General features: G+C 59.8%; 230 protein-coding genes and 1 other RNA gene (3 of these 231 cut by a window edge). 135 read left to right on the forward strand and 96 right to left on the reverse strand.

What is annotated here, in order from left to right:
• Positions 1–2, reverse strand: a 2-nt sliver of a protein-coding gene (locus V6N02_RS14925; protein WP_371226604.1) for a DUF1194 domain-containing protein. It extends 730 nt beyond the left edge of the window; a 2-nt sliver of its 732-nt coding sequence is all that appears in the window; its start codon straddles the left edge of the window (only 2 of its three bases are visible, at positions 1–2); its stop codon lies off the left edge, out of view.
• On the reverse strand, positions 1–694 hold the 5' portion of the coding sequence (locus V6N02_RS14930; RefSeq protein ID WP_371226606.1) for a DUF1194 domain-containing protein. The gene continues 2 nt to the left of window position 1, outside the view; the window shows 694 of its 696 coding nt (coding positions 1–694); it begins with the start codon at positions 692–694; only part of the stop codon is in view: it crosses the left edge, with 1 base visible at position 1. The genes V6N02_RS14925 and V6N02_RS14930 overlap by 4 nt, the downstream gene beginning before the upstream one ends.
• 13 nt (positions 695–707) lie before the next feature.
• The gene (locus V6N02_RS14935) at positions 708–1307 is read right to left on the reverse strand and encodes a DUF1287 domain-containing protein (RefSeq protein WP_371226608.1); all 600 of its coding nucleotides are present in this window, start codon (positions 1305–1307) and stop codon (positions 708–710) included.
• A complete protein-coding gene (locus tag V6N02_RS14940) occupies positions 1301–1729 on the reverse strand; it encodes a VOC family protein (protein WP_371226610.1) in 429 nt (142 codons plus the stop codon). The genes V6N02_RS14935 and V6N02_RS14940 overlap by 7 nt, the downstream gene beginning before the upstream one ends.
• 137 nt (positions 1730–1866) lie before the next feature.
• Between V6N02_RS14940 and V6N02_RS14945 the strand changes: the two genes are divergently transcribed.
• The 3 genes from V6N02_RS14945 to V6N02_RS14955 all read left to right on the forward strand — a co-directional run bounded on the left by V6N02_RS14945 (position 1867) and on the right by V6N02_RS14955 (position 3534).
• Complete coding sequence (locus tag V6N02_RS14945) at positions 1867–2670, forward strand: thymidylate synthase (RefSeq protein ID WP_371227147.1); 804 nt, start codon at positions 1867–1869, stop codon at positions 2668–2670.
• Positions 2667–3143 (forward strand): dihydrofolate reductase, encoded by a 477-nt coding sequence (locus tag V6N02_RS14950; RefSeq protein WP_371226612.1) that lies wholly within the window; start codon positions 2667–2669, stop codon positions 3141–3143. The genes V6N02_RS14945 and V6N02_RS14950 overlap by 4 nt, the downstream gene beginning before the upstream one ends.
• 109 nt (positions 3144–3252) lie before the next feature.
• The gene (locus V6N02_RS14955) at positions 3253–3534 is read left to right on the forward strand and encodes a hypothetical protein (protein WP_371226614.1); all 282 of its coding nucleotides are present in this window, start codon (positions 3253–3255) and stop codon (positions 3532–3534) included.
• A gap of 161 nt (positions 3535–3695) precedes the next feature.
• Here V6N02_RS14955 and V6N02_RS14960 read toward each other — a convergent pair whose 3' ends face one another.
• Positions 3696–3902 carry a cold-shock protein gene (locus V6N02_RS14960; RefSeq protein ID WP_371226616.1) on the reverse strand — a complete coding sequence of 69 codons (207 nt, stop codon included), beginning with the start codon at positions 3900–3902 and terminating at the stop codon, positions 3696–3698.
• 196 nt (positions 3903–4098) lie between these two features.
• Between V6N02_RS14960 and V6N02_RS14965 the strand changes: the two genes are divergently transcribed.
• Complete coding sequence (locus V6N02_RS14965; RefSeq protein WP_371226618.1) at positions 4099–4413, forward strand: ArsC/Spx/MgsR family protein; 315 nt, start codon at positions 4099–4101, stop codon at positions 4411–4413.
• On the opposite strand, the gene V6N02_RS14970 is transcribed toward V6N02_RS14965, so the two are convergent.
• The 5 genes from V6N02_RS14970 to thrS all read right to left on the reverse strand — a co-directional run bounded on the left by V6N02_RS14970 (position 4410) and on the right by thrS (position 9142).
• Positions 4410–4946, reverse strand: coding sequence for a DoxX family protein (locus tag V6N02_RS14970; RefSeq protein WP_371226620.1), 537 nt, complete (start codon positions 4944–4946; stop codon positions 4410–4412). The genes V6N02_RS14965 and V6N02_RS14970 overlap by 4 nt on opposite strands.
• The gene (locus V6N02_RS14975) at positions 4943–5701 is read right to left on the reverse strand and encodes an HvfC/BufC family peptide modification chaperone (protein WP_371226622.1); all 759 of its coding nucleotides are present in this window, start codon (positions 5699–5701) and stop codon (positions 4943–4945) included. The genes V6N02_RS14970 and V6N02_RS14975 overlap by 4 nt, the downstream gene beginning before the upstream one ends.
• Positions 5698–6555: an MNIO family bufferin maturase gene (gene bufB, locus V6N02_RS14980; protein WP_371226624.1), complete on the reverse strand. Its 858-nt coding sequence runs from the start codon at positions 6553–6555 to the stop codon at positions 5698–5700. Before bufB ends, V6N02_RS14975 begins: the two co-directional genes overlap by 4 nt.
• 73 nt (positions 6556–6628) lie before the next feature.
• A complete protein-coding gene (locus tag V6N02_RS14985) occupies positions 6629–6916 on the reverse strand; it encodes a BufA1 family periplasmic bufferin-type metallophore (RefSeq protein WP_371226626.1) in 288 nt (95 codons plus the stop codon).
• 279 nt (positions 6917–7195) lie between these two features.
• Entirely contained in the window at positions 7196–9142 is a 1947-nt protein-coding gene (gene thrS / locus V6N02_RS14990) for a threonine--tRNA ligase (protein WP_371226628.1), read from the reverse strand.
• Positions 9143–9481: 339 nt separating this feature from the next.
• Here thrS and V6N02_RS14995 point away from each other — a divergent pair, with 339 nt between their 5' ends.
• From V6N02_RS14995 to V6N02_RS15025, 7 genes are all read left to right on the forward strand, one after another.
• On the forward strand, positions 9482–9727 hold the full coding sequence (locus V6N02_RS14995; protein ID WP_371226630.1) for a hypothetical protein: 246 nt from the start codon (positions 9482–9484) through the stop codon (positions 9725–9727).
• 338 nt (positions 9728–10065) lie between these two features.
• The gene (locus V6N02_RS15000) at positions 10066–10248 is read left to right on the forward strand and encodes a hypothetical protein (RefSeq protein ID WP_371226632.1); all 183 of its coding nucleotides are present in this window, start codon (positions 10066–10068) and stop codon (positions 10246–10248) included.
• Between the two features lie 58 nt (positions 10249–10306).
• Positions 10307–11062, forward strand: coding sequence for an alpha/beta fold hydrolase (locus V6N02_RS15005; RefSeq protein ID WP_371226634.1), 756 nt, complete (start codon positions 10307–10309; stop codon positions 11060–11062).
• Between the two features lie 136 nt (positions 11063–11198).
• Positions 11199–11627, forward strand: a complete 429-nt coding sequence (locus V6N02_RS15010; RefSeq protein ID WP_371226636.1) for a VOC family protein — start codon at positions 11199–11201, stop codon at positions 11625–11627.
• A gap of 14 nt (positions 11628–11641) precedes the next feature.
• Complete coding sequence (locus V6N02_RS15015) at positions 11642–12250, forward strand: hypothetical protein (protein WP_371227149.1); 609 nt, start codon at positions 11642–11644, stop codon at positions 12248–12250.
• Positions 12251–12323: 73 nt separating this feature from the next.
• A complete protein-coding gene (locus tag V6N02_RS15020; protein ID WP_371226637.1) occupies positions 12324–13049 on the forward strand; it encodes an alpha/beta fold hydrolase in 726 nt (241 codons plus the stop codon).
• Between the two features lie 125 nt (positions 13050–13174).
• Positions 13175–13693: a J domain-containing protein gene (locus V6N02_RS15025; protein WP_371226639.1), complete on the forward strand. Its 519-nt coding sequence runs from the start codon at positions 13175–13177 to the stop codon at positions 13691–13693.
• 22 nt (positions 13694–13715) lie between these two features.
• On the opposite strand, the gene V6N02_RS15030 is transcribed toward V6N02_RS15025, so the two are convergent.
• The 4 genes from V6N02_RS15030 to V6N02_RS15045 all read right to left on the reverse strand — a co-directional run bounded on the left by V6N02_RS15030 (position 13716) and on the right by V6N02_RS15045 (position 17791).
• A complete protein-coding gene (locus tag V6N02_RS15030; RefSeq protein ID WP_371226641.1) occupies positions 13716–14681 on the reverse strand; it encodes a LysR family transcriptional regulator in 966 nt (321 codons plus the stop codon).
• A gap of 6 nt (positions 14682–14687) precedes the next feature.
• Complete coding sequence (gene phaR / locus V6N02_RS15035; protein ID WP_371226643.1) at positions 14688–15257, reverse strand: polyhydroxyalkanoate synthesis repressor PhaR; 570 nt, start codon at positions 15255–15257, stop codon at positions 14688–14690.
• A gap of 133 nt (positions 15258–15390) precedes the next feature.
• Positions 15391–15840: a phasin family protein gene (locus tag V6N02_RS15040; RefSeq protein WP_371227151.1), complete on the reverse strand. Its 450-nt coding sequence runs from the start codon at positions 15838–15840 to the stop codon at positions 15391–15393.
• Between the two features lie 145 nt (positions 15841–15985).
• The gene (locus V6N02_RS15045) at positions 15986–17791 is read right to left on the reverse strand and encodes a PHA/PHB synthase family protein (RefSeq protein WP_371226645.1); all 1806 of its coding nucleotides are present in this window, start codon (positions 17789–17791) and stop codon (positions 15986–15988) included.
• Between the two features lie 108 nt (positions 17792–17899).
• On the opposite strand from V6N02_RS15045, the gene phaZ reads away from it, so the two are divergent.
• Positions 17900–19198 carry a polyhydroxyalkanoate depolymerase gene (phaZ, locus tag V6N02_RS15050; RefSeq protein ID WP_371226647.1) on the forward strand — a complete coding sequence of 433 codons (1299 nt, stop codon included), beginning with the start codon at positions 17900–17902 and terminating at the stop codon, positions 19196–19198.
• Positions 19199–19203: 5 nt separating this feature from the next.
• On the opposite strand, the gene V6N02_RS15055 is transcribed toward phaZ, so the two are convergent.
• The 8 genes from V6N02_RS15055 to V6N02_RS15090 form a co-directional block, all read right to left on the reverse strand.
• Positions 19204–20415 carry a DegT/DnrJ/EryC1/StrS family aminotransferase gene (locus tag V6N02_RS15055; RefSeq protein ID WP_371226649.1) on the reverse strand — a complete coding sequence of 404 codons (1212 nt, stop codon included), beginning with the start codon at positions 20413–20415 and terminating at the stop codon, positions 19204–19206.
• 129 nt (positions 20416–20544) lie between these two features.
• Entirely contained in the window at positions 20545–21849 is a 1305-nt protein-coding gene (locus V6N02_RS15060; RefSeq protein WP_371226651.1) for an NAD(P)/FAD-dependent oxidoreductase, read from the reverse strand.
• Positions 21846–23000 carry a hypothetical protein gene (locus tag V6N02_RS15065; RefSeq protein ID WP_371226653.1) on the reverse strand — a complete coding sequence of 385 codons (1155 nt, stop codon included), beginning with the start codon at positions 22998–23000 and terminating at the stop codon, positions 21846–21848. The genes V6N02_RS15060 and V6N02_RS15065 overlap by 4 nt, the downstream gene beginning before the upstream one ends.
• Positions 22993–24354 carry a glutamine synthetase family protein gene (locus tag V6N02_RS15070; protein ID WP_371226655.1) on the reverse strand — a complete coding sequence of 454 codons (1362 nt, stop codon included), beginning with the start codon at positions 24352–24354 and terminating at the stop codon, positions 22993–22995. The genes V6N02_RS15065 and V6N02_RS15070 overlap by 8 nt, the downstream gene beginning before the upstream one ends.
• A gap of 1 nt (position 24355) precedes the next feature.
• Positions 24356–25033 carry a type 1 glutamine amidotransferase gene (locus V6N02_RS15075; RefSeq protein ID WP_371226657.1) on the reverse strand — a complete coding sequence of 226 codons (678 nt, stop codon included), beginning with the start codon at positions 25031–25033 and terminating at the stop codon, positions 24356–24358.
• A gap of 61 nt (positions 25034–25094) precedes the next feature.
• On the reverse strand, positions 25095–26411 hold the full coding sequence (locus V6N02_RS15080) for a glutamine synthetase family protein (RefSeq protein ID WP_371226659.1): 1317 nt from the start codon (positions 26409–26411) through the stop codon (positions 25095–25097).
• A gap of 86 nt (positions 26412–26497) precedes the next feature.
• A complete protein-coding gene (locus V6N02_RS15085) occupies positions 26498–26737 on the reverse strand; it encodes a DUF2842 domain-containing protein (protein WP_371226660.1) in 240 nt (79 codons plus the stop codon).
• 7 nt (positions 26738–26744) lie between these two features.
• Positions 26745–28040 (reverse strand): adenylosuccinate synthase, encoded by a 1296-nt coding sequence (locus V6N02_RS15090; protein WP_371226662.1) that lies wholly within the window; start codon positions 28038–28040, stop codon positions 26745–26747.
• A 202-nt stretch (positions 28041–28242) separates the two neighbouring features.
• On the opposite strand from V6N02_RS15090, the gene secG reads away from it, so the two are divergent.
• Both secG and V6N02_RS15100 read left to right on the forward strand, forming a co-directional pair.
• A complete protein-coding gene (secG, locus tag V6N02_RS15095; RefSeq protein WP_371226664.1) occupies positions 28243–28602 on the forward strand; it encodes a preprotein translocase subunit SecG in 360 nt (119 codons plus the stop codon).
• A gap of 170 nt (positions 28603–28772) precedes the next feature.
• On the forward strand, positions 28773–30416 hold the full coding sequence (locus tag V6N02_RS15100) for a CTP synthase (protein ID WP_371226666.1): 1644 nt from the start codon (positions 28773–28775) through the stop codon (positions 30414–30416).
• A gap of 54 nt (positions 30417–30470) precedes the next feature.
• Here the strand turns inward: V6N02_RS15100 and V6N02_RS15105 are convergent, their stop codons facing one another.
• Entirely contained in the window at positions 30471–31052 is a 582-nt protein-coding gene (locus V6N02_RS15105) for a hypothetical protein (RefSeq protein ID WP_371226668.1), read from the reverse strand.
• Between the two features lie 211 nt (positions 31053–31263).
• Between V6N02_RS15105 and V6N02_RS15110 the strand changes: the two genes are divergently transcribed.
• From V6N02_RS15110 to V6N02_RS15145, 8 genes are all read left to right on the forward strand, one after another.
• Positions 31264–31701, forward strand: coding sequence for a tellurite resistance TerB family protein (locus tag V6N02_RS15110; RefSeq protein ID WP_371226670.1), 438 nt, complete (start codon positions 31264–31266; stop codon positions 31699–31701).
• 38 nt (positions 31702–31739) lie between these two features.
• Positions 31740–32180 (forward strand): tellurite resistance TerB family protein, encoded by a 441-nt coding sequence (locus V6N02_RS15115; RefSeq protein ID WP_371226672.1) that lies wholly within the window; start codon positions 31740–31742, stop codon positions 32178–32180.
• A complete protein-coding gene (locus V6N02_RS15120) occupies positions 32177–32920 on the forward strand; it encodes a phosphate/phosphite/phosphonate ABC transporter substrate-binding protein (protein ID WP_371226674.1) in 744 nt (247 codons plus the stop codon). The genes V6N02_RS15115 and V6N02_RS15120 overlap by 4 nt, the downstream gene beginning before the upstream one ends.
• A gap of 3 nt (positions 32921–32923) precedes the next feature.
• Positions 32924–33742, forward strand: a complete 819-nt coding sequence (locus V6N02_RS15125; RefSeq protein ID WP_371226676.1) for an SDR family NAD(P)-dependent oxidoreductase — start codon at positions 32924–32926, stop codon at positions 33740–33742.
• A gap of 156 nt (positions 33743–33898) precedes the next feature.
• Positions 33899–34675 (forward strand): ABC transporter ATP-binding protein, encoded by a 777-nt coding sequence (locus V6N02_RS15130; protein ID WP_371226678.1) that lies wholly within the window; start codon positions 33899–33901, stop codon positions 34673–34675.
• Between the two features lie 33 nt (positions 34676–34708).
• The gene (locus tag V6N02_RS15135) at positions 34709–35428 is read left to right on the forward strand and encodes a transporter substrate-binding domain-containing protein (RefSeq protein ID WP_371226680.1); all 720 of its coding nucleotides are present in this window, start codon (positions 34709–34711) and stop codon (positions 35426–35428) included.
• Positions 35429–35487: 59 nt separating this feature from the next.
• Entirely contained in the window at positions 35488–36369 is an 882-nt protein-coding gene (locus V6N02_RS15140) for an ABC transporter permease (RefSeq protein WP_371227153.1), read from the forward strand.
• Entirely contained in the window at positions 36369–37172 is an 804-nt protein-coding gene (locus V6N02_RS15145) for an ABC transporter permease (RefSeq protein WP_371226681.1), read from the forward strand. The genes V6N02_RS15140 and V6N02_RS15145 overlap by 1 nt, the downstream gene beginning before the upstream one ends.
• A gap of 6 nt (positions 37173–37178) precedes the next feature.
• Here V6N02_RS15145 and V6N02_RS15150 read toward each other — a convergent pair whose 3' ends face one another.
• From V6N02_RS15150 to V6N02_RS15160, 3 genes are all read right to left on the reverse strand, one after another.
• Positions 37179–38204 (reverse strand): hypothetical protein, encoded by a 1026-nt coding sequence (locus V6N02_RS15150; RefSeq protein WP_371226683.1) that lies wholly within the window; start codon positions 38202–38204, stop codon positions 37179–37181.
• 85 nt (positions 38205–38289) lie between these two features.
• Complete coding sequence (locus tag V6N02_RS15155) at positions 38290–39183, reverse strand: DMT family transporter (protein ID WP_371226685.1); 894 nt, start codon at positions 39181–39183, stop codon at positions 38290–38292.
• Between the two features lie 89 nt (positions 39184–39272).
• Positions 39273–40193: a manganese-dependent inorganic pyrophosphatase gene (locus V6N02_RS15160; protein WP_371226687.1), complete on the reverse strand. Its 921-nt coding sequence runs from the start codon at positions 40191–40193 to the stop codon at positions 39273–39275.
• A 93-nt stretch (positions 40194–40286) separates the two neighbouring features.
• Between V6N02_RS15160 and V6N02_RS15165 the strand changes: the two genes are divergently transcribed.
• Together V6N02_RS15165 and V6N02_RS15170 are read left to right on the forward strand one after the other, a co-directional pair.
• Positions 40287–40982: a DUF2161 domain-containing phosphodiesterase gene (locus tag V6N02_RS15165; protein WP_371226689.1), complete on the forward strand. Its 696-nt coding sequence runs from the start codon at positions 40287–40289 to the stop codon at positions 40980–40982.
• Positions 40979–41524 (forward strand): P-loop nucleotide/nucleoside kinase family protein, encoded by a 546-nt coding sequence (locus tag V6N02_RS15170; RefSeq protein ID WP_371226691.1) that lies wholly within the window; start codon positions 40979–40981, stop codon positions 41522–41524. The genes V6N02_RS15165 and V6N02_RS15170 overlap by 4 nt, the downstream gene beginning before the upstream one ends.
• Positions 41525–41565: 41 nt before the next feature.
• On the opposite strand, the gene V6N02_RS15175 is transcribed toward V6N02_RS15170, so the two are convergent.
• Positions 41566–42552, reverse strand: coding sequence for a TraB/GumN family protein (locus V6N02_RS15175; RefSeq protein WP_371226693.1), 987 nt, complete (start codon positions 42550–42552; stop codon positions 41566–41568).
• A gap of 207 nt (positions 42553–42759) precedes the next feature.
• Between V6N02_RS15175 and V6N02_RS15180 the strand changes: the two genes are divergently transcribed.
• From V6N02_RS15180 to V6N02_RS15200, 5 genes are all read left to right on the forward strand, one after another.
• The gene (locus V6N02_RS15180; protein WP_371226695.1) at positions 42760–43047 is read left to right on the forward strand and encodes a co-chaperone GroES; all 288 of its coding nucleotides are present in this window, start codon (positions 42760–42762) and stop codon (positions 43045–43047) included.
• A 44-nt stretch (positions 43048–43091) separates the two neighbouring features.
• Entirely contained in the window at positions 43092–44741 is a 1650-nt protein-coding gene (gene groL / locus V6N02_RS15185) for a chaperonin GroEL (protein WP_371226697.1), read from the forward strand.
• Positions 44742–44907: 166 nt separating this feature from the next.
• On the forward strand, positions 44908–45720 hold the full coding sequence (locus V6N02_RS15190; RefSeq protein WP_371226699.1) for a TIGR00282 family metallophosphoesterase: 813 nt from the start codon (positions 44908–44910) through the stop codon (positions 45718–45720).
• A complete protein-coding gene (locus V6N02_RS15195; RefSeq protein WP_371226701.1) occupies positions 45717–46646 on the forward strand; it encodes a DMT family transporter in 930 nt (309 codons plus the stop codon). The genes V6N02_RS15190 and V6N02_RS15195 overlap by 4 nt, the downstream gene beginning before the upstream one ends.
• 80 nt (positions 46647–46726) lie before the next feature.
• On the forward strand, positions 46727–48442 hold the full coding sequence (locus V6N02_RS15200) for an SLC13 family permease (protein ID WP_371227155.1): 1716 nt from the start codon (positions 46727–46729) through the stop codon (positions 48440–48442).
• Between the two features lie 88 nt (positions 48443–48530).
• On the opposite strand, the gene V6N02_RS15205 is transcribed toward V6N02_RS15200, so the two are convergent.
• A complete protein-coding gene (locus tag V6N02_RS15205) occupies positions 48531–50303 on the reverse strand; it encodes an SLC13 family permease (RefSeq protein WP_371226704.1) in 1773 nt (590 codons plus the stop codon).
• Between the two features lie 121 nt (positions 50304–50424).
• On the opposite strand from V6N02_RS15205, the gene V6N02_RS15210 reads away from it, so the two are divergent.
• The 5 genes from V6N02_RS15210 (at position 50425) to V6N02_RS15230 (ending at position 54930) form a co-directional block, all read left to right on the forward strand.
• A complete protein-coding gene (locus V6N02_RS15210; RefSeq protein WP_371226707.1) occupies positions 50425–51174 on the forward strand; it encodes a YebC/PmpR family DNA-binding transcriptional regulator in 750 nt (249 codons plus the stop codon).
• Positions 51175–51333: 159 nt separating this feature from the next.
• Positions 51334–51615, forward strand: a complete 282-nt coding sequence (locus tag V6N02_RS15215; RefSeq protein ID WP_371226709.1) for a GNAT family N-acetyltransferase — start codon at positions 51334–51336, stop codon at positions 51613–51615.
• A gap of 21 nt (positions 51616–51636) precedes the next feature.
• Positions 51637–52569, forward strand: a complete 933-nt coding sequence (locus tag V6N02_RS15220; protein WP_371226711.1) for a pirin family protein — start codon at positions 51637–51639, stop codon at positions 52567–52569.
• Between the two features lie 69 nt (positions 52570–52638).
• A complete protein-coding gene (locus V6N02_RS15225; protein WP_371226713.1) occupies positions 52639–53946 on the forward strand; it encodes an NAD(P)/FAD-dependent oxidoreductase in 1308 nt (435 codons plus the stop codon).
• Positions 53947–54063: 117 nt separating this feature from the next.
• A complete protein-coding gene (locus tag V6N02_RS15230; RefSeq protein WP_371226715.1) occupies positions 54064–54930 on the forward strand; it encodes a DMT family transporter in 867 nt (288 codons plus the stop codon).
• Here V6N02_RS15230 and V6N02_RS15235 read toward each other — a convergent pair.
• A complete protein-coding gene (locus tag V6N02_RS15235; protein ID WP_371226717.1) occupies positions 54897–55337 on the reverse strand; it encodes an NUDIX domain-containing protein in 441 nt (146 codons plus the stop codon). The two genes, V6N02_RS15230 and V6N02_RS15235, sit on opposite strands and share 34 nt — an antisense overlap.
• Positions 55338–55510: 173 nt before the next feature.
• Here V6N02_RS15235 and V6N02_RS15240 point away from each other — a divergent pair, with 173 nt between their 5' ends.
• A complete protein-coding gene (locus tag V6N02_RS15240; RefSeq protein ID WP_371226719.1) occupies positions 55511–56239 on the forward strand; it encodes an esterase/lipase family protein in 729 nt (242 codons plus the stop codon).
• Positions 56236–57387 carry an alpha-D-ribose 1-methylphosphonate 5-triphosphate diphosphatase gene (locus V6N02_RS15245; RefSeq protein WP_371226721.1) on the forward strand — a complete coding sequence of 384 codons (1152 nt, stop codon included), beginning with the start codon at positions 56236–56238 and terminating at the stop codon, positions 57385–57387. The genes V6N02_RS15240 and V6N02_RS15245 overlap by 4 nt, the downstream gene beginning before the upstream one ends.
• Before the next feature lie 290 nt (positions 57388–57677).
• Here V6N02_RS15245 and V6N02_RS15250 read toward each other — a convergent pair whose 3' ends face one another.
• Positions 57678–58742 carry a 5-(carboxyamino)imidazole ribonucleotide synthase gene (locus V6N02_RS15250; RefSeq protein ID WP_371226723.1) on the reverse strand — a complete coding sequence of 355 codons (1065 nt, stop codon included), beginning with the start codon at positions 58740–58742 and terminating at the stop codon, positions 57678–57680.
• The gene (gene purE / locus V6N02_RS15255) at positions 58739–59221 is read right to left on the reverse strand and encodes a 5-(carboxyamino)imidazole ribonucleotide mutase (protein ID WP_371226725.1); all 483 of its coding nucleotides are present in this window, start codon (positions 59219–59221) and stop codon (positions 58739–58741) included. Before purE ends, V6N02_RS15250 begins: the two co-directional genes overlap by 4 nt.
• Before the next feature lie 79 nt (positions 59222–59300).
• Here purE and V6N02_RS15260 point away from each other — a divergent pair, with 79 nt between their 5' ends.
• From V6N02_RS15260 to V6N02_RS15270, 3 genes are read left to right on the forward strand one after another with little or no spacing between them, the layout of a single operon-like run.
• Entirely contained in the window at positions 59301–60101 is an 801-nt protein-coding gene (locus V6N02_RS15260; protein ID WP_371226727.1) for a class I SAM-dependent methyltransferase, read from the forward strand.
• A 45-nt stretch (positions 60102–60146) separates the two neighbouring features.
• A complete protein-coding gene (locus V6N02_RS15265; protein ID WP_371226728.1) occupies positions 60147–60731 on the forward strand; it encodes a TetR/AcrR family transcriptional regulator in 585 nt (194 codons plus the stop codon).
• Positions 60732–60775: 44 nt separating this feature from the next.
• Positions 60776–61777 carry a haloalkane dehalogenase gene (locus tag V6N02_RS15270; protein WP_371226730.1) on the forward strand — a complete coding sequence of 334 codons (1002 nt, stop codon included), beginning with the start codon at positions 60776–60778 and terminating at the stop codon, positions 61775–61777.
• Positions 61778–61825: 48 nt separating this feature from the next.
• Here the strand turns inward: V6N02_RS15270 and V6N02_RS15275 are convergent, their stop codons facing one another.
• Complete coding sequence (locus V6N02_RS15275; RefSeq protein WP_371226732.1) at positions 61826–62050, reverse strand: YdcH family protein; 225 nt, start codon at positions 62048–62050, stop codon at positions 61826–61828.
• A gap of 160 nt (positions 62051–62210) precedes the next feature.
• Here V6N02_RS15275 and V6N02_RS15280 point away from each other — a divergent pair, with 160 nt between their 5' ends.
• Together V6N02_RS15280 and V6N02_RS15285 are read left to right on the forward strand one after the other, a co-directional pair.
• Entirely contained in the window at positions 62211–62624 is a 414-nt protein-coding gene (locus tag V6N02_RS15280; protein WP_371226734.1) for an Hsp20 family protein, read from the forward strand.
• 4 nt (positions 62625–62628) lie between these two features.
• On the forward strand, positions 62629–62856 hold the full coding sequence (locus V6N02_RS15285; RefSeq protein WP_371226736.1) for a DUF1150 family protein: 228 nt from the start codon (positions 62629–62631) through the stop codon (positions 62854–62856).
• 260 nt (positions 62857–63116) lie between these two features.
• Here V6N02_RS15285 and V6N02_RS15290 read toward each other — a convergent pair whose 3' ends face one another.
• On the reverse strand, positions 63117–64745 hold the full coding sequence (locus tag V6N02_RS15290) for an AMP-binding protein (RefSeq protein WP_371226738.1): 1629 nt from the start codon (positions 64743–64745) through the stop codon (positions 63117–63119).
• Between the two features lie 385 nt (positions 64746–65130).
• Here V6N02_RS15290 and V6N02_RS15295 point away from each other — a divergent pair, with 385 nt between their 5' ends.
• The 3 genes from V6N02_RS15295 to V6N02_RS15305 all read left to right on the forward strand — a co-directional run bounded on the left by V6N02_RS15295 (position 65131) and on the right by V6N02_RS15305 (position 68361).
• Positions 65131–66702, forward strand: a complete 1572-nt coding sequence (locus V6N02_RS15295; RefSeq protein ID WP_371226740.1) for an inorganic phosphate transporter — start codon at positions 65131–65133, stop codon at positions 66700–66702.
• Positions 66703–66755: 53 nt separating this feature from the next.
• Entirely contained in the window at positions 66756–67403 is a 648-nt protein-coding gene (locus tag V6N02_RS15300) for a sulfotransferase family 2 domain-containing protein (RefSeq protein WP_371226742.1), read from the forward strand.
• Between the two features lie 328 nt (positions 67404–67731).
• Positions 67732–68361 carry a Hint domain-containing protein gene (locus V6N02_RS15305; RefSeq protein WP_371226744.1) on the forward strand — a complete coding sequence of 210 codons (630 nt, stop codon included), beginning with the start codon at positions 67732–67734 and terminating at the stop codon, positions 68359–68361.
• 156 nt (positions 68362–68517) lie between these two features.
• Here the strand turns inward: V6N02_RS15305 and V6N02_RS15310 are convergent, their stop codons facing one another.
• From V6N02_RS15310 to V6N02_RS15365, 12 genes are all read right to left on the reverse strand, one after another.
• Positions 68518–70713, reverse strand: coding sequence for a 3-hydroxyacyl-CoA dehydrogenase NAD-binding domain-containing protein (locus tag V6N02_RS15310; protein ID WP_371226746.1), 2196 nt, complete (start codon positions 70711–70713; stop codon positions 68518–68520).
• On the reverse strand, positions 70710–71183 hold the full coding sequence (locus tag V6N02_RS15315) for a cupin domain-containing protein (RefSeq protein WP_371226748.1): 474 nt from the start codon (positions 71181–71183) through the stop codon (positions 70710–70712). Before V6N02_RS15315 ends, V6N02_RS15310 begins: the two co-directional genes overlap by 4 nt.
• Positions 71180–71467 (reverse strand): hypothetical protein, encoded by a 288-nt coding sequence (locus V6N02_RS15320; RefSeq protein WP_371226750.1) that lies wholly within the window; start codon positions 71465–71467, stop codon positions 71180–71182. Before V6N02_RS15320 ends, V6N02_RS15315 begins: the two co-directional genes overlap by 4 nt.
• The gene (locus tag V6N02_RS15325) at positions 71468–72679 is read right to left on the reverse strand and encodes an acetyl-CoA C-acetyltransferase (protein ID WP_371226752.1); all 1212 of its coding nucleotides are present in this window, start codon (positions 72677–72679) and stop codon (positions 71468–71470) included.
• Positions 72680–72692: 13 nt separating this feature from the next.
• Entirely contained in the window at positions 72693–73331 is a 639-nt protein-coding gene (locus V6N02_RS15330) for a glutathione S-transferase family protein (RefSeq protein ID WP_371226754.1), read from the reverse strand.
• A gap of 268 nt (positions 73332–73599) precedes the next feature.
• Positions 73600–74736 (reverse strand): acyl-CoA dehydrogenase family protein, encoded by a 1137-nt coding sequence (locus tag V6N02_RS15335; RefSeq protein ID WP_371226756.1) that lies wholly within the window; start codon positions 74734–74736, stop codon positions 73600–73602.
• 16 nt (positions 74737–74752) lie between these two features.
• On the reverse strand, positions 74753–75304 hold the full coding sequence (locus tag V6N02_RS15340) for a hypothetical protein (protein WP_371226758.1): 552 nt from the start codon (positions 75302–75304) through the stop codon (positions 74753–74755).
• Positions 75301–75513, reverse strand: a complete 213-nt coding sequence (locus V6N02_RS15345; protein ID WP_371226760.1) for a hypothetical protein — start codon at positions 75511–75513, stop codon at positions 75301–75303. The genes V6N02_RS15340 and V6N02_RS15345 overlap by 4 nt, the downstream gene beginning before the upstream one ends.
• 41 nt (positions 75514–75554) lie before the next feature.
• Entirely contained in the window at positions 75555–77333 is a 1779-nt protein-coding gene (locus V6N02_RS15350; protein ID WP_371226762.1) for an acyl-CoA dehydrogenase C-terminal domain-containing protein, read from the reverse strand.
• Between the two features lie 36 nt (positions 77334–77369).
• Positions 77370–77771 (reverse strand): MerR family transcriptional regulator, encoded by a 402-nt coding sequence (locus V6N02_RS15355; protein WP_371226764.1) that lies wholly within the window; start codon positions 77769–77771, stop codon positions 77370–77372.
• Between the two features lie 217 nt (positions 77772–77988).
• Complete coding sequence (locus V6N02_RS15360) at positions 77989–78471, reverse strand: hypothetical protein (RefSeq protein ID WP_371226766.1); 483 nt, start codon at positions 78469–78471, stop codon at positions 77989–77991.
• Positions 78458–78826, reverse strand: a complete 369-nt coding sequence (locus V6N02_RS15365) for a MerR family transcriptional regulator (protein ID WP_371226768.1) — start codon at positions 78824–78826, stop codon at positions 78458–78460. The genes V6N02_RS15360 and V6N02_RS15365 overlap by 14 nt, the downstream gene beginning before the upstream one ends.
• A gap of 118 nt (positions 78827–78944) precedes the next feature.
• Here V6N02_RS15365 and V6N02_RS15370 point away from each other — a divergent pair, with 118 nt between their 5' ends.
• Genes V6N02_RS15370 through V6N02_RS15380 form a run of 3 tightly spaced genes read left to right on the forward strand, consistent with a single transcriptional unit; the run spans position 78945 to position 81195 of the window.
• Complete coding sequence (locus V6N02_RS15370) at positions 78945–79367, forward strand: PaaI family thioesterase (RefSeq protein ID WP_371226770.1); 423 nt, start codon at positions 78945–78947, stop codon at positions 79365–79367.
• On the forward strand, positions 79368–79877 hold the full coding sequence (locus tag V6N02_RS15375) for a PaaI family thioesterase (protein WP_371226772.1): 510 nt from the start codon (positions 79368–79370) through the stop codon (positions 79875–79877).
• Positions 79870–81195 (forward strand): MATE family efflux transporter, encoded by a 1326-nt coding sequence (locus tag V6N02_RS15380; RefSeq protein ID WP_371226774.1) that lies wholly within the window; start codon positions 79870–79872, stop codon positions 81193–81195. Before V6N02_RS15375 ends, V6N02_RS15380 begins: the two co-directional genes overlap by 8 nt.
• Here the strand turns inward: V6N02_RS15380 and V6N02_RS15385 are convergent.
• The 4 genes from V6N02_RS15385 to V6N02_RS15400 all read right to left on the reverse strand — a co-directional run bounded on the left by V6N02_RS15385 (position 81192) and on the right by V6N02_RS15400 (position 84602).
• Complete coding sequence (locus V6N02_RS15385) at positions 81192–82787, reverse strand: MFS transporter (RefSeq protein ID WP_371226776.1); 1596 nt, start codon at positions 82785–82787, stop codon at positions 81192–81194. The genes V6N02_RS15380 and V6N02_RS15385 overlap by 4 nt on opposite strands.
• An 83-nt stretch (positions 82788–82870) precedes the next feature.
• Entirely contained in the window at positions 82871–83212 is a 342-nt protein-coding gene (gene arsC / locus V6N02_RS15390) for an arsenate reductase (glutaredoxin) (protein WP_371226778.1), read from the reverse strand.
• The gene (locus tag V6N02_RS15395; protein ID WP_371226780.1) at positions 83209–84267 is read right to left on the reverse strand and encodes a quinone-dependent dihydroorotate dehydrogenase; all 1059 of its coding nucleotides are present in this window, start codon (positions 84265–84267) and stop codon (positions 83209–83211) included. The genes arsC and V6N02_RS15395 overlap by 4 nt, the downstream gene beginning before the upstream one ends.
• Complete coding sequence (locus V6N02_RS15400) at positions 84264–84602, reverse strand: DUF952 domain-containing protein (protein ID WP_371227157.1); 339 nt, start codon at positions 84600–84602, stop codon at positions 84264–84266. Before V6N02_RS15400 ends, V6N02_RS15395 begins: the two co-directional genes overlap by 4 nt.
• 108 nt (positions 84603–84710) lie before the next feature.
• Here V6N02_RS15400 and V6N02_RS15405 point away from each other — a divergent pair, with 108 nt between their 5' ends.
• Positions 84711–86273, forward strand: coding sequence for a bifunctional metallophosphatase/5'-nucleotidase (locus V6N02_RS15405; RefSeq protein WP_371226781.1), 1563 nt, complete (start codon positions 84711–84713; stop codon positions 86271–86273).
• A gap of 31 nt (positions 86274–86304) precedes the next feature.
• Here the strand turns inward: V6N02_RS15405 and V6N02_RS15410 are convergent, their stop codons facing one another.
• On the reverse strand, positions 86305–86850 hold the full coding sequence (locus V6N02_RS15410; protein ID WP_371226783.1) for a flavodoxin family protein: 546 nt from the start codon (positions 86848–86850) through the stop codon (positions 86305–86307).
• Positions 86851–86951: 101 nt separating this feature from the next.
• Between V6N02_RS15410 and V6N02_RS15415 the strand changes: the two genes are divergently transcribed.
• Together V6N02_RS15415 and V6N02_RS15420 are read left to right on the forward strand one after the other, a co-directional pair.
• Positions 86952–88145: a class I SAM-dependent methyltransferase gene (locus V6N02_RS15415; RefSeq protein WP_371226785.1), complete on the forward strand. Its 1194-nt coding sequence runs from the start codon at positions 86952–86954 to the stop codon at positions 88143–88145.
• 109 nt (positions 88146–88254) lie between these two features.
• Positions 88255–89256 carry a type I glyceraldehyde-3-phosphate dehydrogenase gene (locus V6N02_RS15420; RefSeq protein WP_371226787.1) on the forward strand — a complete coding sequence of 334 codons (1002 nt, stop codon included), beginning with the start codon at positions 88255–88257 and terminating at the stop codon, positions 89254–89256.
• A 31-nt stretch (positions 89257–89287) separates the two neighbouring features.
• On the opposite strand, the gene V6N02_RS15425 is transcribed toward V6N02_RS15420, so the two are convergent.
• Positions 89288–90016 carry a FadR/GntR family transcriptional regulator gene (locus V6N02_RS15425; RefSeq protein WP_371226789.1) on the reverse strand — a complete coding sequence of 243 codons (729 nt, stop codon included), beginning with the start codon at positions 90014–90016 and terminating at the stop codon, positions 89288–89290.
• Between the two features lie 149 nt (positions 90017–90165).
• On the opposite strand from V6N02_RS15425, the gene V6N02_RS15430 reads away from it, so the two are divergent.
• The 15 genes from V6N02_RS15430 to murD all read left to right on the forward strand — a co-directional run bounded on the left by V6N02_RS15430 (position 90166) and on the right by murD (position 104896).
• On the forward strand, positions 90166–90885 hold the full coding sequence (locus V6N02_RS15430) for a DUF2182 domain-containing protein (protein WP_371227159.1): 720 nt from the start codon (positions 90166–90168) through the stop codon (positions 90883–90885).
• 3 nt (positions 90886–90888) lie between these two features.
• On the forward strand, positions 90889–91593 hold the full coding sequence (locus V6N02_RS15435) for a DUF1326 domain-containing protein (protein ID WP_371226791.1): 705 nt from the start codon (positions 90889–90891) through the stop codon (positions 91591–91593).
• Between the two features lie 24 nt (positions 91594–91617).
• A complete protein-coding gene (locus V6N02_RS15440) occupies positions 91618–92724 on the forward strand; it encodes a dimethylsulfoniopropionate demethylase (RefSeq protein WP_371226793.1) in 1107 nt (368 codons plus the stop codon).
• A 75-nt stretch (positions 92725–92799) separates the two neighbouring features.
• Entirely contained in the window at positions 92800–93792 is a 993-nt protein-coding gene (gene acuI, locus V6N02_RS15445) for an acryloyl-CoA reductase (protein WP_371226795.1), read from the forward strand.
• Positions 93779–94291: a GNAT family N-acetyltransferase gene (locus V6N02_RS15450; RefSeq protein ID WP_371226797.1), complete on the forward strand. Its 513-nt coding sequence runs from the start codon at positions 93779–93781 to the stop codon at positions 94289–94291. The genes acuI and V6N02_RS15450 overlap by 14 nt, the downstream gene beginning before the upstream one ends.
• Positions 94267–94842, forward strand: coding sequence for a flavodoxin family protein (locus V6N02_RS15455; RefSeq protein WP_371226799.1), 576 nt, complete (start codon positions 94267–94269; stop codon positions 94840–94842). Before V6N02_RS15450 ends, V6N02_RS15455 begins: the two co-directional genes overlap by 25 nt.
• A gap of 619 nt (positions 94843–95461) precedes the next feature.
• Entirely contained in the window at positions 95462–95965 is a 504-nt protein-coding gene (gene mraZ / locus V6N02_RS15460; protein WP_371226801.1) for a division/cell wall cluster transcriptional repressor MraZ, read from the forward strand.
• Positions 95966–95968: 3 nt separating this feature from the next.
• On the forward strand, positions 95969–96961 hold the full coding sequence (rsmH, locus tag V6N02_RS15465; protein WP_371226803.1) for a 16S rRNA (cytosine(1402)-N(4))-methyltransferase RsmH: 993 nt from the start codon (positions 95969–95971) through the stop codon (positions 96959–96961).
• On the forward strand, positions 96961–97305 hold the full coding sequence (gene ftsL, locus V6N02_RS15470) for a cell division protein FtsL (protein ID WP_371226805.1): 345 nt from the start codon (positions 96961–96963) through the stop codon (positions 97303–97305). The genes rsmH and ftsL overlap by 1 nt, the downstream gene beginning before the upstream one ends.
• Positions 97302–99089: a peptidoglycan D,D-transpeptidase FtsI family protein gene (locus V6N02_RS15475; protein ID WP_371226807.1), complete on the forward strand. Its 1788-nt coding sequence runs from the start codon at positions 97302–97304 to the stop codon at positions 99087–99089. Before ftsL ends, V6N02_RS15475 begins: the two co-directional genes overlap by 4 nt.
• A gap of 15 nt (positions 99090–99104) precedes the next feature.
• Positions 99105–100592 (forward strand): UDP-N-acetylmuramoyl-L-alanyl-D-glutamate--2,6-diaminopimelate ligase, encoded by a 1488-nt coding sequence (locus V6N02_RS15480; RefSeq protein ID WP_371226809.1) that lies wholly within the window; start codon positions 99105–99107, stop codon positions 100590–100592.
• Positions 100589–102022 (forward strand): UDP-N-acetylmuramoyl-tripeptide--D-alanyl-D-alanine ligase, encoded by a 1434-nt coding sequence (locus V6N02_RS15485; RefSeq protein ID WP_371226812.1) that lies wholly within the window; start codon positions 100589–100591, stop codon positions 102020–102022. Before V6N02_RS15480 ends, V6N02_RS15485 begins: the two co-directional genes overlap by 4 nt.
• Complete coding sequence (mraY, locus tag V6N02_RS15490; protein WP_371226814.1) at positions 102023–103105, forward strand: phospho-N-acetylmuramoyl-pentapeptide-transferase; 1083 nt, start codon at positions 102023–102025, stop codon at positions 103103–103105.
• Between the two features lie 10 nt (positions 103106–103115).
• Positions 103116–103502 (forward strand): ACT domain-containing protein, encoded by a 387-nt coding sequence (locus V6N02_RS15495; RefSeq protein WP_371226816.1) that lies wholly within the window; start codon positions 103116–103118, stop codon positions 103500–103502.
• A complete protein-coding gene (gene murD, locus V6N02_RS15500) occupies positions 103499–104896 on the forward strand; it encodes a UDP-N-acetylmuramoyl-L-alanine--D-glutamate ligase (RefSeq protein ID WP_371226818.1) in 1398 nt (465 codons plus the stop codon). The genes V6N02_RS15495 and murD overlap by 4 nt, the downstream gene beginning before the upstream one ends.
• A 249-nt stretch (positions 104897–105145) precedes the next feature.
• Here the strand turns inward: murD and V6N02_RS15505 are convergent, their stop codons facing one another.
• Entirely contained in the window at positions 105146–105838 is a 693-nt protein-coding gene (locus tag V6N02_RS15505; RefSeq protein ID WP_371226820.1) for a metal-dependent hydrolase, read from the reverse strand.
• Between the two features lie 130 nt (positions 105839–105968).
• Here V6N02_RS15505 and gatC point away from each other — a divergent pair, with 130 nt between their 5' ends.
• From gatC to rnpB, 5 genes are all read left to right on the forward strand, one after another.
• Entirely contained in the window at positions 105969–106256 is a 288-nt protein-coding gene (gene gatC / locus V6N02_RS15510) for an Asp-tRNA(Asn)/Glu-tRNA(Gln) amidotransferase subunit GatC (protein WP_371226822.1), read from the forward strand.
• The gene (gene gatA / locus V6N02_RS15515) at positions 106256–107743 is read left to right on the forward strand and encodes an Asp-tRNA(Asn)/Glu-tRNA(Gln) amidotransferase subunit GatA (protein ID WP_371226824.1); all 1488 of its coding nucleotides are present in this window, start codon (positions 106256–106258) and stop codon (positions 107741–107743) included. Before gatC ends, gatA begins: the two co-directional genes overlap by 1 nt.
• Before the next feature lie 35 nt (positions 107744–107778).
• Complete coding sequence (locus V6N02_RS15520; RefSeq protein ID WP_371226826.1) at positions 107779–108510, forward strand: hypothetical protein; 732 nt, start codon at positions 107779–107781, stop codon at positions 108508–108510.
• Complete coding sequence (locus V6N02_RS15525) at positions 108507–109202, forward strand: N-acetylmuramoyl-L-alanine amidase (RefSeq protein ID WP_478013485.1); 696 nt, start codon at positions 108507–108509, stop codon at positions 109200–109202. The genes V6N02_RS15520 and V6N02_RS15525 overlap by 4 nt, the downstream gene beginning before the upstream one ends.
• A gap of 12 nt (positions 109203–109214) precedes the next feature.
• Positions 109215–109609, forward strand: an RNA gene (gene rnpB, locus V6N02_RS15530) — RNase P RNA component class A.
• A gap of 530 nt (positions 109610–110139) precedes the next feature.
• Here the strand turns inward: rnpB and V6N02_RS15535 are convergent.
• Both V6N02_RS15535 and V6N02_RS15540 read right to left on the reverse strand, forming a co-directional pair.
• The gene (locus tag V6N02_RS15535) at positions 110140–110877 is read right to left on the reverse strand and encodes a Bax inhibitor-1/YccA family protein (RefSeq protein WP_371226830.1); all 738 of its coding nucleotides are present in this window, start codon (positions 110875–110877) and stop codon (positions 110140–110142) included.
• Positions 110878–111105: 228 nt separating this feature from the next.
• Positions 111106–111318 (reverse strand): DUF1127 domain-containing protein, encoded by a 213-nt coding sequence (locus V6N02_RS15540; RefSeq protein WP_371226832.1) that lies wholly within the window; start codon positions 111316–111318, stop codon positions 111106–111108.
• A 147-nt stretch (positions 111319–111465) separates the two neighbouring features.
• Between V6N02_RS15540 and V6N02_RS15545 the strand changes: the two genes are divergently transcribed.
• The gene (locus V6N02_RS15545; RefSeq protein WP_371226834.1) at positions 111466–112344 is read left to right on the forward strand and encodes a LysR family transcriptional regulator; all 879 of its coding nucleotides are present in this window, start codon (positions 111466–111468) and stop codon (positions 112342–112344) included.
• A 186-nt stretch (positions 112345–112530) separates the two neighbouring features.
• On the opposite strand, the gene V6N02_RS15550 is transcribed toward V6N02_RS15545, so the two are convergent.
• The gene (locus V6N02_RS15550) at positions 112531–113385 is read right to left on the reverse strand and encodes a DMT family transporter (RefSeq protein WP_371226836.1); all 855 of its coding nucleotides are present in this window, start codon (positions 113383–113385) and stop codon (positions 112531–112533) included.
• 279 nt (positions 113386–113664) lie between these two features.
• The gene (locus V6N02_RS15555) at positions 113665–114627 is read right to left on the reverse strand and encodes an NADPH:quinone oxidoreductase family protein (RefSeq protein WP_371226838.1); all 963 of its coding nucleotides are present in this window, start codon (positions 114625–114627) and stop codon (positions 113665–113667) included.
• A 316-nt stretch (positions 114628–114943) separates the two neighbouring features.
• On the opposite strand from V6N02_RS15555, the gene V6N02_RS15560 reads away from it, so the two are divergent.
• The 4 genes from V6N02_RS15560 to V6N02_RS15575 all read left to right on the forward strand — a co-directional run bounded on the left by V6N02_RS15560 (position 114944) and on the right by V6N02_RS15575 (position 117713).
• Entirely contained in the window at positions 114944–115315 is a 372-nt protein-coding gene (locus V6N02_RS15560) for a helix-turn-helix domain-containing protein (RefSeq protein WP_371226840.1), read from the forward strand.
• A 100-nt stretch (positions 115316–115415) separates the two neighbouring features.
• A complete protein-coding gene (locus tag V6N02_RS15565) occupies positions 115416–116207 on the forward strand; it encodes an inositol monophosphatase family protein (protein WP_371226842.1) in 792 nt (263 codons plus the stop codon).
• Between the two features lie 104 nt (positions 116208–116311).
• Positions 116312–116809, forward strand: coding sequence for a CAP domain-containing protein (locus V6N02_RS15570; RefSeq protein ID WP_371226844.1), 498 nt, complete (start codon positions 116312–116314; stop codon positions 116807–116809).
• Between the two features lie 403 nt (positions 116810–117212).
• Positions 117213–117713 (forward strand): CAP domain-containing protein, encoded by a 501-nt coding sequence (locus V6N02_RS15575; protein WP_371226846.1) that lies wholly within the window; start codon positions 117213–117215, stop codon positions 117711–117713.
• Positions 117714–117728: 15 nt separating this feature from the next.
• Here the strand turns inward: V6N02_RS15575 and V6N02_RS15580 are convergent, their stop codons facing one another.
• Positions 117729–118001: a hypothetical protein gene (locus V6N02_RS15580; RefSeq protein WP_371226848.1), complete on the reverse strand. Its 273-nt coding sequence runs from the start codon at positions 117999–118001 to the stop codon at positions 117729–117731.
• Between the two features lie 160 nt (positions 118002–118161).
• Here V6N02_RS15580 and mgtE point away from each other — a divergent pair, with 160 nt between their 5' ends.
• Together mgtE and V6N02_RS15590 are read left to right on the forward strand one after the other, a co-directional pair.
• Positions 118162–119556, forward strand: coding sequence for a magnesium transporter (mgtE, locus tag V6N02_RS15585; RefSeq protein WP_371226850.1), 1395 nt, complete (start codon positions 118162–118164; stop codon positions 119554–119556).
• A complete protein-coding gene (locus V6N02_RS15590) occupies positions 119553–120110 on the forward strand; it encodes a 5-formyltetrahydrofolate cyclo-ligase (RefSeq protein WP_371226851.1) in 558 nt (185 codons plus the stop codon). Before mgtE ends, V6N02_RS15590 begins: the two co-directional genes overlap by 4 nt.
• Here V6N02_RS15590 and V6N02_RS15595 read toward each other — a convergent pair whose 3' ends face one another.
• Positions 120111–120749 carry a GntR family transcriptional regulator gene (locus V6N02_RS15595; protein ID WP_371226854.1) on the reverse strand — a complete coding sequence of 213 codons (639 nt, stop codon included), beginning with the start codon at positions 120747–120749 and terminating at the stop codon, positions 120111–120113.
• 63 nt (positions 120750–120812) lie between these two features.
• Here V6N02_RS15595 and V6N02_RS15600 point away from each other — a divergent pair, with 63 nt between their 5' ends.
• Both V6N02_RS15600 and V6N02_RS15605 read left to right on the forward strand, forming a co-directional pair.
• Positions 120813–121289: an OsmC family protein gene (locus tag V6N02_RS15600; protein ID WP_371226856.1), complete on the forward strand. Its 477-nt coding sequence runs from the start codon at positions 120813–120815 to the stop codon at positions 121287–121289.
• A gap of 160 nt (positions 121290–121449) precedes the next feature.
• Entirely contained in the window at positions 121450–122268 is an 819-nt protein-coding gene (locus V6N02_RS15605; RefSeq protein WP_371226858.1) for a DUF2189 domain-containing protein, read from the forward strand.
• Between the two features lie 220 nt (positions 122269–122488).
• Here V6N02_RS15605 and V6N02_RS15610 read toward each other — a convergent pair whose 3' ends face one another.
• The 13 genes from V6N02_RS15610 to V6N02_RS15670 form a co-directional block, all read right to left on the reverse strand.
• Positions 122489–122791, reverse strand: a complete 303-nt coding sequence (locus V6N02_RS15610; protein ID WP_371226860.1) for a hypothetical protein — start codon at positions 122789–122791, stop codon at positions 122489–122491.
• A 23-nt stretch (positions 122792–122814) separates the two neighbouring features.
• Positions 122815–123045, reverse strand: a complete 231-nt coding sequence (locus V6N02_RS15615) for a hypothetical protein (protein WP_371226863.1) — start codon at positions 123043–123045, stop codon at positions 122815–122817.
• 12 nt (positions 123046–123057) lie between these two features.
• Positions 123058–124497 (reverse strand): ammonium transporter, encoded by a 1440-nt coding sequence (locus tag V6N02_RS15620; protein ID WP_371226865.1) that lies wholly within the window; start codon positions 124495–124497, stop codon positions 123058–123060.
• Between the two features lie 312 nt (positions 124498–124809).
• Positions 124810–126084 carry an aspartate aminotransferase family protein gene (locus tag V6N02_RS15625; RefSeq protein ID WP_371226867.1) on the reverse strand — a complete coding sequence of 425 codons (1275 nt, stop codon included), beginning with the start codon at positions 126082–126084 and terminating at the stop codon, positions 124810–124812.
• Between the two features lie 9 nt (positions 126085–126093).
• The gene (locus tag V6N02_RS15630; protein ID WP_371226869.1) at positions 126094–127197 is read right to left on the reverse strand and encodes a mandelate racemase/muconate lactonizing enzyme family protein; all 1104 of its coding nucleotides are present in this window, start codon (positions 127195–127197) and stop codon (positions 126094–126096) included.
• Positions 127198–127212: 15 nt separating this feature from the next.
• Entirely contained in the window at positions 127213–128319 is a 1107-nt protein-coding gene (locus V6N02_RS15635; protein WP_371226871.1) for a mandelate racemase/muconate lactonizing enzyme family protein, read from the reverse strand.
• Between the two features lie 133 nt (positions 128320–128452).
• Positions 128453–128740, reverse strand: a complete 288-nt coding sequence (locus tag V6N02_RS15640; RefSeq protein ID WP_371226872.1) for a cupin domain-containing protein — start codon at positions 128738–128740, stop codon at positions 128453–128455.
• Positions 128737–129849, reverse strand: a complete 1113-nt coding sequence (locus V6N02_RS15645; protein ID WP_371226874.1) for a mandelate racemase/muconate lactonizing enzyme family protein — start codon at positions 129847–129849, stop codon at positions 128737–128739. The genes V6N02_RS15640 and V6N02_RS15645 overlap by 4 nt, the downstream gene beginning before the upstream one ends.
• Positions 129850–129852: 3 nt before the next feature.
• Positions 129853–130977: a mandelate racemase/muconate lactonizing enzyme family protein gene (locus V6N02_RS15650; RefSeq protein ID WP_371226876.1), complete on the reverse strand. Its 1125-nt coding sequence runs from the start codon at positions 130975–130977 to the stop codon at positions 129853–129855.
• Complete coding sequence (locus V6N02_RS15655; RefSeq protein ID WP_371226878.1) at positions 130974–131564, reverse strand: dimethylsulfonioproprionate lyase family protein; 591 nt, start codon at positions 131562–131564, stop codon at positions 130974–130976. Before V6N02_RS15655 ends, V6N02_RS15650 begins: the two co-directional genes overlap by 4 nt.
• Entirely contained in the window at positions 131561–132160 is a 600-nt protein-coding gene (locus V6N02_RS15660; RefSeq protein WP_371226880.1) for a dimethylsulfonioproprionate lyase family protein, read from the reverse strand. Before V6N02_RS15660 ends, V6N02_RS15655 begins: the two co-directional genes overlap by 4 nt.
• Positions 132157–133242, reverse strand: coding sequence for an alcohol dehydrogenase family protein (locus tag V6N02_RS15665; RefSeq protein WP_371226882.1), 1086 nt, complete (start codon positions 133240–133242; stop codon positions 132157–132159). Before V6N02_RS15665 ends, V6N02_RS15660 begins: the two co-directional genes overlap by 4 nt.
• Positions 133239–135698, reverse strand: coding sequence for an FAD-dependent oxidoreductase (locus V6N02_RS15670; protein WP_371226884.1), 2460 nt, complete (start codon positions 135696–135698; stop codon positions 133239–133241). Before V6N02_RS15670 ends, V6N02_RS15665 begins: the two co-directional genes overlap by 4 nt.
• A 70-nt stretch (positions 135699–135768) precedes the next feature.
• Between V6N02_RS15670 and V6N02_RS15675 the strand changes: the two genes are divergently transcribed.
• The 16 genes from V6N02_RS15675 (at position 135769) to V6N02_RS15750 (ending at position 150250) form a co-directional block, all read left to right on the forward strand.
• Positions 135769–136656: a MurR/RpiR family transcriptional regulator gene (locus V6N02_RS15675; protein ID WP_371226886.1), complete on the forward strand. Its 888-nt coding sequence runs from the start codon at positions 135769–135771 to the stop codon at positions 136654–136656.
• Positions 136653–137750: an aromatic ring-hydroxylating oxygenase subunit alpha gene (locus V6N02_RS15680; protein ID WP_371226888.1), complete on the forward strand. Its 1098-nt coding sequence runs from the start codon at positions 136653–136655 to the stop codon at positions 137748–137750. The genes V6N02_RS15675 and V6N02_RS15680 overlap by 4 nt, the downstream gene beginning before the upstream one ends.
• 45 nt (positions 137751–137795) lie before the next feature.
• The gene (locus V6N02_RS15685) at positions 137796–138431 is read left to right on the forward strand and encodes a DsbA family protein (protein ID WP_371226890.1); all 636 of its coding nucleotides are present in this window, start codon (positions 137796–137798) and stop codon (positions 138429–138431) included.
• On the forward strand, positions 138428–138841 hold the full coding sequence (locus V6N02_RS15690) for a GFA family protein (RefSeq protein WP_371226892.1): 414 nt from the start codon (positions 138428–138430) through the stop codon (positions 138839–138841). Before V6N02_RS15685 ends, V6N02_RS15690 begins: the two co-directional genes overlap by 4 nt.
• On the forward strand, positions 138842–139669 hold the full coding sequence (locus V6N02_RS15695; protein WP_371226894.1) for a hypothetical protein: 828 nt from the start codon (positions 138842–138844) through the stop codon (positions 139667–139669). It abuts the gene before it with no gap.
• 200 nt (positions 139670–139869) lie between these two features.
• Positions 139870–140610, forward strand: a complete 741-nt coding sequence (locus V6N02_RS15700; protein ID WP_371226896.1) for a sulfotransferase-like domain-containing protein — start codon at positions 139870–139872, stop codon at positions 140608–140610.
• An 18-nt stretch (positions 140611–140628) separates the two neighbouring features.
• Positions 140629–142071, forward strand: coding sequence for an aldehyde dehydrogenase family protein (locus V6N02_RS15705; protein ID WP_371226898.1), 1443 nt, complete (start codon positions 140629–140631; stop codon positions 142069–142071).
• Between the two features lie 3 nt (positions 142072–142074).
• Positions 142075–142776 (forward strand): glutathione S-transferase, encoded by a 702-nt coding sequence (locus V6N02_RS15710; protein ID WP_371226900.1) that lies wholly within the window; start codon positions 142075–142077, stop codon positions 142774–142776.
• On the forward strand, positions 142773–143993 hold the full coding sequence (locus V6N02_RS15715; protein ID WP_371226902.1) for a Coenzyme F420 hydrogenase/dehydrogenase, beta subunit C-terminal domain: 1221 nt from the start codon (positions 142773–142775) through the stop codon (positions 143991–143993). The genes V6N02_RS15710 and V6N02_RS15715 overlap by 4 nt, the downstream gene beginning before the upstream one ends.
• Positions 143993–144835 carry an ADP-ribosylglycohydrolase family protein gene (locus V6N02_RS15720; protein ID WP_371226904.1) on the forward strand — a complete coding sequence of 281 codons (843 nt, stop codon included), beginning with the start codon at positions 143993–143995 and terminating at the stop codon, positions 144833–144835. Before V6N02_RS15715 ends, V6N02_RS15720 begins: the two co-directional genes overlap by 1 nt.
• 21 nt (positions 144836–144856) lie before the next feature.
• Positions 144857–145246 (forward strand): carboxymuconolactone decarboxylase family protein, encoded by a 390-nt coding sequence (locus tag V6N02_RS15725; protein WP_371226906.1) that lies wholly within the window; start codon positions 144857–144859, stop codon positions 145244–145246.
• 259 nt (positions 145247–145505) lie between these two features.
• Positions 145506–146345, forward strand: a complete 840-nt coding sequence (locus V6N02_RS15730; RefSeq protein ID WP_371226908.1) for a 3-oxoadipate:acetyl-CoA acetyltransferase — start codon at positions 145506–145508, stop codon at positions 146343–146345.
• Between the two features lie 383 nt (positions 146346–146728).
• The gene (locus V6N02_RS15735; RefSeq protein WP_371226910.1) at positions 146729–147877 is read left to right on the forward strand and encodes a porin; all 1149 of its coding nucleotides are present in this window, start codon (positions 146729–146731) and stop codon (positions 147875–147877) included.
• 97 nt (positions 147878–147974) lie between these two features.
• Positions 147975–148805, forward strand: a complete 831-nt coding sequence (locus tag V6N02_RS15740; RefSeq protein WP_371226912.1) for a sulfotransferase domain-containing protein — start codon at positions 147975–147977, stop codon at positions 148803–148805.
• Entirely contained in the window at positions 148802–149677 is an 876-nt protein-coding gene (locus V6N02_RS15745) for a sulfotransferase domain-containing protein (RefSeq protein WP_371226914.1), read from the forward strand. The genes V6N02_RS15740 and V6N02_RS15745 overlap by 4 nt, the downstream gene beginning before the upstream one ends.
• Positions 149678–149752: 75 nt before the next feature.
• Positions 149753–150250 (forward strand): hypothetical protein, encoded by a 498-nt coding sequence (locus tag V6N02_RS15750; RefSeq protein WP_371226916.1) that lies wholly within the window; start codon positions 149753–149755, stop codon positions 150248–150250.
• A gap of 19 nt (positions 150251–150269) precedes the next feature.
• Here V6N02_RS15750 and V6N02_RS15755 read toward each other — a convergent pair whose 3' ends face one another.
• Positions 150270–151463: a lytic murein transglycosylase gene (locus V6N02_RS15755; protein ID WP_371227161.1), complete on the reverse strand. Its 1194-nt coding sequence runs from the start codon at positions 151461–151463 to the stop codon at positions 150270–150272.
• Between the two features lie 211 nt (positions 151464–151674).
• Between V6N02_RS15755 and dusA the strand changes: the two genes are divergently transcribed.
• From dusA to V6N02_RS15775, 4 genes are all read left to right on the forward strand, one after another.
• Positions 151675–152685 carry a tRNA dihydrouridine(20/20a) synthase DusA gene (dusA, locus tag V6N02_RS15760; RefSeq protein ID WP_371226918.1) on the forward strand — a complete coding sequence of 337 codons (1011 nt, stop codon included), beginning with the start codon at positions 151675–151677 and terminating at the stop codon, positions 152683–152685.
• A gap of 412 nt (positions 152686–153097) precedes the next feature.
• A complete protein-coding gene (locus V6N02_RS15765) occupies positions 153098–154006 on the forward strand; it encodes a LysR substrate-binding domain-containing protein (protein WP_371226920.1) in 909 nt (302 codons plus the stop codon).
• 75 nt (positions 154007–154081) lie between these two features.
• A complete protein-coding gene (locus tag V6N02_RS15770; protein WP_371226922.1) occupies positions 154082–154870 on the forward strand; it encodes a hypothetical protein in 789 nt (262 codons plus the stop codon).
• Positions 154867–155403: a hypothetical protein gene (locus tag V6N02_RS15775; protein ID WP_371226924.1), complete on the forward strand. Its 537-nt coding sequence runs from the start codon at positions 154867–154869 to the stop codon at positions 155401–155403. The genes V6N02_RS15770 and V6N02_RS15775 overlap by 4 nt, the downstream gene beginning before the upstream one ends.
• Positions 155404–155436: 33 nt before the next feature.
• Here V6N02_RS15775 and V6N02_RS15780 read toward each other — a convergent pair whose 3' ends face one another.
• The 6 genes from V6N02_RS15780 to V6N02_RS15805 form a co-directional block, all read right to left on the reverse strand.
• The gene (locus V6N02_RS15780; RefSeq protein WP_371226926.1) at positions 155437–155676 is read right to left on the reverse strand and encodes a LysE family translocator; all 240 of its coding nucleotides are present in this window, start codon (positions 155674–155676) and stop codon (positions 155437–155439) included.
• The gene (locus V6N02_RS15785; protein ID WP_371226928.1) at positions 155633–156178 is read right to left on the reverse strand and encodes a glutathione S-transferase N-terminal domain-containing protein; all 546 of its coding nucleotides are present in this window, start codon (positions 156176–156178) and stop codon (positions 155633–155635) included. The genes V6N02_RS15780 and V6N02_RS15785 overlap by 44 nt, the downstream gene beginning before the upstream one ends.
• The gene (locus tag V6N02_RS15790; protein WP_371226930.1) at positions 156175–156579 is read right to left on the reverse strand and encodes a cupin domain-containing protein; all 405 of its coding nucleotides are present in this window, start codon (positions 156577–156579) and stop codon (positions 156175–156177) included. The genes V6N02_RS15785 and V6N02_RS15790 overlap by 4 nt, the downstream gene beginning before the upstream one ends.
• A gap of 76 nt (positions 156580–156655) precedes the next feature.
• Entirely contained in the window at positions 156656–158089 is a 1434-nt protein-coding gene (locus V6N02_RS15795) for a cytochrome-c peroxidase (RefSeq protein WP_371226932.1), read from the reverse strand.
• 66 nt (positions 158090–158155) lie between these two features.
• Positions 158156–158737 (reverse strand): hypothetical protein, encoded by a 582-nt coding sequence (locus V6N02_RS15800; RefSeq protein WP_371226934.1) that lies wholly within the window; start codon positions 158735–158737, stop codon positions 158156–158158.
• Between the two features lie 119 nt (positions 158738–158856).
• Entirely contained in the window at positions 158857–159792 is a 936-nt protein-coding gene (locus V6N02_RS15805; protein WP_371226936.1) for a homocysteine S-methyltransferase family protein, read from the reverse strand.
• Positions 159793–159953: 161 nt separating this feature from the next.
• Here V6N02_RS15805 and V6N02_RS15810 point away from each other — a divergent pair, with 161 nt between their 5' ends.
• Positions 159954–161504, forward strand: coding sequence for a winged helix-turn-helix domain-containing protein (locus tag V6N02_RS15810; RefSeq protein WP_371226938.1), 1551 nt, complete (start codon positions 159954–159956; stop codon positions 161502–161504).
• Here the strand turns inward: V6N02_RS15810 and V6N02_RS15815 are convergent.
• The 4 genes from V6N02_RS15815 to ccmI all read right to left on the reverse strand — a co-directional run bounded on the left by V6N02_RS15815 (position 161485) and on the right by ccmI (position 165013).
• A complete protein-coding gene (locus tag V6N02_RS15815) occupies positions 161485–162666 on the reverse strand; it encodes an MFS transporter (protein ID WP_371226940.1) in 1182 nt (393 codons plus the stop codon). The genes V6N02_RS15810 and V6N02_RS15815 overlap by 20 nt on opposite strands.
• Before the next feature lie 411 nt (positions 162667–163077).
• Positions 163078–163314, reverse strand: a complete 237-nt coding sequence (locus V6N02_RS15820; protein ID WP_371226942.1) for a DUF1289 domain-containing protein — start codon at positions 163312–163314, stop codon at positions 163078–163080.
• Entirely contained in the window at positions 163311–163772 is a 462-nt protein-coding gene (gene ruvX, locus V6N02_RS15825; protein WP_371226944.1) for a Holliday junction resolvase RuvX, read from the reverse strand. The genes V6N02_RS15820 and ruvX overlap by 4 nt, the downstream gene beginning before the upstream one ends.
• 11 nt (positions 163773–163783) lie before the next feature.
• A complete protein-coding gene (ccmI, locus tag V6N02_RS15830; protein WP_371226946.1) occupies positions 163784–165013 on the reverse strand; it encodes a c-type cytochrome biogenesis protein CcmI in 1230 nt (409 codons plus the stop codon).
• Between the two features lie 212 nt (positions 165014–165225).
• On the opposite strand from ccmI, the gene V6N02_RS15835 reads away from it, so the two are divergent.
• The 8 genes from V6N02_RS15835 (at position 165226) to V6N02_RS15870 (ending at position 172992) form a co-directional block, all read left to right on the forward strand.
• Entirely contained in the window at positions 165226–166470 is a 1245-nt protein-coding gene (locus tag V6N02_RS15835; RefSeq protein ID WP_371226948.1) for a sarcosine oxidase subunit beta family protein, read from the forward strand.
• On the forward strand, positions 166467–166961 hold the full coding sequence (locus V6N02_RS15840) for a hypothetical protein (RefSeq protein ID WP_371226950.1): 495 nt from the start codon (positions 166467–166469) through the stop codon (positions 166959–166961). Before V6N02_RS15835 ends, V6N02_RS15840 begins: the two co-directional genes overlap by 4 nt.
• 235 nt (positions 166962–167196) lie before the next feature.
• Positions 167197–167445 (forward strand): hypothetical protein, encoded by a 249-nt coding sequence (locus V6N02_RS15845; protein ID WP_371226952.1) that lies wholly within the window; start codon positions 167197–167199, stop codon positions 167443–167445.
• 93 nt (positions 167446–167538) lie between these two features.
• Positions 167539–167868 (forward strand): sarcosine oxidase subunit delta, encoded by a 330-nt coding sequence (locus V6N02_RS15850; protein WP_371226954.1) that lies wholly within the window; start codon positions 167539–167541, stop codon positions 167866–167868.
• Positions 167865–170876 carry a sarcosine oxidase subunit alpha family protein gene (locus tag V6N02_RS15855; protein WP_371226956.1) on the forward strand — a complete coding sequence of 1004 codons (3012 nt, stop codon included), beginning with the start codon at positions 167865–167867 and terminating at the stop codon, positions 170874–170876. The genes V6N02_RS15850 and V6N02_RS15855 overlap by 4 nt, the downstream gene beginning before the upstream one ends.
• A complete protein-coding gene (locus V6N02_RS15860) occupies positions 170869–171438 on the forward strand; it encodes a sarcosine oxidase subunit gamma (RefSeq protein WP_371226958.1) in 570 nt (189 codons plus the stop codon). The genes V6N02_RS15855 and V6N02_RS15860 overlap by 8 nt, the downstream gene beginning before the upstream one ends.
• Before the next feature lie 122 nt (positions 171439–171560).
• Positions 171561–172235: a hypothetical protein gene (locus V6N02_RS15865; protein WP_371226959.1), complete on the forward strand. Its 675-nt coding sequence runs from the start codon at positions 171561–171563 to the stop codon at positions 172233–172235.
• 157 nt (positions 172236–172392) lie between these two features.
• Positions 172393–172992: a superoxide dismutase gene (locus tag V6N02_RS15870; protein ID WP_371226961.1), complete on the forward strand. Its 600-nt coding sequence runs from the start codon at positions 172393–172395 to the stop codon at positions 172990–172992.
• 127 nt (positions 172993–173119) lie between these two features.
• Here V6N02_RS15870 and V6N02_RS15875 read toward each other — a convergent pair whose 3' ends face one another.
• Complete coding sequence (locus V6N02_RS15875; protein WP_371227163.1) at positions 173120–173401, reverse strand: SH3 domain-containing protein; 282 nt, start codon at positions 173399–173401, stop codon at positions 173120–173122.
• A 311-nt stretch (positions 173402–173712) separates the two neighbouring features.
• Between V6N02_RS15875 and ugpB the strand changes: the two genes are divergently transcribed.
• From ugpB to V6N02_RS15900, 5 genes are read left to right on the forward strand one after another with little or no spacing between them, the layout of a single operon-like run.
• Positions 173713–175026 carry a sn-glycerol-3-phosphate ABC transporter substrate-binding protein UgpB gene (gene ugpB, locus V6N02_RS15880; protein ID WP_371226963.1) on the forward strand — a complete coding sequence of 438 codons (1314 nt, stop codon included), beginning with the start codon at positions 173713–173715 and terminating at the stop codon, positions 175024–175026.
• A gap of 58 nt (positions 175027–175084) precedes the next feature.
• Positions 175085–176482: a hypothetical protein gene (locus V6N02_RS15885; protein ID WP_371226965.1), complete on the forward strand. Its 1398-nt coding sequence runs from the start codon at positions 175085–175087 to the stop codon at positions 176480–176482.
• 2 nt (positions 176483–176484) lie between these two features.
• On the forward strand, positions 176485–177366 hold the full coding sequence (ugpA, locus tag V6N02_RS15890) for a sn-glycerol-3-phosphate ABC transporter permease UgpA (RefSeq protein WP_371226967.1): 882 nt from the start codon (positions 176485–176487) through the stop codon (positions 177364–177366).
• Positions 177367–177386: 20 nt separating this feature from the next.
• Entirely contained in the window at positions 177387–178223 is an 837-nt protein-coding gene (ugpE, locus tag V6N02_RS15895) for a sn-glycerol-3-phosphate ABC transporter permease UgpE (RefSeq protein WP_371227165.1), read from the forward strand.
• Positions 178224–178225: 2 nt separating this feature from the next.
• A complete protein-coding gene (locus V6N02_RS15900) occupies positions 178226–179278 on the forward strand; it encodes a sn-glycerol-3-phosphate import ATP-binding protein UgpC (protein ID WP_371226969.1) in 1053 nt (350 codons plus the stop codon).
• A 29-nt stretch (positions 179279–179307) separates the two neighbouring features.
• On the opposite strand, the gene V6N02_RS15905 is transcribed toward V6N02_RS15900, so the two are convergent.
• The 3 genes from V6N02_RS15905 to V6N02_RS15915 are packed head-to-tail and all read right to left on the reverse strand — an operon-like array spanning position 179308 to position 185362.
• A complete protein-coding gene (locus tag V6N02_RS15905) occupies positions 179308–180624 on the reverse strand; it encodes an aspartate aminotransferase family protein (RefSeq protein WP_371226971.1) in 1317 nt (438 codons plus the stop codon).
• Positions 180621–182999, reverse strand: a complete 2379-nt coding sequence (locus V6N02_RS15910; RefSeq protein ID WP_371226974.1) for a GcvT family protein — start codon at positions 182997–182999, stop codon at positions 180621–180623. The genes V6N02_RS15905 and V6N02_RS15910 overlap by 4 nt, the downstream gene beginning before the upstream one ends.
• Positions 182996–185362, reverse strand: coding sequence for a GcvT family protein (locus tag V6N02_RS15915; protein ID WP_371226976.1), 2367 nt, complete (start codon positions 185360–185362; stop codon positions 182996–182998). Before V6N02_RS15915 ends, V6N02_RS15910 begins: the two co-directional genes overlap by 4 nt.
• Before the next feature lie 47 nt (positions 185363–185409).
• Here V6N02_RS15915 and V6N02_RS15920 point away from each other — a divergent pair, with 47 nt between their 5' ends.
• A complete protein-coding gene (locus V6N02_RS15920; protein ID WP_371226978.1) occupies positions 185410–186156 on the forward strand; it encodes a sulfotransferase-like domain-containing protein in 747 nt (248 codons plus the stop codon).
• Here V6N02_RS15920 and V6N02_RS15925 read toward each other — a convergent pair.
• On the reverse strand, positions 186147–187676 hold the full coding sequence (locus V6N02_RS15925; RefSeq protein WP_371226980.1) for a trimethylamine methyltransferase family protein: 1530 nt from the start codon (positions 187674–187676) through the stop codon (positions 186147–186149). The genes V6N02_RS15920 and V6N02_RS15925 overlap by 10 nt on opposite strands.
• A gap of 80 nt (positions 187677–187756) precedes the next feature.
• Here V6N02_RS15925 and V6N02_RS15930 point away from each other — a divergent pair, with 80 nt between their 5' ends.
• The gene (locus V6N02_RS15930) at positions 187757–188719 is read left to right on the forward strand and encodes a LysR family transcriptional regulator (protein ID WP_371226982.1); all 963 of its coding nucleotides are present in this window, start codon (positions 187757–187759) and stop codon (positions 188717–188719) included.
• A 259-nt stretch (positions 188720–188978) separates the two neighbouring features.
• Here the strand turns inward: V6N02_RS15930 and V6N02_RS15935 are convergent, their stop codons facing one another.
• Entirely contained in the window at positions 188979–190688 is a 1710-nt protein-coding gene (locus V6N02_RS15935; RefSeq protein WP_371226984.1) for a hypothetical protein, read from the reverse strand.
• 580 nt (positions 190689–191268) lie between these two features.
• On the reverse strand, positions 191269–191820 hold the full coding sequence (locus V6N02_RS15940) for an LOG family protein (protein ID WP_371226986.1): 552 nt from the start codon (positions 191818–191820) through the stop codon (positions 191269–191271).
• Between the two features lie 103 nt (positions 191821–191923).
• On the opposite strand from V6N02_RS15940, the gene V6N02_RS15945 reads away from it, so the two are divergent.
• Both V6N02_RS15945 and V6N02_RS15950 read left to right on the forward strand, forming a co-directional pair.
• Positions 191924–193066 carry a LysM peptidoglycan-binding domain-containing protein gene (locus V6N02_RS15945; RefSeq protein ID WP_371226988.1) on the forward strand — a complete coding sequence of 381 codons (1143 nt, stop codon included), beginning with the start codon at positions 191924–191926 and terminating at the stop codon, positions 193064–193066.
• Positions 193067–193137: 71 nt separating this feature from the next.
• Complete coding sequence (locus V6N02_RS15950; RefSeq protein ID WP_371226990.1) at positions 193138–194949, forward strand: ABCB family ABC transporter ATP-binding protein/permease; 1812 nt, start codon at positions 193138–193140, stop codon at positions 194947–194949.
• A 12-nt stretch (positions 194950–194961) separates the two neighbouring features.
• Here V6N02_RS15950 and V6N02_RS15955 read toward each other — a convergent pair whose 3' ends face one another.
• Together V6N02_RS15955 and V6N02_RS15960 are read right to left on the reverse strand one after the other, a co-directional pair.
• A complete protein-coding gene (locus V6N02_RS15955) occupies positions 194962–199044 on the reverse strand; it encodes an efflux RND transporter permease subunit (RefSeq protein ID WP_371226992.1) in 4083 nt (1360 codons plus the stop codon).
• Positions 199041–200360 (reverse strand): efflux RND transporter periplasmic adaptor subunit, encoded by a 1320-nt coding sequence (locus V6N02_RS15960; protein ID WP_371226994.1) that lies wholly within the window; start codon positions 200358–200360, stop codon positions 199041–199043. The genes V6N02_RS15955 and V6N02_RS15960 overlap by 4 nt, the downstream gene beginning before the upstream one ends.
• A gap of 207 nt (positions 200361–200567) precedes the next feature.
• Here V6N02_RS15960 and V6N02_RS15965 point away from each other — a divergent pair, with 207 nt between their 5' ends.
• Genes V6N02_RS15965 through der form a run of 3 tightly spaced genes read left to right on the forward strand, consistent with a single transcriptional unit; the run spans position 200568 to position 204127 of the window.
• The gene (locus tag V6N02_RS15965) at positions 200568–201239 is read left to right on the forward strand and encodes a tetratricopeptide repeat protein (RefSeq protein WP_371226996.1); all 672 of its coding nucleotides are present in this window, start codon (positions 200568–200570) and stop codon (positions 201237–201239) included.
• A 43-nt stretch (positions 201240–201282) separates the two neighbouring features.
• Positions 201283–202611: a PQQ-like beta-propeller repeat protein gene (locus V6N02_RS15970; protein WP_371226998.1), complete on the forward strand. Its 1329-nt coding sequence runs from the start codon at positions 201283–201285 to the stop codon at positions 202609–202611.
• Positions 202612–202660: 49 nt separating this feature from the next.
• Positions 202661–204127, forward strand: coding sequence for a ribosome biogenesis GTPase Der (gene der / locus V6N02_RS15975; RefSeq protein WP_371227000.1), 1467 nt, complete (start codon positions 202661–202663; stop codon positions 204125–204127).
• Here the strand turns inward: der and V6N02_RS15980 are convergent.
• Positions 204120–204842: a hypothetical protein gene (locus V6N02_RS15980; RefSeq protein ID WP_371227002.1), complete on the reverse strand. Its 723-nt coding sequence runs from the start codon at positions 204840–204842 to the stop codon at positions 204120–204122. The two genes, der and V6N02_RS15980, sit on opposite strands and share 8 nt — an antisense overlap.
• A 96-nt stretch (positions 204843–204938) precedes the next feature.
• On the opposite strand from V6N02_RS15980, the gene V6N02_RS15985 reads away from it, so the two are divergent.
• The 3 genes from V6N02_RS15985 to V6N02_RS15995 all read left to right on the forward strand — a co-directional run bounded on the left by V6N02_RS15985 (position 204939) and on the right by V6N02_RS15995 (position 207717).
• Positions 204939–206063, forward strand: a complete 1125-nt coding sequence (locus V6N02_RS15985; protein WP_371227004.1) for a DUF2235 domain-containing protein — start codon at positions 204939–204941, stop codon at positions 206061–206063.
• Between the two features lie 143 nt (positions 206064–206206).
• Positions 206207–207202 carry a fatty acid desaturase gene (locus V6N02_RS15990; protein WP_371227006.1) on the forward strand — a complete coding sequence of 332 codons (996 nt, stop codon included), beginning with the start codon at positions 206207–206209 and terminating at the stop codon, positions 207200–207202.
• Positions 207203–207387: 185 nt separating this feature from the next.
• Positions 207388–207717 carry a GYD domain-containing protein gene (locus V6N02_RS15995; protein ID WP_371227008.1) on the forward strand — a complete coding sequence of 110 codons (330 nt, stop codon included), beginning with the start codon at positions 207388–207390 and terminating at the stop codon, positions 207715–207717.
• A gap of 343 nt (positions 207718–208060) precedes the next feature.
• Here V6N02_RS15995 and serS read toward each other — a convergent pair whose 3' ends face one another.
• A complete protein-coding gene (gene serS, locus V6N02_RS16000; RefSeq protein WP_371227010.1) occupies positions 208061–209353 on the reverse strand; it encodes a serine--tRNA ligase in 1293 nt (430 codons plus the stop codon).
• A 223-nt stretch (positions 209354–209576) separates the two neighbouring features.
• On the opposite strand from serS, the gene yajC reads away from it, so the two are divergent.
• The 9 genes from yajC to V6N02_RS16045 all read left to right on the forward strand — a co-directional run bounded on the left by yajC (position 209577) and on the right by V6N02_RS16045 (position 216536).
• The gene (yajC, locus tag V6N02_RS16005; protein WP_371227012.1) at positions 209577–209858 is read left to right on the forward strand and encodes a preprotein translocase subunit YajC; all 282 of its coding nucleotides are present in this window, start codon (positions 209577–209579) and stop codon (positions 209856–209858) included.
• A gap of 41 nt (positions 209859–209899) precedes the next feature.
• Positions 209900–212533: a protein translocase subunit SecD gene (secD, locus tag V6N02_RS16010; RefSeq protein WP_371227014.1), complete on the forward strand. Its 2634-nt coding sequence runs from the start codon at positions 209900–209902 to the stop codon at positions 212531–212533.
• Positions 212526–213287, forward strand: a complete 762-nt coding sequence (locus V6N02_RS16015) for a sulfite exporter TauE/SafE family protein (protein ID WP_371227016.1) — start codon at positions 212526–212528, stop codon at positions 213285–213287. The genes secD and V6N02_RS16015 overlap by 8 nt, the downstream gene beginning before the upstream one ends.
• Before the next feature lies 1 nt (position 213288).
• Positions 213289–213642, forward strand: a complete 354-nt coding sequence (locus V6N02_RS16020) for an Mth938-like domain-containing protein (RefSeq protein ID WP_371227018.1) — start codon at positions 213289–213291, stop codon at positions 213640–213642.
• Between the two features lie 67 nt (positions 213643–213709).
• Positions 213710–214327, forward strand: coding sequence for a heme ABC exporter ATP-binding protein CcmA (gene ccmA / locus V6N02_RS16025; RefSeq protein ID WP_371227167.1), 618 nt, complete (start codon positions 213710–213712; stop codon positions 214325–214327).
• Positions 214324–214980, forward strand: coding sequence for a heme exporter protein CcmB (gene ccmB, locus V6N02_RS16030; protein ID WP_371227020.1), 657 nt, complete (start codon positions 214324–214326; stop codon positions 214978–214980). The genes ccmA and ccmB overlap by 4 nt, the downstream gene beginning before the upstream one ends.
• 134 nt (positions 214981–215114) lie before the next feature.
• Entirely contained in the window at positions 215115–215846 is a 732-nt protein-coding gene (locus V6N02_RS16035; RefSeq protein WP_371227022.1) for a heme ABC transporter permease, read from the forward strand.
• Positions 215846–216001, forward strand: coding sequence for a heme exporter protein CcmD (ccmD, locus tag V6N02_RS16040; protein ID WP_371227024.1), 156 nt, complete (start codon positions 215846–215848; stop codon positions 215999–216001). Before V6N02_RS16035 ends, ccmD begins: the two co-directional genes overlap by 1 nt.
• Complete coding sequence (locus V6N02_RS16045; protein WP_371227026.1) at positions 215994–216536, forward strand: DsbE family thiol:disulfide interchange protein; 543 nt, start codon at positions 215994–215996, stop codon at positions 216534–216536. The genes ccmD and V6N02_RS16045 overlap by 8 nt, the downstream gene beginning before the upstream one ends.
• Before the next feature lie 985 nt (positions 216537–217521).
• Here V6N02_RS16045 and V6N02_RS16050 read toward each other — a convergent pair.
• Both V6N02_RS16050 and acnA read right to left on the reverse strand, forming a co-directional pair.
• Positions 217522–218223: a tetratricopeptide repeat protein gene (locus V6N02_RS16050; RefSeq protein WP_371227028.1), complete on the reverse strand. Its 702-nt coding sequence runs from the start codon at positions 218221–218223 to the stop codon at positions 217522–217524.
• Between the two features lie 75 nt (positions 218224–218298).
• A complete protein-coding gene (gene acnA, locus V6N02_RS16055; RefSeq protein WP_371227030.1) occupies positions 218299–220986 on the reverse strand; it encodes an aconitate hydratase AcnA in 2688 nt (895 codons plus the stop codon).
• 302 nt (positions 220987–221288) lie between these two features.
• Here acnA and V6N02_RS16060 point away from each other — a divergent pair, with 302 nt between their 5' ends.
• From V6N02_RS16060 to V6N02_RS16070, 3 genes are all read left to right on the forward strand, one after another.
• Entirely contained in the window at positions 221289–221987 is a 699-nt protein-coding gene (locus V6N02_RS16060; RefSeq protein ID WP_371227033.1) for a DUF1223 domain-containing protein, read from the forward strand.
• A gap of 241 nt (positions 221988–222228) precedes the next feature.
• A complete protein-coding gene (locus V6N02_RS16065) occupies positions 222229–222558 on the forward strand; it encodes a hypothetical protein (RefSeq protein WP_371227035.1) in 330 nt (109 codons plus the stop codon).
• Entirely contained in the window at positions 222479–223849 is a 1371-nt protein-coding gene (locus V6N02_RS16070) for a DNA-packaging protein (protein WP_478013486.1), read from the forward strand. Before V6N02_RS16065 ends, V6N02_RS16070 begins: the two co-directional genes overlap by 80 nt.
• A gap of 71 nt (positions 223850–223920) precedes the next feature.
• Here the strand turns inward: V6N02_RS16070 and V6N02_RS16075 are convergent, their stop codons facing one another.
• Positions 223921–223948, reverse strand: the end of a protein-coding gene (locus V6N02_RS16075) for a hypothetical protein (RefSeq protein ID WP_371227039.1). Its footprint extends 413 nt past the window's final position; the window shows 28 of its 441 coding nt (coding positions 414–441); its start codon lies off the right edge, out of view; it ends in the stop codon at positions 223921–223923.

Raw genomic sequence — 223948 nt, forward strand, 5'->3', positions numbered from 1 at the left:
ATCCGGGCGGGTCGGGCTGAGGCAGGCCGGAATCTGACGGGGCAACATCCCCCAGAACGATATCATTGATTTCGCGGTAGAGCTTTCTGGTCATCGCATCGCGAAATTCCTCGAATCCGTTGGCCGTGATCACGAAAGCATTGCGCCCGCGCACGACATTATAGTGGTAATAACGCAAAACCTCGGGGCTGTGCCCAAGGATCACTAGGCCGTTTACCGTGATGCCCTCAAAGGGAAAATTGCGATAGGCGGCCTGTGGACCAAAGCCGTAATTGTTGATCCCGTCGCCCGACATATCAATCACCTTGCGATCGCAATCGGGGCCCCGCTCCATCAGGGTTGCGCCGTATCCTAAAGCCTGACCAACGGCCGTTGGAAAGTCATCATGGCTGCGTTCCATCTTCGCCAGAATCCGCACGGCGGCATCGATATCCGCGTGGCTGCGCAACCAGACCCAATCGAGATGGGTCTTGTGCTGGAAAAACCCGCTCCATTCATAGACCGCCAGCGCCACGTCGCCCGGGCCACCGCTGAGAATGGCGTCTCGAACCTCGTCCGCGTCCAGTGCGGCGGCCAAACCAACCCGTTGCAGGTCATACTCCACCGCATCCACGGACGAGGATACATCCAGTGCCAAGACCAGAGCCAGACGGCAATTGGCCTGTGCGATCCCGGCCCAGAGGATCAGCGCCAAGGTTATGATCGCCTTAATCCGCAAGGGCCATAAGACGTTTGCGTGCGGCCTCGTCCAGCCGCGCGCGCAACACCATTTCATGCTCAAACAACACGTCTTCAGTCAACGTACCGCGCCCGATATTATGCGTGATGAGTGGACGTGTCCCATCGGCACTGCGCTGATCGCTGACAATCCCGATATGGGGCAGGTTGGACCCGTTCAGCCGCCAACTGACGATATCACCTGCCTCGAAATCATTCGGGTCGTCGCTTGGCTCTTGTGCTGCCCCGATCCGGCGCAGCAGGGTTTCAAGATTGGGCACCCGACGGTGATCGATATTGCGATCCGTCGTCGAAAGCCCCCAAATCTTGGGATAATCAGAAAACGCCGCCTTCATGTCCCGGTTCACGGCCAGTTGCAGATCAATGTCATAAGCATCCCGTAAGGCGCGGATGATTACATCGCTACAGACCCCACGCGCCCGAGGGATGTCACCTCCGGGAAAATCAAGGCCGACATAGCTGGGATCATAGATGACCGTCACGCCGACCTGCGACTGGGCCGCCTTGGCCAGCCCTTCGGCCTGAACCGGGCTGGTCAGCAGCAACAGAAGGGCGGCCCATCTTACCAATGGCCCGTGTTCTCCATGCTGGCCCAAGGTTCGGCCGGTTCCAGTGAATCCCCTGCCTGCAACAGTTCGATCGAGATGTTGTCGGGGCTGCGCACAAAGGCCATGTGGCCGTCACGCGGAGGTCGGTTGATCACCACGCCATTGTCCATAAGGTGCTGACATGTCTCGTAAATATTGTCGACGCGATAGGCCAGGTGGCCAAAATGGCGGCTGTCATCGGGCAAGGCGTCATCGCCATCCCAGTTATAGGTCAGCTCGACCGGGCACTCTTCCTGGCCTTCGGGAGCCATGAAAACCAGCGTGAAGCGTCCGCCTTCATTGTCCCAGCGCCGGGTTTCCTTCAGCCCCAGCAGGCCATAGAACGCCATGGATGCTTCGAGGTCCTTCACCCGAACCATCGTGTGCAGGTATTTCAATCCCATCTCTTGTCTCCTGTTGCGTTGCTTGTGATCCTAAGGCCTTTGCCTGCCGCGTCCAGTCCGTGATCGGAATTGTGATTTTGCGCTGGCAGTCCCGCGCCGACCTGTCTTATCTTCCAACTGACAATCCGGAGGCCCTTTTGCAGCAATATCTCGACGCTTTGCGCACCGTGCTGGATCACGGCGTGATTTCGACCGACCGTACCGGCACTGGCACGACCTCGTATTTCGGGCTGCAATGCCGCTATCCGCTGGCGGATGGATTTCCACTGGTGACCACGAAAAAGCTGCACCTGCGCTCGATTGTGCACGAGCTGCTGTGGTTCCTGTCGGGTGATACCAACATCAAATATCTTCAGGAAAATGGGGTCAGCATCTGGGATGAATGGGCGGATGAAAACGGCGATCTCGGTCCGGTATACGGCCATCAATGGCGGCATTTTCCCAAAGTAAATCAGGATGGTATTGGTGAGGTTGACCAGATCGCCAAACTGGTCGAGATGATCAAGGCCACGCCGGATAGCCGCCGTTTGATCGTATCGGCCTGGAACCCCGGCGAGGTGGATCAGATGGCTTTGCCGCCGTGTCACACCCTATGGCAGGTTCGGATTTCGGGCGGCAAGCTGCACCTGCAGCTTTACCAACGCTCGGCCGATATGTTCCTGGGGGTGCCGTTCAACATCGCCTCTTACGCGTTGTTGCAGGCCATGCTGGCCCATGTGGCCGGGTATGAGCCGGGCGATTTCGTGCACTCCATTGGCGATGCGCATATCTATTCCAACCATATGGATCAGGTGAAAACGCAGCTTGAGCGCAGCCCGCGTCCCTTGCCGCAATTGCGGATCAATCGGCAGGTCAGTTCAATCTTTGACTTCCGGTATGAGGATTTCGAATTTCTGAACTATGATCCGCTGCCCGCGATCAAGGCACCGGTGGCCGTATGATCAGTCTGGTTGTCGCCCGTGATCGCAACGGGGCCATTGGCAAAGACGGGGATATTCCGTGGCGCGCGCCAGAAGACCTGAAGATGTTCCAACGCGAAACTCTGGGCGGCGCGTTGATCATGGGGCGGAATACATGGGAAAGCCTTCCGGTTAAGCCTCTGAAAAATCGCCTGAATTGCGTTGTCTCGCGTGATGCGTCGCTGACCGAACATGTGTTTTCGGACATCCCGGCGGCTATCGCGGCTGGCTATGACTCGGGACATACAAGGATTTACGGCATTGGGGGGCAGTCGATCTATGCCGAGATGCTGCCAATGGCCCATCGCCTTCTGATCACCGAGGTCGATCTTGAGGTTGAAGAGGCTGATGCACGCTTTCCCAACATCGACGAAGCAGAATGGATAGAAACTCGCCGTATGGTTCTGCGCAACGATGCCCCACACTGTACCCTACGCGAGCTGATACGGCGCTGACCGGCGCGCAGTGGAAACGCATATTTTCAAGCTTAGAAATTGACAGCAATGCAGGCATCCGTACGATGACGACCAGGTAAGAATTACACAACCAGTTGACGGGGGTCACATGTCTTTTACTAAATCTATTGCCGCAGGCATCGCCATTGCCGTGATTGGCACCGGTGCAATAGCCGGGGAAGCCAAGATCTATACCTATGCCAGCAAGGAGAATTTCTGCCCGGCGGGCCTGCAACCGATCACCATTTCGGGGGTGATCTGTTGTGGCACCCCAAATACAAGCCATACTTACCAGAAAGTCATGGCACATCCAGTCAAGAAAAAGACCCATCACGTGCGCCAGTCGCGGGCCGTGGATACCTGCCGTGAAGGTGAAAAGGGCTGTTACTAAATCCGTGTTCTGAGAACGAAACAGATGAAAGGGCGCGGCATTGGCAGCGCCCTTTTTCTATGTGTCATCGCGTCTGCTGGAATCGCTTCGGCCTAATCACTCTTTGCCTGTCCCAAAGAGACAGGCAGAAGAGATGTTTAAACCTCTTTGAAATCAGGGTGTTAGAGCAGTGACAGGTTTGACGCCATCTGCCGGCCATCACGGCCATCTTCCAGCTCAAAGCTGACTTTCTGGTTGTCGGCCAACCCAGTCAGACCTGATCTTTCCACGGCTGAGATATGCACAAAAACATCTTTGCCGCCATCTTCGGGTTCGATGAACCCGTAACCCTTCGTCGTATTGAACCATTTTACGGTGCCATTGGGCATACCGCATCTCCTTCTGTCGTCACTTCCCCGGAAATGCCGGGCTATGTCACCCTTGGAATTGACCCGACCTTGAATGGTCGAAACAGCCCCAGGATCACAGCTAAGATCATTGCATCCGGAGTGTAAAAAGCAAGTGAAACCCCGTGACCTAACAGCCAAGTGACTGTATTCAGATGGCGATTAAATGGGGGATCACATGATCTTATATGGGCTGAAAAACTGCGATACCTGCCGTAAGGCGTTGAAATCAATTCCGGATATCGAGTTGCGGGATGTTCGCGCTGACGGTGTTCCAACCGACGTGCTGAAATCCGCCTATGCCCAATTCGGCGACGCATTGCTCAACACACGCTCAACCACCTGGCGTGGGCTGAGTGAGGCCGAGCGCGCCGGTGATCCGCTCGACCTGTTGGCGAAGCACCCGACATTGATGAAAAGGCCGCTGATCGAGGTCAACGGCCAGTTCCATCTTGGTTGGGGGAAAGATGTGCAGAGTGCGCTTGCGCCTTAATCGACATCCGCCGGGGCAATGCGACCGCCCAGCAGACGGTCAAGCGATAGCGGCCCTGCGCCTTTGATGACAATTACCAGCAGCAGGAACACCCAAAGCGTGCGTTCGTCGATCAAGGCGATGCTGGTATCAAACCATGTGCCCAGTTTGGCACCATGCCCCGTCACGTCGACGACGGTTTGCACGATGATAAATCCGATCGTTCCAAGGGCCGCGAGCCGCGAGAAAAGCCCGATCACGATCAGCACCGGCAGCACGAATTCCGTCACGGTCCCCGCAAAGATCACGAGGCGTTGGAAAAAGGTCATTTCCTCAACGTTCCACAACACCGCTTCGGCCGCCTTGGGAAAGATCTGACCAAATGCGCCGGAGGAGGGTGTGAAGATCGAGTCGTCAATCTTCAACAGGGCCGAGTTCCAGTAATAGACAAAGAGAACCGCCAGAAACGCCAAGCGCGCGAGGGTGGGCAAAAGCCAGTCAGCGCGGTCGAGCCGGGAAAATACGGAATGGTGTAGGGAGATGAGGGCGTTCATTCAGAGGACTCCACGATGATGCGCGTGACAGCGTTGTTGGAAAGAAGCAGGCCAAGGGCGTGCGACAGGTCGAATTCTGGATCATGCTGCGTGGCCGCATCATGGGCGGTACCAAGCGGGGCATCGGAGGCGAGCGCATCGATAAACGCGGCAGTTGCGGTCGGGATTGGTGTTAGCTGTGGGTCGAACTTGGGCCGGGTGATCAGCACGTTTTGTGCGCCCGGTTCGGGTTTGGGCCCGTCTTCCAGATTGAATGCCCAGATCGCATGAATGGGCCAGGGTGAGCGGACCATACGCACCGCCGGGGCAAGACCGAACCGCGTGTTCAACAGTGCCTCGGGCGCGAGGGTCTGCAGAACGCTGGCATCGGCAGGGGCGGCATCGGCAGCGTGATAGGACAGGCGGATCGCCTGTTCCAGCCGGGCCACATCGGGCAGGTAACCGATATGTTGCAGGGGCTCAAAACCAGTCAGGAAGTCGGGCATTTCCGCCCCGTATTGCGACAGCATCGGTACACTTGGCGGGTGCTGGCGCAGAAAGACGCTGGCGACTTTCTTGAAGTTCTCTTCACCGATCAACTTGAGGATGGCCGGAAAACTCAGTTCCAGCGCCTCGGTCAGGCTGGAGGCGACATTGTTGCGATAAACCGCGAAACGGCGCCCAGCCGGGTGCCCTTGCCCGTCGGAAAGGCCTTCTGGCACCGGCTGCTTTGGATCAAGAAGCGCGGTGTGAAACCGGGTCTGCGAGACAGTCATGCCGCGATCTTTTCAAGCGCGCGCGCGGCGCGGGTAGCCTCATCTGCCAGAACAGGCCATTCGGGGATATTGTCATCCCATTCCACCAGAACGGGCACCGGCCCCGAGCGTTCCAGCGCGTAATCCAGAAGGGTCCAGACCGGATCGGCCACTTCGCGCCCATGGCTGTCGATCAACAGCGGCGCGCCGTGATCATCCTCGTCCTCGTCATGCCCGCCAAGATGGATTTCACCCACCTTGCTCAGCGGGAAGGCATCGACATAGGCGTGGGTATCAGTTTTCAGATTGGTGGCCGAGACGAAGATGTTGTTCACATCCAGCAACAGACCACAGCCGGTGCGGTTGCTGATCTCGTTCAGGAAATCGGGTTCTTCGAAGGTGCTTTCCTCGAAGGCAAGATAGCTGGACGGGTTTTCCAGTAGCATTTGACGGCCCAAAACCTCCTGCACCTGATCAATGTGATCGCAGATGCGGGTCAGGCTGGCCTCGGTATAGGGCAGGGGCAGCAGATCATTCAGGAAATGGCTGTCATGGGTGGACCAGGCCAGATGTTCAGAAAAGCTGGCCGGGTTCAGCCAGTCACACAAATGCTTCAGGCGGGCCAGATGATCGGCGTCCAAAGGCAGTTCGCCACCAATAGACAGGCCGACACCGTGCACGGAAATCGCAAATTTTTCAGCAAGATGGCGCAGCTGCGCTATCGGACGGCCACCGTCGCCCATGTAATTCTCGGCGTGAATTTCCAACCATTCAACAGGCGCGGCATTCTGCGTGATGTCGGCAAAATGCTGGGGCTTGTAGCCCACACCGGGTGCTGCAGGCAGAGCAGGAAAACGGGAGGAGGCATCAAGCATGATGTGGCCTGTCGTTATACGGAAAGGGAAGGGGCGCGCAGCAGATACGCGCGCCCCCAACGTAGTCGGTCGATCAGGACGGCAGATCGCGGTTCAGCTCTTCCAGCGAGCCAACGCGGTCGCCGGGCAGCTCGATTGTGGTGCAGGTGCCTGCGTCAACCAGGGTCCAGGCGTTGCCTTGGTAATCCACGGTCGAAGAGCCTGCACATGTTGTGCCAGCACCAGCCTTGCAGTCATTTTCGCCAGCCAGCGAGATGCCATAGCATTTCTCTTTTTCAGCGGCGACAGCAGTAGAGGTTTGAGCCGCCAGAGCAGCAGTAACAGCACCAGCGATTGCGACAGTTTTCATCATATTGGACATGGGGGACTCCCTTAAGGTTAAACACGTTACGCGGGGGACGGGTGTGTCGGTGGCTTATGAAAGGTGCAGCACCTTCACCGACATCAGCCTGTTCCGCATAGCTAAAAGATAAGGGTGGTCAGGCGCATTATGCCACTCACGAACCTGTTAGACACGGATGCGTCAGGATGTGTGAGACGCGCGCAGACGGTAAGTGCTTGAAATTAATGGAAACGCTTGATGGAGGTGAGCGAAAAACCGCAATTTGTTGCAGGTTTTTCGCCCTGAGATCACCAAATGTTACAATTGATCCGGGGGTGTCGCGGCCCTGGCGAGATCGTTCGTGACCTCTTGTAACGATTCAACGCTGGTTTGTTTCTCGCCCAGACGCCGAACGGTGACCGTGCCGTCTTCGACTTCCTTCATCCCGCAGGCCAGGATGACCGGGACCTTGCCCACTGAATGTTCGCGGACCTTGAAGTTGATCTTTTCGTTGCGGATATCGGCCTCGGCCCGGATGCCTGCTTTTTGCAGGGCTGCCACCACGTCGAGCACATACTCATCCGCATCCGAGATGATCGAGGCGACCACCACCTGGCGCGGGGCCAGCCAGAAGGGCATTTTGCCAGCATGTTCTTCGATCAGGATGCCGATGAACCGCTCAAAACTGCCAAGCGTCGCGCGGTGCAGCATGACGGGGCGGTGTTTCGCGCCATCCTCGCCAATATAGGTGGCATCCAGCCGTTCAGGCAGAACGAAATCCACCTGGTGGGTGCCGCATTGCCAATCCCGGCCAATCGCGTCGGTCAGCACAAACTCCAGCTTGGGTCCGTAAAATGCGCCCTCACCGGGGTTCAACTCGGGTTCGATCCCGGCAGCGCGGGTGGCTGACAGCAGCGCGGCCTCGGCCTTGTCCCAAACCTCGTCACTGCCCGCCCGTTTTTCGGGCCGATCCGAGAATTTCACACTGAAGTTTTCAAACCCAAGGTCCTTGTAGACCTCCGAGAGGAAGCGGATGAACTCGGCGGTCTCGGACTCAATCTGGTTTTCGCGGCAGAAGATATGCCCGTCATCCTGCGTGAACCCACGCACACGCATGATCCCGTGCAGCGCGCCCGAAGGTTCATAGCGGTTACACGATCCAAACTCGGCCATGCGCAGGGGCAGGTCGCGATAAGACTTCAGGCCCTGATTGAAGATCTGCACGTGACAGGGGCAATTCATCGGCTTGAGTGCGTTCACCGCCTTTTCGCGGGCATGCTCTTCGTCCACTTCGACGATGAACATATGCTCTTGGTACTTTTCCCAGTGGCCGGACTCGACCCAAAGCTCACGATCCACCACCTGGGGTGTATTCACCTCGACATAGCCACCTTTGCGCTGTTGACGGCGCATGTAGTCCTGTAGCTGGGTGTAGATGGTCCAGCCATTCGGGTGCCAGAAGATTTGCCCGCGCGCCTCTTCCTGCATGTGGAACAGGTCCATCTCGCGACCCAGCTTGCGGTGATCGCGCTTGGCAGCTTCCTCAAGGAAGTGCAGGTATTTCTTCAGCTTATCCTTGTTCTCGAACGCCACGCCGTAAATGCGTTGCAGCATCTCGCGGTCGCTGTCGCCGCGCCAATAGGCCCCGGCCACGCTCATCAGTTTGAAGGCGTCGGCGGGCAATTGGCCAGTGTGCTGCAAATGCGGACCACGGCACAAATCCTGCCAGTCGCCGTGCCAATACATGCGCAAAGGCTCGTCGCCGGGAATGGCGTCGATCAGTTCGACCTTAAAGGGTTCGCCAGTCTCCTCGTAGTGCTTGACGGCGCGCGCACGCTCCCAAACCTCGGTGCGGACGGGATCGCGCAGGTTGATGATCTCTTTCATCTTCTTTTCAATCGCGCCCAGGTCTTCGGGCGTGAACGGCTCGGCGCGATCAAAATCGTAGTACCAGCCGTTTTCGATCACCGGGCCGATGGTCACTTTCACGTCGGGCCAGATCTCCTGCACGGCGCGGGCCATGACATGGGCAAAGTCGTGCCGGATCAGCTCAAGCGCTGCGGCCTCGTCTTTCATGGTGTTGATTTCAATCGCGGCGTCGGCGTTGATCGGCCATTGCAGATCGTAGTGCTGACCATCCAGCGTTGCCGAAATGGCTTTCTTACCAAGCGAGTTTGAAATGCTGGCGGCCACGTCCGCCGCCGTGACGCCTGCGTCATAGCTGCGTGCGTTGCCGTCGGGAAATGTCAGGGATATCTGGCCCATTGGCCTGAAGCTCCTCGTCAGTTTGGCGCCCACGAAGCGCCCGGTTGCGGGTATGTCAGTCGATGTGCGCTATTTGGCTGGCGCCCCACCATATGTCAAGCGGGAAGGCGCGCGCGGTATGCAATTGTATGGGTTTACGGGTAAGTGCCTGTGCCCGTTGAGAGAACGCCAAACGGTGTGCAAACGCATGCTCAGCCGGTGTGCAAACGTATGCAGGGAAAATTGTAACTTATTGTCGCAACTGGATTTTCTTGTAGATATTTCCGATCGGAAACCTATCTTAGAAGCTAAGAAGAAGATCAGCACTAACGCTTCTAAATGAGAAATCGGAGCCCTGCTATGCCCAAGTATAATGACAATTTTGAACTGTCCGTTGAAGACGTGGAAATTATCGAAGGTGCCCTGCGCCGCGAGAAACGCGCCCTTTCGACCAAGGCGCTGAGCACCGAGAAATGCGAAATGGCCAGCGGCGAAGAAACAGAAGAGCTCGACAGCTCGGTGCGTCAGATTCACGATTTGTTGGGCCGCCTGCATAACCAGAAGGTTTTCTATCGCCCGCAGACAGGCGCTTACGTCGGTGGCTAGGCCCTGACCCGGGGAACAGCCGGGCACGCTGTTGATCAGGGCGGACCGTCGCCCTGATCCTGTTTGGCGATCAATGAGTAATTCATTCAGGTCGCAACTCTTGCAAAAAGCTTTACCGTCACAACGCGTGTGCCCCGTCGAAGTACCGCTTGTGTTCAGAAGTGCCCCGAGGTGTGCATCTGCATGCCGTTAATGTGTCCAAACGCATACGATTGTTCACTGTAACATATTGTCATAAAAAGGCATTTTTCTTTCTCCCTGAAACTGTTAACGCTGATTCCATGGCATCCCGCCATTCAGGAAAGGCAGGCGTATTCCGCGCCCTCAGGACAACGGTCATGGACAATAGCGAGCAACAAAACAGCCCGGCAAACGGGCAAGATCAGCAGGCAGATCCGTCACATCCGCGCAGCGCGATTTCATCGGATATGGCTGGCATTTATCCGCGCCCGATGAGCATACGCCCCCCGCGCCAATGGACGCTGGATCGGATCGAAGCCACCATCGGCTCGATCGCCTAGACAATATCCTCCATTGCGGTGATGTTGGTGCCCCGGATCACCAGTGTCGAGGCATAAAATGGCGCAGCACCGTTTTTTCACCACACCCGAAGGGCGCGATATCGCCTATCATCTTCACGATGGTTCGGCCCCCGGCGTGGTCTTTCTGGGTGGATTGAAATCCGACATGGAAGGCACGAAGGCCGTGCATCTGGAAGCGTGGGCACAGCGCTCGGGCAGGGCATTCCTGCGGTTCGATTACTCGGGCCATGGCGAAAGTTCGGGCACGTTTGAAGAGGGGTGTATCGGAGATTGGGCCGAGGATGCGATGGCCGCGATTTCGCTTCTGACAACGGGGCCTCAAATTTTGGTTGGCTCATCCATGGGCGGGTGGGTGTCGCTGTTGATGGCCAAGCGCATTCCCGAACGGATTGCCGGAATGGTCACCATCGCCGCCGCGCCGGATTTCACCGAAGACAGCATGTGGGCCGAATTCAGTGACGCCCAGAAAGCAGAAATGGCGCAGACCGGGCAGGTCGCTTTGCCCAGTGAATATGATGATCCCTACATCATCACCCAGCGCATGATCGACGATGGGCGTCAGCAACTGGTTCTGCGTGAGCCGCTGGAATTACCTTTTCCTGTCAGATTCTTACAGGGCACAGCGGATGTGGATGTGGATATGTCTGTCGCCCTGCGCCTGCTCGAACATGCCACTGGTCCGGATATGCGCCTGACCTTGGTCGATGGGGCCGACCATCGGTTTTCGGATATGGATTGTTTGACGTTGATCGAAACCTCGGTCGAGGAAGTTCTGGGACGTGTGCAGCCCTGAGGGTGTACCAATTGGTGGCGATAGTGACAGGTATTGACGGCAGGGTGGTGCAAGTTGTGACCACTGATGCCCTGTCGCCCGGCACGTTCAAAGCCATAGGCGATGTCATGATCGGATGAATCAGGAGTGTGAAGTGATGGACCAGCGCGTTTCCTTGATTACCCTGGGGGTTACCGATGTGCCCCGCGCAACGGCGTTTTACGAGGCTTTGGGCTGGCAAAGGGTTGATAGCCCCGAGGGGATCGTGGTGTTCGATCTGCTGGGTCAGGCCCTTGGCCTTTATCCGCGCGCCGACCTGGCCCGTGACATGGGCGTTGAGGAAAGCACGCTTGGCACCGGGGCTGCCACGCTGGCCTGTAATGTGCGCGACAAAGCCGAGGTGGCGCAGGTGCTAAAAAGTGCCGAGGCTGCAGGCGCGACGATCCTGAAGCCGGCCCATGACGTGTTCTGGGGCGGGCATATCGGGTATTTCGCCGACCCGGACGGCCATGTCTGGGAAGTGGCGTTCAATCCGTTCTCGACCTTACGCGAAGACGGCGCCTTTCGCTGGCTTGGCTACGAATGAAATCGCCGCGCAGCATGTGGAGCCTCGAAACGCTGGGGCGGGTCCGCCTCAGTCGCCATTTCTACATGCGCGATTTTCTCTATTCCGAGATTGGCAGCTTTCACCAGATCCCGAACATTCCTGAAAACCCCGATCTGGCGATCGAAAACGGGCGTCGTTTGTGTGAAAGTCTACTGGATCCGCTGGAAGAGACCTTTGGCCGGATCGCCATCCGGTCTGGTTATCGCAGTCCCACGCTCAACCGCTTCGGAAATGAGAACAAGCTGAACTGCGCGCGCAACGATGCCAATTACGGCCACCACATCTGGGACCGCCCGGGTATAGAGGGCGCGGGCACGTCGCTGGTGATCCCGTGGTTTGCGGATCAGTATGATCAGGGGCGCGACTGGCGTGACCTGGCCTGGTGGATTCACGACCATCTGCCCTATTCCGATCTGTGGTTCTTCCCCAAGCTTTGCGCGATGAACCTCAGCTGGCGCAAACAGCCCCGACAGACGATCTCAAGCTATATCGCGCCCAAGGGGATGTTGTTGCGTGAAGGCGATGACCCGGCTGAGAACAAGGCCTGCCGGCAAGCCCGATACGCGGATTTCCCGCCACTATGCGGCATAGATTTGCCGTAAGCCATTGACCCGGCGGTTGCCTGTGGCAAGGTGGGTCTGAGGCAAATCAGGCAGTCGGAAAGGCGTCCATACCATGAGCGAACCTTTGGTTTTCTTGCCGGGGATGATGTGTGACGCGCGGCTGTTTGGTCCACAACTGGCCGCGCTGAGCCCGGATTACACGCTGACTGTTGCGCCGATCACGAAAGGCGATCGGGTGGAAGAGATCGCCTCGGGGCTATTGGATACATTGCCGCGCAAATTCGCGGTGGCAGGGCATTCCATGGGCGGGGTTGTGGCGATGGAATTGCTGCGCCGCGCGCCAGACCGGATCACGCGGATCGCCCTGATGGCCACCAATGCACTAGCCGAGACCCCGCAATCGGCGGCGGATTACGAGCCTCTGATCATCAAGGCGCGGTCTGCCCCGCTGGCCGATGTGGTGCCGGAAATCATGCCGCCCGATCATCTGGCCCCGGGTCCCTATCGGGGCGAGGTGATGGCGTTGCTGACAGATATGGCCGAAAACATCGGGGCCAGTGTGATCGTGCGCCAGGTCAAGGCGTTGCAAAGACGACGTGATCAACAGGCGGTGCTGCGCCGCTGCAAAGTGCCCGCGCTGGTGCTGTGCGGTGCGTATGACGGCATGACGCCGGTCAAGCGGCACAGTTTCATGGCTGAGCTGATCCCCTATGCCGAGTTGAAGGTGATCGAGGGGGCCGGGCATCTGCCGACACTGGAACAACCTGAGGCAACCACGCAGGCCTTGCTGGATTGGCTGAAGCAGCCTTACGTACTGCAAAAACGCGCCGAGGCGTGACCTTGGTCAATGCTCTTTTGCCCGCTTGCGTCATTAACCACGAACAAATCTAAGCGTGTTCGATTAAAGTTTTCCGCAATATATTGGGATAACTTTAATCACATCTTTACGTTTCCGGAGCTGCCATGCAATCGACGCCCCAACATGCCGCCCGTGTTCTGGGCCTGAGCCTTGAGGCAACGCTTGAGGATGTCCGCGCGGTGCGCCGGAAGATGGCGCTGAAGTACCATCCGGATTGCGCGGATGATCAGGAGCAGGCCACCCGTCATATGGCGCGCATCAATGCAGCGGCAGATACTTTGACCGCCTATCTGATGAACAAATCAGCGTTTCAGGCCAAGGCGGCGCGTGCCCGTCGCACGGCCTCACAGCAGGCGCGCCCGTCTGCGCGCCGCCCGGAGGCGACAAAGCGTAAGCCTGCCGAAAAAACCTCGCACAACGCGGAGGCCCCTAAGGTCGAAAAAGTGAAACCCGCCACCGATCCGGTTCAAAAATACGCGCAGTCAGATGCCGCATGGAAGGCTGAACGCGCGCTGGCCCGGTTTGCAACCGAGTCCTATTCCAGGGTCTTGCAGGGGATTGGCCGTGCCGAGGCGCGCCCGACCGTGGATGTCACAGTGCTGAGCTTTGCGAAGGTGGCCTGATCAAGGGCCGTCGACCCCGATATCAGAACACCGTTAGGCGTCCGGCCAGGAACGGATGTTCGGCGATCGCAGGCTCCACAATCGTCTTTTGCAGGATCGGGCGCAGGGTTTCGGCCACGCGGCCCGGCATATCCTGTAAGATTTCCTTGCGTGCGGTCAGGGAAATGGTGCGCGAGAGCGGTTCGAACGGCAAATCCAGCACATCGATCTGATCGGCAAAGCGACGGGCACGCATCAGGGCCAGCGGCGGCAAGATGGTCCAGCCGGTGCCCTGACTGACCAGTGCCAGAATGGCGTGATAGCTGTCGATTTCAAAGCGATGGGTCAGAGTCAGGTTCTGGCGTGCAAGATGCGCATTCACCAGGCGGCCCATGTAATGGCGTTGCGTGTATTGCACCATGGGCATGCGTTTCAGTTGCCGGGGCACATCGCCATCGCGGTGAATCACACCCTTGGGCGCGGCCACCACAAAGCCTTCGCGCATCAGCGGGTGTACCTCAACCCAATCGCTTTCGGCGCCCAGTTCAGCGGCCACGATAACATCCAGTGCGCGCGCATCCAGTTGATCATAAAGGTGATGGCTGGCCCCGGTTTCCAGCAGGAACTGACAGGTTTTCAACTCACCCGCCATATGGGTCAGCAATTGCGGAGTGACGTCGGCCTCAAGATCCTCGATCATGCCAAGGCGGAACCGGGTGAGGGTGGATAGATCGGCCATCGCCAGTTCGGCGCGCGCCTGTGCGGCCTCGTTCAGAATGGTCTGGGCACGGCGGTGCATGATTTCGCCCGCCGGTGTCAGGCGAATGGGCCGCGCGTTGCGTTGCAGCAATGTGGCCCCTACAGCCCCCTCAAGATTGGTGAGTTGTTGGCTGACCGCCGAGGGGCTGGCCCCAAGCCGTTTGGCCGCTGCCGAAATCGAGCGCTCATCGGCCGCGGCCATGAACACTTCGATTCCCCAAAGGGTTATCCGGCCGGGGCTGTCAACCATCCGGGCCTATTTGCCCAGTTTGGACAGCTTATCCTGCAATTCGGAAAGCTGTTTCTTGATGTCGTCGAGCCCCTCTTCCTGTTCGGATTCTTGTTCGGCCTCGGGGGCGGCATCGCTTGTCGGCGTGGTGCCCATGGCTGCCATTCCGCCGGTCATTGCCTTCATGAAAGCCTCTTGCTGGGCGCGAATTGCGTCCATGCCGGGCATTGCGCCCAGAGGTGAGGCCTTGGCCATGTTTTCCATCATCTTGGATTGGCTGTTTTGCAGCATTTCAAAACTGGCCGACAGGAAATCGGGCACCATGCTTTGGGCCTGATTGGTATAGCTGCGAACCAGATCGGTCAGTACGTTGATCGGCAAAACATTCTCGCCGCGGCTTTCATGCTCGGCGATGATCTGGAGCAGATATTGGCGGGTCAGGTCATCGCCGGATTTCAGATCAATGATCTGTACTTCGCGGCCCGCGCGAATGAATTCGGCGATGTCCTCAAGTGTCACGTAATCTGATGTCTCGGTATTATACAACCTGCGGCTGGCATAACGCTTGATCAGCAGTGGTTTGTCAGTCTCAGCCACGGGGCGTTCCTCCCAAAAATCCGACGCTGCAGTGCAGCTTAGCCAGATGCTGCGCAAAAGGAAAGGGCGAGCCGTATGGCTCGCCCTTCACAATAGCTACCCGTAAGGGAGGGATCGGGTAGACTAAATCAGCTTACTTGGCAGCTGCGGTTGCTTTCTTGGCAGCGGCAGTCACTTCGTCAGTGGCTTTTTTGACAGCTTTTGCAGTGTCTTCCTGCATGTCTTTGCCAGCAGCCATCAGCAGCTCAACAGTGTCCGACTGTACTTTCTTGGCGACTTCGGCGAAGGCGGCCATGTTTTCGGCAGCCACTTCGGCAGAGGCCGATGCGAAATCGGTCATTGCTTTGGCGTAGTCGGCCGGATCGGTTTTGGCTTTGGTGATGTCGTTCAGCTTGGCCAGGGTTTCCTTGGTCCATTTGCTGGAGATTTCTGCCGATTTTTCAGCAGCTTCCAGAGCCAGACCCGACAGTTTCTCGTTCAGGTCTGCTTGGTTTTTGAAGGCTTCTTCCATTGCTTTGGTGTCAACGGGGAAGGCGCCCATGATGTCTTTCATGACGGCGTTCATGTCTTGTGCTTTAGCCATTTTATTCATCCTTGTGATATCAGCGGGTGCCGCTGTGTTTTGCGATTGCAGAATATATACATGCTGCATCGCAGCATTTCAAGTATTTTTTCTGCACTGCAGCAAGAATTTTTACATCAGGATTTTTATAAGGCTATGCGAGGGTTTAGATCGTGGCTTTCTTCATCACATAGGTGCCGGGCGCCGGTCCCAGCGACGGATGATCTTTGTCACCTGGCGTCCGGGCCTTGATCATTTTACCTGATCGTTTGGCCAACCAGGTCTCCCATGTGGGCCACCACGACCCTGATTGCTCGCTTGCCGTCGCCAGCCATGCGTCGGCATCGCCACTCAGATCGCCGTCGCTGTAATAGCCGTATTTCTTCTTGCTGGGCGGGTTCACGATCCCGGCGATATGCCCTGATTCCGAGACGATAAAGGTACGGTCCTTGGCACCGGTCTGTTTGAAGCCGCGATAGCAGTCTTTCCACGCGGCAATATGATCGCTTTCGCAGGTCACCGCCATCAGCGGGATCTTCACGTCTGAAATATGCAATGTCTCACCACACAGCTCGATCCCATCGGTGACGAAGGCATTGCTTTGGCACAGACCGCGCAGATATTGTGTGACCATCCGGGCAGGCATGTTGGACCCATCCCCGTTCCAATAGAGCAGATCGAAGGCGGGCGGCGTTTCCCCCATCATGTAGCTTCTGATCGCGGGCTTATAGATCAGATCGTTCGATCGCAGGAAAGACATCGTCCGCGACATGATGAACGAGCGCAGGACGCCCTGCTGCTTTACCTCTTCTTCGATGCCGTCGATGAAATCATCCTGCAGGAAGGGCACAAATTCGCCTTGCTCTGAGAAATCGGTGAGGGCGGTAAAGAAGGTGGCAGATTTTACCGACTTGTCGCCGCGCTTGGCCATCAAGGCGAGGGTCAGGTGCAAGGTGGTGCCGGCAATACAATAGCCCACTGCATTAACTTGCTTCTGCTTGGTGATTGCCTTGGCCTGCTCAATCGCGGTCAGGAACCCCTTTTCGACATAATCATCCATCCCGATCTCGGCATGGCTTGGATCGGCATTGACCCACGAGACGACAAACAGGGTATAGCCCTGATCGACAATCCACTTGATCAGGCTGTTCTGTTCTTTGAGGTCAAGAATGTAGTACTTGTTGATCCAGGGCGGAAAGATCACGATCGGGGTGGTGTGCACCTGTTCGGTGGTGGGGTGATATTGAATCAATTCCATCAACTCGTTGCGAAACACCACTTCGCCCGGCGTGGTGGCAACGTTCACGCCAAGCTCAAAGGCACTTTCATCGGCCAGACGCACAACCATCTCGCCCTTATTGGCCTCAAGGTCCGCCACCAGGTTTTCCAGCCCGCGCACAAGGCTTTCACCATCGGTTTCCAGTGCCCGTTCCAGAGCATCGGGATTGGTCCCCAGGAAATTCGTCGGGGACATCATGTCGATGATCTGCTGGGAAAAGAAATTCAGGCGCTGTTTCTCTTTCGGGCCGAGATCGTCGATTTCTTCCACCGCCTGGCCAATGGCCTCGGCATTCAGTCTGTATTGATGTTTGATCCAGCGGAAGTAGGGGTTGGTCTTCCACATCGGGTTGGCAAAGCGTTGGTCACCTTCCAGCGGGTCAGGCAGCGCATCATCCTCGTCGGGGCCGCTGCCCTGCAGCAAGGTTTGTTGCGCTTCCATGAAATTGCGTACCGAATGGCCCCAATACTCAACCTGCTGTTCATAGAGCTTGCCGGGATTATCCAGAAACTCTCCCCAATAAGAGGCCGCCGCCTTGGCGAACAGTTCTTGGGACGGGGCATTCAGACTTTCTTTCGGCGGATTTCGCGCGGCTAACGCCTTGATCAGGCGGGCCGACAGCTCTTCGACCCGGGCCAGATTTTCGTTCATAGCCTGAAAATCGGTTCCGTTTGTGTCCTCTTGCGTTGCCATTTTGGCGATTTCCCCTTAAGACTTTCTGCTATGCAGCATAACGTCGTCTTGCTGGAGGGGCAGTGCGGCGAATAGAACCAGGCCCCGAGGCCGTTAAGGAGACGACAAATGCGCTACATGATGGCTTACGACATGATGGAGACCCTCCGCAACACCAACCAATGGCTGGGCGCTTCGGCCCTTTCCATGGCATCTTACCCAGTTTTCAGCATGGTGCCAAATCCCTCGATCAGTTGGATGGCCGCCTGGGGCGAGGTAACGGAACGTAGTTTTCAGCGAATGGTGACCAAACCCGACTGGGGGATCGAATCGATCACCGGCGAAGACGGGCGGGACCATCTGATAACCATCGAAACAGTGATCGAGCGCCCGTTTGGCGATCTCATTCATTTCGATGTGCAGGGCCGGGCTGATATGGACCGCCGGGTTTTGCTGATTGCGCCGATGTCGGGCCACTATGCCACTCTGCTGCGCTCCACCGTGCGCTCGCTGCTGCCCGATTGCGAAGTTTACATCACAGACTGGCACAATGCGCGCGACATTCCGGTCAGCGCCGGCAAGTTCGATGTCGAGGATTACACGCTATACCTGGCCGATTTTATGCGCGAACTCGGATCGGACCTGCACGTGATCGCTGTGTGTCAGCCCGCGCCGCTGACCCTGGCCGCCACTGCCTACCTCGCCGAACAGGATCCGGACGCCCAGCCGCGCTCGCTGACACTGATTGGCGGGCCGATTGACCCGGATGCGACGCCTACGGATGTGACCGATTTTGGCCGCCGGGTAACCATGGGCCAGCTGGAAGAGACGATGATTCAGCGGGTTGGGTACAAATACAAAGGGGTGGGCCGACTGGTTTATCCCGGGTTGCTGCAGCTCAGTTCTTTCATGTCGATGAACCACGAACGCCACAGCCAGGCCTTCATGGATCAGATCATGCGCGTCTCGCGCGGCGAGGCAAGTGATCACGACCCACACAACAAGTTCTACGATGAATATCTGGCCGTGATGGATATGCCAGCCGAATTCTATCTTTCAACGGTTGAACGCATTTTCAAAGGTCTGGAAATTGCCCGTAATGAATTTGTCGTTGATGGTCATCAGATTGATATTGGCGCTATCACCTCGGTTGCCGTGAAGACAGTCGAAGGTGGCAAGGATGATATCTCGGCCCCCGGCCAATGTGTTGCCGCGCTTAATCTGCTGACCGGGCTGCCGGATGACAAGAAAGCCAGCTATCTGGAACCTGATGCGGGCCATTATGGCATCTTCGCCGGGCGCAGCTGGCGGAACAATATCCGCCCGCTGGTTCTGGACTTTATTGATCAGAATTCCGAGGCTCCGGCACCGCGCAACCGCACGTCGCCGAAGAAAAAGAAAGCCAAGCGCAAGATCGCGGCTGAATAAATTCCTCAGGTCCCGTAGGCGCGGGGCTGTTCCATCACATCCTGCACCGCGCCCAGAAGGGCGTCTGCAATCACGTCAAGCTCGGCGCGGGTTAACCGCGCGGGCAGGCGTACATCGCAAGCCCGCATCAACATGGCACGGGTCTGGGGCAGGTCGGGGGTGTTTCCTGGCAAAAAATTCCAGTTCCAAAAGGCGCGGGCATTGTCTGTGCTCAGGCCAAAGACCTGTACTTTCACCCCCCGTTCAGCCGCAGCGGTCGCAAAGGCTCTTGTATCATCTTCGCTCATGTCGACCAGATTGAACTGAATTGAATCCGGCGCGCGTTCCTCCGGGGCGAGCGGGGGGGGAACATGCAGAAAGGGCGAGCTGTTCAGCCGCTCGGCGACGTAATCATGACCCGCACGCCCATCGCGCACACGGCGTGGGATCTCGGGCAATTGCGGTCGGATGATCGCCGCTGACAAGTTCGACATACGCAGATTATAGAGCGGCAGTTGGTTCTGCCATATGTCAAACGCCAATTTAAGGTCGGCATCCAAATCATTGAAATGCTTTGACCAATTGTGTTCATAGGCGCCCGACATAATCACCGCGCGCGCCACCAGATCAGCATCATCCGTGATCAGAATGCCGCCTTCGCCCGCATTGACCAGCTTGTAGGACTGAAACGAGAAACAACCCACCCGCCCAATCGTGCCGATATTTGTGCCGTTCCATGTGGTGCCAAGGGAATGGGCTGCGTCCTCGATCACCGGGATGTCGCGTGCATTGCACAGAGCCATGATCGCATCCATATCCGAGGTATGTCCGCGCATATGGCTGATGATGACAGCGGCGATATCAGCGTCAAGTTTCGTCTCGAAGTCATTGATGTCGATGCGGTAGTTCTTGCCCACCTCACATAGCACGGGCACGCAATCCGCATGCACCACTGACGATGGCACAGCGGCAAAGGTAAAGCCCGGGATCAGCACGCGCGCATCGCGGGGCAAGCCGAGGGCCTTCAAGGACAGGAACAGCGCGGCCGAACAGCTGGACACGGCCAGAGCGTATTTCGATCCCATCAGCGCGGCAAATTCCTGTTCCAGCAGGGCCACCGGTGCATTTTCCGGCGCAGTATAGCGGAACAGGTCGCCCGACCGCAGCATCCGGTCAATCTCGGCGCGGGCGGCCTCGGGGATGGGTTCGGCGTCATAGACATTGGGGGCAAGGGTCATAGTTTCGGCTTTCCTGAAATCCCGTTTCGGATTTTCTAAAACGAATGATCAAACAAGCCAAGTGAAACTTTCGCGACACGTCGCTGCGCGCGAAGCTTTGCCAATCAAGGTGTGGGGCGTTTCGGCGGGTTAGAACCCTAGCCGATCCCGCGTGGCATACCACGTCATCGCCAAGGCCAGCAGGGGCGTGCGCATCGCGGTGCCGCCCGGAAAGCTGGGGGTTGGGACGCGGGCCATGGTGTCAAATCCCTCGGCCTGACCGCCGATCAGATCAGCCATCAGCTTGCCCGCATGGGTGGCATTGCCCACACCATGCCCGGAATAGCCCGAGGCGGTCAGGATGTTCTCTTCCAGCCGTGCCAGATAGGGCATGCGTTTCATGGTGATTGCCAACGTGCCGCCCCATGCATAGTCGATCCTCGTGTCTTTCAGATGCGGATAGATTTCCAACATCGGCTTGCGGACCGTGGCCACGATATCCTTGGGGAATTTATAGCCATAGCTTTCGCCCCCCCCGAACAGCAGGCGATTGTCATGGCTAAGGCGATAGTAATTTACCACGAATTTGCTGTCGGCCACGGCCACGTCACGGGTGACGATCCGTGCGGCCTCTTCGCCCAGTGGCTCTGTGGCGATGATGAAATTGTTGATCGGCATGACGCGCGCAGCCACCTTGCGGTCCAAGCCACCCAGATAACCATTGCAGGCCAGGATCACGTGATCGCAGACCACGCGGCCCTTGTCGGTTTGCACGGTGGGCTGTGCCCCACGTTTGATATGATGCACTTCACTGCGCTCAAAAATCCGCACACCGGCCGCGTGGGCGGCCTGCGCCAGACCCAGCGCATATGACAGCGGATGCAAATGCGCCGCCCCCATATCCAGATCGCCGCCATGATAGGCGGGCGAGGGGACAAGCGCGCGAAAGGCATCTGCGTCCATCGACTCGATCTGATCATACCCATACCGGTCATGCAGATACCTGGCATACGCATGTTCTTCGCGCATTTCCTTGGCCGAAAAGCATGCATGAGCAATGCCAGGTTTCAAATGACAGTCGATATCATGCCTGGCCACCAGTGACTTGACCAGATCCTTGGCCTCCTCCGCCTGCACCCACAGCTTGGTGGCGTCCTCCCTGCCGACAAGTTTTTCCAAGCTTTCCTGATCCACACGCTGACCGCTGCCCAATTGTCCGCCATTGCGCCCCGAGGCACCAAAGCCCACACGATGTGCCTCGATAAGCGCCACGTCATGGCCCGCCTCGGCCAGATGCAGCGCCGCTGACAGGCCGGTGAATCCAGCCCCAATCACGCAGACCTGCGCCTTGGTCTCTCCACGCATTGGTTCGAACGGGTCCAGCGGCGTGGCGGTAGCGGCGTACCAGCTGGGCGGGTACTGGCCTTGTTTGTCGTTGGAATAAAGCAGATTCATTGTGGCATCTTCCGAAGGTAGGACAGGGTGTAGTCGACCGGATCAACCGGGCGAACATGGATGTTATCCGCAGGGGTCGCGGGCAGTTCGATCTTGAAGCAATCAAGGCAGGGACGGCCCAGTTCCTGCGCGGCCAAGGCATCCAACTGATCTGACAAGCCGACCGGTTCGCGGGCAAACGCGGGCATGGCATGGAACGGATCAGGCCCTTGCAGGGTCTCGGCCATGGCCGGGATCAGCTCGACCGCAACAACTGGTTCCGTCATGAGAAAGCCTTTGAGGCCGCGAGGGCCATTGCTGTCATCACGCAGATATCCATCCAGTTGATCGGACACGACCGGCCAGCCTGACTCCGGTGGAAAAGAGGTGGAAAACCGCATTTCGCCCAGCCGGTAGGCTTCGGTGTCCGGATAGGCATGGGTGAACGCCGCGGTGAAGCGGGCCGTGAACTCTGCCTCGTTAAAGGGCTCGATGGGTTCTTGCCCGGTCTCATCGGTCTCCAACAGTATCGGTGGCAGGCTGAGGATCACACGATTAGGGTAAATCGCCCTGTTGGGCGGTGGCAGGGACGGGGTGTCGATCTGAACGATCTGTGGGTCCTTGAGCGCACGGAAGTGGGCGGCGCGGGCATTATCCGGATTGCGAAAGCTCTCGGTGATCCGTTCGACCGGGTGGGATGCCTCCAACAGTCCGGCAAGGTTACGGGCGTGGGGCGGATCTCCCCGATAGATCCCGTTGCAGAAGGCTGGATAGCACTTGAAATGCTCTACCACGGTCTTGTTTTGTACGACTGAAACGAACTGGCTGTCGGGGGGTATCCCCGGCGGGCTTAGAAACAGAAGCGATAGGACCAAGACCTTGGTCCGCGCGTCCGGATCATCAGTGTAAAAGGCCTTGCCCTGGGCAGCGCGCAAGGCGTCGGGATCGGTAACCACGCGCATGTCCCCATTCGTGGCCATAGGATGCAGGATCAGTGCATACCCATTGCCATCCTCGCCCAGATCAAGGCCATCAACGAAAGCTTTTCGCTCCACACCTTTATCGGGCGCCTTGGTCTGTATGTCCGGTGCGGAACCGCCGCCAAGACCCAATATCAGCATGGCCACGGCGGCAAGTCCCGTCCCCCCAAGGATCAGCGCAATTCTAGACATTCAGCAGCAGGTGTTCCCGCTCCCACGGGCTGATCACCTGCAGGAACTCTTCGTATTCGGTGCGTTTGACGATGGAATAGACGCGGGCAAATTCGGGATGCAGCACCTCGTGCAATTCCGTTGCTTCGTCAAACAGATCCAACGCATCGCCCAGAACGCGGGGGATATCGCTTTCGCCCTCATAGGCATCGCCCTTGCATTGCTTGTCGGGACGAATCTCGTTCTGCAGGCCCAGAAGGCCGCAGGCCAGCGATGCGGCAATCCCCAGATATGGGTTACAATCCATCCCCGCCAGCCGGTTTTCCACGCGCCGCGCGCTGGCACCCGAGATCGGGATGCGAATGCCCGTGGTGCGGTTATCACGCGCCCAGGCCAGATTGATCGGGGCGGCGTTGTCTTTCACGTAGCGGCGATAGGAATTGACGTATGGCGCCATGATCGCGATGGCGGCGGGCATATGGTGCTGTAGCCCGCCGATGAAGTGGTAGAATGCGTCCGTCTCACCGCCTTGCGGACCGGAAAAGATGTTCTGCCCGGTTTCGATATCCATGATCGAGTGGTGGATATGCATCGCACTGCCCGGTTCATCCTCGATCGGTTTGGCCATGAAGGTGGCAAAGCAATCATGGCGCAGCGCCGCCTCGCGGATCAGGCGTTTGAAGTAAAACACCTCGTCGGCCAGTTTGACCGGATCGCCATGCAGCAGGTTGATTTCCAGCTGCCCGGCGCCGCCTTCCTGGGTGATGCCGTCAATCTCAAAACCCTGCGCCTCGGCGAAGTCATAGATGTCGTCGATGACGGGGCCGAATTCATCGACCGCGGTCATTGAATAGGCCTGCCGCGCCGCAGCCGGGCGGCCTGAACGGCCCATCATCGGTTCGATCTTCTTGGCCGGGTCCAGATTGCGGGCGGTCAGGTAAAACTCCATTTCCGGCGCCACGACCGGTTCCAGCCCGCGTTTGCGATACATCTCGACCACGCGTTTCAGAACGTTGCGCGGGCTGAACGGGATCGGCTTGCGGTCGCGATCCTCGGCATCGTGGATCACCTGCAAGGTCCAGTCTCCGGTCCACGGCGCAGCTGAGGCGGTGGCCATATCCGGCACCAGGATCATGTCGCGCTCGATAAAACCTTCATCTTCATCCGCCGCTTCGCCCCAGCCGCCCGTGATGGTCTGAAAGAAGATCGAGTCGGGCAGATGGAAATACTCTTGCTTGGCGAACTTGGAGGCGGGCACCGCCTTGCCACGCGCGATGCCGGGCAGGTCCGAGACAATGCACTCCACCTCGTCCAGCCGCTTGCCCTCCAGATAGTCGCGCGCCGGCTCGGGAAGTTTATCTGTCCATTTGGCCATATCAGCCGCCTTTCTTGAGGAAATTGGCAATACGCTCGGCAATCACCGGGTTATGGGTAGGGGCGTCCAGACGGTTGGCCGCGTGTTCCAGAATGGCATCAGGCACCACGCCGGGGCCGCGATACTTCACAAGAAAATCAATCATATCCGATTCAAATTCGGGATGGGGCTGGATCGTATACACCTTGTCGCCGTAGACCAGCGCGGCATTGGCGCAGAAATCCGAGCTGCCGATCACTTGTGCATCCTCGGGCAGTTCCACCACCTGATCCTGATGCCACGCGTTCAAACCGAGCGTTTGCCCTTCGATCTCGTAGGTGGTCTGCCCGATGGACCAGCCACCATCGTATTTCACGACCTTGCCGCCCAATGCCTGCGCGATGATTTGATGACCAAAGCAGATGCCCACCATGGGCCGGTCAGTGGCGTAAACTTTGCGAATGAACTCTTCCAACGGAGGAATCCATGGATGATCCTCATAAGCCCCATGTTTTGAACCGGTGATTAGCCAGCCGTCGCATTCCTCCGGACTGTTCGGGATCACGCCGCCCTCACAGTCATAGACCGCGTATTCAAACCCGTGACCATCCAGAAGGCGGGCGAAAAACGCATCGTAATCGCCCAGTGTCGGCTGTACTTCCGGCACCGCGTGGCCTGTCATCAGAATGCCGATCTTCATGGCAGCTCCGTAATTTGATCAAATTATTGATACGGCAAGATACATCCCTCCGGCAAGGGGGTCAGACCGCGTTGATATAGGTTTTCCACTGCTCTGCGGCGGGAATGTCCGCCATCAGACGCAGCTCCTGGCGCTTGGTCAAGATCAGATTGCGGATCAGCGCCTCGGGGAAAATCGCGGCAACCAGCGGGTCATGCTCAAACCGATCAATAGCGTTTTCCCAATCCGGCGCCAGTTGCGGGAAGTCCTGATCATAGGCGTTGCCGGTCATTGGGGGCGGGGGCGTCATGCCCTCTTCAATGCCGGTGATCGCGGCCCCCAACACGGCGGCAAAGCTGAGATAGGGGTTGATATCGCCGCCCGCGACGCGATGTTCGATCCGCCGGGCCGCATAGGCACCGCCGGGAATGCGCACCGCTGCCGTGCGGTTTTCATAGGCCCAGCAGACCGCCGTGGGGGCATGGGCGCCCGGCACCAAACGGTCATAGCTGTTGGCATGGGGGGCAAAGATCAGCGTCGAGGCGGGCATCGCGGCCAGGCATCCGGCGACGGCGGCGTGCAGCACATCCGTGCCCTCTTCCCCGCCATTGTCAAAAACGTTGCGCCCGTCACCGTCCAGCACGGAAAAATGCATATGCATCCCGTTGCCCGCATCCTCGGCAAAGGGTTTGGCCATGAAGGTGGCGGCAAAGCCATGTTGGCGGGCCAGCCCCTTGATCAGGGTTTTGAACGCCCATGTGTCATCGGCGGCGCGCAGGGCGTTTTGGTGGTTCAATGTCACCTCGAACTGACCGACCCCGGATTCGCTGGTGGTTGTCTGCGCTGGGATGCCCATCGCTTCGCAGCCGTCATAGAGCGCAGTAAAGAACGGATCGAACGCATCCAGATGCGCCATGGACAGTACAGCGGCGGCCTGCAGGGGCCGCCCGGTCTGGGGATTGCGTACGGCGGCGAGGCTGTCACCGCTGTCATCCACGAGCGTGAATTCCAGCTCGGTCGCCGCGATCACCTGCCAACCACGTGCGGCATAACGAGCGAGAACGGCTTTCAGTGCATGGCGCGGGTCCACCTCGAACGGGCTGCCATCCTCCAGATACATTTCCATCGGGATCAGAGGTTGATTTGTTGCCAGCCACGGGGTGGGCATTGGCCCGCGATTCGTGGGGCGCAGGATGCCATCGGCATCACCAGTTTCAAACACCAGCGGCGAGTCCTCGATATCCAACCCGAAGATATCTACGTTTATGGCTGAGAGCGGCATCCGAACCGCGCCTTTGTCCAGCTTGGGCCCATAACTGCCAGGTACGCGTTTGCCGCGCATTTGGCCGTTCAGATCGCAAGCCGCGACACGCAGGGTCTGGTAACTTTCGAGGTTCATCTTCGTCTTCCGTACTGAATTTGCGGCAAGGTAGACGGAAGCGGCGATGGGTTCTAGGTGAATTTGATCAAAAGGCTTCGGCTGGTTCAGGAACGTCCATCATCCTGCGGGGGCGTATCCGGATCGGCCTGACCGATGCCTTTGAAGATGAATTTGAAGGGCAGAATCCAAACGATGCCCAGACCCACATAGATCGCAAACTCCAACCACAGGGATGGCCGTTCCAGATTGCTGACGAGGGTCACGGCGGTGATCACATAGATCGGCATCCCGATCAGCAGGATCACCAGCGCCCAGCGGCGGCGGGCTTTGTAACTTAGGGCCATGGGTTCCTCAGTCGGCGAAAGGATCGGTGACCAGAATCGTGTCTTCCCGTTCCGGCGAAGTAGAGAGTAGCGCGACAGGGCAGTCGATCAACTCTTCCACGCGGCGCACATACTTGATCGCACCAGCAGGCAGATCGGCCCAGCTGCGCGCGCCTTCTGTGCTTTCGTGCCAGCCGGGCATTTCCTCGTAAACCGGTGTGCAGCGGGCCTGTTGATCGGCGGCGGTGGGCAGGTAATCCAGCTGCTTGCCGTCCAGTTCATAGCCGACACAGATTTTCAGCGTGTCAAACCCGTCCAACACGTCCAGCTTGGTCAGGGCGATGCCGTTGACTCCGCTGGTGGCACAGGTCTGGCGCAAGAGGCAGGCATCAAACCAGCCACAGCGGCGTTGCCGCCCGGTGGTGGTGCCAAACTCGTGACCACGTTCACCAAGGCGTTGCCCGTCTGCATCTTCCAGCTCGGTCGGGAAGGGGCCTTCACCCACGCGGGTGGTGTAGGCCTTGACGATGCCCAGCACATAATCAATCGCGCCGGGGCCGATACCGACACCAGTGGCCGCCTGACCGGCGATGACGTTCGAGGAGGTCACGAAAGGATAGGTGCCAAAATCAATGTCCAGCAGCGCGCCTTGCGCCCCTTCAAACAGGATGCGTTTCCCGGCGCGGCGTTGTTCCTTCAGAACTTTCCAGACCGGCGCGGCGTAAGGCAGAATTTTCTCAGCAATCTCGTTCAGCTGCGCAATCAGAGCGTCGCGGTCAATCGGATCAATTCCAAGGCCCTTGCGCAGGGGATCATGGTGCTGCAGGGCGCGATCCACGCGGGCCTCAAGCGTCGCCGGGTCCGACAGGTCTGCCACGCGGACCGAGCGGCGGCCCACCTTGTCTTCATAGGCTGGGCCGATGCCACGGCCGGTTGTCCCGATCTTGGTGCCTTTGGAGGCCGCTTCTTCGCGGGCGCGGTCCAACTCGCCATGGATGGGCAGGATCAGCGGCGTGTTTTCGGCGATCATTAAGGTTTCGGGAGTGATGTCCACACCCTGGGCGCGGATCGTCTCGATCTCACTCACCAGGTGCCAGGGGTCCAGCACCACGCCATTGCCGATCACGCTCAGCTTACCACCGCGCACGACACCCGAAGGCAGGGCGTGCAATTTATAGACCTTGCCATCAATGACCAGCGTGTGACCGGCATTGTGCCCGCCCTGAAACCGCGCGATCACATCGGCGCGTTCAGACAGCCAATCGACAATCTTGCCTTTTCCCTCGTCGCCCCATTGGGCGCCCACGACAACCACATTGGCCATGCCAGACTCTCTTCCTTACAGGTAAACCCGCGCCCGTATAGCGGGCCGCGCGCGTAGGCGAAACTGCAAATTCGCCGCAGAGTGCGGCCCGGGCCAGGTCACGAACCGCGGGAATACGCAGTTTGCGTGGTTTGCCGGGTTGCGGGGCGCGCGGGAATTGCATAGATACGCGCTTGTTATCTGACACAGCCGGGCTTTCTTAATGGAAAACGTCGTCCTCATCATCCACCTGCTTCTGGCGCTTGCGCTGATTGGCGTTGTTTTGATTCAACGCTCCGAGGGCGGTGGCCTTGGTATGGGTGGCGGCGGCGGTGCCGTGTCGGGCCGCCCTGCGGCGACAGCGTTGGGTAAGCTGACATGGCTTCTGGCGGCTGCCTTTATCACCACGTCGATCACGCTGACAATTATCGCGGCACAAAACTCAGCCGGGACCTCCGTTCTGGATCGCATCACCGATGCCCCGGCCCGCCAAGAGGTTGATCCGGAACTGCCGGGCGCGGGTGAAGGCCTGCTGCCGCCCAGTTCGGATGATTCACAACCCTTGCTGCCCACCGCAGACTGACGGGTCAGCAACCACAAAAGCTAGAGGTTAACGCGTCAAGCGCAACATCATGTTGCGGTCGCCTTGCGTCTGGCCGCCGAATCCTATAAGGGTTGAGTCCCGTGGTACTACGGTATTTTCGCAACAATTAAGTGCCGTAAACGGCAGACATCACGGGGGGCAGCCAGCCTATGGCGCGATATATTTTCATTACAGGCGGCGTTGTTTCTTCCCTTGGCAAAGGGTTGGCCTCGGCCGCCCTTGGGGCGTTGCTGCAGGCCCGCGGATTTTCGGTAAGGCTGCGCAAGTTAGACCCCTATCTAAACGTTGATCCCGGCACGATGAGCCCGTTTGAACATGGCGAGGTGTTTGTCACCGATGACGGTGCCGAAACCGATCTGGACCTTGGCCATTACGAGCGCTTCACCGGGGTGCCTGCCAGCATGACCGACTCGGTCAGTTCGGGGCGGATTTATTCCAACGTATTGGAAAAAGAACGTCGCGGCGATTACCTGGGTAAGACCATTCAGGTGGTTCCGCATGTCACCAACGAAATCAAGGATTTCATCCATATTGGCGAGGACGATGTGGATTTCATGCTGTGTGAAATCGGCGGCACGGTGGGTGATATCGAAGGCCTGCCGTTCTTCGAGGCGATCCGGCAGTTTTCCCACGATATGCCGCGCGGGCAGTGCATCTTCATGCACCTGACCTTGCTGCCCTACCTGGCCGCCAGCGGCGAGTTGAAGACCAAACCAACCCAGCACAGCGTGAAGGAACTGCAATCCATCGGTATCGCGCCTGATATCCTTGTCTGCCGCTCCGAGCAGCCCATTCCCGAAAAGGAACGTGAGAAAATCGCGCTATTCTGTAACGTGCGCAAAGAGGCGGTCGTGGCCGCTTATGACCTAAAATCCATCTATGAGGCGCCTCTGGCCTATCACCATGAGGGGCTGGATCAGGCGGTGCTGGACGCGTTTGATATTTCTCCCGCGCCGCGCCCTGATCTGACAGTCTGGCAGGATGTGTATGAGCGTATCCACACCACCGATGGCGAGGTCAAAATCGCCATTGTCGGCAAGTATACGCAGCTTGAAGATGCCTATAAGTCGATCAAAGAGGCGCTGACCCATGGCGGTATGGCCAACCGGGTAAAGGTGAAGGTCGAATGGGTCGATGCCGAGATTTTCGATGCCGAGGATGCCGCGCCCCATCTTGAGGGCTTCCATGCCATTCTTGTGCCCGGCGGCTTTGGCGAGCGCGGCACCGAGGGCAAGATCAAGGCGGCGCAATTCGCCCGTGAACGCAAGGTGCCCTATCTTGGCATTTGCCTTGGCATGCAGATGGCCGTGATCGAGGCGGCGCGCAATATCGCCGGACTGAAAGACGCAGGGTCCGAAGAGTTCGACCATGAGGCCGGCAAGAAGCGTTTCACGCCCGTTGTGTATCACCTCAAGGAATGGGTGCAGGGCAACGAAAAGGTCAAACGCAAGGTCAGCGATGACAAGGGCGGAACGATGCGCCTTGGGGCCTATGACGCGGTTCTGAAAGATGGCTCGAAAGTGGCCGACATCTATGGAACCACCGCGATTGATGAGCGTCATCGCCACCGGTACGAGGTGGATGTGAAGTATCGTGAGAAACTGGAGAAAACGGGCCTCACCTTTTCCGGCATGAGTCCGGACGGTCGTCTGCCCGAGATCGTGGAATGGCAGGATCACCCATGGTTCATCGGTGTGCAGTTCCACCCCGAGCTGAAGTCCAAGCCTTTCGCGCCGCACCCTTTATTCGCTGATTTCGTGCGTGCGGCGATGGAGACCTCACGGCTTGTCTGAGGGAACCCGGAGAATACGCAAGACCTGATTGCGGAATGCGCGCTATTGTGGGTTTCAATGCCCCTCTGGCAGATACTTCAGGTATTCGCGCGACACGCCCAGTTCGGTCACCGGCTCTAACATATCGCGCCACAGGCTGTTTTGAGCCTGACGTGGTGCGGCGGCGGCATTGGGATCCAGTTTCAGGGTGTCGTCGCTCAGCGTTCTGAGGATGCGCTCGTCCAGGATCCAGCGTCCGCGCACATGTTCGCTTCGATCTTCCTGCTGATAACGCAACCAGTTCTGCAGACGTTTTTCGTGCTTGATTTCAGAACCGGGAAGGGACAGGTAAAACCCGCTATTGACCCGCAGACAGATGTTATCCAGAACGCGCACCGTCCCTTGATACTTCTGAGGCACTTCCCGTTTTCGCAGGTAATTGAAGCGTTCCGGTTCGCCCATCAGAAAAGCATTGAGCGCGCTGCCCAGATCGATGGCTTTTTGTGCCATAACCCAGCCCAGCACCACATCGGGGAACATCCGCCAGTCATAGCTGCGGGCCAGTTGGCGCAGCTGTTCTGCATCGGCGCGGCGCGCCATCTCCAGCTGTGCTTCGGCCGAACTGTTGGCCCAGTCAAACCCGTCAAAACCTGTCATACATACTGCTCCAGAAATCCCGATGTCCCAAGGTTGCTTCACGCTAGGTCTGGAAAAAGCGCAGAGTTGGGTCCAATTGTGGCTCCGCTTGGGCAATGCCCTTTTATTGTTTCCATTGGCGGAAAACAGCGTATGCAAAACTGGATGTAGGTCGGCTGGTGTGTAACAATCCACTTTACCCCTACCGCATAGACATGGATAATCTGAGGTCATGTTAGAGCGTCTTTTCAAAGCCTTTTCCGCCCCCACCCCCGATCCGCTGCCCGAGCCGGATGAGAAACTTGCGCTGGGCGCGTTGATGGTGCGCGTCGCCAAGTCCGACCATAATTACAAGTTCTCCGAGATCAGTCAGATCGACCGCCTGCTGGCGCGGCTGAACGGGCTGAACCCGATTGAGGCCGCCAAGATGCGCGCCACGTGCGAAAAACTGGACAAGGCCGCGCCGCCGACCGAAGAGTTTGCCCATCTGATCCGCGAAACGGTGACGTTTGAGGCGAGGATCGACGCGCTAGAGGCGCTGTGGGAAGTGGTTCTTGCCGATGGCAAGCGCCACAAGGAAGAACTGCTCGTGGTTGACGAGGTGCGCGAGGCGCTGGGGCTGTCCGAGGCCGACAGTGACAAAGCGCGCGCAATCGCCGAAGCGAATTAAGGATTGGCGCGCCTCATGGCGGGGCCTATATCTAGCGCATGATTGGTGATTTTCTCAAACGGCTGATGCAGCCCGAGCCCGCCCCCCTAGAACCGCTGGATTTTCAACTGGCGCTGACCGCGTTGCTGGTCCGGCTGGCGCGTTCGGACGGGTATTACTCTGCGGATGAAATCATTCGCATCGAAAAGCTGGCGATGACGCGCTTTGGTTTGGATCAGCAGGCTGCCGGTGCGTTGCGGACCGAGGCCGAAACGATCGAGGCCGAGGCCCCCGATACCGTTCGCTTTACCCGCGCCATCAAAGACGCCGTCCCTTATGAAGACCGCAAAAGCGTGATCGAGGCGATGTGGCAGGTGGCCCTGGCCGATGGCGAGCGGGATCAGCACGAGGATACGTTGGTACGATTGGTCGCCTCACTTCTGGGCATCAGTGACAAGGACAGTGCGCTGGCGCGGCAAAAGGTGGCGGGCCGCGCATGATTGCCAGCCTGCCGATGTATGACCTGCCGCCCAGTCAGGGAGCCAATGACAGGTTTTGGCAGGCGATACGACAGCATCTGGGGCAGGGGCCTGATCGTCTGACCCGTGATGGGGACCTCTGGGATCATTGGCTGGCCGATGATCTGATCCTGTCGCAGACCTGCGGCTATCCGTTTCGCGCGCACCTGCATGACAAGGTGACGTTGGTTGGCACGCCGGATTATGCTCTGCCGGGCTGTCCGCCGGGGCATTACAACAGCGTTTTCGTCGCACGCAGGAAGGATGCCCGTGACAGCTTGCAAGAATTTGCAGGCGAGCGGTTTGCCTATAACGAGGCTCTCTCGCAAAGCGGCTGGGCCGCCCCGATGGTGCATCTGCGCGCGCTTGGCGTGGGCTTTGATGATCTGGTTCAAACCGGCGGGCATCGTGCCTCGGCACGGGCCGTGGCCGAGGGGCGGGCGGATATAGCCGCCCTTGATGCGCTGACATGGAAGATGATCTGCCGTGATGATGGCTTCACCGCCGGATTGAAAGAGCTGGGGCGCACCACGCCAACCCCGGTGCTGCCCTATATCACTTCGAAACAGAATGACCCCGCGCCGATCTACGCGGCAATTGAAGCGGTGATTGAGGATATGGACGAGGCGGATCGCGAGATGCTGAGCCTGCGGGGCATCGTTGCGATCCCCGCCGAGACCTATCTGGCGGTGCCAACGCCGCCCGCACCGGGAGAAGAGTAAGCGATGAGCGCATTCCGACGTTTCGAAGCAAAGACCGTAATCGTCACTGGCGGCAGCGCCGGGATCGGATTTGGCATTGCCCGCCGGTTTGCCGAGGAAGGAGCCTCGGTGATCCTGCTGGCCCGGGATGTTGCGCGTGGAGAGGCGGCGGCGCACGACATCCGCGAGGAGGGCGGGCAGGCGCGCTTCTTTCAAGCCGATGTGCGCGATGAAGAACAGATCAAGGCCGCCATCGCCGACGTGACCGCGCGTGAGGGCGCGCTGGATGTTCTGGTGAACAATGCAGGTTGCGGGTTTTACAAATCGACCATTTCCAAGTCGGATAGCGCGGCCGAGCGGTGGGAGTTTTATCGCCGTACCAATCTGGATTCGGCGTACCTGATGTCGGCCCATGCCTTGCCCTTGCTGGAACGTGCCGAGGGGGCCGCGATTGTGAATTTGTCCTCCACCGCGGCAGTGCAGGGGGATTGGGGCCTTTACGGTGTGGCCAAGGCCGGGGTTGAGGGGTTGACCCGCGCACTGGCCGCCGAAGGGGCACCGCTGGGCATTCGCGCCAATGCGGTCAGCCCGGGATGGATTGCCACGTCGCCGGAACAAGAGGCCCGCGTGTCGGGCGGGGGTGATTGGGAGTTGCCGCCCTCGATGCTGAACCGGATGGGCACTCCGGCCGAGGTCGCGGGCGTGGTCACCTTCCTGGCTTCAGACGATGCCTCTTTTGTCACCGGGCAGACTGTGATCGTGGATGGGGGCAAGTTGCTGACTGATTATCCCTCGCGGGCGATGCTGGATCAGGTCAAGAGTGTTGGTCAGACACGCGGGTGACGTTGCGGCATCTTTGGGCAAAGGCGTGCCAAAACGGAGAATTTATAAGCCAATTCGTAGTTTGGACGGCGAATCCACTCGTTTTGCAAGTTGCATTCAGTCGTTTTTTCGGCCCTAGTACGTCCCTGAACCCTGACGCAATTACCGGAAGCTGCCTTGTCCGAAGAACCACCCGTCATCGAAATTCGCAATCTGCACAAAGCCTATGGCGCTTTGGAAGTGATCAAAGGTGTTGATATCACCGCCCGTAAAGGCGAGGTCGTGTCGCTGATCGGCTCCTCCGGCTCGGGGAAATCCACCATTCTGCGCTGCGCCAATCTGTTGGAAGACAGTCAGCAGGGCGATATCGTCTTCAAGGGGGAACCGGTGACATGGCGTGGCACCGGCATGGGGCGGCATCCGGGTGACGCCAAGCAGGTGCTGCGCATCCGCACCAACCTGTCGATGATTTTCCAGCAGTTCAACCTGTGGGCGCACCTGACCATTCTGGAGAATGTGATGGAAGCGCCGGTAACGGTTATGGGTCGTGATCGGGCCGAGGCCGAGGCATCGGCTCGCAAGTATCTGGACAAAGTGGGCATCGGCGACAAATGCGATGTCTATCCTGCTCAGCTATCGGGCGGGCAGCAACAGCGCGCCGCGATTGCCCGCGGGCTTTGCATGGAGCCGGAAGCGCTGTTATTTGATGAACCCACCAGCGCGCTTGACCCCGAGCTGGAACAGGAAGTTGTCAGGGTGATCAAGGATCTGGCCGCCGAAGGGCGCACCATGATGATCGTCACCCATGACATGAAAATGGCCCATGATGTGTCGGATCACGTTGTGTTCCTGCATCAGGGGCTGATCGAGGAAGAGGGACCGCCCGAAACACTCTTCGGGTCCCCAAAATCAGAGCGGCTGCAGCAGTTCCTCAGCTCGACGATGGCTGCCTGATAATACTCACTAGAACAAACAAGGGAGAAACCAATGAAAAAGCTTGTTCTTGCAACCTCTGCTTTGGCGCTCAGCGCCAGCATGGCGATGGCAATGGATGTGGTGCGTATGGGCACCGAGGGTGCGTACCCTCCGTGGAACTTCATCAATGACGCAGGCGAAGTCGATGGCTTTGAGCGCGAGTTGGGCGACGAGCTGTGCACCCGCGCCGAGCTGACCTGTGAATGGGTCACCAACGAATGGGACAGCATCATTCCGAACCTCGTCTCGGGCAACTATGACGTCATCATCGCGGGCATGTCGATCACCGACGAGCGCGATGAAGTCATTGATTTCTCGGACAACTATACCCCCCCTGATCCGTCGGCATTCGTCGGTATGTCCGAGGACGTGGATCTGGCAGGCGGCGTTGTCGCAGCCCAGACCGGCACCATCCAGGCCGGTTACATCGCCGATAGCGGTGCAACTTTGGTAGAGTTTGCCACGCCCGAAGAAACCATTGCTGCGGTGAAAAACGGCGAGGCCGATGCGGTTCTGGCCGATAAATCCTATCTTGCCCCGATCGTCGCCGAAGATGGCGACCTGATGTTCGTTGGCGATGACGTCCCGCTGGGCGGCGGCGTTGGCATGGGCATCCGCGAATCCGACACCGAGTTGAAGGCGAAGTTTGATGCCGCCATCAAGTCGATGAAGGACGATGGCAGCCTCAACGAGATGATCGCCAAATGGGAAGTCTCTTCCACATTCGAGTGATATGATCTGGCGCGCGCGGGGTGTCTCGCGCGCGCACCCTTGCCGGATGAGGCCCCGCTATTTTCAGCTTTTGCACAGATCCCGATACGCTTGAGTCCGTCCGATGGATGGCCTGCTACCTAACCACGGGCAAGCACGCCAATTTCTATTGGGCATTCGGCACGGTCCTGTTGTTGCTGGCGATCACGGCCCCGGCGGCTTTGGCCTTTGGCTTTGGCGGTGCGATGGCGGCTCGGTCGCGCATTCCACCGCTCAGCTGGTTTGGCAAGGCTTACATTTCGGTTGTGCGCGGCGTGCCCGACATCGCGTTTTTCCTGTTTTTCGTTATCGCGCTGGACCAGATGTTCGAATGGGTCCGCCACAAGGTGAAATGCCCCGATTGGGATCAGCCGATCCGGCAGGGCAACGATTTCGTGGTCTGTCAGGCGGCCAAGCTGCCCTTGGGCGATGCGCCGCAATGGGTGCACGAAACCTATGGGTTCTTCGTCGCCGTGCTGACCTTTGCCATCGTATTCGGGGCCTTTGCCGCCAACGTGCTTTATGGCGCGATGCGCGCTGTGCCCCGCCCACAGCTTGAGACGGCTGAGGCCTATGGCATGACCCGCCGCCAGACATTCTGGCGCATCCTTGTGCCGCAGATGTGGGTCTATGCGCTGCCCGGCTTGTCCAACCTCTGGATGGTGCTGATCAAGGCGACGCCCTTGCTGTTCTTGCTGGGTGTCGAGGATATTGTCTATTGGGCGCGCGAGTTGGGCGGTACCGCCAATCCGCGCTTTACCGACTATCCCCATGGTGACTGGCGGATGTGGTACTTCCTTGTGCTGCTGATTTTCTATCTGGGCTTTACCAAAGTCTCGGAAGTGTTTCTTGAGCGCCTGATGGTCAAGCTGACACATGGCCAGGCCACCACCGGTGGCGAATCCCAGCGAAAGGCGGCCTGATGTCTTGCTGGCAAACCATACAGGACTACGCCCTGCGCAGCGTCGGGATCGGCGAGCGGCGCTTACCCACAGACTACACGCTGTGCGAACAGTTCACGCTGATCGGCTCGGGCATGATATGGAACATCTATTTTGGGGTTCTGGCCCTCATCTTTGGCTTCTTTCTGGCCACGGCAGTGGCGGTGGGCAAACAGTCCAGCACGACATGGATCAGAAAGACAGCCGAGTGGTTTGTTCTGATTTTCCGCGGCTCGCCGCTGTTCATTCAATTCTTCTTTGCCTATTTCGCGTTCCTGTCGCTCAAGCAGATCAGTCCGATATTCGACCCGTTCACTGCGGCCTGGTTAGGGGCGCTGATCGTTCTGTTCCTGAATACGGCGGCCTATTCGGGCGAAATCTTCTATGGAGCGTTACGTTCCATCCCCAAGGGCGATGTCGAGGCGGCGGATGCCTATGGCTTTTCCGGCTGGCCAAGGTTCAAAAGGATCATATGGCCGACCATGCTGCGCCTGGCCTGGCCAGCCTATACCAACGAAGCGATTTTCCTGTTTCACGCAACAACGCTGGTGTTCTTCTCGGGTTTTCCAACCTGGGGGCAACGGGGCGATGCGCTTTACTATGCCAACTTCTTTGCCGACAAGACCTTCAATCCCTTTGTGCCCTATCCCATTCTGGCCGGGTATTTCATCCTGATGACGCTGTGCATTATTGGATTTTTTGGGCTGATCAATCGCTATCTGAACCGGCATTTGCCGCAGGAGGCGCGCAAGTTACGGCGCCCGAGAATGAACGTCATCCGTTGATCTGGATCAGCTGTCGCATATCCCTTGCAGGCGCAGCCAGTCTGAATCGCTGAGAACCGGTTCAGGGCTGGCCCCGACATAGGGATCGGCCTCGATCAGGGGCAGGGTGGTTTCGCCCGACACATCCACCGCATAAGCATAAGGGGTCGAGCGGACTTTCCACGCCTTGAAACCGGCCAGCATGATGGCATCGTCGATGGTTGGGCGCGGCGCGGTCAGCAGGGCGCTGGCATAGGATTTCAGCACCTCGTCCTTGACCTCGCCCGTGGCCAGCAGGCGGATGCTGGCGCTCAGGCCGCCATGGGTCAGCAGATCGGACAGCGGATCGTTTATTTGCGCGCGCAGGCGTTCGGCGATGATGTAGCCCGCCATGATGTCGGGGTCTTCAAAGTCCTCAACCAGGGCGCGGCTCAGAAGAATGCGCTGACCGGGCAGATGAATCGCATCATCGACTCCGCCGCGCACCACGACGATTTGCCCCGCCCCCTCGGGCGTAGGCAGGCGACGGGCCAATTTGGTCAGCACCGCATTGCCTTCCTGCGCGCGGCAGGGCGGGCCGGTGACGGTTTGCACATGGTGCATCAGGGCCGTCCCGATCTCGGCGCGCTTGACCTGTGGCACCACCGACACTGCATGGTTGCGCGCCGCATCGGGCAGCCAGAACACCGCCAGTGCGATCACCGCTGCGAAGGACATCAGTAAACTGATCAGACGCAAGCGGCCCGGACGGGGGCGTTGCCGCTCGATCGCGCCGCGCAGCTTTTCAATGGCCGCGACCATCTCGGTTTCAGTCTCGGGAACTTCCAGCGTTTCGCCGGGATCCCCATCGGGGTGATAAATGGCCGGGCGGTTGCCCGGGTTGGCACGTTCGACAGCGGCGAGCGACCAATGCGCCAGCGCGCGGTCCTGCATATCGGTGATCACCAGCGTGGCATCGCCAATCGAGACAATCACGTCTGTGCGTTGCGCGTCGGCATTCGGGCGCCAAAGCCCGGCCGATTCCAGCCGCTGGTATTGATTAAGTGCCGTCATATCCGTTTTCGCGGGCCTGCTCTGCCTCTTGTTGGCAAACGTTAGCACGGGGGCAGGGGATCGGGCAATCGAGATGGCACATGGCCTAATCTGTCTTTTCCGCCTCTTCGCGCGGGCCTGTGACCAGCAATGCAGTGAGCGACAGAAGGATGCTTAGGGTTAGCCAGGGTGTGATGGTTTCATCGAAGAATACACTGGCCCAGATCACCCCGGCGATTACCGCGATATAGCCCGATTGCGACACATAGGTCGGTCCGCCCATCCGCATCAGCGCAAAATAGAGCCACACCTCGACCATGGAAAACAGCAGCAGGGCACCAACGATCCAATAGGTCTCAAACGAGAAGGGCGGGGCCGCGCCAATATCGCCAAACCCGACATAAAGCGGTGCCACGATCAACAGCCCGGCCAGGGATTCCCCCATGGCAATCTCGAACGGCTCCATATCGTCGGGCCAGAACCGGGCGATGAACACATGATACGACCCATAGATGAAGGGTACGAAAACAGCCGCCAGCAATCCGATGCCAAACGCGCCCTTGAGCGAGGACAGATCCTGCAGCGCGATCAGGCTGACCGAAATCAGGCCAATGCTAATGCCCGCCACCCGGCGCAGTGTCATCTTTTCTGTGCCGGTAGCGGCGGCGATCAGCAAGGTCATCATCGGCGCCAGCGAGATCACAATCGCCAAGGGCGCGGCGCCGATCCGTGGCACCGCGAACAGTTCAAGAAAAAACGGCAGCACATAGCCAAGGCCGCCGCAGGCCGCGAAGAACCACCAAAGGCGGGGCACAAAGCGGATGCGCCCCACAAAAATATGGCTGAACGCGGCAAAGATCACCAGATTGCCAAAGATCGTCAGTACCGCGAGCAACGTGAAGGACAACCCCGACAATGAGGCCGCTTTCATCAGCGACACGTTAAGGCCCCAGGTGCTGCCAAGGATCACGATCAAAAGCGCAAGATGCAGCCGTCGCATGGGGTCGTATCCTTCAGATCATGGTGCTGCAAAGAAAAACACCCGCAAGCGATTGGCTTATGGGCGTTCTAGTGTGAATTGGGTTGTGATCAAACGGCGAGGTTGGGAATGATCTGCTTTTTGCGGCTCATGATGCCCGGCAGAACCACTGCATCGCCGCTGACCGGGGTGCCAAAGCTTTTCTCGGCGACGGATTTCACCAGATCGTTAGGCACCAGCAGCGTGGCCTCTTCCTTCAGGATATCGACCACGAACAACAGCACCTGATCCACGCCATCCTCGGTGGCGACGGCTGTCATGCTGTCCATCAGGCTGGCCTTGCGGTCCAGCACGGTTGCGGGCGCGGTGGTTTCCAGAACCGAGACGCGGAACTTGGTGCTGCCCACTTCGTATTCCTTGCTGTCCATGCGCAGCAATTCGGCATCGGAAAAGGCCGAAACATCGGATTTCGCGGCAAACATCTCGGACGCATAGGCTGCGATGTCGATGCCCAGCTCACCAGCCAGTTTCTCGGCCACCGCGCGGTCATGATCAGTGGTGGTGGGGCTGCGGAATTCCAGCGTGTCGGACAGGATGCAGGTCAGCGCCGCGCCCTTGGCCCAATCGGGCATCTTGGCGGCGTCGTCACCCATCAGGTCGATCATCAACGTCGCGGTACAGGCCAGCGGGCGGATGGTCATATCAATCGGGCCCTTGGTTTCCAGCCCGCCGACCAGCTTGTGATGGTCGATGATCGCCTGCACGTCGGCGGCGTTGATGTTCTCGGGCAGTTCGGCGGGGTTGTTGGTATCGACCACGACGCAAGCCTGATCCGCGTCCACATCCGCGATGATGCGCGGCTTGGGCAGGTCCCACTTTTCCAGCATGAAAGCGGCTTCTGTGTTGGGTTCGCCCAGCAGCACGGCCTCGGCATCGCCGCCTTTGACCTCGTTGAGATACCACGCCCACAGGATCGGTGAGCCGGTGGAATCGGTGTCAGGGGATTTGTGGCCAAAAACAAGCGTGGTCATGGGGGTGCCTCATAGCGGATGAATTGATTTGCGCGCCTTATAGGGGGGCAGGCGGGGCTTGTCACCCACCCGTCATGCGGCCAAATTGCAGGCATGAGCAAACCCGCCGAAACCGAGCTTTATGCCCCTGTCAAATCCTGGCTGGAACAGATGGGATATCAGGTCAAGGCCGAGGTGGGTGCGGCGGATGTTGTGGCCCTGCGCGACGGCGATGCGCCGCTGGTGGTCGAATTGAAGACCGGGTTTTCCCTGACCCTGCTGCAACAGGCAGTCGCGCGTCAGGCGATCACCGATCAGGTCTATGTCGCCGTACCGCGTTGGAACGGCAAAGCGGGGTGGCGCACGTTCAAGGGCAACATCGGACTGTGCAAGCGGCTTGGCATTGGTGTGCTGAGCGTTCGATTGAAAGATGGTTTCGTGCAGCCCCATTGTGACCCTGTCGAGTTTCGCCCGCGCAAATCAAAGACCCGTCTGGCGGCACTGATGAAGGAATTCAAAGCCCGTGACGGCGATCCCAATGCAGGTGGCACGCGCGGACAGGTGATGACAGCTTACAAACAGGATGCGCTGCGCTGTTTGGGTTATCTTGCTGAGAATGGCCCGACCAAAGCCTCTGCCGTGGCCAAGGCAACAGGGGTTGCGCGTGCGCGACAGATCATGGCGGACAACCATTCCGGCTGGTTCTTTCGGGTAGAGCGCGGCGTTTATTCATTAAGCGATGCAGGATCAACGGTTCTTGATGTGGAAGAGAGGTCGAAGTTACCAACCACTCAACCGCCATTGTCATGACCGGATTGCCTGCAAGCGGCAAGACCAGCCTTGGTCGCCAGCTGGCGGACGGCCTAGGGTGGCCCTGTCTGGACAAAGATGACTTTTTGGAAACGCTTTACAATGATCAGCCGGTGCTGGACATGACAATGCGCCGACGGCTCAGCCAAGAAAGCGATGTGCTTTTCCGTGATGCAGCGGCAGAATGCCATTGCGTTGTTCTTATCTCACATTGGGCTCCGCGAGGTGGGGATGGCAGCACCGACACCCCCACCGGCTGGATCGGCGGGCATTTTGATCGGGTGATTGAACTGCATTGCGCGTGCCCTCCGGAAATTGCCATACGCCGCTTTTGTGCGAGGCGTCGACACCCGAGCCATCTGGATCACCTGCGCCCGCCTCACCAAGTCGAGCGCTGGGTGCGGGGGCTGACGGGGGGTTATCCTTTGGGCCTTGGGCAGGTGCGATCTGTGAGGTCAGACATTCCACCTGATATCGAAGGGCTCTTGGCACAGGTCGACGCGATGCTGGCCGAGTCGTGGTCGATCAAAACAGAAATGTAGGGTGGGGTTACACCCTACCGCACTCATCAGGATTAACCGCTCTAAGGATCAAAAGGCAGGGCCTCGATCTGAAACCCTTCCTGTTCCAGCATGTAAAGCACACCGTTTTCGCCCGGTAAATGTGCGGCGCCGACGGCCGCGAAGACCTGTTTGCCAGCGGCCTCTTTCAGCAGAAGATCAACCCAGCTGCGGTTGCGATCTGTCAGGAGCAAGCGCTCAAACAGGGCAAAATCCTCGGCGGCGTCCGGCCCGCCAAGATCCAGCGACAGCTTCTTGGAGTATTCCCAGATCAGCGCGATATCCTGCGCCAGATACCGATCACGCAGGGTATAGGCCAGGTCATCGGCGTCCCCCGAATAGGCAAAGAACAGACGGATCATGTCCAGTTGATCTTCTTGCGGGAAGCTGTCCAGCATCGTCAGAAGCGTACGAAAATCCTCGAGTGAGCGGCTGGGATTGCCGATATTGGCGGCGTATTCGCCAATCAGCTTGTCAATCCCGGACTGCTCCACCATCCCGTTGCGCGCCTCGCAGGGGCCGATGCCCAGCATCATCGTAGCCCAGACCGGTTTGAACTTGGCCGCCATGAACCCGGGTATCGCCCGCTCGGTCATGGCGGCCTTGTAGGTCTCCCAATCCTGTGCGCCCAGCAGATCAGGCAGGGTGGCGCCTTCGGTGATGAACATGATCGAGGGGTCCGCCGCAATGGCGCGTTCCATTTGCCTGGTGTCGTCCGTAGAGACTTCCAGATAGATGCTCTGGGCTGTTTCGATGAGCGGTTTGAGGGTGTCCAGATGTATGTCTGTCATCTCGTGGCGGAAATGGTAGGTGCCAAACCAGGTGATCTGCGTCTCGCCCTTGCTGGCCCGCCAGAGCAGCCCGGTGGGATAGGGCGCCTCATCCGCCAGACTGCGCAGTTCTTGCTGTTCTTCAGGCGGGAGCTGGTCGATCAGATTGTCACCCTCGCATAACGCAAAAGCGGGCAGGGGGCTGATAAGAAAAGAGATTAAGGCAATGGTACGCAGCATGACGCCCTCAATGGTTTTGTGAAGTTGGTCTCAACCTAGTGGCTGCTGCAGGGGCTTGAAAGACCTGTTCATAAAAATGCGCAGGACCTGTTGACAGCCGTTGGATCACTCCTTAGCTATGCGCCGTTAGCACTCAATACGAGCGAGTGCTAACGGCCCTGGAAAGGGGTCTTATGGGAGAAACGTTGAGCCAAGGAGCCAAAGAACATGGCATTTACACCGCTCCATGACCGAGTGACTGTACGTCGCATCGAAAGCGACGAAAAAACTGCTGGCGGGCTGATCATTCCCGACAGCGCGAAAGAAAAACCCAGCGAAGGCGAAGTGATCGCCGTTGGCGCCGGTACCCGCGATGATGACGGCAACCGCATTGCGCTGGACGTGAAAGCAGGCGATCGCGTGCTGTTCGGCAAATGGTCGGGCACCGAGATCACGCTGGATGGCGAAGAGCTGCTGATCATGAAAGAAAGCGACATTCTGGGCATCGTGTCCTAATCGCTTCACACCCCAATTTAAACAGATAGTCAGGAGAGACACATATGTCTGCCAAGGACGTCAAATTCGACACCGATGCCCGCAACAAGATGCTGCGCGGCGTCAACATTCTGGCCGATGCGGTCAAAGTGACCCTAGGCCCCAAAGGCCGCAACGTGGTTCTGGACAAATCCTTCGGCGCACCGCGCATCACCAAAGACGGTGTATCGGTTGCCAAGGAAATCGAACTGGAAGACAAGTTCGAAAACATGGGCGCGCAAATGGTCAAAGAAGTGGCCAGCCGCACCAATGACGAAGCCGGCGACGGCACCACCACCGCCACCGTTCTGGCCCAGGCCATCGTTCGCGAAGGCATGAAGGCCGTGGCCGCAGGCATGAACCCGATGGACCTCAAGCGCGGTATCGATCTGGCCACCTCGAAAGTGGTTGAAGCGATCAAAGGCGCAGCGCGCGAAGTCAAAGACAGCGATGAAGTTGCACAAGTTGGCACCATTTCGGCCAACGGCGAAGTCGAGATCGGCGAGCAAATCGCTGGTGCGATGCAAAAAGTTGGCAACGAGGGTGTGATCACCGTCGAGGAAAACAAAGGTCTGGAAACCGAGACCGATGTTGTCGAAGGCATGCAGTTCGACCGTGGCTACCTGAGCCCCTATTTCGTCACCAATGCTGACAAGATGACCGTCGAGCTGGAAGACTGCATCGTGCTGCTGCACGAGAAGAAACTGAGCTCGCTGCAGCCGATGGTTCCGCTGCTGGAGCAAGTCATCCAGTCGCAAAAACCCCTGCTGATCATCGCCGAAGACGTCGAGGGCGAAGCCTTGGCCACTCTGGTTGTGAACAAGCTGCGCGGTGGTCTGAAAATCGCGGCCGTCAAGGCCCCTGGTTTCGGCGATCGCCGCAAAGCCATGCTGCAAGACCTTGCCATTCTGACCGGTGGTCAGGTGATCTCTGAGGATCTGGGCATGAAGCTTGAATCGGTTACCATGGACATGCTGGGATCGGCCAAGAAAGTCGACATCACCAAAGACGAAACCACTGTTGTGGACGGCGCCGGTGAGAAAGCCGAGATCGAAGCACGTGTTGCTCAGATCCGCACCCAGATCGAAGAAACCACGTCGGACTACGATCGCGAAAAACTGCAAGAGCGTGTGGCCAAACTGGCTGGCGGTGTTGCCGTGATCCGCGTTGGTGGCATGACTGAAGTCGAAGTGAAAGAGCGCAAAGACCGCGTGGACGATGCTCTGAACGCGACCCGCGCTGCTGTGCAGGAAGGCGTTGTCGTTGGTGGCGGTGTTGCTCTGGTTCAGGCTGCGAAAACCCTGGATGGGGTGGAAGGCGCCAACAGCGATCAGAACAACGGTATCACCATCGTGCGCAAAGCTCTGGAAGCACCGCTGCGTCAGATCGCCGAGAACTCGGGCGTTGATGGCTCGGTTGTGGCTGGCAAAATCCGTGAATCGGACGACGCCAAGTTTGGCTTCAACGCTCAGACCGAAGAATATGGTGACATGTTCGCCTACGGTGTGATCGACCCGGCCAAGGTTGTGCGGACCGCTCTGGAAGACGCCGCCTCGATCGCAGGCCTGCTGATCACCACCGAAGCCATGGTTGCCGACAAGCCCGCCAAAGAAGGCGCGGGCGGCATGCCCGGTGGCGGCATGCCCGACATGGGCGGCATGGGCGGCATGATGTAAAGCTTTCGCTTTGCGAAAGCTGTCAGGCGAAAGTCGTTTGGCAACGCCAAAAGACGAAGCCCACGCTTAAAACTACAAGAGGTCGCCTTGGGGCGGCCTCTTTTCATTTGAAACTGACCCCAGCTTGCGCTTGCCCTCGGGCTTTCCCGCCCCTAACACCTAAAGCATGAAGATTTTGTTTTTAGGCGATGTTGTCGGGCGCGGCGGGCGCAAGGCTATCATCGAAAATCTCGCACGCCTGCGCGCCGAATGGCGATTGGATTTCGTCGTGGTCAACGGCGAAAACGCCACGGGTGGCATGGGGCTGAGCGGCTCTCACGCCAAGGCGTTGTTGGAGGCGGGGGCCGATTGCATCACTCTTGGCGATCATGCGTTTGACCAGAAAGATATGTTGCAGTTCATTGAAAATGAACCGCGCATCATCCGCCCCCTGAACTTTGCCAAGGGCGCGCCGGGGCGCGGTCATCGCGTGTTTTCTGATGCGCGAGGGCGCAAGGTACTGGTGTCTCAGGTGTTGGGGCAGGTGTTCATGAAACGCCCCTTTGATGATCCGTTCTCGGCTATGGACGCCACCTTGCGGGCGCATCCTCTGGGTGGGGCAGTGCAGGCCTCGATCGTCGATATTCACTGCGAGGCGACCAGCGAAAAGATGGGCATGGGCCACTTCTGTGACGGACGGGCCAGCCTTGTGGTGGGCACGCACACGCATATCCCCACAGGCGACGCCCAGATCCTGCCCGGCGGCACGGCGTTTCAGGGTGACGCGGGGATGTGCGGTGATTACCTGAGCGTGATCGGCATGGACAAGGTCGAGCCGATGCGCCGCTTTGTGACCGGTATGGGCAAGGAGCGGTTTCAACCCGCCATGGGCGAGGCAACGTTGTCGGGGATCTATGTGGAAACCGATGATGCCACCGGCAAAGCCACCAAGGTGAAGATGGTGCGTCAGGGCGGGCGGCTTGAGCCATCGGGGCCATGAAAAGCACGCTTTGGCTGTATCTGGTCCTGTTCGTGCTTGGCGTGGGCTGGGGCCTGACCATACCGCTGGCCAAGATCGCGGTCAGCACCGGGTATCAGCCGATGGGCCTGATCTTCTGGCAATTGGCGGTGATGGTCGTGTTTCTGGGCGCGGTGCTGTTTGCCATTGGCAAGAGGCCGGTAATCAGGCGGCAATATCTTAGGTTATTTGCGATGGTGTCACTGCTTGGCGCGGTGCTGCCGGATATCTTCTACTATCTTTCCGCCATTCATCTGCCCGGCGGGATCATGTCGATCCTGGCCTCGACGACCCCCATGTTCTCGCTACCTATCGCGCTTTTGTTCCGCAATGAACTGTTCGAGTCCGGGCGCTTCATCGGGCTGTTCTTTGGCTTTGCTGGCGTTGTCCTTCTGATCGGTCCCGAGGCCAGTTTGCCCGCCGGAACGGCCGCCTTCTACGTGCTGGTCGCCTTGCTGGCCCCGGCCTTTTACGCCACCGAGGGCAATCTGGTGATGAAATGGGGCACCCAAGGGCTGGACCCGATCCAGGTGGTGTTTGGGGCGGCGTTCGTTGGGCTGTTCTTTTCCGCCCCCATGGCGGTGCTGAGCGGGCAGTGGATCAACCCATTGACCAATCCCGGCGCGCCTGAAATCGCTATGGCCATAGGTGCGGCACTGCACGCACTGGTCTATGCCGGGTATGTCTGGCTGGTGGGGCGGGCCGGGTCGGTCTTTGCAGCGCAATCGGCCTATATCGTCACCGCCTGCGGGGTTCTGTCCTCGATGGTCATGCTGAGCGAGAGCTATTCGATCTGGGTCTGGGCCGCATTGGGCACCATGATGGTGGGCATGTTCCTGGTGCAGCCGCGTGCGGCAAGGGTTCTTGTGCCTGCGCGCGCCATGGGCGACAGTGCAGACGAACCGTAAGAGGGTGAGTAAAGGTGACGCAATTACTTGAGCTGTCGCAGACCGGGCAAGCGATTATTGCACTTGTCGTTGTACTGGTCATGTTCGCCCTTTTCGTGCGCGAGATCTATCCCACCGAAGTGGTGGCGATGAGCGGGGCCGCGCTTCTTCTGGCGCTTGGGGTTTTGCCCTATCAGGACGCGCTGGATGTACTGTCGAACCCCGCGCCCTGGACCATTGCAGCAATGTTTATCGTGATGGGGGCTCTGGTGCGCACCGGGGCGCTGGATGCCTTCACAAGCTTGGCCGACAAACAGGCCAAGACCAATCCGAAGGTGGCCATCGGGATGCTGCTGGCATTCGTCATCATAGCCTCGGCCTTCGTGTCCAACACGCCTGTGGTCGTGGTGATGATTCCGGTGTTTGTGCAACTGGCGCGTTCGTTGGGGCTGACTGCCTCCAAGCTTTTGATCCCATTGAGCTATGCAGCGATCCTTGGGGGCACACTGACCCTGATCGGGACCTCGACGAACCTTCTGGTGGACGGGGTTGCGCGTACCCACGGGCTTGAACCGTTCACGATCTTCGAGGTGACGCCATTGGGCATCATCCTGGTGATCTGGGGCATGGTCTATCTGCGGTTTTTCGGCCCGTTTCTGTTGCCTGACCGCGACAGCATGGCAGACCTGCTGTCGGACAAATCCCGCATGAAGTTCTTTACCGAAGCTGTGATTCCGCCGGACTCGAACCTGATCGGGCGCGACGTGTCGGGCGTGCAGCTGTTCAAGCGTGAAGGCGTGCGGTTGATCGACGTGATCCGCGGGGACGTGTCACTGCGGCGCAACCTGAAAGGGGTGTCATTGCAGGTTGGCGACCGGGTGGTGCTGCGCACGCAGATGACCGAATTGCTCAGCCTGCAGCGCAACAAGGAGCTCAAACGCGTGGATCAGGTTTCGGCGGTGGAAACCACCACTGTCGAGGTTTTGATCACGCCGGGTTGTAAGATGATTGGTCGCTCTCTGGGTGCGCTGCGGCTGCGGCGCCGGTATGGTGTTTATCCGTTGGCGGTGCACCGGCGGAACCAGAATATCGGGCGGCAGTTGGATGATCTGGTGGTGAAGGTGGGCGATACGCTTCTGCTGGAAGGCTCCCCTGAAGATATCCAACGCCTGTCGCGCGATATGGACATGGTTGATGTCTCGCACCCTTCGGCACGAGCCTTCCGGCGGGGCCATGCACCGCTGGCCATCCTGGCGCTGGCCGGTATTGTCATCCTCGCAGGTCTTGGCGTGGCGCCCATTCTGGCGCTGGCGATCATGGCCGTGGCGGTGGTTCTGCTGGCCCGGTGCATTGACGCGGATGAGGCGTTTTCCTTCATTGACGGCCGTTTGCTGGCGCTGATTTTTTCCATGTTGGCGGTTGGGGCGGCACTGGAAGCATCAGGCGCGGTTGAGTTGATCGTGGGCGCTTTGGCGCCCGCCTTGGCAATCTTGCCGGGGTTTCTGGTGATCTGGGCGATCTATCTGCTGACGTCGGTCTTGACCGAGATGGTCAGCAATAACGCGGTGGCGGTGGTGGTCACGCCCATTGCCATTGGATTGGCAGACGCCATGGGCATCGACGCGCGCCCGCTTGTGGTGGCAGTGATGGTGGCGGCCTCGGCCAGTTTCGCCACGCCCATCGGCTATCAGACCAACACGATGGTCTATGGCCCCGGGGGATATAAGTTTACCGATTTCATGAAGGTGGGAATCCCGCTGAACCTCAGCATCGGCTTGCTGGCCTCTGCCGTGATCCCGTTTATATGGCCACTTTAATCTAAAGGAATGGCTGCGCCATGCCGGAGGGTTTGAATGGGGGCGTTGCCCCCAAAACCCCAGAGTATTTTGGGCAAGATGAGTAGCGTCAGAGTGGCCAGAAAACAAGGATTGCAGGGATTGAGACCGCGACAACGAGCACTTCGAGCGGCAACCCCATGCGCCAGTAATCACCGAATTGATAGCCGCCGGGCCCAAGGATCAGGGTGTTGTTCTTGTGCCCGATGGGGGTGAGGAAGGCAGATGAGGCGGCGATGGCCACGGCCATCAGAAAAGGATCGGGCGAGACATTCAGGGAATGCGCCATCTGGATGCCCACGGGGGCGGCGACGATAGTGGTGGCGGTGTTGTTCAACACATCTGACAGGCTCATCGTGACTATCATCAGCACAGTCAGGATCGCCCAGGCAGGCATGCCTTGGGTGAGGCCCACCAACGCGCCAGCTATCAATTGAGTGCCGCCTACATCTTCAAGGGCGGCCCCCAGCGGGATCATGGATCCCAGCAGGACAACGACAGGCCATTCGATGTGATCATACAGCTCCTTCAGGGGTACGATCTGCGCCAGCACATAGGACACAACTACGAGGCCCAAGGCGATGGGCAGATAGAGCAACCCGACGCTGGCCAGCGCCACGGCCCCGGCAAAGAGGCCAATGGCCAGCCAGGTTTTGCTGTCTTGGGTCACGGCCAGCCCGCGATCGGCCAGAGGCAGGCATCCAAGCCAGTCGGTGACGTCATTGCCGCTGTCTTTGGGCACCAGCAACAGCAGAATATCGCCCGCCTGAATGGGGGTGTTGCGCACTTGCTTGGTGATTTTGCGGCCACTGCGTGAAATGCCCATCAGGACCGAGCGTTGGCGCCAATGCAGCCCAATGGATTTGGCCGTTTTGCCTGCGATGCGGCTTTCGACTGTGGCCACTACCTCGATCAGATCAAGGCCTGCCCCCTCGGCCTTGAGCATTTCCTCGCGTTTTTCATCCGAAAAGGCCAGCGACAGGGCGGCGCGAAACTCGTCCAGCGCGTCGGGGCTGGCCTCGAGCACCAGCACATCGCCCGCGCGGATTTCACGGTTGATCGAGGTGCCATAGCGGCGTTTGCCCTCGCGGATCAGACCGATGATGGCAACATCGGCCTTGTTGGCCTGTTCCTCCAGCTCGATCAGGCGTTTGCCCACATGGGGCGAGTCCGCAGGCACGGTCAGTTCAGCAATATATTGTGCAATTTCAGAGGCCTGAAGGGTGGCGTCCTCGCGTTGAGGGATCAGGCGCCAGCCGACAAAGGCTACGAAAATCAGCCCGGCGATGGCGGTGACGCCTCCGACGGGCGCGAAATCGAACATCTTGAACGGCTCGCCCAGGCTTTCTTCTCGGATCGAGGCAATGATGATGTTGGGCGGTGTGCCGATCAGGGTGACCATCCCGCCAAGGATCGTCGCGAAGGACAAAGGCATCAGCGAAATTCCCGGCGCACGTTTGGCCTTGCGTGCGGTTTGCACATCAACAGGCATCAACAGGGCAAGGGCCGCGACGTTGTTCATGAAGGCCGACAGCACGCCGCCAATGCCGCCCATGATCGCGATATGTGCGCCCAAGGACCGCGTGCTGTCGACCAGCGTGCGTGTGATCAGGAACACGGCCCCCGAACGCACCAGCCCGGCCGAGACCACCAGCACCAGCGCCACGACCAATGTGGCCGGGTGGCCAAAACCGGAAAACGCCTCGCTTGCCGGAACAACGCCCAGAACAACGCCCAGCATGAGCGCCGAAAACGCAACCAAATCATAACGATACCGCCCCCACAGCAGGAAGCCGAAGACAGCGCCAAACAGGCAAAAAAGGATAATCTGATCACTGGTCACGTTGGCCCTCGCGGTTTTTCGATCAGAGAACCCCAAACGCCCCGCAATAGCAACCGCTTGCGGCTTGGGGGCGGGCTGGGATAAAGAGGGCAAAACCTCGGAAAAACAAGGAGGCGCGCGCATGGCCGGCCACTCAAAATGGGCAAATATTCAGCATCGCAAAGGGCGTCAGGACAAGATCCGCGCCAAGCTTTTCTCGAAGTTTTCCAAAGAGATCACCATCGCCGCCAAGATGGGTGACCCGGACCCTGAGAAAAATCCGCGTCTGCGCCTTGCGGTGAAAGAGGCCAAATCGCAATCCATGCCCAAGGACAATATCGAGCGCGCCATCAAGAAGGCGACCGGGGGTGATGCCGAGGATTACGAGGAAATCCGGTACGAGGGCTATGGCCCGAATGGCGTGGCCGTGATCGTCGAAGCGATGACTGACAATCGCAACCGCACGGCCAGCACCGTGCGGTCTACCTTTGCCAAGAACGGCGGCAATCTGGGCGAGACGGGCAGCGTTGGTTTCATGTTCGAACGCAAGGGCGAGGTGACCTATCCGGCAGACGTGGGCGATGCCGACACGGTGATGATGGCCGCGATCGAGGCTGGCGCCGAGGATGTGGAAAGCTCGGAGGACGGCCATGTCATCTGGTGCGCCGATACCGATCTCAACGAGGTTTCCAATGCGCTGGAGGCCGAGCTGGGCGAAAGCGAAAGCACCAAGCTGATCTGGCGACCGACCACCACCACCGAGATGGATCTGGAAGGTATGCAAAAGCTGATGAATCTTGTCGACGCTTTGGAAGATGACGATGACGTGCAACGCGTCACGGCCAATTTCGAGGCCTCAGACGAGGTGATGGCGCAACTGGCCGAAGAGTAACCTCGCTCTAACAGCTCTGAAGGAATTTTTGACTGCGACCTGCCTGACGCCTCCGTCAGATTGCCCTGTCTGTTGTATCGGGCACAGATGCTGTGCGCAGGTGGTCGATTGGCCAGACATCGGGACGTGCTATCTATGTTTTGAACAAAGGATAGCACCATGGACATTCATCATGAGCAGAGCGACACGAAAGGTCGCTACATCACTCGCATCGACGATGGCCCAGAGGCCGAACTGACCTATTCCAAGGCTGGTGAGGCGTTGATCATCATCGACCATACCGGTGTGCCGGATGTCTACCGCGGAAAAGGAGTCGGCGTGGCCCTGGTTGCGCACGCCGTGGAAGAGGCGCGCGCGGCTGGTGTGAAAATTCTTCCTCTCTGTCCCTTTGCCGCCGCCCAGTTTCGTCGCCATGCCGAGTGGCATGACATCCTGAATTAAAACGCAAAAAGGAGACCAGGAATGAGCTGGAACCCGACTCTGGAACCAAATTGCCCCAATGCGGGCAGCCTTGAGGCGCTGGAGACGCTGATTGTTCCGCGCGCCCGCGATCTGGGCGGGTTTGAAGTGCGCCGCGCCTTGCCCGCGCCCAAGCGGCAGATGGTTGGCCCGTTCATCTTCTTTGATCAGATGGGGCCGGCCGAGTTTCTGACCGGGCAGGGGATCGACGTGCGCCCGCACCCCCATATCGGCCTTGGAACGGTGACCTATCTTTATGATGGTGAGTTTCAGCACCGTGACAGCCTTGGCACCAACCAGATGATCTATCCCGGTGAGGTGAACTGGATGGTTGCCGGGCACGGTGTCACCCATTCCGAGCGCACAAGCGAAGCGACCCGCAAGGGTGAAAGTAAGCTGTTTGGCATTCAGACCTGGGTGGCCCTGCCGGAAAAGGACGAAGAGCGCGCGGCCAGTTTTGAGCATCACGAGCAAGAGGCGTTGCCGTTTCTGCAGGGCGAGGGCAAGGCGCTGCGCCTGATCATGGGCCGTGGCTGGGGAGAGACGGCGCCCGTAAGCACGTTCAGCGATATGTTTTACGCCGATGTAGTGATGGAGCCCGGCGCGATGCTGCCCCTGCCCGAAGACCACGAGGATCGCGGGGTTTATGTGACCCAAGGGTCGGTCGAGGTTGCCGGACAAGACTTTGAAACCGGGCAGATGATGGTTTTCCGCCCGGGCGATGCCATCACGCTGAAAGCTGGCGAGCAGGGCGCGCGGATCATGGCCCTGGGCGGTGAGACTCTGAACGGACCGCGTTACATCTCGTGGAACTTCGTGGCTTCCAGCAAAGAAAAGCTGGATGCGGCGAAAGAGGCATGGGCCCAAGGTGATTGGGAACATGGCCGCTTTCAACTGCCCCCCGGCGATGATGCGGAGTTCATCCCGCTGCCGTGATGGATTCGTGCAAAGCGGGATGGACAAGCCTGCGCCGGGGCCGCACAGTTGGCCTTGCGGAGGCAGTGCATGGAATGGACCGGAGAAGCTGAGGCGGGAACCCCCTATTGGTGGGACGCACTTGAGGAGAGTCCGCTTGAGGCGGGGCTGCCTGAACGCTGTGACCTCTTGGTCATAGGCGCGGGCTACACTGGGTTGTCGGCGGCCTTGGTCGCAGAAAGCTGCGGTGCGCGGGTGGTTGTTGTGGATGCAGGCGATCCGGGCAAGGGGGCCTCGACCCGCAATGGCGGAATGTTTGGCGCACATCCCAGACTGGGATGGAGCGTCCTGGCCAAGCGATTTGGTCACTCGGTGGCCGATGCGATATTTGCCGAGGCTGGTCCGGCGCTGGACTGGGTTAAAGGGTTGATCGCAGACGAGGGGATCGAGTGTGATCTGCAACAGACAGGCCGTATTCAACTGGCCTGGACAGCGCGGCACTTTGAAAACCAGAAACAGCTGGCGGCGCATGTGCGGGCGAAAAGTGATGTCGAGATCGAAATTGTCGAACGCGAAGATCTGCACCGCGAGATTGCGACCGAGCGGTATTTTGGTGGCGTCGTGCTGCCCCAGCATGGCGCGATTCACCCCGCGAAGTTTCATCAGGGGTTGCTGAACGCTGTCCTTGCCCGCGGTATCCCCGTTCTGGGACAGGCCGAAGTGATGGCATTGGAGCGTGACGGGGCGGGCTTTAAAGCGCTTATTGCGAAGGGCACCATTCACGCCGACAAGGTGGTTCTGGCGACCAACGGTTATACCACGCGGGCCTTTCGGGATCATTTGGCGCGGATGTTCCCCTTGCCCAGCTACATCATTGCCACCGAAGAATTGCCCGCCAACCTGATTGGTCATCTTGCGCCGGGGCGGCGGATGATGGTCGAAACCCGCGCACGCCACAGCTATTTCCGGATCTCGCCGGATGGAAAACGGGTGCTGTTTGGCGGCCGTGCCTCGATGTGCGAGATTGATCTGCCCACTGCGGCACGGCGTTTGAAGCGCACGATGTGCGAGGTCTGGCCCGAATTGGAAGGCGTGAAGCTGAGCCATGTCTGGACAGGCAATACCGGGTACAGTTTTGAGCATATGCCAAATGTCGGCGAGGATCGCGGCTTGCACCACGCGATGGGGTTTTCGGGGTCCGGCACGGTGATGGCACCCTATCTGGGGGCCATGGCGGCTTACCGCGCCATGGGTGATCCGCGCGGCGCCACGGCTTATACCGAAACGCGCCTTATTCGCCACCCCTTGCATCCTTTTGAAAAACCGCATTTTTTGAGGGCGGCGGATCTGTGGTATCGCACGGTGGTGGACACGCGTGAGCGTTGGCAGGCGCGCTGAACGGGAAGGGGCAGGCATGGTTGGTCGGTTAATATGCCGCGCGATGCGGCGCGAAAACAACCGTGTGGGGCGTTATTGCGCAATCCTCGGGTGCCCTATGTCAGGTAGGGCGAGGGTATGAGACTGTTTCTAGTGGTCGCGTTGACCATGATCGCCTTTGCTGCCAATTCCGTTCTGAACCGCATGGCCCTGGCTGGCGGCGGGATTGACGCGATTGCCTTTGGGGCGATCCGGCTTGTCGCCGGTGCGGTGATGCTGGGTGCGCTTTGCCTTCTGCTACGCGGCAAAATGCGGCTGGGCAGTGCGCACCGGGTCGCTGGGGTGGGCGCCTTGCTTCTTTATCTCTTTGGGTTTTCATATGCTTATGAAGCGCTGGATGCCGGATTGGGCGCGTTGGTGCTGTTTGGCATGGTGCAGATTACGATGTTCGCCGGCGGATTGATCGCGGGCGAGGCCATGCCGCGCCGACGCTGGATTGGCGCAGCACTGGCGATGACGGGTCTGATCTGGCTGCTCTTGCCCGGCGGCTCGGCACAGGTCAGCCTGCTGCATGGCGGGGCCATGGCGATCGCGGGTGTCGGCTGGGGCCTTTATTCGCTGGCCGGGCGCCGGGCAGGAGACGCGCTGCAGGACACGGGCGCGAATTTCGTGATCGCGGCGTTGATCTGTGCGCTGCCGGGCCTGTGGCTGGGCGAGATTGCAACGGGTGGTCCGGGCATCGAAGGCGTTCTGCTTGCCGTGATCTGCGGGGCCGTGACCTCGGGTCTCGGCTATGCGCTGTGGTACAGTGTTTTACCGCAGCTACAGGCGTCAGTCGCTGCCGTGGCACAGTTGACCGTGCCGGTTATCGCCATGGCAGGCGGTATGATGTTCCTGGGAGAAATGCTGACCCTGCAGGTTGTGCTGGCCTCGGTCCTGGTGCTGGGCGGCGTGGCCGTATCGGTCTTGCGCTATTCGAGAACCAATACTTCCAAAGGATCGTAATGCAGGGTGTCTGAAAACGCGATGCGTGGCAGGCTGTCAGGCTTCAGGCGGATCGTGCCCAGTTCGGACTGCGAAAAGAAGCGCCGCTTGTGCACGACCTGTTCGGGGTCTTCCCATGTCTCGGACAGTGCCCCGGCGGTGATGGAGCACCGGAAGAATACATCAACCTGATGGAAACCGTCGGCTGGATTGTGAAATTCATTGATTAGGCAAGGTTTTCCTACGGCGATTGTTAACCCGGTCTCCTCGTATACTTCGCGCGCCAGATTGTCGGGCAACGACTGTCCGGGCTCGGCCCCGCCACCGGGCGCGCACCATAAACCACTACGCTCACCCGGGAAGGCATTGACCAGAAGAAGCCGACTGTCCTGCACAATGACGGCTCGGGTTGAGAGGCGGATGGGCATGAGTGGCTTTCGTTTTAGCGAAGAATATCGGTCGAGGACCGTTGATAGTCTTAGAATGGATCAGCTTTGGGGGGAAGCGGGCATGATGCTAGAACAACATGGTTGTCCATCATCTGGTAACGTTACGGGATGGCCCCTTTTCTATCGTTGGAAATGAGCTTATCTGACCTTCCATGAGAGTGTTGGTTCTGTCCCTTTTGATGTTTTTGCCCGGCCTGGCGCGGGCGGATTGTGTCATTCTACTGCATGGGCTGGCGCGGACCGAAGCGTCTTTTCTGGTAATGGAAGAGGTGCTGGAGGACGAGGGCTACGATGTATTTCGCCCCGACTATCCTTCGACCCGCGATGAGATTGCTAAGCTGGCTGATGAAACGCTGCCCTTTGCAGTGCGGGTCTGTGGCGAGGGCAAGATTCACTTTGTAACCCATTCCATGGGTGGCATCCTGTTGCGTTTCTGGCTTGCCGAACAGCGGGAGGAGCCGCTTAACCTTGGCCGCGTGGTAATGTTGGGGCCGCCCAACCAGGGCTCTGAAATCGTGAATGAATTTGGCGGCTACGAGTTGTTTGAATGGCTCAACGGCCCTGCCGGAATGCAGCTTGAGGCGGGCGAAAACGGGCTGCCTGATAACCTGCCGCCCGTGGATTTTGAGCTTGGGGTGATTGCTGGCACACGTTCGCTCAACCCCTATTTTTCATCGCTGATCGAAGGGGTGGATGATGGCAAGGTCTCGGTCGAGTCGACCAAGGTCGAGGGTATGGATGATCATATCGAACTGCCGGTGACCCACACATTCATGACGATGAACCCGCTGGTGATCGCACAGGTGCAGGCATTTTTGCGCAACGGCGCTTTTGACCATGATCTCACCATGGGTGATCTGATCTGGGGTGACGGCGAGTGAGTGGACTGGCCGTCCGGCTGACCGGCGCCGAGGTATTGCATCCCGAAGGCCTGAGTCAGGATGCGCTGAACCTGGTCGAAGGGCGGATTGTCGGGGATCGCGCTGATTTGCGCGAGATTGACCTCAGCGGTTATCTGATCCTGCCCGGCATTGTCGACGCCCATGGAGACGGGTTCGAGCGGCATTTGGCCCCGCGGCGCGGTGCGATGAAGGATCTGGGCCAAGGGCTGATCGCGGCCGAGGCGGAACTGGCCGCCAATGGCATCACCACCGCTGTGCTGGCGCAGTTTTACAGCTGGGAAGGCGGCATGCGTGGCGCCGAATTCGCCGAACGTGTGTTTGCATCCCTGACACAGGTGGCCCCGCGCGTGGTCACTGATCTGCACGCCCAGTTGCGGTTCGAGACGCCGATGGTGGACGATTACGCCGAGATGCAACAGATGGTGGCGCGCCACGGCATTGGCTATGTGGTGTTCAACGATCACCTGCCGCATGAGGCTTTGACCAAGGGCAAGCGCCCCAAACGGCTGACCGGACAGGCGCTGCGGATCGGGCGTAACCCCGAGAAACATCTGGCCTATATGCAGGGACTGCATGCGCGCCACGGCGAGGTGCCCGAAGCGCTGGACCGGGCTTGTACGGCCCTAATCGCATCCGGCGTTCGGCTGGGCAGCCATGATGACCGCACCTCGCAAGAGCGGAGCGCGTGGCGTGCGCGCGGCGTGCGGATTGCCGAGTTTCCCGAGCAGATTGAGGCGGTTGACGCGGCTTTCACCCATGGCGACCGGGTGATCATGGGGGCACCTAACGTCGTGCGGGGCGGGTCACATAATGGCAATGCCAGCGCGGTGGAACGGGTGATCATGGGACAGGTCGATGCGCTGGCCTCGGACTATCACTACCCGTCGTTGCGCCGGGCGGCCTTCCTGATGGCCGAAAGCGGTGTCAGCGATCTGGCCGGGGCCTGGGCGCTGGTCTCCTCCGGCCCGGCAAAAGTTCTTGGATTGGAGGATCGGGGGATACTGGCCCGCGGCAAACGTGCTGATCTGGTGGTGTTTGATGCGGAGAGCCACGCCGTTTGCGCCACGATCTGCGCCGGGCAGGTGAGTTACATGAGCGGCGAAGTGGCTGCGCGGTTTGTGGGGTGATGGCCGGAAAACGGGAGGACGGTTTTCTACAGCCTTGAATGCCCGCTCTGAGCCCAGTGCGGTCGTTCCCGTCATGCGCCAAGCCGGTTAACAGCCGCGCAGCGGCCCAGCCATCGTCAGCCCCTCCCTTGGGCTGGCGATTTGTTTGACGGAAGCGCTGCGTTCGTTCTGTGGACGTATTTGGCAGCCATAAAGTGCCCTGTGGGTCGCCACCCCAGGGGCTGACGTTGGCCTCCGGTGGCTGGCCCACGGCGAAGGTCCGCTTCGTCCGCCAAACGGATTTACGCCTGTTACCTTGATATGCGGTTCACATGCCCCATCTTGCGGCCCGGCTTGGTCTCGGCCTTGCCATAGAGGTGCAGCGCCGCATGGCTTTCCCGCGCGATCTGATCGACGCGGTCCATATCGTCGCCAATCAGGTTCTCCATCACCACATCCGCATACCGCGTGCCATCGCCCAAAGGCCATCCCGCCACTGCACGGATGTGCTGCTCAAACTGATCAACGGTGCAGCCTTGCTGCGTCCAATGCCCGGAATTATGCACGCGCGGGGCGATTTCATTGATGATCAGACCCTCGGGCGTGACGAACAGTTCCACCCCCATCACCCCGACATAATCGAGTTTGTTGAGGATCTGCGCGGTCAACAACACCGCATCCGAGCGTTGCGACGGGGACAGGCGCGCGGGGATGGTGGTGGTGCGCAAAATGCCCTCGCGATGCACGTTCTCACCGGGATCGAAACACGCCACCTCGCCGCTCACCCCGCGTGCGCCGATCACCGACACCTCGTGTGAGAAGTCCACAAACCCCTCATAGATCGCCGGTTGTCCTGCCATATCGGCCAGCGCCTGTTCGGCATCATCCGGCGTCGTGATCCGCGCCTGTCCTTTTCCGTCATAGCCAAACCGACGGGTTTTGAGGATGGCGGGCAGGCCAATTTCGGCCATCGCTTCGGCCAGATCCACGGCATCATCCACGGCGGCGAAAGGCGCGGTCAACAGGCCCATCTCGCTAAGGAATGCCTTTTCAACCAGCCGATCCTGACTGACCCGCAAGGCATCGCGCCCGGGGCGCACGGGTTTCATCGCCTCAAGGATGTCCAACGCGGATGTGGGAATGTTTTCAAACTCATAGGTGATGACATCTACCGCCTTGCCAAACTGGCGCAGGGCGTCGGCATCGTCATACTCGGCCTTGAAATGGTAGTTGGCCACATGGCTGGCCGGGCAATCGCCGCCGGGCTCAAAAATGCAGGTTTTGAATCCCAGGCGGGCGGCTGCAACTGACAGCATCCGGCCCAGCTGTCCACCGCCCAGGATCCCGATGGTGGCCCCGGCGGGCAGGGCGGTCATTCCGGGCTCTCCGGGATCGAGGCCGAAAGCGCGTCGCGCCACGCGTCCAGACGTGCAGCCAGATCGGTATCGGAATTGGCCAGAATAGCTGCAGCCATCAGGCCGCCGTTGGCCGCACCCGCGGCACCGATGGCCATGGTGGCAACGGGAAAGCCTTTGGGCATCTGCACAATGGAATACAGGCTGTCGACACCGGACAAGGCCTTGGTTTGCACCGGCACGCCAATCACCGGCACACGGGTTTTGGACGCCATCATGCCGGGCAAATGCGCGGCGCCACCGGCCCCTGCGATGATCGCCTGCAACCCCCGGTCAGCGGCTGTTTTGCCATAGTCCCAAAGCCGGTCGGGTGTGCGATGCGCCGACACGATCCGCGTCTCATAGGCCACGCCCAATTCATCCAGGATGTCAGCGGCTTCCTTCATCGTCGGCCAGTCGGATTGACTGCCCATGATGATCCCCACTTTCACGTCGCTCATTGCGCTGTCCTATCGTTTTGGAATGCGGCACTATAGAGATGCGCGGCGGGCTGACAAGATGGTTTCAGGAGGCACAGAGATGAGTGATGTCAAAGGCTTCACCCAAGCCAACAAGGCGGCCTGGGACGCCTCGGCCCCGGCGCACGAAGCGGGCGAAGACTGGAGCGCCCTGGTCCGGGATGTCGCCCGGCCGGGATTTTCAGTCTTTGACGCAACCATGACGGCGGTTTTACGCCAAATCGGGGTCGAAGGCCTGCGCGTGGTGCAGATCGGGTGCAATAACGGGCGCGAGTTGTTGTCTTTGCCAAGCCTTGGCGCGCTGCCGGTTCTGGGGATAGATCAATCCAGCGCGTTTTTGGATCAGGCGCGGCGCCTGGCGGATATCGCCGGGTCGGATTGCGCCTTTCTGGAGGCCGATATCTATGCATTGCCCGAACAAACGCCCTGGGGATTTGACCTGGCGCTGATCACCATCGGCGTGCTGAATTGGATGCCAGACCTGCCACGGTTTTTCGAGATTGTCGCTGGATTGTTGGCCCCGCGCGGGCGGCTGGTGATCTATGAAACCCATCCGGTTCTGGAAATGTTCGAGCCTGAGGATGAACACCCGTTTCGCCTTGTGCATTCCTATTTCAAGACGGATCCCTTCGTTGAGAACGAGGTGATGACCTATGACGGCACGGATGGCGGCAAGGGAGAGACATCCTATTGGTTCCTGCACAATATGGGTGACGTCGTCACCAGCTGTGTGCAGGCTGGTCTGGTGATTGAAAGCCTGACCGAATACCCCCATTCCAATCGCGAAGTGGCCTACGACAAATACGAAGGGCAGGACGCGCAATTGCCCCTTTGCTACACCCTCGTAGCGCAAAAGGGGTAAAGAGGGTCACCTTGACTTTATTCACTGACCGGTGAATAAAAAGTCATGGCCCGCCAAATCGAATATGACCCGGTCGCGCTGCGCAAGAATATCCTTGGCGTTTTCTGGCAGCATGGGTTTTCAGAGACGTCTCTGGCCGATATCGAAGCGGCAACCGGGCTGAACCGTCGCCAGCTTTACAATGGCCCCGGCGACAAGCGTGAGATGTTCCTGCAGGCTCTGGACGATTTCTTTGAACAGGTTGGGCGCGATTTTCTGGGCAAGCTGGAAAGTGACGAGGCCGGTATTCAGGATATCGCGAATCTTCTGAACCGGCTGGTGGGCTTAGCAGATGGCAAAGAGGGCGTGTCCGGGTGTCTGGTCTGCAGCACGTCGCAGGAAGAGATTGCGCAGGATAGCGCCGTGAAGGATCGGCTTGATGCCTATTTTGACCGGATCAAATCTGCCTATGTGAACACGCTGACCCGCGCCATTGCGCGTGGAGAGATTGATCTGCCGGGTGATGCCGTCGAAGGGCGCAGTGCCAGCCTTTTCGCCGTGCATGTTGCGCTTTGTATCCTCGGTCGGGCCAAGCGCCCACAAGAAGAGCTCGCCCGGATGGCGGCACAGGCGGTGGCCGATCTGCGATAATTATTTACTCAAACTTCACCGAACAGAGAAGAAAGGAAGATGTGATGAAACGAATAAAATCAACACTATTGGCGGTGGCGATGCTGGGAGGGGCAGGCCTGTTTTTCGCAGGCGCTAGTCAGGCACAGTCGGTGACAAACGCTTCTGACATATCGGCCGAATTCCCTTACGAGCATCAATTCGTAGAGGTATTGGGTGCGCAGATGGCCTATATCGAGGCAGGTGAGGGGCCGGTGGCCTTGCTGATCCACGGCAATCCAACGTCCTCTTATATCTGGCGCAATGTCATTCCCTTTATCTCGGATGATCACCGGGTCATTGCCATCGACCTGATTGGGATGGGGGCCAGTGACAAGCCGGATATCGATTACACGTTTCAGGATCATTATGCCCATGTAGAAGGTTTCATCGAGGCAATGGAACTGAGCGATATCACCCTTGTTCTGCATGACTGGGGGGCTGGCCTTGGCAGTTACTATGCTGCCAACAACCCGGATAACGTGAAGGCGATAGCAATGATGGAGGCCGCTGCGCCGCCCGCCTTGCCGATCCCGGAGTGGGGCATGATCGCGGATCAGCAGATGCGCGAGACTTTCCAGGCATTTCGCGATCCGGTGAAGGGCCCCGAGATCATTCTGGAGCAGAACGCGTTTATCGAGGGGTTGTTGCCGGGGGCCGTTCTGCGTCCGCTTGGTGAGGGTGAAATGGAGGCTTACCGCGCGCCCTATCCAACGCCTGAAACACGCAAACCCATTCTGGTCTGGCCCAATGAAATTCCAATCGAGGGTGTGCCTGCGCGCAACGTGACCGTGATGCAGGAGATCGCCGATTGGCTGATGACATCCGAACAGCCCAAGCTGGTACTTTATGCATCGCCTGGCTTGCTGGTGTCGCCAGAGACTGCTGCCTTTGCCGCCTCGAACTACAGCAACATCGAGACACGTTACATCGGGCCGGGCCTTCACTACATTCAGGAGGACCACCCCGAGGTTATCGGGCGCAACCTCTCTGACTGGATTCGCGATCGGGTTGAAGATGCGCGCTAGACCCTGATAAGCGCTATCGCGCTCGCCAATCGCGCCGGCGTGAATGGATCACGCGATAATATCGGGATAGAGACGGTCTTCGATCAGGGCGATATGATCCTTCAGCCGCAATTTTTGCTGCTTTAAGCGCTTTATTGTCAGGGCGTCCGCCGTGCCCTTTTCCTGTAGTGCCGTGATCGCTTCGTCCAGATCGCGGTGCTGGTGGCGATATTCTTCCAGTTCGACGCGCAAAACCTCGTCTGACTTCATCGACAGGTCGCTGAGGACGTTCATAGGCTAAGATTCCCGTGGCTCTTGAACTGCTAACATAGTATTTCCAAAGGATTTCGCAAAGCCCTTGCGCGGGCAGGGTTAAGTCCCCATATTTCTGTTGCTGGTCGCCGTGTAAGGGGCCATGCAAAACAGGACTGTCGCTTAAGCCAAGGACGTGTCGATGACAAAGCTTACCCTGGGGTCGCACCCTTATATGCTGGGATTTGAACAGCTGGAGCGTATGCTGGAACGCAGCGCCAAGACGGGCAACGAAGGTTACCCTCCGTTCAATATCGAGCAAACCTCGAAATCTTCCTATCGCATCACGCTGGCCGTGGCCGGTTTTGGCGAAGGTGACCTGTCGATTACGGTGGAGGACCGCCAGTTGGTGATCCGTGGCCGCCAGAGCGACGATGGCGAGGCGCGGGTGTTCCTGCATCGCGGTATTGCCGCACGACAGTTTCAACGCTCTTTCGTACTGGCCGACGGTGTGGAAGTGGGCGAGGCGATCATGGAAAACGGTCTGCTGCATGTCGACCTGACCCGAGCAGAGCCTGAGACAGTTGTGCAAACGATCAAGATCAACAGGGGGTAGCGTTATGGATACGAAATTTGAATTCGAGACAGATGAGGGGCAGGCCATCGTCTATGTACGCCCCGTTCCGGTCACCGAGCTGCCCGACGAGGTGCGCCAGCAGGCCGAAGGCCTTGAAACGCTTTATGCGGTGTATTCGGTCGATGGCGAACGTCTGGCCCTGGTCAAAGATCGTGCACTGGCCTTTGTGCTGGCGCGTCAGAACAACCTGACACCGGTTGGGGTGCATTAAATTCAATATACCTGAATGGCTGCGCAGAGCCCAAGCGGTCATTGACCCAAGCCGCGCGATGGCCAGACCGCGGAATGGCGAACCGACTTCTGTGCAGAGCACTTTATGGCCGCCAAATCCGCAAAAGATCAGAGCGACGCGCTTTCCTCACCAAATCGCCAGCCCTTGCGGGCGGTCTGGCAATTGCGCGGCGGCCTGCGGCCTTGGTTCCGCGTGGGGGGCAAGTTTCGCTCTATCCCGCATAGCAGACGTTCGTGCGTTCACAACTCCCGCGCCACTTTCCTCAGCTCAAACTTCTGGATCTTCCCGGTGCTTGTCTTGGGCAGCTCTTGAAACACCACGGATTTGGGACATTTGAATCCGGCAAGGTGCTCGCGGGCGAAGGCGATTATCCCGGCTTCATCTGCCTTGGCCCCGTCCTTGAGTTCGATAAAGGCGCAAGGGGTTTCGCCCCATTTGTCATCGGGGCGGGCGACCACGGCGCAAAGCAGGACGGCGGGGTGTTTCATCAACGCGCCTTCCACCTCGACCGAGCTGATGTTTTCCCCGCCCGATATGATGATGTCCTTGGCGCGATCCGCGATCTTGAGATAGCCATCATCGTGTTGGAACGCGATATCTCCGGAATGGAAATACCCGTCTTCAAATGCCTCGGAGGTAGCCTTGGGGTTCTTCAGATAGCCCTTCATCACCGTGTTGCCGCGCACCATGATTTCGCCCTGTGTTTGTGCGTCCATGGGAATCTGTTCCATGGCGTCCGCATCCATCGAGGTGATGTGTTCGGCCATGCTCATCTCGACCCCGGTGCGGGCCTTGATCGCATAGCGGTCATCATCAGGCAGGGTGTCCCAATCGGTTTTCCAGATGCATTGGGTGACGTGGCCATAGGTTTCGGTCAGCCCGTAGACCTGCGTGACGTTAAAGCCCAAGGGTTCAATCGCGGCCAAAGTGGCGGCAGGGGGCGGGGCGCCAGCGGTGAAAACCTCGATCACGTGATCGAAGGGGCGGCGTTCTTCATCCTTGGCATTGACGATCATGTTCAGAACGATGGGTGCGGCACCCATATGGCTGACGCCCTCATCGGCGATGGCATTGTAAATGGCCGCAGGCGTGATATCGCGACAGCAAACCACCGTGCCGCCCAGCATGGGCATCATCCAGGTGTGGTTCCAGTTGTTGCAGTGAAACATCGGCACGATGGTCAAATAGCGTGCCCCGCGCGGTACGGGCCAATCAATGGCTGTCCCCATCGTCATCAGATACGCGCCCCGGTGGTGATAGACCACGCCCTTGGGACGCCCCGTGGTGCCCGAGGTATAGTTCAGCGCCAGGCTTTCCCACTCATCTTCGGGCATGATCCATTCAAAATCGGGATCGCCCGAGGCCAGAAGTGCCTCGTATTCCGTGTAATGGCCATGGGCATGCACCCCGCCCACATCATCCGCGACCTCGATCAGGGTGGGGGCGGGGCCCTCCATCATCTCTACAGCCTCGGCGACAACGGGCAGGAACTGGGGATCGACCAGTGCTACCTTGGCCCCACCATGATCAAAGATGTAGGCAATGGTGTCGGCCTCCAGCCGGGTGTTGATCGCGTTCAATACGGCACCAGAAGCGGGCACGCCAAAATGTGCCTCGGCATGGGCGGGGATGTTGGGCAGCACGGTGGCCACCACGTCGCCGGGCGTCACGCCCAGTTTGACCAGCCCCGAAGCCAGACGCGTGCAGCGTTCGTAATACTGCGCATAACTGCGCCGGGTGGATCCATAGACGACGGCTTCTTGGTCGGCAAAAAGGCGTGCGGCGCGGCGCAGATGCGACAGCGGTGTCAGCGGCACAAAATTGGCGGCGTTTTTGTCCAGCCCGGTTTCGTCACTCATCCAGCCCATTTCGATCCTCCCTGAATCGTGCGGCAAAGGGTGGAGTGACCATATTGAGATTTTAGTCGCGATCAATATTTAAATGTCAGACAATTAAAAAGGCATGCAGCCGGCTGTACAGCGTCCTGTCACAGGTGATGCGGGTGCGAGGGGGCGCTTCGCACCTGCAGGTGGGCTTTAAGCCGCCAATCCTTGCGGACCACGGCATCCGTGCTGAAGCGATCAGACCATGGCGATGCATGGCAGGAATTGCCGGAAAAGACCCTCCAGTTTAACCGACTAAACGTCCGGTTCCATGACCCGCGTCAAGGCGCGTTCGCTTTATTCGCGCTAGACTCTGGGAATCTGTGAGCGCGATCTGGGATCGCGCTCTTTGTCCAACGAGGGGTGGTCCATGCAATTGAAGGAATACAGCAAGGTCGAACGTGCAACCAATCTCAGTCGCGATGAAGTCGGTCGGCTTGGTACGGCCATTCTCTTTATCGTGGCGGTGATCATCTATACCGGCACGCAGTTTGCCCACTTGGAACAATCCTACATGCTGATCGCGGCTGCGGTGATCGGTGCCTACATGGCGATGAACATTGGCGCCAACGATGTGGCCAACAATGTCGGGCCCGCCGTGGGTTCCCTGGCCATGACGATGACAATGGCCATCCTGATCGCAGCCGTGTTCGAGGCCGCAGGGGCCATCATTGCCGGTGGGGACGTGGTGTCCACCGTCAAGAAAGGCATTATCGACCCGGCTGACATTGATAACCCGGACATGTTTGTCTGGGTCATGATGGGGGCGTTGCTGGGCGCGGCGATCTGGCTGAACCTCGCCACCTGGCTGGGCGCGCCCGTGTCGACAACACATTCCATCGTTGGCGGCGTCATGGGCGCAGGCATCGCGTCGAGCGGCTGGGAGATCGTGAACTGGGACGCCATGGCAAGGATCGCTTCGTCCTGGGTGATCTCGCCAGTGGTCGGCGGTCTGATTGCCGCGTTGTCTTTATTCCTGCTCAAAAAGACGGTGTTTTTCAAAGCCGACCCGATTGAGGCCGCCAAGAAGATCGTGCCGATCATGATCGGTGTGATGGGCTGGGCCTTCACCACCTATATTGCGCTGAAAGGGATCAAGCATCTGGTTAAGATATCCTTCCCGATGGCGCTGCTTGTCGGACTGATCGCCGGATGTGTGATCTATATCGTGATCAAACCCCTGGTCGCCAAAAGGGCTCCGGGTCTGTCGCCGGATCGTGACGGGGTCAACCGCCTGTTTACCGTTCCATTGATCTTCGCGGCTGCCATGCTCAGCTTTGCCCATGGCGCCAATGACGTGGCCAACGCCGTCGGCCCGCTGGCCGGGATTGTGGACGTTCTGAGTGAAGGCGAGGGCGGCGGCAAGGTGGCGATTCCGTTCTGGGTTATGGGAATAGGCGCGATCGGCATCTCAATCGGGCTGGCGCTGTTCGGACCCAAGCTTATCCGGACCGTTGGTTCCGAGATCACCGAACTGGATCGTGCACGCGCTTTTTGTATTGCGCTTGCGGCTGCGATCACGGTGATCATCGCCAGTCAGCTGGGTTTGCCGGTCAGTTCGACCCATGTTGCCCTGGGCGGCGTGTTCGGGGTGGGGTTTCTGCGCGAATTTCTGGAACAACGGCTTGGTCGTGTGGTCGAGACCGTGATCCAGTCCCATAGGGGCGAGGCTGACTTCCGAGAAGTGGAACATGCATTGCGCGATTTCCAGAACGCTCCACCAGAGGACAAGAAACGCATTCTGAACGAGTTGAAAAAGATGGGCCCGGAGGCCAGCATTACCGCAGCACAGCGCAAACAATTACAACAAGCGCTGAAGCGGCAACTGGTCAAGCGGTCTTCGCTGCTGAAAATCGTCTCAGCCTGGATCATCACGGTGCCAGTGTCGGCGGCGATGGCCAGTATCTTTTACTTTGCGCTGCGCGGCATGATGCTACCCTGATATCCACCCGCACAGCGGTTGAGAAATCAGGCACACAGGCGTAGCGTTTTCCGATGATTATTTCCCCCGGTCGCAATTACATCTTCGTGCACATTCCCAAGACCGGGGGCACCTCGCTGGCTTTGGCATTGGAGGATCGCGCCAAGGCGGATGATATCCTGATCGGAGACACGCCCAAGGCGCTGCGCAGGCGGAGGCGGTTGAAAGGCGTACAGGCCAAGGGTCGCTTGTGGAAACACTCTACTCTGGCCGATATCGACGAGTTGGTGACCCCCGAATTTGTGGGCAGTGCCTTTATCTTTAGTTTGGTGCGTAACCCGTGGGACCGGATGGTCAGCTATTACCATTGGCTGCGCGATCAGGGATTTGATCACCCGGCGGTGCATTTGGCCCAAAGGCTGGCATTTGACGAGTTTGTGCAATCCCCGCATACGCGTCAGTCGTTTCGCACCCATCCGTACTCAAGTTACCTGCGCGATGCGACGGGGCAGGACCGGGCCACGCATTACATCCGGCTCGAACATTTTGCCGAAGATGCCGCCCCGCTTTGGGCGCATCTGGGGTTTCGCCTGAGCCTTCCGCATGAAAACGCATCGGCACGTGGACGGGATTATCGCGGCTATTATGACGACGCGCTGGCCGAGGTCGTTGGTGAAATCTGCGCCGAGGACATTGCGCGGTTCGGTTACCGGTTCGGCTGAGGGATACAGTCCGGGAAATCCGTATCGCAGGCTTGTCTCGAAACGCTCTCGCCCGGCCATTCCTGTCAAAACTACGGTCAGAGTTTGCGGTTGTGATGTTGGTATTGCGGGGCATTGCCACCTGCTTTTGCAACAAAACGAAAGTGTGGCAGTTGATTGTCTTGATCAGGGCAACAGTGCCCGAATTGTGCCGTTTTCTCGTCCAAGGGCGGTCCAACGAATCGTGTTTTGTTAACCTTATTGCAACCAACGAGCTGCCGGTTGCTTACCATGGGGGGTGAATAAAATGTTCGGACGCATGTCTGCACAAGTCAGGGGATTAAAACGCATGAGCGAGACGACGGGCGCTTATGATGGTGGCGCCATCGGCATGTCGTCCGGTGTGATATCCGGAAGCCGCGTGGCCACGGCCATGGGCTGGCGTTCGGTCGAGGCGCTGGCGGTGGGCGATCTGGTGCTGACCTTTGATGCCGGGCTGCAACCGGTAACACGGATCACCCGCAAACCGATCTGGGCTGTTGATGCCACTGCCCCACGCAACCTGTGGCCGCTGCGCGTTCCCAGAGGTGCCTTGGGAAACCGGAACGAACAACTCCTGCTGCCCAATCAATACGTGATGATCGAAAGCGATGCGGGGGAAGACCTGTTTGGCGATCCGTTCTCGTTGATCAAAGCCAATGCGCTGGAAGGTGTGAACGGGATCGAAGCGACACCGCCCGCCTCCGGTCAAGAGGCCGTGGTGCTGCATTTCGACCGCGATCAGGTGATTTTCGATGCAACCGGCGTGATGTTTTACTGCCCGTCATCCGGCGATCTGCTGGATCATGCGTCTTCGCCTTACAACGCGTTGAACCGTCAGGACGCCGAAGTTCTGGTTATGTGTATTGAAAGCGAAGCGGCCACCAGCCTGGTATGGCAGGCCGAACCGCAAATGGCCCCGAATTACGCGATGGCCTGAGATTTCTGAGTGTGACGCGGGAGGGACACCGGATCAGGGCAATGCCCCCGTCCTGACCGGACCCGCTGATCAAACCACGAGGCATTGTACACGCCTCGATACGCAAAACGCGCGACCCGGTACGGGCCGCGCGTTTTTGTTTCTTTTTGATGGGCGTCAGGCTGCGGATTTCTGGCTGTCAAACCGGCCATAAAAGCTTTGGGTCTTGTCGGCCATCTCGCGCAGCAGGGCGGGGGTAGTAAAGCGGGTGCCGAATTTCTCGGTCAGTTGGTCACACCGCTCCGCCGCATAAGGCGTGCCGATGATGTCCAGCCAGCTGAACGGTCCGCCCGACCATGGCGCAAAGCCCCAGGCCAGGATCGCGCCCACATCGCCTTCGCGGATATCTTCCAGCACGCCTTCTTCCAGCGCGCGCACCGCTTCCAGCACCTGGGCGAACATCAGGCGATGCTGCACCTCGTGCAGGTCCGGTTGCTCTTCGGTAGTGGGGTACTTGGCGGCAATCCCGTCCCAATAGCCCAAACGCTTGCCCTTCTCGTCATAGTCAAAGAAGCCTGCGTTGGACTTGCGCCCCAGACGGCCTTCTTCTTCCATCCAGAAGATCACATCGTCCACGGCACCATCGGGATAGGCATCGCCCATCGCCGCCTTCGTGGCGCGGGCGATCTTGGCGCCCAGATCAATCGAGGTTTCATCGACCAGTTGCAGCGGCCCAACCGGGAAACCCAGCTGACGTGCGGCATTGTCGATCAGGGCAGGGGCGACGCCCTCGGCCACCATGCGGATGCCTTCGTTGATGTAGGGAATGATGCAGCGGTTACAGTAGAAGAACCGCGCATCATTGACCACGATCGGCGTTTTGCGGATCTGGCGGACGTAATCCAGCGCCTTGGCGGTCGCAACGGGGCCGGTTTCCTTGCCCTTGATGATCTCCACCAGCATCATCTTCTCGACGGGTGAGAAGAAGTGAATGCCGATGAACTGTTCGGGTTTGTCCGACGCCTTGGCCAGCTCAGAAATCGGCAGGGTCGAGGTGTTGGTGGCAAAGATGCAATCGGGGCCGACATGCTTGAGCACGTTCTTGGTGACTTCGGCCTTCACGCCCGGGTCTTCGAACACGGCCTCGATAATCAGGTCGCAGCCCTCAAGAGCGGCGTAATCCGTTGTCGCGTTGATTCGCGCCAGCGTCGCCTCTTTCTTCTCCTCGGTCGCCTTTTTGCGCTTGATGCCCTTGTCCATGTAATCGGCGGTATAGGCCTTGCCCTTGTCAGCCGCCTCTTGTTTCTGGTCGATCAGGACGACCTCCATGCCTGCCATGGCCGAGACCAGCGCGATGCCCGCGCCCATCATGCCAGCCCCCATTACACCGACCTTTTTGACGGTCTGATCGGCCACGTCGGGGCGGTTCGCACCTTTTTCCAACGCTTCCTTGTTGATGAACAGGCTGCGGATCATGGCGCTTGATGAGGGATTCATCAGTACATTGGTGAACCAGCGCGCTTCGATCTTCAGCGCGGTATCAAACGGCACCAGCGCGCCCTCATAGACAGCAGATAACAGCGCCTTGGCGGCGGGGAACGCGCCTTGCGTCTTGCCGTTGACCATGGCCGAAGCCCCCACGAAGGTCATGAAGCCTGCTGGGTGATAAGGCGCGCCGCCGGGCATTTTATAGCCCTTTTCGTCCCAGGGTTTGACGATGGATGGTTCGGAGAGAACCCACTCGCGAGCCTTCTCGATCAGCTCATCTGCCGGAACAACCTCATCCACCAGACCGGCCATCTTGGCCTTTTGTGGGTTGTTCAGCTTGCCTTCCAGCAACAGCGGAGAGGCCCCCATCGCGCCCAGCTTGCGCACCAGCCGCGTGGTGCCGCCCATGCCGGGGAAGATCCCGACCATGATCTCGGGCAGGCCGATTTTGGCCTTGGGGTTGTCCGCCGCAAAGATACGGTGGCAGGCCAGCGGGATTTCAAGGCCAATGCCAAGGGCCGTGCCGGGCAGGCAGCAGGCGATGGGCTTGCCACCCTTGTTCTTGTCATCCATCCCGCCGCGTTCGATCTTGCGCAGGATGGCGTGGGTGGCCATCAGGCCATCCATCAGGCCCTTGGCCGGATTGTCGCCTGCGGCCTCTTTCATCTTCGCAATGACGTTGAGGTCCATACCGCCCGCAAAGCTGCCTTCCTTGCCCGAGGTCAGGATCACGCCTTTCACGGCGTCATCGGCCAGCGCGTCATCAATCAGGCTGTCCAGCAGGGGCCAGGCCTCCATGCTCATTACGTTCATGGACTTGCCGACCGTGTCCCAGGTGATGATCGCGACGCCGTCTGCGCCTTTTTCCATTGTGAAATCAGTCATGTGTTCTCTCCCTTCAGGGGTGTTCCGTCTTTGCGGGTAAAGGCTGCGCCGTCCGCGTTCATTGTGACTTTCAGGTCGATATCGCTGTACCAGCCGGTCTCGGTTTCGGTGCGTGTGCCGATCACGAGGAAACGTGCCTCGGCCTCTGTCTGGTTGACAAAATGGTGCCCATTGGCGCGGCCCGCCGGGAAGGCGGTGCAGTCGCCAACGCTCATCTCGGTCTCGCCGTCATCGTCGATCAGGGTGCAACTGCCTTGTGTCACCATCACGAACTCATCCTGCTTTTCGTGCCAGTGGCGCAGCGAGGATTTCGCGCCGGGGGCGAGGATGACGATGTTCGCGCCAAACTGCGTCAGTCCGCCCGCGTCGCCGACACGCAGCGACGAACGCCCCGCCATCTCGGCATCATAAGGCGCGGGATAGATCGAGCCGGTTTTGACCGGGACTTTGGAAAGGTCGATTTTGCTCATGAAAAGCCATGCTCCGCGATATGAGATTTGATCTCGGCCAGCATCTCCTCGGGCGTACCGAGGGCGATGCGGATGTGCTTGTTATAGTCAAAACGTTGACGGTCCATCGCACTGCCCGGATCGCCTTGCAGTTTGAAGCAGAGATACGGGTTTTCGGTGTAAAGGCGGATCAGCGCCCCATCATAGACGTTCACGATCTGCAGCATGTGCAGGTTCTGCGCCTGCGCCAAAGCGTACACCTCTGGAAAGGGGTGATCGTCGCCGATGGGGTGCGTATAGGCCATTTACACGCGCTCTATGATGGTGGCCGCACCCATGCCGGATGCGATGCACAGCGTGGCCAGCCCGGTTTCCTTGTCGGTCCGCTCCAACTCGTCCAACAAGGTGCCGATGATGATCGCGCCTGTGGCGCCCAGCGGGTGGCCCATGGCGATGGAGCCGCCATTGACGTTGACCAGCTCGGGATCGACATCAAAAGCCTGCTGGAAGCGCAGCACGACGCTGGCAAAGGCTTCGTTGACCTCAAACAGATCAATATCGCCAATCTCCATACCGGAATCGGCTAGGATTTTCTGGGTCGCGGGCACTGGGCCGGTCAGCATGATCGTGGGGTCGGTGCCGATCTTGCAAGTCTGGCGGATGCGGGCGCGGGGCTTGAGCCCGTACTTCTCCCCAAACTCCTTGTTGCCAATCAGCACACCTGCCGAGCCATCCACGATGCCGGACGAGTTGCCCGCGTGGTGAATGTGGTTGATCCGCTCCAGATGCGGGTACTTCATCTTGGCGATGGCATCAAAGCCCGGCATCACCTCGCCCATTTGCTGGAAGGCGGGGTTCAGACCGCCAAGCGACTGCATATCTGTGCCGGGGCGCATGTATTCGTCATGATCCAGAATGGTCAGTCCGTTCTGGTCTTTGACGGTGATGACGGATTTCTCAAAACGATTGTCATCCCACGCGGCCTTTGCCCGGCGCTGGGATTCCATCGCCAGTTGATCGGCCTCGTCGCGCGAAAAGCCGTATTCGGTGGCGATGATGTCTGCGCTGATGCCTTGCGGGACGAAATAGGTTTCCATCGCAACACTTGGGTCCACGGCAATCGCCGCCCCGTCGCTGCCCATGGCCACGCGGCCCATCATTTCCACGCCACCGGCGATGTAAGCCTCGCCCGCGCCGCCCTTGACCTGATTGGCCGCGAGGTTCACGGCTTCCATGCCGGAGGCGCAGAACCGGTTGATCGCCAGCCCCGGAATGCTCTCATCCAGGTCAGAGGCCAGAACCGCGGTCCTCGCAAGACACCCACCTTGCTCCATCACTTGCGTGACATTGCCCCAGATCACGTCTTCAACCGCATGGCCATCCAGACCATTGCGGTCTTTCAACGCGTTGAGCACCTGAGACGACAGGCGCACCGAGGTGACCTCGTGCAGCGAGCCATCCTTGCGGCCCTTGCCACGCGGCGTGCGCACGGCGTCATAAATATAGGCTTCGGTCATAGTTATCTCCTTATCAGGCGCGGTCAGCGGGGCTGCCCGGCATCAGGTCATAGGGGTGTTTCCAGCCCGGTGTGTCTTGGATGTTGGTCAGCCAGCGGTTGATATGTGTCCACTCGCTTCGGTCAAAGCCGAAAGGTTCAGGGTAGAAAAGATAACCACAGCAACTGAGGTCGGCATTGGTGAGTGCGTCGCCTACGATCCAGTCGCGCCCCTCAAGATGGTCGTTCAGTACCTGATAAGCGGCCCTGAGACGGCCCTGCATGAAGGTAATGACCTCGGCCGGGCGTTTGTCTTCCGGCAGGAAATTCATCAGGAAACGGGTCATCCCGGCTTGGGAAGACAGTTTGTGGTTGTCCCACAGCACCCAGCGGAAGGCCTCGTAATTCTCGCCGTGATCCTTGCCGCCGAATTTGCCCGATTTCTCGGTCACATAGGCTTGAATGGCCCCCGATTGCGAGGTGCGGAAATCCCCGTCGATCAGGGTGGGCACCTCGCCCATTTCGTTCACGTTGGCGCGGAATTCCGGGGTGCGGGTCTCACCGCCGAAGAAATCTACGTAGACCGGCTCCCATTCAAGGCCCGACAGTTCCAGCGCCAGCGCGGCCTTGTAGGCGTTACCGCTTTCTCCCATGCAGTAGAGTTTGATGGTCATACCGAACCTCCCGATTGCCAGTGTAGATATGAGTATTTTGAGCAAGATGAAGAGAGCAGCGGTTCACGTTTGATTAACGTTAATGCGTTTTCCTGGGCCTGCGTCACAGGCTGGAGAGCCGATGGGCGTGCAAGGTGAAGCCCTGTCATCGCGCCTGATGCCAGTCGGCCCGCGCGCAAGGCAGGGTGGAGCGCCTCCCTTTCATCTTGCCCGAAATACTCCCGCCGGAGGCATCCTGCCAATCGGCTATGTCGCATCGATTGCATGATCAAAGCGCCCGCGAGATCAGTTCTTTCATGATCTCGTTGGTGCCACCATAGATGCGCTGCACGCGGGCATCGGTCCACATTTCGGCGATATCATACTCGGCCATGTACCCATAACCGCCATGCAACTGGACGCATTCATCCAGCACCTCGCCCTGCACATCGGTGATGAAGTATTTCGCCATCGCCGCCTTTTCCACAGTCAGCTCACCGCGCAGATGCTCGCTGATGCATTCGTCGAGGAACGCACGGCAAACCTTTGCTTTTGTTTGGCATTCCGCCAGTTTGAACTTGGTATTCTGGAAGCTCATGATCGGTGAGCCGAAGGCCTCGCGTTCTTTGCAATACTCGATCGTGCGCTGAACGCCGCCCTCGATTGCGCCTTGTGCGCCGCAGGCAATCACCAGCCGCTCTTGCGGAAGTTGCGCCATCATCTGGTAAAAGCCCTGGCCCTCTTCGCCGCCAAGAATGTTCTCGGGTGGGATCTCGACATTGTCGAAGAACAGCTCGGAGGTATCTGCCGCGTGGTTGCCCACTTTTTCAAGGTTGCGCCCACGGGAAAACCCTTCGGCACCGTCGGTTTCCACCACCACCATCGTGATGCCTTTGGCCCCTTCTTTGGGGTCGGTTTTGGCTGCCACGATGATCAGGTTGGCGTGTTGGCCATTGGTGATGAAGGTCTTCTGACCATTCAGGCGATAGGAATTCCCATCTCGCAGGGCCTTGGTCTTCATCCCCTGCAGGTCCGAACCAGCCCCCGGTTCGGTCATCGCAAGCGCGCCGACCATTTCGCCTGAGACCATTTTGGGCAACCAGCGTTTCTTCTGCTCTTCCGAGCCATAAGCGAGGATGTAATGTGCCACGATGGGCGAGTGGATCGGGTTGCCCCAGCTGGCGATATTGGCGCGGCTCTGCTCGATGCAGATCACGGCCTCATGCCCGAAATCGCCACCGGCACCACCGTATTCCTCGGGGATCGACGGGCAGAGCAGGCCCAACTCGCCAGCCTGCGTCCACGTTTCGCGATCCATGATGCCCGCTTTACGCCAGCGATCATAATGCGGACGCCATTCATTGTTGATGAAGTCGGCGGTCATTTCGGTGAGCATGTGATGCTCGTCGGTCATCCAGGACGACATGAGGGCTCTCTCCGGTTTATTGCAAGTCTTCGGGCAGTTGGTTGTTCGGGACGTTTTCCATCTGTTGGGCAGGGAACTCGACGTCCAGAAAGTCAGGGTAGGCTTTGCGCAGCGCTGTCAGGTCGGCGTCTTTTTCGACGCGGGTATAGTACCAGTTGCCTTCATCCTCGAAGGCGATCATCGGCCCGAGGATGCGGGTCAGGGTATCTTCGTCGAAGCGCCAGTAGGTCTCAACCGTAGCGGCAACATAAGTACGCCCGGTCGGGGTTTGCAGAGTGCTCAGGCTATCCGGCAACAGGCGCACGCTTTCGATGGTGACCACCTCAAGCGAGGCCTCGACCTTGGCAGCGCGGGTGGCGAGGTATTCCTCTTCGCCGACACCCGATGCCTCGACCATCACGCGCAGCTGGCTGGGCGGGCGCATACGCTCCATCTTGGCGTATTCGCCGTCCTCGAAGGCCTCAAGAGCGGCTTCGATCACCGTGCGGCCTGAGGCAATGGCGCCCTCATCCGCATAAACCGGTGCCGCGATCGGCGCGAGGGCCAGCAGGAAAGCAAAGCGGTTCATTTCTTGCGGGCCTCCAGTTCGGAGTTGAACAGGCGGATGCGCTGCATGAACGCGCCCTCATCCATGATGGAATCGAAGTTTTCGAACACGAAGGACAGTGCCTCGCCCTCGTCCAACCCTGCTTCATCCGCGAACTTGCGCAGACGGCGATAGCCATCCTCGGTCATGGCGGCATTGAAGCGGCGGGTCAGGCGAAGGCGTTTGGGCATCTTTTATCCTTTGTAAGGTGGGGCAGTGGCCCACCATTCCATCAAAACTGATCAGCCTCCAGACCCATCACCGTTTCCGCACCGGTTTCGATCCGCGCCAAGTGCATCTTGGTGGCCGGCAGACGGCGCGCCATATAGTAGCGCCCTGTCATCAGCTTTGTTTCATAGAAGGCGCGGTCCGAGGTGCCTTTGTCCAGCGCCTCTTGCGCGGCCTTGGCCATGTGGCCCCACATCAGGCCAAGGCAGACATGGCCGAAGAGATGCATGAAGTCATAGGACCCGGACAGCGCGGCATTGGGATCTTTCATACCGTTTTGCATGAAGAACATCCCCGCGGCCTGCAGGTCTTTCGACGCGGCCTTCAGCGGGTCAAGGAAGTCGGCCTTAAGTGCCTCGTTGCCCTCATTGTCCTTGATGAAAGACTTCACCATGTCAAAGAAGGCCATCACGTGCTTGCCGCCATCCTGCGTCAGCTTGCGCCCCACCAGATCCAGTGCCTGAACGCCATTCGCCCCTTCATAGATCATTGCGATCCGGGCATCGCGGGTGTATTGTGACATGCCCCATTCCTCGATATACCCATGCCCGCCATAGACCTGCTGGGCCTGAACGGTCATGTCATAGCCCTCGTCAGTCAGGAAGCCTTTGATCACCGGGGTCAGCAGCGAGACAAGCCCTTCGGCGGCCTCATCGCCCCCGCGGTGGGATTGGTCGATCATCTGGCTGCCCCAGAGCAGGAAGGCGCGGCCCCCTTCGACAAAGCTTTTCTGATCCATCAGGCTGCGACGGATATCGGGATGCACGATCAGCGGGTCAGCCGGCCCATCAGGGTTTTCATCGCCGGTGACGGCGCGACCCTGAAGGCGGTCCTTGGCGTATTCCAGTGCGTTCTGATAGGCGACTTCGGCCTGGGCCAGACCCTGCATGCCGACACCGATACGGGCTTCGTTCATCATGGTGAACATGGCGCGCATGCCTTTGTGCATATCGCCCAGCAACCAGCCCTTGGCGCCATCGTAATTCATCACGCAGGTGGCGTTGCCGTGAATGCCCATCTTGTGTTCGATATTGCCACAGGCCACACCATTGCGCGCGCCAAGTGAACCATCTTCGTTCACCAGGAATTTGGGCACGATGAACAGCGATACACCCTTAATACCTTCGGGCCCGCCGGGGATCTTGGCCAGAACCAGGTGAATGATGTTGTCGGCCATGTCATGCTCACCTGCCGAGATAAAGATCTTCTGACCGGTCACGGCATAGCTGCCATCGTCCTGCGGTTCGGCCTTGGTGCGCATCAGGCCCAGATCGGTGCCGCAATGCGGCTCGGTCAGGTTCATGGTGCCGGTCCACTCGCAAGAGGTCATCTTGGGCAGGTAGGTGGCTTTCTGCTCTTCGGTGCCATGGACAAGAATGGCCGAGGCTGCCCCATGGGTCAGGCCCTGATACATGGTGAAGGCCTGGTTCGCGGCGGACGAGGTTTCACCCACGGCAGTGTACATGATGTAGGGCATGTTCTGCCCACCATATTCCTCGGGCAGATCGATACCTGTCCAGCCGCCTTCTTTGACCTGCTCAAAGGCCTCCTTGAACCCGGTCGGGGTGCGCACCACACCGTTTTCCAGCACACAGCCCTCGGTGTCGCCCACGACATTCAGTGGGGCCAGCACCTCGGTGGCCAGTTTGCCTGCTTCTTCCAGGATCGCGGATGTGAAATCGGCATCCAGATCGCTGTAGCCGGGGGTGTCGGCCTCGGACACTTTCAGCACGTCATGCAGGATGAAATGCATATCCTTGGTGGGGGCGGTGTAGCTGGGCATGGTTAATGTCTCCCTGGGTCGTCTTTTGGGTGGTGTTTACTCGGCGGCGGTGCGCGGCGCGTTGAAGGATTTCAGCATCTTGCGCCCCCAACTCATCTGTTCGCGCAGATCGTTGATCGCGGTGGTCAATTCATCGCGCTGGCGCTCCATATCGGCCAGGCGACGCTCGGCCACTTTATAGGCGCTGGAAATTTGGGTCTGTTGTTGATCCCCGCGATCATAGAGGTCCAGAAGTTGGCGGATTTCCTCCAGCGAGAAGCCAAACCGCTTGCCGCGCAGGATCAGTTTCAGCCGCGCACGGTCGCGCCGGGTGAACAGCCGCTTTTGCCCAACCCGCGTCGGGAAAAGCAGTTCCTTGGATTCATAAAAACGAAGCGTGCGCGGTGTTACGTCGAATTCGTCGCACATTTCTCGGATTGTCATCATTTCATCACTCATCTTTGGCCTCATACACATCAGTCAGCAATGAGGCGTACCTGTGCGGGTGACCCTTTCAATACAACGGGAAATCACGTTGACGTAAGAAGGACGTCACGTCACTTTGAAGTTGACGTAAGATCAGCAAAGGTCAGGCAGGGTCGGGGGCAATTTTTGAACCGGGAAGAATTGGCGATTTTTCCCCGTAAGTGCCTTGTTTTACGGCCTCGGCGGCGACTCAGCGATAGGTCACGATGATTTTGCGTCCATCGGCAAGTCTTAGCCGCCAGCCGGTTTCGTCCTGCACGTAACTGGTCAGCCAGGCGTAATGACTGACAGTGCGGGGCATGTCGGCAGGGTTCATCACCTCGGCCAGCCTGAAGGGTCGCGATTGCGGTTTATCCCCTTCAAGATACCAGACCGTCATCACGATCTGATCCGGGTCGCGGCTGTCCAGAAGGTTGCCACCGGGAGCAAGGACGAGAATAGCATCCGCTGTGGGTGAGAGACTGTAGAACCTTGCCCAGACGGGAATGGCCCATGTCGGGCTGTGAGGCACGCCGTGCTGGGTGATGGTGGTGCGGTTGCGTTCAACACTGCCGCGCACGGTGGCGTCCGGAGTCTCGTGCACAAAATCGGCGGGTGGGGACAGCGGCGTATCGGCATGGGCCATGCCGAACAGTCCAGACAGCAAGAAGAGAGCGGTGCTAATCCAGCGCACGGGCCGAGGCATCCCGTACCGCCTTCAACTCGGCAATCGAGTCGGTCAGCTGTTTCTTCTGCTCTTCCAGTGTCACCAGCTGTCGATCGGCAAGCTCGACCCAGCTGCGCAGTTGCGCCTGCGTGCCTTCTTCTTCGTAGATCAACAGCCACTGGCGGATATCTTCCAGGGCAAAACCCCAACGCCGCCCGCGCAGGATCAGCGTCATCCGCGCCAGTTCGCGCGGTCCGTAAAAGCGCGAGCGCCCTTCGCGCTCAGGTTGCAACAGCTCGATATACTCGTAATAGCGCAGGGTGCGAGCGGTCACGTCGAACTTCTCGCACATTTGTTTGAATGACAGGCGTGTGTCAGGCATCGCAACCCGCTCCTCGGCAACAGCGTAGGCGCATCCGCGCGCCCGTGCAACAGGTGCCTTGCAGCGCCTCACATTTGCGGCCCATAAAGGGGTGAATGATATGGCCAAGGACAGCCTGATGAGTGACAAAAAGATCGAATTGATCCGGCGGTTTTTTGGCGAACTGCCCCATGCCAAGGCGCTGGGCATGGAGGTGCTGGAAGTTGGGGCAGGGGCGGCGACGTTCGGAATGGCGTATGACGAGCGTTTCGTGGGCGATCCCGAGACGCGCGTGATCCATGGCGGGGCGGTGTCGGCCCTGATGGACACCTGCTGCGGTGCGGCGGCGATGAGCCACCCTGACAATCCCGGTGCCACTGCCACGATTGATCTGCGGATTGACTATATGCGCCCTGCCACTCCGGGTCAGCAAATCCGTGCGATTGCCGAATGCTATCATGTCACCCGTTCGGTCGCCTTCGTGCGCGCCCGCGCAGTGGATGACGACGAGGATCATCCCGTCGCCACTGCCAGCGGCACTTTCACTGTGGAGGGCAAATAGATGGCGCGACCCCGTCCCGAACCCGTTCAAGTGGTGAAACAACGCCGTGACGCGGCGCTGAATGCGTTGGTCGAGGGCGTGCCCTATATCCAGTTCCTCGGCGTGGAGTTTGACCGGCGCGGGGATGAACTGACCGCAGTGATGCCCTTTGCCGAGAAACTGATCGGCAATCCGGTGCTGCCCGCGCTGCATGGCGGCGCGACAGCCGCGTTTCTGGAAATGACGGCCATTATCGGTCTCAGCTGGTCGATGCTGTGGGGGGATATCGAAAGCGGCGCGCTTGAGGCCGAGGCGCTGGAGGCAGGCAAGCTTCCGCGCCTGCCCAAGACGATTGGCTTTACCGTGGATTACCTGCGTTCGGGCTTGCCGCGTGATGCCTATGCGCGCGCGCAGGTGGCGCGGTCCGGGCGGCGCTATGCAAGCGTGCATGTCGAGGCATGGCAAGACAATCGCGCGCGTCCTTTCGCGCAAGCCACCGGGCATTTCCTGATGCCCCGCCGGGATGGCTGACGCGGTTTCTTCTTCGGGGCCGGTGACCCACCCAAGAGTGCTGAAGATCGCGGTGCCCATCGTGCTGGCCAATGTCACGGTGCCCATTCTGGGCGCAGTGGATACCGGCGTTATCGGGCAATTGGGCGAGGCCGCGCCGATTGGGGCGGTCGGCATCGGCTCCGTGATCCTGACCGCGCTCTACTGGATTTTCGGTTTCCTGCGCATGGGTACGACTGGTCTGACCAGTCAGGCGCATGGGGCAGGCGATGCGCCTGAGGTCGCGGCCCTTCTGACCCGCGCGCTGATGATTGCCGGCGCGGGGGGCGTGGTCTTGATTGCCCTACAGATCCCGATCTTTGCCGGTGCCTTTGCCCTGGCCCCCGCCAGCGCCGAGGTCGAAAGCATGGCGCGCGACTATATGACCATCCGCATCTGGAGCGCGCCCGCGATGATTGCCGTCTTTGGCATCACCGGCTGGCTGATCGCGCTGGAACGCACACGGGCGGTCCTGTTGATCCAACTGCTGATGAACGGGGTCAACGTGGCGCTGAATTTCTGGTTCGTGCTGGGCCTTGGCTGGGGGGTCGAGGGCGTTGCCTTTGCCACCTTCATCGCGGAATGGGGCGGGGTGGCGCTGGGCCTGTGGCTGTGCCGCGATGCCCTGCGCAAACCTGCCGCGCGGGACTGGCCGCGGGTTTTTGACGGCCCGGCCCTGCGGCGAATGGGATTGGTCAACAGCCATATCCTGCAACGCTCGCTGATGCTGGAAGGCATCGTGGTGTCTTTCCTGTTTCTCGGCGCGCGGTTTGGCGATGTGACATTGGCCGCCAATCAGGTGTTGCTGCAATTCCTGCACATCACGGCCTATGCGCTGGATGGGTTTGCCTTTGCGGCCGAGGCATTGGTCGGGCAGGCCATGGGCGCACGTGCCCGTGCCCGTCTGCGCCAATCGGCGATCATGGCCAGCCAATGGGGTCTTGCGATCACGCTGGTGATGGCAGCGGCCTTCTGGTTTGGCGGGGGGTGGATCATTGACCTGATGGCCAAGGCCCCCGAGGTGCAGGTTGAGGCGCGTCAGTACCTGATCTACATGGCGCTGGCCCCGATCCTTGGCTTGGGTGCATGGATGCTGGACGGCATCTTTATCGGGGCAACCCGAACGCGGGACATGCGCGATATGATGGTGATTTCCCTGGTCGTCTACGTTCTGGCCGTGCTGGCCCTGATCCCGCTGATCGGCAACCACGGGCTGTGGGTAGCTTTGCTGATATCCTACGTGGCGCGGGGGCTGACGCTGGGGTGGAAATACCCCGCGCTTGAGCGTTCCGCCGGTTAGTCCGTCGTGCGCAAGGGCGAGCGCTGCACCAACCAGATCACCATCAGGGGCACGATCACCGTGACCCCGATGACCGAGAGCAATAACCACCCAAGCTGACTGTAATCGGCGGCCATGGTCACCACACCGGCCTCGCGCACTTCACGGGTGACCACGAAAACCTCGTTGAGATACCGGGTCGACAGGCTTGAGGCCGACAATGCGAGGTTGGTGAAGGACGCCATCACCGCAAAAAACGTGGCTTTCAACTCAATCGGTGCACTGCGCGCGATCCACGCTAGCATCGGGATCATCGCGATCTGCGCCAGCGGCGATTCCACCGCCGTGTCCAGCAGGGCAATGAAACGCGCATCGACGATCCCGCCGGTCACGGCGGCGGTCCAATGATGCACCCCGTAATAGAGGCCCAGATTGGGAAGGCTGAGAATGCCTGCGGCGATGGTCAGCAGGGCAATCACCCGCACGATGGGCCATTTTGCAATCACCGGGCGCAGCGCCACCAGCCCCACCAGCGTCATCACCGAAGTCAGCAGCGAAAGCACCGACAAAAACTGCTGATCAAAGCCCAGCACGTCGATATTGAACCATGTCAGCCCATCGCCGGGGCGCGGCACCGCGCGGAAGAAAAAGATGATCAGCGCGGTGCCCAGCAGCATCCGCGCTTGCGTGTGCGGCAACACGGCAATCAACTGCCGCATCAGCAGGCCGACGATGATCATCGAACCGATAAAGATGATTTCCTGTCCGAAAGGCACGTCGTTCAGGCCAATGGTCAGGGTCAGTGCCACGAACGCCCCCCCGCCGATGAAGTACCACGGGTTCATCTGGGTGCGTGGCGCATCGGGCAGACGCTCGGTTGAATGATGTCCCAAACGGCGTTGCAACGCGGCGAGGATCACGCCTGAGACCGAAATCACCGGAATGATCAGGCCAATCAGATAGATGCGCGCGTAGATTGCGGACTTTTCGGCCTCGGACAGCGCTTCGATACCGGAAAACATCACGATATTGACCAGCGCCACCACCACCGTCCCCGCGATCAGGGCAAACCGGCCCAGTGTTTGCATGGTTGTGTGCATGTTTTTCGACGCACTTTCGGGTATGGGGCTGCCGTCTTCCCCGATCACCGGGACGGCCTCGATCGACATGGCATCAGCGACGGCGTCCTGCAAAACCAGCCCACAGGGGGCGAGCATAGAGGAAATGATGTACCATGTGCCGATCGGGGCAACGGCCTCCATCATCGCGGTTTGCGTCAGCACGAGGTACATGATGCCCATGCTGATCGCGACCAGGCCCGCACCTACATAAATCAGCCCCGATTTCCAGCGCCAGATCAGGTCGACCAGGTGCCCAAGTGGCATTTTCAACGCCCAGGGCAACCCGGCCCAAAAGGCAAGACCAGCAAGGTAAGCGGCTGAGAAATCGAGAAAGTCTTTCACGAAAAACGTGCCGACAATGGTTGCCACGGTCGCACAACCGAAGGCGAAATAGACCATCAGGGGCGGCAGGAACGACCACCGCATCTGACGGCCAAGATCAAAGACCACGGCGTCGATCCAGCGGGTGACAGGGGATAAGGCTGTGCGCATTCAGACCCTTTTAACGCTTGACGTTCGATTGCATATAGAAAGGTCCGGGAAAGGGGCAAGCCGCCCTGACAGGCTTGTGAGGGTTAGAGAATATCCAGAACCGCCTCGGGCGGGCGGCCAATGATGGCCCTGGAGCCATTGAACACAATTGGGCGCTCGATCAGTTTTGGTTCCTTCGCCATGGCGGCAATCAGCGTGGCCTCGTCATCGGTCTTGCTGAGGCCCATCTCTTTGAAAGCCGCCTCACCGGTTCGCATCATGGCGATGGCGGGCAGGCCCAGAGCGGTTTGCGCCGCACGCAATTCAGCTTCCGAGGGGGGATTGTCCTGATAGCGCCGCTCGACAGGGTCGTGCCCTTCCCGGATCAATAGCTCGTGGGTTTGACGCGATTTCGAACAACGCGGGTTGTGCCAGATGGTGATCATAACCAAGCCTCTCTACTGGTTCCGACGGCCTCTGCCACCGAGGCAAACCCGTCTTTTTCAAGGAGTGTGTCCAGTTCATGCGCCATATCAGGTATGAGTGACAAACCACTGTAGACAAGGGCAGAATAAACCTGAACGGCACTCGCTCCGGCGCCGATCTTGGTATAGGCGTCTTGGGCTGTGCTGATCCCTCCAACGCCGATCAAAGGTATCTCGCCCTTGGTGAGATGTGACAGCTTGGCCAGCACCCGGGTCGATTTCTCAAACAGCGGCGCGCCCGACAGACCCCCGGCCTCGCCCTTATGGGCGCTTCGCAGCGCGTCACGATCCAGTGTGGTGTTGGTGGCGATGATGCCCGACAGGCCTGCGGATTGCGCCACATCTGCGATCTCGGACAATTCCGCATCGCTCAGGTCGGGGGCAATCTTGAGGAAGATCGGGATTGGATTGGGCAGCCAGTTGCGCGCCTCCATCACCCCGGCCAGCAACGCTGACAGTGCCTCCGCACCTTGCAGATCACGCAGCTTCTCGGTGTTCGGGGACGACACATTCACCGTCGCGAAATCCAGGAACCGCCCGCAATGAGACAAGACGCGGGCAAAATCATCGGCGCGATCCGTGCTGTCCTTGTTGGCACCCAGGTTGAGGCCGATCACAGCGTCGCGTGGGCGGTTGGCCAACTGTCCTGCAGCTGCCTCCATCCCCAGATTGTTGAAACCAAACCGGTTGATCACGGCCTTGTCTTCGGACAGGCGAAACAGGCGCGGACGTAGATTGCCCGGTTGCGCGCGGGGTGTGACTGCGCCGACCTCAAGAAACCCGAACCCGGCGCGCGACAGCGGCGACAGGGCTTGGGCGTTTTTGTCAAACCCGGCGGCCAGACCGATGGGATTGGGCAGGTGCAAACCGGCAATTTCCGTGCGCAAGCGCGGCGAGGTGACAAGGCCGGGCAGGGGCACGGCACCAACGCGCAACCCCTTCAACGCAAGGCCGTGGGCCGTTTCAGGATCGAACCGATGGAGGAGCGACAGCCCCAGCCGCTCCCACGCCCTCATGCCAGACCCGGGGGAAACTGGTGCTCTCCGGCGACAATCGGCAATCGTTCGGCCCAGCGGACCTCGGACAGTTTCAGGTCGCGGTAGAGATGCGGGAACAGATCGCCGCCCCGCGATTTCTCCCATTTGAGGGCCTCGCCCAGATCATCCGCCTCGATCGCGGCCAGCATCAGCCCCTCGACCCCGGCGAAATGCTTGGCGGCGGTTTCGGCAACCTGTGCGGGGGTGGAGAAGTGAATGAAGCCATCGGCCACGTCAATCGGTGCACCCGATGTGGTTCCCTGGGCCTGCAGCTCGGCCCATTCCGGGCCACGGAAAATCTTGTAAATCAGCATGGCATGGTGATGCCTTGCCGATGCGCGCGGGTCAAGCGGGAAGGCTTTGACAGGCGCGGCAAGACGCGCAAAGCTGGATACAGTTGCCATTTCAAAAGGAATAACGCCATGCTGAGACACATGATTGCGGGTCTGGCGCTTGGCTGCGTTGGCACGTTGGCGGCGGCGGATTACACGCTGACCATTCTGCACACCAATGATTTCCATGCGCGGTTCGAGCCGATCAATAAATACGACAGTTCCTGCGGGGCCGAAGACAACGCCGAGGGCAAATGCTTTGGTGGATCCGCCCGGCTGGCCACCGCGATTGCCGAGGCCCGACAGCGCAGCAACAATTCGATCCTCGTGGATGGCGGTGATCAGTTTCAGGGCACGCTGTTTTACACCTATTACAAGGGCAAGCTGACCGCCGAGATGATGAACCGGCTGGGTTATGACGCGATGACCGTGGGCAATCATGAATTTGATGATGGGCCCGAAGTGTTGCGCGGCTTTATGGATGCGCTGGACTTCCCGATCCTGATGTCCAATGCCGATGTGTCGCGTGAAAAACTGCTGGCCGGTGTCTTGCAGAAATCCACCGTGATTGAGCGGGGCGGTGAGAAACTGGGCCTGATCGGCCTGACCCCACAGAACACCGATGAACTGGCCAGCCCCGGACCGAACATTATCTTCACCAATCCCGTTGATGCCGTGCAGGCCGAGGTGGATCGGCTGGAGGCGCAGGGTATCAACAAAATCATCGTGCTTAGCCACTCGGGTTATCACATTGATCAGTGGGTCGCGCGTAAGACCACCGGCGTGGACGTGATCGTGGGCGGGCATTCCAACACCTATCTGCGCTCGGGTGATAAAGACGCCGCTGGCCCGTACCCTACTATGGTGGGGCAAACGGCCATCGTGCAGGCCTATGCCTATGGCAAGTTCCTGGGCGAACTGAATGTCAGCTTTGACGATGCTGGCAACATCACCGAGGCCGTTGGCGCACCGCTGCTGATGGGGGCGGACGTGGCCGAAAACGAGGCCGTGAAGACCCGTATTGCCGAGGCCGCTGTGCCGCTGGACGAGATCCGCAACAAGGTGGTCGCCGAGGCGTCCGAGCCGATTGACGGTTCCAAACCGAATTGCCGCAGTCGCGTGTGCCCGATGGGGGTTGCCGTGGCCGAGGCGATGCTGGCGCGCGTCGAGGGGCAGGGCATCGACGTGGCCCTGCAAAACGGCGGCGGTGTGCGGGCCAGTATTGACGAGGGGCCGATCACCATGGGCGAGGTGCTGACCGTGCTGCCTTTCCAGAACACGCTGTCCACCTTCCGGGTCAGCGGCGCGGTGTTGCTTGAGGCATTGGAAAACGGTGTCAGCGATGTCGAGAACGAGGCTGGACGTTTCCCACAGGTGGCAGGCATGCGCTTTAGCTATGATTCCTCGGCAGAACCGGGATCGCGGGTACGTGATGTGACGATCGCTGGCGCGCCTTTAGAGGCCGACAAGGTCTATGGCGTAGTCTCCAACAACTATATCCGCAATGGCGGGGATGGGTATGCGATGTTCCGCGATGCCGAGGACGCCTATGATTTCGGCCCTGATGTGGCTGATGTTCTGGCCGAGTATCTGGCACAGGCAACACCCTTTGCCGCGATGCTGGATGATCGGATCACGGTGGTGTCGGACTGACAGTGGGTATTTTGCCCTGACCCGGCTTAGCTCACGTGCCCCAACGGGCCGCGGCCGCGGCCACCCGCGCACCGAACAGGCGTGCGGTTTCCAGATCGCCTGCGTCGATCAACTGTGTCTTGTCCCGGCTGGAGGTGGCCATCAGACCAAGGTTTGCGCCATCCTTGTTGATGCCGGGATTGGCCGGATCAACCGGCGCGCCAATAGCATTGGGCCCGATCCAGAGCATGCCCATCTGTGTGGCATAAATCGCCAGCCGCATCAGCGTGCTCAGCTTGTCCCCTGATGGGTAGGTTGCCACGGTAAACCCGCCTGCCAGCCGGTTGGCCCACAGCTGATCCTCCCAGCGATCCGAGGCGTCTTCCAGAAACTGGTCGAACCGCGCAGCAGAAGATCCCATATAGGTGGGCGTGCCGAACAGGATCGCAGGCGCGTCATCCAGCGCCTGCCAGTCTGCATCGCTCATGGTCTCGACATCCATCAAATGGGCTTTGCCAACGCCCTCGGCGACGGCTTCGGCCAGACGGCGGGTGTGGCCGGAGCCGGTGAAATAGGGAATTGCGACAGGGTGGGTCATGGCGCGACCCTGCCGTGTGGGGCAGGGCGGCGCAATGCAATTCTTGTGACCCGCAGGATCGGCTTTGCAAAACCCCGGCACCCCGGCCTATGGTGCGCGCCATGAGTGACGTGAGAACCCAATACGAGGCCTACCCTTATCCCGAACGGGACCCGAAGGACGAAGCCAAGCGCCTGATCATCGGATCGCCCTCGATCCCGCTGGAAATCGATCATTTCATCTTTGGTGGACAGCGGGACTGGTCCAAACCCCTGCGTGTGCTCGTGGCGGGTGGCGGCACGGGTGATGGCCTGATCCAGCTTGCGCAGATGATGACGCAAGTGGTCAAGCCCTATGAGATCACTTATGTTGACCTCTCGACCGCCTCGCGCAACGTGGCCGAGGCTCGGGCCAAAGCCCGCAATCTCGGCAACATCCGCTTTGTCACGGGCAGTCTGCTGGAGGCTCCCGATCTGGGCCTGTTTGACTATATCGACTGCTGCGGTGTGCTGCACCATCTGCCCGACCCGGCCGAGGGCTTTGCCGCGTTGCGCGCGGCGTTGGCCCCGGGGGGCGGCTTGGGTTTCATGGTCTATGCGCCTTATGGCCGGTCAGGTGTTTACCCGCTGCAAGAGGCGTTTGGCGCACTGTTCGAGGGGCTGGAACCCAAGGCACGGCTGAGCAAGGCCAAGGAATTGCTCAAGACTTTGCCAGACGGACACCCGTTCAAGCGCAACCCGAATCTGGGTGATCACCATGAAAGCGATGCGGGGTTCTATGATCTCTTGCTGCACTCACAGGATCGTGCCTTCGATGTGCCATCGCTGATCGAGGTAATGGATCAAAGCGGGTGGGCGCTGAGTGGATTTACCATGCCCGCACTTTACGATCTGGCGCGGATCACCGAGGTGCCCGATGGCATGGCGCCTTTGCATCAGATGGCATTGGCCGAGAAACTGCGCGGCACGATCAAGGTCCATGTTGGATATGCTGTTGCCAAGGATTCGGGGCAGGGACCTGCCAGCGGCAAAACCCGAACTCTGATACCCCACCTCAAGGGCGTCCAGCCACGTGCCCTCGCTCAGGCCATTGCCCAGGGTCAGGCCCCCAAGCTCAGCTTCGCCGGGGTAGAGGCGCGGTTGGACCTGCCCAAAGACACCGCCCCCCTGTTGGCGGCAATTGACGGGCGGCGCAGCCTTTCAGATATTGCGCAGGGCACGCGCACGGACCCGATCCGCATGGGCGCGCTTTGGGGGCCGATTGAACGGACTTTGGCCGATTGGGGCGTTTTGCTCTATTCTTCGATACTGCGGTGAGGCAGGGATACCCCATAATTTGATCAAATTTTGTTTCATAGGGTGGTGGCTTGCTATTTTGAGGCGCAGAGTGTCAGAAAGCCTGACCTTTTAAAACTCGGATTCTACGATGCCTGACTGTCCCATCCGCCTTGCCATCAACGGCTTTGGCCGCATTGGCCGCACCCTGCTGCGCATCTTGCTGCGCGATATGCAGGGCTTCGAATTGGTTCTGATCAACGAGATCGAGCCAGCCGAAACCTGCGCCTACCTATTTCAATATGACAGCGTCTATGGCCCATGGCCCGAAGACGTCAGGGCCGAACCTGCGGCGCTGGTCGTCGGTGACCGCCACATCCCGTTCCACGCCGCTGCGGATCTGCGCGATCTTGATCTGAGTGGCGTGGATATCGTTCTGGAATGCACCGGCATGGGCGGCAGCCGTGCGATTGCCGAACGGGGTTTGCAGGCCGGTGCGGGGGCCGTTCTGGTCTCTGGCCCCTCGGCAGAGGCGGATGTGACCGTGGTCCTGGGCGCGAACCAACAGGCGCTGGGGGATCACCGGATCGTCTCGAATGCGTCCTGCACCACCAACGCGTTGGCCCCTTTGGCGCGGTTGCTGGATGATGCGTTTGGTCTGCTAAGCGGGCAGATGACCACCGTACATTGCTACACCGGCAGTCAGCCCACCGTGGACAAACCGCGCGGTGCCCCTGAACGCAGCCGGGCGGCCGCCCTGTCGATGGTGCCAACCACAACCAGCGCCCAGAACCAGACCGGTAAGGTCTTGCCCCATCTCAAGGGCCGGATCGAGGCACGGGCGATCCGGGTGCCCACGGCAAGCGTCTCCTGCATCGACCTGACGGTGCAAACAGGACGGCGCGTGACGGCAGCCACAGTGAACGATCTGCTGAAGTCGGCCGTGCAGCCAGGCGGCGTCTTTGGCTATACCGAACAGCCATTGGTATCGTCCGACCTGCGGGCGCGACCGGAATCGATCATCCTGAACGGGGCCGAGACCTCTGTCTCAACCGGGGGGCTGCTGCGTGTCTTTGGCTGGTATGACAATGAATGGGGCTTTTCCTGCCGGATGCTGGACATGGCACGCCTGATGGCGGCACGTTCCGGTTAAAACCTCTCGCGCTTCCTCAGGTCACACCACGTCAGGCCTTTGCGCGGGCCGCCATCACATCATGGCCAAGGGTCAAAGTGTAAGCTTCCAGATCATGCAGCGCCGTCTCGGCCCGGTCGGCATCGCCTGCTTCCAACGCGTCCGCGATCCGCGTGTGCAGCCTGACGATCTCTTCGCGAGAGCGTGCAGTGAAGGTGATCATGTTCATCAGAGGCTGCATGGCCTCAACCGCCCCGGCCAGCTGATAGCTCAATACCGGATTGCCTGCGCCATCCACCAATGCGCGGTGAAAGGCGACATCCGAAGCGCAGAAGCTTTCGTCGCTCAGCCCCGGCTGACTCTGCCGGTGAATTTCGGCCCGCATCGTCGCAAGGTGATCGGCATCGCGCCGCTTGGCCGACAAAGGCGCACAGGCCCGTTCCAGCGCATACCGCGCTTCGCAGGCGGTCTCGAAACTGACCGCATTCATGCTCAGCAGCAAGGTCGAGGTGGTGATCTGCTGCCCATAGGCCTCTTCATAGGACAGCCGGTTGACAAAGGCCCCGCCAAACGCGCCGCGCTGGGTGCGGATCAGCGATTGCGCGGCCAGCCGTTTCAGCGCCTCGCGCACGGTCGAGCGGGACACCTCGAACTGTTCGGCCAGTTCGGCCTCGGAGGGCAAACGCTCATCAACGATCATCTTGCCGCTCACGATGGCGTCGCGAATGGCCTGCGCAATCTGCGCGGAAAGGTCGGGCTTTTTGTCAGTCTCAGTTTTCATTTGTCTGACATTTAAATGTATGACAATTATCTTGCAACCGTCGAATCCCTTTTTTGGAGCCTCAACAGGTGCGTCTGATCCAATGGCATTCCCTGCGCAGCCTGCTCTGGCTGGGTTTTTTCGCTGCAATTCTTGCCGCGTGGTGGGTGATGTATGTCATGGCGATCGATATGGATCTGGACTTGATTGGCCGCCCCGGCGAGATGGGCGAGGCGATGCGCCAGATGGACCCGCGCATGCCGATGTATATGCCGATGGCGAATTTCGGCCCCTTATTCGTGATGTGGGCGATCATGATGGCGGCGATGATGCTGCCGACCATGGTGCCGACCCTGACCACCTATGAAGACCTCATCCGCGCAGCTGATGGCAGCTGGGCAGGATGGCTGGGCGTTCTGGCCGGGTACGCAATCATGTGGATCGCCTTTGCCGCGCTGATCGCGGGCGTGCAACTGGCCTTGTTGTTTGGCGGTGTCGTCGACATGCTGGGGATCGCGAAATCGCCCGTTCTGGCCGCCCTGTTGCTGATCATTGTGGGCGCGTTCCAGTTCAGCCGCACCAAAGAGGTGTGCCACGGCGTATGCCACGCGCCGATGAATTACTTCCTTGGCAACTGGCGCACGGGGCTCATGGGTGGTCTGCGCATGGGGCTGTCCCTTGGGGCCTATTGTGTCGTCTGCTGCTGGGGTTTCATGGCCCTCGGCTTTGTCGGCGGGGTGATGAACCTGCTATGGATGGGCCTGGCGACACTGTTCATGGTGCTTGAGAAACTGCCACAGATCGGCCACCGCGTGGTGCGCCCTTTGGGTGTGGCGATGATATTAGGCGGGGTCACGCTTTTGCTGCGCCCGCTTGTGATGGGAGGATAAGACATGGCGGTAAAACGCAAACCTGACGCAGATAAACTGCCGGTGTCACAGCGCATCGACAACCGGATGCCCAACCCCAAACGACGTCAGGCCAGCCCGACAGAATGGGCGATCAAGGGCGAGCTGTTTTTGAACTGTTCCTGCACGGTGTTCTGCCCTTGCGTGGTCAGTCTTGGCGCGCATCCCCCCACAGAGGGGCATTGTCACGCGTGGATGGCGATTGCCATTGACGAGGGCCATTTCGAGGGCGAAGACCTGAGCGGTCTCAATGTCGGCCTGCTGGTCGATATCCCGGGCCGCATGGGCGAGGGCAACTGGAAAGTGGCCGCTTATGTCGATGAACGCTCCTCAGGCAAGGCCTATAACGGCATCCTGCAGATTTTCTCGGGTCAGGCAGGCGGCACAACGGGCCTGTTCACCATGCTGGTGAGTGAGATCATCGGCGCCGAGCGCCAAAAGGTCGAGATTGTCCGCGATGGCAAAAAGCGCGGCATCTATATCGGTCGGAAAATTCAGGGCGAGATCGAAATGATCGACGGCAAGGACCCGGATCACCCCGTGATGGTCTCCAACTCCAAATATTGGATGGGGCCTGATATCATCGCCGCCGCTGGCACCAAGTCCCGCGTGCGTGATTACGGCCGGGTCTGGGATTTCTCGGGCAAGTCTGCCGAGATTTGCCCGATCGACTGGCATGGCCCCAAGTAACAACGTTTTTCAAAGAGGTCTGAAATGGCTTTGATTTCCCCGTCGCGCCGGCTGCGGCGCACGCCCTTTTCTGACGGTGTCGAAGCCGCGGGCGTAAAGGCTTACACAGTCTACAATCGCATGTTGCTGCCCACGATGTTTGAAAGCGTCGAGGCGGATTATCACCACCTGAAGAGACATGTGCAGGTCTGGGACGTTGCGGTCGAGCGGCAGGTGGAACTGCGTGGTCCCGATGCGGGTCGTCTGATGCAGATGCTGACCCCGCGCGATCTGCGCGGGATGACCGCCGGGCAATGTTACTACGTGCCCATCGTGGATGAGACCGGCGGGATGTTGAACGATCCGGTTGCGGTCAAGCTGTCCGAGGACCGGTGGTGGATTTCCATTGCCGACAGTGACCTTCTGCTCTGGGTCAAGGGCGTGGCCAATGGCTATCGTCTTGATGTGCTGGTGGACGAGCCGGACGTGTCGCCCTTGGGCGTGCAGGGGCCAAAGGCCGATGACCTGCTTGAACGTATCTTCGGGCCGAGCGTGCGCGACATCCGCTTTTTCCGCTATGGGATGTTTGACTTTCAAGGGCGGCAGTTGATCATCGCGCGCTCGGGTTATTCCAAACAAGGCGGGTTTGAGGTTTATGTCGAGGGCAGCGATATCGGGATGCCGCTGTGGAATGCACTGTTTGAGGCAGGCGAAGACCTGAATGTGCGCGCCGGATGCCCCAATTCCATCGAGCGGATCGAAAGCGGCTTGCTGAGCTATGGCAATGACATGACCGATGACAACACGCCCCACGAATGCGGCCTTGGCAAATTCTGCAACACCCACACGGCGATTGGCTGTATCGGTCGCGATGCGTTGCTGCGGGTGGCCAAGGAAGGCCCGGTGCAACAGATCAGGCCGATTGCGATTGAAGGGGACGCTCTGCCCGGATGCGATCGGGCGTGGCCGCTTTATGCGAATGGCAAGAAGGTCGGGCAGGTGACCTCGGCGGCGTGGTCACCAGATCATGAAGTGAACGTGGCGATCGGCATGGTGCGGATGACCCATTGGGAGCCCGGCACCCGGCTGGAGGTCGAAACCCATCACGTGGGAATGCGCCCGGCCACGGTGCAGGAAAGTTTCTGGAACTGACCGGGGGCAAGAAAATTCGTGCGAATTTTCTCGGCCTTCGGCGAGAGTATTTTGAGCAAGATGAAGGAGACCGAGATGTTCAACGCATTGGTAGTTGAGAAAGACGAAGAGAGCGGCAAAACAAGCGCGAGCGTGCAGGAGCTGACCCTTGATGCACTGCCCGAGGCAGAGGTCACCGTGGCGGTGGAGTATTCCACGGTGAACTACAAGGACGGCCTTTGCATTGGACCCGGCGGTGGTCTGGTGCGCAAGTACCCACATGTGCCGGGCATCGATTTCGCAGGCACGGTCGAGGCCAGTGATGATGATCGCTACAAGCCCGGTGACAAGGTTGTGCTGACCGGCTGGCGCGTGGGCGAGGCGCATTGGGGTGGGTATTCGCAAAAAGCCCGCGTCAAGGCCGATTGGCTGGTGCCGCTGCCCGACGGGCTGGATGCACGGGCGGCCATGGCCGTGGGCACCGCCGGGTTTACCGCGATGCTGGCGGTGATGGCGCTTGAAGATCACGGGTTGGCACCGGGGCATGGTCCTGTGCTGGTCACGGGGGCTGCCGGTGGTGTTGGGTCGGTTGCGACCGCCATTCTGGCCAATCTGGGCTATGAGGTGGCAGGTGTGACCGGGCGGCCGGAAACCGGGGATTACCTGAAATCTCTCGGGGCCAGCCAGATAGTAGCCCGGGAAGAGTTGAACGAGACCACCAAACGCCCGCTTGAGGCGGAAACCTGGGCGGGCTGTGTTGATGCCGTGGGCGGTGAGATGCTGGCGCGCGTACTGGGACAGATGAAATACGGTGCGTCTGTCGCTGCCGTTGGTCTAGCCGGCGGGGCGGGCCTGCCTGCCACGGTGATCCCGTTCCTGCTGCGGGGTGTGAACCTGCTGGGTATCGATTCCGTGATGCAACCCTATGACAACCGCCTGCGTGCCTGGAGCCGGATTGCCAAAGACCTGCCCATGGACAAGCTGGAGGCTATGATCCAACCCGCAACGCTTTCTGACCTGCCCCAACTGGGCAGTGATATCCTGAAAGGGCAGGTGAAAGGCCGGGTTGTTGTGGATGTCAACGCCTGAGTTGATCATTCGAGAGGCGCAGGCCAGAGATTGGCCTGCGCTCTGGCCCATCCTGCGCGGCATTATCCGGGCGGGCGACACCTATGCCATAGAGCCTCAGATCAGCGAGCCTGCGGCGCGCAAGATGTGGCTGGAAAGCCCGCGGGGCTGTTACCTGGCCGAGTGCGGCGGTGAGGTTCTTGGCACCTATTACATCAAGACCAACCATCCCGGCGGCGGCGCACATGTGTGCAACTGCGGATACATGGTTGCGGACGCCGCGCGTGGTCAGGGGATCGCCGCACAGATGTGCGAACATTCGCAGACCGAGGCGGTCAAGCTGGGCTATCGCGCCATGCAGTTCAATCTGGTGCTGTCCACCAATACCGGTGCAATCCGCTTGTGGGAGAAGCTGGGCTATGACACCGTCGGCACATTGCCCCGCGCCTTCGATCATCCGCGTGAGGGGCTGGTGGACGCGAAGGTGATGTATAAATGGCTGGATCAACCGTCATCCTGAAAGGCAGCCCGCGCACGGGCGGTAACAGCGATGCGCTGGCCGATATGTTTCGCACCGAGGCCGAAGGGCAGGGCGCGGCCGTGCAAGAGGTCAAACTGGCCGATCTGTCCTATCAGGGCTGCATCAACCTGTTTCATTGCAAAACCGGCGGGCAGGCCTGCGGACAGGTCGATGATCTGACGCCGGTTCTGGCCGCGATTGCACAGGCGCAGGTTCTGGTTCTGGCCAGCCCGGTCTATTTCACCTCGATCTCGGGACAATTGAAACTGGCGATGGACCGGTTCTTTTCCTTCTTCGTGCCGGACTATCCCACCAACCCCGACAAAAGCCGACTAGGAACGGGCCGCCATCTGGTGTTCCTGCAGACGCAGGGCGAGCCGGAAGAGCGCTATCGCGATCTGATGGAGAGCTTTTCGGTCAGCTTCACCAATCTGGGCTTTGATCACCACCACCTGGTGCGCGCCTACGGTGTGCGCGAACCGGGAGACGTGGCCGGGCAATCCCGCTATCAGGACGCCTGTGCAGACGCCGCCCGGCGTGTCTACGGCTAGAGAGCAGGTCGACGGCCCGGCGTGATCCGGGAATTCATGGGACAGATCGCGCAACCGCGCCAGGTTTGAGCCGAATCACATGGGAAACAGCCTGTTCTCGGGGCTGTTTTCTTGGAATGTCGGCTATGGTAGGGTTGCTCTGATAGAGAAAATGCGAAAAAATCGGGAATTCATGGGAAAAATGAAGCTGCGCAGTAACATACTACATATAGTGTCTGCTTTTCCTTTTTTCGCTAGGTGGTGCGTCAAAAAGGCAAAATCGACCACATCATCTTGTTTTTGAGCGCCTCTGAAAACAATATGCTGTGCTGTTTCCCGTATTTTTATATTGATTTCCATGAATTCCCATGTCATCCCTATAGACACGATGAAGACGGAACAAGGGGCACACAACGACCCCGAATAAAAATAAGACCAGAGCAGGTTTCATACAGGCACCCGCTTCATCAAGACGACGGATCCGGCGCGCGGGCGAGCAGACATCCCCCCAGGTGGCGCGCGCAGCTGGACATCCCCGCATCGCGGGACGAGGGCGGCGGATTGATCAGTGGCAGCAGATCAATCCGCCGTTCCGCTTTCTAAGGGACGGTTTTGGGGGAAATGGAAGGGCCAAGGGACAGTGAGCCGCAGGTTCAGAGGCGAAAGCCACCATAAGGTGGACAGTAAGGGGCGGGTATCTATCCCGGCCTCATTTCGTCGTGTTCTGGAGGCGTCCGACCCCAACTGGACCGGCGGGGACAACCCCGAACTGGTGATCGTCTACGGAGATCACCGCCGCAATTACCTTGAATGCTACACGATGGAGGCGATCGACGAGGTCGACGCCAAGATCGATGCCCTGCCGCGTGGTTCGATGGAGCGTAAGATGCTGCAGCGTCTGTTCCACGGTCAATCCCTGCCCACGGCAGTCGACGAAACCGGGCGCCTCGTGCTGCCCGCCAAGCTGCGTCAGAAAATCGACCTTGAGGGCGAGGCTTTCTTCATCGCCGCGGGCGACACCTTCCAGATCTGGAAGCCCGAGACCTACGAGGCCGAGGAACTGGCCAAGACCGAAGAATGGCTGGACGAGCTGCCCGATGATTTCGATCCGCTGGTTTACCTGGATAATGCGAAAGGGGAGTGAGCCATGGCTGCTGCGGCCCCTGTCCCCGATGATGCCCCCCATATTCCTGTTTTGTTGCGCCCGCTTCTGGCGGCTGTTGCACCTGTGTCAGGCACCTGGCTGGACGGCACGCTGGGCGCTGGCGGTTATACCCGTGGCCTGCTGGATGCCGGGGCGGACATGGTGATCGGTGTCGATCGCGACCCAATGGCCCTGCAGATGGCCGCGGACTGGGCCGGGGCCTATGGCGACCGGGTCAAGCTGGTGCAAGGCGTCTTTTCGCAGATGGACGAGGTCGCCAGTGATCTGGATGGGGTCGTGCTGGATCTGGGTGTCAGCTCGATGCAGTTGGACCTTGCCGAGCGCGGGTTTTCCTTCATGAAGGACGGCCCGCTGGACATGCGGATGAGCCAGGAGGGGCCAAGTGCCGCCGATCTGGTCAACGATCTGGATGAAGCTGCCCTGGCCGACATCCTTTACCTTTACGGGGAAGAGCGCGCCAGCCGCCGGATTGCCCGCGCGATTGTCCATGAGCGTGCTGCCGCACCCATCACAACCACGCTGCAACTTTCTGATATCATTGAAAAATGCCTTCCACGTTCAAAGCCGGGGCAGGCTCACCCTGCCACCCGCAGCTTTCAGGCGCTGCGCATCGCGGTGAATGATGAATACGGCGAGCTGATCGGCGGGCTTGAGGCGGCTGAACGCGCATTGAAACCTGGCGGGCAACTGGCCGTGGTGACGTTCCATTCCATCGAGGACCGCATGGTCAAACGGTTCTTGCAGGCCCGGTCGGGTGGGGGCGGCACTGGCAGCCGCCATGCGCCTGAGATCGCCCGCGCCGCGCCGCAATTTACTGTCAAAAGCCGCAAGGCCATCGGTCCGGACGATCGCGAGCTGGCTGAAAACCCACGGTCGCGCAGCGCCAAACTGCGCGTTGCGATGCGCACGGATGCGCCCGCAGGGGTCACGGATCGCAAGGCCATTGGTATGCCATTGTTGAAGGGGACGCAGTGATGCGCAGTCTGTTTATCATCCTGTCGGCGGTGGCCGTGATCGGGTTGGCCTTTTGGGCCTATCGCGAGAACTACCAGACACAAGAAGCGCAAGCCAAGGCCGAGCAATTGCAGCGCAGTATCGCGGATGCGCGCGAACGCCTGCGGGTTCTGAACGCCGAATGGGCCTATCTGAACCGCCCGCAACGACTGCGCGATCTGGCCGATATCAACTTTGACAAATTGGGTCTGGTGCCTCTGCGCGCCGAGCAGTTCGGCAAGGTCGATCAGGTCGCATATCCGCGTCAGGAGCCCCTGGCGATCACCAATCCGATCGATGTGATCAACATGGAGCAGTTCCCATGATCCGCACACCGCTTCGTCCGCTTGCTCGCATTCTGGACGCCCGCGCCAAGGGCGAGAATCCTGACGCGATCGAGCGCGAAAACATCCGCCTGCGTCACGAAGAAATTCGCGACCGCGCCCGCAAGCGCGCCGAGGGGCGGCTGTTGGTGATGGGTGTCATTTTTTTCTGTGCTTTCGCGGTGATTGGCGGACGTATGGGTGTCTTGGCCAATTCCGAACCGAGCGAGCCGCGCACCAGTGTTGCCGGGGCCGATATCATCGCCCAGCGGGCTGACATCGTGGATCGCAAGGGCCGCATTCTGGCAACCAATTTCGAGACCCACAGTCTCTATGCGCAACCGCCCCAGATGATTGATCCGGAAGGCGCGGCAGATGCGTTGGTCAAAATCTTCCCCGATCTCAAGCGTGAACGCCTGATCAAGGATTTCACCGGCAAGCGTAAGTTCCTGTGGGTCAAGAAGAAACTCAGCCCGGAGCAGAAACAGGCCGTACATGATATTGGTGAGCCGGGCCTGCTGTTTGGGCCGCGCGAAATGCGGCTTTATCCCAATGGCAAGCTGGCAGCGCATGTGTTGGGCGGTGCCAATTTCGGGCGTGAGGGGGTCCACGCCGCCGAGGTGATCGGCGTCGCGGGGATCGAGAAGTTTTTTGACGACCGTCTGCGCGACCCGGCCATGGGGCATAAACCGCTTGAGTTGTCGCTGGATCTGTCCATTCAGGCGGCTGTCGAACGGGTGCTGTTTGGCGGCATGAAGATCATGAATGCCAAGGGCGCTGCCGCCGTTCTGATGGACGTCCATACCGGCGAGGTGATCTCGCTCGCCTCGCTGCCGGATTTTGATCCCAATGACCGCCCGCGCCCGCCGACCGAGGGGAACCCGTCAGACAGCCCATTGTTTAACCGCGCGGTGCAGGGGGTGTACGAACTGGGCTCGACCTTCAAGATTTTCACCGCAGCGCAGGCCATCGATCTTGGGCTGGTCAATGCGAACACGATGATCAACACCTCTGGCCCGATGCGCATTGGCGGCCATCCGATTGGCGAGTTCAAAAAGAAAGACTACGGCACGATCAGCGTGTCCGACATCATCGTCAAATCCTCGAACCGGGGGACCGGGCGCATGGCCTTGCAGATCGGGATCAAGCGGCAGAAAGAGTTCCTGAAATCGCTTGGCTTCTTTGAACATCCCGGCCTTGAGATCGTTGAATCCAAAGGCGGTACGCCGCTGTTGCCCAAACGCTGGACCGAGCTGTCCACGGTGACGATTTCCTACGGCCACGGCTTGTCGACCAGCCCCCTGCATCTGGCGGCGGGCTATGCGGCGATTGCCAATGGCGGCACCCGGGTGCAACCGACCCTGCTGAAGCAGCCGCGCAACCAAAAAGGCGCCCGCGTCATGTCAAAGGAAACCGCGCGCGTGGCCAAGGACATGCTGCGCGAGGTGGTCACATCGGGGACGGCCTCGCTTGGCGAAGTGCCCGGCTATGCCGTGGGCGGCAAAACCGGCACGGCGGATAAACCCCGTGAGCGCGGGGGCGGCTATTACGACGACAAGGTGATCGCCACCTTCGCCACGATCTTCCCGGCCTATGACCCGAAATACGTGCTGATCGTCACGCTGGACGAACCGGTGGAAACCTCGGGTTCCAAGCCGCGCCGCACGGCGGGCTGGACAGCTGTCCCGGTCGCTGCCGAGATTATTCGCCGGGTCGCGCCGTTGCTGGGCCTGCGCCCCGAGATTGAACCTGCGAAATTAAACAGTATAACCCTGACATCGAATTAACCCGTTAAGAGGGCGATGGCAGTGGGGCAGAGCAAATCACTTTCTCAACTGGGTCTGACGGCCCAGGGGGGCCGTATGGCCCAGATCACCGGGCTGGCCGTGGACAGTCGCGAGGTCAGAGAGGGGTTTCTCTTCGCTGCTTTGCCCGGCACGCGCGTGCATGGCGCTGAGTTCATCCAATACGCACTGCGGATGGGGGCAGCGGCGATCCTGACCGATACCCAGGGCGCGGGTATTGCCAAGGCCGAGCTTGACGCCTCGGACGCCGCGTTGATCCTGGCCGAAGATCCGCGCCAGACCCTGTCCTATTGCGCCGCTTTGTGGTTCGGAGCACAGCCCGAGACCATGGTCGCGGTCACAGGCACCAACGGAAAAACCTCCGTCGCCAGTTTCACGCGGCAGATTTGGATAGCGTTGGGGTTTGAGGCCGTCAATCTGGGCACCACCGGGGTGGAAGGCGCCTATGAATTGCCACTGGCCCATACAACACCCGAGCCCATTACGCTGCACCGTACCTTGTCCGAGGTCGAAGGTGCTGGCATCACTCATGCAGCCATGGAGGCCTCATCCCACGGGCTGGCACAGCGTCGCATGGACGGTGTTCGGCTGGCCGCGGCAGGCTTCACCAATTTTACCCAGGATCATCTGGATTATCACGAGACATTTGACGAGTATTTCGCGGCCAAGGCCGGCCTTTTTGATCGTGTGCTGCCCGACGATGGCGTGGCGGTGATCAACATGGATGATCCTCGTGGCCCCGACATGGCCCGGATCGTGCAGGAGCGTGGGCAAGAGCTGATCCAGGTCGGTCGCGGGGGCGACAATGACTTGCAATTGCAGGCCCAGCGGTTCGAGGCCACGGGGCAGGAACTGCGCTTTGCCTGGCATGATCGCGTACATCAGGTGCGGTTGAACCTGATCGGGGGATTCCAGGCCGAGAACCTTCTGGTGGCGGCCGGACTGGTGATTGCAGCGGGTGCCGATCCGGACCGGGTGTTTGAAACCCTGCCACAGATGCAAACGGTGCGCGGGCGCATGCAACTGGCCGCGACACGGGCCAATGGCGCTGCGGTTTTTGTCGATTACGCCCACACGCCCGATGCGGTGGCCACTGCGCTCAAGGCGCTGCGCCCGCATGTTCTGGGTCGCCTGATTGCGATTGTTGGCGCGGGCGGGGATCGTGATCCGGGCAAGCGGCCCTTGATGGGGCAGGCAGCGGCGGACCACGCCGATCTGGTGATCGTGACCGACGATAACCCACGCTCGGAAGACCCGGCCGCGATCCGCGCTGCGGTGATGCAGGGCTGCCCCGAGGCGCAGAACGTGGGCGACCGGGCCGAGGCGATCCTGCGCGGCGTTGATGCGCTTGGTCCCGGAGATGCCCTGCTGATTTCGGGCAAGGGGCACGAGACGGGTCAGACCGTTGGCGATGATGTCTTTCCCTTCGATGATTGCGAACAGGCCAGCGTGGCGGTGTCGGCGCTGGACGGGAGCGGGGCATGACCCTGTGGACCTCTGACGAGGCCGCCGCCGCGACGGGCGGGCGCAACACGGCACCTTGGTCGGCAACAGGAGTGTCGATTGATACCCGTACGATTAAGTCGGGTGACTTGTTCGTTGCACTGAAAGATGTGCGTGATGGGCACGAATTCGTCGCGCAGGCTTTGGAAAAAGGCGCTGCCGCGGCACTGGTCAACCATGTGCCTGAAGATGTGGCGGAGGACGCGCCATTATTGGTTGTCGAGGACGTGCTGCCTGCGCTTGAGGCGATGGGGGTTGCCGCCCGCGCCCGCACAGCCGCGCGTGTGGTTGGCATCACCGGCTCGGTTGGCAAAACTTCGACCAAGGAAATGCTGCGCGATGTGCTGAAACCGCAGGGCCGTACACATGCGGCCGAGGCCAGCTACAACAACCATTGGGGCGTCCCGCTGACTTTGGCGCGGATGCCTGCAGATACGGAATTCGCGATGATCGAAATCGGGATGAGCAACCCGGGCGAGATCGCCCCGCTGGCCCGCATGGCGCGCCCGCATGTGGCAGTGATCACGACCGTGGCTGCCGCCCATCTTGAGGCGTTCGGCCATATTGATGGCATTGCGCATGAGAAAGCGGCGATCTTTGACGGCTTGGAACCGGGTGGCGTGGCCATCCTGAACGGCGATGTCGAAACCGCACCGATTTTGATCGATAAAGCAATGGCTTGCGCCGGAAAGGTCATTCGCTTTGGTGAAGCCGACGGTCTGGACTACCAGCTGACCGAGGTTCAGCTTGGCGACGAAGTCACAGTGGCCCATGCATTGGTTCACGGCGCACCTTTGGTGTTCAAACTTTCTGTGTCCGGGCGGCATTTCGCACAGAACGCGCTTGCGGTTCTGGCGGCGGTCGAGGAACTGGGCGGCGATCTGGGCGTGGCGGTCACCGATCTGGCCCGCTGGGTGCCACCGGCAGGGCGGGGCACCCGCGAACTCTTGCAGCTTGACGCCGTGGATGAACGCTTGGCCCTCGATCTGATTGATGATGCGTTCAACGCAAATCCCACCTCGATGCAGGCCTCGCTTGAAGTTCTGGCCACGATCGAGCCGACCGACGGGCTTGGTCATATTGGCAAGGGTCGGCGGATCGCGATCTTGGGGGATATGCTGGAACTGGGTGCGGATGAGGCGCAGTTGCATGCCGATCTGGCCAGGCTGCCCAGCATGGCGGCTCTGACCACTGTGCATTGTGTCGGCCCACGCATGAAACATCTGTGGGACGCCTTGCCCGAAGCCAAACGCGGCAAATGGGTTGCAACAGCCCCCGAATTGGCCGATGAGGCGCTGCGCCTGCTGGATGCGGGCGATGTGGTGTTGGTAAAAGGTTCCAAAGGGAGCCGTGTCAGTCTGGTGGTCGAGGCCCTGCGCCGCGCCGGGCAGCAGACAGGAAGGGACGCGTAGATGCTCTATTGGTTGACCTTGTGGTCGGATGGCGGGGACTTCTTCAACCTGTTCCGCTACATCACCTTCCGCTCGGGCGGCGCGTTCATGACCGCGCTGATCTTTGGGTTTATCTTTGGCAAGCCGCTTATCAACATGCTGCGGATGCGGCAGGGCAAGGGCCAGCCGATCCGTGACGATGGCCCCGAAGGGCATTTTGTCAAGGCTGGCACGCCGACGATGGGCGGGTTGCTGATCGTGGGCGCGTTGGTGACATCCTCGCTGCTTTGGGCGCGGCTGGACAATCCTTATGTGTGGATGATCCTGTTCGTGACACTGTCCTTCGGGCTGATCGGGTTTGCCGATGATTACGCCAAGGTGAGCAAGCAGAACGTATCTGGCGTGCCGGGCAAGGTGCGACTGGGGCTTGGTTTCGTGATTGCCGGCATCGCGGCCTATTGGGCGGCGATGTATCACCCGGTCGAGTTGCAGAACCAACTGGCGCTGCCGGTCTTCAAGGACACGCTGATCAATATGGGCGTTCTGTTCATTCCTTTCGCGATGTTTGTCATCGTGGGCGCGGCCAATGCGGTGAACCTGACCGATGGTCTGGACGGCCTGGCGATTATGCCGGTGATGATTGCCGCCGGCACGCTGGGCCTGATCGCCTATGCAGTGGGCCGGGTCGACTTCACCGAATATCTCGATGTGCATTACGTGCCCGGCACGGGTGAAATCCTCGTCTTCGTGGCAGGCCTTGCCGGGGGCGGCCTTGGCTTTCTTTGGTACAACGCGCCCCCCGCAGCGGTGTTCATGGGCGATACCGGATCGCTGGCCCTCGGCGGTGCTCTGGGGGCAATCGCCGTGGCCACTAAGCACGAGATCGTGCTGGGCATTGTCGGCGGTCTTTTCGTTGTCGAGGCGCTGAGCGTGATCATCCAGGTGCTCTATTTCAAACGCACCGGCAAACGCGTGTTCCTGATGGCCCCGATCCATCACCACTACGAGAAAAAGGGCTGGGCCGAGCCCCAGATCGTGATCCGTTTCTGGATCATCGCCCTGATCCTCGCAATGATCGGTCTGGCCACGCTGAAGGTGCGCTAAGGTGGGGCCTGTGCGCGATACACAGGCGATGATCACGGGCATGGCCCCGGTTCTGGACGACATTCTGTACCATTTCTGCGTCGCTAACGAGGCTCTTTTGCCCCACGCCCTGGCCAGTTTTCGTGAGGACGAGGGGCTGTCGCTGATCCTGTCCGATGAGGCGGCGCGCGTGCACGGCCTGTCGAGCGATCTGCCGATGCGTCGCATTACACTCACCGTACATTCCGCGCTGGATGGTGTTGGGCTGACGGCTGCCGTGGCCACGGCACTTGCAAGAGAAGGGATCGCCTGCAACATGGTGGCGGGATACCATCATGACCATGCGTTTGTGCCTGCTGAAGATGCTGCGAAGGCGATGCGTATTCTGCAGGATTTGGCCGGGGAGGAACGCGCGTGATACCAGTGTCGGGATATGAGGGCGCGAAGGTTGCCGTGCTGGGTCTTGGCCGGTCGGGCCTGTCATCCGCGCGGGCATTGAAGGCGGGGGGGGCGCATCCGCTCTGTTGGGATGACAACCCGGCCGCGCGCGAGATGGCCTCTGAGGAAGGTTTCGAGATCAAGCAGCTGTCGCGTGCAGAGGCGTTTGACGGTGTGGCCTCTCTGATCGTCAGCCCCGGCATCCCGCATCTTTATCCCGAACCCAATAAAGTCGTCGCCGCAGCCCTTGAGGCGCGTGTGCCGGTCGACAATGATATAGGGTTGTTCTTCCGCTCACTATCAAGTGCGGGTTGGGAGAATTACGATACCCCCCCGCGTGTCATTGCCATCACCGGCTCTAACGGTAAATCCACCACCTCGGCACTGATTCATCACGTGCTGAGCGAGGTGGGAAAGGACGCGCAACTGGCCGGGAATATCGGGCGCGGGGTGCTGGATATCGACCCGCCCGGCGATGGCGGTGTGGTGGTGTTGGAACTCAGCAGCTATCAGACCGAACTGGCCCGAGCCCTGACCCCGGATGTGGCGGTCTTTACCAATCTCAGCCCCGACCATCTGGATCGCCACGGCGGGCATGGCGGGTATTTCGCGGCCAAGCGCCGTTTGTTTGCCGAAGGTGGCCCGGATCGTGCCGTGATCGGCGTGGACGAGGCCGAAGGCGCGTTTCTGGCCGGGCAACTCAGCGAGGGACCGGGCGACGACCGGGTGATCCGCGTCTCGGTCGAGCGCAAGCTTGCTGGGCCGGGCTGGGCCGTGTTCGCCAGGAAAGGGTTCTTGTCCGAGTACCGCAAGGGGCGTCAGGCGGGCTCGATTGATCTGCGCACCATCAAGGGCCTGCCGGGATCGCATAACCACCAGAATGCCTGTGCCGCCTATGCGGCCTGTCGCACGCTGGGGCTGGCCCCGAAAGTGATCGAGAAGGCGTTTCACAGCTTTGCCGGACTGCCCCATCGCAGCCAGATCATCGCCGAGGCGGATGGCGTGACTTATGTGAACGACAGCAAAGCCACCAATGTCGATAGTGCCTTGAAAGCCTTGCAGGCCTTCAAGGATATCCGTTGGATTTGCGGTGGCTTGGAGAAAGAGGGCGGGATCGCCGGGCTGGAACCCGGCCTGCCAAACGTCGTGAAGGCCTATGTGATTGGCCGCGAGGCGGCGCAGTTTGCCATGCAATTGCAGGGCGTTGACGCGCAGGTCTGCACCACCATGGCCAAGGCTGTCGAGGCGGCCATGGCCGACGCGCAGGACGGCGAGACCGTGCTGTTGGCCCCGGCCACGGCCAGCTTTGATCAATATGACAGCTTCGAGCGGCGCGGCGAGGATTTCATCAAGGAAGTGCGCAATCGGCTTTGAGTCCTTTGCGGTCACCACCGTTACGCGCCCAGCCGGTTAACAGCCGCGCAGCGGCCCGGCCATCGTCAGCCCCTCCCTTGGGCTGGCGATTACTCTGACACAAGCGCTGCGCTCGTTCTGTGGATATGCTTTGCGACCATAAAGCGCCCCGAAGCAAATGTTGGTCGCCACCCCAGGGGCTGACGCTGGCCTCCGGTTGCTTGCCGCTTCGTCCCGCAATGCGAACCTGGTAGCCCCTGACGTCTGCCCCTAGAGCTCAATCGCCTTCATCACCTCTGGCTCGATCACATTCACACCGGGCAGGGCGGCGACCAACGCCTCGGCAGATTGTTCGAGGATCGGGAAGGTCTTGTAGTGGCAGGGGATCACGGTTTTGAAATCAAAGAAGGTCTTGGCTGCGTAAGCCGCACGCTTCATATCCATGGTGAAATGCCCGCCTGCGCATAAGATTCCGATATCGGGGCTGTGCAGATCGTTCAAAATCTTCATATCGGCCATCACATCTGTATCGCCCGAGACATAAATGGTGTGGCCTTCGCCGCTGATCATGTAACCGCACTCGGTACCCGGTACATGCGGGCCATCCGCCGTGCCAAAGCTGCTGGAATGCACCGCATTGACCATAGTCACCTGCACACCGCCCAGATCGACCGTGCCGCCTTTGTTGAACCCGACGACCTCGGTGTAATGATGGTCCTGCCAATAGGCCATCAGATCATATTGTCCTACTACCGGCACGCCCAGCTTCTTGCCCAGCTCGGGCAGGTCGGCGGCATGGTCGAAATGCGCATGGGTCAACAGGATATGCGTGGCCCCCGCAAGGGCTGCGTCGTGCTGATCTTCGGGCAGCATCGGATTGTCGGTCAACCACGGATCGACCAGCAGAACCAGCCCGCTGATTTCAATCCGAAAGCTGCTATGTCCCATCCAGATGATGTTCATGTCTGTCTCCCTTTGCCACGTTTTGTGCAGTCTAACATGACGGGGCACCCCGAAAAAAGGACGCGCGGCTTGCGACCCGCCGCGCACGGCGCTAAATGCGGGGCTGATAGGTTCAAACCAAGAGGCTCCCATGTCGATCGACACCGCGACTGCCGCCAAAGTGGCCAAGCTGGCCCGCATCCGCGTGGAGGAAGATGATCTTCCCGCGCTGGCCAGTGAATTCAACACGATCCTTGGGTTTATCGAACAGCTCAACGAGGTGGATGTGACCGGCGTCGAGCCGATGACCTCGGTCACGCCAATGCGCCTGAAACGGCGCGAAGACGTGGTGAATGACGGCGATCAGCAGGCGAAGGTGCTGGCCAACGCGCCCGATGCGCGTGAAGGGTTCTTTGCGGTACCGAAGGTGGTGGAATAATGAGCGACCTGAACACACTCACCATCGCCGAGGCCCGCGATAAACTGCGCGCTAAAGCGATCACCAGCCTCGAACTGACCGAGGCCTGCCTGAGCGAGATCGACAAGGCAGATGCCCTGGGCGCTTTCGTGCACAACACCCCCGATCTGGCCCGTGAACAGGCGCAGGCCGCCGATAAACGCCTGAGTGAAGGTGATGCGCCAGCTATGTGCGGTATTCCCTTGGGTATAAAGGATTTGTTCTGCACCAAGGGTGTGCTGTCACAGGCGGCCAGTGGCATCCTGAACGGGTTCAAACCGGAATATGAATCCACCATCACCCAGAACCTGTTCGATGCAGGCTCGGTCATGCTGGGCAAGCTGAACATGGATGAATTCGCCATGGGCTCGTCCAACGAAACCTCGGTCTATGGCAACGCGGTCAACCCTTGGCGGCGCGGCAATGATGATGCGGCGCTGACGCCGGGCGGCTCGTCCGGTGGCTCGGCTTCAGCCGTGGCCGCCGATCTGTGCCTTGCGGCCACCGGCACGGACACCGGCGGGTCGATCCGTCAGCCGGCGGCCTTCGTGGGCATTACCGGGATCAAGCCGACCTATGGGCGCTGCTCGCGCTGGGGAATCGTGGCCTTTGCCTCCTCGCTTGATCAGGCCGGGCCGATGACCAAATCGGTGCGCGATGCGGCGATCATGCTGGAAACCATGTGCGGGCATGACCCGAAAGACAGTACGTCAGCGGATCTGTCCGTGCCGAATTTCGAGGCCATGCTGAGCGGGGATATCAAGGGCAAAGTCATTGGTATTCCGAAAGAATATCGCATGGACGGCATGCCCGAGGAAATCGAATCCCTCTGGGCCGATGGCACCGCCATGCTGAAAGACGCCGGTGCCGAGATTCGCGATATCTCCCTGCCGCACACGAAATACGCGCTGCCCGCCTATTACGTGATTGCCCCGGCCGAGGCCTCGTCAAACCTGGCGCGTTACGACGGTGTGCGTTATGGCCACCGTGCTCATATGGAACAGGGCGATGGCATCACCGAAATGTATGAAAAAACCCGCGCCGAAGGCTTTGGCCACGAGGTGCAACGCCGGGTGATGGTGGGCACCTACGTGCTGTCGGCCGGGTTCTATGATGCCTATTACAACCGCGCGCGCCGCGTGCGCACGCTGATCAAGAAAGACTTCGAGGATGTGTTTGCCGCCGGTGTCGATGCGATCCTGACACCAGCCACCCCCTCGGCGGCTTTCGGGCTGGGCGAGATGACCGATGCCGATCCGGTGCAGATGTATCTCAACGACGTCTTCACGGTCACCGTCAATCTGGCTGGATTGCCGGGTATTTCGGTGCCTGCGGGTCTGGACAAGCAGGGGCTGCCTTTGGGCCTGCAACTGATTGGCCGCCCATGGGAAGAAGGGGATTTGCTAAATACTGCCTACGCGCTTGAGACGGCGGCAGGATTTGTAGCCAAACCCGGTAAATGGTGGTAAAACGCAAGCAAAACAAGGAACGGCAGGAAGTGCAGATGCGTATCACTTTGACAGTTTTGGCCTGTGCGGCCCTCGCGGCCTGTAGCCCCGCTGTGCCCGATAGCGGCGTGGGGTTTGACGACTATGACGCCTATCAGGCCCGCAAGACCGCCCGCGAGGCGGCACTGACCGGCAGCGCGCTGCCGCCCCCGAATTCCGTGTCGTCCGAACCTTTGGGGGGTACTGGCGCGGCAGCGGGCAATGATGCCGCGTCAATCGCGGCGGATACCCGCGCAACCCTGACCGACACGCAGGCCAATTCAGGCCAGCCGGTTGTCTATGCCGACCCAGGCAATCCCGCGCCGCAGACCGTGAATACCGCCACCGGCATCTCCAGCGAGAATGATTTCGACGCCGTCGGCAACCAGCGCAGCATCGAGGATGACGCCCAGCTGATCGCGCAGAATCGCTCGCAATACAAAGTGATCCAACCCACTGCCTTGCCTTCGCGCTCGGGCACGGGCGGGCCGAACATCGTGGAATACGCATTGGCCTCGAAGCACCCGAAAGGGTCCAAGGTCTATCGCCGCTCGGGCTTTAGCTCGCAGGCCAAGTTCCAGCGCAACTGCGCCAAGTATGCCTCAGCGGATCAGGCACAGATTGACTTTCTCTCCAAGGGTGGCCCGAACCGGGATCGCCTGGGTCTTGACCCGGACGGGGATGGCTATGCCTGCACTTGGGATCCGGCCCCGTTCCGCAACGCGGTGCCCGGGTCCGGTGGTGCGTGAGCACACCCAGCCCTGATCTGATCCAGCATCCATCGCCCAATTGCGGCGAACGCCGGGGCGGTGCGCGCCCGGACCTGATCGTCCTGCATTACACTGCCATGGACAGCGCCGAGGCGGCATTGGCGCGCCTCTGCGATCCACAAACCGAAGTCTCCTGCCACTACTTGATCGCCGAGGATGGCCGCATCTGGCAATTGGTGACCGAAGAGCAGCGCGCATGGCATGCCGGGGCAGGGCAGTGGGGCAGCGTCAGGGACGTCAATTCCCGCTCCATCGGGATCGAACTGGCCAATACCAGCACCCATCCCTTCCCTGAACCACAAATGGCTGCGCTCGAGGTGCTGATGCCCGGCATCATGGCGCGTTGGGCCATCCCGGCTCACCGGGTGATCGGCCATTCCGACATGGCCCCGGCGCGCAAATGCGATCCCGGTCCGCGGTTTGACTGGCAACGGCTGGCGCGGCAGGGCTTGTCGGTCTGGCCCGCACCGTCAGAGCCTGACGGGAAAGGCTTTGACGCGTTGTCCGAACGCTTTGGCTATGCATCGGATGTACCCCAAGACGCCCGGCTGATCGCGTTCAGGACCCGCTTTCGCCCCGGTGTGACAGGACCGCTGAACCCGGGCGATCTGGCCTGCCTGGCCGATCTGGCAGCGCGCTTCCCCGTTGACGCAGACGTGCCAAGCGCCTAAGTCGAACACCGCGCGGAGGGCCGGATGGCCGCGGCATCGCAAGATGGCGAGGAAAGTCCGGACTCCACAAGGCAACGGTGCCGGGTAACGCCCGGCCGGGGCAACCCGAGGGAAAGCGCCACAGAAATGAAACCGCTTTGGAGTGATCTGGAGTAAGGGTGAAACGGTGGGGTAAGAGCCCACCGCGGGGCTGGCAACAGCACCGGCACGGCAAGCCCCACCGGGAGCAATGCCAAATAGGGGCCGCGTGCAGGGCCGGTGGGGCAACCCATACCGCCTGCAGGGACGTCTTGACCCAGTGGCCCGGGTTGGCAGCTAGAGGTGCACTGGTAACAGCGCATCAAGAGGAATGGTCATCGACGGGGTCACCCCCTGAACAGAATCCGGCTTACAGGCCCTCCGCGCGTTTACTCTTGAAATCTATCGTAGTTTGCGAGTGGCGGTTTTCGAGCCCTTTGCGGTCGTTCCCGTCATGCGCCCAGCCGGTTAACAGCCGCGCAGCGGCCCGGCCATCGTCCGTCGACCGAAAGTCGATTACTTTGTAATCGACGCAGGGGGGCCCTCCCTTGGGCTGGCGATTTCTCTGACGACGGCGATACGTTAGTTCTGTGGAAGTATTTGGCAGCCATAAAGCGCCTTGTAATACATGTTGGATCGCCACCCCAGGGGCCGACGCTGGCCTCAGCTGGTTGGCACGTGGTGAATGTCAGCTTCCTCCCCTGCCGGCACTGGATCGACTATGCCCAGGGCTTGGGTCGGAGCTGTCTGACAGGCTGGCTCATCCGCAATCAGGCACTGCCCGCCACCGGCAAAAGGCGCGCGACGTTGGGCAGCAAACCTGCGTTACCGCCTTTGCAGGGGCGCTGCCCAATCCGGATTGTGCACAAAAAAAGGCCGGTCACTTGGACCGGCCTTTCTGTCTTACATTACAGGTCGCTTATTCGCGGTTGCCCAGCAGACTCAGCAACATCATGAACATGTTGATGAAGTTCAGGTAGAGGCTCAGCGCGCCCATGATGGCGGCCTTTCCCATCCACTCGCTGTCGCCATGATGAGCGTGCGCGAGATAGGTGTTCTTGATGTTCTGCGTGTCATAGGCCGTGAGGCCTGCGAAGATCAGCACACCGATGATCGAAATCGCGAACATGATCGCAGGCGATTGCAGGAAGATGTTGATGATCATCGCCACGATGATACCGATCAGGCCCATGATCAGGAAGCTACCCCAGCCCGAAATGTCTTTCTTGGTGGTGTAACCCCAGAGCGACAGACCGGCAAAGGCGATCGAGGTCACCAGGAAGATCTGTGCGATCGAGAAATCGGTGAAGGCCGCGAAAATCCAGCTGATCGACGCGCCCATCACGGCCGCAAAGACATAGAAGAACAGCTGTGCCGCTGCTGCCGACAGCCTGTTGATCATTGCGCTGAAGGCAAAGACCATGATCAGCGGGGCAAACATGACGATCCAACCCAGGATGTTGGGTTGCAATGTGAAGGGATCGCGCAGGATCGACAGCAAAGCGTCGTTCGAGCCAATGGCCCAGGCCACGACAAAGGTCATCAGCATGCCGACGGACATTGTGCCGTAGACCTTGTTCATGTGGGCGCGAAGTCCCGCATCAATCTGGGCGGTACGGGTCCCGGCCGCCGTCCGGATTGTGTTCAGTTCAGCCATTAAAGCCTCCGATAAATTGGACTATCCCCACCCAAAACTTGGGTATGTTGACAATATCGGTCGGTCTTAGGTGCTTTTCAAGGGTTTTAAACTCATCTTCTCACAGGTTTTTAACGGTTTCGGCGAGGAACCGGGTGCCCAGCTCCTCGCCAAATGCAGCAATCATCGCTGTGATCCTCGGGGGTCGTACCTTGCGCCGCTCTGTGCGGGGCACTCGACGCCTCGCGATTATCTGAGCCACATGTCCGGGGCGTCCCAGATGGGGCGGCGGGCTTCGGCCTCTGCATTGTGGGCGCTGACGCCGATATCGCGCAGTTGATCCGCGTTCAGTTGCGACAGGGCGCGGCGTTCACGTGCGATGGAAAACAAGGTCATCAGCGAGAACCGGCGCGGGGCCGATCCACGGCAGGAGGCGCTGTGGGTGTTGGTCAGGAAAGTCATCGCGGTTCCTTTCGCTTTCGTGATGTATTTCGTGTTTTGTATTCGATGTCTTGATATATGGACCATCCTGTGTCATTTTGAAAATGAATATTTATGCTGAGATACATCAACGCTTGTGATGATTCCTCTGAGCCCGAGGAGAGTTGAATGCGAAACCTTGATATGACCACGTTGCGGTCCTTTCTGGCGGTGGCCGATCATGGCGGCGTGACCCGCGCGGCCAGCACGCTGAACCTGACGCAATCGGCCGTGTCGATGCAGCTGAAGCGCCTGGAAGACCTTTTGGGCATCGCCCTGCTGGATCGTTCAAACCGCCGCATCGCGCTGACCGCCTCGGGCGAACAGTTGCTCAGTTACGCGCGCCGGATGGTGGCCCTGAATGACGAGGTCGTGGGCCGCCTGACCGAAGACACGTTCGAGGGCGAACTGCGCCTCGGCGTGCCCCATGACATTGTCTACCCGGTGATCCCGCAGGTTCTGAAAACCTTCAACACGCTCTTTCCGCGCGTGAAGGTGCAACTGCGCTCGTCCAGCACGGTCAAGCTTCACGAAGCGCTGCAGCGGGGCGAGATTGACCTGATCCTGACCACGGAAAAGCAACTTGGCGCTGGTGGCGAAACCCTCACCGAAATCCCTTTGCGCTGGGTCACGGCGCGGGATGGGCAGATGTGGAAACAGCGCCCCCTGCGCGTCGCCTTCTGCCAGTTCTGCATTTTCCGCCCGATTGTTCTGCAAAAGCTGGATGCCAGCGGGATTGACTGGGAAATGGCAATCGAATCCGATGACGACCGCTCGGTCGAGGCCCTGATCAGCGCCGATATGGCGGTGGGCGCGCTGCTGGAAGACAGTATCCCGCCCCATCTTGAGCCGCTCCCGGCCAGTACAGGCCTGCCGGATCTGGGCATTCAGAAGATCAACATGTATCGCACGCAAACCGCCGAACCGGCACTGGACCAGCTGGCCGAAGTGCTGCGGCAGGGCTATATGGGGGCTCCTCCGGCCTTGCTTAAAGCGATCGGCAGTTGAGCCGGACCACAGCATAAGCGTGCAATTGGGGAGATCCCCAATGCTTTGACATGTCCGCGAAGCTCAGCAAGGGACCTCGCCGATCTGCCCTGCAACCATGGCCCGAAACGGTTTTTCAAAGTATTGTCTCGTACGGTCTGACAGCGGGGAGCTTTCTGCCTTTCGCCGCTACCGCACGAGTGCCTGCTATTGCGGGGCTCTATGTTTCTCCTGCCGGTAGTCCATCGCCGCGTGCCACAAGACCGCCAACATGACTACGATCCCGCCAAGGACCGCAACTATGGCTGGAAGCTCTCTCAAGACAACCCAAGCAAGCAGCGTTGCGCAGGGTATCTCGACCGTTCCCAAAAGAGCCGATTGAGCTGAGGGAATAAGCCGCGTCCCCTCCGTCCAGAGGATCACCGCACAGGCAAACGTCAAACCAAACAAAACCAACAGCACAGCGTCTTGTACCGTGACATCCAAGGGCGCGCCCGCCAAAGCGCCCACGACAAAGAGCTGCAAGGCCGACGCGCCTCCAGCCCAAACGACAGGCACGTCAGCAAGCTTGCGGATCAGGACGATGTAAGCAGCATTCCCAAACGTCATTGCGACTGCCAACAAATCACCCAACAGCTTGCCGGTGCCCAAACCGCCGGAGACGATGATCGCGACACCTGCCATTGAGAGTGCGCCTGCTATCAAGGTTTGTCCTTTCGCTGTCTCACGCATAGTCAGCCACGCCAGTCCAGCAGCAAAAAATGGAGCAGTAGCATATATCACGGCAACATTGGCCACGTATGTCAGCTTGAACGCATAGATGAACGCGATGCTTGCGGCGCTGCCGACGGTTGCAAGTATCCAACCTCGCATTCCAAGCCGGAACGCCTGGCTCCGTAGTGTGTTCCCCCGGTGGATCTCGACATAGGCGACGACTGCTAATCCTCCGATCAGACCGCGCCAACAGGCAATGGTCCAACCATCTGCCTGGATCAGTTTTGTCAGGACGCCTGACATGCTGAATACCACAGCCGAAAGCGCCACAAGGATGACCCCCGTCATATGCTGCGAATGCCGCACCTGCTAATCCCTCGACAGTTTGGGGATTTCTCTATCAAAACGCTGCTGTCAGCGTCATGTCAGTAGTCTTGATACGAGCTAACTTCCACGAGACCGACGAAAGCAATTGTTTGTCCAGTCTGCGACATCAGCAAGTAAAGGCTGCTTCGGGGCATTTGCCTTACCGATCATGAAGCGCAGCTTACTGAACCTTCTGAGTTTGGGGCGGGGCTTTGACGCCAAATACCAAGTAAAATGCCTCTTGGGGTCCACAGAAATGCGCTAAACAGGCGTGATCACGACCTTGCCGGTGGATTGACGGCTGCGCAACAGTTCCAACCCCTCGGCGGCACGTTCAAGAGGCAGGGTATGGCTGATATGCGGGCGCAACTCGCCCTGCTCAAACCAGCCAAACAGGGTTGTCAGGCTGTCGGTGATCACCTCGGGGCGGAATTGCAGATACCCGCCCCAGTAAAAGCCCAGAACGTCGATATTCTTGACCAGAAGATGGTTTGCAGGCACGCGCGGCACCTCGCCACTGGCAAAACCGATGATCAGGATGCGGGCCTCGGGGTTACAGGCGCGAAACGCGGCTTTGAACTGATCGCCGCCAACGGGGTCATAGACCACATCGACCCCACCGAGAGATTTGCACACTGCAAGAATGTCTTCGGTCTTGGCATCAATCAGATGATCGGCCCCCGCCCGTTTGGCCACGGCCAGCTTGTCCGCGCCGCGCGCGCAGGCGATCACCTTTGCGCCCATTCGCTTGCCGATCTCCACGGCGGTCAGGCCCACGCCGCCCGCCGCACCCAGCACCAGCAGGGTTTCGCCTTCGCGCAAATGCGCCTTATGATCCAGCGCCACATGGCTGGTGCCGTAAGCGATCTGAAAGGCAGCCGCCTGCTCAAAGCTCATCGAGGCGGGCAGGGTGACCGCGCGCTCCGCCGGGAAACATCCATAGTCGGCCAATCCGCCCTGGCCGCCGAAGACCGCCACCCGCGTCCCAATCACGGGGGCTTCCACACCCTCACCCAGGGCTTCGACAACACCGGCAACCTCCATGCCAAGGGTAAAGGGCGGCTTGGGCGTGTCCTGATACTCGCCCTTGACCATCAGCAGATCAGCAAAGTTCAGACCGCAGGCCCCGATCCTGACCCTGATCTCCCCCGGTCCCGGATCGGGGACCGCGATACGACTCAGTTCAGGGTTTTGGCCAGGCTCGGTGATCGAAAACGCGCGCATAATGGCTCCTAGAGGGGGATTCGGGCGCAGAACACGCCGCGGCGGACTGTGTCGGGCCGTGGGCAGAGTGTCAAACAGGCTGTTTTTCTCCCTAAGGTTGCGTGACTCCTATCGGCAAGAATAGTCTCTCGCATAGATTGTGCCTTTATTTAGGAAACCCGATTACGCTGAGTGATAGAACTTGTTTTTTGGCGTTTGAATGCTAGGGTGCCGAAACGTCGGTAAAATTGAGAGTAAGATCGCAAGCCCGTGTTTTTCCGGTGTTCGTAAAGCGTTCGCCATTATGTATCGCGGCTTGCAACGAAAGGATTTTGTAATGCCTCACCCCGTAGATGTGCATGTTGGAAAACGTATCCGTCATCGCCGATGGCTTGTTGGTATGACCCAGCAAAATCTGGCCGAACGCGTTGGAATCAAGTTCCAGCAGATCCAGAAATATGAAACCGGCGCCAACCGCGTCAGCGCGTCACGGTTGTGGGATATTGCCGATGCCCTGGGGGTCGAGATCAGCTTTTTCTTCGAAGGGCTTGATGCCGAGAACGAAGAACGGGCCGGTGGCGAATCTGTCCCGTCGGACCTGATGGGGGACAAAGAAGCGCTTGATCTTGTGCGCTCCTATTACGCGATCCCGGAAAATCAGCGCCGTCGCCTGTTTGAATTGGCCCGCGTCCTGAGCGACGTCGCCTAGCCCCGAACGGCCAGCCGGCCCGCGTGCTGCTTGTGAGCATCTGTGAATCGGTCTAGGTCTGATGCAATGTAAACGCGTCAGGTCAAGGGGCAGGTCGTAGATGGACAACACCCATATCGTTGAAACCGCCCATGCATTGGCCGATATCGCGCGTAAGGCGGTATTGCCGTTTTTCCGCGCTCAGGGCCTGTCGGCAGACAACAAGCAAGCGGGGCAGGGCTTTGACCCCGTGACCGAAGGCGACAGGGCCGCGGAACGCGCCATGCGCGATCTTCTGGAGAAGATGCGTCCGGACGATGCCATTCTTGGCGAAGAGTTCGGTCATCGCGTCGGCACCAGCGGTCTGACCTGGGTCTTGGATCCGATCGATGGCACCCGTGGCTTTCTGTCCGGCACGCCCACCTGGGGTGTCCTGATCGCCGTGGCCGATGACACCGGCCCGATCTATGGCATCATTGATCAACCCTATATCGGCGAGCGGTTCGAGGGCGGGCTGGGCCGGGCCGGTATGAGCGGCCCTCTGGGCACGCAGGCCTTGCAGGTGCGGGGCAACCGCCCCCTGAACCACTCTATCCTCTATTCCACCTATCCCGAGGTCGGCACCGATCAGGATCGCGCCGGATTTGATGCCGTGGCCGCTCAAATGCAACTGACCCGGTTTGGCATGGACTGTTATGCCTACGCCCTTCTGGCCGCCGGACAGATTGATCTTGTGATCGAGGCCGGCCTGTACCCCTATGACATTAACGCACCGATCGCCGTGATCGAGGCGGCGGGCGGTATCGTCACCGACTGGCAGGGCAATCCGGCGCATGGCGGGGGGCGGGTTCTGGCCGCTGCCGGGCAGGAACAGCATGCCGCGGCACTCTCCATTCTGTCCCGCATCACCTGACACAGCGCTGCAATACCGCCGATTTCGTGCACCTTTTTCGGGGGGCTGGCGTCAGAGCGAGTGACGCGCTAGCGTGGAAAAAACGCTCTCAGGGAGATGAAGACATGCGCAGACCACTTCAGATTTGTACCGGCCTTGCCCTTGTTATGGTGCTGGCCCAATGCGTCCCGGCCACCAGCCCCAGTGCCTCGGCCCCCGCACCGAGCCAGACCGCCGGCACAGCGCCTGCAGCAAACTCCAGCGACGGCGCGTTGCTGAACGCGGTCCGTGCAGAAAATGGCCGCTCGGCCTTGCGCCCAAATGCTGCGCTGAACCGTGCCGCCAGTGTCCACGCCCGTGATATGGGCACCAATAATTTCATAGGCCACACTGGCAGCGACGGTAGCAAGATGCGGGAGCGTGCCCGCAGACAGGGCTATTCCGCCTGCCATATCGCCGAAAACGTGGCTCTGGGACAGGGCAGCGCCAGCGCGGTGATGAACCAATGGATGAATTCTCCCCCGCACCGCAGGAATATCCTGAACGGCAAGTCGCAAGACTATGGTCTGGCCCGCGGACCGGGGAATGCGTGGGTCCTGCTTCTGGCGCAACCAGGCTGCTGAGCGCGCGAGGCTTGCAGTTAGGGGGGATCGCCCGCCGAGTGACGCCCGCGTCATTTCACAAATCCCAGAGCCAGCACCCCTGAGGGTCGCGCTGGTCCGGCTGACGTTGCCGCACAGGCGCACGCGGCCCGGTTCGGTATCGACTTCTATGCCTCTGTTTTCCCGACCGTCTTGCAGGACAACCCGGCTCATGACGGCTGGCATGAGTTGATCTTTGTCGGTCGCGCACGGCGTGATGTTGCCCACGAGGTTTCACCACAGCCTCTCTGAGCGATAATTCGTCACTATTCTGCCGACTTTGGTTCCTATTTCCGCCGGTTTTACCTGCCAGGAAATAAAAGTTGGCACGGCTTTTGCATGATGACTAACGTGCCGCAAAAAGAAGCGAGCTATGAGGTTGCAGATGGGTAAGTTCAGATCAGTTTTGGCAGGTTTCGTGTTGGTTATGGGCTTGGCCCAGTGTGCCTCGACAACCGGTGACAGCGCCTATGCACCAACGGTGACGCGGTCCGACAATGTCGCCTTTCCTGCCAGCATGGATGGTGGCGCGATGCTGAATGCGCTGCGGACTCAGAACGGTCGTCACGCCCTGCGTCCCAACAGGGCCCTGATGCGCGCCGCTCAGATGCATGCGCAGGATATGGGCACCAACAATTTCATGGACCACAGGGGCAGCAACGGCAGCAAGGTGCGTCAGCGCGCCAGCAGGCACGGCTACAGGGCCTGCAATATCGCCGAGAATCTCGGGCTGGGCCAGGGCAGCGCCAGCGAAGTGATGAACCAGTGGATGAACTCACCTGCGCATCGCAAGAACATGTTGCATGGCCAGATGAAAGAATACGGCCTGGCGCGTGGACCGCGCAACGCATGGGTGCTTGTCTTTGGTGCCCCGGGCTGCGGCTGAACGGGATTCCCGGCGTCAGCCGAAAAACTTTGGCTTGAGTTTCAACAGCGTTTCGCAGGTTTCCCGTCCGATCCTGTCGGCCAGTTCCAACGCCTCCTGATGCGCGGCATAGCCGGTGGCGACGGCCGCCTCGATCGAGCGGCTTTGCACAAGGCTTGCCACCAACTCGGGATGCTCGCGTGCGTATCCATCGCCAAACGCGGCATCAATGGCGTTGATCGCCTCGCTCAGATGCGCGGCTGTCTCGCTTGATTTGGGTTGTGACATGGGCAGAGAGCTGTCTGGCATGGGCGCGTCCTTTCACTGATTTTGCATAGACATAGCGCGACCGCGCAGCGAGCCTAGGGCGTGTTGGTTATCATCGGACAGGCCCGCGGCCCCTAATGCCATTGTTTTTCGCGAGGGCCTTCTTTAATCCTGTCACCAACCGCAGATCATGGGGGCGGATATGGCCGATCAAGACAATCAGACCGACCTCGACCCCGAGCGCGACGACAATCCCTATGAGTTGGACCGACAGGCCGTAGCCCGCATCATCTATGCGGTCGATGCGGGGGATCGCGATCTGCTTCTGGCCGAGATGGAGCCGATGCACCCGGCCGACATCGCCGACCTTCTGGAACAGGTCAACGCCTTTGACCGCCGCCGCCTGCTGGAACTTTATGGCCCGGAATTTGACGGCGATCTGCTGTCCGAACTGGACGAGTCGATCCGCGAAGAGGTGATCACCCTTCTCCATCCCGAGGTTCTGGCCGAGGCGGTGCGCGATCTGGACAGCGACGACGTGGTCGATCTGGTCGAAGATCTGGAAGATCATCAGCAGGAAGCCATCCTCGAAGTGCTGGAAGACAGCGACCGGGTGGCGGTCCAGCAATCGCTGACCTATCCGGAAACATCCGCGGGCCGCCTGATGCAGCGCGAGGTGGTGATGGCGCCCGAGCACTGGAATGTGGGCGAGGCGATTGATTTTCTGCGCGATCAGGATGACCTGCCCGAGCAGTTTTATCACGTCACCCTGGTCGACCCGCGTCTCAAGCCCGTCGGCAATGTCAGCCTGGGCAAGCTGATGGGCTCGCGCCGGGAAATCCTGCTGACCTCGATTGTCGAGGACACTTTTCACGTCATCCCCGTCACGCAGGACGAGGGCGATGTGGCCTATGCGTTCAACCAATATCACCTGATTTCCGCGCCCGTCGTGGACGAAGACGACCGGCTGGTCGGCATGATCACCATCGACGATGCCATGGTGGTGCTGGACGAGGAACACGAGGAAGACATCCTGCGCCTTGCCGGTGTGGACGAGGAAAGCAGCCTTAGCGACAAGGTTATTGAGACCACCAAGCGCCGCTTCCCGTGGCTGGCCGTGAACCTTGTCACGGCGATCCTGGCCTCTCTGGTGATCGCGCAGTTCGATGTGATCATCGCGCAATTCGTGGCGCTCGCCGTGTTGATGCCCATCGTGGCGTCCATGGGCGGCAATGCGGGCACCCAAAGCCTGACGGTGGCGGTGCGCGCCATTGCAACCAAGGACCTCACCGGCTCCAACGTCTGGCGGGTCATCCGGCGCGAGGTGCTGGTGGGGCTGATCAACGGGGTGATCTTTGCCGTGGTGATGGGGATTGTCGGCGTCGTGTGGTTCGGCGGGCCGGAACTGGGCTATGTCATCGCCGCGGCCATGGTGATCAACCTCGTTGTCGCCGGTCTGGCGGGCACGGTGATCCCCGTTCTGCTGGACCGAATGGGCATTGACCCGGCTCTGGCCTCGGGGGCATTCGTGACCACGGTGACGGATGTGGTGGGTTTCTTTGCCTTCCTGGGGCTTGCAGCGGTGGTGTTGTTATGAACGATCTGACTGAAATCAAAGCTGCGGCGCGCAAGGCCGCCTTTGCCCGGCGCAAGGTCGCCCATGGGCAGGACAAAGGGGCAGGGGCGGGCCTTCTGTCCGAGGTGCTGGCCGGGCATCGCGGCGTGCCATTGTCTGGCTACATGCCGATCCGGACCGAGATGGATCCGGTCCCCGCGATGGAGGAAGCTGCCGCTCATGGCCCTGTTGGCGTGCCGGTGATCATCGGCAAAGGTCAGCCCCTGCGCTTTTCCCGGTGGGAGCCGGGCTGTGCCATGAAAGGCGGACCTTTCGGCGCGAGGGTTCCCGAGGTGGATGACTTCTTTGAACCTGAAATCCTGATTGTCCCGATGGTGGCCTTTGATCGTTTGGGCGGGCGGCTGGGCTATGGCGGTGGGTTCTATGACCGCACGCTGGAATTGCTGCGCGCCAAACGCCCGACGCTGGCCATCGGGTTTGCCTATGGCGCGCAAGAGGCTGACAGCCTGCCGCTGGAACCCACGGACCAACCTTTGGACATGCTGATCACCGAGACCGAGGTGATCACCTTCTGATCAGGGCTGCGGCGTTTCTGCCTTGCGCATGGCCCGCAGCAACAGGTTGCGCGCGGCCTTGAGGTGACGCCTCAGCAAGCGGCGCGCCTCTTTCGGCGCGCCAGCGTGGCAGGCTGTGACAATCGCCTCATGCTCGCTCAGCCAGCGCTCTGTCTGATCGCTCAGCTGGTGGTAGCCGGCAATCTGGGCCCGGCACTTGCGCCGCAGATCATCACACAGCGCAACCTGCTGCGGGCTGTCTGCTGCGGCATAAAGGGCAGCATGGAACATCTGATCGCCCTCGGCCCAGTTCTGTTGCCGGGCCTCCAGCGACGAGCGTTGCAAAGCATAGTCAATCGCGCGCAGGCGCTGCGCGTTCATCAGGGGCACGGCCCGAAACAGCAGGTCCCCCTCCAGCAGGATGCGCATATGATAGAGGCTTTCGATATCTTTCCGGCTCAGTTCAACCACCGTGGCGGTGCGATTGGGGCTGGCGGTGATCAAACCATCTGCTGCCAGTTGGGCCAGGGCATCCCGGATGGGAATGCGACTGACCTGAAACTGCCGCGCCAGGTCGGACTGGGACAGCGGCGTGCCGGGGGGCAGGGCCCCGGACAGGATCTCGTCTTGCAGCGCGGTTGCGATGTCGTGTGGTGTCATGGCATTGCCCTTAGATTGTATACATGTATACAATTTATCAGAATCAGCACAAGGATAACGGACATGGCAGAGCATGAGTACACTGCCCGCGTGGTCTGGACCGGCAATCGCGGGCAGGGGAATGCGACCTATAAGGGTTATGATCGCAATTGGGAGGTGCGCACCCCCGGCAAGCCCGTCATCCCCTGCTCAAACGATCCGCTGCTGGGCGGTGATCCGACGCTGCACAATCCCGAGGATATGCTGATCGCTGCCCTCAGCGCCTGTCACATGCTGTGGTATCTGCATCTGTCTTTTGATGCGGGCATCGTGGTGCAGGCCTATGCGGATGATCCGCTGGCAGTGGGCGAAACTGATGCGAGCGGGGCCAGCCGTTTCCTGCGCTGCACGCTGCGCCCCCGGATCACCGTGGCAGCGGGCACCGACGTGGCCCGCGCCGATGCGGTCCATCACGAGATTCACAAGACCTGTTTCATCGCGCGCTCGGTGAACTTCCCGGTGTCTTACGAGGCGCGGTATCAGATCGCAGGGGTGTCGTGACCGGGATCTTGTCTGCTGCGCAGAATCTGGCTGCTATACCCCCCACTTGCCCTTAGGCCTCACCTGTTGCAAACTTGTGTGCGGAGGAGGACGCGCGTTTTACCGCTGGCTCCGTTGGCAAACCGACCAACGTGATGCCATGCTTTGGGAGGAATGTGTCATGACACCCAAGACCGCAGGGTCCACACCGCCGGACGATCTGACGCCGCAACAGCAACCCATGCCAGAGGTCAATATAGTGACTGCGGGGGATATCACCGCATCTCTGAAGGCCGGGTTTTCCGATTTTCTGGCGCGCCCTTTCATGAGCGGCTTCTTCGGCCTGTTCTATGCGGTGTTCGGAATCCTGTTTGTCTGGAGCCTGGTCTGGCTCGGCCAGATCTGGATGATCATTCCCGCCATAGTCGGCTTTCCACTGGTCGCGCCTTTTGCCGCTGCCGGGCTTTATGAGATGTCCCGCCGGTTGCAGAAGGAAGAGAGTTTCGGATGGTCGGACATCCTCACCGTCATGGCCAATCAACGCAAACGCGAAATGGGATGGATGGCCTTTGTCACCCTGTTCATTTTCTGGGTCTGGATGTACCAGGTCCGGCTGTGGCTGGCGATCATCCTGCAAGACGCATCCTTCTCGGATTTTGACGGGTTCCTGAACACCGTCTTCTTCACACCAGAGGGCTGGACCTTCCTTGCGATTGGCACCTGCGCAGGCGCAATTCTGTCGGCCGCCCTGTTCACGGTGACCGTGGTCGCCATGCCCATGCTGCTGGAGCGGGACACAGATTTCGTGTCCGCGATGCTTACCTCCATTCGCGTTGTCACCGAAAACCCCGTGGTCATGCTTGGCTGGGCGGCGATCATCTCGGTCACCATGCTGATTTCTCTGGTTCCGGCGTTTCTGGGTCTGGTCTTCACCCTGCCGATCCTTGGCCACACCACATGGCATCTCTATCAGCGGGCCGTATCCCCGGTCGAGGGCTGATCCAAACCCTTTGCGTTTGACCGGAATCGCTTGTTCGCAGGCCGCCGCCTGCGGTCGAATGCGAACAGCGATCAGATTGTCTGAGGCAAAACACAAAATGCGCTGTCTAGGATGTTTTCCACACCCGGGGCGCCCATTTCTCAGGTCAGGAAACCCGCGCGTATGATGATCATCCGTGGGATCGTGATGTAGGACTACATCTGGGCGAACATGGTCTTGGTCATCTTCCCCTGATCTTCGCGGCTGCCATGCCAGCAAGTTGTTCTTCCACCTTGGGTCCGTCTTCCGTGTCGGTCGTTTCGTTGCTTTTTGAATATTGGTTTAATTTTGGATCGCCAATAAGATCGATGTTGCGCCAATTTTGCGGGTTTGCGAGGGGTATCCATCCAAAACCGCCAACGCATGCAGGGCGTGTTTTCCTGGCGACTAAAGAATATGCCGATGGGTTATTCTGTAATGCGGCTGATAAAATTGCAGCGGACTTTACGTAAAGAAATGGCGCCGCCCAATTGGGCGGCGCCATCAGTTTCTTGCAAAGAGAGTCGGTTACTCCTTGGCTTCCTCCTCGAAGACCCGTTTCAATCGCTCGGGGCTTCGGGCGGCCGCCTCGTCGGCTTCCATCTCTTTCTTCTCGATCCTGCCCTGCAGGATGTGGAACAGGAGCCAGAAGGCAAGCCCGGCGACAAAGAGCAGCATCTCGGTGCCCACCATCGGGTAGATCGGGCCGATTTGTGACAAGTCGGCACCTGCCCATGTTTCTACAACTGTTGTTGACATGATAAGCCCTCCTTAGCTCAGCAATCCGAGGCGTTTGGCCTCGGCGATATCCGCTTCCGAGATGGCAATCGCATCCATCTCCTCGGCGATCTCTTCGCTCATATCCAGGCCCACCAGTTCCACGGCGGCCGGAACCCGCAGCATCCCCATCCCTTGCAGGATCTTGGAGACGATGAAGGCCGGGATAAAGCCCAGAACGATGAACATGATGCAGGCCCCGATGAACTGACCCCACGGGGTAATCACGGTTGCCGGATCATGATAGGCGGCTGTTGCCGGGTGACCCCAGAGCATGAAGCCACAGATCACAAGGCCGATGAAGCCGGCATAGCCATGCACGGCAATCGCGCCGACCGGATCATCGATCTTGAACTTCCGCTCGACCCAGAAATGCAGCTTGTAGGCACAATAGGCCCCGATCGCGCCGATGAACATCGCCTGGATCGGATGATACAGGTCATTGCCCGCACTGGCGGTGATGACCCCGGCCAGACCGGCCGAGTAGGTCCAGAAGGCTTCGCCCTTGGACACCACGTAACCTGCTAACAATCCGCCGGAAAGCGACATCAGGAAGTTGAACACGATGGCCGACAGGGTGGTCGGTGTCAGGTAAATCGTCGTGGCGGTAAAGTTCACCACGCCTTCCGCTCCGCCCAGTGACCCATGATCGATGATCGGCACGTTACAGGCCACGTAGAAGCCCCAGAACCCGGCATAGATCAGGAACAGGCCAATGGTGACCAGCCACTTGTTATGCGGGTTGATGTTGCGCGGGGTGCCATCGGGGGCAAACTTGCCGATCCGTGGTCCAAGTACGCAGACCACGCCAAGGGCAAAGCCACCGGCAATCGCGTGGATCACGCCAGACGCATAAGCATCGTGATAGCCCAGCTTGGTCACCATCCAGCCATCGGGATGCCAGCCCCAGGCCGCATCAATGATCCAGGTGAACGAGCCGATGACAACGGCCAGGATCCAGAAGGCCGAGGGGCGAATACGTTCGATGGTTGCACCCGAAACGATCGAGGCCGCGGTCCAGCTGAACAGCAGGAAGGCTGCCCAGAACACGCCGTTCAAACGGTTCCAGAAGGCGTTGCCCAGATCAGCACCATAGCCTTGCGCCGATTCAAGTGTTTCGGTCGACCCACCCAAGTGGGTGCCCATCAGTTCGCTCCATGGAACAGCATTGTCAGATTGGGTGATGCTTGCGCCTGAAAATGGCCCGAAATTCGGGAAGGCAAAGTAGATCCACCACCCGAAGAAGAAGAACGTGACGGTCACCAGCGGAATCAGCATGGTGTTTTTCATCAGAGTGTGAACGTGGTTCTTGTGGCGTGTCGCGCCGACTTCGTACATGCAAAATCCGACATGGATCAGGAACATAAGCGGCACAGTGGCCCAATAATAAAACTCGGTGAAAATCACCGTTAATGCGCCGATATCGGTATCCATTCAATGTCCTCCCGTTGAGACGTTTCTTGTGTATTCGGGGCTCTTTTTGGTGTGTTGCGGCCCCTGTTAAGTGGACCAGAATTGGTCCGTTCATGTCTTCACGCTAGGCCAAGCTGCTCAAACAGGCGACAGTTTTTCCGTCAAAACACCGCTCATAACAGTCAGATTGGCGAGTATTGTTTCTTGAGTGTAATAAAATTTTCCCAACAGTTCAATTTTGAATCTAATTGCGACTATTATGAGTGTTATTACGGCGTTACCCTAAAGTGACCGGTAAATTGGTCTAAAGTGTCAACCTAATTTGCCGGCGGTTTAGGTCAGGGATTCGGCCGCCGCTGCGTAGGCGGCCCGTGTCTGGTCCAGATCGGCCTCACTCAGCGCGAGACAGGGATAGGTTTTGCCCGGCGACTTGAACACTCCATGGTCCCGCAATGTGGCGTTGAACGTGGCACCGCGCGCGGTGTCGGCCTGCACCACGTCGCGGTAATCGCGCACCTCGCGATCGGTGAACACGATCTCGAACAGGGTCCGGTCGCCGACAATCTGATGCGGAATGTCGCGGGCATTTAGCGCCTCGGAAGCCATGCCCATCAATTGCTGCCCCAGCCCCCGCAGCCGGTCGTACTGGCCCTCGCGGCGCAGGATTTCCATGGTTTTCATGCCCGCCACGGCGGCCACCGGGTTGCCCGACAGGGTGCCCAATTGCATCAGGAATCCCTCGGCCCCCACCTTGGCCTTGTCGAAATGCGCCATGATATCGGCCCGCCCCGTCAAGGCGGCCAGCGGGAACCCCCCGCCAATGATCTTGCCCAGCGTGCAGATGTCAGGGGTCACCCCATAAAGTTCCTGCGCCCCGCCATAGGCAAAGCGAAAGCCCGTGACCACCTCGTCAAAGATCAGTACGATGCCATATTTGTCGGCCTCATCGCGCAGCAATTGCAGGAAACCGGGCAGGGGCGGGATGATGCGTTGCAGCGGCTCGACAATGATCGCGGCCACCTGATCGCCATACTCGGCCAGAAGCGAGCGGATATAGTCGAAATCATTGAATGGTGCGATCAGCATTTCGGCGGCGACACCATCGGGGATGCCCGGGCTGTCGGGCACGGCCTGCGGAAAGTTGACCATCCGCGTCGGGGCAAGGCTCATCTGGGCCTCGGCACTCATCCCATGATAGCCGCCTTCAAACTTCACGATCTTGTCACGTCCGGTAAAAGCGCGCGCCACGCGCATCGCGTACATATCCGCCTCGCCGCCCGAGGTGACATAGCGCAGCATCTCGCCACAGGCCATCGCATCCACAATCTGCTCGGCCAGCTCGATCCCGGCGGCGTTGTTGGCAAAAAAGGTCATCCCCTTGGGAATTTGTTCAAAGACAGCCTCCTGCACTTCTTCATTGCCATGCCCCAACAGCATCGGGCCCGATCCGATCAGGTAATCAATGTATTCATTGCCATCCTCGTCCCAGACGCGGGCGCCCTTGCCCTCGCGAATGATGATGCCGGGATCGAAATTGCCAAAACCACCGCCGGGCAAAACCTCGTTTGCACGGGCGATCCAGTCGGATTGAGTGCCGATTTTCAACATGTTTCTCTCCTAATCCAGAACCAACTGAGGTGTGCCAAGGGCGGCTTCATCCACGGTGATGCCAAGGCCCACACCCTCGGGCGGGGCGATACGACCTTTGGCGCGGGCCGGGGCGTCTGGCGCAAGGCGCGGTCCGACATAATGGCTGAGGTCGCAGGTATTCATCACCCCGCGTCCGGGCGTGCTTGCCGCCAGGTGCAGACCTGCGGCCATGGTGATGTCCGACCCCCAGGTATCCTCAACGCACATCTGCGTGCCCAGGGTCAGGCACAGATCGCGGCAGACGCGCATCGCCGACAGCCCGCCCATCTTGGACAGTTTCAGCGCGGCGGCATCCATGCATCCCTGCCGATGGCCCTCAAGCAAGCTCCTGATATCATGCGCGTTCTCGTCCAGCTTCATCGGCAGGCCGGTGGCCGCGCGCACATGGGCGCATTCCTCGATCGTGCGGCAGGGCTGTTCCAGCATCACGTCCAGATGCGCCACCGCGCGGCCCACGCGGGTGGCACTCAGCGCGTCAGCCCCGCAGTTCCAGTCGCCGTAAACCAGCGGCCCATCGCCCACCGCCTCGCGCACCTGCACCAGCCGGGCCACATCGGCCTGCCAGTCATTGTCGGCCCCCAGTTTGACCTGAAACTGCGTCATCCCCTCGGCCTGGGCTTCGCGGGCCATGCGGGCCATTTCATCAGGCGCCACGCAGGTGATCGAATGATAGAGCGGCATATCCGCCACCTGCCGTCCGCCCAACAGCGCATAAAGCGGCAGTTTGGCGGCCTTGCCGGTCAGATCCCACAGCGCCGTGTCGATGGCCGACTTGGCATAGCGGTGGCCGGGCAGATGGGCATGAAGCCGCTCCATCACCGCCTCGGGGCCAACCGGATCGGCCCCCAGCAGAACCGGGGCGATTTCTTCAACGGCGGGGGCCACGCCATCGGCATAAGCCTCAAGATAATGCGGGATCGGACAGACCTCGCCCCAGCCGATCAGGCCGGTATCGGTATCAAGGCGGATCACCGTTGTGATGGTGACATCACAGGTCTTGCCCGAGGCCATGTAATAGGTCTCGTGGCTGGTCAGTGGAACGCTCCAAAGAGATATGCGATTGATCTTCATGGCTGTTGTCCGGGTCTAATCATAGCAGGCTACCGGGTCGCCAAGCTGATCCACATCCGGCTCCACGCCCAAGCCGGGGGTGGTCGGTGGCGTGGCAAACCCGTCGATATTGCGCGCACCTTGCCCGGGAACCGGATCGATGCTGAGGTGATAATGGCACAGCCAGCTGGCCAGCCGGTTGGCCTCGGGCGTCGAGGCCGCCAGATGGATCGCCGCCGTGTCGGCAAGGGCCGAACCGCCCACATCCTCAATATGCATCTGCCAGCCCACCGAGACGCCGAAATCCCGGATTTGACGCGCGCGGGTCAGCCCGCCGACGCGGTTTGGCTTGACCTTGACGCCTTCGCACGCGCCGCGTTTCCACGCCTCAAGGTGATCCTGAAACCCATGCAGACATTCATCCAGCATGATCGGGTTCTGCACGCGCGCGGCGACATGGGCGCATTGATCCAGTGTCTCGCAGGGCTGTTCCACCCAGTCGCGGGCCGTGACCGAGTTCAGCACCTCGATGGCCGCCGCCGGTTGCCACGCGCGGTTCACATCGAAGGTGACCTTGTGGCCCTTGGGCAGCCCGGTCGAGATCGCTTCGATACGATCGATATCGAGGCTGATATCGGTGCCACCCACCTTGGCGGAATGCACCCTATAGCCTTTGGCGGCGGCCTTTTCGATCAGCGCCAGCATTTCGTCAGGCGTGCCAGTGGAAATCGACGAGTTCACCGCCACCGGTGCGGCCTGATCGCCGCCCATCAATTGCCACACGGACAGGCCAGCGACCTTGCCCAGAATATCCCAACAGGCCATGTCGACAGGCGATTTCACGTAAGGGTGGCCGGGCAGGGCGACATCCATCACCCGGTTGATATGCTCCAGACTGCGCGGATCCTGCCCGATCAGGGCATGGGCCAGCGTCTCGATCCCCGCCCGAATGCCGGGGCCATGGGCGGGCAGATAGGTGTGCCCCCAGGGGCAGCCTTCGCCCCAGCCGCTGATGCCTTCATCGGTGTTGATGCGAATGAATGTGCTGTCCAGCCGCTCAAACTTCAGCCGCCCGCCGGACAGCCAATAGGGCTCGGTCAGCGGCAGATCGAGCTGCCAGAGAGTGAGGCGGGTGATCTTCATGGCGCCGCTCCGCGCGATATCCGGCCGGGTGTGAACGCAGGCGCAGCAGGTGTTGCGCCGCCTCCGGCGTCGCCGTGGGGGCAGCCCTGCGGGCCGCTGAGTTGAGTATTTCTGGCAAGATGAAGAAGGGTGGTCATTTCAGTTCCACCTCGACAAAGCTCATCGGAGCGTCACCTGCATTGATCACGTTATGCTCAACGCCTTCTTCGCGGCGATAGGCGGTGCCCGCGGGCACAGTGACGTGGTTCACTTCGCCGCCGGGCAGTTCCAGTCGCATGTGGCAATCGGTGATTGCTGTGATGACATAATCAAACCCGTGCCGATGCCAGCCGGTTTGCTGTCCGGGTTCAAAATCGAAACGGGTGACACGCGTGCGCGCATCATCGATCATCTGGGTCGCGGTGCAGGTCATGTCGCTCATAGAGGCTCTCCATAGCTGGCCACTGGCGCACCGAGGCTGTCGAAATCGGGGGTGACCCCAAGGCCGGGCGTGTCGGTGGCGTAAAGCTTGCCATCGCGGGTGGTCGGGCCGCCAATGCCGGTGGACCGCGTGTTGTAATTCATCAGGTCGGTCGAGTTGATCAGGTCGTCCTCGGGCGTCGAGGCTGCAAAGTGGGCGACGGCGGCGCTGGTGATCTCGCCGCCCCAAGTATCCTCGGCCACCACGGGGATACGATTTTCCACCAGGTAATCCCGCACGCGTCGTGCCTTGGACAGCCCCCCAAGGTTCGAGATTTTCAGACAGCACATCTCGGCCCCCATATCCGCCACGATCCGTTGCGCGGCGTGCAGGCCGGTGACGCATTCATCCAGCTTCATCGGCTGCGTGGCGACGCGGCGCACCTGTTGGCATTCCTCGTAAGTCTTGCAAGGCTGTTCCAGAATGAAATCAAGGTCTTGCGTCGCGCGCGCCACCCGGATGGCATTGTCCACGCGCCAGCCCTGATTGGCATCGGCCATGGCCTTTTCACCGGGTTGCAAGAGCGGCACGGTTTCGCGGATACGCTCGATATCCGTGGCCCAGTCGGCGCCCACCTTGATCTGGAACTGCCGGTATCCGGCGGCGCGGTGGCGGTCCATCTCGGCGATGGTTTCCTCCAACGCGCGTTGTGGCGCGACGCGGTACATCGGCGCGCCATCACACAGCTTGCCACCCATCAGCATCCAGACCGGCTGTCCCGTGGCCTGACCCAGAATGTCCCAGAAGGCCGCATCAAAGGGTGCCTTGGCATAGCCATGCCCCTGCACCAGATGATCCATCAGCCGTTCCATCCGGGCGACCTGACGCGGGTCTTCGCCAAGCAGAGAGGGCGCGGCCAGCCGGGCAAAGGACTCGACCCCCTCGGAATGGGCGACCATGTAGTTTTCACCGCAGGGCGTGAACTCACCACACCCTTGAAGCCCCGCGTCGGTATCCACCACCACGACCGAGGCTTTGGCGACGGAAATCGCATTGCCCGCACCCCAGCCATAGCTGCCATCGACATAAGGCAGATCGGTTTTATAGATGCGGATGCGGGTGATTTTCATGGCTCATCCCCCATAGCTGGCCACAGGCGCGCCCAGCACCGACATGTCGGGTGTGACCCCAAGGCCCGGCGTGTTGGGGGCAGTGACGCCCCCGTCGATCACAGGCGCATCAAACGCGGCCACTTCGATCTCGACCATCGCGCGCGGGTCCAGCGCACAGCGCAGCAGGGGACGGGGCGTGGATTGGGCGATATGCAGGATCGCGGCAAAGCTGATTTCGCTGCCCACCGTGTCCTGAACCGACATCACCATGCCCGCGCCGGCGGCCAGCGTGCGCTGACGGATCATCGGCGTGATGCCCCCTTGTTTTGACAGCTTTAGGCCGACCCCGTCACAGGCATCCTGCGCAATCGCGTGAACGATATCCGCCTCGCTCTGGATCAGCTCATCCAGCAGGATCGGCACGGCGCAGCGGGCACGCAACGAAAGGGTCTCGCGCCAGCCTGCACAGGGGGCTTCCAGAACGAAATCAAGCCCTTGTGGCAACAAGTTCAACATCCGCAGAACGCTTTCGGGCGTCATGCCATTATTGGCATCCGCCAGAAACCATTCCCCCGGCTGGCGATCCGCCAGGCAGGCAGTAATGCGTTCGGCGTCCAGGCTGGGGCCGCCCTCGGCCTCACCCGCGCCGATCTTGATCGAATGGCCCACGAAGCCTTGGGCGCGGTGAGCGGCGACCTTGGCGCGCATCGCTTCGGGTGTGTCCCCGCCGATGGACGAGATCACGGGCACCGGTTCGTTCACACGGCCGCCCAGCATATCACAGAGTGGCAGACCGGCGGCCTTCGCGGCGGTGTCCCAGCAGGCCACATCCAGCGCACAGCGCGCGTCGCGGTGGCCTTTCAGCGTTGCCTGCATCCCCTCCCAGCGGCGATCATGGTGGCGTGGGTCAGTGCCAATCAATCCCGGGGCAAGCACGCCTATTCCCGCGCGTGTGCCCTCGGCATGGGCGGCGATGTAGGTGGCTCCAAAAGGTGTAGATTCGCCCCAGCCTTCCAGACCGCATTCAGTGGTCACGCGCGCAATCGTGGCGTCATAGCTGGTGTATTCGCGCCCACCCGACAGCCGGTAAACCCCGCCTTTGACCGGCAGGTCCACCTGAAAGATATCAATCCGCGCGATTTTCATGCGCTCATCCTTGGGCTTTCAGCAAGGCCCGCGCCGCGCCACAGAACCATGGTCAGGATGGGATCGTCGGTTGTGGTCATCGCGTGGGGTTGGTTGGACTGGTGCAGCCGGGTGCCTTGGGCAGCGATCTCGGCATCTGTCTCGCCATCGGCGTGAAAGATCGCCCGGCCCGAGACAATGGAATAGAGTTCCTCCGGCCCGTGCTGGTGACGCGGATAGAACAGCCCCGGCCCCCAATAACCAAAAGTAACCCGCGCCTGGTGCGTTTCAAAATGCCCCTCGGGGCCTGCCAGTTCAAACCAGCCGAAATTATCCAGGTAATGCCGCCCCACCTCGGCCTCGGTATAGGTATGGCGCCACTCCAGAAACGGCGCGGCTGAAAGCACGGCATCGCGCAGGGGCAGGCCGGTTTCGGTGGTGGTGCCGGGATTGCTGTGCAGGACATCAAGATGGGGCAGGGCGTGTGGCGCGCGCGGGACGTAACGCAAATCGTTGGGCCATGGCGTGAATGCCGCCATCTCGGGCAGGGCCGCTTGCCAGTCCTGTGCGGCTTGCAACAGGGTATCAAGGGCCGCGCGCTGGGTCATTCCAATGTCTCAGGGTAGGTGAAGACCGGCTTGGTCAGCAGGTCTCCGCGCCACAGCACATAGGCCATGACCGGCTTGTCATGGGTGGTCAGGGCGTGGGGCACGTTGGAGGCATGAAAGGCCGTGTCGCCGGGGCGCAGAATGCGGCTCTCTTCACCCTCCACGTGAAATTCGCCCTCTCCAGCCAGGACCAGATACAATTCTTCTGCCGGATGGTGATGCAGCGGGTAGTGATAGCCCGGCGTCTGATAGACCATGAAACCGCGCATTTCACCGGTGCCAAACGGCGCATCGCGGCCCAGAAACTCGTAGGTGCCGAAATGCGAATGCAAATGGTCGCCGATCGGCGCATCGCGGTATGTATCCCGCCATTGCCCCAGAGGCCCCGCGGCAATCAGCGCATCGCGAAAGCCTGCAAACCCGTCGCTGGTCAGCCCCGGATCGTCCTGCATCCGATCACAAAGCGGATCGTGTTGTGCGCGTACGTCTTGCGGGTGCAGTGGGTCGGGGAAGGGGCAGAAATCCTGCAACGCCGGGATCGCCGCATGGGCCGCCCGGGCCTGATCCAACACGGTGCTCCAGCGTGCATCCGTCATGGCGTCACCACGATATTGCCGGTGTGGCGCTTGTCGATGAAGGCCTGCTGGGCCTCGCGCAGGTCTTTCAAAGGATAGGTGGCCGCCAGCATCGGGGTCAGTTTCCCCGCGCTGATATAGGCGACCAGATTGTGAAACACCTGTTGGGGAATCACGGTCGATCCGGTGAAGGTCAGATCGCGCAGATAGAAGGTACGCAAATCCAGCTCGACCATCGGCCCGGCAATCGCCCCCGAACAGGTATAGCGCCCGCCGCGCTCCAGGATGTCGATCAGCCGGGGCCAGTAATCGCCGCCGACCACATCGGCAACGACGGTGATTTTCTCGTCGCCAAGGGCCGCGCGCAGATCGTCTGGGCTGCGCGGCAAAATGCGATCCGGTCCGCATTTGGCCACTTCATCGTGTTTCGCTTCCGAGGCCATCGCGATCACTCGCGCGCCGCGCAGCTTGGCCAGTTGCACCAATGCCCCGCCAACCCCGCCCGAGGCACCGGGCACCAGCACGGTGTCTTTGGCCGTCACATGGGCGCGCTCCAACATGCCCTCGGCCGTGGAATAGCTGCACTGGAACGTCGCCACCTCGGCATCTGAAAGATCGCTGTCCACCACGGCCACATCCCGGCGATCTGCCATGGTGTATTCGGCGTATCCGCCATCTTTTTCGCTGCCGAAATAGCCGGTCTTGTCCTTGTTGTCGGGATCGTCCCAATCGCGCATCCAGCCATCGACCATCACGCGTTTGCCGATCAGCCCTGCATCGGCATTCGCGCCAACGGCAACCACCCGGCCCACCGCATCGCCGCCCTGAATGCGCGGGAAGGTCAGCGGGCGACCGCCCCAGGTGGGGTCGTCCTCGTTGACCTCGCCATAAGCGCCCCCGGTCGTGGCCTCGTCCACCGCCTTGGAATACCAGCCCGTGCGGGTGTTCACATCGGTATTGTTCAGTCCGCAGGCTCCCACCTTGATCACCACGTCATCGGGACCGGGCGTGGGGGTTGGCCAGTCCTCGTGCCATTCATATTGCTCAAGCCCGCCATGGCCCATCAGAACCATGGCTTTCATTGTTTTGGGCAGGTTTGTCATGTGGTCTCCATCACCGCGTCGGTGCGCGGCAGTTTGCTTTCCGGGTCGTAGGCTGGTGCGCCAAGGATGCGCCCCCTGCGCGGTTGCCCGGCCACGATCACCTCGATTTCGGTGCCCGGCACGTTGGCATGGGGCTTGATGTAAGCAAAGGCCAGAATCTTGCCCACCGTGTGCCCATAGGCGACAGAGGCTGTCGAACCCACGACCTTTCCATCCAGCAACACCGCCTCGCCGCCATGGCCATCCTCGATGCCATCTGGGTCGATCTCAAGATAGGCGCAGACCCAAGGCAGATCGCTGGCGGCGCTGGCGCGGGTGGCCTCAACGCCCAGATAGTCTTTGTCCAGCTTGGCAAAGCGCATCACGTCGGCCTCGGGCAGGGTGACCTCGTTGGTCAGCTCTCCGGCCCCCTTGAACCCTTTCTCCATGCGCATGGCGTTCATGGCAAAGCTGCCGTAATCCATGATGCCATGGACCTCGCCCGCGGCCCAAAGCGCGTCATAGACATCCAGACAGGCCGTATCCGGCATATGGAATTCCCAGCCCAGCTCGCCCGCATAGGACATCCGAAACGCCCAGACCTTGTGGCCTGCCACCGTGATTTCCTGCGCCGAAAGCCAGCGGAACCCGGCATTGGACAGGTCCGCATCGGTGCATTGGCCCAGCACATCGCGCGCCCGCGGCCCGTTCAGTGACAGGGCCGACCAATCCTCGGACAGGGCGGTGATGGTGACATCCTCGCCCTCACGGTTATGGGTCAGGTGATCCATCAGGCGCTGCTCAAAGAACGCCGCACAGACCAGATAGAACCGATCCTCGGCCATACGCACGATGGTGGTCTCCAACTCGATCCGGCCGCGCCGGTTCAACATATGGGTCAGCGTGATCGAACCCACTTTTTGCGGCATCCGGTTGGCGGTCAGACGGTCCAGCAACGCATAGGCATCCGGGCCCGACACTTCGACCTTGGTGAAGGCCGTGACATCCATGATCCCAACGGCCTCGCGCACCGCCTTGCACTCAAGCGCGACCATATCGTGCACCTCGTTGCGCTTGAACGAATAATGGTCCTGCTGCGCCACGCCGTTCCTGGCGAACCAGCGCGGGCGCTCGTGCCCAAACACCTCTTCATAAACCGCGCCTTTTTCCTTCAGCCGTTCATAGAGCGGCGATGGCTTGATCGGACGCCCGGCAAGCCGGTTGAAATGCGGGAAGGGGATTTCGTGGCGCAGGCAGTAATCTTCTTCTGCTTTAATGACTTGCCACTCTTTGTTCGCGTAAGACCCGAAGCGGCGCGGATCATAGTCCCGCATCGAGATATCCGCCGCGCCATGCACCATCCAGCGGGCCAGTTCACGGGTCAAGCCGGGGCCCCAGCCGATGCCGATCTGCGTGCCGCAGCAGCACCAGTAATTGCGCACCCCCGGCGCAGGGCCGATCAACGGGTTGCCATCGGGCGGGTGGGAAATCGCGCCATGCACATCGCGCTGAATGCCCAGCTCGGCGAAGATCGGCATGCGGTTCAGCGATTCTTCCAGCCAAGGCATGATTCGGTCATAATCCGCATCAAACAGCCAGTTTTCGTACTCCCACGGGCAATGATCATGCCACACGGAATTTGGATTGGCCTTTTCATAAATGCCGATCAGCCCCTTCTTTTGCTCCATGCGGATATAGCCCGAGACCTTCTTGTCATCGCGGATCACGGGCAATTCTTTGTCCAGATTCTGGAACTCGGGCACCTCATCGGTCACAAAATAATGGTGCGTCATTGAGGTCATAGGCAGTTGCAGCCCCGACCATTCGCCCATTTGCCGTGCATAGGTGCCGCCCGCATTGACCACATGTTCACAGGTGATGGTGCCTTTTTCGGTCTCCACCACCCATTCGCCATTGTCGGCTTGGGTGATATTCGTCGCCCGACACTGGCGGATGATCCGCGCGCCTTTCTGCCGGGCCCCGGCGGCCATCGCCATGGTCACATTGGTGGGGTCCACATGGCCGTCATCGGGCGTGTAAAGCGCACCCAGAACCCCATCGAGATTGTAAAACGGGTGGTTGGCGGCGATGTGATCCACGGCGACCAGTTCGATATTAAACCCAAGGCTGCGCCCGACAGACAGGGTATGGCGCAGCCAGTCCATTTCGTCCTCTGTATAAGCGAGACGATACGACCCACAGCCATGCCATGTCACCGCCTGACCGGTCTCGGCCTCCAGCGCGCCGGAATAGAGGCCAATGTTGTAGTCCACGCATTTGCCCAACCCGAAAGAACTGGTCGAATGGGTGATCTGTCCGGCAGCATGCCAAGTGGACCCGCTGGTCAGCTCGGCTTTCTCCAGCAGAACCACATCGCTCCACCCCTCATGGGCCAGGTGATAGGCCAGGCCCACCCCCATAACGCCGCCGCCAACAATGACCACGCGGGCGTGGCTGGGGAATGATTTGTCCGGCATCTCGATTTCCTGTTCTGACGAGTCGTTTTCCTCTCGACAGGCTAATCGTACATCTGTACCGTCGTCAATCATGAATGACACAAATGTATCATCACAGGTTTTAGAACGCCTCACCGAAGAGTGGGACGCCTTGACGCCCGAGGCGCAGAAAGCTGCGCGCTATGTGCTTGAAAACCCTCAGGATGTTGGGGTGTCTTCGGTGCGCGAAATTGCCGAGGCCGCGCGCGTCAAACCCAACACACTGGTGCGGATGGCCCGACAGGTGGGATTCGAAGGCTACGACGATTTCCGCGAACCCTTCCGCGAGGCGATCCGCCGGGGCGCGGTCAGTTTCCCGGATCGCGCTCGTTGGCTTCAGGGTATCAGCAAGTCCGGTGACCTCGGCGGGCTTTACGCCGACCTTCTGGGGGCCGCGATCCGCAACATCGAAGAAACCTTCGCCGGGATCAGCGCCGATCAGCTGCAGGCGGCGGCGGAAACCATCTGGAACTCGCGCTATGTCTTTACCCTGGGCGTCGGCGTAAACAACTCCAACGCCCGCAATTTCACTTACTTGGCCAGCACCGGCATGACGCAGTTTCATGCCATCCCGCGCCCCGGCTCAACCGCCACCGACGATCTGGCCTGGGCGGACAAGCGTGACGTGCTGATTGCCATCACCTGCCATCCCTACCGCTCGGAAGTGATTGAGGCGGTGAAAATCGCGCGCGAACAGGGGGTGCGGGTGATCGGGATTTCCGACAGCCCGGCAAGCCCGATCATCCTGTCGGCCCATCACAGTTTTGTCGTCGCCGCCGACACCCCGCAATTTTTCCCGTCCTCGGTCTCAACCATCGCGCTTCTGGAAACGCTGCTCAGCTTCGTGATCGCCGTCTCCAGCGAAGAAATCGTCGAGCGGGTCGAAACCTTCCACAAACGTCGTCATCAGCTTGGCATTTATCAGGAGGAACCGGAATGAACGCACCCTTGGTCCATTCCCTTGACGCCCGGTATTATACCGATCCCACGATTTTCGAGGCCGAGATGAATGGCCTTTTGATGCGCACATGGCAATTGGCCGGCCATGCCAGCCAGATTCCCAATGCAGGTGACTATTTTGCCTTTGAAATCGCGGGCCAAAGCCTGTTCTGCATTCGCGGGCGCGACGGGGATATCCGCTGTTTCTACAATGTCTGCCAGCACCGCGCGCATGAACTGGTCAGCGGCACAGGCTCTACCCGCGTGGTGGTCTGCCCCTATCACGCCTGGACCTACGAATTGACCGGAGAGCTGCGTGCCGGACCCAATATCAAGGCGGTTCCGGGCTTTGATCGCTCCAAAATCTGCCTGACGGATGTGCGCTGCGAGGATTTCAACGGCTTCATTTTCGTCAATCTCGACCCCGACACCGCCCCGATGGACGACTGGTTCCCCGGTGTGCGCGAGGAACTGCGGGAATACGTCCCCAATATCGAGGCGCTGGCCCCGCTGGAATGGGTCGAGATCAAGGAAAACTGCAACTGGAAGGTGTCAGTCGAAAACTATTCCGAATGCTATCACTGCCCGATCAACCACCCCACCTTTGCTGAAGGGGTGATCAAGCCCGAAACCTACGACATTTCCCAGATGGGCAAAGGCTATGTGCTGCGCCACACAACCGAATGCCAAAGCATGGACGCGATGACCTATCCCATTGATCTGTCAGTGAAACATGCAGATGAATACCGCTCGTGGTTCCTCTGGCCGATGGTCAGCTTCCAATGTTACCCGGGCAACGTTCTGAACACCTATCACTGGCGCGCGCATGACGTGGACCACTGCACGGTTTATCGCGGTTGGTACACTGAAGGTGGCGTTGAATCGGATGTGATCCGCGGGTTGGCCGTGCAGGATCGGCAAACCACTGTCGAGGAAGACATCCACCTTGTGGAATCAGTGCAGCGCGGGTTGAACTCCAAAGGGTACCGCCCCGGCCCTCTGGTGCTGGACCCGAATTGCGGGGTGAATTCCGAGCACTCGGTTGAGACATTGCAGCGATGGATGCGCGAGGCGGTTGATATTGAGCGCGCCTAGTTTTTCGTACGAAAATCTTGATCCGCGCCAGGAGGAAACAGGCAGATGACACGACAGGTCGAAGTCTTTTACTCGCTGCAAAGCGCCTATTGCTATTTCCTGCTGGACCGGTTGATCGCTCTGCCTGCGCGAGGGGTGGATGTGATCATCCGTCCTGTCCTTGGCGGTGTGATCCGCCAACCTGAACGGTACAAAGACCGCGGCGATATTGAGCTGGCCTATTTTCAGGCCGACACCGCCCGCACCGCCGCCTTTTTCGACCTGCCTTTTGCCAATCCCGACCCGTCGCCGATCGTGTTTGAGAGCGGGCCAGGCTGGCGCGCTGCGCCGGATCAGCCGCGCAACGAGCATCTGAACCGGCTCTTTGTCGGGGCCAGTAACGCAGGGCGGGGGCTGGATTTCCTTGATCACGTGGCGCGGATGCTCTGGAACGCCTCCACCCCGGGCTGGGACACAGGTGATCACCTGGCTCATGCTATGTCCATTGCCGGTCTGGACATGGCCGAGGTGCTGGCCGCAACCCCATGGGAGGTTGCCAAACCCGTGCTGGACACCAACGCACAGGCCATGCTGGACGCGGGCCATTGGGGTGTTCCTCTTATGGTCTATCAGGGCGAGCCGTTTTATGGTCAAGACCGCTTTGATCAGCTGCTTTGGCGGATGAAAGAGGGGGCTGGATGAGCGCTCTGTCAGGCCGCTGCTTTTGCGGGGCCGTCACATATCACGCCGAAGGCCCCGTGCTCTGGTCCGGACATTGCCATTGCGACAGCTGTCGGCGCGCCACGTCCTCGCCCTTCACCAGCTTTTTCGGGGTGCCCCGTGCCTCGGTCACGTGGACAGGTGAGTTGCAAACCCACCCTACATCGGATGGTCGGGTGAAACGGAAATTCTGCCCAATCTGCGGCACCCAGATGACCTATCAATTCACCGGCTGGCCGGAGGAGACACATCTTTATTCCGCCACGCTGGAAGACCCGACGCGGTTCGCTCCGCAAGCGCATTTTCACTATGCCGAGCGGCTGCCCTGGATCGAAATCACCGATGATCTGCCAAAGTACCCCGGATCGTCCGAACAGACGGAGCCCCTCTAGATGCTGATGCCCGAAACATGGCGGCCCGAGCACAAGCTCTTCCCGCATCAGGTGGGCTTTACCTGCCCGCCCTTTGATTACGACGCCGCGCCCTCGGATTTCCTGCGTATGGCCCCTGAAACGGTGGGCGTGCATGGCTGGATGCTGCATGTGCCCGACTATGCCCATGGGCTGGATCAGCGCAAAGCGAATTTCGGAATGATGGATGAGTTCGTCCATTGCATGGCCCGCAACGGTGTGGATGTGGCCGGGCAGGTGGGCAGCAATTGGGTGCATGCCAGCGGTTTGGGCGTGGAGGGCATCCGCCAGCATTGCGAGGCGCTCTCGGACAAGCATGGTGTGCGGTTCCACATGGCCGGCTATGCCATGGTCGAGGCACTGAGGGCGTTGAATATCGAAAAGGTCGCGCTCAACGCCGCCTATCATTGGTCCGCCTGGTGGCAGGGTACCGTGGGCTTTCTGAAAGAGGCCGGGTTTGACGTGCTCTGGGCGGGGAATTTCCACGATCAGGGCTGGTTTGACAGCCAGGAGGCGGTGAATGATCATCGCTGGGTGTTCGAGGGTGATCTGGCGCTGAAAAGCTTTGAATATGTGGCCGAACAAGCGCCCGGGGCGGACGCTTATCTGATCAACGGCATGTGCAATTTCCGTTCCGGTCCTGATGGATTGCCGCAACGTCCGCTGCATCTGACAAAGGCGCTAGAGGCCGCGCTGGGCAAGCCGGTCGTGGGCCATGACACGGCTCTTTATTGGCGTATTTTCAAAGATTTGGGGGTCGAACCGGTGACACCGCAAGGGCAGTTGTTGGATAGTTTGCATGCCCCTTAAGATTGTAACTCAGCCCGGAATCGAGGCCGCAGGCCGCCGGACCATCGCCAGACCGCCCGCAAGGGCTGGCGATTTGGCCGATGGTTGCGAGGCGTTCGTTCTGAGTGCGGATTTTGCAGGGATAAAGCGCCTTCAAACTTACGTTGGATCGCCATCCCGCGGTCAGGCGACGTCCCGACTTACGACAGGATCAGAACAACATGCATAAAATCGTCGCCCTCTGGGCCATTCCCCGTTCCACCTCGACCGCCTTTGAATGGATGATGCGCCAGCGTGGCGACCTGGATTGCCTCCACGAACCCTTTGGCGAGGCATGGTATCAGGGGGAAGAGCCGCTCTGGCACCGCTACAAGCCGGGCGAGGTGACAACCCCCGGCCTGACGCTGGACAGCGTATGGGCGGATATTCAAGCCCGCGCCCAAAAGGGCCCGGTCTTCCTCAAGGACTTTCCCCATTATATCAATCACATGTGGGATGCGGACTTTCTGTCGCACTTCACCCACGCTTTCCTGATCCGCGACCCGGCCAAAACCATCACCTCGATGCATGCCAAATGGCCCGACTTTCACGAGGGCGAGGTGGGCTTTCCCGAACAACGCGCCTTGTTCGATCTGCTCTGGGCGCTGAATGGCACACCCCCGCCGGTGATCGACAGCGATGATCTGCTGGAAAACCCGCACGATATGACCCGCGCTTTTTGCGAGGCCGTGGATATTCCCTTTCTCCCCGAGGCCCTGACATGGGAGCCGGGTGGCAACCCGTCTGAACACAGCTGGTGGGATGGCGGATCGTTCCATGGCAATCTCGCCGCCTCGACCGGGCTGACCCCGCAAAAACGCAAATATGTCGAACTGGCCGATTGCGCCCCGCGCGTACAACAGGTGCATCGCCGCATGAAACCGCATTATGATCGGCTTTATGCCCATCGTATCACCGCCTGAACAAAGGATCCAATACCGATGAAATCCTACTGGCAGAACTATATCGACGGCGCCTGGGTCGATGGCGGCGCGGGCCGGGTCGACGTGATCAACCCCGGCACGGGCGAGGTTTTGGCCCAGCACGCGCTGGCCGACGAGGGCGATGTGGATCGCGCCGTGCAGGCGGCCAAGCGGGTGCATCAGTCGGGCGTGCTGACCGCGATGCACCCGGTCGAACGCGGCCGGATCGTGCAGGCCATTGGCCGCTTTCTGCTGGATCGCAAGGAAGACATCGCGCAGGTCCTCACCGCCGAACAAGGCAAACCGCTTTGGGAGGCCCGGAAAGAGGTCGACGGGGCTGCGCGCTATTTTGAGTATTACGGCAATCAGGCCGAAACCGTCGAGGGGCGTTCGATCCCGCTCGGGCAGGGCTATTTCGACTTCACCCATTACGAACCTTACGGCGTCTCGGCACAGATTATCCCGTGGAACTACCCGCTGGAAATGACCGCCCGCTCACTCTCTACCGGGCTTGCCACCGGCAACACCTGCGTGATCAAAACGCCCGAACTGACGCCGCTGTCGAACTGGATCTTCGCCGAGGCGGCCGAGGCGGTGGGCCTGCCCAAAGGCGCGGTCAATATCCTGTGCGGCTGGGGCCATCAGGCCGGTGCGGCCTTGTCGGGCCACCCCGATGTTAACCAGATCGTCTTTACCGGTTCGGTCAAGACTGGCATCGCCATCGCCACGGCGGCGGCCGCCAATGTGGTGCCTTGCGTGCTGGAACTGGGCGGGAAATCCGCGGCCATCGTGCATGACGATGCTGATCTTGAGCGGTTCGAGAATGACATCCGCTGGGGCATCTATTTCAACGCCGGGCAGGTATGCAGTGCCATGTCCCGCGTGATCGTCCATGAAAGCCGCCATGACGAGTTGGTTGAGCGCGCGGTGAAAGTCGCCAAATCCATGTCCGTCGGGCCGGGTGCGGAACGCACAGAACCGGGCCTGAACATGGGGTCCATGGTCTCGGAACCCCAGCGCGACCGCGCCGCCGCCATGGTGGCCGAGGCCGAGGCACAAGGGGCAACCGTCGCCATCGGCGGGCGCAAGATGAACATCCCCGGCGCCTTTCTGGAACCCACGGTGCTGAAAAACGTCACCCCCGACATGACCATCGCGCAGGAAGAAGTGTTCGGCCCCGTTCTGTCCGTCATGCCCTTCCGCGATGAGGCGCAGGCCATCGAGATCGCCAATGGCACCGAGTATGGCCTTGTCGGCGGCGTATTCACCCGCGATCTCGATCGTGCCACCCGTGCCGCCCAGAAACTCCGTGCCGGGCAGGTTTTCGTGAACGAATGGTTTGCAGGTGGCGTCGAAACACCGTTTGGTGGCTATGGAAAATCCGGGTATGGCCGCGAAAAAGGGCGCGAAGCCCTTTGGAACTATATCCAGACCAAGAATGTCGCCATCAGCATCCGGTAAGCCATGAAAGATTACACGCTCACCTATTGGCCCCTTCCGTTTCGCGGACAGTTCGTGCGCGCGGTTCTGGCCTTTGGTGGGGCATCCTGGGACGAGACATCGCCTGACGAGGTCGCGCGGATGCGGGCGGCACCGATTGCCGACCAGCCGGTGCCGCATATGGGCCCGCCGCTGTTGCATGATCATGAGGCCGATCTCTGGCTGGCACAATTGCCCGCGGTGCTGGGTTATCTGGGCACGCGCTTTGAATTGATGCCCCACGATCCGGCACGCGTCGCGCTGACCTACAAGGCGATTGGCGATGCCAATGATGTACTCGACAACATCACACGGATGGGCGGCGCACAGATGTGGACCCGCGGTGAGTGGGAGACATTCATGCAAGACCGGTTGCCGCGCTGGTTGCAGATTTTCGAGGAACTTGGCACGCGGCACGGGTTAACGGCCGGGCAGGGGCATCTGTTGGGAACCGGGGCGCCGGGACTGGCCGATCTGGTCACTGCCACGCTCTGGGGCACGATGACGGAAAAACTGCCCGCGCTGCGATTGCTGCTGGAGGTCGAGGCCCCGACCGTGGCGGGGTTGTGTGAGCGTATCAATGCACATCCGGCGTTGGTTGCGATGCGGGCCGATACGGATGCGCGATTTGGTGACATCTATTGCGGGGGTCATATCGAGGCTTCAATCCGCGAGATGCTGGCATGACGACCACGCCCCAATCCGTGCGCGCTGTGGTGGAAAACGGCCTGTGTATCGGTTGTGGCTTATGCGAGGCGCTGGCCCCTGACCGCTGGACGATGACCATGACCCGCGAAGGACGGCTGAGACCGGCCCCGCGCGGCCCGGAGGCGCCCGATGCCGATGTCGCTATTCTGGCCGCTTGTCCCGGCGTGGTGGCCGAGGCCGAGGCGCGAGGCACCCGCCATGATTCCGTCTGGGGCAGTTACACCCATATGGGCGAAGCATGGGCAGGCGATCCGGACACCCGCTTTCGCGCCGCCACAGGCGGGGTGCTGACCGCGCTGGGCGTGCATTTGCTGCACTCGGAACAAGCCCAGTTCATCCTGCATTGCGCCGCTGATCCCAAGGCCCCTATGCGCTCCAGTTGGGTGATGAGCGACACGTCCGAGCAGGTGATCCAGCGCGCCGGGTCCCGCTATGGCCCAACCAACACGCTGGCCGGGCTTGAGGCGGCGCTGGCGCGGGGCGAACCCTTTGCCATCATTGCCAAACCTTGCGATGCCGGGGCCGTGCGGGCACGGGCCAAATCCGATCCTCGCCTTGATCAGTTGCTGGTTGCCGTGCTGGTCATGGTCTGCGGCGGGGCCTCGGATCTGGGAAAATCACAGGCCTTGCTGGACGAATATGGCGTTCACGAGGACGAGCTCAGCGTCTTTCGCTATCGCGGCTATGGCAATCCGGGCCTGACGCGCGTGGAAACCAAGGACGGTCGCGCGTTCGAGAAGACCTATCTTGACCTCTGGGCGGACGAGGCCGGGTGGCGCATTCAAAGCCGGTGCAAAATCTGCCCCGACGCGATTGGCGAGGCGGCCGATATCGCCGCCGCGGATATCTGGCCCGGTGGCGCGCCCGTGGGCGAGGATGCAGGCTTTAACGGCGTGATCACCCGCAGCCCTGCCGGACAGGCCCTGTTTGAAAGCGCCGTGGCGGCAGGCGATCTGGTTCAGGGCCGCGATCATACCCCCCGTGACTACGATGATTTCCAACCGCATCAGGTGTCCAAGAAACGCAGCCTCGCCGCCCGTCTGCGCGGGCTTAGCGGGGCAGGGCAGCCTGTCTACCACCACAAGGGCCTGCGGATTGACGAACTGGACGCCAAGGACGCCGCACAAGAGGCTGGCACCTGCGAGCGGGCCAGGATCGGCAAGTTCTGCGAACCCATGCCAGAGGCGGATGAGTAATGCAGAAACCCTTCACCCAGGATCAGGCGCGCGGGATGCTGATCGGCCTCGCCGTGGGCGATGCGCTGGGCACCACGTTGGAGTTTGTCCCGCGCGAGTCCGTCAGGCCAATCACGGAAATCGTCGGCGGCGGTCCGTTTGGGCTAAAACCCGGCCAATGGACCGATGATACGTCCATGGCCTTTTGTCTGGCACAGATGCTGCGTTCGGCCAATGGCTGGGACGCCGAGGATGCCATGCGCCGCTTCGTGAACTGGCGCGATTTCGGCTATCTGTCGTCAACCGGCACCTGCTTTGACATCGGCAACCAGACCAGCGCGGCGCTGGATCGCTTTCTGGCCGATGGCAACCCCTATGCGGGCCCCACGGACGAGGCACAATCGGGCAATGGCGGCATAATGCGGCTGGCCCCCGTCGTGCTAGCCTACGGTGCCCGGGCTCAGGCGGCGCAGGCCGTCGCCCAGTTGCAAAGCCGCCTGACCCATGCCAGCCCGCTGTGCCAACGCATCGCGGCCAACATGGCGCAGTTTATGACCGAGGGCGATGTCTCAATCCTGCCACGCCCCGATGGACCGCCGGACGAGGCGTCGGGCTATGTCATGCACACAATCCACGCCGCCTATTGGGCACTCACGCAAGGGAAGACCTTCCGCGATGTGCTTCTGGCGGCTGTCAATCTGGGCGGCGATGCGGACACGGTTGGGGCCGTTGCTGGCCAACTGGCGGGCCGCATCTATGGCTATGAGGGCATCCCGCAAGGCTGGCGCGATATCCTGTGGGATCACGATAAACTTCTCAGCGCGGCGGATGATCTTTATGCCCTGCGCCCCATCGACATCTGAACTTTGAGTAAAGGAAATCCCATGAGCACATTTGACGAAGACCTGTTTCTGAAAGGGCTGGAGCAGCGCAAAGGCACGCTTGGCGCGGACTATGTGGAAAAGAACCTCGCCGCCGCCGATGACTTCACCCGCCCCTTTCAGGAGGCGATGACGGCTTGGTGCTGGGGCTTTGGCTGGGGTGACGATGTCATCGAGCCGAAAACCCGCTCGATGATGAACCTCGCCATGCTGGGCGCATTGGGGCGCAGCCATGAATGGGAAATCCACTGCCGCGGCGCGATCAATAACGGCGTCAGCAAGGAAGAGATCCGCGCCATCGTGCATGTGGTGGCCATCTATGCGGGCGTACCTCTGGGGCTGGAGTGTTTCCGCTCGGCGCGCAAAGTACTGGAAGAGAAGGGGATGCTCTAAGCCCTTTGCGGTCATCCCCGCCCGCGCGGAATCAAGGCCGCAGGCCGCCGCGCGATCGCCAGACCGACCGCAAGGGCTGGCGATTTGGCAGGGCTTGGCGCGATGCAGTGATCTTTTGCGGATTTGGCAGGCATAAAGCGTGTCAAATAAACGTTGGATCGCCATCCCGCGGTCTGGCCATCGCGCGGCTGGTCCGAACGTCCGCTCCGTCCGCCCAAGAGACATTGGCGAACCAAAATAAAACCGATAAGCACCTCCCATGACCAATCCCTGCATCATCTGCGTCGCCATCACCGGCTCGGTGCCCACCAAGGCGGATAACCCCGCCGTGCCGATCACTGTCACCGAACAGATCGAAAGCACCCATGCCGCCTTCGAGGCAGGGGCGGCCATTGCCCATTGTCATGTGCGCAATGACGATGGCACCCCCAGTTCCGATCCGGATCGTTTTGCCCGTCTTGGCGAAGGCATCCGTGCCCATTGCCCCGGAATGATCATCCAGTACTCAACCGGCGGGCGCTCTGGCGCGGGGACTGCACGGGGCGGAATGCTACCCCTCAGGCCTGATATGGCCTCGCTGTCGGTGGGATCGAACAATTTTCCCACCCGGGTCTATGAAAATCCGCCCGATCTGATCGACTGGCTGGCCAGCGAGATGCGTACATATCATGTGACGCCCGAGATCGAGGCCTTTGATCTCAGCCATATTCTACAAGCGATCCGGCTGCATAAAGAGGGCGTTCTTTACGGCCAGCTTTACGTGCAATTTGTCATGGGCGTGAAAAACGCCATGCCTGTGGATCGAGATGTGTTTGATTTTTATGTGAAAATCATACGTGACCGTGCGCCCAAGGCCCAGTGGTGCGCCGCGGGAATTGGGGCCAATCAGGTTTTGGTCAATGAATGGGCCATCGCGGCGGGCGGGCACACGCGCACCGGGCTTGAGGACAATGTCCGGCTGGACCGGGCCACGCTGGCCCCCTCGAACGCTGCCCTGGTGGCGCGCGCGGCCGCGCTTTGTACGCAGTATGAACGCCCCGTTGCCACGCCGGATCAAGCCCGGACGATCCTGGGGCTGCCCTCACCTGCCAGAGCCTGAAAGGCGTGACAAAATAATCACGCCCGAGATCAGAGTGATTCTCTTGCATCCCGTATACCGCCCGGGTTTGTACCCAAAAGCGCCAGAATCGGCCATTTGGCGATGTAAACCGGGCCACCCTACATCTTGTGGTTTTTCTGTAACCGGCACCTAATGCTGGCAAATCGGTTCATAAATTTCGTCAGAATCCAGTTGAAATCGTGGAATCCATTGCCCCCCACACCTGGGCTGTGTGGTTTAAACGTCACAGGCTTCGTAACAACTCTCCAACCATCGGGGCATTCGTTGACACTGAGGGGGTGTTTGCCGCATTCCATTCTCAAGCCGTGTCCTTGCGGAGGCGGCGTAACTTGAAACTTTCCTGCTTATGAGGAGGGACACCCTTGAAAAAGCAACTTCTTTGCACCAGCGCCATCGCCCTCGGCGTCGCCGCTGCAGCACCTGCTTCCGCCCAAGATTGGGACGTTAGCTGGGGTGGGTTTATGAACGCCCACGTCGCATTCGTTGATCACGGTGGCAACACCGGCGCAACCGACTTTGACGGCCTGAAAACCTTCACCACCGGTGAAATCATCTTCACGCCCAGCATCACTGCTGACAACGGCCTGACCTTCGGTGCGAACGTACAGTTCGAAGCTCAGAACCAAACCACCTCGACCACGCGTCTGAACTCTGACATCGATGAAACCTACGTCTTCATCGATGGCGATGCGTTTGGTCGTGTTCTGATCGGTGCAGAAAACTCCGCCGGTTACATCATGTCGACAGGCGCACCCAGCGTTGGCGGCATCGGCATCAACTCGCCTTCGATCTCGGCCTTCCTGCCGCTGTCGGGCGTCGTTCCTTTCAACTTCCGTCAGGCCGGCATCTCGTCCTTCACCGAAGTTGCGGGTAACAACGACATCAACCGTATCACCTACATCACGCCGCGCTTTAACGGCATCCAGTTTGGTGTGTCGTACGCGCCGAACAACAACGGTGGCAACGGTGGCGCAGGCTCCTTCAACGGCGGCACACAAATCGCCGACAACTCGACCGCGACCCTGGAAGACATCTGGGACATCGGTGTGAACTACTCGCAAACCTTCGGCACAACCAGCGTCGCATTGAGCGCACGTTACGGTGAAGGTTCGGGCGTTGGCGCTCGTACTGACGCAGACGTATGGGCCCTCGGCTTCAACGTAGGCTTCGGTGACTTCGCAGTTGGCGGTAGCTACGCTGAAAACGACAACGGTAGTGGTGCTGCTGGTAACCAGGGCGTTGACCAAACTGGTTGGAGCCTGGGTGTCAGCTACGATATGCCTGGTCCTTGGGCGTTCAGCCTGGACACCTATCAGGGTGAGTACGACAACTCCGGTACCGGTGGTGCTGACGAAGAGTACCAAGCTTACCAACTGGCAGGCAGCCGCGAGCTGGCACCTGGCGTTGCTTGGGACATCTACATCGCCTACGCAGAAGCCAAAGACAAAGGCAACAGCGCGCTTGACCAAGACGGCACCGTCCTGGGTACAGCGATCAAGCTGAGCTTCTAAGCTTCGCTTAAAAAAATTGATGGCAAGGAAGGGTTTTCTCTTCCTTGCCATTTTTTGTTTGGTACAACGCATTTGTATCAACGCAGGGAAATAGACCATGAAGAACAGCATCGTCTGGCTGGCCTCGTATCCGAAGTCGGGCAACACCTGGACACGCGCGTTCCTTGCCAACTATCTGGTCAACCCTGATAAACCCATACCGATCAACCAGATAAATCGCTTCGGCATGGGGGATTCCATTGCCAAGACCTATCATATGGTGGCGGGCCGACAGATTGATCTGAACAACATCGAACTGGTGCTGTCGCTGCGGGAAAAGGTGCTGCGCGGCATTGTTGCCAACAATGCCGATGTGAATTTCACCAAGACCCACAACATCAAGAAGGTCGCGCGCGGGGTCGAACTGATCCCCGACAGGTTTACCCGATCGGCGATTTACATTCTGCGCAACCCGCTGGATATGGTGTTGTCTTACGCGCGCCACTATGGGACCAGCGTGGAAGAGGCGGTCAAACGGATTGGCAACAAGGACAATGGGAATGCGGCGACCACCGCGACCACTGCGGAATTCCTTGGAAACTGGTCCGATCACGTCGACAGCTGGACTGCATCGGCCCCTTATCCGGTTCTGGTTCTTCGGTATGAAGACCTTCTGGAAGATCCCGAGGTGCATTTCGCCAAGATCGTCGAGCACATTGGCATGCCGCTGGACGATAAACGCCTGAAAAAGGCCGTGAAATTCTCAAGCTTCAAAGAGCTGTCGAAACAGGAAAAGAAGGACGGATTTGTCGAGAAATCCGAACAGGCCAAGTCCTTCTTTACCAAGGGAACCAGCGGGCAGTGGAAAGACGAATTGAACAATGATCTGGTGCGCCGCATCCGCCGCGACCACCGTGTCGTCATGAAACGCTATGGGTATTACGAATGAGCAATCTGCAGCGGATCATCTGGCTCGCCTCCTATCCGAAATCCGGCAACACATGGCTTAGAAACCTGCTGGCACAGTATTTTATGCCTGATGGAAAAGCTCCGGATATCAATAACTTACGACAGTTTACCACAGGTGACACCCGTCGGGATTTCTATGAGGCCGCCGCGGGCGAGCCCTTTGTCAACAAGTCCGTTGAGGAGTGGCTGACCATCCGTCCCAAGGCCTTGCGCATGATCGCGGCAAGCCGCCCGAACCATCACTTTGTGAAAACCCATTGCATGGCTGTCAATTACATGGGGCAGGACCTGATCCCGTCTGAGGTAACGGCGGCGGCGATCTATGTCATACGCAATCCGTTTGACGTGGTTCTGTCATATGCGCGGCATCTGTCGACAGACATTGATACGACGATCGGCGTGATGACCAATCCTGACATGATCGTTGGGCTGCCCGAGAACGGAATCTATGACGCATTGGGCAGTTGGGATAACAACGTAGCCTCCTGGACAACGGCAGAAGGGCTGTCGCATTACGTTGTGCGCTACGAGGATCTTCTGGACAAACCGGCCAAAACCATGCGTGGCTTGTTGGGCAAGTTCCTGAAAGTACAGGTGGACAGCCGCAAGCTGGCCCGCGCGATCAAGGCCAGCAGTTTCGAAGCCATGAAAGCCTTTGAAGACAAGCATGGTTTCTTTGAAAAACCCAAAGATATGAAAAGCTTCTTCGCCAAAGGGCAGGCGGGTGTTTGGCGTGACGAACTGACACCGGAACAGGTGGAACGGTTGCGCGACGCATTCAAACCGACGCTTGAAAAATGGTATCCCGAGGTGTTGGCCGAGGCCGAGACATTTCTTAAAACAGCGTCGTGACATCCTGACCGGGCTTTGCATTCCGCGCAGGTGTCCTTATCTTCCAAAGACACGCATGACGGACGGAGCTCTGCGATGACACGGTTTTTTTCTTTGATCACGGCAGCTACATTTGGCATGGCGGCCTGTGCCCCGTTGCCCCGGGTGACGGGTCAGGCTTTGGGTCCCAATGCAGTGCTGGATGGCGGGCGCTATTCTTCGGGCGGCGGCATCACGGTGGCGGCCGAGGCCCGGAACATCAACGGAATGACCGCACTCTGCGGTGTCTGGGCCGAAAGCAAAAGCCAAAGCGCCCTGACCCGACAAAAGGGTCTTTTCGTTGTTCAGACCGGCACCGCCCTGCTGGGCAGAGAGGTCATCCGCAGCAGTTTCGGGTTCATGAAAAAGGTTCCGGCTGCCGACGATTACACGGGCCAACCCGCGACCTGCGTTGTCACCGAGCGACCCTGGCAGCCCGGTGATAATGCAAAACCGCTCACTCTACGCTTCCCCAATCTCGTGGTACATCGCGAAAAAGACGGGCTGAAACCGGGGCCCATCGTGACCTTCAAGCAAACCGGGCCGGAAGCGTAAGGTATTGATTGTAATATATTTATGGCCGCAAAGTTGATTTCATCCCGGCCTCGGGAAAGCATGTCGCGGCCTGTCCCGTCGCCTCTTGCCAGCGGCCAATAGACCGGCGCGTCTTGAACCCCGGCAACCCATCCACGCCGCCCACGTCGTGGCCCTGCTTCACCAGCGCTTGCTGCATCCGCGCCACGTCCGAGCGGTAAAGCCCGCCAACATTGCCCCATCTGGCGCTGAAATCACCCACGCCATACGCGATTTTGTCGCCCACATGACCGACAAACAGCGCGTAAAGGTCACTGGTGTTGTAATCCTTCAGGACATAAAAATTCGGCGTCACGATAAAGGCCGGTCCGCTGCGCCCCGCAGGCATCAACAGATACCCTTCGGCGCGGCGTTCATGCTCGGGGAAGGGGCGGCCCGACACGCGTGTGATCCCCATTTCTTCCCACTGGCTGATCTTGCGTCCTTGATCCGGCCCCTCCAACGCACAGGACACCGATGCCGGAACGCGCACCTCAAACCCCCAATCGCGCCCTTTCACCCAGCCATGACGCGCCAGGTAATTGCCGATCGAGGCAATCGTGTCGGCCTCAGAACGCCAGATATCGGCCTGCCCATCCCCGTCGCCATCGGCGGCGTATTTCAGGAAATTGCTGGGCATGAACTGGGGCTGCCCCAACGCCCCGGCCCAGCTGCTTTTCATCGCGCGGCCCGGTGCGTGACCGGCCTCGGCAATCTGCAGCGCGGCGACCAGCTCGTCGGTGAAATACGCGGCCCTTGTGCTCATAAACCCTTTTGTTCCGAGAACTTCAAAGACGTTATAGGGGATGGATACCTGCCCGTATCCGCTTTCCCGCCCCCAGATTCCAAGAATAATCCGGCCTGGCACCCCGGTTTTCTGCTCGGTCCGCTTCAGGGCTGTGGCATGGCGCTTGGCCATTGTGCGCCCCACCGACGTGGCCCCATTCACCCCGCCGCGACTGAAGTATTTGCCGGGCGATCCGAACTCGGCCTGCAATTGCTTGCGCGGGGTCTCGGCCTTCGTGCCCGGCATCACCAGATCGGGCAGTTTCCAGTTCAGCTTGACGCCCGCGAAGGCCGCCTCGAAGGTGCCCCGCTTCACGCCCTTGGCCTTCGCCCGGGGCCAGACGGTTTGCTCCAGCCAGCCTCGGAACTGCTGTTCCGCCGCTGTGCGGGTTTGGGTCATGCCCTGCATCGGCAGGGTCACCAGAAACGCGCAGATCACAAACGCTCGCACGATCATTGAAACCAACATCCTCTCACCAAATCACTGCCTACAAAACTACTGCGCCTTGTCGCCGCTGTCGCGCCTAAATATCTGGCTCAGAGCAGACTCGAACCCGCGCGCATTTCGCGCTACACCGGACCAACAGTCACAGAATAACAACGCGCTCAGGTGTAAGGCATTGAGAAAGAACGTCATTCAGTCAGCCCGGTTTTCGGTTGCCCCTATGATGGACTGGACAGATCGGCATTGTCGCTATCTGCACCGTCTGCTGACGCGCCATACCTTGCTCTATACGGAAATGGTCACGGCCCCGGCCCTGGTGCGGGGTGGCGCAATGCATCTGTTGGAATTCAACGATGCCGAGCATCCCGTGGCTTTGCAACTGGGCGGGTCTGATCCCGAGGAGTTGGCCAAAGCCGCGCGCTTGGGCTTTGAGGCGGGTTATGACGAGATCAATCTGAATGTCGGCTGCCCCTCGGATCGGGTCCAGTCGGGCACGTTCGGGGCTGTCTTGATGAAAGATCCCGGGCTGGTGGCCGAGTGCTGTGCCGCGATGATCGCCGCGCAACCTGCTGAAGTCACGGTAAAATGCCGTATCGGGGTGGATGATCAAACCCCTGAAGACGTGCTGCCTGAATTCCTCGGGCGCGTGGCGGCGGCGGGGGTGAACCGGTTCACCATCCATGCGCGTATGGCGTGGCTGCAGGGCCTCAGCCCCAAGGAAAACCGCGATATTCCGCCGCTGAATTATCCGCTGGTGCACCATATGAAGACGTTGTTTCCGGGGCTGCACCTGTCAGTCAATGGCGGCATCACCACGCTGGAGCAGGCGAAAACCTTCCTCGAGGGCGGTCTTGACGGCGTCATGATCGGGCGCGCGGCCTATCACCAACCCGGTGATCTGCTCTGTGCCGCCGATCGCGTGATTTTTGGCAGCACCGCACCGGACCGCACGCCCGAGGATGCCGTGGCCGCGATGCTGCCCTATATCGAGGCGCATCTGATCGCCGGCGGTCGCCTGCATCAGATCACCCGCCACATGCTGGGCCTGTTTGCCGGTCGCCCCGGCGCGCGGGCGTGGCGGCGAATCCTGTCGGAAGGGGCCACGCGACCCGGGGCAGGGCCTGAGTTGGTTGAACAGGCGCTGGCCGCCCTGACGCCCGACGTGGCGGCGCCGGTCAACGGCTAGGAAGGTCCGGCCGAGGATCACAAATCTGCACTGTCACCGTCTCACACTGACAGTCCAGCCTTATCAAAATGTCATCCTTTCGCCATTGCCGGTATTCCAACGATAGAATGTTGTCATCCTCTCTGAACCCCATATCCGCCAACAGGTGGGGTGAGGTTTCAGTGAGGCGCACAAGGTGATCTTCCAGTTTCGGCGTAACGGATTTCTGTTGCAACCAACCGTTAAAAGCGCATTTCAAGCGCTTTGTCAGAGGCTTAACGCGCTCAAACAGGGTGTGAGGATGTGCGTATGTCGCCGTCATTTGGGGCTTTGCTCCGTTGTCCATGCTGCCTTTCATGACTCGGGGAGACCCTTGCACGCAACTCAAGCTTTCGCCTATGTAGGATAAGAAAAAGTAACCCTTGAGGATGACATGCGACTTCCCCCGCTTAACGCGCTTCGGGCTTTTGAGGCCGCCGCACGGCACGAAGGTTACATCAATGCCGCCGAGGAACTGCACGTCACCCGCGGCGCGATCAGCCGCCATGTCAAACAGCTTGAGGCGCATCTGGGCGTCACATTGTTCACCCGTCAGGCACAGGGCGTGAAATTGACCGCCGCGGGGCGACGATTGCTGCCGGTCCTGTCAGAGTCATTCGCAAATATCGCACAGGAGGTCACACGGATCACCGCCGATGCGGCCGAACTGCGCGTGCTGTGCCCGCCCGCCACGTCGTTCCGCTGGCTGATCCCGCGCCTGGAAGGGTTTCAGCGCCGCCACCCCGACATCCGGGTGCGGCTGACAACGGATTTCCACGCCGATGCCGGGTTGGCGCAGGATTACGACATTGGCTTTTCGGTCGAGCATTGGCCCGGACGCGCCGAAGACTTCGAGGCGCTCCCGCTGATCCCCGTGCATCTGGTCCCCGCCTGTGCCCCGGCGCTGCTGGAAACCGGCCCAGGCTTGTCCTCGCCCGAAGATCTGGCACAGGCCGTCTTGTTGCACGAAACCCCGCGCCATCTAGATTGGACGGCGTGGATAGAGGCGTTCGATGTGCCCGGTGTTGATCCGTCCACGGGGCATGATTTTCCCAATCTCGATATGGCGGTCAAGGCGGCCGTGATGGGCACCGGCATCGTCATGGCCGATCTCGTGTTCTGCCAGGATGAACTGGCGTCCGGCGCGCTGGTCACGCCTTTTCCCGACATGATCTGCCCATCGCCCTATGGCGCGATCTGCCTGCTGGGGAAACGCGATGTCTGGGACACCCCCAAGGTCGCGGCGTTCAAGACATGGGCCGCCGAGGTCGCGCGCGAAGACTGCCGCGCGCTCGGGTTGTAACGCGCCGGTCAGAACCGCTTTCCCTTAGCCCGGCGCCGGTGTAAGCCTTGCGGCATTGACCAAGGACGATGCGGGATGCCAGAGGCGCTGACAGACAAAGGTTGGGTGCGTTTCCCGGTCGATGCCGCTGTGCACGACTGGGTCGTGCATGCGCTGCCGGCGGCCAGAGCTGGCGTGGCCGATCCGGACCAGCGGGCCGAGTGGTTGCAATGCGAGGGCACGTGGTTTGTCGGCGTCGACACGCTGCCCAACACGCCTGATGGCGCGGTGGCCGGGTCCGGGCCTCTGACGGGCGCTGCGTTTCAGACGGCCTGCGATCTTTATGGCACCCTTCCATTGCACCGCGCACAGGTCTCGGTGACCTATCCGGGCTATCCGCGTCCGCGCGAAGGCGAGGGGGAGGGCGCGTTTCGCTATCGACTGAACCGCGACGCGGCGCATGTGGATGGGCTATTGGCCATCGGCCTCGACCGTCAGCGCATGCTGAAAGAACGTCACGCCTATATTCTTGGCCTGCCACTGACCGAAACCTCCCTCGATGCCAGCCCGCTGGTGATCTGGGAAGGCAGCCACAAGATCATGAGGTCCGCGTTTGATGCGGCGCTGGGATCGCTGCCCGAGGAACACTGGGCCGAGGTTGACCTGACCGGGATTTACCAGGCCGCACGCCGCGAAGTGTTTGAAACCTGCCCACGCATCACGCTGCCCGCGCAGCCGGGCGAGGCCACTCTGGTGCACCGTCACGCGCTGCATGGCGTCGCCCCCTGGGCCGAAGCCGCCACGGCCCCGCCCGAGGGCCGCATGATCGCCTATTTCCGCCCGGAATTTCCATCCGGTTCGCGCGACTGGCTGGAGGCCCCATGATCACCCGTTTGCTCTATCTTCTGCCGCTTTTGCTGTTTTCCTGCATCCTTGCGGCAATCTATGGCGCGCTGCACAACCAGATTTCCTACAGCGTGTCGCCGGGTTACTTCCACGAATTCAAATTCGTTCAGTTCCAGATCGACCCGTCCCTGCACAACCGTGGCGGCGCGATGGCCGTCGGGGCGCTGGCCAGCTGGTGGATGGGCGTGATCCTTGGCGTGCCGATCTATCTTACAGCGCTGTTTGTCAAAGGTGATGACGTGTTCTGGCGCACCTATATGAAAGCGTCCGTGCTGGTGGTCGTGGCCACGCTGGCCATGGGGCTGGGCGCGCTGTTGATGGCGACGCTGACCATTGATCCTGCCAATCTGCCCTGGTGGATGGAGGGGCGGAACGTGTCCGACCCGGTCGCTTTCGCCCGGGCCGGGACGATGCATAACTTCAGCTACCTGGGCGGGCTTGTCGGAGCCTTCATCGGCCTGGCCTTCACCATCTATGCCGCCTGGCAAAGCCACCGCGATGCGGTCGGGTGACACCCATCGGTCCGTACTCCCGACCGTCGCGATTTATGCCAGATACAGGATCAGGCCACGCGGTAGCGGTCCTTGGCACAGCAAATGACGAAAGCGCCCCTCGAACAATGATCGCAGGCCGATATAGATCAGGTATCCTGCCCCAAGCAACTTGACGATCATGAAGGCGTTTGCCGAGGTCATGAGAATGGCGGAAATGCCCACCACGGCCATGAGAGTATGGCAAAGATCACCCAGCCCGATGCCAAGGCTTGTCGCAATGCCGAGACGCATGCCCGAGGTAGATGACCGCGTGAGCGTGAGCAGGATCGACGGACCCGGAAAGAAAACGAACCCGGTCAGAACGGCAATACAGGTCAGCAATGTCGTCAGTTCGGGCATGATACAAGGCATTCTTGATGGCGCCGTTCAGTTCAGGGGCCAGCACGAGCGCTGCTCCAGCATCGATACCACAGGCTTCGAAAAACCTCACGGGGTGGAGAGTAGACCCAGCGTCGACGAACAAGACACGGATGCCCTCGGGGGGCAGCAGGCACGCTAAAGGGGCCAATGAATCTACATATTGCAGGATCACCGGAACCTCGGTCAGAAGCTGACCATCATCCAGTTCCAGTGCCGGAACATAGCCCTTGGGATTGACGCCAAAATAGTCGCCGCCGCCCACTGTCTGCCTTGTCTGGTAATCGACTTCCAACAGGCTGAACGACAGACCGGCTTCACGCAGGGCGATATGCGGTGCCAGCGAGCAAGCTCCGGGTATGAAGTACAGCTTCATTCCGGTCCTCCCCCGCATAGGATGTCGGGCAGCCCGCCAAGAACAACCAGCGCAAGGTCGTAGGCCCCGCCATCTACGTCCTCCATCTTGTGCCCGATGCCGCTCAGGTCAGCCGCCACGAACTGATCGCCGGGCGATAGTATCCGGGTATCCCCGTCGCTGGTCTCAATCCGGACCGACCCGCGCAAGACGGTGCCCAGAACAGGTGCAGGCGCGCAATGCCATTCGTCCCGGTAGCCGGCAGGATGGTGCATCATCAGAACGTCTGTTGCGCCCATTTTCTCGGTAATGCCGTACCCCGCAGGCGAGGGCGGGGTGAAATCGCTCTCCGTAAGGGGCCAGCATTCTTCCGTGAAATACGAACCGCCGTCTTCGCTGGCGCAGATCTTTATGTACTTCACCAGACTTACTCCGTTCGAAATAGATGGATACTGACAGCCACGAAATCGCTGCCGTCACGATCAAGCCAGGCAAACATCACCACTGCGTGCGAAACGGTTGCGGTGGCAGCCCGGAGGGGACGGCCAGCGGCACAAGGTCCAAGCGATCAACTGCTGTTGGATCGGTGAGTGCATCCAGGAAGACCAGAATATTCGCCACCTCCTCATCCGACAGCTCGACAGGGGCAAGCGCGTTCGCGCGGGCAATTCTGCCACGAAGCCGCTTGGAAGAGTGCACCCAGTTATCCCGGAGATCAAAAGCGACCCGCTCCATCGGTGTCAGGAGTTGGAATTTCGTTCCGTTCCTGCTTCTGACCGGGTGAATGACGTTTTCCAGCGGCAGAAGCTCGGTCGGGGTGTAGCTTGCCAGCGATGCAGCCGTGCCAAGATGGTGACGCACCATATCTTCAAGCGATGCAAAGGCGCCGTCATGGCCCCAGGGGCCGGTCAGCGCGACATTCCTCAACGATGGCGTGCGGAAGCGGAACAGGTCTGCCTCATCGCCAGTCACCGCGAAGCGGCCTTCATCCTCGACCCGGTGCGGGATACCGGTATGGGACGCATAGCTGTTGTCCGATCCCTGGCCCTTGCCCGGGCCGATCTGCGGTACGGCAATAGCGTGAAATGCATGGTCCGTCAGCAGCGGGCCGCCGTGACACGCGGCGCAGCCCGCCTTGCCGTAGAAAAGCTCCAGCCCGGCTTCGGCCTCCGCGCTCAGGGGCCATCCGGCGAGACGCGCGTCAAACGGGCTCTTGTCGGACCGGAAAGCGACGGTCTGGAACGCGGCGAGCGCCTCGGCGGCATGATCGAACCTGATGTCCTCTGCCACGTCGACATCGTCGAAGGTGGCCATAAATCGTTCCGCATAGCCCGGCGTTGCCGCCAGCCGTCCGGCCAGAATGCCCCAGGCGCGCTTCAGGTCATTTCCCGCGACGGCATCGGCAACAGGGTTTTCATCAGGCTGGCCCGCCATCTCGACTGCCGAGAGAACGGGGAACATCGCCTGTGCGGTCAGGACATTCTCAATACCCTCGGGAAGCTGGTCCCCGGCCGGGCTTCTGAGGCGGTTCGGAAATCCGCCCCAGCGGTCGATTTCAAGACGCCCGTCATGGAACATCGACGTATAGGCGCGCGCGCCGATATTGTAGAGCGGTTGCGCGTTGCGGGGCACCCGCCCGGTCACGCCGTCCTTGGTGACACGCGCGGGCCCGAACCCCGTGCCACCCTCGCCGATCGACAATGCAACACCATCGCCGGTACCGCGTGCAGGGTCGTGGCAAGTGCCACAGGCGATGTTGTGATTTCCCGACAGGATCGGATCGAAGAACAGGTTCCGCCCGAGGTCGACCAGCGCGGCCTTGGGCGCGCTGTCCCATAGGAAATCCGTGTCTTCAAGCGGGTCGGGCAGGTCGGCCGCGTGCGTCGCGATACATGACGTGATGAGCAGGGCAAATGTCAGGGGGCTTTTCATGTCGGTATCCTCAAAAAGTGGCTTCCGCCGCAGCGGACGGCGAAAGCCGTTGGTGTCAGCGCGGGATCAATTCGCGCGCCGACGGAGTTCTTCGGCTGAAAGAGCGGCATGCTCTTCGGGTTTGACATCGATCAGCAGGCGGACACCGTAACCATCGGACATGCCCAGCAGGGTCTGGGACATTTCGCCGGTCAGCCCTTCGAAGGCTCCTGTGCCACCCGTGATCACGCGCGGGGCTTCAACATTCGTATCGATGAGCTCAGCACCCTGGTTGATCAGGATATCGCCATTTTCGAACTGGAAGACCTGGCGTGTGATGACGATGGCGCCGGTTTCCGTGCGCGCGCCGTCCCCGACGAAGTAGCCATCACAGGTCCAGGTCCCGATCACCTTGTCCGGGAATGCGGGACTGCCATCGGGCAGCGTCCCTTCGACACCGCTGTCAAGCGTGCCGTCTTCGTAGATGTAGCCCTGCGTGATGAATGGATTGCCATAGGCGGGCATGCCGTCGTCAAAGACCGGTGCAGGTGCAAATACGAACCGCGTGAGATCTTCGGCAACGTCAAAGGACATTGGCGTGTCGCCTGCGATTGCGCAGGTCGCTGATGCGGCCAGCAGGGCCAGCGCGGAGAGGGAAGATTTAAGCATGTTGTTTCCTTTTCGAGATGTAAATTGAACTTCAGGGTTTACAGACGGTGCGCGGCAAATCCGCGAACGGCTGTCGGGGATGGATGGCGGCCCGGCCGCCATACAGATTTCGTCTGAGGTCAGGCAGCGCGCGTGGCGCGGCAGATCTCGGCAATGTGGCGGTGATCGGTGCCGCAGCACCCGCCCATGACGGTCAGGTTGGGCAGCAGGGCAGAGAGACCAGCGTAGAGCGTGGCCAATTCCGCCGGATCGCCATCATCGAGCGTCTCGGCTGCGTCCAGTTCGGCGTGGCTGAGGCGCGACGCGTTGGCGCGCAGCCCCATGATGCGCTTTGTCCATGCCCCTTCAAGCACATCGGCGAAGTGTTCCGGATGGGCGCAGTTGATCATGTAGTAGGCTGGATAGGCGCCCGTGGTATCGTCAACCGCACCAATGGCCTGCGCCATCGTCTCACCCGAGGGCAGGCAGCCGTCGGTTTCAACGGTGAACGAGATTACAACCGGCATTTCCGCGTCCTTGGCGGCTTGGACAATGCCGATGGCCTCATCGGAGTAGGTCATCGTGAGGGCCGACACCATGTCGGCGCCAAATTCAGCAAACCACTGGATCTGGGTCTTGTGATACTCGGCAGCTTGCCCGGCAGACAGCTTTGTCACGGGCGAATAGCCGTCATCCTGCGGGCCGATGACGCCATTAATGACAAACGGGGAGGCGTCGGTCTCGTAGGTTCGGCGAAGCCTCACCAGGGTCGCAACCGCCTCGCGGTGGATTTCCCGCAGTTCATCCTGGCTCATGCCCAGTTCGGCAGCCCAACGTGCGCTGGCGCGCCAAGTCGGCGCGTCCATGATGAAGCCCCGGTTTTGCTCGACCGCCAGTTTCGCAAATCGCTTCATGTAGGCATCAACGGCTTTCAGCCCTGTCTCGGATTCAAGCGCCTTGAAGGCCGCGAACAGCGGCAGGTCGATGCCTTCGTGAAAGACAAGGCACGTCTCCAGCCCGCCATCGGTGATCATCTGTTTGCCTGCAAGCTGCGGCAACGCGTTTCGGTATTTCATCGTTTCATCCTTTCTGTTGCTCCTGCGCATTGCAGGGTATTGATGAGACGAGTACTAACGGGCAGGCATCGGCCAAGCTTGAGACAAACCTGAGAAAACCCTGAGATGTCGTGAGGTTTGTGCTAACTCACTCGGCATCGGCACTGATAATCCGGCTGGACATGAAAGTTACGATTGCTGACGCAGAATTGGATTTTGACCAGATGACGGTTGTGCGAGAGGATCGGACGCATCGCCTGACGCGGCAATCATCCGGCATTCTCAGGGCGCTTTTTGAGGCGGCCGGCGAAATCGTCAGCAAAGATCAGCTGATTGATCAGGTTTGGGCTGGCCGGATTATCACCGACGCAACCCTCTCGACCGCAATCAAGGAGGCGCGCCGCGCGGTCGGCGATACCGGATCGGATCAGCGCATCATCAAAACCGTGCACGGCATCGGGTTTCGACTGGCGAGCTCATCCAAGCAGATGGTGTGCTTTCAAGACAATCTGGCGGCAAAGCCCTGCCTTCTGGTGCTGCCCTTTCGCAATCTGGGCGGCAAGCCGGAGGATCAGTTCGTCAGTGACGGTTTGACCGATGAAGTCATTGCGAACCTGTCCCGCTTCCGCGACCTAAAGGTGCTTGCCCGCAACACCTCGGAAGCGATTGCCGCAGCGGGCCTGGATCATACCGGGATTCGCGACACCTACGGGGTCGGCTTTGTTGTCGAGGGCAGCGTACGCCGTTCGACCGAGCGCTTGCGGGTGACGGTACAGGTGGCCTCGACCGAAGACGATGCCATCCTGATGACCGAACAATTCAACCGCGAGGCTTCGATCGACGCGCTATTCGACGTTCAGGACCAAATCGCTGCGCTCTGCGCGGGGCGTCTGGCGGGGCCGCACGGCCCCGTGGCGGTTCAGGCCGGGCACAAGGCCCGCCGCGATGGCCGGTCGACAAACTGGGAGATGTACCGGCTGGTGGCAGATTTCAGGCGCTTTTACCGGACCTACGATCCCGCGCTTCACGCCGAACTTCGCGACAGGTTTCCTGCCGCCCTGGCCCGCGATCTCAATGCGGCGGATGGCTGGTCTGCCTATGCCGTGATCCTGCTTGAAGAACATCGCTACCATGTCAATGAACGTGCCGGGCTGAACGTGTTGCCTCTCGCCACCGACGCCGCGGAAAAGGCCGTGGCCGCCGATCCGCGCAGCGCCTTCGCGCACGCCGTGCTTGCCATGTGCCGCCTATTTGCTCTGGATGTGGATGGTTTCAATCTGGCCGCTGACCGTGCATTGGACTTGAACCCCGGCAATTCGGACGTTCTGTCAGAAATTGGTCACTGCTACGCGTTCCTGGCCCGCGAAGACGAGGCCATTGCCTTGCTTGATCGCGCGATGGAGCTGAGCCCCGAGCATCCCGGCTGGTATCATTTTGCCAAGACCTGGCGCTATGTCCGGCTGGACATGCTCGATGCCGCCATGCTCGAAATCCAGAAAGAGCCGATGCCGGGGTTTTACTGGTACCACGCCCATCTCGTCTGGCTGCACGTGCTGCAGGACGACCGGGCGGCCGCCAATGCCGAGGTGGATATTCTGCGTGAGGTCTTTCCGGAATTCGAAACCCGGGTCTACCAAGAGCTGGCCATGTGGCAGGCAAACCAAGATCTCGTGCAGTCGGCGCTTGAGGCCTGGCGCGTGGCCGGCCTGAAGATCAAGATCGAAAACGGATAACGGACCGATCCAAACCAATCAGACCTGTCGCAGCGATGGCGATGGCAAGGCCCGAGAAACCCGCAAGATGCACAACCCCTGCACCAACGGCGCCTCCTGATGCAAAGCCCAAAAGATAGGCTGCCATGCGTTTGCTGACATCGGCCCGCCTGTCGCCATTGCCCCGTTCCGCCAGATAGAGCGGGAAATACAGAAACAGGAAAAACCCATTGGCCAGAACGCTGATCCCAAGCAGGATGAACGACGGGGCGATGTAGCTGATTGCAGCTGAGATCGCCGCGCAAAGGAAGGCGCTGGCGCGGACTATATTTTCCGATCTTGTCCCGGTTTTGCCCGCAAGAAACGAGCCCGCCGCGCCTGTCAGCAGACTTCCCAACAACCAATAGGACAAGTCGCCCGCGCCCGTGATCGAGGAAGCAAAAAGTTCGATATAGGTCCAGTAGGCCCCCATCATTACGAAGAACGGGAATTGCAGAAACGGAAAGCCCGACCATAAGGCAACGCCAGAAGCCTCCGAAGTCTCGTGCAATAGGCGTTTCGGGCTAGCTAACGCCAATAGTGAAAGAGACAGAACCGCAAGCAGCCAAAGCAAGTTCACTCCTGAGAGAGGAAGCACCAGGTAAATCAATAGAGCGGTTAACAGGCCGATAACGAGCGCGCCGCTTATGGTTTTCTGAAGCTCTGCGTCATGGTTTGCATCGCGCAACGCGTGCGCAGTGAGAACGCCAAGAGACCCTCCGAGAAAGACGCACGCAATCAGCAAAGCAATTGCGTATGATGCAACCGGGACAGCCAGAAACACCAGACAAAGTGGCACGATAACAGCCGCGGCGGTTACCAATGCAGCAGCGTGGGCCACCGTCGTCGCGCCAGCGCATGACAGCGCAGCCATCAGCAACACGATGCTGCCCAGTAGCCCGGCAGTGGTGCCCGACAGGGAGTGTCCTCGTGCGATCTCGGCGATCCACACCGGCATCGTGTTGATCAGCACTGCGCCGAAGCTCAGAATTGTTGCGGCCCGAAATCTACCTGAAGTCAGAGTCATGGCTTTAGCAGTAATGTGTAAGACTGACGGATCACAGCACCACGCTCGATTTTGGTGACGAATTATCGTTATTGGAAGTCTTTCCCATTCCCTCGGTGTCGGATCAAACCCCGGCAAGATCTCTTTTACGATCAGCCGTTCAGTTCGTGATCAAGGGGCTGTTTTTAAAGAGTCTACAGCAGGGTCAATGGTCGGCTTGTCTGGCTAACTATTGGTCAAATCTGATCACAGCGAACGGACGACCGGGATTTTACCGGAATCTGCCCGTTAGCATGACAGCAATCGGAAAATCTGCCGCGCCGCCGAAATCTCCGCGCCAAATTCGTGCGGGGTTTCTGCGTCAGCAAGAGCCGCAGGGGTGAAAGTCCGGTGGCTCCCGCGCCCCGTCGATCAAGGGTGCCGCCTTCAGCCTCCGGTTCGTGTCAGAAATGCCCGAGGTTCGCGCTGGCTTGGCAAGGCCTGTCGCCAAGGGTTCAAACGGGAAAACCGCAGCAGCCCATCACACGTGCGCAGTACCGCCGTCTACGCTCAGCCGCGATTAAGCCGTGCTGCGCGCCCGCCGCGGCGCTTTTTCAGCATTCCGGCACGGTCGGGCAGGGCGGCCATGATCTCGCGCCGCTCCTCGGGGTCCATCTTGGACCAGCGGCCAATCTCGTCGATGCTGCGATAGCACCCGGTGCAGATGCGCGCCTCGGGATGGACCACGCAAATCTTGATGCAGGGGCTCTCGATTTCGTCGCGTTTCCAGACGGGAAGTTCACTCAAGGCTCTGCCCTCATATGCTTCAGGCGGTCCAGCGCCCCCTGCAGGATATAGCAGGCGGCAATGTTGTCGATAACCTCTGCGCGACGTTTTCGTGACGCATCCGCCTCAAGCAGGGCGCGTTCGGCGGCCACGGTCGACAGGCGTTCGTCCCAGAACCCGATGGGTATATCGATCAGCTTTTCCAGATTGCGGGCAAAGGCACGGGTGGACTGGCAGCGCGGCCCTTCCGATCCATCCATGTTGCGCGGCAGGCCAAGGATGATCCCGCCGACATGACGTGCCTCGATAATCTCAAGCAGACGGGCCGCATCCGTTCCGAATTTCTTGCGCCGGATCGTCTCGACCGGGCTGGCCACCGACAGCAGCGGATCGGACAGGGCCACGCCGATGGTCTTGTCCCCAAGGTCCAGACCGATCACAGCCCGCATGGAGGGCAGGGCGGCGCCAAACCCTTCCATATCCTCCAATATCACTGGATCACACCGGCATCATGGGCCGCACGGCGCAGGGTTTCCAGCGCATCGGTATTGTCGGCAAAGACCTGTTGCGCCTCTTCCCAGATCGCGTTGGCCGCGCCGGTTTCACCCAACACGCCTTGCGCGCGGATCAGCTGGGCCCAGTCTTCGGGCGGTCCGCCTTCCGTTGCCAGACGCTCGGCCAGACCCGCCACCATACCTTCGATCATCGCACGACGGTCTTCCTCGCTCATGTCCTGCGCATTGGCGACGTCTTCGGCGCTGGGGCCGGAGGTGGCGGGATCCAGGGGCGGCAGTTCATATTTCTCACCCGCGCGCCAGGCCACTTCGCCGATCTGGTCGCGCGTGGCCAACACCCAGGGGGCATTGCCCGGGCCATCTTCGATCAACCCTTTCATGGTGCGAAACGCGGCATCGGGGCGATCCACCTGCATCAGGTATTGCGCCAGGTAATAGCGCGCAAAGGGATAGTCCGGGTCAAGGCTGAGGGCGCGGCGCAAGGCGGTTTCCGCCTCGGACGAGACATAGCCGCCCGCCGCGCCGATCTTGAGTTCGGCCAGATAAGTGTGATCGGCCGCATCCGCCTCGTCACCGCGCACTTCAAGCAGCTGCTGCTGGGCGTCAATCGCTGCACTCAGATTACCAAGGGCGGCTTCATTGCGCGACAGCAGGCTCAGCCCGCGAATATCGGTCGGGTTTTCAGCGACCTTCTCGCGCAGCTGTTCCATCAGCGACAGGAACTCTTCGGAGGCCTCTTCCACGGGATGGGGCGCGGGCATGCGTGCCTCAACCTCGGCCTGGGTCAACCGGTTCGCGCGCGCCTCGTCCGAGGCGGCGATGCGGGCCTTGATCGGCACATCCTGGAATCCCGGCGTTCCCAAATCGCGGTAAAGCAGGATCGAGCCACCGACCACGGCCACAAGGGCAAGCCCGCCGACCAGAAACCCGGAACTGCCGGGCTGACCACCGTCTCCACCGCTTTCTTTCAACTGGGCATCCGCCGCCAGAATACGGCGCGACACCTCGGTGCGCACACGCTCGGCCTCGTCTTCGCTGATCACACCGCGCGCCAGATCACGGTCCACCTCTTTCAGCTGATCGCGGTACACCTGCAAATCATAGGCGGCGGGGGGCACCTCTCCGGCACGCCCATGCAGGGCCGCGCGCACGAACAGTGCCGACACGGCCAGCGCAATCACAGCGATGATGATCCAGAACGTCATGATCTCTCCTTCGTTGACCCCCATGTAAACCCGCGCGGCCCCGGAAAAAAGGGACAAAGCATCACATCTTTTGACGCACCCGGCGGCATCGGCCCCCATGTCGTGTTTTTTATGTTATCTGTCGCGCTGGGTCACCTTTGCCGGATGGTTTTGCCGCATACCCATAGCAACGCGGACCCACCCGCGATTCCACCCCTAGTCCGAGAGCGCGCATGAGACGTTATTCTGCCTTTGCCATCGCCCGAGAAGCCGCCCGGTATCACACCGGCTGGGACCGTGCCTGGGCCTCGCCCGAGCCGAAGAAGAAATATGATGTCATCATCATCGGGGCCGGCGGGCATGGTCTGGCCACGGCCTATTACCTGGGCAAGAACCACGGGATCACCAATGTGGCGATCATCGAAAAGGGTTGGCTGGGCGGCGGCAACACCGGGCGGAACACCACAATCATCCGCTCGAACTACCTGCAGGATCCCTCGGCCGCGATCTACGAAAAGGCCCGCAGCCTTTACGAGACGATGAGCCAGGATCTGAACTATAACGTCATGTTTAGCCCCCGTGGCGTGATGATGCTCGCCCAGACCCAGCACGAGGTGCGCGGCTATGAACGCACCGCCCACGCCAATGCCCTGCAAGGGGTGAAGACCGAATTCATCAGCCCCGCGCGGGTCAAGGAACTGGTGCCGATCATCAACCTCGATGGTCCGCGCTACCCGGTGCTGGGGGCCTTGTGGCAGGCCCGCGCCGGCACTGCGCGCCATGATGCGGTGGCCTGGGGCTATGCCCGGGCATGTTCCGATATGGGCATGGACGTGATCCAGAAATGCGAAGTCACGGGCGTGCGCAACGAAGGCGGCAAGGTGGTCGGTGTCACCACCACCAAGGGCGAAATTGATTGCGACAAGCTGGGCATCGTCGTGGCCGGGCATTCGGGCGACGTGGCGGGCATGGCGGGCTTCCGTCTGCCCATCGAATCCGTACCGTTGCAGGCGCTTGTGTCCGAGCCGATCAAACCCTGCATGGACGTGGTGGTCATGGCCAACACCGTGCATGGTTACATGAGCCAGTCTGACAAGGGCGAAATGGTGATCGGCGGCGGCACCGACGGGCACAACGCCTTCACCCAGCGCGGCAGTTTCCACCATATCGAGGAAACCGTGCGCGCCCTGATCGAAACCTTCCCGATGATTTCACGCCTCAAGATGCTGCGCCAATGGGGCGGGATCGTGGACGTGACCGGGGACCGCTCGCCGATCCTGTCCAAAACACCGGTTGAAAACATCTTCATCAACTGCGGCTGGGGCACCGGCGGGTTCAAGGCGATACCCGGCTCGGGCTTTGGCTTTGCCGAGTTGATGGCAACCGGCCACTCGCCCCTGACCGAGGCGTTCAACCTTGATCGCTTCAAGGAAGGCCGCTTTATCGACGAAAGCGTCGCGGCGGGGGTCGCGCATTGATGGTCGAAAACCCGTTGCAGAAGTTTGAGAAGCCACTAGCAGGTGTTATGGGGCTGGCCATCATCGCATTTGTTTTGGTCAATTTGGCGATGTTGATTTGGGGTTCGCCTTGTTATTTTCAACGGCTCGGCAGTTTTTGGGTTGCATTGCTAATCCTCTTGTTTGGTTTTCTTAAGTTCATTCTGGCTGAACTGAATAAAGCCGCACATGGAAGGGGCGCTTTTGCTGAGCAGTTTAAAGAAAAGCTGTCACCGGTTCTTTATTCGGAAGACAAAGGCTGGCTCAACCACATGTCGCCAGATGGCAAAGAGTATGAGCGGCCATTGTACAGTATAGAAGAAGTTAAAAGATACCTGAGCGAGCTTGAAGACAAGCTTATGTTTGCAGTTTTGCCGAATGAGCTTCTAGTGGCAGCAGTGGCCACTCTACAATGGGGGTATGGCGACCTCTTCCATAACTTTGTTCACGGAAAGGGGTGGTTGTCATGCTGATGTTGAAACTTCTTTTCCAATTTGAAACAGGCACGATATATCTTTCGCTCAAGAAGGGTTGCAAACTTATGCGTCCCGTCGTTTTTGAGAAAATGGCGTTTCAGGCGGAAACCGGCCCATGCCACTCCGCCCAACACGCGGGGTTCGGCCCGTTTTCACCGGGGATTTCCGCTTGTCCTTCACGGGCGCGGGCCGCGACCCCATCCTTTCTGACATCGAGAAAGGAGACCATATCATGGCCGACCAAGATCATTCACTGCACTCACGTAACTATCCGCCCAATCACCTCAGCTCTGGCGGGGGTGGTACAGGTCTGTTCTGGGCGCTGTTTGCCGTTGCTGCGCTGGGCGTTCTCGTCCTCATCGGCGCCATTGGCGGGGGCTCGACCGGAATCGAACATCCCGGTGGCGCAGGCGCAGACCCTGTCGTTGTGGAGCCTGAATCCGCTCCCCTCCCGACGGAAAGCACCACGATCGTCGAATAAAACCAACACTCACGCAACCACGGCAGGCGGGCGTCTTTTGGCGTCCGCCTTTGTCGTGTGTGCGTCCCTCACCCCGTCAAAAGGAATGGCCCCATGCTGATCCTCACCTGTCCCTGCTGCGGTGTCACCGGCGAAGAGACCGAATTCGCCGCCGGTGGCGAGGCGCATCTGAAACGCTTTGGTCCCGGCTCAAGCGAGGACCAGTTTCATGACTACCTGTTCATGAAGGAAAACCCCAAGGGTGTTCATCTGGAGCGCTGGCGCCATGCCAATGGCTGTGGCAAGTGGTTCCTAGCCGCGCGCAACACCATGACGCTGGAAGTGTACGGCACCTACGCGGCGCAAACATATGAGCCGCCCCAGGACATCAAAGACAAGATCTCGGCCAAAGTGCCGGGCTGGAGCTGGAGAGAGTTCTCATGAGCACACGTCTGGCCACTGGCGGTCGCCTGATCGACCGCGCGAAAACTGTGAAATTCACCTTCAACGGTAAAAACCTTGAGGGGCGGGCAGGCGATACGCTGGCCTCGGCCCTTTTGGCCAACAACCAGATGATGGTGGGGCGTTCGTTCAAATACCACCGTCCGCGCGGCATCGTGGCCAGCGGCGGCGAAGAACCCAACGCGCTGTTTAACATGGGCGAGGGTGCACGGTTTGAACCCAACCAGCGCGCCACCACGACCGAACTGTTTGACGGGCTGACCTGCCGCAGTCAGAACCACTGGCCCAATCTGGAATTCGACGTGGGTGCCATCAACAAGCATCTCAGCCGGTTTCTGCCCGCGGGCTTCTACTACAAGATGTTCATGTATCCGCGGTCCTTCTGGAAACATGTCTACGAGCCGTTCATCCGCCAATCCGCCGGTCTGGGGCAGGCCCCGAAAGACCGCGATCAGGACAAGTACGAACATTTCTACGCCTTCACCGATATTCTGGTGATCGGCGGCGGCGTCGCGGGTCTGCAGGCGGCCAAGACGGCGGCGCTCTCTGGTGCGAAAGTCATGCTGATCGAGCAGACACCCGACTGGGGCGGTCGCGCTCTGGTTGAAGGTCTCCCCATTAATGGCGAGCCTGTGGATAAGTTTGTTCAAGAAATCTTAAGCGAACTTCAGGAAATGCCAAATGTGACCCTGCGCAACCGTATGATGGGCGCGGGGGTCTACGACCACGGATATGTGCTGGGCTACGAGCGGGTGAACGATCACCAACCCGACGCGCCGGGCCCGCGTCACCGCCTGTGGCGTATCCGCGCAGGGCAGGTGATCACAGCCACGGGCGCGATTGAACGGCCTCTCAGTTTCGCCGGAAATGACATTCCTGGCGTCATGCTGGCCTCTGCGGTGCGTGATTACGTTGTCAATTATGGCGTCTCTGTCGGCGACCGCACCGTGGTTGTCACCAATAATGACGATGCCTACCGTACCGCGATCACCCTTAAAAACAGCGGTCTGGACGTGCCTGCCATCATCGATGCCCGTGCGGGCGGCGGCGGCGCGCTGGCGGATGAGGCGCGCAGCCTCGGCATCCGCGTGGAAAACGGCAAGGCGCTCTCGAAGGTCAAAGGCACGCGCCGTGTGACCGGCGTGGCGATATGCGCGCAGGCTGGCGAAGGCGCGGTGCTCGAAGAAATCAAATGCGACGCGGTGGCAATGTCAGGCGGCTGGTCGCCCGTTGTGCACCTCTGGTCCCATTGTGGTGGCAAGCTGATCTGGGACGAGTCATCGGCAATGTTCCGCCCGGATGTGGATAAATCTCCGACGGGTGACGCAGGGGAAGCTTTCGTCGTGCCCGCCGGGGCGGCCAATGGCGCGCTGGATCTGGCTGCCACGTTGGCCGACGCCGACGCTGCCGGAAGAACCGCGGCCAAGGCACTGGGGCGCAAGGTGAAAGCGGCCAAGGCACCGACGGCAGAGGCGGCCAATGAGGCCCCGATCGAGCCGATCTGGATGATGCCCCAAGGGGCCAGACCGGCCCTGCGCATGAAATCCTGGCTGGACTACCAGAACGACGTCAAAGTGTCCGACGTTCAACTGGCCGCGCGCGAGGGCTATGAAAGCGTTGAGCACGCCAAGCGTTACACAACGCTGGGCATGGCGACCGATCAGGGCAAGCTCAGCAATATCAACGGCCTCGCGATCCTTTCTGATGCTTTGAATCAACCCATTCCGCAGACCGGCACCACCACCTTCCGCCCGCCTTACACACCGATCTCCATGGCGGCCATCGCGGGCGAGGCACGGGGCGAGATTTTCCAACCCATCCGCAAAACCGTGCTGCATGAGTGGCACGAGGAAAACGGTGCGTTCTTTGAACCCGTCGGCGCGTGGCGTCGGCCCTATTGCTTCCAGAAATCGGGCGAAAGCGTTGAAGATGCGGTGATCCGCGAAATCAACGGCACCCGCGACAGCCTTGCGCTGCTGGATGCCTCGACCCTGGGCAAGATCATCGTCAAAGGGCCGGATGCAGGCAAATTCCTCGACATGCTCTACACCAACATGATGAGCACGCTGAAGCCGGGCAAATGCCGCTATGGCCTGATGTGCGGCGAAAACGGCTTCCTGATTGACGATGGCGTGGTTGTGCGTCTCGATGAGGACACGTTCCTCTGCCACACCACCACTGGCGGGGCCGAAAGCATCCATGGCCACATGGAAGACTGGCTGCAGTGCGAATGGTGGGACTGGAAGGTCTACACTGCCAACGTGACCGAGCAATACGCCCAGATCGCTGTCGTCGGCCCCAATGCCCGCAAGGTGCTGGAGAAGCTGACCTCGGACGATATTTCCGCCGAGGGCCTGCCCTTCATGTGCTTCAAGGACATCACGCTGGATGGCGTACCCTGTCGCGCCTATCGCATCTCCTTCTCGGGTGAACTCAGCTATGAGATCGCGATTCCGGCCTCTTATGGCCGCGCGCTCTGGGATAAACTCTTGGCCGAAGGCGCCGAGTTCAACGTCACCACCTACGGCACCGAAGGGCTGCACGTGATGCGGGCCGAAAAGGGCTTCATCATGATTGGCGATGAAACCGACGGCACGGTGATCCCGCAGGACCTGAACATGGGGTGGGCGATCTCCAAGAAGAAAGACGACTATCTGGGCAAGCGCGCGCAGGAGCGCAGCCATATGGCTGACCCGACCCGCTGGAAACTGGTGGGACTGGAAACCATTGACGGCTCTGTGCTGCCAGATGGGGCCTACGGTGTGGCCGACGGTGATAACGCCAATGGCCAGCGCAATGTGCAGGGCCGCGTGACGTCCAGTTACTACTCGCCGACGCTGAACAAAGGCATCGCCATGGGCCTCGTGCTGCATGGGCCGGACCGGATGGGCGAAGTGATCGACTTCCCCAAGGTCGATGGCGAAGTGATCAAGGCCAGGATCGTCGATCAGGTTTTCTATGATAAGGATGGGGAGAAGCAGAATGTCTGAACCCGTTAGCCCCCTGAACCGCGCCAAATTTGAGGGATATGTCCGTGTCGAGGCGATGGGCCTGCACGGCATGATCACGCTGCGCGGCAATCTGAAATCGACCAAGCTGAAGGCGGCTGTGAAGGCTGTCACTGGCGTGGCCGTGCCCGCGATGCGCAGAATCGAAATGGCAGGTGAGTCTGGCGCGGCATGGATGTCACCCGACGAATTGCTGCTGTTCGTGCCCTACGCCGAGGTCGATGCCAAACTGACCGAGCTGGAGCAGGCGCTGGCTGGACAGCACTTTCTGGCCGTCAACGTGTCGGACGCCCGCGCGATGTTCCACCTCGATGGGGCAGGGGCACGCGAAATCGTGGCCAAGCTGATGCCGGTGGATATGGCCACAGACACCTTCGCTCCCGGTGATTTCCGCCGCACCCGCATGGCCCAGATCCCGGCTGCCTTCTGGATGCCGGCCGAGACGTCCGTGCAGATCATCTGCTTCCGCTCGGTCGCAGACTATGCGTTCAACCTGCTGAAAGACGCGGCCGAACCGGGGGGTGAAGTGGGCTACCTGACCTGAGTTCAAGCCGGGCACGTCCATTTTAATCTGCCCAAAGGCCGCTCATGCTGCCGTTTTCCGTGGCAATCGATGTTGCCATGGCATACCAAGCGCGCGTGGGATTCAGCTATGGGTAGAGTGCTTTGATCAAAGATTTTTTTAACGGCAAGTACAGCCTTGGCATCACCTACTGGGTTGGCATTTTTGGTATCGGCATCTTCATCAAGTTGGTCAACCGCGCCATAATCAACGGGTTCCTGACGATTGAGTCCGAGGCCGCATATGCTCGGTTGGAACTCTTCGACCTCACCTTCACCATTGTATTGGCGGTGTACCTGCTCCTCATGATGCGGGCATTGTGGAAATCAGGCAATGACGACCGAACGTTGGGCGGTTGGGGATGGATTGGGTTGATCTTGACAGGCTTTGCGGCGCTCGTCGCGACATACACAGCAGTTTCCCTGCTTTTCCCCAATCTAACTCAACCACGTTTCTTGGTTCTGATGGAGATCAAGGAATTCAACAAATCTCTGCCCGCAGATATGGGCGATGGTGTCACGATGCGCCGGGTCAAGATAACTCAGAATGATATGGTGTTTGTCATATCAGTATCCGGGCAGTTCGAAGACTTCGGGTATAGCTATCTGGAAAGTGCTTTGGAAATCGACACTGTCGATGGCCAAGAACTTTGCGAAGACTTTCAGGGGTACTTCAAGGGCGGCATAGATCGTATTGTTTACGAATACACCTTTGAAGATGATGTGGTTTTGTCAGCGCTTGATGGCACTGACTGCCTGCGATGGCTAAGCGAGAGGTAGGTGCGCTGTGCCCCGGATAAGGCCGTGCGGAATGACTTTGATCCACGATGTGGCAAGAGGGCGGGCGGGAAACGCCAATAACACCCTTGACCTCACCCACCCCACGCTACCATGTAAGGCCGTATAAATTCTGCACAACGAACAGGGGGCCCGACCCATGGCTTTTGAACTTCCCGATCTTCCCTACGCCCACGACGCACTCGCCGACAAAGGCATGAGCGCCGAGACGCTGGAGTACCACCACGATCTGCACCACAACGCCTATGTCACCAACGGCAACAAGCTGATTGAGGGCACCGAGTGGGCCGACAAGTCGATGGAAGAGATCATCACCGGCACTTATGACGCCAATGCCGTGGCGCAAAACGGGATTTTCAACAACATCTCGCAGCTGTGGAACCACAACCAGTTCTGGGAAATGATGGGTCCCGGTGCCTCGTTCATGCCCGGCGAGCTGGAAAAAGCCATCACCGAAAGCTTTGGCAGCGTCGATGAGTTCAAATCGCAATTCTCCGCCGCTGGCGCGGGCCAGTTCGGCTCGGGCTGGTGCTGGCTGGTCAAAAACGCTGACGGATCACTGGCGGTCACCAAAACCGAGAACGGCGTCAACCCGCTTTGCTTTGGTCAGACCGCTCTGCTGGGCTGCGACGTGTGGGAGCATTCCTACTACATCGACTTCCGCAACAAGCGCCCGGCTTATCTGGAAAACTTCCTCGACAATCTGGTCAACTGGGAAAACGTCGCCTCGCGCATGTGAGTTTCTGCAGGACCTGACAAGACAAAGATCCCTCGCCTCAGGCGGGGGATTTTTTTGTGGGGAAGGAGAGGGGCCGCCCGCACGGGCCGGCGATCAGGGCAGGGCGTTCAACACCCAACCCGGGCCTTCAGATCTTCCGCAAATAAGCCCACGAGACATAGCCTTTCAGCCCCCGCGCCCGTTGCAAGGACACGCGGCACCACCTTGTGCCGCCGGTCTGCTGACAGCTGTGAACCCGCAGAACGGTGCCATTCGGCAGGCCAACGATCACGCTGTACCCCGTTCCCGGCCCGCCCCGCAATTTCAGCATGTCATCGTCGTCCACCCCATGCACCTCGTAGCGCCCAAGTGACTGGGCCTGTGCGGGTGCGACGTTCCAGACGGTGGCCAGCAAGACCACTGCCAGCATGACAAAGATGCTTCTGCGCATCGGTTTCTCCTGTGTTTTGCCTCGGGGTGAAGTGTAGCCTGTAAGGGTCGCGAAAGAAACTGTTTCGGCACTGCAAACCGCGATGACCGGGCCCCGCTGCGGACAGGGCCCCCCGGCGTCACCGACGGCAGAGAGGGCATCGGCAGGCGCTCATCCGGCTCAACCCGGAGCGAAAACAACTCCCGCATTGCTTGCAAAGAAGCACGACGACTGTATCGTCATATTTCTGAGAATATGCCGCGGTTATACACCAAATCCGGAAACCACAGCTTATGTTCATGGGAGGAACTATGAAAAAATCACTTATTGGAGCGCTTCTGGCCACCGGAACAGCGCTATCACCCCTGGCCGCATATGCCGAGACAGAGGTGCAATTCTGGCACGCCTTCACGGGCCGCCTTGGAGAACTGGTGAAAGCCCAGGTCGAGGACTTCAACAACAGCCAAAGCGACTATGTTGTCGTGGAAAGCCACAAGGGCAACTATTCCGAAACGCTGAATGCCGGTATCGCCGCCTTCCGCGCGGGCGAACAGCCGCACATCCTGATGGTGTTCGAGGTCGGCACCGCCACGATGATGTCCGCCAAAGGCGCGACCAAACCGGTTTACGAGGTGATGGCGGAAAGCGGGGCCACGTTTGATCCCGATGCCTATATCGGCTCGGTCAAAGGCTATTACACCTCGACGGATGGCGAAATGCTCTCGCTGCCGTTCAACTCGTCCACGCCCGTCCTCTGGGTCAATCGCGATGCCTTCGAGGCCGCAGGCGTTGATCCGGACACGGACCTTTCCACCTGGCAGAACGTGGGCGCAACGCTCGACGCGCTGAAGGCAGGCGGCGAGGATTGCCCGCTGGTCACAGCCTGGCAAAGCTGGATCCATCTCGAGAATTTCTCGGCTTATCACGACGTGCCCTTCGCATCGAAAGACAACGGGTTCGCCGGGCTGGATACCGAGCTGATGCTGAACGGCGAAGCGCAGGTTGCGCATCTGACCGCGATGGGCGAATGGGCGCAGGACGGCAAGTTCATCTATACCGGTCGCCGCAACGAAGGCGGGGCCAATTTCCGCTCGGGTGAATGCGCACTTTTCACCGAAAGTTCAGCGGGTTACGCGGGCATCAAGGCCGAAGCTCAGTTCGATTTCGATGTGCGCCCGCTGCCTTATTGGGAAGGTGTCGGCAATGCGCCGCAGAACACCATCATTGGCGGCGCGTCGCTCTGGGTGCTCGAAGGGCATGAGGCCGAGGAATATAAAGGCGTTGGTGAATTCCTCGCCTATCTGTCCTCCACCGATGTGCAGGCCAAATGGCATCAGGACACCGGATATCTGCCGATCACGGCCGCGGCCGGCGAGGCCACGAAAGCCGCCGGTTTCTACGATGAAAACCCCGGCACCGATGTCGCCGTGATCCAGATGACCGCCAAGGAACCCACGGCCAATTCCAAGGGTCTTCGCCTGGGCTCTTTCGATCAGATCCGCGGGATCATCGACGAAGAGCTGGAAGCGATCTGGGCAGGCGATAAGAGCGCGCAAGAAGCGATGGACAGCGCCAAAGAACGTGGCGATGCGCTTCTGCGGCGTTTTGAATCCGCTAACCGCTAAGGCGTGACAGGCAAGCGCGACTGCGCTTGCCTGTTTTCCACGACCAACTGTCAGCTACATGAGCAATCAGCAGACACCTTCGGACCGGAATGTCAGACCCCGCGCCGGGTCGCCTTTCAAGGTGCCGTGGACCTATTCAGGTCTTTTGGACGATGTGGTCTTCCGCCACCGCATCACACCAGAGGTGGACGCCGACTTCTTCAATCGTTCCATTCTGCGTAACCTGTTCTTCTCGGGTCGGGTTTTCCTTAACGACGGGTATCTGGTGAATCACCCATCGGCGCTGCGTCAGATCGACAATGACGGCAGTGTGCTCAATCATATGATCGGACAGAGCTTTATCTCGCTGCTCGTCCGCCAGCCTGACCCGGACGCATTCGCAATGAACCCCGAGAAGATGGCTGCGCAGGGAATCAAGTCATTCGAGAGTTTGGTCAACGACCCCGATTGGCCGCAGATGCGAAGACGTCTGGTGAAATGGGCCGACGCGATCTATGCGCAAGCCAACGTGCAGCTTTGGCCCGAGGTGCAGATGAACTTCGGTTTCATCAAGCTGTTTAACCGCATTTTCGACAAGACCCTGGACGATCTTGGGCTGGACGGAGTTGAAGGGTTTGACATCGCAACCTTCAAAAGCCGGTACGAGGCGCACCCCGCGTACCCGAAAGGGCCCAGAACCGCCGTTGAGGAAGTGCTTTTGGAGATGGTGCGTGAAAACTCACTGCGCTCAGAAGACGTGCCATTGATCATGGACATAGCAAATCAGTGTTATCACTATAACTTCGCCATGTGCCTGACCGATCAGATCAAAGAGCCTGTCGTTGCCGACACGACCATAGGATTGGCTTTTGAAGATATCCTGGAGCTTGACCAAACCATCGAAGCCGAAATTCTCAACACGCCGGTCCTGGCTGTCCCAAAAGGATTTCCGGTTCATGATGGCTCGGTCTTTGCCAGTTTCCTGTTGCCACAAAGCGAGGTGAGCCAGGCAAAGTACGAATTCCTCTCTGAAATGGAAAAGATCTTTCGCCCGGGAACCAATGCCAATGCGACCGAGCAAGCGCGTATCGTTCAGGACGCAACCGAGCAGTATCGGTCACGACTGAAGACCCATTTTGCAAATCTGGTCGGTCTGTCGGATTGGGCTCCAAGGCGCAGCTCCCTTATCACGTTCGGCCTTGGCAAGCTTGGCGGGGCTGTCGGAGCGGACAATATCATGCTTGCAGCAAATCTCGCGACCTCCAACAGGGCGTCGTCATTTGTACACCGTATGACACGGCCTATTCGCGAACACCTGCTGGATGTCGCGTTTGATCCCAATAGCGGTGTCAAGAACCGCTTTCGTTTCAAGGTCGGCGATATCGCCCCTCGATTTGCCTCGCTTGCGTTCACGCCCGATGCCGTTCGAAATCATGTCTCTGACCTTCCGCTGATTACGCAGGAGGGGGCTGCATAGGGATGGAAAAACGTGTCACCTTTCGCGGCTGGATGCTGCCTCTGTTGTTGATTGCGCCGCAGGTTGTGATCTCGGCCGTGTTCTTTTTCTATCCGGCGGGGCAGGCAATCTGGCAGTCGCTGTTCATTCCGGACCCGTTTGGCTTGTCTTCGCAATTTGTGGGGCTGGGCAACTTTGAATTCCTGCTGAGCGATCCTTTCTATCGCGCGTCCTTCATGACCACGGCGATCTTCTCGATCCTTGTCACCTTGTGCTCGATGATCCCGGCGCTGTTTCTGGCTGTCATCGCGGATCGTCTGATCAAGGGGTCGGGCGTCTATCGCACCCTGTTGATCTGGCCCTACGCGGTTGCACCCGCTGTGGCGGGCGTGCTCTGGCTGTTCATGTTCAACACGCGGGTGGGCGTGATCTCATGGTATCTGGGCACATTGGGATATGACTGGAATCATGTCCTGAACGGGGGCGAGGCGATGGGCCTTGTCGTCGTCGCCTCCGCCTGGGGGCGGATCAGCTATAACTTCCTGTTCTTCTTTGCCGCGCTGCAGGCCGTGCCCAGGTCGGTCATCGAGGCCGCGGCCATTGACGGCGCGCATTTCTGGCGGCGTTTCTTCACCATCGTGCTGCCGCTCTTGTCCCCCACCACGTTTTTCCTGCTGGTCGTCAATGTGGTCTATGCCTTTTTCGAGACTTTCGGTGTGATCCACACGATCACCGCGGGCGGACCGCAGCAATCGACCACTATCCTGGTCTACAAGGTCTTTTCTGACGGCTTCGTGGGGCAGGATCTCGGCTCGTCCTCGGCGCAATCGGTGATCCTGCTGATCGTGGTCGGGCTGCTGACCGTGATCCAGTTCAAATTCATTGAAAAGCGGGTGCATTACTGATGGCGCGCGAGATACATGGCATGGTCGAAAAGCGCGGCGCGGGCCTGTGGCTGACGCATGTGTTCATGATCCTTGGCGTGCTGGTGATCTTCTTTCCGATCTGGCTGGCCTTTGTCGCCTCGACCGTCACGCAGGCTGATATCATCCAGCCGCCCATGCCGGTCTGGCCGGGGGATCAGTTCTGGATCAACTACAAGAATGCCCTGATTTCCGGCGTCAACGTGCCGGTGGCCACGATGCTGTTCAACTCGCTGGTCATGGCCGTGGGGATCGCCGTGGGCAAGATCATCATCTCGCTCCTTTCGGCTTTTGCCATCGTCTATTTCCGCTTTCCGGGGCGCAACATCTTCTTCTGGATGATCTTCCTGACGCTGATGCTGCCCGTTGAAGTGCGGATCGTGCCGACATTCGAGGTGGTTGCGGGCTTCGGCATGCTCAACAGCTATTCGGGCCTCATCTTCCCGCTCATCGCCTCGGCCACGGCAACCTTCCTGTTCCGCCAGTTCTTCCTGACCATCCCCGACGAACTGGCCGAGGCCGCCCGCGTCGATGGTGCCCGCCCGATGCGGTTCTTCTGGGATATCGTGGTGCCGATGAGCCGCACGAACGTGGCGGCCCTGTTCGTGATCCTCTTCATCTATGGCTGGAACCAGTATCTCTGGCCGCTTCTGATCACCACCGACCCGGAAATGAACACCATCGTCATGGGCATCAAGCAGATGTTTCCCTCGGGCGACGATTTTGCCCATTGGCCCACGATCATGGCCACCTCGATCCTTGCGATGATCCCGCCGGTGATCGTCGTTGTGGGTATGCAGCGGCTCTTTATCCGTGGCCTTGTAGATAGCGAGAAATAGATATGGCGACAGTCACCCTTCAGGGCGTCAGGAAAAGTTTCGGGTCCACGGATGTCATTCACGGCATCGACGTGGAGATCGCGGATGGCGAATTCATCGTCATTGTCGGCCCGTCGGGTTGCGGAAAATCCACCTTGCTGCGTATGGTTGCGGGGCTCGAGACGGTGACGGCGGGGGATGTTCTGATCGGCGGCACCCGCGCCAATGACAAGGAACCGATGGACCGCGATATCGCGATGGTGTTCCAGAACTACGCGCTTTACCCGCATATGTCCGTGCGCCAGAACATGGGCTACGGTCTGAAGATCGCCAAGCTGCCCAAGGATCAGATCAACGCTAAGGTTGAAGAGGCGGCACGCCTGCTGCAGCTTGAACCGCTTCTGGATCGCAAACCCCGGCAGCTGTCAGGGGGACAGCGCCAGCGCGTCGCCATGGGCCGCGCCATCGTGCGCGAACCCGCCGTGTTCCTGTTCGACGAACCGCTCAGCAACCTTGACGCCAAACTGCGGGTTCAGATGCGGCTGGAGATCAGGGAATTGCAGGCCAAGCTGGGCATCACCTCGCTTTACGTCACCCATGATCAGGTCGAGGCGATGACCATGGCCGACCGCATGATCGTGATGAACGGCGGCGTGGCCGAACAGATCGGCTCGCCGCTCGAAGTCTACGAAGCGCCCCGCACGCTGTTCGCGGCACAATTCATCGGCAGCCCGGCCATGAACATCGTCGATGCGCAGATCAAGGATGGCAAGGTCATGATCGAGGGCGCCGTTGTCGCGGATGCCGCAGGCCCCGATGGCCCGGTCAAGTTCGGCGTCCGGCCCGAACATATGGTGCCGGATGAAAACGGCCCCCTCGACGTGAGTGTTCAGATGACCGAACCCCTGGGCGCCAACACGCTGCTCCATGGCAGGCTGCAGGGCCATCCCGACAGCTTCACGATCAGCCTGCCGGGCGTGCATCACGTGCCGGAGGCAGGCAAGCCGACGCGCTTTGCCGTGCAACCGGGCCAGTTTCACGTTTTTGATGCCACAACCGGTTTGCGGCAGACCTGAAGTCGACACGGGCCAAGGGCCGGTGCAGGCTAAGCGCCCGCCGCGGCCTCTAACGCCATGTCCAACCCGTCTGCGACCCGGTCAGCGTCCTCAAGGGACAGGCAGAGCGGTGGCACCATGCGCAGGCAGGATTGGAACGGACCGGATTTTGACAGGATAATGCCCTGTTCCCGGCTGGCTTCAAAAACCTCGGTCGTCATGTCCTTGTCGGGCGTTTTCTTTTCCCGGTCACTGACCAGCTCAATGGCCAGCATCAACCCCTTGCCACGCACGTCCCCGATGGCCGCGTGCTTGTCTTTCAGATCGTACAACCTCTCCAGCAGGGCCGCGCCGACCGTTCTGGCATTCTCTTGCAGGCCCTCGTCGCGCATCACCGCCAGCACCGCACGCGCGGCGGCGGCCGAGGTCGGATTGGCCCCATACGTGTGGAACATGAACTTCTCGGCCATCGGTGCGGCGACGTGCTTCTTGGCCACCACGGCCCCGATGGGAAATCCGTTGCCAAGGCCCTTGGCCATGACCACGATATCGGGGACAACGCCATCGGCCTCGAACCCCCAGAAATGCGCACCGGTGCGGCCAAAGCCCGATTGCACCTCATCGGCGATGTAAAGCCCGCCTGCCGCGCGCACGCGCTCGGCTGCGCCGGACATATAGCCCGGGGGCATCTCGATAATGCCGCCATAGCCCTGCACGCTTTCGACGAAAATCCCGGCCAGCTTGCCACAGGTGGCCGAGGCAATCGTGCGGTCGATCTCGTCCAGATAGGGCTGCGTGCCGGGGCCGAAGATGCCGCGATACTGGTTCGGCTCGGGGACAAAGGCGACATTGCCGGGCATGCCGGGGTGGCGCCATCCGGCGATGCCGGTGATGGATTGGGCCGCCGCCGTAGGCCCGTGATAGGCGGTGCGCAGGGCCAGCAGGTCAAGGTTGCCGGTATAGGTGCGCGCCATGGTCATCGCCAGGTCAACCGCCTCGGACCCGGAATTGGTCAGATGCACGACCCACTCCTCGCCCTTCGGCATCGTCGCGGCCAGTTCCTCGGCCAGATGGGCCGGGGTAGGGTGGTAGAACATCGTCGTGCAATGGGTCAAATCCTGCGCCTGCTCCATCGCGGCGGCGACCACACGGGGATGCGAATGGCCGACCGAGATACACACGTTCATGCCCAGCATGTCGGTGTATTTGCGCCCTTCAACATCCCACAGATATTGCCCCTCTCCCTTCCTGAACACGATCGGTTCGCGGAACGGCGTGAAACGGGTCAGCGAGGCGGCGTAATACTGGTCGCGCCGCGCGGCGGTGGTGTCGAGGGTCCAGTCGGTGTGCAGGGCGTGGTCGGTCATGTCAGGCCTCCGGTTTTCAGGCGAATGTTGGTCGGATCATAAGGTGGTTCGTTCAGCACGGTTGCGGGGCAGTGGTGTCCAAGGATCGAGACGGAAAGACCCTCGCGCGCCGCTGCGTCCCGCAGATAAGCCAGCGCCAGCACCTTGCCGGTGCGATGACCATAGGCCCCCGAGGTCACGATGCCCACGGGGCGCTTATCCTGCCAGACCGTGTGCGCATAGAACGGGTCTACCTCGCCTGCGTCGATGTCCAGCAAGACCATGTCCCAAGGGGTCTCACGGGCAAGCTTGTCACGAAGCTCGGGGCGGACGAAAGAGGTCAGGCCGGCCTCAAACGGGCTACGTTCGGTGGTCAGATCGCTGCCCCAGCCGCGATAGGCTTTTTCCAGCCGCATGGAATTGGCGGCATAGGCCCCGTAAAGCCCGGGGGCGAAGGGCTGGGCGATCTGCTCCAGCGTGGTGAACAGCTGTGCAGCTTGCGCGGCGGGAACATGCAGCTCCCAGCCGGATTCACCGATGTAAGACACCCGCAAAGCCCGCACGGGCACACCCGCGAGGGTGGTTTCACGCAGGTTCAGCCATGGCATATCGGCCAGCTCTGGCAGCACCTCAGCCGCTTTTGGCCCCATCACACCGATTACGGCGATCTCCTCGGTGACATTGGCGATCTCCACATCGAACCCTGCCGCGCAGGAGCGCAACAGATCGAGGTCGATCTCTTCCGCCGCGGCGGCGGAGGTCAGATAGGCGTGATCCGGTCCCAGCCGGGAGACGGTAAACTCCGACAGCACACCGCCCGCCGGCGTAAGGGCATGAGTCAGGCCAATCCGTCCCGGCTTGGGCGCGCGGTTTGCCCCGAGTGCTTCAAGAAACTCCGCCACCTCCGGACCCGTGACATCGAATTTTGAGAACACGGACAGATCGGCAAAGGCAACGCGCGTCGCGGCGGCCTCGACCTCGGCAGCGACAGGGGCGAACCAGTTGGCACGGCGGAAGGTTTCGTCCGCCGTTGCGCCCGGTGTGCCCGAGAACCAGTTTGGCCGCTCCCAGCCATGGGCCGCACCCATCACAGCGCCGCGTTCCACCATCAGGTCATGTAAGGGAGACAGGCGCAGGCCACGCCCGGCGGGGCGTTCCTCATGCGGGTAATGCACACCGAATTGCAGGCCGAAACACTCGATGGCCTTGGCCACGCGATAGTCGCGATCTGCCCAAGCCCCAAAGCGGCGGCTGTCCACGGCCAGCGCATCCATCGGCGGCGCGCCATGCGTCATCCAATGGGCCAGGAACCAGCCCGCGCCACCGCCCTCCATCACCCCCATGGACGACCCTGTCAGCAGCCAAGCATTCTGCAACCCATGCGCTGGCCCGATCAGCGGGTTGGCATCGGGCGTGAAGGTGATCGGGCCATTGATCACCGATTTCACCCCGCCGGTTTCCAGCGCGGGGATACGCGCCATCGCGGCCTCGATGATATGTTCAACCCGGTCCAGATCGGGCGGCATCAAGTCGGCGCCAAACTCGGGCGGCACCCCGTCAACCGACCAGACCTGCGCCTCTTTCTCATACGGCCCAAGGATCAGCCCATCGCGCTCCTGACGGACATACCAACTTTCTTCCGGATCGCGGATGATCGGCAGTTCCGGCAGGCCTTCCGCGATACGCTCGGCAACCGCGCCCACTGTGTCAGTGACCAGATATTGATGCAGCACGGGGACCGACGGGATATTCAGCCCCATCATATGCCCGATTTCCCAGCCCCAGGTGCCAGCGGCATTGACGGTATGAACCGCCTCGACCGTCCCCTTCGCCGTCTCGACCTGCCAGTGATCGCCTTTACGGCGAAGATCCGTCACCGCGCAATTGCGCCAGATTTGCGCACCACCACGGCGGGCCACTTCGGCCATCGCGTTGGTGGCGAGCGACGGATCAACATGCCCGTCATCCGGCTCGTAAATCCCGCCCAGCAAGCCATCCAGCTGCGCCAGCGGGTGCAGTTCCGCGATCCTCTCAGGCGTGAGCACCTCAAGGGGATAGCCCGTGAACGCCGACAACCCGGCGACGTGGCGAAACTCATCCATCCGGTCGGGATTGCGCGTGATGCGCATCGCGCCGGACCGGTGAAAGCCGCAATCCCGCCCCGTCTCTTGGGGCAGGATATCGCGGTAAAGGCGCACCGAGGTGGCGCGCAGCTCCTGAATGGTCGGGTTATGGGCGAAATGTGTGCACAGGCCTGCCGCATGCCATGTGGAACCGTGGGTCAGGTCGTTCTTTTCCACCAGCAACACATCGGACCAGCCCGCTTTCACCAGGTGATACATCAGGGACACGCCCATCACCCCGCCGCCGATGATCAGAACCTGCACTTTCGTCATGCGCGCATCCTTTCGCCTGTAGGATCAAAAGGCGGGCGGCGCAGCGGCTTGGCTATGTAATCGCGCCCCGCGACCCTGATGGTGAAACTGCGTGCGCAGGTGTCCGCCACGCTTTCGCCCGGCGCGATCTCCACCATCGCGAAACACAGGTTCAGCCCTGTACGCGGCCCACGACCGCCAGAGGTGGTCAGTCCCACAAAACGGCCCGCCTCGAACACCGGCTCGTCATGCAGCATCAACGCATCGCCCGCGACCTGCATCAGGATCAATCGCTGGCCCACGCCTTCGGCCCGCTGTTTTTCCAGCACAGCCTTACCAACAAACTCCTTGTCCCAGTCGATGGTAAAGCCCAGCCCGGCCTCAAGCGGTGTCACTTCTGGTCCCAACTCATGCCCCCAATGTTTGAAGCCTTTTTCAAGGCGGCATCCGTCCACTGCGAAATGTCCCAACGGCGTGGCCCCCGCGCCAAGCAGCACATCGAACAGGGCGGGGGCCCCGGCATTGGCGACGCTCAGTTCCCAGCCCAATTCACCGACAAAGCTGACACGGGTGGCGCGGCACCGTGTCCCGGCAATCTGCGCCTCGGCGGCATGGCCAAAGGCGATGTCCGGCAGATCGCCCAGACCGTTCAACAGATCGCGGCTGCCCGCGCCCATCACGCCGATGGTACAGAAATCCTCGGTCACATCGACGATCCGCGCGGTGCTGGGCAGGGCGCGGCGTAGAAAGGCGAGGTCGCGCGCCCGGGTTGCCGCGCCCGAGGTCAGGTGAAACGCCTCGGGGCCAAGACGCGTGATCGTCACGTCCATCTCGATCCCGCCACGCGAGTTCAAAAGCTGGGTGTAAACGGCGCGGCCCTGCGCGACATCCATCTGCGCCGTGCACAGCCGGTTCAATGCGCTCAACGCGCCCGGCCCGGTGATATCGAGCTTGGTGAACGGGCTGAGATCAATCAGGGCCGTGCCCTCGGCCATAACCGCCGCTTCGGCTGCGGCATTCGGCCACCAGCCCTGCGCGCCGACCGCGTAAGGCTGCGCCTCTCCATACCACAGCCCACGCTCCCACCTGGCGGTGACGCCGAATTGCGCCCCTGCCGCCGCCCAGCGATCATGGAGGGCGGATATGCGCAAATCCCGCCCGGCCTTGGGCTGCTTATAGGGCCAATGCAGGGCGAACAGGTCTGAAACCGCCTCTTCCATCCGCGCCGCCATATGGGCCGAGGTCGCGGACAACGGGTCCACGCGGGCCACATCAACTTCCCACATGTCCATCGGCGGGTGTCCATCGCTGATCCAGTCGGCCAGCGCCCGGCCAATCCCGGCGGATGACATCACGCCGACCGAGTTCATCCCCGCTGCCATGAAAAGCCCATCGACATGGGTTTCTCCCACCAGTGGGCGGGTGTCGGCGGTAAAGCTTTCGGGGCCGTTCATGAAATGCTGGATGCCGGTGGACTGAAGCGCCGGGCACAGCTCCAGCGCCGCCTCCATGAATGGCGCGAACTGGTCCCAATCTTCGGCCATTTCCAGAAAAGCGCGATCCCCTTCCGGGCCATGGGCATCCCAGCATTTGGCGTTGGGTTCAAACCCGCCGATCACCAGCTTGCCCGCATCGCCCTTGATATAGATGCCACGGTCCAGATCGCGGATCACCGGAAAGGGGGCAGGCAGGTCCGGCATAGGCTCGGTGACCACATACATGTGCTCGACCGCCTGCAACGGCAGCGCCACGCCCACCGTGGCGGCCAGTTCGCGCGACCATGCGCCCGTGGCAATCACGACGTGATCGGCGGCGATTTCCGTTTCATCCGCCAGCGCGACACCTCGGACCCGCCCTCGTTCGGACAGCAGCCTTTCGACCTGCACACCTTCACGGATGCGAACGCCCCGGTCCCGCGCCCCGCGGGCATAAGCCATGCACAGATCGACCGGGTTCACATTGGCATCTTCCGGCACATGCAGCGCGCCAACATGTCCCGACAGGTCCAGCAGGGGCAGCGGCACATCTTCCGCGGGGATCATCCGGGGCGACAGACCCTGCGTCCGGCCCAGATCGGCAATCCGGTGCAACTCGTCTAGCCGCGCAGGCTCCCGTGCCAACCAGTATCCACCCGTGCGCCTGTAGCCGGTGGACATGCCGGTCTCGGCCTCCAACTCGGGAAACACCTCCAGCGCGGCCATGGCCAACCGGGTCATGTTCGGCGTCGCGCGCAGCGGCCCGACGATCCCGGCGGCATGCCACGATGTCCCCGAGGTCAGCTGATTACGCTCCAGCAAGGTCACATCCTGCGCCCCGCGCCCGGCCAGATGATAAGCCACGCTCAGCCCGATCGCCCCACCGCCGATGATCAGAACGCGGCTCATGCGATCCTCCATTGACGGTCGGGGCGGCAAACGCCTAGCGTCGCGCCATGAAGATTCACGCGCTTTGGTGTCACCCCCGCTCGGTCTCGACCGCCTTTGAACGCATCATGCGGGAACGCGGCGACCTGGCCGTGCTGCACGAGCCGTTCATGTACCATCACTACCTGACCACGACCGACCGGCTGTTTCCCGATTTTGAACCCGAGCCGGGCCATCCCACGACCTATGACAGTATCCGCGCCATGATCCGCGACACGGCGCAAACCGGTCCGGTGTTCTTCAAGGACATGGCCTATTACGTGGATGAGGCGCTGCCGCAGGATGCGGAATTTGCAGGGCAGATGACTCATGCTTTCCTGCTGCGCGACCCGGTTGAGGCGGCCCTGTCCTATGCAAGGCGCGACCCGGAGTTCACCCGGACCGAGCTGGGGCACGAGGCGCAGCACCGGCTCTATCATGCGCTTGTCGCGCTGGGGCAAACCCCGCTGGTTCTGACCGCCGACCAGCTGCGCCACGATCCCGAGGCGACGCTGCGCCGCTACTGGGCGCATGTCCGGCTGCCCTATATTGCCGATGCGTTTGAATGGGACGACCGTGTGCCGAAGGATTGGAAATCGGTGGAAGGCTGGCACAGCGAGGTGCTGCAAAGCGGCGCGATCCAGAAACCCGAGCAGACGGACACTGCCGCCCAGCTTGCGGCTCTTGGTGCCCCGTACACCGACTACGCGGCTCACCATACGCCGTTCTACGCCGAGATGCAGGACATTGCCGAAACGCAGGCCCATCAGAAGTAATCCTGGTCGGGTTGTTCGGCCTTGCGGCCCGCGATGTAGTCCAACAGGGCGGCGTCGATGTCAGGATCAAGGCCGGGGTCTTCGTAACCGTCCAACCGTTTTTTCCAGATCGCATTGGCTCGTGTCGCTGCATCCTTACCGCCTGCGGCCTCCCATTGCTCGAACGAACTGTCATCGGGCGTCCACGGGCGGAACAGCGCGGTCATGAAATTGGCCTGCGTGTGCTCGGAGCCAAGAAAATGCTGCCCCGGCCCGGTGGCTGCGATGGCTTCCATAGCCTGTGCGTTCTCGCTCAGGTCGATGCCGTCAAAGAACCGGGCCACCTTGCCACAAAGATCATGATCAAGGATCGTCTTTTCAAAGGACGTCACCAGCCCCCCCTCAAGCCAGCCGGTTGCATGATTGATCAGGTTTGCGCCTGCAAACATCGACATCATCAGCCCCCAGGCGGCCTCCTGTTGGCTTTGGGCGTCCGGTACCTTGGACGAACTGAGTGTGCCAACCGTGTGCAGCGGCACGCCAAGCCGCCGCGCCAGCTGCCCGGCGGCCAGCACCATCAAACCCGCTTCGGGTGTGCCAAAGGTCGGTGCGCCGGTCTTCATCGACATGGTCGAGGCAAAACTGCCCATCAGGCAGGGCGCGCCGGGGGCGACCAGTTGTGTCAACGTCATCGCAGCCATCGTCTCGGCCAACACCTGCGCCAGCGTACCCGCCACCGTGGTGGGCGACATCGCCCCGGTCAGCACCCAAGGCGTGCAGGCCACCGGCTGTCCGGCCTGCGCATAGGTTTTGAGCGCTCCGGACATATGCGCATCCATCACCAGCGGCGCATTTGTGTTGGACACGCAATAGAGCACCGGGTTCTCAGCCACGAACTCGGCCCCGAACACAATTCGCGCCATATCAATCGCATGGCCCGCCCGCTCGGCCCCGATAAAGGCCCCCATGAAGGCGCGGTCCGAGTGGCGGATATGGGCATAAAGCATATCCAGATGCCGCTTGTTGGCAGGCAGGTCCACCGGCTCACACACCACGCCGCCGGAATGGTGCAGCCAGGGCAGGGTATGGTGCAGCTTCACCAGGTCGATGAAATCCGCGTGGCTCGCATAGCGCCGCCCCCGATCCAGATCATGCACGAAGGGCGGCCCCCACGACGGGCACAGCACGCTTGCCTCCCCACCAAGCTGCACGTTGTTGGCCGGGTTGCGCGCATGCTGAACAAACCGCTCCGGGGCGGTGGCCGTGATCGTCCGGCGGCAAAACCCGGGGGCAAACCGCACGCGGCTTCCCTCCACGTCACAACCTGCATCGGCAAAGATCGTCAGGATCTCCGGGTCATCCGTAAACTCCATCCCAGTCTCGGCAAGAATACGGTCGGCATTGGCCTCAATCTGCTCCAGCCCCGCATCGCTCAGCACATTGAACGTGGACAGCTTGCGCAGAATGAACGGCGCCCGTTGCTCTGCAACCGGTGCCCGAACCGCGTCCCGGCGGCGCCCTGTTCTGTGCTTGCGTTCCATCCGCCCAGCGTCGCAGCAGGATTGACGATCTCCAAACAAATTCCCACAGTATCAGGAAATCTAATACTAAGGATGCCCCGATGCTCGACCGCCGCGCCCTGTCGCCCGGCATGATCCGGTCTCTCGAAGTCTTCGTCGCCGTGGCCGAAACCGGGCAGATGCGCTCGGGCGGCCGGTTGCTGGGCCTGTCGCAATCCGCCGCCTCCCAACACATCGCCTCGCTCGAAACCGCCTTCGGCACGCAGCTGATCGACCGCAGTGTCCGCCCCGCACGCCTGACCCATGCGGGCATGCGCCTGCACAACCGCGCCCAGAAAATCCTGCACGCGCTCTCGGACATGGAATCCGAACTGCGCCGCGTCGGACAGGCCTCGATCAGCCTGCTGCGCGTGGGCATCCAGGCTTCCATCGCCACCACGCTGACCCCGGCGCTGGTGGCCCTTGCCCAAGACCGGTTCGGCGTGGAAGACATGACCCTTCATGCCGGCCAAAGCGGCAATCACGAACACCTGCTGCGCACCAAGCAGGCCGACCTTGCCATCACCTCCAACCCGTTCCTCGACATGGACGGGCTGGAACGCCACCACATCCTGAAGGAAGACTACCTGCTGGTCCTGCCCGGCAATTATGACGGCCCCGCCGACAGCCTTGAGGCCATTCAGGACCACCTGCCGCTGGTGCGCTTTGGCGACACCACCAATGCCGGCCGCCAGATCGCCCAGCACCTGCGCCGCCTGCGGTTCGAGCCGGACAAGGTCATTCAGGCCGACCGCTCCAGCATGGTCACCTCCTGCGTGTCGGCCGGGCAGGGCTTCACCCTGCTCACACCGACGCTGCTGATCGACGGCATGGTGGAAAACATGAACTTGCGCCTGATGGAACTGCCTGTCACCGGCCTCTCCCGCACCCTGACAGCGGTGGCCCGACAGGGCGAGCTGCAGGACCTGCCCAAGGCGGTCGCCGAGCTGTCAAAACAGACATTACGAGACCACATCGCCCTCCATGTCGGCGAGATCGGATCAGAAAGTCTGGATCAGGCGTGACGGCCCAAAGCGGACGTTGACGTTAAATGGGTCTAACGACGGCTCCCAGCCTATAGCCGTCATTGTCTTTCGGCACATCGGGCGGACTGCTGCCGCTCGCTGCAAGTGCAGTGGTTTTTGTACGGCACCGCAGAAGCGGCCACTCACATTTTTATGGAACAAGTCAAAGCAGCTCTCTTCGTAAGAGCTTCAATCGTTTTCCTGAAAGCTCTAGCCTTAAGGTATTTTCAGTGTCGCCTTAGTCTAGATAATTTCTGAACTAATCTTCCGAGTATGGGTTAACTTTGAAGCGCCTTTCATCCGGCGAACTCCCTGTTTCGTTTGAGTAAGTTTTTATGAACTCACGCGTATCCGCGTCGTATGTAATGCTACCATGTAAACAGGCGTTTGCAACCTTGGGGCTTTTCACTCTCATCCTCTCATAGTGTCTTCGTGTCCAATCAAGGACGGCTAGTCTGAGGGGGTTTTCTTGTTTGCCGTAATTCTTATGCCGTTGATCATTCAGACCCAGAACGTTGAGGCAAAATCCTAAGTAGCTTGCGCCTTTGAAGTTGTAGAATTTATCCATTTCGCGCATTTCTTGGTAGATTAGCCTTGCTACCCTACGATATATCCATTTGCTGGTTTTGTTGTCGTTGAAATTAAAAAGTCTGCTCCAAACCGTGTTGTGAGTGACGCCCCAACAAGTCTCGACGGGCTTTCGCACTTGAGATGCTTTGAAGATCAGATCAAATATGAGGTCCGCGATGCGTTCATGGAAACCGTTATTAAATGTGTCTTCTGGTTTGAGTGAAGACCAGATCTTGACGTCCTTGTCGTCAAGAAGTTTCATTAGTGCACGCAAAAAATCCACAAGTACGCTGAGTCTGTTGTATTCGTCACGCTGATAGTATCGACTGTCATCGTCATTAAGGTTGTAAAGGTCGTGAACCATGCTTTTACAATTATCTAAGACTTGGTTCACAGCGAAGCTATCCCCTCCATCTAAGCCGTGTCGGGACTCTTCCAACAGGCGCTCAATGTATAGAAGGCTGACGCGCGTATACGCCTTCCAATTTTCCGCATCCCATTTGTCACGAATATTGTAGCGTGGGTCCAACGGTGAACTGTGTCTATTTGACAGTGACCGGATCAGCTTGGGATTGGTGAAAATTGCGGAGCTGTATAGCTGGACGTAACCGGACCAACCGGAATCCCAACCACTGTCTTCATGGAATATAGGGGAGGTTTTGCGATTCAGAAACTCAACAGAGACGTTTTGTGCGAATGTGTGAAATGGGATTTCCGCCTTATCTTGTGCTGAGACTTCGTTAAAAATGGCCTCTGCTGTGTTTGGAGCAAAGCATGCCATTTCTGCACATACCCTACGATTTGCGAGCAACAACAAGAAATCATGAGCTACTTGTTCGGATCGGCTTAAGTTCCAGGGCGCTCCTCTCTTATTCGGGGGACACGGAGCAAACTTTATCAAGCTATGTGCCGAGCGTGCTAATTCATGCAGCGCAATTCTTAGCTCAGTATCACCATCATGGTGAATTGCTCGTTGGTAAAACCAAAAGAACCTTCGGCTGTTCCAACGTGAAAACTTCGGGGGCCTTATATACGAGACGAATACCCAGTAGAGTATTGCTAAAACGCATGGTGCAAGCAGGAAAGAGTCAATCAAAAGGCGGTCGTCCATCACAGGCAACAACGGCCAGCCGTTGTAGAACCACACCTCAGCTAGCAATTTTAGTACAAAAACTGCCACGAAGAGCCAGAAGCTAAGATGATAGACAGGTATTGGAGCGAGTGAGAGCCGCAATTTGTTTCTATAGTCCGATATGGTGTATATCACCAAAAGTAACGCAAGCGCAGATAGATAATCGGAAACGCCAAAAAGTGACCCTGAACTAGATGATCCGGCGGCAACCCAGCATACCTCAAACTCGTAGTATGCACCCTTTAAAAACTCTTTGCAGGTCTGCAATAGCCAACCCCTAATTGCTTAGAATGATTGTATGGCAAAATAACATATGTTTCTTCTGCACAACATGACATTTGTAGCGTTCCGTCGTTACGGTTCTCGTACTTAAACAAAGATGCTGCGCGATGGGCGAATGGCTGGTCTTGTGAAGCTGCACCGCAGCATCAGATCGGCCAGCAAAAGGCAAGTATGAACTGTCCGCTCGACTTTGCAAAGTGCACTATCTGCGCAGAGCTGACTTTGATGTTAAGCGCAGCGAATGTCCGGTTACCGCCGGAGTTCATGAAGACATTGCCCACTTCTGGTTGAGAGCGGTTGTCGTTCTCAACAGAATGAACCGCAGCGAAGTCCCTCGACGGAGATATCAAAAACCAAAACGCTGCGCCAACGACCAATATCTGTGCTGTGGCAGATGCGGTGCGACGTCTGATCGTTTGGCCAATCTCCGGAATTGGCCGCTTGCGGCTTTGAAAGACCCCCGAAACCCCCTCTCAAAAATGTACAAAATGGGTTTTGGCCGGTTTGAAACACCCCCAAAATGTACAATTTCGGCAAATCTTGCCGGGCGGGGGTGGCGTGGGGGTCAGGTCAGGGCCGAGCGTAGCCCCGCGCGAAGGGCATCCACGTCCGGCACGATCCGCATGAAGTCTTTCAGCGAGGCATCGGCAAAGCCTTCGTCGATGACATGGTTGAGAAGCTGCATGAGGGGCGCCCAGTAATCTTCTGTATTCAAAAGGAAAATGGGTTTCTGGTGTAGCCCCAGTTGGCGCCATGTCAGCACCTCGAAAAACTCGTCCAGCGACCCCGCGCCGCCCGGCAGCACCACGATCGCGTCCGAGTTCATGAACATCACTTTCTTGCGTTCATGCATGTTCTCGGTGACCACGAACCGGGTCAGGTCAATCTTTCCAACCTCTTGTTTTAAAAGGTGAATTGGGATCACGCCGAAAGTATCGCCCCCCTCCGCCTGGGCCGCCCGCGCGCAGGCCCCCATCAGCCCCACATCGCCCGCGCCATAGACCAGCTGCCACCCCTGCGCCGCCAGAATCCGCCCCGTATCAGTCGCAACCTCTTGATAAGAGGCGCTTTTCCCGTTGCGTGAGCCGCAAAAGACACAGACCGACGCTTGTTTCATGAAATAACCCCCGTGCTCACGACCTTGTTTTGACCGGTGATAACCTTTGTTGATATGCTCCGGCAACCGCGCTGCGCGACAAACCACCGTGGAAGGGTTACGAATGAGTAAACAAGCCGGCCTCACAAGCGGCCCTGTCCTGGGAGCGGCAGGAGTCGTGGCCGCTGTGGCGCTGGGTGCGGTCTTGTATACTGGGTTATATCTAACCGGTGTGATTGGCCCAACCGAGCAGGTCGTTCCAGAGGTCGGGACGCAGGCTGCGGCCACGCCGAATGCCGAGCCCGGGGTTGCGACGAACGAGGTTGTCGATGCGGTGACTGAGACCGGTATACCATTGCCCGACCCTCCCTCGATCGACACATTTCGACTGGATCCTGATGGTACGATGTTGGTGGCCGGGCAGGCGCATCCCGACTGGGAGACATCTGTTCTGGTCGATGGTGAAGTGCTGGAGCAGGTGGAACCGGATGGGCAGGGAAAGTTCGTTAGATTTCTGACCCTTGAGACCAGCGATCAACCCCGCATTCTGTCCTTGAAGATGAGCGATCAGGACAGTGGCCAGACCATCATGTCGACCGATGAGATCATCATCGCACCAGTGGCCGGCAACGCTGTTTCGTCAGAGGTCGCGGGTGGCGCAGCCCCGGATCCAGACGCCTCAAACACGATGGTTGCGGAAGTTCAACCTGAGGCCGATGCCAATACGGCGCAGGCGGTTCTGCTGGCTGATGAGGCCGGTGTCGAGGTGTTGCAACCTGCCATCTCTGCGGATCAGCCGCCCGAGGTGATGTCCTCGGTGGCGCTGGATGCGATTTCCTATTCGCCGGCGGGCGAGGTGCAACTGGCCGGGCGCGGGCAGGGCGATGGGTTCGTGCGGGTCTATCTGGACAATGCTCCGATCACCACCTTGCCGATTGAAGACGATGGCAACTGGCGCACGGATCTGCCCGCAGTGGACACGGGCGTCTACACCCTGCGGATTGACGAAGTTGACGGCGAGGGCAACGTGACCTCGCGGGTGGAAACCCCGTTCAAACGTGAAGACGAGGCGGTCATCGCCGAAAGCTCCACGCCCGAGACCCGTATCACGGCGGTCACGGTGCAACCCGGCTCAACGCTTTGGGCGATTTCGCGTGAACGGTATGGGGACGGCGTGCTTTATGTGCGGGTGTTCGAGGCAAATCGCGATCGTATTCGTGATCCTGACCTGATTTATCCCGGCCAAGTCTTTACCCTGCCTGAATAATCGCCGACAGGGCTGGCAATCCGGGCGTCGCGGCTCTATCTGTTGAGATCGTTCAAGAGATATCCCCCCTGATGCGCCGAAATACCATCACGACCACAGAAATGCCCGCCAGCGGGTGGAGCACGATGCGTCGCGTCGCGCCCTATCTGTGGCCTGCGGGGCAATGGGGCGTGAAGGCGCGCGTGGTGTTGGCGCTGACCATGCTGTTTGTTGCAAAACTGATCGCGGTCGGCACGCCGTTTTTCTACAAGGCCGCTGTGGATGCGCTGGCCGGGGACGCCCCGGATGCAGCCTGGATGCTGGGGGCGGGGGCCATCGGGCTGACCGTGGCCTATGGCATGGCGCGGCTGATGACCGTAGGTTTCCAACAGTTGCGTGATGCGCTGTTTGCGCCCGTGGCCCAGCGGGCCTTGCGCGCTTTGGCCTTGCAGACCTTTCAGCACATTCACCGCCTGTCGATGCGCTATCACATCACGCGCAAGACCGGGGGGCTGAGCCGCATTATCGAGCGTGGCGTGAAGGGCGTGGATTTCCTCTTGCGTTTCATGATCTTTTCGATCTTTCCGCTGATCCTGGAACTGGTGTTGATCGGCGGGGTGCTTTGGGCGTTTTTTGATGCGTCCTACCTGTTGGTCATCGTGGTGATGATCATCTTTTACGTCGCCTTCACCTTCAAGGTGACCGAATGGCGCGTGAAGCTGCGCAAAGAGATGAATGATCAGGACACCGATGCCAACCAAAAGGCCATCGACAGCCTGCTGAACTTTGAGACGGTCAAGTATTTCGGGGCCGAAACCCGTGAGGCGATGCGCTACGACGCGGCAATGGCCGGGTATGAACGCGCTGCACTCAAGACCTCGTACTCGTTGGCTTTTTTGAACTTTGGTCAGTCTTTCCTGATCACCGGCGGGTTGATCATCGTGATGGTCATGGCGGCGATGGGGGTACAGGCAGGTACCCTGACGGTGGGCGATTTCGTGCTGGTGAACGCATACATGATCCAGATCACCATGCCGCTGAATTTCCTTGGAACGGTTTACCGTGAAATCCGCCAGTCTCTGGTGGATATGGGTGAGATGTTCGGCCTGCTGGAACAACCCCCCGATGTGGTCGATGCGCCGGGCGCCAGGCCGCTGGTGGTGTCGGGCGGGACCGTGACGTTGGAGAATGTTCAATTTGGGTATGAAGATGAACGCCCGATCCTGAAAGGCATTTCGCTGGAGGTGCCTGCAGGACAGAGTGTGGCGATTGTAGGCCCGTCCGGGTCAGGCAAATCGACCATTGGGCGTTTGTTATTTCGGTTCTATGATGTGCAAAGCGGGCGGCTGACCATCGATGGACAGGACGTACGCGAGGTCACTCAGGACAGCCTGCATGACGCGATCGGTGTGGTGCCACAAGACACCGTGCTGTTCAACGACACGATCCGCTACAACATCGCCTATGGCCGCGATGGGGCGACGCAAGAGCAGGTCGAAGAAGCCGCTCGTGCGGCACAAATCCACGACTTTATCATGGGGTTGCCTGATGGCTATGACACCACCGTCGGCGAGCGGGGGTTGAAGCTGTCCGGTGGCGAAAAACAGCGTGTGGGTATTGCCCGCACCCTTCTGAAGGACCCGCCCATTCTGCTCTTGGACGAGGCCACAAGCGCCCTCGACAGTGAAACGGAAAGCGGGATCCAAGGCGCGCTGGCGCGGGCCGGACAGGGGCGCACCGTGGTGATGATCGCGCACCGTTTATCCACCGTGTCCGACGCGGATCAGATCATCGTGTTGGAAAATGGCGTGATTGCCGAGAAAGGCACCCATGCCGAGCTGTTGGAGCGACAGGGGCGTTACGCCAGCCTTTGGCAACGCCAGATGAGTGAAGAAGCCGCATAGCTCGCGACTGCCTTACTCGGCTGCACGCACCGGCTTGCCACCTTTGTCTTTACCCTCGCCCTTGTCGTCGGCTTCACCCCTGACCGCAGCATCGCTATCCGCGTTGAAGGTATCGCGCTGCGTGGTGCTGGTTTCGCCACGGGCCACGTCTGCCTGATCCACGGTCTCGTCCGTTTCGGCCGCTGCCAGCGCGGCTTCGCGTTCTCTCAACACGCGCTGAAGATCCGCCAACTCCTGGGCATCGCTGACGTCTTCGCCGTAGCCCTCTGAGGCGTCCGGCCACAGCAGTTCGGGTGCGGGCATCCGTTTGGCGGCGCGCGCTAGCGCCCAGTCCTGCGCTGCGCGACTGCTGCGGCCCATGGACATGGCGGCCAACGCGCGGCTGATCCACATGACATAGGTGCCGATCCAGATGCGCAACGCCAGCATGGACGGTGTGAAGATCAACGTAAGCACAGTGGCGATGCCCAGCCCGAACACCACCGCCGTGGCCAGCTGTTTCCACCAAAGGGCGGTGGGGCTGTCAAACGTATAGCCGCCATTCACGAAATCCAGGCTGAGGCCGAACATCATCGGGGCCAGACCGGCCATGGTGGTGATCGTGGTCAGCAGAACGGGCCGGATGCGCGCCTCGGCGGTGCGGGTAATGGCCTCGATCCGGGGCATGTAACGGCTGTAATCCTGATAGGTGTCGATCAGAACAATGTTGTTGTTCACCACGATCCCGGCCAGGGCCACGATCCCGGTTCCGGTCATGATGATCGAAAATGGCTGGTTCATGACCATCATTCCGATCAGCACGCCGGTGGTGGACAGAACCACTGCCAGCAGCACCAGAACCGCGTTATAGACCGAGTTGAACTGCGCCAGCAGGATGATGAACATCAACCCCAACGCGCCCAGAAAGGCGCTTTGCAGGAAGGCCCCGGATTCTTCTTGGTCTTCGGCGTCGCCGGTCCACTCGTATTCCAGTCCGGGGGGCAGCGCGCCGCCTTCGATCCAGGCCGTCAGGGTCTCGATCCGTTCATTTGCGTTGATCGGCACGATGGTTTCATTGCCGTTCTCATCCGTCACGGTTTTGGTCTGACCATCCGCAACCCCGGCCTTGATGTCGAAAAAGCGGGTTTGCGCGATGCGGTCGATCTGCCCCAGCTTGGCAACAGGTTTGCGCGAGATGAAGTTGGACAGCGGCACCAGCCCTTCGGTGGTGCGGATTTTAAGGGTGTCGAGCGTGGACAGCACCCGGTCCTCCTCGGGCAGGCGCACGCGGATGTCGATTTCTTCATCCGAACTGTCCACACGCATCGTGTCCAGCAAGACGCCGCGCGTGACCAGTTGCACCATGGCGCCGACCTTGGCCACATCTGCCCCGTATCGCCCGGCTTTTTCCACATCGACATCAATCTGCCAGTCGATGCCGGGCAGGGGCAGGGTATCTTCGACCAGGATCAGGCCTTCGGTGTCTTCAAACTTGTCGCGCGCCATTTGGGTAAAGGCTTGCAACGCCTCCCAATCATCGCCTTTGACCCGCAGGTGCACTGGCTTGGCCGAGGCAGGACCGCGCTCAAGCGCGATGATCTCGATCTCGATGCCGGGGATTTTTTCCAGCTCGGCGGTGAGCTGGTTCATCGTCAGATCACCGTCTGCGGCGGGATCCGTGACCTGCCGGGTCACCTTGTAGTCGATAAACGGAATAGTGAACCACGTCTCACGCGCCTTGGGCCGTTCTTCCCAGCGGGTGATCTCAAGCTGGACCTGCCCAACCGTATCCAGCGGGGGCATCGCCCCACCGGTATTGTTGTTCAGTCCGCTTTCCCCGGCAAATGCAAAGGCGCTGCGCACGTTGGGGTGCTGCATCACCACGTCCTCGACCTGCTGGACCAGATCGTCCTTCTGGTCGAGGGACAGGTTGCCCCGGGCACGTACATAGACGATGGCGTTCTCGGGTTCGGATTCCACGAAGAACTCCACGCCACGATTGTTGCCGATATAGAATACCAGCACCGATCCGACGAGCACGAAGATCATGCAGAAAGAGAGCAATGGCGCGATCGGGTTGGCGGCGATCAGGTGGATGAACGCGCCAAAGCGCGAGCGCCGATAGCCCGCTTCGACGCGGTTCGCCCGGCCGTTTTTCAGCTGTCCCGAGATGTAGATGCCAATGACGCCAATGACGGCGATAATCGCGAGCGTGCCAAGGCCGGTTCCCGATCCTGCCAGAACGCCAATGGCCGCGCCAAGGAAGATGTAAGAGGTCAGGTGCGGGATCTGTGGCAACTGTCCGCGAACGCGGGTGTCTATCCATTCCATGAACACGCCGATGCGTGGTTTCAGCGCCAGCACACCAAGCAGCAAGGCGATAACGCTGGCCACGCCGATGGCTGCGACTACCGCAAGCGCGACAGCCAGTGCAAAAACCGACACGAGGATCGGCATCACCGAGCCGAAGATGTTGCCCATATCCATGCGCCCGAACAGGCCGAGCAGTTGCATCTGCAACACCGGAGCAAGGGCTTGGGCCAGCAGGAAGCCACCGATTGTCACCGGGAACAACAGCACATGCCACAGCCAATACCCTTCTGCGATCTGCGTGGTGCGGGTATTGAACCAGCGTTCCAGGCGTCCGGTTACCCCGCCCATCACCGGGAGATAGACCAGAGCGACCAGCAGCGAGGCAGACAGAACAAAGATCAATGTGACTGGCAGCATGCCCATGAACTGCCCCGGCACACCGGGCCAGAACAGCATCGGGAGGAAGGCGCAGAGCGTTGTCGCGGTCGAACTGACCACCGGCCAGAACATCCGCTTGGCTGCGGCCACATAGGCATGCATCGGGCCTTCGCCGCGGGCAATGCGTTTGTCGGCGTATTCCACTACCACGATGGCGCCATCCACCAGCATCCCCACGGCCAGGATCAGACCAAACATCACGATGTTGGAAATGGTGATGCCCATGACGGCCAGCAGGGCAAAGCACAGCAGGAACGAGGTCGGAATGGCAAAGCCGACCAACAGGGCCGGGCGGATGCCAAGCGCGGCAAGAACCACGATCATCACCAGCGCAATCGCTGTCAGGACCGAGCTTTCCAACTGGCTGACCATCGAGGCGACGGGGCGGGATTGGTCGTTCGAGGTGCCGACGGTCACGGCATTGCGCAACTCTTCCGGCCAGGTGGCCACTTCTTTATCGACGGTTTCGCGCACCAGCGCCACGGTGTCGATAATGTTAAAGCCCTTCCGTTTGACCACCTGCAGCGCCACGGTGGTTTCACTGTTGAAACGGGCGGTGCCCAGACGATCCTCGAATGTCAGGGTGATCTTGGCCAGATCACCCAGGGTGACCACGCGATCGCCGTTGATTTTGACGGGCAGGTCATAGATGTCTTGCGGTTCGTCGAAGGAGGACGGGATCTTGACAGCAAATGTGCCCTGCGCGGTGTCGACCTCACCGGCGGCGATTAACTGGTTGTTGTTTTGCACAACGGTGATCAGTTCAAGGGCCGTTACGTTGTAGGATTCAAGGCGGACCGGGTCGATCACCACCTCGATCATCTCGTCGCGATTGCCCGCGATTCCAGCCTCCAAAACCGGCTCTAACGTTTCAAGGCGGTCCTGCAAATCCTTGGCCAGCCGCGCCATGGTGCGTTCGGGCACCTGGCCGGACAGGTTGACGATCAGAATGGGGAATTCGCTGAAATTGATCTCGGTGATCTTGTATTTCTCGGCCCCGTCCGGGAATAGCGCCTCTGCGGCACTCATAGCGTCGCGGACATCGGCAATGATCTTGGTCTTGTCCCAGCCGAATTCGAACTCCAGCGCCACACCGGCATAGCTTTCGGCGGCGGTGCCTGTCATGGTTTTTAGGCCATCCAGATCGGCCAGTTCGGTTTCCATCACCTTGACCAGCAATTTCTCGCTGTCTTCGGCGGAAATGCCCGGGAACACGGTTGATACGAACAGGGCAGGGATCTCGATATCCGGCTCACCCTCTTTGGGCAGGCCAACATACGAGAGGCTGCCTGCCAGAAGTGACAGGATGATAAAGGCAATCACCATCCGCGCGCGGCTGGCGGCCCAATCAACCAGGCCGGTCATTTCGGCGGCTCCTGATAGCTGGCGTTCACTTGCACGCCGTCAGTCACATATTCCTGTCCGATCACGATCACGTTGGCCTGATCGGGTAACCCGTCAAGCCAGATGCCGTTGGGTGTATCGCGCAGTAAGGTCACAGGCAGAAAGGTCACGCGGCTGTCCTCGGCCACGAGGCGCACGCCCAACACACCGGCATCATCCAGCGTCAGCGCGGATTGCGGGACAAGATGTGCCTGGCGTCCCTCGGCGTCGATCACGATTTCGGCGGTTTGCCCGTCACGCAGTATCAGATCGCCATTGGGCACTTCGATTTCGACCCGGAAGGTGCGGGTGGAGGGGTCTGCAGCACGGGACAGAAATGTCACCTTGCCCTCGACGCGATCACCGGAGGCCAGCTCGGCGCCCGCCTGGGCACCCAGTTCAACCTGGGCCACGGCGGTTTCGGGAACAAACCCTACTAGCATCATCGGATCCAGCTGGATCACGGTCGCGCATTCATCACCAGGTTGCAGCAGACTGCCCAACTCGGCCGTGTCGGTTTCCAACAGGCCAGCAAAGGGAGCCGCGATGGTCAGGCGGTCGATCTCTTTCTCGGCAGCGGCCACGGTGGCGCGCGCGCTTTCGACACCGGCCTTGGCGGCTTCGATCCCGGCGGCCACGCTTTCCAGGCCGGAGGCGGCGGATTTCAGCCCGGCCTCGGCACTGACGATCGAGGCTTCGGCACCCCGCACGGCGGCTTCGGTGCTGGCCACCCGGGTTTCCGAGGCAAAACCACCCTCGCTGAGGCGGGTAGCGGCATTGGCGTTAATCATCGCCTCTTCTAGTCTCGCTTTGGATTCGATCACCCGTGCGCGGGCTTCTTCAACGCGGGCTTCGGCCTCGGGCACTGCCGCCTCGGCTTCGGGCACACGGGATCGGGCTTCGGCCAGGCGGGCCTCGGCTTCGGCCAGAACAGCCACGCGAACGCCTGGTTCCAGTTCGCACAGAAGATCGCCAGCCTCGACAAATGTCCCTTTGCGCAAGGGGTCAGACAGGACCAGCCCCGAGGTTTCGGCACGTAGCATAACCTGGCGAAATGCCTCGGTCTGGCCGCGCAGCACCACAGCGCTGTCAATTGGGCGTGCCGATGACTTCAGAGCCACCACACCGACTGGGCGATCCACCTCGGCAGGGTCGTCTGCTTCCGGTGTCACCTCGGTTTCGGCGACCGGCGCCCCGCCATCGCGGGCAAACATCGCTGTCAGCGCGTCGCGCTCGAAGATAAACACGTAGATCATTGCCATAACCGCGATCGCGGCAACGATGGGAAACAAACGCATCTGGGGTCCCTTTTGGGTCTTGGTCCGTGGAAGTTTAAGCAAACCGGCCTTCGTACTCAATTTACAAAGACTGATACGCTGAACTAACCAGTTTAGATTACTCTTTTCAAGACCCTGCTGCAAGTTGTCTGTGGTTGGGGCACGAGTGGCCCTTGGCAGGGCGGGGGCTTCGGGGTAAGACAGGCGAAATAATCACCGGGGTCCATCGTGAGCGACACTGACAGTTTCATCGACGAAGTTACCGAAGAAGTCCGCCGCGACCGTCTTTTTGGTCTGATGCGCCGTTATGGCTGGATCGCTGTGCTTGCGGTTCTTTTGCTTGTGGGCGGGGCAGCCTGGAACGAGTGGCGCAAGGCGCAGGAGCGCAGTGCTGCCGAGGCGCTGGGCGATTCTGTTCTGGCCGCATTACAACAAGACGAGCAGGCCGCCCGGGCCGAGGCGTTGGCCGCCATTGAAGCGCCCAACGCGTCCAGTCAGGCAATGATTGACTTGCTGGCCGCGGCTGAACAGGAACAAAACAACCCTGCGGCGGCGGCAGAGCGCCTGATCGCTCTGGCTGACAATTCCGGTGCGAAACTGGTTTATCGTCAGATAGCCACGCTGAAGGCGACGGCCATGCCAGATTCGGGGCTGAGCGAAGAAGATCGCCGTACCCGGCTTGAAGGGTTGGCACTTTCGGGGGGGCTGACCGGTTTGTTGGCCGAAGAACAGCTGGCGTGGCTGGATGTTGAAACCGGCCAGACCGAGGCCGCGCTGGAGCGGATGCAGGGTATCGCGGTGAATGCGAGTGCGACACCGGGCTTGCGCCAGAGAGCATCACAAGTGATTGTGGCGTTGGGTGGCACGCTGCCTGAAGATGCGGACAGCGCAGAAGAGTAGAAGACTGTCGGGAAACCGACAGGTGCAAACGGGGGCAAGAGCATTGAAACCGATCGGAGCATTTCTGGGGCTGGCCGCGATTTTGGCCCTGACCGCCTGTGGAGAGGATGAGGTGATCCTGCCCGGTGAGCGCGAGGATATCCGTGCTGTTCTGTCAGAGGATGGCACCCCGCTTGAAACCGAGACCGCCGCGGGAAACCAGACGCGCGCCGTGTCCCTGGCTGCCGCGACCAGCAACGCAAGCTGGCGCCAGAGCATCGCCTCACCCGCGACCCGCACCGCGCACCCCGCACTGTCGTCTAATCCAAGATTGGCCTGGTCGGTGAATATCGGGGCAGGCGACGGGCGCAAGAACCGCATCACGGCGGATCCTGTGGTGGCTGATGGCCGCGTCTTTACTCTGGATTCCGAGGCCCGGGTCAGTGCGGTGTCGACCAACGGCCAACTGCTTTGGACGAAGGACCTTGTACCCAGCAATGACAGCGCCAACGAGGCTAGTGGCGGTGGACTGGCCTATGACGAGGGCAAGCTGTTTATCTCGTCCGGCTTTGGCTTGATGACGGCCCTCAACGCTGAAACCGGGGCCGAGATTTGGCAGCAGAATCTGCGCGCCACCGGGTCGGGCGATCCGACGGTGCGCGATGGTCTGGTCTATCTGGTGGCGGGCGACGACGTGGCCTGGGCGCTGGAAACCGACACGGGCCGCATTGCGTGGCGTTTGTCCGCCAGCCCCGATATCAAGAATGTCATGGGTGGTCCCGCGCCTGCGGTGACGGACAAATACGCGGTTTTCGCCTTTGGCTCTGGCGAGGTACAGGGAGCGTTCCGCAAAGGCGGTCTGCGCCTTTGGGACAGTCAGGTGGCCGGACAGCGCAAAGGGTTCTCAAGTGCGCGCATTGGCGACATCACCAGCGACCCCATCGTGGTCGGCGATCGGATTTATGTGGGCTCTCATTCGGGCCGCACCGTGGCGCTAAATCTTGGCAATGGTGAACGGATATGGACGGCCAATGATGGCCCGCTGAACACGATATGGCCAACCAACGACTCGGTCTTTTTCGTCACGGATCGCAACGAACTGGTGCGTCTGGATGCCGAAGACGGAAGCCGCATCTGGGCCAATACACTTCCCTTCTTTACCCAGAACCGCCCGCGTAAACAGTCCGAGATTTTCGGCCATCACGGGCCGATCATCGCCGGGAGCAACCTGATCGTGGCCTCAAATGACGGGTTGATGCGGCTGTTCGATCCGGCCAGCGGGACCTTGCGGGGGACCGTTGATATTCCCGGTGGGGCCACGACCAACCCTGTTGTGGCTGGCAACACGCTTTACCTGGTGTCGACCAAGGGGCAATTGCTGGCTTTCCGATAGGCGAGCGATACTGTATCAGGGCCGCTTGATCGCGCCTGAGGACCAAGACATGAGTTTCACATTAGCCATCGTGGGCCGCCCGAACGTGGGTAAATCCACGCTGTTCAACCGCCTTGTGGGCAAACGCATCGCATTGGTCGATGACCAGCCGGGCGTCACGCGTGATCTGCGTGAGGGCGAGGGCAAGCTGGGCGATTTGCGCTTCACGGTGATTGACACCGCCGGGCTGGAAGAGGCCACGGATGCCTCGCTTCAGGGGCGGATGCGCAAACTCACCGAGCGGGCCGTGGATATGGCCGATATCTGCCTGTTCATGATTGATGCGCGCACGGGCGTCACCCCGACCGATCAGATCTTTGCCGATATCCTGCGCAAGCGGTCCGAACATGTGATTCTTGCAGCCAACAAGGCCGAGGGGAATGCAGCGGATGCGGGCGTGATTGAGGCCTATAGCCTTGGTCTGGGTGAGCCGATCCGCATGTCGGCAGAGCATAACGAGGGGCTGAATGATCTTTACAGCCAGTTGATGCCGCTGGCCGATGACTATGCCAAGCGCGCCGCTGCCGAGGCGCCGGAGACCGATATCACCATTGAAGATGGCGAAGATATCGAGGGGCTGACCTATCGCCAGCCGACCGCCGCACGCCCGTTGCAAGTGGCTGTGGTGGGACGCCCCAATGCGGGGAAATCGACACTGATCAACAAGATCCTTGGTGAAGACCGTCTGCTGACGGGTCCCGAGGCCGGGATCACCCGCGATGCGATATCGTTGTCGATGGACTGGGATGGTCTGCCGGTGCGGATTTTTGATACAGCGGGGATGCGCAAAAAGGCAAAGGTGCAGGACAAGCTTGAGAAACTGTCGGTGGGCGACGGACTGCGCGCTGTGAAATTCGCCGAGGTCGTGGTGGTTCTGCTGGATGCCGCCATTCCGTTCGAGCAACAGGATTTGCGCATTGCTGACCTGGCCGAGCGCGAAGGGCGTGCCGTGGTCGTGGCGGTCAACAAATGGGATGTCGAGGACAATAAACAGGAAAAGCTGCGCGATCTGCGCGAGGCGTTTGAGCGGTTGCTGCCGCAGTTGCGCGGTGCGCCACTGATCACTGTCTCGGCCAAGACGGGCCGGGGATTGGATCGTCTGCGCGCCGCTGTTGAACGCGCCTACGAGGTCTGGAACCGCCGGGTATCGACCGCGCATCTGAACCGCTGGCTGGCGGGTATGCTTGAGGCGCACCCACCCCCGGCGCCGGGCGGTAAACGCATCAAGCTGCGCTATATGACCCAGGCCAAGACGCGGCCCCCCGGGTTCGTGGTCATGTGCTCGAACCCGGAAAAGATGGCAGAAAGCTATTCGCGATATCTGGTCAACGGGTTGCGCGAGGATTTCGATATGCCGGGCACGCCGATCCGTCTCTATATGCGTTCGCAAGCAGACAAGAACCCCTATAAGGGGCGCAAGAAATCAACGCCATCGCGCCTGCGCAAGCACCTGTCCGGGAAACCGCCGGCTAAGTAGCGCGGGTTTTCAGAGCGGTGAAGGCAAGGGCTGCGATGCCTGCCAGGCTGAGGCCCAGAACAGGTATATTCAGCGGATCGAGATTGGTTACGACAACCGCGACCAGAGCCCAGATCACAGCGGCGGAGTATTCCGGTGTGTCAGGGCGCAGCCGCTGAACGGCCGAGGCAATCATCAGCCCAAGACCCAGCGTCAGGATGGCCGCTGTGGTTTGCCCGACGATGCCATGCCCGGCCAGCATCAAGGCCAGCGCCACGGCGCTCGCTGCGGTTAGCCACCCGGCATAAAGCGCGATCGGCGTGCGCAGCCATATGCGGTCACGCGTGCCGGCGTTCAGCAACGCCCAGATCGCCGTGATCAGCATCAACCAGATCAGCACCGTGGCCCAGAAAGGGGAAAGCTGTGCCACCGGTATCCATGCTGCGCCCAACACCATGCTGATGATCAACGACCAGCGATGCCGGTCCCAGTCTGCATGATCGGCCCGGTTCAGCAGGCCAAACCCGGTGCCAAGCAACAACATCAGATAGATCAGCCCCCAGATGGAAAAGGCATAACCAGCGGGCTGGGCCGGGGCGTCAACTTGTGGGATCGGGAATTGATCGGCACGAAACCCGTTGAACCCCGGGCTTAGAAACGGGGACATCACAAAGGCGACGGCGGCGGAGAGGGCCAGAATGGCTTTCATTCGTTCCATGCGCGATAACTGGCTCATTCAGTGCCCCTGTCAATGGTCAGAATGCTTGCCCCAACGTCAGGGCTGCGCCTATGCTGGGTGCCAGATTTTAAGTGAGTTATTTTGAGGCCCGTTATGAAGCGCATAGCGATTTTTTGCGACGGTACATGGAACCGACTGTCTGCGCCCAATGCCACCCATGTGGCGCGGCTGGCACGCGCGGTCACACCCTCGGCCACGGATGGGCGCACACAGCTTGTCTATTACCAACAGGGTGTCGGCACCGGCCGGGGCACCAATGCCGTGGCGCGCAAGATGGACAAATGGTTGGGCGGGGCCCTGGGATGGGGGTTGGATGACAACATCATCGAGGCTTTTCGCAACCTGATATTCTGGTATGAACCCGGGGATCAGATTTTCATCTTTGGCTTTTCACGCGGGGCTTACACGGCGCGGTCACTGGCCGGGTTGATCCGAACTGCCGGTATTCCCCCGCGGGGACATCTGGATCGGTTGCAGGAGGCCGTCGATCTCTATCGGGCGCGCGGCGAAGATACCCACCCTGATGGTGATGCGGCGCGCGACTTTCGCCGCACATTTGCGCCCCTGACAGCCACCAGCCAAACCGACCTCGAATGGCGTCGCAGCCAGGGAGACGAGGACAGTTTCTTTTTGCAACTGGCCTATCTTGGCCTTTGGGACACGGTCGGTGCACTGGGATTGCCGGGGGTTTTTGGACAAATCTCGAAGCTGGTAAATAAGAAATATGCATTCCATGACACGGCTTTGTCGCGCTCGGTGCGTTCGGCGCGCCATGCCGTGGCGATAGATGAGCGGCGACGGTTCTATCCGCCCAGCCTGTGGAGCAATCTGGACGATCTGAACGGCCCCGAAGTGACAGGGGCGCAACGCCCCTATTTGCAACAGTGGTTCCCGGGTGTGCACAGCGTGCTGGGCGGCAGCGGCGTGGTGCCGAAATTGTCGGCCTTTACTGCCGACTGGGTGGTTGAAGGTGCGCGCGATCGGTTGCTGGAGTTTGACCGCGTGATGCTGCAGGAGATTGTTGGCGGGCAGGATGCCGAGGCTGACGCGGGCGCAATGGTGCAGCAGGCGAGTCTTGGCAATCTTGGCGGTCTGTGGCTTTCGGACCGTGAGGGTCCCGACCATGTGAGCGATCTGTCCGAAGCGGCAAAAGAACGTGTGGAAAAGCGCCCCGATTATCGCCCTGGCGCCTTGGACAAGGTCATCGGGCAACTATAGCCGTGCTGCGGGTTTTTGCCATTTTCGGGTCGTTGAAACCGCTGGTCTTGCAATCATTGGGTCAATTGCCACATGCAGTTACGGAGCGCCGTTTATGGGCGGCCAGATCATTATGACATATTGATTGTTTTGACGGGGGCACGGTGGATATCCGAGAATTTACAAAAGCCTATACCGAGAAAAGCGATCTGCGTGGGGCGCTCAGCCTGCTTGGCACACTGGCGGTCTACGCAACCGCGCTGGTCCTGGGTGTGCTGTTTGCAGGACAGCTGTGGCTGGCGGTCCCTCTGATCGTTTTGTTGGTTTTTGCGTCGGTGCGTTTGTACGTGCTGCAGCATGATTGCGGTCATGCCTCGCTGTTTCGCACGCGTGTTTTGAACGACTGGGCGGGGTATCTTCTGTCGGTGTTCTCGCTGACGCCCTACCGGGTGATGCAGCACAATCACAACCTGCATCATGCCTATCTGAGCAATCTCGATCACCGCGAGACGACCGAGGTCTACACGATGACACTGGCCGAATGGCAGGCGGCGCCGTTTGGCCGACGGCTTTGGTATCGGCTTTATCGCAACCCGGTATTGATGCTGGGCCTGGGCGGGATCTACGCCTATTTTATTGCTCATCGCTGGCCCCGGAACACGAGCCGCGTTGGCATGCTGGGGGTGGCCCTGCATAATCTGGTGCTTGCCGCGTATCTTTTGTTGATCTGGGCCACGCTGGGGATGCCAGGGTTGGTTGTGCTGGGGGTTAGCGCCGTTCTGGCCGGTGGCATCGGTGTGTTCCTCGTCTACCTGCAGCACAATTTCGAAGACACATACTGGGATCGCAAACCCGATCTGGATTTCCGCAAGGCGACGCTGGAAGGGTCAAGCTCGCTCGATCTGGGCTGGTGGTGGGATCTGGGGACAGGTAACATCGCCTATCACGACCTGCATCATTTCAACCCGTCGATCCCGTCTTATCATCTGCGCCGGTGTCAGGCCGATCTGCCCGATGCGTTGAAGCGTCATGACGTGATCCGCTGGCCCGAGGCGCTGGCCAGTTTCCGATTGAAACTGTGGGACGAAGAAGCAGAAAAGCTGGTTCCGTTTCCAAACTCTGCGAAGGCCAAGGTGGGGGCGGTGCAGTCAAATGCATGAGGTTTCCGTGCCAAAGCGTGAAGCCGTCTTTTTTGGGGCAAAGCCGCTGATCGGGGCCTGTGCCATGCACCATAATGCACTTACAGAATACCGCTGACGCAGTCGGACCGCAGGAAATCTACTGCAGTATCGAACGAATTAAGCTACGATTGGCAAGTCTGACCAAGTTTCAGGGGGGGGAACACATGGCGACTTTTATCGTAACTGGAAACTACACTGCCCAAGCGGTTCAGGGTATGATTGCCAATCCATCGGATCGGGCCGCCGCTGTAAAGCCGTTGGTTGAGGCCGCAGGCGGCGAGATGCTGTCCTATTATGCGACAACCGGCGAGACCGATTTTCTGATGATCTGCGAGGCCAGTGATGGGGAAGATATCCTTCCCGCTTTGATGGTCGCTGGTGCGTCTGGTACAGTGTCCAATTTGAAAACGGTTCGAGCTTACTCCAGCGCGGATTTCACGGCCGCGCAGAAGAAAGCTGGCGGGATCGCTGCAAAGTTCAGCCCGGCTGGCTAAGGCCGTTGCCCGGCGTCGAGAGATCACCGCCGGAACCGTGTTAACATGTTTTTGTGTGGTGGGCGTGATCCGCTTCACAGATGCTGGTTTGTATCATGGCGCTGGCTTAAACACTGGCGCAACGCATGTGTGTGTATTGACGCGTCAGGAAGCGTCACGCCTTTGACCAGTGACATCGGATACGGGGGCTGCGTACAGTGCTCATGTCCTGCAGGGACATCCGCCAAAAGCTGCTATCCAGATATTTTGGCGGCGTGCTTTAAAACGAGCAAGCCGATAGCGTGGCTGATCCGAACTGCCTAAGGACCGTCCGGGTCACACAGCGGAGGCTCGGACCTGCTTGTCAGGCCAGCGTGCCGTCTGCCTCCAGCCGTGTCTTGCCACGCAGATGAGGGTGCAGCACCTCGGGCAAGGCGACCGACCCATCCGCCTGCTGGCCGTTTTCCAGCACCGCGATCAGGCAACGCCCGACGGCCAGGCCGGACCCGTTCAGAGTATGCACAAACTGAGGTTTGCCGCCGTCCACAGGTTTGAACCTTGCATTCATGCGCCGGGCCTGAAAATCACCGCATACCGAGCAGGAACTGATCTCGCGATAAGTACTCTGCCCAGGCAACCAGACCTCGATATCGTGGGTCTTGCGCGCGCCAAAACCCATGTCGCCGGTGCACAGCACCACGGTGCGGTAGGGCAGGCCGAGTTTCTCAAGGATACCCTGCGCGCAGGCGGTCATCCGGTCGAGTTCTTCAAGGGATTTATCGGGATGGGTGATCGACACCATCTCGACCTTCTCAAACTGGTGCTGGCGCAGCATGCCTGCGGTATCGCGCCCTGCGCTGCCAGCCTCGGAGCGGAAACATTGCGTGTGTGCCACATAGCGGCGCGGCAGATAGCCCTCATCCACGGTGGCGTTATTGACGATATTGGTCAGAGTCACCTCGGCGGTGGGCACCAGCCACCAGCCATTGGTGGTCTGATAGCTGTCTTCACCGAACTTCGGCAGCTGTCCGGTGCCTTCCATCATTTCGGGGCGCACCAGAACCGGGGTCCATGTCTCGGTCAGACCGTTTTCCTCGACATGGGTGTCGATCATGAACTGGGCGAGGGCGCGGTGAATGCGCGCGACCGATCCAGACAGCACCACAAAGCGGCTGCCCGAGAGTTTGGCGGCAGTTTCAAAATCCATGCCGGGTTTTACACCGTCGAGCTCGAAATGCTCTTTCGGGGCGAAGTTCAGCTCACGCGGGGTGCCCCAGCGGTGGATTTCGACATTGTCGTCTTCGTCCTCGCCGTCGGGCACCTCGGCGAAGGGCAGGTTGGGAATGCCCATCATCATCGCGGTCAGCTGCGCGTCCAGCTCTTTCGCTTCGCCCTGCATGGCGGCCACTTCGGTCTTCTTCTCACCGACCAGCGCGCGCAGGCGCTCAAACTCGGCCTCGTCGCCCCTGGCCTTGGCGGCGCCGACCTCCTTGGAGGCCTTATTCTGCTCGGCCTGCGCGGTCTCGGCGGCATGAATGCGGGCGCGCCGCGCCTCGTCCAGCTCCAACACCTGCGAGGACACACCCGACAGCCCACGTTTGGCCAAAGCGGCGTCAAAAGCAGCGGGGTTTTCGCGGATGGCGCGGATGTCATGCATCGGATCGGTCCTTCTGGGGTTGAGTCGTCTGAGGCGTGTTTAACAAGGAATGGTTAAGGGGATACAGCCGTTTATCTCACTCCACGATTCTTCGCCAAGCCAGAGTCACAGATAAGCGGTGTATTAAGCCGTTTCCCGCCTTGCAAATATTGCGTCCGGTCCTTAGGTTCCCAGCGAATTCGCAGAGGGGTTTCCCCTGCTACTTTTAGAGGACGCGCACGACATGGAAGCCTTTGCTCAGTTTATCCCCCTGATCCTGATTTTCGCCATTATGTGGTTCCTGCTGATCCGCCCGCAGCAGAAGAAGGTCAAAGAGCATCAGGCTATGGTGGCCGCGCTGCGCCGGGGGGATCAGGTGGTCACCCAAGGCGGGCTGATCGGCAAGGTCAGTAAGGTCAAGGATGACAATGAAATCGAGGTGGAGCTGGCCACGGATGTGAAGGTGCGTGTTGTCAAAAGCACCGTTGCCCAGGTTCTGAACAAGACCGAACCTGCCGAGGGTTAAACCCGCCACACTTATCCTTATCCTTTTGAAAAGGCTTCAGAATGCTTCAGATTGATCTTTGGAAGCGCGTGGTGATCTGGGGCGTTGTGGCCCTTGGGCTTTTGCTGGCGTCGCCCAACGCGTTTTACAGCAATGTTGAGAAGCATAATGATGCCGCCGCCGCCATCGAGGCGGGGTCGACCGCCGGGGGATTGGTTGAGGATCTGGCACTTTGGCCCAACTGGATGCCCTCGGGATTGGTCAATCTAGGGCTTGATCTGCGCGGCGGGGCGCATTTGCTGGCCGAGGTCAAAGTTGAGGAAGTGTACCAGGCGCGGGTGGAAGGCATGTGGCCGGAAATCCGCGATATGCTGCGTGAAGAACGTGGCACCGTCGGTCCGATCCGCCTGCAGCAGAGCGATCAGGCCGATTTGCGCATCCGGCTGGTCGAGAAACCCGATCAGGTCGACTATGCCGCCGGGCTTGTGCGCGGGCTTGCGCGGCCCGTGGTCAGCCTGACCGGGGCAGGGGCCAGCGATATCGAGGTGCGCACCGAGGGCGATGAGATCATCGTGACGCTGAGCGAGGCCGAGAAACTGGCCACGGATGAGCGGACAGTGCGCCAGGCGTTGGAGATCATCCGTAACCGGATTGACGAGGTGGGCACCCGCGAGCCAACCATTCAGCGTCAGGGGGCGGACCGTATTCTGATCCAGGTGCCGGGCATTGGCAGTGCGGCCGAATTGAAAGCGATTATCGGCACCACCGCGCAGCTGACCTTCCAGCCAGTGGTTGGGCGGGCGTCCAGCCTGGATGACAGGGCCGGGGCCGGAAACGAAATCCTGCCATCCGTAGATGAAGAGGGCGTCTTTTACATTCTGGAGCGTGCCCCGGTTGTGACCGGTGAAGAACTGGTCGATGCACAGCCTGACTTCGATCAGAACGGTCGTCCGGCGGTCTCGTTCCGGTTCAACCCAACGGGCGCGCGGAAGTTTGGCGATTACACCGCGGCCAATATCGGATCGCCCTTTGCCATTGTGTTGGACGGCAAGGTCATCAGTGCCCCCGTGATCCAAAGCCATATTCCGGGGGGTTCTGGGATTATCACTGGCAATTTCACGGTTGAGGAAAGCACCAATCTGGCCGTGTTGTTGAGGGCCGGGGCTTTGCCTGCGGGGCTTGAGTTCCTGGAAGAACGCACCATTGGCCCGGAGTTGGGTGCCGATAGCATCGCGGCGGGACAGATTGCTTGTATCGTGGCCTTCGTGCTGGTTCTGGTCTTCATGTTCCTCAGTTATGGAACCTTCGGGATATTCGCCAATATCGCATTGATCATCAACGTGGGCCTGATTTTCGGCCTGTTGAGCCTGATTGGTGCCACGCTGACCCTGCCGGGGATCGCGGGGATCGTGTTGACCATCGGGATGGCGGTGGATGCCAACGTTCTGGTGTTCGAGCGCATAAAGGAAGAGATGAAATCGGCCAAGGGGCCGGCGCGGGCGATTGAGCTTGGCTATGAGAAGGCGTTGAGCGCGATCACGGATGCCAACATAACCACCTTCATCACTGCCGTGATCCTTTATGCCATGGGATCGGGGCCGGTGCGTGGATTTGCGATCACGCTGGGTCTGGGCATCATCACCTCGGTGTTCACGGCGATCTTTGTCACCCGCCTTCTGGTGGTTATCTGGTACGAACGTAAACGCCCCAAAACTGTGTTGCAGGGTCGTGCATTGCGTCTTGTGCCCAAGGATACCAAGTGGGATTTCTTCCGCCGTTGGCGCGCATGGCTGGGGATTTCGGGTGTTCTGATCATGGTCGCTTTCGGGTCGTTCCTGTTGCAGGGGCTGAACTTTGGTATTGACTTCCGGGGCGGCACGACCATCCGAACAGAAAGCACCGAGCCCATCGATATCGGGCAATATCGGGCCTCGATAGAACCCCTGCAATTGGGCGATGTCAGCATCACCGAGGTGTTTGACCCCACCTTTGGCCCGGATGAAAACGTCGCCATGATCCGTATTCAGGCCCAAGAGGGCGAGGAAAGCGTGTCCAATGAGGTGATTCAACAGGTGGAGTCCGTCATGCAAGAGGCGGTGCCAGACCTGAAATTCACCGCCGTGGAAAGTGTGGGCCCGAAGGTGTCGGGAGAATTGATCACGACGGCGGCGATTGCCGTGGCCTTGGCCATTGGCGCGGTGCTGATCTACATCTGGTTGCGGTTTGAATGGCAATTTGCGGTGGGCGCGGTGGTCGCCCTCGTTCACGACGTTGTTCTGACCATCGGGATATTCTCGGAACTCCAGATCCGGTTCGACCTAGCCATTATCGCGGCCTTGCTGACCATCGTGGGCTATTCGCTGAACGATACCGTGGTGGTCTTTGACCGGGTGCGCGAGAACCTTCGAAAATACAAGAAGAAGCCATTGGCCGAGGTGCTGAACGTGTCGATCAACGAAACGCTCAGCCGGACGGTCATGACCTCGGTCACCACATTGCTGGCACTTGGGGCGCTTTATGTGCTGGGCGGGGATGTGATCCGGGGATTTGTCTTTGCGATGATCTGGGGTGTGATTGTCGGGACTTACAGTTCGATCTTCGTGGCGTCGGTCTTCCTGCTCTGGTTGGGAGTCAAGCGCGACTGGAGCAAACCCGACGGCAATGCGGGCACGCAGTTTGCTAATGTAGATGCCTGATCTTCTGGTTCAGGTCTGGGCCACGCCCGGCCTGTTCTGGCTGATTTTAGCCATCTCGGTGGCGGGGATCGTGCGCGGGTTTGCCGGGTTCGGTACGGCGCTGATCTTTGTGCCCGTGGCGGGGATTTTCCTGACGCCCCAGACGGTGATCGGCGTGATCACAATGACCGGGATTGCCAGCACCGCCGCCTTGTTGCCGCGCGCCTGGAAACAGGCGCATCGCCGCGAGGTCGGGCTTTTGGCCCTTGCGGCGGTATTCACAGTTCCCGTTGGCCTGTGGATGCTGGGCCTGATGGATCGTGAGACGATCCGCTGGATCGTTGCGGTTGTGGCCGCCATCACGCTGGGCGCGTTGCTGGCGGGCTGGCGGTTCACGGGCAACGTCCGACTGTTGGGCCTATTGGCCATTGGCGGCGTGGCCGGGGTGATCGGCGGTTTGACCGGGCTGACCGGGCCGGTGGTGATCTTGTTCTACCTCGCCGGTCAAGCCACTGCGCAGTATGTCCGCGCCAATACGATCCTGTTTCTGGCGGCCTTGGATGTGGTCGTGGTCAGCAATCTTGTGCTGCGTCAATCCATGGGTTGGGATGTCGTGGCGCTGGCCCTCACCCTTGCGGTGCCCTATTTTATTACCTCACTGATCGGGCAAGCCTTGTTTGATCCGCGCCATGAGCGGCTCTACCGCGCGGTGGCATACGCGGTGATCGCCTTGGCTTTGGTCAGCGGTCTGCCGATCTGGAACATGGGAGGGTGAGATGCACCTGAACGAAATCGAGTTTTCCGAAGCTACCCCGATCGAAGGTTATGGCCCGGGGTTTTTCCGGATTGCCGGGCAGGCGGTGGAAGCCCCGGTCGTTGTGACGGCAACAGGTGCGCAAAGCTGGGGCGGATATGAAGATACTGATCTGCTGATGAAGATGGCAGGTGAGATCGATGTGATCTTTGTCGGCACCGGTGGCGAGACCGCCCATATCCCGGCCAGTCTGCGGGACCAGTTGGAAGAGGCCGGGCTGGGCGTTGAAGCGATGAATTCGCCCGCCGCCTGCCGCACCTACAACGTCTTGCTGTCCGAGGGGCGGCGCGTGGCCGTGGCCCTGATGCCAGTCTAGAAAAAACAAAAGGCTGAGGGGGGTTACCCGCTTTGCCCCCATGCCGAATTCGTCTAAGCAGTCTGCGATGGAATTGCATGTCACCAATCTGACGGTCAACCGTGGGGTCCTGCGGGTGCTTACCGGAGTCAGCTTTACGCTGGCGTCGGGTGAGGCCGTGGTGTTGCGCGGTCCCAACGGGGTGGGCAAGACCACGTTGTTGCGTACGATTGCCGGGCTGCAACCGGCCATGGAAGGCAAGGTTGAAGCCGCGCCCGATAGCTTTGCCTATGCCGGGCATGCTGATGGGTTGAAGGCCACGCTGAGCGTGTCGGAGAACCTGAATTTCTGGGCCGAAACGTTCGGCACGGACGGGATTTCGCACGCGTTGGAAGCCTTTGAGTTGGAGCCTTTGGTTGATCGCCCGGCAGGGATGCTGTCGGCCGGGCAGAAACGCCGCCTGGGATTGGCGCGCCTGTTGGTCACGGGCCGACCAGTCTGGATCCTGGACGAGCCAACCGTATCTCTGGACAAAGACGCCGTGGCGATGTTTGCCGCTGCGATCCGCGCCCATCTGAGCGGGGGAGGATCGGCCCTGATGGCAACCCATATTGATCTGGGGCTGGACGAGGCGCGCATTCTGGATGTTGGGCAATTCCGTGCAAAGCCACTGGAGACAGGCGATTTTGACGAGGCGTTTCTATGATTGCCTTGTTGATCCGCGATCTGAAACTGGCCATGCGGGCCGGGGGCGGCTTTGGCCTTGGTCTGGCGTTTTTCCTGATCGTCGTGGTTCTGGTGCCCTTTGGGGTTGGTCCGCGCACCACGTTGCTATCCTCAATCGCACCCGGGGTTTTATGGCTAGGCGCATTGCTGGCCTGCCTGTTGTCACTGGATCGCATTCTGGCGCTGGATTGGGAAGATGGCAGCCTTGATCTGCTGGCCACATCACCCCTGCCGATGGAGGGGATCGTATCGGTCAAGGCGCTTGCGCATTGGATCACTACGGGCCTGCCCCTGGTGCTGGCGGCACCTGTGCTGGGCGTGCTGTTGAACTTGCCGCCAGAAGGGTTCAAGCCCCTGATCATCTCGCTTTTTCTGGGCACACCGGCGCTCAGCGTGATCGGCACATTTGGCGCCGCGCTGACCGTTGGTCTGAAACGCGGTGGATTGCTGCTGAGCCTTCTTGTATTGCCGCTTTACGTGCCTAGTTTGATATTCGGAGCCGAGGTGGCGCGGCGCGGTGCAGAAGGGTTGGATTTCACCATGCCGATGATGATGCTGGCCGGGATCACCTGCGGCACCATTGCGCTTTTGCCTTTTGCATCGGCTGCGGTATTGAGGATCAACCTGAGATAACGCGGGTCTTCAAAAAGATGATCCATATCATGGTTTCGATCCGCACGTGACGTATTGGTGTTTGAAGTAAACAGAGTTCAACGAGTGTTCCGGTTTAAACCTGAAATATCTAAGCCAGCGGGAAAGGGCCGCCAGTGAATTCGATCTGGGAATATGCGAACCCCAAGAAGTTCATCCAGACCACCGACAAGGTGCTGCCTGTGGTGGCAATACTGTCATTGGCCTGCCTGGTGGTGGGGTTGATCTGGGGTTTTTTCTTTACGCCGGATGATTACAAGCAAGGCTCAACCGTCAAGATCATCTATCTACATGTGCCAAGTGCCCTGATGGCGATCAATGCCTGGCTGATGATGCTGGTCACGTCACTGGTGTGGATCGTGAGGCGTCATCATGTGAGTGCGCTGGCGGCCCGGGCGGCGGCCCCGATTGGCATGGTGATGACGTTGATTGCGCTGGCCACGGGCGCCCTTTGGGGACAGCCGATGTGGGGCACATGGTGGGCCTGGGACCCGCGCCTGACCAGCTTTTTGATCCTGTTCCTGTTCTATCTGGGCTACATCGCCCTGTGGGAAGCGATTGAAAATGACGACACTGCCGCCGATCTGACCAGCATTCTCTGCCTTGTCGGGTCGGTTTTCGCGTTGCTCAGCCGCTATGCTGTGAATTTCTGGAACCAGGGGCTGCATCAGGGGGCGACGCTGAGCCTGGATAAGGAGGAGAACATCGCGGATGTGTTTTACCTGCCGCTGCTGGTCTGCATTGCCGGGTTCGTTCTGCTGTTTGTTGCCTTGGTTCTGTTGCGCACGCGGACGGAAATTCGCGCGCGGCGCATGCGTGCGCTGCTGGCGCGGGAGAGGATGGGATGATGCCTGATCTTGGAAAATACGCCGATGCGGTTCTGTCGTCTTATGCGGTGTCGCTTGCCTTGATCGTGGCTCTGGTGGCGATGAGTATCCTGCGCGCAGGTAAGGTGAAGAAGCAGCTGGATGCCATTGAACAGAAAGTGAAATTCAATGGCTAAACTCTCACCTTTAATGATGGCCCCACCGCTGATTTTCCTCGGGCTGGCGGCGTTGTTCTACTTTGGCATGATGCGTGAAAATCCCGATGAGCTGCCCTCGGCCCTGGAAGGGCGGCCCGCGCCTGCGGTCGAGCTTACCACCTTGGGGCAGGAAACCATCTTTGAAGACAAGGATATTCGTCAAGGCGGGGTGAAGCTGGTGAATTTCTGGGCCAGCTGGTGTGCGCCCTGCCGGGTTGAGCACCCTAATTTGCAATTGTTGGCCGATGAAGGCGTCACGATCTACGGCGTCAATTACAAGGATGACCCGGGCAATGCCCTCGGCTTTCTTGAGGAGCTGGGCAATCCCTATACCGGCGTTGGCGCGGATGCCGCCGGACGAATGGCGCTGAACTGGGGGCTTTACGGAGTGCCGGAGACCTATGTTCTGGACACCAACGGCAAGATCATCCTGCGTTTTGCCGGTCCGATCACCAACAGCATTCTGGACAGCAAGATTCGTCCGGCCATCGAAGAAGCGGCCGCCAGCAACTAACGCCCGACTGTTTTTTTAGGGTCTGTGGGCGCTTGGCACGAGGCATCTGCCTGCGCCGAGGGCAGGGGGCAGTTGTGCCCTGCGTCGCTTTCACTATGTGCACCGATAACGGCAAAAAGTGTCAAGGCGCCTGCCTGTAAGGCTATAAGTATCATCCGCATGGTTTGCCTGCCTTTTTATATCTTTCTGTCGCTCCAAACTGGTGGCGTATGGAAGGATAAAAAAGGGGGAAGACTGGGTTGATTACGTCACGGCTGCGTGATGGGCGGCAACTTGCTGAGCCAGGTTTTCTGTCTTGGCCGGTAAGAACGTGATAGGCTTGTTCATGTCCAGATTCATGTCCAGACGCGGGGGCAGTTCTTCTTTCTCTTCTGGTACACGCAATACCGATCAGTTTTTTTTGTTCAGTGCGTTTTTGTCATGGTTTTTCACGTCACATTCAAATGCAGGAGTTAGATTGATGAGTCCTTCAGACCAAACACCCCGTGACACCAAAGCCCCTTTGACCAAGGCAGAGTGCCGCCCAGGATCAGCCAAAGCCACTAAATGGGGGGCTTGGAGTGCGACCGAGGCAGCGGCGGACAAAGCGGCCTTCGTTGCGGCACGCAGTGCAGCGGGACAGGCCTGTCATGGCGATGGCTGTGGAACAGGAAAGACGTGTTCCTACACGGAAACAACCGCCGAGTTGCTGGAGAGCGAAGATAGGACCAATGACACCGGACAAACCTCATACCGTTCCAAGGTGAAATCGGAAGGCAAGTGCGAATGTCAATGAGTTATGCTGGTGGCTAGACCAACGTTTGACCGCCGAACTTTGATCCAAGCCGGTTGCACCCGATTGTGCTGGCAGCACGCCGCTATGTTCGATGATTGTGTCTGAAGCTGGATGTCGATCCGGCACGATTTGTTTAGTGATGACAGGCGGTATCGTTTCTCGTTAACCCGCAAACTCGACCCGACTAACGTAGAGAGTGTCCGGTTGGCGTCATCGAACCGCGTTCAGAAAATCGGTAAGATCAGCTTCTCCGGGGAATCTCTCTAATGCATCTTCTGCCAAAGTGATCGCATCGGCCGTGTTACCGGACAAGTGAGCCGCCCACGCCAATTCCGACCAATAGTAAGAACGCTCGGGTTCCAGTTCCGTTGCCTTATTGGCTAAAGGAAGCGCCAGATTTCCTTGCCCCAGAAAGTTGAATGCTCTTGCTGTTAAAAACGCAGCATCAGGGTTGTCGGGATCGCGAATGAGTGCTTCTTTGCAATCCTTTAGCGCCAGTTGGTACTTCTCAAGATCTTGGCGGACGACACAACGTGAAAGCCATCCTTGCCAATGATCGTCTGCGTCCAGTGTGTTGGTATAAATTGTCTCAGCTTCAGCGTAGCGAGACATTTCGCGATAAGTCCAGGCCAGCATACGCAATGTATTGGTAGATGAATCGATCTTTATTGACGTTTCTAAATCAGAGGCGCTTTCTTCAAGGTTGCCTAATTCGCGATTGGCAACACCGCGGTTTGAATAAGCCTCACCAAGTTTAGCACCCTCGAAAGTGTCCGAAAGAATAGCATTTGTGCAGGCTGGTACCGATATTTCCGGTTGATCGTTGGGACTTAACTCAAAACAAGGATGAACTTCGATTGCAAGTGTTGCAATCGGCAAAAGCAATAAAGGTAGGCAATAAAGTAACTTCATAATTTAAGACCTTGGTTTAGGTATAGTCCACTCCACCAAGGATAAGGGCCGCCCAAAGGCAGCCCTTGTCGTTTGTTAGGCCGCTTGAGCCAAATTGCGCAGCACGTAGTGCAGCACACCGCCATGTTCGATGTATTCGATCTCGATCGCGGTATCGATTCGGCATTTCAGCGTGATCTCTTTGACAGAGCCATCTGCCATGGTGATGGTGCAGGGCACCTCTTGCAGCGGTTGGATGGTATCAAGGCCAGAGATCGACACGGTTTCGTCACCGGTCAGGCCCAGTGTCTTGCGGGTGTCACCACCCGTGAACTCGAACGGGATCACGCCCATGCCGACGAGGTTTGAGCGGTGGATACGCTCGAAATTCTCTGCGATCACGGCTTTGACGCCCAACAGCGCCGTACCTTTGGCAGCCCAGTCACGGGACGAACCCGCGCCGTATTGTTCGCCACCAAACACCACCAGCGGGGTACCGTTGGCCTGATGCGCCATGGCGGCGTCGAAGATCGACGTCTGCTCCCCGTCCGGACCCTTGGTGTAGCCGCCTTCAACCCCATCCAGCATCTCGTTCTTGATGCGGATATTGGCGAAGGTGCCGCGCATCATCACCTCGTGATTGCCGCGACGCGACCCGTAGGAGTTGAATTCGCGCACGGGCACCTGACGTTCGATCAGGTACTGACCGGCGGGCGTGGTGTCTTTGAACGACCCGGCGGGTGAGATATGGTCGGTTGTGACCATGTCGCCCAGCAGGGCCAGCACTTTAGCGCCTTCGATATTGGTTATGGTGCCAGGTTCTTTGTCCATGCCCTGGAAGTAGGGCGGGTTTTGCACATAAGTGGATTGCGGCGGCCAGTCATAGGTTTCGCCAGTGGAGGTTTCCACCTCCTGCCATTTCTCGTCGCCTTTAAAGACATCGGCGTATTTTTCGATGAAGGCTTCGCGGGTGACGGTTTTCTCGACTAGTTCGGCAATCTCGGCCTGGCTGGGCCAAATGTCTTTCAGGTAGACATCCTTGCCGTTGGGCGTTTGGGCGATTGGGTCATTGGCCAGATCAATGTCCATGGTGCCGGCCAGCGCATAAGCCACGACGAGAGGGGGCGAGGCGAGGTAGTTGGCGCGTACGTCTGGTGAAATCCGGCCTTCAAAGTTACGGTTGCCGGACAGGACCGAGGTGGCGACCAGATCGCCCTCTGCAATCGCCTCGGACAGCTCTTTCTGGATCGGGCCGGAGTTGCCGATACAGGTGGTGCAGCCATAGCCGACGAGGTTGAAGCCTATTTTGTCGAGGTCTTCCTGCAGGCCAGCAGCCTCGAGGTAATGCGAGACGACCTGCGAACCGGGGGCCAGTGAGGTTTTGACCCAAGGCTTGCGATCAAGGCCCAAAGCGGCGGCTTTGCGCGCCACAAGGCCTGCGCCGATCATCACGTAGGGGTTTGAGGTGTTGGTGCAGGAGGTGATCGACGCAATCACAACATCGCCCGAGCTGAGCGTGTAGTCTTCGCCAGCGACAGGCATTTCCTTGTCCATCGGGCGTTTGAAGGTCTCGGCCATTTCCTTTGTGAAAGCAGCCTTTGCATCAGTGAGGGCCACGTAATCCTGCGGGCGTTTGGGGCCCGAGATTGCAGGTACTATGGTGCCCATATCCAGATGCAGGGTGTCTGTGTAGATGGGTGCGTAGTCCGCATCGCGCCAGAAGCCGTTTTCCTTGGCATAGGCTTCGACCAGCTGCACGCGCGCCTCATCCCGGCCCGTATTGCGCAGATAACGCAGGGTTTCGCCATCGATGGGGAAGAAGCCACAGGTGGCGCCGTATTCAGGGGCCATGTTGGCGATGGTTGCACGGTCGGCCAGCGGCAGCACATCAAGACCCGCGCCGTAGAACTCGACGAATTTGCCAACAACGCCGCGTTCGCGGAGCATTTCGACCACTTTCAGAACCAGATCGGTGCCGGTGGTGCCTTCGACCATCTGGCCGGTCAGCTCGAAACCCACCACTTCGGGAATCAGCATCGAGATCGGCTGGCCCAGCATGGCAGCTTCGGCCTCGATCCCGCCGACACCCCAGCCCAGAACAGCCGTGCCGTTGACCATGGTGGTGTGGCTGTCGGTGCCAACGAGCGTGTCGGGATAGGCGACCTGTTCTCCATTCTGATCGGCATCGGTCCAGACGGTTTGCGCAAGATATTCAAGGTTCACCTGATGGCAGATACCAGTGCCGGGGGGCACAACGCGGAAATTGTTGAAGGCACCTTGGCCCCATTTGAGGAACTGGTAGCGTTCCATATTGCGTTCATATTCCCGGTCCACATTCATCTGGAAGGCGCGGGGATTGCCGAACTCGTCGATCATCACGGAGTGGTCGATGACGAGGTCGACAGGGTTCAGCGGGTTGATCTGTTGGGCATCACCGCCGAGGGCCACGATGCCGTCGCGCATGGCGGCCAGATCGACCACGGCAGGCACGCCGGTGAAATCCTGCATCAGCACTCGGGCAGGGCGATATGCAATCTCGCGCGGGTTTTTGCCGCCTTTCGCGCCCCATTCGGCGAAAGCTTTGATGTCGTCCACGCTGACCGTCTTGCCATCTTCAAAGCGCAGCATGTTTTCCAGCACGACTTTCAACGCGGCGGGAAGCTTGGAAAAATCGCCCAGACCGGCCTCTTCGGCGGCCTTGATCGAGTAATACGCAACGCTTTGGTCGCCAACTGTCAGGGTTTTGCGGGTTTTTGCGGTATCGTGTCCGACGGAGATGGGCATGTCTGGCTGTCCTTACGAGATGGGGCTGACTTGTATTTAAGGCGTTCTCGCCGATTTAAAACACCCGATCAAGGGGTGATCGGTATGTATGTATACCATTGCACACAATTATGTAAAGTAGGCGTTGGACGGAGGTGGAATTGATCGTGACGCACCGCGTATTGGCTGATGCGACGCGGCCAGGCGATTTGTGACAGAGCGCGATTGGAGGTGTTCACCGTCTCTCGCGAAACCTTGATTGGTGGTTACAGAGGTTTTTGCTTTAAGGTCGCCCAACACTAATCAAAGATCGGACCCTCCCGGTGACACGCTTCCTTTTCTCTCTTGTCGTAGCTGCCACGCTTTTCATCACGCCTGCCATGGCGCAAGACCGCCCCGTGGTGGTCGAGCTTTATACCTCGCAAGGCTGCTCCTCCTGTCCGCCCGCAGATGCCTATCTGCACAAACTGGTGGAACGGGATGATGTCATCGCCCTGGCACTGCATGTGGATTATTGGGACTACATCGGCTGGAAAGACAGCTTTGGCAGCCCGGCCTGGTCGCAACGCCAACGCAGCTATGCCAGCGGGGCGGGGCGCTCGATGGTTTATACGCCGCAGATGATTATCAACGGCAGTGATCACGTGGTGGGCAATCGCCCCAAAGATGTAGAAGATCTGATTGAGCGTCATAGTCGCACGCCCTTGCCTGTGGCCGTTGTGGCCAAACGCTCGGGTAACCGGGTGACGGTGACGGCCAGTGCCGATGAAACCGTGAAGGGCCCATTCGTGGTGCAACTGGTGCGGTATAGTCCGAAACAGACGGTTGAGATCAAGCGCGGCGAGAATGCGGGCCGCACGCTGAGCTATGCCAATGTGGTAAGTGAGATTGCGCCTCTGAGAACGTGGAATGGTCGCGCGCCGCTATCAGTTGAGGCAGCTATGCCCGGCGATCTGCCCGGTGTTATCCTGATCCAGAAGAAAGACCATGGCGCAGTGGTCGCAGCTGCCAAGGTCAAGTGATCCGTGGACCTTTATGCCGACAGAAGATCAGCTCATGTGGTAAGTGCAATGCCTAACAAAGTGTAAATAAAACGGACGGTTAGCGGAAGGGTTCCAATTGACGAACCGCGCGGACTCGTCTATAAGTTGTGTCATGCTGGACGAATAGCATGCAACGGCCCCGGGCAATCCCGGTGGCCGTTTTTTCGTGTCCAGTGGTCACCAACGGGAACCAATAACAAAACGAGGCAGATAACGACGCATGACACTTATCACCCCGGATGATGGGCCGACAGGCCTGAGCACCTCGATCACCTCGCTCGAACGGCAACTTGCCGACATGAAGGAGGACCTTGAGGCGCTCTACTTGAAGATCAGGGCAGGGGATTTGGATGAATTGAAGAATGCGACCAAGGCCACTGCCGAAATCCGGCAATGGTTGAAGATTGCCATTGAAGCGGAGGCTACCCTTGAAAAACGCAACAAACAGCGAAAAGGCATTGTCCACGACTATGCCCTCGACTTCGACGAAGCGCGCACTGCGATCGAGTACCGCCTGGATCGTCTCAGAAGGGCCCGAGACGCAGGCTGAATTTCTCGACTCGCTGGAGCCCGGTGAACTGATGGCCTTGCCCTATCTGTTTGAGGTCTGGGCGATGGATCACCAATTGCCCCCCGAGGGTGATTGGCGCACATGGGCCGTGATGGGCGGGCGCGGTGCAGGCAAAACGCGGGCCGGATCGGAATGGGTGCGCAGCCAGGTTGAAGGCCCGCGTCCCACCGACCCGGGCAAGTGCAAGCGTCTGGCTCTGATTGGCGAGACGGTTGATCAGGTGCGCGAGGTGATGGTGTTTGGCGAAAGCGGCATTCTTGCCTGTTCGCCACCGGATCGCCGACCGGAATGGCAGGCCACGCGGAAATGTCTGATCTGGCCCAATGGGGCGACGGCACAGGTCTTTTCGGCGCATGATCCGGAAGGGCTGCGTGGGCCGCAATTTGACGGGGCCTGGGTCGACGAGCTGGCGAAATGGAAAAAGGCGCGTGCGACTTGGGACATGCTGCAGTTTGCGTTGCGGCTGGGCGATCATCCGCAGGTTTGTGTCACGACTACGCCGCGCAATGTGGGTGTGTTGAAAGAGCTATTGGAGCAAGATACGACTGTTGTGACCTCAGCCCCGACCGAAGCGAACCGGGCCTTCCTGGCCGACAGTTTCCTTGATGAGGTTCGCGCGCGCTATGCCGGGACCCGGTTGGGGCGGCAAGAGCTGGACGGGATCCTGCTGGATGAGACAGATGGCGCGCTGTGGACAGCGGGTATGTTGGAAGAGGGCCGCCTGACAGAGGCCCCCGAACTGGATCGTATCGTCGTGGCGATTGACCCGCCGGTGACGGGCAAGGGCACATCCGATGAATGCGGGATTGTCGTGGCGGGGGCTGTAACAAAAGGTCCGGTGCAGGATTGGCGCGCCTACGTGTTGGCCGATGCAACGGTCAGCGCGGCATCCCCCACCACTTGGGCCAAGGCGGCCATCCGGGCGATGGAGCAATACGGGGCCGAGAAGCTGGTGGCCGAGGTCAATCAGGGCGGTGATCTGGTGGCGACGGTGATCCGGCAGGTTGACCCGCTGGTGCCAGTTAAGTCGGTGCATGCCAGCAAGGGCAAGGCTGCGCGTGCCGAGCCAGTGGCGGCTTTGTACGAGCAAGGCCGGGTGCATCATGTGCGCGGTCTAGGCGATCTGGAGGATCAGATGTGCGCGATGACCGCTCAAGGGTTCGAAGGACGCGGCAGCCCGGACCGTGTGGATGCTCTGGTCTGGGCCTTGCACGAGTTGATGGTCGAACCGGCGGCGCGCTGGCGACAACCGCAGGTGCGGGCCGTTTGAAAAAGAGACCGTGTTGCTTTCGTGTTCGCCCCTTGGAATTTTGCAATCTAAAGGGCGAGCACATGGTCTTACTAAAGCCCAGAATCGTCTGGTGTCTTG

This window comes from Roseovarius conchicola (genome assembly GCF_041403425.1).
Taxonomy (GTDB): Bacteria; Pseudomonadota; Alphaproteobacteria; order Rhodobacterales; family Rhodobacteraceae; genus Roseovarius; species Roseovarius conchicola.

Excerpts from the sequence above, each read along its gene's own strand:
- V6N02_RS15955 (WP_371226992.1), bottom strand. The coding sequence starts at position 199,044 with ATGACCGGCCTGGTTGATTGGGCCGCCAGCCGCGCGCGGATGGTGATT.
- V6N02_RS15250 (WP_371226723.1), bottom strand. The coding sequence starts at position 58,742 with ATGACCGCCCTGCCCGCCGGGGCCACCATCGGGATCCTGGGCGGTGGA.
- V6N02_RS15275 (WP_371226732.1), bottom strand. The coding sequence starts at position 62,050 with ATGAACGTCCTCAGCGACCTGTCGATGAAGTCAGACGAGGTTTTGCGC.
- V6N02_RS15535 (WP_371226830.1), bottom strand. The coding sequence starts at position 110,877 with ATGGCTGAACTGAACACAATCCGGACGGCGGCCGGGACCCGTACCGCC.
- V6N02_RS15215 (WP_371226709.1), top strand. The coding sequence starts at position 51,334 with ATGGACATTCATCATGAGCAGAGCGACACGAAAGGTCGCTACATCACT.
- V6N02_RS15405 (WP_371226781.1), top strand. The coding sequence starts at position 84,711 with ATGCTGAGACACATGATTGCGGGTCTGGCGCTTGGCTGCGTTGGCACG.
- V6N02_RS15380 (WP_371226774.1), top strand. The coding sequence starts at position 79,870 with ATGGCTGACGCGGTTTCTTCTTCGGGGCCGGTGACCCACCCAAGAGTG.
- ugpE (WP_371227165.1), top strand. The coding sequence starts at position 177,387 with ATGGTCGAAAAGCGCGGCGCGGGCCTGTGGCTGACGCATGTGTTCATG.
- V6N02_RS15670 (WP_371226884.1), bottom strand. The coding sequence starts at position 135,698 with ATGCCGGACAAATCATTCCCCAGCCACGCCCGCGTGGTCATTGTTGGC.
- V6N02_RS15105 (WP_371226668.1), bottom strand. The coding sequence starts at position 31,052 with ATGACAGGTTTTGACGGGTTTGACTGGGCCAACAGTTCGGCCGAAGCA.
- V6N02_RS15570 (WP_371226844.1), top strand. The coding sequence starts at position 116,312 with ATGCGCAGACCACTTCAGATTTGTACCGGCCTTGCCCTTGTTATGGTG.
- V6N02_RS15040 (WP_371227151.1), bottom strand. The coding sequence starts at position 15,840 with ATGGCTAAAGCACAAGACATGAACGCCGTCATGAAAGACATCATGGGC.
- V6N02_RS15210 (WP_371226707.1), top strand. The coding sequence starts at position 50,425 with ATGGCCGGCCACTCAAAATGGGCAAATATTCAGCATCGCAAAGGGCGT.
- V6N02_RS15580 (WP_371226848.1), bottom strand. The coding sequence starts at position 118,001 with ATGCCAGACAGCTCTCTGCCCATGTCACAACCCAAATCAAGCGAGACA.
- V6N02_RS15695 (WP_371226894.1), top strand. The coding sequence starts at position 138,842 with ATGCTGATGCCCGAAACATGGCGGCCCGAGCACAAGCTCTTCCCGCAT.
- V6N02_RS15150 (WP_371226683.1), bottom strand. The coding sequence starts at position 38,204 with ATGACGGCACTTAATCAATACCAGCGGCTGGAATCGGCCGGGCTTTGG.
- V6N02_RS15170 (WP_371226691.1), top strand. The coding sequence starts at position 40,979 with ATGACCGGATTGCCTGCAAGCGGCAAGACCAGCCTTGGTCGCCAGCTG.
- V6N02_RS15310 (WP_371226746.1), bottom strand. The coding sequence starts at position 70,713 with ATGACTGATTTCACAATGGAAAAAGGCGCAGACGGCGTCGCGATCATC.
- V6N02_RS15080 (WP_371226659.1), bottom strand. The coding sequence starts at position 26,411 with ATGAACCTCGAAAGTTACCAGACCCTGCGTGTCGCGGCTTGCGATCTG.
- V6N02_RS15720 (WP_371226904.1), top strand. The coding sequence starts at position 143,993 with ATGCAGAAACCCTTCACCCAGGATCAGGCGCGCGGGATGCTGATCGGC.
- V6N02_RS15020 (WP_371226637.1), top strand. The coding sequence starts at position 12,324 with ATGAGCGAACCTTTGGTTTTCTTGCCGGGGATGATGTGTGACGCGCGG.
- V6N02_RS15030 (WP_371226641.1), bottom strand. The coding sequence starts at position 14,681 with ATGGTTGACAGCCCCGGCCGGATAACCCTTTGGGGAATCGAAGTGTTC.
- V6N02_RS15065 (WP_371226653.1), bottom strand. The coding sequence starts at position 23,000 with ATGTCTAGAATTGCGCTGATCCTTGGGGGGACGGGACTTGCCGCCGTG.
- V6N02_RS15775 (WP_371226924.1), top strand. The coding sequence starts at position 154,867 with ATGATCACCCGTTTGCTCTATCTTCTGCCGCTTTTGCTGTTTTCCTGC.
- V6N02_RS15905 (WP_371226971.1), bottom strand. The coding sequence starts at position 180,624 with ATGACCGACCACGCCCTGCACACCGACTGGACCCTCGACACCACCGCC.
- V6N02_RS14960 (WP_371226616.1), bottom strand. The coding sequence starts at position 3,902 with ATGCCCAATGGCACCGTAAAATGGTTCAATACGACGAAGGGTTACGGG.
- V6N02_RS15630 (WP_371226869.1), bottom strand. The coding sequence starts at position 127,197 with ATGAAGATCAATCGCATATCTCTTTGGAGCGTTCCACTGACCAGCCAC.
- V6N02_RS15340 (WP_371226758.1), bottom strand. The coding sequence starts at position 75,304 with ATGAACCGCTTTGCTTTCCTGCTGGCCCTCGCGCCGATCGCGGCACCG.
- arsC (WP_371226778.1), bottom strand. The coding sequence starts at position 83,212 with ATGATCACCATCTGGCACAACCCGCGTTGTTCGAAATCGCGTCAAACC.
- V6N02_RS15980 (WP_371227002.1), bottom strand. The coding sequence starts at position 204,842 with ATGAGCCAGTTATCGCGCATGGAACGAATGAAAGCCATTCTGGCCCTC.
- V6N02_RS15520 (WP_371226826.1), top strand. The coding sequence starts at position 107,779 with ATGCGTATCACTTTGACAGTTTTGGCCTGTGCGGCCCTCGCGGCCTGT.
- V6N02_RS15060 (WP_371226651.1), bottom strand. The coding sequence starts at position 21,849 with ATGAATCTGCTTTATTCCAACGACAAACAAGGCCAGTACCCGCCCAGC.
- V6N02_RS15265 (WP_371226728.1), top strand. The coding sequence starts at position 60,147 with ATGGCCCGCCAAATCGAATATGACCCGGTCGCGCTGCGCAAGAATATC.
- V6N02_RS15885 (WP_371226965.1), top strand. The coding sequence starts at position 175,085 with ATGAGCAATCAGCAGACACCTTCGGACCGGAATGTCAGACCCCGCGCC.
- V6N02_RS15110 (WP_371226670.1), top strand. The coding sequence starts at position 31,264 with ATGTTAGAGCGTCTTTTCAAAGCCTTTTCCGCCCCCACCCCCGATCCG.
- V6N02_RS15365 (WP_371226768.1), bottom strand. The coding sequence starts at position 78,826 with ATGCCTGACACACGCCTGTCATTCAAACAAATGTGCGAGAAGTTCGAC.
- ccmB (WP_371227020.1), top strand. The coding sequence starts at position 214,324 with ATGATTGCCTTGTTGATCCGCGATCTGAAACTGGCCATGCGGGCCGGG.
- V6N02_RS14955 (WP_371226614.1), top strand. The coding sequence starts at position 3,253 with ATGTCTTTTACTAAATCTATTGCCGCAGGCATCGCCATTGCCGTGATT.
- V6N02_RS15440 (WP_371226793.1), top strand. The coding sequence starts at position 91,618 with ATGGCTTTGATTTCCCCGTCGCGCCGGCTGCGGCGCACGCCCTTTTCT.
- gatC (WP_371226822.1), top strand. The coding sequence starts at position 105,969 with ATGTCGATCGACACCGCGACTGCCGCCAAAGTGGCCAAGCTGGCCCGC.
- V6N02_RS15320 (WP_371226750.1), bottom strand. The coding sequence starts at position 71,467 with ATGGCCTATACGCACCCCATCGGCGACGATCACCCCTTTCCAGAGGTG.
- V6N02_RS15650 (WP_371226876.1), bottom strand. The coding sequence starts at position 130,977 with ATGAAAATCGCGCGGATTGATATCTTTCAGGTGGACCTGCCGGTCAAA.
- V6N02_RS15015 (WP_371227149.1), top strand. The coding sequence starts at position 11,642 with ATGTGGAGCCTCGAAACGCTGGGGCGGGTCCGCCTCAGTCGCCATTTC.
- V6N02_RS15075 (WP_371226657.1), bottom strand. The coding sequence starts at position 25,033 with ATGAAGATCGGCATTCTGATGACAGGCCACGCGGTGCCGGAAGTACAG.
- V6N02_RS15225 (WP_371226713.1), top strand. The coding sequence starts at position 52,639 with ATGGAATGGACCGGAGAAGCTGAGGCGGGAACCCCCTATTGGTGGGAC.
- V6N02_RS15485 (WP_371226812.1), top strand. The coding sequence starts at position 100,589 with ATGACCCTGTGGACCTCTGACGAGGCCGCCGCCGCGACGGGCGGGCGC.
- V6N02_RS14975 (WP_371226622.1), bottom strand. The coding sequence starts at position 5,701 with ATGACTGTCTCGCAGACCCGGTTTCACACCGCGCTTCTTGATCCAAAG.
- V6N02_RS16020 (WP_371227018.1), top strand. The coding sequence starts at position 213,289 with ATGCACCTGAACGAAATCGAGTTTTCCGAAGCTACCCCGATCGAAGGT.
- V6N02_RS15945 (WP_371226988.1), top strand. The coding sequence starts at position 191,924 with ATGAGTAAACAAGCCGGCCTCACAAGCGGCCCTGTCCTGGGAGCGGCA.
- V6N02_RS15770 (WP_371226922.1), top strand. The coding sequence starts at position 154,082 with ATGCCAGAGGCGCTGACAGACAAAGGTTGGGTGCGTTTCCCGGTCGAT.
- ftsL (WP_371226805.1), top strand. The coding sequence starts at position 96,961 with ATGCGCAGTCTGTTTATCATCCTGTCGGCGGTGGCCGTGATCGGGTTG.
- V6N02_RS15640 (WP_371226872.1), bottom strand. The coding sequence starts at position 128,740 with ATGAGCGACATGACCTGCACCGCGACCCAGATGATCGATGATGCGCGC.
- V6N02_RS15400 (WP_371227157.1), bottom strand. The coding sequence starts at position 84,602 with ATGCTGATTTACAAGATTTTCCGTGGCCCGGAATGGGCCGAGCTGCAG.
- V6N02_RS15755 (WP_371227161.1), bottom strand. The coding sequence starts at position 151,463 with ATGCAGGGCATGACCCAAACCCGCACAGCGGCGGAACAGCAGTTCCGA.
- ccmI (WP_371226946.1), bottom strand. The coding sequence starts at position 165,013 with ATGACGTTCTGGATCATCATCGCTGTGATTGCGCTGGCCGTGTCGGCA.
- V6N02_RS15795 (WP_371226932.1), bottom strand. The coding sequence starts at position 158,089 with ATGAAAAGCCCCCTGACATTTGCCCTGCTCATCACGTCATGTATCGCG.
- V6N02_RS16045 (WP_371227026.1), top strand. The coding sequence starts at position 215,994 with ATGGCTAAACTCTCACCTTTAATGATGGCCCCACCGCTGATTTTCCTC.
- V6N02_RS15375 (WP_371226772.1), top strand. The coding sequence starts at position 79,368 with ATGGCGCGACCCCGTCCCGAACCCGTTCAAGTGGTGAAACAACGCCGT.
- ruvX (WP_371226944.1), bottom strand. The coding sequence starts at position 163,772 with ATGGAAGGGTTTGGCGCCGCCCTGCCCTCCATGCGGGCTGTGATCGGT.
- V6N02_RS15155 (WP_371226685.1), bottom strand. The coding sequence starts at position 39,183 with ATGCGACGGCTGCATCTTGCGCTTTTGATCGTGATCCTTGGCAGCACC.
- V6N02_RS15645 (WP_371226874.1), bottom strand. The coding sequence starts at position 129,849 with ATGAAAATCACCCGCATCCGCATCTATAAAACCGATCTGCCTTATGTC.
- V6N02_RS15100 (WP_371226666.1), top strand. The coding sequence starts at position 28,773 with ATGGCGCGATATATTTTCATTACAGGCGGCGTTGTTTCTTCCCTTGGC.
- V6N02_RS15055 (WP_371226649.1), bottom strand. The coding sequence starts at position 20,415 with ATGACCCTTGCCCCCAATGTCTATGACGCCGAACCCATCCCCGAGGCC.
- groL (WP_371226697.1), top strand. The coding sequence starts at position 43,092 with ATGTCTGCCAAGGACGTCAAATTCGACACCGATGCCCGCAACAAGATG.
- V6N02_RS15135 (WP_371226680.1), top strand. The coding sequence starts at position 34,709 with ATGAAAAAGCTTGTTCTTGCAACCTCTGCTTTGGCGCTCAGCGCCAGC.
- V6N02_RS15175 (WP_371226693.1), bottom strand. The coding sequence starts at position 42,552 with ATGCTGCGTACCATTGCCTTAATCTCTTTTCTTATCAGCCCCCTGCCC.
- V6N02_RS14995 (WP_371226630.1), top strand. The coding sequence starts at position 9,482 with ATGCCCAAGTATAATGACAATTTTGAACTGTCCGTTGAAGACGTGGAA.
- V6N02_RS15875 (WP_371227163.1), bottom strand. The coding sequence starts at position 173,401 with ATGCTGGCAGTGGTCTTGCTGGCCACCGTCTGGAACGTCGCACCCGCA.
- V6N02_RS15690 (WP_371226892.1), top strand. The coding sequence starts at position 138,428 with ATGAGCGCTCTGTCAGGCCGCTGCTTTTGCGGGGCCGTCACATATCAC.
- mgtE (WP_371226850.1), top strand. The coding sequence starts at position 118,162 with ATGGCCGATCAAGACAATCAGACCGACCTCGACCCCGAGCGCGACGAC.
- V6N02_RS15505 (WP_371226820.1), bottom strand. The coding sequence starts at position 105,838 with ATGAACATCATCTGGATGGGACATAGCAGCTTTCGGATTGAAATCAGC.
- V6N02_RS15120 (WP_371226674.1), top strand. The coding sequence starts at position 32,177 with ATGATTGCCAGCCTGCCGATGTATGACCTGCCGCCCAGTCAGGGAGCC.
- V6N02_RS15985 (WP_371227004.1), top strand. The coding sequence starts at position 204,939 with ATGAAGCGCATAGCGATTTTTTGCGACGGTACATGGAACCGACTGTCT.
- V6N02_RS15615 (WP_371226863.1), bottom strand. The coding sequence starts at position 123,045 with ATGTCAACAACAGTTGTAGAAACATGGGCAGGTGCCGACTTGTCACAA.
- V6N02_RS15415 (WP_371226785.1), top strand. The coding sequence starts at position 86,952 with ATGAGTGACGTGAGAACCCAATACGAGGCCTACCCTTATCCCGAACGG.
- V6N02_RS15565 (WP_371226842.1), top strand. The coding sequence starts at position 115,416 with ATGGACAACACCCATATCGTTGAAACCGCCCATGCATTGGCCGATATC.
- V6N02_RS15295 (WP_371226740.1), top strand. The coding sequence starts at position 65,131 with ATGCAATTGAAGGAATACAGCAAGGTCGAACGTGCAACCAATCTCAGT.
- V6N02_RS14940 (WP_371226610.1), bottom strand. The coding sequence starts at position 1,729 with ATGGGATTGAAATACCTGCACACGATGGTTCGGGTGAAGGACCTCGAA.
- V6N02_RS15660 (WP_371226880.1), bottom strand. The coding sequence starts at position 132,160 with ATGACGGATGCACGCTGGAGCACCGTGTTGGATCAGGCCCGGGCGGCC.
- V6N02_RS15665 (WP_371226882.1), bottom strand. The coding sequence starts at position 133,242 with ATGACAAACCTGCCCAAAACAATGAAAGCCATGGTTCTGATGGGCCAT.
- V6N02_RS15900 (WP_371226969.1), top strand. The coding sequence starts at position 178,226 with ATGGCGACAGTCACCCTTCAGGGCGTCAGGAAAAGTTTCGGGTCCACG.
- V6N02_RS15345 (WP_371226760.1), bottom strand. The coding sequence starts at position 75,513 with ATGCCCAAACGCCTTCGCCTGACCCGCCGCTTCAATGCCGCCATGACC.
- V6N02_RS15810 (WP_371226938.1), top strand. The coding sequence starts at position 159,954 with ATGAAAGTTACGATTGCTGACGCAGAATTGGATTTTGACCAGATGACG.
- V6N02_RS15480 (WP_371226809.1), top strand. The coding sequence starts at position 99,105 with ATGGCAGTGGGGCAGAGCAAATCACTTTCTCAACTGGGTCTGACGGCC.
- V6N02_RS15355 (WP_371226764.1), bottom strand. The coding sequence starts at position 77,771 with ATGAGTGATGAAATGATGACAATCCGAGAAATGTGCGACGAATTCGAC.
- serS (WP_371227010.1), bottom strand. The coding sequence starts at position 209,353 with ATGCATGACATCCGCGCCATCCGCGAAAACCCCGCTGCTTTTGACGCC.
- V6N02_RS15920 (WP_371226978.1), top strand. The coding sequence starts at position 185,410 with ATGAAGATTCACGCGCTTTGGTGTCACCCCCGCTCGGTCTCGACCGCC.
- V6N02_RS15300 (WP_371226742.1), top strand. The coding sequence starts at position 66,756 with ATGATTATTTCCCCCGGTCGCAATTACATCTTCGTGCACATTCCCAAG.
- V6N02_RS15420 (WP_371226787.1), top strand. The coding sequence starts at position 88,255 with ATGCCTGACTGTCCCATCCGCCTTGCCATCAACGGCTTTGGCCGCATT.
- V6N02_RS15960 (WP_371226994.1), bottom strand. The coding sequence starts at position 200,360 with ATGCGTTTGTTTCCCATCGTTGCCGCGATCGCGGTTATGGCAATGATC.
- V6N02_RS15010 (WP_371226636.1), top strand. The coding sequence starts at position 11,199 with ATGGACCAGCGCGTTTCCTTGATTACCCTGGGGGTTACCGATGTGCCC.
- V6N02_RS15730 (WP_371226908.1), top strand. The coding sequence starts at position 145,506 with ATGACCAATCCCTGCATCATCTGCGTCGCCATCACCGGCTCGGTGCCC.
- V6N02_RS15595 (WP_371226854.1), bottom strand. The coding sequence starts at position 120,749 with ATGACACCACACGACATCGCAACCGCGCTGCAAGACGAGATCCTGTCC.
- ugpB (WP_371226963.1), top strand. The coding sequence starts at position 173,713 with ATGAAAAAATCACTTATTGGAGCGCTTCTGGCCACCGGAACAGCGCTA.
- V6N02_RS15635 (WP_371226871.1), bottom strand. The coding sequence starts at position 128,319 with ATGAAGATCACCCGCCTCACTCTCTGGCAGCTCGATCTGCCGCTGACC.
- ccmA (WP_371227167.1), top strand. The coding sequence starts at position 213,710 with ATGGAATTGCATGTCACCAATCTGACGGTCAACCGTGGGGTCCTGCGG.
- V6N02_RS15335 (WP_371226756.1), bottom strand. The coding sequence starts at position 74,736 with ATGTCGTCCTGGATGACCGACGAGCATCACATGCTCACCGAAATGACC.
- V6N02_RS15550 (WP_371226836.1), bottom strand. The coding sequence starts at position 113,385 with ATGACGGGGGTCATCCTTGTGGCGCTTTCGGCTGTGGTATTCAGCATG.
- V6N02_RS15805 (WP_371226936.1), bottom strand. The coding sequence starts at position 159,792 with ATGAAATACCGAAACGCGTTGCCGCAGCTTGCAGGCAAACAGATGATC.
- V6N02_RS15280 (WP_371226734.1), top strand. The coding sequence starts at position 62,211 with ATGACAAAGCTTACCCTGGGGTCGCACCCTTATATGCTGGGATTTGAA.
- V6N02_RS15800 (WP_371226934.1), bottom strand. The coding sequence starts at position 158,737 with ATGCTTAAATCTTCCCTCTCCGCGCTGGCCCTGCTGGCCGCATCAGCG.
- yajC (WP_371227012.1), top strand. The coding sequence starts at position 209,577 with ATGGAAGCCTTTGCTCAGTTTATCCCCCTGATCCTGATTTTCGCCATT.
- V6N02_RS14970 (WP_371226620.1), bottom strand. The coding sequence starts at position 4,946 with ATGAACGCCCTCATCTCCCTACACCATTCCGTATTTTCCCGGCTCGAC.
- V6N02_RS15290 (WP_371226738.1), bottom strand. The coding sequence starts at position 64,745 with ATGGGCTGGATGAGTGACGAAACCGGGCTGGACAAAAACGCCGCCAAT.
- V6N02_RS15995 (WP_371227008.1), top strand. The coding sequence starts at position 207,388 with ATGGCGACTTTTATCGTAACTGGAAACTACACTGCCCAAGCGGTTCAG.
- V6N02_RS15600 (WP_371226856.1), top strand. The coding sequence starts at position 120,813 with ATGGCAGAGCATGAGTACACTGCCCGCGTGGTCTGGACCGGCAATCGC.
- mraY (WP_371226814.1), top strand. The coding sequence starts at position 102,023 with ATGCTCTATTGGTTGACCTTGTGGTCGGATGGCGGGGACTTCTTCAAC.
- V6N02_RS15610 (WP_371226860.1), bottom strand. The coding sequence starts at position 122,791 with ATGGCGCCGCCCAATTGGGCGGCGCCATTTCTTTACGTAAAGTCCGCT.
- V6N02_RS15870 (WP_371226961.1), top strand. The coding sequence starts at position 172,393 with ATGGCTTTTGAACTTCCCGATCTTCCCTACGCCCACGACGCACTCGCC.
- V6N02_RS15685 (WP_371226890.1), top strand. The coding sequence starts at position 137,796 with ATGACACGACAGGTCGAAGTCTTTTACTCGCTGCAAAGCGCCTATTGC.
- V6N02_RS15835 (WP_371226948.1), top strand. The coding sequence starts at position 165,226 with ATGAGACGTTATTCTGCCTTTGCCATCGCCCGAGAAGCCGCCCGGTAT.
- V6N02_RS15590 (WP_371226851.1), top strand. The coding sequence starts at position 119,553 with ATGAACGATCTGACTGAAATCAAAGCTGCGGCGCGCAAGGCCGCCTTT.
- V6N02_RS15455 (WP_371226799.1), top strand. The coding sequence starts at position 94,267 with ATGGCTGGATCAACCGTCATCCTGAAAGGCAGCCCGCGCACGGGCGGT.
- V6N02_RS15750 (WP_371226916.1), top strand. The coding sequence starts at position 149,753 with ATGACACGGTTTTTTTCTTTGATCACGGCAGCTACATTTGGCATGGCG.
- acnA (WP_371227030.1), bottom strand. The coding sequence starts at position 220,986 with ATGCCCATCTCCGTCGGACACGATACCGCAAAAACCCGCAAAACCCTG.
- V6N02_RS15780 (WP_371226926.1), bottom strand. The coding sequence starts at position 155,676 with ATGCGTCTCGGCATTGCGACAAGCCTTGGCATCGGGCTGGGTGATCTT.
- V6N02_RS15125 (WP_371226676.1), top strand. The coding sequence starts at position 32,924 with ATGAGCGCATTCCGACGTTTCGAAGCAAAGACCGTAATCGTCACTGGC.
- V6N02_RS15745 (WP_371226914.1), top strand. The coding sequence starts at position 148,802 with ATGAGCAATCTGCAGCGGATCATCTGGCTCGCCTCCTATCCGAAATCC.
- V6N02_RS14985 (WP_371226626.1), bottom strand. The coding sequence starts at position 6,916 with ATGTCCAATATGATGAAAACTGTCGCAATCGCTGGTGCTGTTACTGCT.
- V6N02_RS15350 (WP_371226762.1), bottom strand. The coding sequence starts at position 77,333 with ATGCCCAGCTACACCGCCCCCACCAAGGATATGCATTTCATCCTGCAT.
- V6N02_RS15620 (WP_371226865.1), bottom strand. The coding sequence starts at position 124,497 with ATGGATACCGATATCGGCGCATTAACGGTGATTTTCACCGAGTTTTAT.
- V6N02_RS15910 (WP_371226974.1), bottom strand. The coding sequence starts at position 182,999 with ATGACGAAAGTGCAGGTTCTGATCATCGGCGGCGGGGTGATGGGCGTG.
- V6N02_RS15145 (WP_371226681.1), top strand. The coding sequence starts at position 36,369 with ATGTCTTGCTGGCAAACCATACAGGACTACGCCCTGCGCAGCGTCGGG.
- V6N02_RS15930 (WP_371226982.1), top strand. The coding sequence starts at position 187,757 with ATGCTCGACCGCCGCGCCCTGTCGCCCGGCATGATCCGGTCTCTCGAA.
- V6N02_RS15270 (WP_371226730.1), top strand. The coding sequence starts at position 60,776 with ATGAAACGAATAAAATCAACACTATTGGCGGTGGCGATGCTGGGAGGG.
- V6N02_RS15715 (WP_371226902.1), top strand. The coding sequence starts at position 142,773 with ATGACGACCACGCCCCAATCCGTGCGCGCTGTGGTGGAAAACGGCCTG.
- V6N02_RS15195 (WP_371226701.1), top strand. The coding sequence starts at position 45,717 with ATGAAAAGCACGCTTTGGCTGTATCTGGTCCTGTTCGTGCTTGGCGTG.
- rsmH (WP_371226803.1), top strand. The coding sequence starts at position 95,969 with ATGGCTGCTGCGGCCCCTGTCCCCGATGATGCCCCCCATATTCCTGTT.
- V6N02_RS14950 (WP_371226612.1), top strand. The coding sequence starts at position 2,667 with ATGATCAGTCTGGTTGTCGCCCGTGATCGCAACGGGGCCATTGGCAAA.
- V6N02_RS15475 (WP_371226807.1), top strand. The coding sequence starts at position 97,302 with ATGATCCGCACACCGCTTCGTCCGCTTGCTCGCATTCTGGACGCCCGC.
- V6N02_RS15395 (WP_371226780.1), bottom strand. The coding sequence starts at position 84,267 with ATGAGGGCGTGGGAGCGGCTGGGGCTGTCGCTCCTCCATCGGTTCGAT.
- gatA (WP_371226824.1), top strand. The coding sequence starts at position 106,256 with ATGAGCGACCTGAACACACTCACCATCGCCGAGGCCCGCGATAAACTG.
- V6N02_RS15725 (WP_371226906.1), top strand. The coding sequence starts at position 144,857 with ATGAGCACATTTGACGAAGACCTGTTTCTGAAAGGGCTGGAGCAGCGC.
- secG (WP_371226664.1), top strand. The coding sequence starts at position 28,243 with ATGGAAAACGTCGTCCTCATCATCCACCTGCTTCTGGCGCTTGCGCTG.
- V6N02_RS15950 (WP_371226990.1), top strand. The coding sequence starts at position 193,138 with ATGCGCCGAAATACCATCACGACCACAGAAATGCCCGCCAGCGGGTGG.
- V6N02_RS15540 (WP_371226832.1), bottom strand. The coding sequence starts at position 111,318 with ATGACTTTCCTGACCAACACCCACAGCGCCTCCTGCCGTGGATCGGCC.
- V6N02_RS15160 (WP_371226687.1), bottom strand. The coding sequence starts at position 40,193 with ATGACCACGCTTGTTTTTGGCCACAAATCCCCTGACACCGATTCCACC.
- bufB (WP_371226624.1), bottom strand. The coding sequence starts at position 6,555 with ATGCTTGATGCCTCCTCCCGTTTTCCTGCTCTGCCTGCAGCACCCGGT.
- purE (WP_371226725.1), bottom strand. The coding sequence starts at position 59,221 with ATGAGCGACGTGAAAGTGGGGATCATCATGGGCAGTCAATCCGACTGG.
- phaZ (WP_371226647.1), top strand. The coding sequence starts at position 17,900 with ATGCGCTACATGATGGCTTACGACATGATGGAGACCCTCCGCAACACC.
- V6N02_RS15425 (WP_371226789.1), bottom strand. The coding sequence starts at position 90,016 with ATGAAAACTGAGACTGACAAAAAGCCCGACCTTTCCGCGCAGATTGCG.
- V6N02_RS15940 (WP_371226986.1), bottom strand. The coding sequence starts at position 191,820 with ATGAAACAAGCGTCGGTCTGTGTCTTTTGCGGCTCACGCAACGGGAAA.
- V6N02_RS15315 (WP_371226748.1), bottom strand. The coding sequence starts at position 71,183 with ATGAGCAAAATCGACCTTTCCAAAGTCCCGGTCAAAACCGGCTCGATC.
- V6N02_RS15845 (WP_371226952.1), top strand. The coding sequence starts at position 167,197 with ATGGCCGACCAAGATCATTCACTGCACTCACGTAACTATCCGCCCAAT.
- ccmD (WP_371227024.1), top strand. The coding sequence starts at position 215,846 with ATGCCTGATCTTGGAAAATACGCCGATGCGGTTCTGTCGTCTTATGCG.
- V6N02_RS15855 (WP_371226956.1), top strand. The coding sequence starts at position 167,865 with ATGAGCACACGTCTGGCCACTGGCGGTCGCCTGATCGACCGCGCGAAA.
- V6N02_RS15605 (WP_371226858.1), top strand. The coding sequence starts at position 121,450 with ATGACACCCAAGACCGCAGGGTCCACACCGCCGGACGATCTGACGCCG.
- V6N02_RS15430 (WP_371227159.1), top strand. The coding sequence starts at position 90,166 with ATGTATGTCATGGCGATCGATATGGATCTGGACTTGATTGGCCGCCCC.
- ugpA (WP_371226967.1), top strand. The coding sequence starts at position 176,485 with ATGGAAAAACGTGTCACCTTTCGCGGCTGGATGCTGCCTCTGTTGTTG.
- V6N02_RS16065 (WP_371227035.1), top strand. The coding sequence starts at position 222,229 with ATGACACTTATCACCCCGGATGATGGGCCGACAGGCCTGAGCACCTCG.
- V6N02_RS15915 (WP_371226976.1), bottom strand. The coding sequence starts at position 185,362 with ATGAGCCGCGTTCTGATCATCGGCGGTGGGGCGATCGGGCTGAGCGTG.
- V6N02_RS15000 (WP_371226632.1), top strand. The coding sequence starts at position 10,066 with ATGGACAATAGCGAGCAACAAAACAGCCCGGCAAACGGGCAAGATCAG.
- V6N02_RS15675 (WP_371226886.1), top strand. The coding sequence starts at position 135,769 with ATGAATGACACAAATGTATCATCACAGGTTTTAGAACGCCTCACCGAA.
- V6N02_RS15325 (WP_371226752.1), bottom strand. The coding sequence starts at position 72,679 with ATGACCGAAGCCTATATTTATGACGCCGTGCGCACGCCGCGTGGCAAG.
- V6N02_RS15435 (WP_371226791.1), top strand. The coding sequence starts at position 90,889 with ATGGCGGTAAAACGCAAACCTGACGCAGATAAACTGCCGGTGTCACAG.
- secD (WP_371227014.1), top strand. The coding sequence starts at position 209,900 with ATGCTTCAGATTGATCTTTGGAAGCGCGTGGTGATCTGGGGCGTTGTG.
- V6N02_RS15220 (WP_371226711.1), top strand. The coding sequence starts at position 51,637 with ATGAGCTGGAACCCGACTCTGGAACCAAATTGCCCCAATGCGGGCAGC.
- V6N02_RS15625 (WP_371226867.1), bottom strand. The coding sequence starts at position 126,084 with ATGTTGAAAATCGGCACTCAATCCGACTGGATCGCCCGTGCAAACGAG.
- V6N02_RS15740 (WP_371226912.1), top strand. The coding sequence starts at position 147,975 with ATGAAGAACAGCATCGTCTGGCTGGCCTCGTATCCGAAGTCGGGCAAC.
- V6N02_RS15860 (WP_371226958.1), top strand. The coding sequence starts at position 170,869 with ATGTCTGAACCCGTTAGCCCCCTGAACCGCGCCAAATTTGAGGGATAT.
- V6N02_RS15680 (WP_371226888.1), top strand. The coding sequence starts at position 136,653 with ATGAACGCACCCTTGGTCCATTCCCTTGACGCCCGGTATTATACCGAT.
- V6N02_RS15450 (WP_371226797.1), top strand. The coding sequence starts at position 93,779 with ATGTCAACGCCTGAGTTGATCATTCGAGAGGCGCAGGCCAGAGATTGG.
- V6N02_RS15165 (WP_371226689.1), top strand. The coding sequence starts at position 40,287 with ATGAGCAAACCCGCCGAAACCGAGCTTTATGCCCCTGTCAAATCCTGG.
- V6N02_RS15260 (WP_371226727.1), top strand. The coding sequence starts at position 59,301 with ATGAGTGATGTCAAAGGCTTCACCCAAGCCAACAAGGCGGCCTGGGAC.
- V6N02_RS15410 (WP_371226783.1), bottom strand. The coding sequence starts at position 86,850 with ATGACCCACCCTGTCGCAATTCCCTATTTCACCGGCTCCGGCCACACC.
- V6N02_RS15560 (WP_371226840.1), top strand. The coding sequence starts at position 114,944 with ATGCCTCACCCCGTAGATGTGCATGTTGGAAAACGTATCCGTCATCGC.
- V6N02_RS15850 (WP_371226954.1), top strand. The coding sequence starts at position 167,539 with ATGCTGATCCTCACCTGTCCCTGCTGCGGTGTCACCGGCGAAGAGACC.
- V6N02_RS14965 (WP_371226618.1), top strand. The coding sequence starts at position 4,099 with ATGATCTTATATGGGCTGAAAAACTGCGATACCTGCCGTAAGGCGTTG.
- V6N02_RS15370 (WP_371226770.1), top strand. The coding sequence starts at position 78,945 with ATGAGTGACAAAAAGATCGAATTGATCCGGCGGTTTTTTGGCGAACTG.
- der (WP_371227000.1), top strand. The coding sequence starts at position 202,661 with ATGAGTTTCACATTAGCCATCGTGGGCCGCCCGAACGTGGGTAAATCC.
- V6N02_RS16015 (WP_371227016.1), top strand. The coding sequence starts at position 212,526 with ATGCCTGATCTTCTGGTTCAGGTCTGGGCCACGCCCGGCCTGTTCTGG.
- V6N02_RS16070 (WP_478013486.1), top strand. The coding sequence starts at position 222,479 with ATGCCCTCGACTTCGACGAAGCGCGCACTGCGATCGAGTACCGCCTGG.
- V6N02_RS15005 (WP_371226634.1), top strand. The coding sequence starts at position 10,307 with ATGGCGCAGCACCGTTTTTTCACCACACCCGAAGGGCGCGATATCGCC.
- V6N02_RS15655 (WP_371226878.1), bottom strand. The coding sequence starts at position 131,564 with ATGACCCAGCGCGCGGCCCTTGATACCCTGTTGCAAGCCGCACAGGAC.
- V6N02_RS15710 (WP_371226900.1), top strand. The coding sequence starts at position 142,075 with ATGAAAGATTACACGCTCACCTATTGGCCCCTTCCGTTTCGCGGACAG.
- V6N02_RS15085 (WP_371226660.1), bottom strand. The coding sequence starts at position 26,737 with ATGGCCCTAAGTTACAAAGCCCGCCGCCGCTGGGCGCTGGTGATCCTG.
- V6N02_RS15240 (WP_371226719.1), top strand. The coding sequence starts at position 55,511 with ATGAGAGTGTTGGTTCTGTCCCTTTTGATGTTTTTGCCCGGCCTGGCG.
- V6N02_RS15705 (WP_371226898.1), top strand. The coding sequence starts at position 140,629 with ATGAAATCCTACTGGCAGAACTATATCGACGGCGCCTGGGTCGATGGC.
- V6N02_RS15305 (WP_371226744.1), top strand. The coding sequence starts at position 67,732 with ATGAGCGAGACGACGGGCGCTTATGATGGTGGCGCCATCGGCATGTCG.
- V6N02_RS15230 (WP_371226715.1), top strand. The coding sequence starts at position 54,064 with ATGAGACTGTTTCTAGTGGTCGCGTTGACCATGATCGCCTTTGCTGCC.
- V6N02_RS15045 (WP_371226645.1), bottom strand. The coding sequence starts at position 17,791 with ATGGCAACGCAAGAGGACACAAACGGAACCGATTTTCAGGCTATGAAC.
- V6N02_RS15025 (WP_371226639.1), top strand. The coding sequence starts at position 13,175 with ATGCAATCGACGCCCCAACATGCCGCCCGTGTTCTGGGCCTGAGCCTT.
- V6N02_RS15190 (WP_371226699.1), top strand. The coding sequence starts at position 44,908 with ATGAAGATTTTGTTTTTAGGCGATGTTGTCGGGCGCGGCGGGCGCAAG.
- V6N02_RS16050 (WP_371227028.1), bottom strand. The coding sequence starts at position 218,223 with ATGAAGTTACTTTATTGCCTACCTTTATTGCTTTTGCCGATTGCAACA.
- V6N02_RS15925 (WP_371226980.1), bottom strand. The coding sequence starts at position 187,676 with ATGGAACGCAAGCACAGAACAGGGCGCCGCCGGGACGCGGTTCGGGCA.
- V6N02_RS15070 (WP_371226655.1), bottom strand. The coding sequence starts at position 24,354 with ATGGCCAAATGGACAGATAAACTTCCCGAGCCGGCGCGCGACTATCTG.
- V6N02_RS15115 (WP_371226672.1), top strand. The coding sequence starts at position 31,740 with ATGATTGGTGATTTTCTCAAACGGCTGATGCAGCCCGAGCCCGCCCCC.
- V6N02_RS15385 (WP_371226776.1), bottom strand. The coding sequence starts at position 82,787 with ATGCGCACAGCCTTATCCCCTGTCACCCGCTGGATCGACGCCGTGGTC.
- acuI (WP_371226795.1), top strand. The coding sequence starts at position 92,800 with ATGTTCAACGCATTGGTAGTTGAGAAAGACGAAGAGAGCGGCAAAACA.
- V6N02_RS15765 (WP_371226920.1), top strand. The coding sequence starts at position 153,098 with ATGCGACTTCCCCCGCTTAACGCGCTTCGGGCTTTTGAGGCCGCCGCA.
- V6N02_RS15285 (WP_371226736.1), top strand. The coding sequence starts at position 62,629 with ATGGATACGAAATTTGAATTCGAGACAGATGAGGGGCAGGCCATCGTC.
- V6N02_RS15555 (WP_371226838.1), bottom strand. The coding sequence starts at position 114,627 with ATGCGCGCGTTTTCGATCACCGAGCCTGGCCAAAACCCTGAACTGAGT.
- V6N02_RS15090 (WP_371226662.1), bottom strand. The coding sequence starts at position 28,040 with ATGGCCAATGTGGTTGTCGTGGGCGCCCAATGGGGCGACGAGGGAAAA.
- thrS (WP_371226628.1), bottom strand. The coding sequence starts at position 9,142 with ATGGGCCAGATATCCCTGACATTTCCCGACGGCAACGCACGCAGCTAT.
- V6N02_RS15330 (WP_371226754.1), bottom strand. The coding sequence starts at position 73,331 with ATGACCATCAAACTCTACTGCATGGGAGAAAGCGGTAACGCCTACAAG.
- V6N02_RS15700 (WP_371226896.1), top strand. The coding sequence starts at position 139,870 with ATGCATAAAATCGTCGCCCTCTGGGCCATTCCCCGTTCCACCTCGACC.
- V6N02_RS15200 (WP_371227155.1), top strand. The coding sequence starts at position 46,727 with ATGTTCGCCCTTTTCGTGCGCGAGATCTATCCCACCGAAGTGGTGGCG.
- V6N02_RS15545 (WP_371226834.1), top strand. The coding sequence starts at position 111,466 with ATGCGAAACCTTGATATGACCACGTTGCGGTCCTTTCTGGCGGTGGCC.
- V6N02_RS15235 (WP_371226717.1), bottom strand. The coding sequence starts at position 55,337 with ATGCCCATCCGCCTCTCAACCCGAGCCGTCATTGTGCAGGACAGTCGG.
- V6N02_RS15785 (WP_371226928.1), bottom strand. The coding sequence starts at position 156,178 with ATGAAGCTGTACTTCATACCCGGAGCTTGCTCGCTGGCACCGCATATC.
- V6N02_RS15575 (WP_371226846.1), top strand. The coding sequence starts at position 117,213 with ATGGGTAAGTTCAGATCAGTTTTGGCAGGTTTCGTGTTGGTTATGGGC.
- V6N02_RS15180 (WP_371226695.1), top strand. The coding sequence starts at position 42,760 with ATGGCATTTACACCGCTCCATGACCGAGTGACTGTACGTCGCATCGAA.